218 protein-coding genes and 2 tRNA genes (1 of these 220 cut by a window edge) are annotated in these 230,686 nt (G+C 54.2%); 103 read left to right on the top strand and 117 right to left on the bottom strand.

The features are described 5' to 3' along the window. The 3 genes from RIC29_05105 to RIC29_05095 all read left to right on the top strand — a co-directional run. Nucleotides 1–153, top strand: partial view of a hypothetical protein gene (locus tag RIC29_05105; GenBank protein MEQ8734281.1) — the 3' portion only. It extends 234 nt beyond the left edge of the window; 153 of the gene's 387 nt are visible here — the last part of the coding sequence; its start codon lies off the left edge, out of view; the stop codon is at nucleotides 151–153. Between the two features lie 661 nt (nucleotides 154–814). Further along, entirely contained in the window at nucleotides 815–2,206 is a 1,392-nt protein-coding gene (locus RIC29_05100; GenBank protein MEQ8734280.1) for a dicarboxylate/amino acid:cation symporter, read from the top strand. 47 nt (nucleotides 2,207–2,253) lie between these two features. Beyond that, complete coding sequence (locus RIC29_05095; GenBank protein ID MEQ8734279.1) at nucleotides 2,254–3,924, top strand: Na/Pi symporter; 1,671 nt, start codon at nucleotides 2,254–2,256, stop codon at nucleotides 3,922–3,924. A 47-nt stretch (nucleotides 3,925–3,971) separates the two neighbouring features. On the opposite strand, the gene RIC29_05090 is transcribed toward RIC29_05095, so the two are convergent. The 4 genes from RIC29_05090 to RIC29_05075 all read right to left on the bottom strand — a co-directional run bounded on the left by RIC29_05090 (nucleotide 3,972) and on the right by RIC29_05075 (nucleotide 8,052). After that, complete coding sequence (locus RIC29_05090; protein ID MEQ8734278.1) at nucleotides 3,972–5,168, bottom strand: hypothetical protein; 1,197 nt, start codon at nucleotides 5,166–5,168, stop codon at nucleotides 3,972–3,974. A gap of 149 nt (nucleotides 5,169–5,317) precedes the next feature. Further along, on the bottom strand, nucleotides 5,318–5,941 hold the full coding sequence (locus RIC29_05085) for an RraA family protein (protein MEQ8734277.1): 624 nt from the start codon (nucleotides 5,939–5,941) through the stop codon (nucleotides 5,318–5,320). 50 nt (nucleotides 5,942–5,991) lie between these two features. Beyond that, nucleotides 5,992–7,110 carry a class I SAM-dependent methyltransferase gene (locus tag RIC29_05080; protein MEQ8734276.1) on the bottom strand — a complete coding sequence of 373 codons (1,119 nt, stop codon included), beginning with the start codon at nucleotides 7,108–7,110 and terminating at the stop codon, nucleotides 5,992–5,994. Between the two features lie 210 nt (nucleotides 7,111–7,320). After that, the gene (locus RIC29_05075; GenBank protein MEQ8734275.1) at nucleotides 7,321–8,052 is read right to left on the bottom strand and encodes a carbonic anhydrase family protein; all 732 of its coding nucleotides are present in this window, start codon (nucleotides 8,050–8,052) and stop codon (nucleotides 7,321–7,323) included. Nucleotides 8,053–8,345: 293 nt separating this feature from the next. Between RIC29_05075 and RIC29_05070 the strand changes: the two genes are divergently transcribed. The 8 genes from RIC29_05070 to RIC29_05035 all read left to right on the top strand — a co-directional run bounded on the left by RIC29_05070 (nucleotide 8,346) and on the right by RIC29_05035 (nucleotide 19,411). Further along, a complete protein-coding gene (locus tag RIC29_05070; GenBank protein MEQ8734274.1) occupies nucleotides 8,346–9,845 on the top strand; it encodes an aldehyde dehydrogenase in 1,500 nt (499 codons plus the stop codon). A 106-nt stretch (nucleotides 9,846–9,951) separates the two neighbouring features. After that, nucleotides 9,952–10,491 carry a hypothetical protein gene (locus tag RIC29_05065; protein ID MEQ8734273.1) on the top strand — a complete coding sequence of 180 codons (540 nt, stop codon included), beginning with the start codon at nucleotides 9,952–9,954 and terminating at the stop codon, nucleotides 10,489–10,491. Nucleotides 10,492–10,520: 29 nt separating this feature from the next. After that, a complete protein-coding gene (locus tag RIC29_05060) occupies nucleotides 10,521–11,372 on the top strand; it encodes a hypothetical protein (GenBank protein MEQ8734272.1) in 852 nt (283 codons plus the stop codon). A gap of 182 nt (nucleotides 11,373–11,554) precedes the next feature. Next, complete coding sequence (locus tag RIC29_05055) at nucleotides 11,555–13,948, top strand: TonB-dependent receptor (protein ID MEQ8734271.1); 2,394 nt, start codon at nucleotides 11,555–11,557, stop codon at nucleotides 13,946–13,948. A 195-nt stretch (nucleotides 13,949–14,143) separates the two neighbouring features. Further along, nucleotides 14,144–15,565: an FAD-dependent oxidoreductase gene (locus RIC29_05050; GenBank protein ID MEQ8734270.1), complete on the top strand. Its 1,422-nt coding sequence runs from the start codon at nucleotides 14,144–14,146 to the stop codon at nucleotides 15,563–15,565. Between the two features lie 14 nt (nucleotides 15,566–15,579). Continuing rightward, nucleotides 15,580–16,374: a methyltransferase domain-containing protein gene (locus tag RIC29_05045; protein ID MEQ8734269.1), complete on the top strand. Its 795-nt coding sequence runs from the start codon at nucleotides 15,580–15,582 to the stop codon at nucleotides 16,372–16,374. Between the two features lie 92 nt (nucleotides 16,375–16,466). Then, entirely contained in the window at nucleotides 16,467–18,845 is a 2,379-nt protein-coding gene (locus tag RIC29_05040) for a M1 family metallopeptidase (protein MEQ8734268.1), read from the top strand. A gap of 44 nt (nucleotides 18,846–18,889) precedes the next feature. Then, entirely contained in the window at nucleotides 18,890–19,411 is a 522-nt protein-coding gene (locus RIC29_05035; GenBank protein MEQ8734267.1) for a hypothetical protein, read from the top strand. A gap of 92 nt (nucleotides 19,412–19,503) precedes the next feature. Here RIC29_05035 and groL read toward each other — a convergent pair whose 3' ends face one another. Beyond that, a complete protein-coding gene (gene groL, locus RIC29_05030; GenBank protein MEQ8734266.1) occupies nucleotides 19,504–21,129 on the bottom strand; it encodes a chaperonin GroEL in 1,626 nt (541 codons plus the stop codon). 19 nt (nucleotides 21,130–21,148) lie between these two features. Further along, complete coding sequence (locus RIC29_05025; protein MEQ8734265.1) at nucleotides 21,149–21,472, bottom strand: co-chaperone GroES; 324 nt, start codon at nucleotides 21,470–21,472, stop codon at nucleotides 21,149–21,151. Between the two features lie 260 nt (nucleotides 21,473–21,732). On the opposite strand from RIC29_05025, the gene RIC29_05020 reads away from it, so the two are divergent. Continuing rightward, on the top strand, nucleotides 21,733–21,996 hold the full coding sequence (locus RIC29_05020) for an usg protein (protein MEQ8734264.1): 264 nt from the start codon (nucleotides 21,733–21,735) through the stop codon (nucleotides 21,994–21,996). 46 nt (nucleotides 21,997–22,042) lie between these two features. Here RIC29_05020 and RIC29_05015 read toward each other — a convergent pair whose 3' ends face one another. From RIC29_05015 to RIC29_04980, 8 genes are all read right to left on the bottom strand, one after another. Further along, nucleotides 22,043–22,327, bottom strand: coding sequence for a DUF427 domain-containing protein (locus RIC29_05015; protein ID MEQ8734263.1), 285 nt, complete (start codon nucleotides 22,325–22,327; stop codon nucleotides 22,043–22,045). 58 nt (nucleotides 22,328–22,385) lie between these two features. Next, nucleotides 22,386–23,681, bottom strand: a complete 1,296-nt coding sequence (locus RIC29_05010) for a TRAP transporter large permease subunit (protein MEQ8734262.1) — start codon at nucleotides 23,679–23,681, stop codon at nucleotides 22,386–22,388. Then, a complete protein-coding gene (locus RIC29_05005) occupies nucleotides 23,678–24,202 on the bottom strand; it encodes a TRAP transporter small permease (GenBank protein ID MEQ8734261.1) in 525 nt (174 codons plus the stop codon). Before RIC29_05005 ends, RIC29_05010 begins: the two co-directional genes overlap by 4 nt. After that, nucleotides 24,199–25,230 (bottom strand): TRAP transporter substrate-binding protein, encoded by a 1,032-nt coding sequence (locus RIC29_05000; protein MEQ8734260.1) that lies wholly within the window; start codon nucleotides 25,228–25,230, stop codon nucleotides 24,199–24,201. The genes RIC29_05005 and RIC29_05000 overlap by 4 nt, the downstream gene beginning before the upstream one ends. Continuing rightward, nucleotides 25,227–25,913: a cupin domain-containing protein gene (locus tag RIC29_04995; GenBank protein MEQ8734259.1), complete on the bottom strand. Its 687-nt coding sequence runs from the start codon at nucleotides 25,911–25,913 to the stop codon at nucleotides 25,227–25,229. The genes RIC29_05000 and RIC29_04995 overlap by 4 nt, the downstream gene beginning before the upstream one ends. 8 nt (nucleotides 25,914–25,921) lie before the next feature. Further along, nucleotides 25,922–26,428 (bottom strand): prolyl-tRNA synthetase associated domain-containing protein, encoded by a 507-nt coding sequence (locus RIC29_04990; protein ID MEQ8734258.1) that lies wholly within the window; start codon nucleotides 26,426–26,428, stop codon nucleotides 25,922–25,924. A 3-nt stretch (nucleotides 26,429–26,431) separates the two neighbouring features. Next, the gene (locus RIC29_04985; protein ID MEQ8734257.1) at nucleotides 26,432–27,505 is read right to left on the bottom strand and encodes an AI-2E family transporter; all 1,074 of its coding nucleotides are present in this window, start codon (nucleotides 27,503–27,505) and stop codon (nucleotides 26,432–26,434) included. Between the two features lie 105 nt (nucleotides 27,506–27,610). Next, nucleotides 27,611–29,404 (bottom strand): alpha/beta hydrolase, encoded by a 1,794-nt coding sequence (locus RIC29_04980; protein ID MEQ8734256.1) that lies wholly within the window; start codon nucleotides 29,402–29,404, stop codon nucleotides 27,611–27,613. A 90-nt stretch (nucleotides 29,405–29,494) separates the two neighbouring features. Between RIC29_04980 and mnmC the strand changes: the two genes are divergently transcribed. Then, nucleotides 29,495–31,483 carry a bifunctional tRNA (5-methylaminomethyl-2-thiouridine)(34)-methyltransferase MnmD/FAD-dependent 5-carboxymethylaminomethyl-2-thiouridine(34) oxidoreductase MnmC gene (gene mnmC, locus RIC29_04975; protein ID MEQ8734255.1) on the top strand — a complete coding sequence of 663 codons (1,989 nt, stop codon included), beginning with the start codon at nucleotides 29,495–29,497 and terminating at the stop codon, nucleotides 31,481–31,483. Between the two features lie 268 nt (nucleotides 31,484–31,751). Here mnmC and RIC29_04970 read toward each other — a convergent pair whose 3' ends face one another. Next, a complete protein-coding gene (locus RIC29_04970; GenBank protein ID MEQ8734254.1) occupies nucleotides 31,752–32,051 on the bottom strand; it encodes a hypothetical protein in 300 nt (99 codons plus the stop codon). A gap of 449 nt (nucleotides 32,052–32,500) precedes the next feature. On the opposite strand from RIC29_04970, the gene RIC29_04965 reads away from it, so the two are divergent. Next, nucleotides 32,501–33,361 (top strand): DUF6502 family protein, encoded by an 861-nt coding sequence (locus RIC29_04965; protein ID MEQ8734253.1) that lies wholly within the window; start codon nucleotides 32,501–32,503, stop codon nucleotides 33,359–33,361. Continuing rightward, entirely contained in the window at nucleotides 33,361–34,560 is a 1,200-nt protein-coding gene (locus RIC29_04960) for a DUF5666 domain-containing protein (protein ID MEQ8734252.1), read from the top strand. The genes RIC29_04965 and RIC29_04960 overlap by 1 nt, the downstream gene beginning before the upstream one ends. Nucleotides 34,561–34,589: 29 nt before the next feature. Here RIC29_04960 and RIC29_04955 read toward each other — a convergent pair whose 3' ends face one another. After that, complete coding sequence (locus RIC29_04955; protein ID MEQ8734251.1) at nucleotides 34,590–35,405, bottom strand: hypothetical protein; 816 nt, start codon at nucleotides 35,403–35,405, stop codon at nucleotides 34,590–34,592. A gap of 85 nt (nucleotides 35,406–35,490) precedes the next feature. On the opposite strand from RIC29_04955, the gene RIC29_04950 reads away from it, so the two are divergent. Both RIC29_04950 and RIC29_04945 read left to right on the top strand, forming a co-directional pair. After that, nucleotides 35,491–36,996, top strand: a complete 1,506-nt coding sequence (locus RIC29_04950; protein ID MEQ8734250.1) for an ABC transporter substrate-binding protein — start codon at nucleotides 35,491–35,493, stop codon at nucleotides 36,994–36,996. Between the two features lie 17 nt (nucleotides 36,997–37,013). Then, on the top strand, nucleotides 37,014–38,519 hold the full coding sequence (locus tag RIC29_04945) for an ABC transporter substrate-binding protein (protein ID MEQ8734249.1): 1,506 nt from the start codon (nucleotides 37,014–37,016) through the stop codon (nucleotides 38,517–38,519). A 285-nt stretch (nucleotides 38,520–38,804) separates the two neighbouring features. Here RIC29_04945 and RIC29_04940 read toward each other — a convergent pair whose 3' ends face one another. Together RIC29_04940 and blaOXA are read right to left on the bottom strand one after the other, a co-directional pair. Then, nucleotides 38,805–39,593 (bottom strand): glycosyltransferase family A protein, encoded by a 789-nt coding sequence (locus RIC29_04940; GenBank protein MEQ8734248.1) that lies wholly within the window; start codon nucleotides 39,591–39,593, stop codon nucleotides 38,805–38,807. Between the two features lie 256 nt (nucleotides 39,594–39,849). After that, entirely contained in the window at nucleotides 39,850–40,656 is an 807-nt protein-coding gene (gene blaOXA / locus RIC29_04935) for a class D beta-lactamase (protein MEQ8734247.1), read from the bottom strand. A gap of 205 nt (nucleotides 40,657–40,861) precedes the next feature. On the opposite strand from blaOXA, the gene RIC29_04930 reads away from it, so the two are divergent. Together RIC29_04930 and RIC29_04925 are read left to right on the top strand one after the other, a co-directional pair. Continuing rightward, the gene (locus tag RIC29_04930) at nucleotides 40,862–41,086 is read left to right on the top strand and encodes a DUF2188 domain-containing protein (GenBank protein MEQ8734246.1); all 225 of its coding nucleotides are present in this window, start codon (nucleotides 40,862–40,864) and stop codon (nucleotides 41,084–41,086) included. Between the two features lie 3 nt (nucleotides 41,087–41,089). Then, nucleotides 41,090–41,716, top strand: coding sequence for a hypothetical protein (locus RIC29_04925; GenBank protein MEQ8734245.1), 627 nt, complete (start codon nucleotides 41,090–41,092; stop codon nucleotides 41,714–41,716). A 106-nt stretch (nucleotides 41,717–41,822) separates the two neighbouring features. Here the strand turns inward: RIC29_04925 and lpdA are convergent, their stop codons facing one another. The 6 genes from lpdA to RIC29_04895 all read right to left on the bottom strand — a co-directional run bounded on the left by lpdA (nucleotide 41,823) and on the right by RIC29_04895 (nucleotide 49,923). Next, nucleotides 41,823–43,247 carry a dihydrolipoyl dehydrogenase gene (lpdA, locus tag RIC29_04920; protein MEQ8734244.1) on the bottom strand — a complete coding sequence of 475 codons (1,425 nt, stop codon included), beginning with the start codon at nucleotides 43,245–43,247 and terminating at the stop codon, nucleotides 41,823–41,825. A gap of 12 nt (nucleotides 43,248–43,259) precedes the next feature. After that, nucleotides 43,260–44,615, bottom strand: a complete 1,356-nt coding sequence (odhB, locus tag RIC29_04915) for a 2-oxoglutarate dehydrogenase complex dihydrolipoyllysine-residue succinyltransferase (protein ID MEQ8734243.1) — start codon at nucleotides 44,613–44,615, stop codon at nucleotides 43,260–43,262. A 27-nt stretch (nucleotides 44,616–44,642) separates the two neighbouring features. Next, complete coding sequence (locus RIC29_04910) at nucleotides 44,643–47,588, bottom strand: 2-oxoglutarate dehydrogenase E1 component (GenBank protein MEQ8734242.1); 2,946 nt, start codon at nucleotides 47,586–47,588, stop codon at nucleotides 44,643–44,645. A 202-nt stretch (nucleotides 47,589–47,790) separates the two neighbouring features. Beyond that, nucleotides 47,791–48,207: a DUF6524 family protein gene (locus RIC29_04905; GenBank protein ID MEQ8734241.1), complete on the bottom strand. Its 417-nt coding sequence runs from the start codon at nucleotides 48,205–48,207 to the stop codon at nucleotides 47,791–47,793. A gap of 130 nt (nucleotides 48,208–48,337) precedes the next feature. Then, nucleotides 48,338–49,237 carry an MBL fold metallo-hydrolase gene (locus RIC29_04900; GenBank protein ID MEQ8734240.1) on the bottom strand — a complete coding sequence of 300 codons (900 nt, stop codon included), beginning with the start codon at nucleotides 49,235–49,237 and terminating at the stop codon, nucleotides 48,338–48,340. 83 nt (nucleotides 49,238–49,320) lie between these two features. Next, nucleotides 49,321–49,923, bottom strand: coding sequence for a GNAT family N-acetyltransferase (locus tag RIC29_04895; protein ID MEQ8734239.1), 603 nt, complete (start codon nucleotides 49,921–49,923; stop codon nucleotides 49,321–49,323). Between the two features lie 258 nt (nucleotides 49,924–50,181). Here RIC29_04895 and RIC29_04890 point away from each other — a divergent pair, with 258 nt between their 5' ends. From RIC29_04890 to RIC29_04880, 3 genes are all read left to right on the top strand, one after another. Beyond that, nucleotides 50,182–50,580: an S-adenosylmethionine decarboxylase gene (locus RIC29_04890; protein MEQ8734238.1), complete on the top strand. Its 399-nt coding sequence runs from the start codon at nucleotides 50,182–50,184 to the stop codon at nucleotides 50,578–50,580. After that, nucleotides 50,577–51,122 (top strand): SET domain-containing methyltransferase, encoded by a 546-nt coding sequence (locus RIC29_04885; protein MEQ8734237.1) that lies wholly within the window; start codon nucleotides 50,577–50,579, stop codon nucleotides 51,120–51,122. Before RIC29_04890 ends, RIC29_04885 begins: the two co-directional genes overlap by 4 nt. A 335-nt stretch (nucleotides 51,123–51,457) precedes the next feature. Continuing rightward, nucleotides 51,458–52,354 carry a hypothetical protein gene (locus RIC29_04880; protein ID MEQ8734236.1) on the top strand — a complete coding sequence of 299 codons (897 nt, stop codon included), beginning with the start codon at nucleotides 51,458–51,460 and terminating at the stop codon, nucleotides 52,352–52,354. Nucleotides 52,355–52,372: 18 nt separating this feature from the next. Here RIC29_04880 and RIC29_04875 read toward each other — a convergent pair whose 3' ends face one another. The 8 genes from RIC29_04875 to RIC29_04840 form a co-directional block, all read right to left on the bottom strand. After that, nucleotides 52,373–53,047 (bottom strand): sulfotransferase family 2 domain-containing protein, encoded by a 675-nt coding sequence (locus RIC29_04875; protein MEQ8734235.1) that lies wholly within the window; start codon nucleotides 53,045–53,047, stop codon nucleotides 52,373–52,375. A 62-nt stretch (nucleotides 53,048–53,109) separates the two neighbouring features. Next, nucleotides 53,110–53,469 carry a DUF6491 family protein gene (locus RIC29_04870; protein ID MEQ8734234.1) on the bottom strand — a complete coding sequence of 120 codons (360 nt, stop codon included), beginning with the start codon at nucleotides 53,467–53,469 and terminating at the stop codon, nucleotides 53,110–53,112. Between the two features lie 50 nt (nucleotides 53,470–53,519). Continuing rightward, the gene (locus RIC29_04865; GenBank protein MEQ8734233.1) at nucleotides 53,520–53,984 is read right to left on the bottom strand and encodes an anti-virulence regulator CigR family protein; all 465 of its coding nucleotides are present in this window, start codon (nucleotides 53,982–53,984) and stop codon (nucleotides 53,520–53,522) included. 179 nt (nucleotides 53,985–54,163) lie between these two features. Beyond that, nucleotides 54,164–55,039 (bottom strand): succinate--CoA ligase subunit alpha, encoded by an 876-nt coding sequence (sucD, locus tag RIC29_04860; protein MEQ8734232.1) that lies wholly within the window; start codon nucleotides 55,037–55,039, stop codon nucleotides 54,164–54,166. After that, nucleotides 55,039–56,238 carry an ADP-forming succinate--CoA ligase subunit beta gene (gene sucC, locus RIC29_04855; GenBank protein MEQ8734231.1) on the bottom strand — a complete coding sequence of 400 codons (1,200 nt, stop codon included), beginning with the start codon at nucleotides 56,236–56,238 and terminating at the stop codon, nucleotides 55,039–55,041. The genes sucD and sucC overlap by 1 nt, the downstream gene beginning before the upstream one ends. Nucleotides 56,239–56,296: 58 nt before the next feature. After that, entirely contained in the window at nucleotides 56,297–57,262 is a 966-nt protein-coding gene (gene mdh / locus RIC29_04850) for a malate dehydrogenase (protein MEQ8734230.1), read from the bottom strand. A 214-nt stretch (nucleotides 57,263–57,476) separates the two neighbouring features. Then, on the bottom strand, nucleotides 57,477–58,601 hold the full coding sequence (zapE, locus tag RIC29_04845; protein ID MEQ8734229.1) for a cell division protein ZapE: 1,125 nt from the start codon (nucleotides 58,599–58,601) through the stop codon (nucleotides 57,477–57,479). 118 nt (nucleotides 58,602–58,719) lie between these two features. Continuing rightward, the gene (locus tag RIC29_04840; GenBank protein MEQ8734228.1) at nucleotides 58,720–59,676 is read right to left on the bottom strand and encodes an exopolyphosphatase; all 957 of its coding nucleotides are present in this window, start codon (nucleotides 59,674–59,676) and stop codon (nucleotides 58,720–58,722) included. A gap of 49 nt (nucleotides 59,677–59,725) precedes the next feature. Between RIC29_04840 and RIC29_04835 the strand changes: the two genes are divergently transcribed. From RIC29_04835 to RIC29_04820, 4 genes are all read left to right on the top strand, one after another. Further along, nucleotides 59,726–60,163, top strand: coding sequence for a hypothetical protein (locus RIC29_04835; protein MEQ8734227.1), 438 nt, complete (start codon nucleotides 59,726–59,728; stop codon nucleotides 60,161–60,163). Nucleotides 60,164–60,191: 28 nt separating this feature from the next. Beyond that, complete coding sequence (locus RIC29_04830; protein ID MEQ8734226.1) at nucleotides 60,192–60,986, top strand: DUF1330 domain-containing protein; 795 nt, start codon at nucleotides 60,192–60,194, stop codon at nucleotides 60,984–60,986. A gap of 4 nt (nucleotides 60,987–60,990) precedes the next feature. Continuing rightward, nucleotides 60,991–61,509, top strand: coding sequence for an ATP-binding protein (locus RIC29_04825; protein MEQ8734225.1), 519 nt, complete (start codon nucleotides 60,991–60,993; stop codon nucleotides 61,507–61,509). A gap of 142 nt (nucleotides 61,510–61,651) precedes the next feature. After that, nucleotides 61,652–63,409, top strand: a complete 1,758-nt coding sequence (locus RIC29_04820) for a histone deacetylase family protein (protein MEQ8734224.1) — start codon at nucleotides 61,652–61,654, stop codon at nucleotides 63,407–63,409. Between the two features lie 75 nt (nucleotides 63,410–63,484). Here RIC29_04820 and RIC29_04815 read toward each other — a convergent pair whose 3' ends face one another. From RIC29_04815 to sdhC, 4 genes are read right to left on the bottom strand one after another with little or no spacing between them, the layout of a single operon-like run. Further along, complete coding sequence (locus RIC29_04815; GenBank protein ID MEQ8734223.1) at nucleotides 63,485–64,267, bottom strand: succinate dehydrogenase iron-sulfur subunit; 783 nt, start codon at nucleotides 64,265–64,267, stop codon at nucleotides 63,485–63,487. Nucleotides 64,268–64,294: 27 nt separating this feature from the next. Further along, nucleotides 64,295–66,079, bottom strand: a complete 1,785-nt coding sequence (gene sdhA / locus RIC29_04810; protein ID MEQ8734222.1) for a succinate dehydrogenase flavoprotein subunit — start codon at nucleotides 66,077–66,079, stop codon at nucleotides 64,295–64,297. A gap of 4 nt (nucleotides 66,080–66,083) precedes the next feature. Further along, nucleotides 66,084–66,479, bottom strand: coding sequence for a succinate dehydrogenase, hydrophobic membrane anchor protein (gene sdhD / locus RIC29_04805; protein MEQ8734221.1), 396 nt, complete (start codon nucleotides 66,477–66,479; stop codon nucleotides 66,084–66,086). A 4-nt stretch (nucleotides 66,480–66,483) separates the two neighbouring features. Next, a complete protein-coding gene (gene sdhC / locus RIC29_04800) occupies nucleotides 66,484–66,867 on the bottom strand; it encodes a succinate dehydrogenase, cytochrome b556 subunit (protein MEQ8734220.1) in 384 nt (127 codons plus the stop codon). A 219-nt stretch (nucleotides 66,868–67,086) separates the two neighbouring features. Here sdhC and RIC29_04795 point away from each other — a divergent pair, with 219 nt between their 5' ends. The 6 genes from RIC29_04795 (at nucleotide 67,087) to RIC29_04770 (ending at nucleotide 72,551) form a co-directional block, all read left to right on the top strand. Beyond that, the gene (locus tag RIC29_04795) at nucleotides 67,087–67,860 is read left to right on the top strand and encodes a hypothetical protein (protein MEQ8734219.1); all 774 of its coding nucleotides are present in this window, start codon (nucleotides 67,087–67,089) and stop codon (nucleotides 67,858–67,860) included. Between the two features lie 34 nt (nucleotides 67,861–67,894). Continuing rightward, complete coding sequence (locus tag RIC29_04790) at nucleotides 67,895–68,677, top strand: hypothetical protein (protein ID MEQ8734218.1); 783 nt, start codon at nucleotides 67,895–67,897, stop codon at nucleotides 68,675–68,677. Then, entirely contained in the window at nucleotides 68,674–69,408 is a 735-nt protein-coding gene (locus RIC29_04785) for a hypothetical protein (GenBank protein MEQ8734217.1), read from the top strand. The genes RIC29_04790 and RIC29_04785 overlap by 4 nt, the downstream gene beginning before the upstream one ends. 151 nt (nucleotides 69,409–69,559) lie before the next feature. Then, nucleotides 69,560–70,756: a class I SAM-dependent methyltransferase gene (locus RIC29_04780; protein MEQ8734216.1), complete on the top strand. Its 1,197-nt coding sequence runs from the start codon at nucleotides 69,560–69,562 to the stop codon at nucleotides 70,754–70,756. Beyond that, nucleotides 70,756–71,112 carry a hypothetical protein gene (locus RIC29_04775; GenBank protein ID MEQ8734215.1) on the top strand — a complete coding sequence of 119 codons (357 nt, stop codon included), beginning with the start codon at nucleotides 70,756–70,758 and terminating at the stop codon, nucleotides 71,110–71,112. The genes RIC29_04780 and RIC29_04775 overlap by 1 nt, the downstream gene beginning before the upstream one ends. Before the next feature lie 44 nt (nucleotides 71,113–71,156). Next, nucleotides 71,157–72,551 carry an MFS transporter gene (locus RIC29_04770; protein MEQ8734214.1) on the top strand — a complete coding sequence of 465 codons (1,395 nt, stop codon included), beginning with the start codon at nucleotides 71,157–71,159 and terminating at the stop codon, nucleotides 72,549–72,551. Between the two features lie 31 nt (nucleotides 72,552–72,582). Here RIC29_04770 and RIC29_04765 read toward each other — a convergent pair whose 3' ends face one another. The 3 genes from RIC29_04765 to RIC29_04755 are packed head-to-tail and all read right to left on the bottom strand — an operon-like array spanning nucleotide 72,583 to nucleotide 75,094. Beyond that, on the bottom strand, nucleotides 72,583–73,128 hold the full coding sequence (locus tag RIC29_04765; GenBank protein ID MEQ8734213.1) for a VOC family protein: 546 nt from the start codon (nucleotides 73,126–73,128) through the stop codon (nucleotides 72,583–72,585). Between the two features lie 16 nt (nucleotides 73,129–73,144). Next, the gene (locus tag RIC29_04760; protein ID MEQ8734212.1) at nucleotides 73,145–74,161 is read right to left on the bottom strand and encodes an LLM class flavin-dependent oxidoreductase; all 1,017 of its coding nucleotides are present in this window, start codon (nucleotides 74,159–74,161) and stop codon (nucleotides 73,145–73,147) included. A 12-nt stretch (nucleotides 74,162–74,173) separates the two neighbouring features. Beyond that, entirely contained in the window at nucleotides 74,174–75,094 is a 921-nt protein-coding gene (locus RIC29_04755; GenBank protein MEQ8734211.1) for a CoA ester lyase, read from the bottom strand. A gap of 198 nt (nucleotides 75,095–75,292) precedes the next feature. Between RIC29_04755 and RIC29_04750 the strand changes: the two genes are divergently transcribed. Beyond that, nucleotides 75,293–75,952, top strand: a complete 660-nt coding sequence (locus RIC29_04750) for a response regulator (GenBank protein ID MEQ8734210.1) — start codon at nucleotides 75,293–75,295, stop codon at nucleotides 75,950–75,952. 22 nt (nucleotides 75,953–75,974) lie between these two features. Continuing rightward, on the top strand, nucleotides 75,975–76,604 hold the full coding sequence (locus RIC29_04745; protein ID MEQ8734209.1) for a LysE family transporter: 630 nt from the start codon (nucleotides 75,975–75,977) through the stop codon (nucleotides 76,602–76,604). Nucleotides 76,605–76,636: 32 nt separating this feature from the next. On the opposite strand, the gene RIC29_04740 is transcribed toward RIC29_04745, so the two are convergent. After that, nucleotides 76,637–77,704, bottom strand: coding sequence for an aspartate-semialdehyde dehydrogenase (locus tag RIC29_04740; protein MEQ8734208.1), 1,068 nt, complete (start codon nucleotides 77,702–77,704; stop codon nucleotides 76,637–76,639). A gap of 174 nt (nucleotides 77,705–77,878) precedes the next feature. Between RIC29_04740 and RIC29_04735 the strand changes: the two genes are divergently transcribed. Beyond that, on the top strand, nucleotides 77,879–78,205 hold the full coding sequence (locus RIC29_04735; protein ID MEQ8734207.1) for a DUF962 domain-containing protein: 327 nt from the start codon (nucleotides 77,879–77,881) through the stop codon (nucleotides 78,203–78,205). A gap of 2 nt (nucleotides 78,206–78,207) precedes the next feature. On the opposite strand, the gene leuB is transcribed toward RIC29_04735, so the two are convergent. Genes leuB through ffh form a run of 9 tightly spaced genes read right to left on the bottom strand, consistent with a single transcriptional unit; the run spans nucleotide 78,208 to nucleotide 85,268 of the window. Next, nucleotides 78,208–79,317, bottom strand: a complete 1,110-nt coding sequence (gene leuB, locus RIC29_04730) for a 3-isopropylmalate dehydrogenase (protein MEQ8734206.1) — start codon at nucleotides 79,315–79,317, stop codon at nucleotides 78,208–78,210. Nucleotides 79,318–79,334: 17 nt separating this feature from the next. After that, complete coding sequence (gene leuD / locus RIC29_04725; GenBank protein MEQ8734205.1) at nucleotides 79,335–79,937, bottom strand: 3-isopropylmalate dehydratase small subunit; 603 nt, start codon at nucleotides 79,935–79,937, stop codon at nucleotides 79,335–79,337. 3 nt (nucleotides 79,938–79,940) lie between these two features. Next, nucleotides 79,941–80,156: a hypothetical protein gene (locus RIC29_04720; protein ID MEQ8734204.1), complete on the bottom strand. Its 216-nt coding sequence runs from the start codon at nucleotides 80,154–80,156 to the stop codon at nucleotides 79,941–79,943. After that, entirely contained in the window at nucleotides 80,153–81,568 is a 1,416-nt protein-coding gene (gene leuC, locus RIC29_04715) for a 3-isopropylmalate dehydratase large subunit (protein ID MEQ8734203.1), read from the bottom strand. Before leuC ends, RIC29_04720 begins: the two co-directional genes overlap by 4 nt. A 45-nt stretch (nucleotides 81,569–81,613) precedes the next feature. After that, complete coding sequence (gene rplS, locus RIC29_04710; GenBank protein MEQ8734202.1) at nucleotides 81,614–82,033, bottom strand: 50S ribosomal protein L19; 420 nt, start codon at nucleotides 82,031–82,033, stop codon at nucleotides 81,614–81,616. Between the two features lie 5 nt (nucleotides 82,034–82,038). Continuing rightward, complete coding sequence (trmD, locus tag RIC29_04705) at nucleotides 82,039–82,758, bottom strand: tRNA (guanosine(37)-N1)-methyltransferase TrmD (GenBank protein MEQ8734201.1); 720 nt, start codon at nucleotides 82,756–82,758, stop codon at nucleotides 82,039–82,041. Continuing rightward, complete coding sequence (gene rimM, locus RIC29_04700; protein ID MEQ8734200.1) at nucleotides 82,755–83,342, bottom strand: ribosome maturation factor RimM; 588 nt, start codon at nucleotides 83,340–83,342, stop codon at nucleotides 82,755–82,757. The genes trmD and rimM overlap by 4 nt, the downstream gene beginning before the upstream one ends. Before the next feature lie 17 nt (nucleotides 83,343–83,359). Further along, nucleotides 83,360–83,797 carry a 30S ribosomal protein S16 gene (gene rpsP, locus RIC29_04695; protein MEQ8734199.1) on the bottom strand — a complete coding sequence of 146 codons (438 nt, stop codon included), beginning with the start codon at nucleotides 83,795–83,797 and terminating at the stop codon, nucleotides 83,360–83,362. A 55-nt stretch (nucleotides 83,798–83,852) separates the two neighbouring features. Next, on the bottom strand, nucleotides 83,853–85,268 hold the full coding sequence (gene ffh / locus RIC29_04690; GenBank protein MEQ8734198.1) for a signal recognition particle protein: 1,416 nt from the start codon (nucleotides 85,266–85,268) through the stop codon (nucleotides 83,853–83,855). A gap of 271 nt (nucleotides 85,269–85,539) precedes the next feature. On the opposite strand from ffh, the gene dapF reads away from it, so the two are divergent. From dapF to ftsY, 3 genes are read left to right on the top strand one after another with little or no spacing between them, the layout of a single operon-like run. After that, nucleotides 85,540–86,430 (top strand): diaminopimelate epimerase, encoded by an 891-nt coding sequence (gene dapF, locus RIC29_04685; GenBank protein MEQ8734197.1) that lies wholly within the window; start codon nucleotides 85,540–85,542, stop codon nucleotides 86,428–86,430. After that, nucleotides 86,427–87,701 carry a tRNA (N(6)-L-threonylcarbamoyladenosine(37)-C(2))-methylthiotransferase MtaB gene (mtaB, locus tag RIC29_04680; GenBank protein MEQ8734196.1) on the top strand — a complete coding sequence of 425 codons (1,275 nt, stop codon included), beginning with the start codon at nucleotides 86,427–86,429 and terminating at the stop codon, nucleotides 87,699–87,701. The genes dapF and mtaB overlap by 4 nt, the downstream gene beginning before the upstream one ends. 2 nt (nucleotides 87,702–87,703) lie before the next feature. Next, a complete protein-coding gene (gene ftsY / locus RIC29_04675) occupies nucleotides 87,704–88,654 on the top strand; it encodes a signal recognition particle-docking protein FtsY (protein ID MEQ8734195.1) in 951 nt (316 codons plus the stop codon). On the opposite strand, the gene RIC29_04670 is transcribed toward ftsY, so the two are convergent. The 3 genes from RIC29_04670 to secA form a co-directional block, all read right to left on the bottom strand. Further along, nucleotides 88,611–89,663 (bottom strand): CpcT/CpeT family chromophore lyase, encoded by a 1,053-nt coding sequence (locus tag RIC29_04670; protein ID MEQ8734194.1) that lies wholly within the window; start codon nucleotides 89,661–89,663, stop codon nucleotides 88,611–88,613. The genes ftsY and RIC29_04670 overlap by 44 nt on opposite strands. A gap of 119 nt (nucleotides 89,664–89,782) precedes the next feature. Beyond that, nucleotides 89,783–90,004 carry a hypothetical protein gene (locus RIC29_04665; GenBank protein ID MEQ8734193.1) on the bottom strand — a complete coding sequence of 74 codons (222 nt, stop codon included), beginning with the start codon at nucleotides 90,002–90,004 and terminating at the stop codon, nucleotides 89,783–89,785. Nucleotides 90,005–90,115: 111 nt separating this feature from the next. Continuing rightward, the gene (gene secA, locus RIC29_04660; protein MEQ8734192.1) at nucleotides 90,116–92,857 is read right to left on the bottom strand and encodes a preprotein translocase subunit SecA; all 2,742 of its coding nucleotides are present in this window, start codon (nucleotides 92,855–92,857) and stop codon (nucleotides 90,116–90,118) included. A gap of 203 nt (nucleotides 92,858–93,060) precedes the next feature. On the opposite strand from secA, the gene argJ reads away from it, so the two are divergent. The 6 genes from argJ (at nucleotide 93,061) to RIC29_04630 (ending at nucleotide 96,722) form a co-directional block, all read left to right on the top strand. Further along, nucleotides 93,061–94,293, top strand: coding sequence for a bifunctional glutamate N-acetyltransferase/amino-acid acetyltransferase ArgJ (argJ, locus tag RIC29_04655; GenBank protein ID MEQ8734191.1), 1,233 nt, complete (start codon nucleotides 93,061–93,063; stop codon nucleotides 94,291–94,293). 24 nt (nucleotides 94,294–94,317) lie between these two features. Further along, the gene (gene mutT, locus RIC29_04650) at nucleotides 94,318–94,716 is read left to right on the top strand and encodes an 8-oxo-dGTP diphosphatase MutT (protein ID MEQ8734190.1); all 399 of its coding nucleotides are present in this window, start codon (nucleotides 94,318–94,320) and stop codon (nucleotides 94,714–94,716) included. 41 nt (nucleotides 94,717–94,757) lie between these two features. Next, on the top strand, nucleotides 94,758–95,513 hold the full coding sequence (locus tag RIC29_04645; GenBank protein ID MEQ8734189.1) for a molybdopterin-binding protein: 756 nt from the start codon (nucleotides 94,758–94,760) through the stop codon (nucleotides 95,511–95,513). A gap of 154 nt (nucleotides 95,514–95,667) precedes the next feature. After that, nucleotides 95,668–95,754 (top strand) — tRNA-Leu (locus tag RIC29_04640). Between the two features lie 27 nt (nucleotides 95,755–95,781). Continuing rightward, nucleotides 95,782–96,366, top strand: a complete 585-nt coding sequence (locus RIC29_04635) for a 2-oxoglutarate and iron-dependent oxygenase domain-containing protein (GenBank protein ID MEQ8734188.1) — start codon at nucleotides 95,782–95,784, stop codon at nucleotides 96,364–96,366. Beyond that, complete coding sequence (locus RIC29_04630; GenBank protein MEQ8734187.1) at nucleotides 96,294–96,722, top strand: 2OG-Fe(II) oxygenase family protein; 429 nt, start codon at nucleotides 96,294–96,296, stop codon at nucleotides 96,720–96,722. The genes RIC29_04635 and RIC29_04630 overlap by 73 nt, the downstream gene beginning before the upstream one ends. Here the strand turns inward: RIC29_04630 and RIC29_04625 are convergent. The 3 genes from RIC29_04625 to RIC29_04615 form a co-directional block, all read right to left on the bottom strand. Continuing rightward, nucleotides 96,719–97,447, bottom strand: coding sequence for an RraA family protein (locus tag RIC29_04625; GenBank protein MEQ8734186.1), 729 nt, complete (start codon nucleotides 97,445–97,447; stop codon nucleotides 96,719–96,721). The two genes, RIC29_04630 and RIC29_04625, sit on opposite strands and share 4 nt — an antisense overlap. Nucleotides 97,448–97,461: 14 nt before the next feature. Further along, nucleotides 97,462–97,863, bottom strand: a complete 402-nt coding sequence (locus RIC29_04620; protein ID MEQ8734185.1) for a Rid family hydrolase — start codon at nucleotides 97,861–97,863, stop codon at nucleotides 97,462–97,464. A gap of 193 nt (nucleotides 97,864–98,056) precedes the next feature. Beyond that, nucleotides 98,057–98,530, bottom strand: coding sequence for an Hsp20 family protein (locus RIC29_04615; protein MEQ8734184.1), 474 nt, complete (start codon nucleotides 98,528–98,530; stop codon nucleotides 98,057–98,059). Nucleotides 98,531–98,872: 342 nt separating this feature from the next. Here RIC29_04615 and RIC29_04610 point away from each other — a divergent pair, with 342 nt between their 5' ends. Together RIC29_04610 and RIC29_04605 are read left to right on the top strand one after the other, a co-directional pair. After that, nucleotides 98,873–99,811: a J domain-containing protein gene (locus RIC29_04610; protein ID MEQ8734183.1), complete on the top strand. Its 939-nt coding sequence runs from the start codon at nucleotides 98,873–98,875 to the stop codon at nucleotides 99,809–99,811. Continuing rightward, a complete protein-coding gene (locus RIC29_04605; GenBank protein MEQ8734182.1) occupies nucleotides 99,811–100,146 on the top strand; it encodes a chaperone modulator CbpM in 336 nt (111 codons plus the stop codon). Before RIC29_04610 ends, RIC29_04605 begins: the two co-directional genes overlap by 1 nt. A 2-nt stretch (nucleotides 100,147–100,148) precedes the next feature. Here RIC29_04605 and RIC29_04600 read toward each other — a convergent pair whose 3' ends face one another. Then, complete coding sequence (locus RIC29_04600) at nucleotides 100,149–100,997, bottom strand: methylated-DNA--[protein]-cysteine S-methyltransferase (protein MEQ8734181.1); 849 nt, start codon at nucleotides 100,995–100,997, stop codon at nucleotides 100,149–100,151. Between the two features lie 88 nt (nucleotides 100,998–101,085). Then, the gene (locus RIC29_04595) at nucleotides 101,086–102,072 is read right to left on the bottom strand and encodes a DUF1838 family protein (GenBank protein MEQ8734180.1); all 987 of its coding nucleotides are present in this window, start codon (nucleotides 102,070–102,072) and stop codon (nucleotides 101,086–101,088) included. Nucleotides 102,073–102,226: 154 nt separating this feature from the next. On the opposite strand from RIC29_04595, the gene RIC29_04590 reads away from it, so the two are divergent. Beyond that, nucleotides 102,227–102,748, top strand: coding sequence for a GNAT family N-acetyltransferase (locus RIC29_04590; protein ID MEQ8734179.1), 522 nt, complete (start codon nucleotides 102,227–102,229; stop codon nucleotides 102,746–102,748). Here RIC29_04590 and RIC29_04585 read toward each other — a convergent pair. Both RIC29_04585 and RIC29_04580 read right to left on the bottom strand, forming a co-directional pair. Then, nucleotides 102,745–103,587 (bottom strand): phytanoyl-CoA dioxygenase family protein, encoded by an 843-nt coding sequence (locus RIC29_04585; protein MEQ8734178.1) that lies wholly within the window; start codon nucleotides 103,585–103,587, stop codon nucleotides 102,745–102,747. The genes RIC29_04590 and RIC29_04585 overlap by 4 nt on opposite strands. A gap of 8 nt (nucleotides 103,588–103,595) precedes the next feature. Then, nucleotides 103,596–104,186, bottom strand: a complete 591-nt coding sequence (locus tag RIC29_04580) for a cyclic nucleotide-binding domain-containing protein (protein MEQ8734177.1) — start codon at nucleotides 104,184–104,186, stop codon at nucleotides 103,596–103,598. A gap of 172 nt (nucleotides 104,187–104,358) precedes the next feature. Between RIC29_04580 and RIC29_04575 the strand changes: the two genes are divergently transcribed. From RIC29_04575 to RIC29_04565, 3 genes are all read left to right on the top strand, one after another. After that, the gene (locus RIC29_04575) at nucleotides 104,359–104,922 is read left to right on the top strand and encodes a TRAP transporter small permease subunit (GenBank protein ID MEQ8734176.1); all 564 of its coding nucleotides are present in this window, start codon (nucleotides 104,359–104,361) and stop codon (nucleotides 104,920–104,922) included. Beyond that, nucleotides 104,919–106,451 (top strand): TRAP transporter large permease subunit, encoded by a 1,533-nt coding sequence (locus tag RIC29_04570; protein MEQ8734175.1) that lies wholly within the window; start codon nucleotides 104,919–104,921, stop codon nucleotides 106,449–106,451. Before RIC29_04575 ends, RIC29_04570 begins: the two co-directional genes overlap by 4 nt. Nucleotides 106,452–106,513: 62 nt before the next feature. Next, nucleotides 106,514–107,764 (top strand): hypothetical protein, encoded by a 1,251-nt coding sequence (locus RIC29_04565; GenBank protein MEQ8734174.1) that lies wholly within the window; start codon nucleotides 106,514–106,516, stop codon nucleotides 107,762–107,764. Here RIC29_04565 and dctP read toward each other — a convergent pair. The 6 genes from dctP to RIC29_04535 all read right to left on the bottom strand — a co-directional run bounded on the left by dctP (nucleotide 107,761) and on the right by RIC29_04535 (nucleotide 117,398). After that, nucleotides 107,761–108,867: a TRAP transporter substrate-binding protein DctP gene (gene dctP / locus RIC29_04560; GenBank protein MEQ8734173.1), complete on the bottom strand. Its 1,107-nt coding sequence runs from the start codon at nucleotides 108,865–108,867 to the stop codon at nucleotides 107,761–107,763. The genes RIC29_04565 and dctP overlap by 4 nt on opposite strands. A gap of 4 nt (nucleotides 108,868–108,871) precedes the next feature. Then, nucleotides 108,872–109,894 (bottom strand): 2-oxoacid:ferredoxin oxidoreductase subunit beta, encoded by a 1,023-nt coding sequence (locus RIC29_04555; GenBank protein ID MEQ8734172.1) that lies wholly within the window; start codon nucleotides 109,892–109,894, stop codon nucleotides 108,872–108,874. A gap of 26 nt (nucleotides 109,895–109,920) precedes the next feature. Further along, nucleotides 109,921–111,804 carry a 2-oxoacid:acceptor oxidoreductase subunit alpha gene (locus RIC29_04550; protein MEQ8734171.1) on the bottom strand — a complete coding sequence of 628 codons (1,884 nt, stop codon included), beginning with the start codon at nucleotides 111,802–111,804 and terminating at the stop codon, nucleotides 109,921–109,923. Between the two features lie 162 nt (nucleotides 111,805–111,966). Further along, the gene (locus RIC29_04545; GenBank protein ID MEQ8734170.1) at nucleotides 111,967–113,499 is read right to left on the bottom strand and encodes a tetratricopeptide repeat-containing glycosyltransferase family protein; all 1,533 of its coding nucleotides are present in this window, start codon (nucleotides 113,497–113,499) and stop codon (nucleotides 111,967–111,969) included. A gap of 9 nt (nucleotides 113,500–113,508) precedes the next feature. Beyond that, on the bottom strand, nucleotides 113,509–114,702 hold the full coding sequence (metC, locus tag RIC29_04540) for a cystathionine beta-lyase (protein MEQ8734169.1): 1,194 nt from the start codon (nucleotides 114,700–114,702) through the stop codon (nucleotides 113,509–113,511). Nucleotides 114,703–114,869: 167 nt separating this feature from the next. Beyond that, complete coding sequence (locus RIC29_04535) at nucleotides 114,870–117,398, bottom strand: TonB-dependent receptor (GenBank protein MEQ8734168.1); 2,529 nt, start codon at nucleotides 117,396–117,398, stop codon at nucleotides 114,870–114,872. A gap of 525 nt (nucleotides 117,399–117,923) precedes the next feature. Here RIC29_04535 and RIC29_04530 point away from each other — a divergent pair. From RIC29_04530 to RIC29_04500, 7 genes are all read left to right on the top strand, one after another. After that, nucleotides 117,924–120,482 (top strand): TonB-dependent receptor, encoded by a 2,559-nt coding sequence (locus tag RIC29_04530; GenBank protein ID MEQ8734167.1) that lies wholly within the window; start codon nucleotides 117,924–117,926, stop codon nucleotides 120,480–120,482. 332 nt (nucleotides 120,483–120,814) lie between these two features. Beyond that, entirely contained in the window at nucleotides 120,815–123,385 is a 2,571-nt protein-coding gene (locus RIC29_04525; GenBank protein MEQ8734166.1) for a TonB-dependent receptor, read from the top strand. 94 nt (nucleotides 123,386–123,479) lie between these two features. Continuing rightward, nucleotides 123,480–124,976 carry an ABC transporter substrate-binding protein gene (locus RIC29_04520; GenBank protein MEQ8734165.1) on the top strand — a complete coding sequence of 499 codons (1,497 nt, stop codon included), beginning with the start codon at nucleotides 123,480–123,482 and terminating at the stop codon, nucleotides 124,974–124,976. Between the two features lie 40 nt (nucleotides 124,977–125,016). Continuing rightward, nucleotides 125,017–126,546, top strand: coding sequence for an ABC transporter substrate-binding protein (locus tag RIC29_04515; protein MEQ8734164.1), 1,530 nt, complete (start codon nucleotides 125,017–125,019; stop codon nucleotides 126,544–126,546). Between the two features lie 92 nt (nucleotides 126,547–126,638). Beyond that, a complete protein-coding gene (locus RIC29_04510) occupies nucleotides 126,639–127,673 on the top strand; it encodes a chromophore lyase CpcT/CpeT (GenBank protein MEQ8734163.1) in 1,035 nt (344 codons plus the stop codon). Then, on the top strand, nucleotides 127,670–128,707 hold the full coding sequence (locus RIC29_04505) for a chromophore lyase CpcT/CpeT (protein MEQ8734162.1): 1,038 nt from the start codon (nucleotides 127,670–127,672) through the stop codon (nucleotides 128,705–128,707). Before RIC29_04510 ends, RIC29_04505 begins: the two co-directional genes overlap by 4 nt. Next, nucleotides 128,704–129,282, top strand: coding sequence for a twin-arginine translocation signal domain-containing protein (locus tag RIC29_04500; protein ID MEQ8734161.1), 579 nt, complete (start codon nucleotides 128,704–128,706; stop codon nucleotides 129,280–129,282). The genes RIC29_04505 and RIC29_04500 overlap by 4 nt, the downstream gene beginning before the upstream one ends. Here RIC29_04500 and RIC29_04495 read toward each other — a convergent pair. Both RIC29_04495 and RIC29_04490 read right to left on the bottom strand, forming a co-directional pair. Beyond that, the gene (locus tag RIC29_04495) at nucleotides 129,251–129,715 is read right to left on the bottom strand and encodes a DUF1330 domain-containing protein (protein ID MEQ8734160.1); all 465 of its coding nucleotides are present in this window, start codon (nucleotides 129,713–129,715) and stop codon (nucleotides 129,251–129,253) included. The two genes, RIC29_04500 and RIC29_04495, sit on opposite strands and share 32 nt — an antisense overlap. A gap of 78 nt (nucleotides 129,716–129,793) precedes the next feature. Beyond that, nucleotides 129,794–130,408, bottom strand: a complete 615-nt coding sequence (locus RIC29_04490) for a hypothetical protein (GenBank protein ID MEQ8734159.1) — start codon at nucleotides 130,406–130,408, stop codon at nucleotides 129,794–129,796. A gap of 72 nt (nucleotides 130,409–130,480) precedes the next feature. On the opposite strand from RIC29_04490, the gene RIC29_04485 reads away from it, so the two are divergent. Beyond that, nucleotides 130,481–130,933 (top strand): DUF3598 family protein, encoded by a 453-nt coding sequence (locus RIC29_04485; protein MEQ8734158.1) that lies wholly within the window; start codon nucleotides 130,481–130,483, stop codon nucleotides 130,931–130,933. Nucleotides 130,934–130,944: 11 nt separating this feature from the next. On the opposite strand, the gene RIC29_04480 is transcribed toward RIC29_04485, so the two are convergent. After that, on the bottom strand, nucleotides 130,945–131,829 hold the full coding sequence (locus RIC29_04480; protein ID MEQ8734157.1) for a thermonuclease family protein: 885 nt from the start codon (nucleotides 131,827–131,829) through the stop codon (nucleotides 130,945–130,947). Between RIC29_04480 and RIC29_04475 the strand changes: the two genes are divergently transcribed. Then, nucleotides 131,812–133,311, top strand: a complete 1,500-nt coding sequence (locus RIC29_04475; GenBank protein MEQ8734156.1) for a M48 family metalloprotease — start codon at nucleotides 131,812–131,814, stop codon at nucleotides 133,309–133,311. The two genes, RIC29_04480 and RIC29_04475, sit on opposite strands and share 18 nt — an antisense overlap. Nucleotides 133,312–133,382: 71 nt before the next feature. On the opposite strand, the gene RIC29_04470 is transcribed toward RIC29_04475, so the two are convergent. The 6 genes from RIC29_04470 to RIC29_04445 form a co-directional block, all read right to left on the bottom strand. Continuing rightward, nucleotides 133,383–133,868, bottom strand: a complete 486-nt coding sequence (locus RIC29_04470) for a CarD family transcriptional regulator (protein MEQ8734155.1) — start codon at nucleotides 133,866–133,868, stop codon at nucleotides 133,383–133,385. Nucleotides 133,869–134,274: 406 nt separating this feature from the next. Then, on the bottom strand, nucleotides 134,275–134,610 hold the full coding sequence (locus tag RIC29_04465) for a ferredoxin family protein (protein MEQ8734154.1): 336 nt from the start codon (nucleotides 134,608–134,610) through the stop codon (nucleotides 134,275–134,277). A 43-nt stretch (nucleotides 134,611–134,653) separates the two neighbouring features. Next, the gene (locus tag RIC29_04460) at nucleotides 134,654–135,121 is read right to left on the bottom strand and encodes a TerB family tellurite resistance protein (protein ID MEQ8734153.1); all 468 of its coding nucleotides are present in this window, start codon (nucleotides 135,119–135,121) and stop codon (nucleotides 134,654–134,656) included. Between the two features lie 108 nt (nucleotides 135,122–135,229). Continuing rightward, nucleotides 135,230–135,613, bottom strand: a complete 384-nt coding sequence (locus RIC29_04455; GenBank protein ID MEQ8734152.1) for an RNA-binding S4 domain-containing protein — start codon at nucleotides 135,611–135,613, stop codon at nucleotides 135,230–135,232. 10 nt (nucleotides 135,614–135,623) lie between these two features. Further along, nucleotides 135,624–138,185, bottom strand: a complete 2,562-nt coding sequence (locus RIC29_04450; protein ID MEQ8734151.1) for a helicase-related protein — start codon at nucleotides 138,183–138,185, stop codon at nucleotides 135,624–135,626. 60 nt (nucleotides 138,186–138,245) lie between these two features. After that, the gene (locus RIC29_04445; protein ID MEQ8734150.1) at nucleotides 138,246–138,620 is read right to left on the bottom strand and encodes an HPF/RaiA family ribosome-associated protein; all 375 of its coding nucleotides are present in this window, start codon (nucleotides 138,618–138,620) and stop codon (nucleotides 138,246–138,248) included. A 299-nt stretch (nucleotides 138,621–138,919) separates the two neighbouring features. On the opposite strand from RIC29_04445, the gene htpG reads away from it, so the two are divergent. After that, nucleotides 138,920–140,806 (top strand): molecular chaperone HtpG, encoded by a 1,887-nt coding sequence (htpG, locus tag RIC29_04440; protein ID MEQ8734149.1) that lies wholly within the window; start codon nucleotides 138,920–138,922, stop codon nucleotides 140,804–140,806. A 9-nt stretch (nucleotides 140,807–140,815) separates the two neighbouring features. Here the strand turns inward: htpG and RIC29_04435 are convergent, their stop codons facing one another. Together RIC29_04435 and acnA are read right to left on the bottom strand one after the other, a co-directional pair. After that, entirely contained in the window at nucleotides 140,816–142,519 is a 1,704-nt protein-coding gene (locus tag RIC29_04435) for an alpha/beta hydrolase (protein ID MEQ8734148.1), read from the bottom strand. Between the two features lie 36 nt (nucleotides 142,520–142,555). Continuing rightward, a complete protein-coding gene (gene acnA / locus RIC29_04430) occupies nucleotides 142,556–145,249 on the bottom strand; it encodes an aconitate hydratase AcnA (GenBank protein ID MEQ8734147.1) in 2,694 nt (897 codons plus the stop codon). Nucleotides 145,250–145,372: 123 nt separating this feature from the next. On the opposite strand from acnA, the gene ccmA reads away from it, so the two are divergent. The 12 genes from ccmA (at nucleotide 145,373) to RIC29_04370 (ending at nucleotide 154,810) form a co-directional block, all read left to right on the top strand. Continuing rightward, a complete protein-coding gene (gene ccmA, locus RIC29_04425) occupies nucleotides 145,373–146,161 on the top strand; it encodes a heme ABC exporter ATP-binding protein CcmA (GenBank protein MEQ8734146.1) in 789 nt (262 codons plus the stop codon). Then, a complete protein-coding gene (ccmB, locus tag RIC29_04420; protein MEQ8734145.1) occupies nucleotides 146,158–146,823 on the top strand; it encodes a heme exporter protein CcmB in 666 nt (221 codons plus the stop codon). Before ccmA ends, ccmB begins: the two co-directional genes overlap by 4 nt. Before the next feature lie 72 nt (nucleotides 146,824–146,895). After that, nucleotides 146,896–147,609, top strand: a complete 714-nt coding sequence (locus RIC29_04415; GenBank protein ID MEQ8734144.1) for a heme ABC transporter permease — start codon at nucleotides 146,896–146,898, stop codon at nucleotides 147,607–147,609. A 56-nt stretch (nucleotides 147,610–147,665) separates the two neighbouring features. Beyond that, nucleotides 147,666–147,908: a heme exporter protein CcmD gene (gene ccmD / locus RIC29_04410; protein ID MEQ8734143.1), complete on the top strand. Its 243-nt coding sequence runs from the start codon at nucleotides 147,666–147,668 to the stop codon at nucleotides 147,906–147,908. Beyond that, complete coding sequence (gene ccmE, locus RIC29_04405) at nucleotides 147,898–148,377, top strand: cytochrome c maturation protein CcmE (GenBank protein ID MEQ8734142.1); 480 nt, start codon at nucleotides 147,898–147,900, stop codon at nucleotides 148,375–148,377. The genes ccmD and ccmE overlap by 11 nt, the downstream gene beginning before the upstream one ends. Further along, on the top strand, nucleotides 148,374–150,365 hold the full coding sequence (locus RIC29_04400; GenBank protein MEQ8734141.1) for a heme lyase CcmF/NrfE family subunit: 1,992 nt from the start codon (nucleotides 148,374–148,376) through the stop codon (nucleotides 150,363–150,365). The genes ccmE and RIC29_04400 overlap by 4 nt, the downstream gene beginning before the upstream one ends. 5 nt (nucleotides 150,366–150,370) lie before the next feature. Further along, nucleotides 150,371–150,979 (top strand): DsbE family thiol:disulfide interchange protein, encoded by a 609-nt coding sequence (locus tag RIC29_04395; protein MEQ8734140.1) that lies wholly within the window; start codon nucleotides 150,371–150,373, stop codon nucleotides 150,977–150,979. Nucleotides 150,980–150,984: 5 nt separating this feature from the next. After that, nucleotides 150,985–151,476: a cytochrome c-type biogenesis protein CcmH gene (locus RIC29_04390; protein MEQ8734139.1), complete on the top strand. Its 492-nt coding sequence runs from the start codon at nucleotides 150,985–150,987 to the stop codon at nucleotides 151,474–151,476. Further along, nucleotides 151,473–152,912 (top strand): c-type cytochrome biogenesis protein CcmI, encoded by a 1,440-nt coding sequence (ccmI, locus tag RIC29_04385; GenBank protein ID MEQ8734138.1) that lies wholly within the window; start codon nucleotides 151,473–151,475, stop codon nucleotides 152,910–152,912. The genes RIC29_04390 and ccmI overlap by 4 nt, the downstream gene beginning before the upstream one ends. Nucleotides 152,913–153,015: 103 nt before the next feature. Beyond that, a complete protein-coding gene (locus RIC29_04380) occupies nucleotides 153,016–153,624 on the top strand; it encodes an SCO family protein (GenBank protein MEQ8734137.1) in 609 nt (202 codons plus the stop codon). Next, nucleotides 153,621–154,079 carry a YcgN family cysteine cluster protein gene (locus RIC29_04375; GenBank protein ID MEQ8734136.1) on the top strand — a complete coding sequence of 153 codons (459 nt, stop codon included), beginning with the start codon at nucleotides 153,621–153,623 and terminating at the stop codon, nucleotides 154,077–154,079. Before RIC29_04380 ends, RIC29_04375 begins: the two co-directional genes overlap by 4 nt. A gap of 59 nt (nucleotides 154,080–154,138) precedes the next feature. After that, entirely contained in the window at nucleotides 154,139–154,810 is a 672-nt protein-coding gene (locus RIC29_04370; GenBank protein MEQ8734135.1) for a SprT family zinc-dependent metalloprotease, read from the top strand. Nucleotides 154,811–154,817: 7 nt separating this feature from the next. Here the strand turns inward: RIC29_04370 and RIC29_04365 are convergent, their stop codons facing one another. Both RIC29_04365 and RIC29_04360 read right to left on the bottom strand, forming a co-directional pair. After that, nucleotides 154,818–155,507, bottom strand: a complete 690-nt coding sequence (locus tag RIC29_04365; protein MEQ8734134.1) for a cell wall hydrolase — start codon at nucleotides 155,505–155,507, stop codon at nucleotides 154,818–154,820. A 509-nt stretch (nucleotides 155,508–156,016) separates the two neighbouring features. Next, nucleotides 156,017–157,951, bottom strand: a complete 1,935-nt coding sequence (locus tag RIC29_04360; GenBank protein MEQ8734133.1) for a PBP1A family penicillin-binding protein — start codon at nucleotides 157,949–157,951, stop codon at nucleotides 156,017–156,019. Nucleotides 157,952–158,116: 165 nt separating this feature from the next. Here RIC29_04360 and RIC29_04355 point away from each other — a divergent pair, with 165 nt between their 5' ends. Then, the gene (locus tag RIC29_04355) at nucleotides 158,117–158,335 is read left to right on the top strand and encodes a ribbon-helix-helix protein, CopG family (GenBank protein ID MEQ8734132.1); all 219 of its coding nucleotides are present in this window, start codon (nucleotides 158,117–158,119) and stop codon (nucleotides 158,333–158,335) included. Between the two features lie 353 nt (nucleotides 158,336–158,688). Here the strand turns inward: RIC29_04355 and RIC29_04350 are convergent, their stop codons facing one another. The 10 genes from RIC29_04350 to mutM all read right to left on the bottom strand — a co-directional run bounded on the left by RIC29_04350 (nucleotide 158,689) and on the right by mutM (nucleotide 171,368). After that, complete coding sequence (locus RIC29_04350; GenBank protein ID MEQ8734131.1) at nucleotides 158,689–161,106, bottom strand: TonB-dependent receptor; 2,418 nt, start codon at nucleotides 161,104–161,106, stop codon at nucleotides 158,689–158,691. A gap of 329 nt (nucleotides 161,107–161,435) precedes the next feature. Continuing rightward, nucleotides 161,436–161,738, bottom strand: coding sequence for an antibiotic biosynthesis monooxygenase (locus tag RIC29_04345; GenBank protein MEQ8734130.1), 303 nt, complete (start codon nucleotides 161,736–161,738; stop codon nucleotides 161,436–161,438). A gap of 32 nt (nucleotides 161,739–161,770) precedes the next feature. Beyond that, nucleotides 161,771–164,212 (bottom strand): DNA topoisomerase (ATP-hydrolyzing) subunit B, encoded by a 2,442-nt coding sequence (gene gyrB, locus RIC29_04340; GenBank protein MEQ8734129.1) that lies wholly within the window; start codon nucleotides 164,210–164,212, stop codon nucleotides 161,771–161,773. Nucleotides 164,213–164,237: 25 nt separating this feature from the next. Next, the gene (gene recF, locus RIC29_04335) at nucleotides 164,238–165,530 is read right to left on the bottom strand and encodes a DNA replication/repair protein RecF (protein MEQ8734128.1); all 1,293 of its coding nucleotides are present in this window, start codon (nucleotides 165,528–165,530) and stop codon (nucleotides 164,238–164,240) included. Then, nucleotides 165,527–166,642 (bottom strand): DNA polymerase III subunit beta, encoded by a 1,116-nt coding sequence (dnaN, locus tag RIC29_04330; protein MEQ8734127.1) that lies wholly within the window; start codon nucleotides 166,640–166,642, stop codon nucleotides 165,527–165,529. Before dnaN ends, recF begins: the two co-directional genes overlap by 4 nt. A gap of 361 nt (nucleotides 166,643–167,003) precedes the next feature. Further along, complete coding sequence (gene dnaA, locus RIC29_04325) at nucleotides 167,004–168,401, bottom strand: chromosomal replication initiator protein DnaA (protein ID MEQ8734126.1); 1,398 nt, start codon at nucleotides 168,399–168,401, stop codon at nucleotides 167,004–167,006. Nucleotides 168,402–168,880: 479 nt separating this feature from the next. After that, complete coding sequence (gene rpsT, locus RIC29_04320; GenBank protein ID MEQ8734125.1) at nucleotides 168,881–169,147, bottom strand: 30S ribosomal protein S20; 267 nt, start codon at nucleotides 169,145–169,147, stop codon at nucleotides 168,881–168,883. A gap of 112 nt (nucleotides 169,148–169,259) precedes the next feature. Then, nucleotides 169,260–170,036 (bottom strand): enoyl-CoA hydratase, encoded by a 777-nt coding sequence (locus RIC29_04315; protein MEQ8734124.1) that lies wholly within the window; start codon nucleotides 170,034–170,036, stop codon nucleotides 169,260–169,262. An 83-nt stretch (nucleotides 170,037–170,119) separates the two neighbouring features. After that, a complete protein-coding gene (locus tag RIC29_04310; protein MEQ8734123.1) occupies nucleotides 170,120–170,521 on the bottom strand; it encodes a hypothetical protein in 402 nt (133 codons plus the stop codon). A gap of 10 nt (nucleotides 170,522–170,531) precedes the next feature. After that, the gene (gene mutM / locus RIC29_04305; GenBank protein MEQ8734122.1) at nucleotides 170,532–171,368 is read right to left on the bottom strand and encodes a bifunctional DNA-formamidopyrimidine glycosylase/DNA-(apurinic or apyrimidinic site) lyase; all 837 of its coding nucleotides are present in this window, start codon (nucleotides 171,366–171,368) and stop codon (nucleotides 170,532–170,534) included. Between the two features lie 171 nt (nucleotides 171,369–171,539). Here mutM and ubiE point away from each other — a divergent pair, with 171 nt between their 5' ends. From ubiE to moeB, 5 genes are all read left to right on the top strand, one after another. After that, the gene (gene ubiE, locus RIC29_04300) at nucleotides 171,540–172,316 is read left to right on the top strand and encodes a bifunctional demethylmenaquinone methyltransferase/2-methoxy-6-polyprenyl-1,4-benzoquinol methylase UbiE (protein ID MEQ8734121.1); all 777 of its coding nucleotides are present in this window, start codon (nucleotides 171,540–171,542) and stop codon (nucleotides 172,314–172,316) included. A 40-nt stretch (nucleotides 172,317–172,356) separates the two neighbouring features. After that, on the top strand, nucleotides 172,357–173,901 hold the full coding sequence (ubiB, locus tag RIC29_04295; GenBank protein ID MEQ8734120.1) for a 2-polyprenylphenol 6-hydroxylase: 1,545 nt from the start codon (nucleotides 172,357–172,359) through the stop codon (nucleotides 173,899–173,901). 89 nt (nucleotides 173,902–173,990) lie between these two features. Next, nucleotides 173,991–175,217, top strand: a complete 1,227-nt coding sequence (gene coaBC / locus RIC29_04290; GenBank protein ID MEQ8734119.1) for a bifunctional phosphopantothenoylcysteine decarboxylase/phosphopantothenate--cysteine ligase CoaBC — start codon at nucleotides 173,991–173,993, stop codon at nucleotides 175,215–175,217. Nucleotides 175,218–175,242: 25 nt separating this feature from the next. Then, the gene (dut, locus tag RIC29_04285; protein MEQ8734118.1) at nucleotides 175,243–175,704 is read left to right on the top strand and encodes a dUTP diphosphatase; all 462 of its coding nucleotides are present in this window, start codon (nucleotides 175,243–175,245) and stop codon (nucleotides 175,702–175,704) included. A 34-nt stretch (nucleotides 175,705–175,738) separates the two neighbouring features. Continuing rightward, entirely contained in the window at nucleotides 175,739–176,536 is a 798-nt protein-coding gene (moeB, locus tag RIC29_04280; protein MEQ8734117.1) for a molybdopterin-synthase adenylyltransferase MoeB, read from the top strand. Nucleotides 176,537–176,560: 24 nt separating this feature from the next. Here the strand turns inward: moeB and RIC29_04275 are convergent, their stop codons facing one another. After that, entirely contained in the window at nucleotides 176,561–177,415 is an 855-nt protein-coding gene (locus RIC29_04275; GenBank protein MEQ8734116.1) for an OmpA family protein, read from the bottom strand. Between the two features lie 216 nt (nucleotides 177,416–177,631). Here RIC29_04275 and rlmN point away from each other — a divergent pair, with 216 nt between their 5' ends. The 4 genes from rlmN (at nucleotide 177,632) to RIC29_04255 (ending at nucleotide 182,264) form a co-directional block, all read left to right on the top strand. Next, nucleotides 177,632–178,867, top strand: a complete 1,236-nt coding sequence (gene rlmN, locus RIC29_04270; GenBank protein ID MEQ8734115.1) for a 23S rRNA (adenine(2503)-C(2))-methyltransferase RlmN — start codon at nucleotides 177,632–177,634, stop codon at nucleotides 178,865–178,867. A gap of 11 nt (nucleotides 178,868–178,878) precedes the next feature. Beyond that, on the top strand, nucleotides 178,879–180,090 hold the full coding sequence (locus RIC29_04265; GenBank protein ID MEQ8734114.1) for a DUF2207 domain-containing protein: 1,212 nt from the start codon (nucleotides 178,879–178,881) through the stop codon (nucleotides 180,088–180,090). 113 nt (nucleotides 180,091–180,203) lie between these two features. Beyond that, nucleotides 180,204–181,409: an argininosuccinate synthase gene (locus tag RIC29_04260; protein MEQ8734113.1), complete on the top strand. Its 1,206-nt coding sequence runs from the start codon at nucleotides 180,204–180,206 to the stop codon at nucleotides 181,407–181,409. Nucleotides 181,410–181,496: 87 nt separating this feature from the next. Next, on the top strand, nucleotides 181,497–182,264 hold the full coding sequence (locus tag RIC29_04255) for an enoyl-CoA hydratase (GenBank protein ID MEQ8734112.1): 768 nt from the start codon (nucleotides 181,497–181,499) through the stop codon (nucleotides 182,262–182,264). Nucleotides 182,265–182,271: 7 nt separating this feature from the next. Here RIC29_04255 and folD read toward each other — a convergent pair whose 3' ends face one another. Both folD and RIC29_04245 read right to left on the bottom strand, forming a co-directional pair. Continuing rightward, nucleotides 182,272–183,171 (bottom strand): bifunctional methylenetetrahydrofolate dehydrogenase/methenyltetrahydrofolate cyclohydrolase FolD, encoded by a 900-nt coding sequence (folD, locus tag RIC29_04250; GenBank protein ID MEQ8734111.1) that lies wholly within the window; start codon nucleotides 183,169–183,171, stop codon nucleotides 182,272–182,274. Between the two features lie 40 nt (nucleotides 183,172–183,211). After that, a complete protein-coding gene (locus RIC29_04245; GenBank protein ID MEQ8734110.1) occupies nucleotides 183,212–183,514 on the bottom strand; it encodes a YggT family protein in 303 nt (100 codons plus the stop codon). Between the two features lie 212 nt (nucleotides 183,515–183,726). Between RIC29_04245 and RIC29_04240 the strand changes: the two genes are divergently transcribed. From RIC29_04240 to RIC29_04220, 5 genes are all read left to right on the top strand, one after another. Beyond that, a tRNA-Ala gene (locus RIC29_04240) sits at nucleotides 183,727–183,802 on the top strand. A 637-nt stretch (nucleotides 183,803–184,439) separates the two neighbouring features. Next, nucleotides 184,440–185,447, top strand: a complete 1,008-nt coding sequence (locus RIC29_04235; GenBank protein MEQ8734109.1) for an AraC family transcriptional regulator — start codon at nucleotides 184,440–184,442, stop codon at nucleotides 185,445–185,447. 105 nt (nucleotides 185,448–185,552) lie between these two features. After that, nucleotides 185,553–186,383: an NAD(P)H-binding protein gene (locus RIC29_04230; protein MEQ8734108.1), complete on the top strand. Its 831-nt coding sequence runs from the start codon at nucleotides 185,553–185,555 to the stop codon at nucleotides 186,381–186,383. A 46-nt stretch (nucleotides 186,384–186,429) separates the two neighbouring features. Then, nucleotides 186,430–186,909, top strand: coding sequence for a DUF1772 domain-containing protein (locus tag RIC29_04225; protein MEQ8734107.1), 480 nt, complete (start codon nucleotides 186,430–186,432; stop codon nucleotides 186,907–186,909). Between the two features lie 187 nt (nucleotides 186,910–187,096). Further along, nucleotides 187,097–187,492: a VOC family protein gene (locus tag RIC29_04220; protein ID MEQ8734106.1), complete on the top strand. Its 396-nt coding sequence runs from the start codon at nucleotides 187,097–187,099 to the stop codon at nucleotides 187,490–187,492. A gap of 144 nt (nucleotides 187,493–187,636) precedes the next feature. Here RIC29_04220 and RIC29_04215 read toward each other — a convergent pair whose 3' ends face one another. The 6 genes from RIC29_04215 to RIC29_04190 all read right to left on the bottom strand — a co-directional run bounded on the left by RIC29_04215 (nucleotide 187,637) and on the right by RIC29_04190 (nucleotide 192,559). After that, nucleotides 187,637–188,350 carry an SDR family oxidoreductase gene (locus RIC29_04215; protein ID MEQ8734105.1) on the bottom strand — a complete coding sequence of 238 codons (714 nt, stop codon included), beginning with the start codon at nucleotides 188,348–188,350 and terminating at the stop codon, nucleotides 187,637–187,639. Nucleotides 188,351–188,747: 397 nt separating this feature from the next. After that, nucleotides 188,748–188,960, bottom strand: coding sequence for a helix-turn-helix domain-containing protein (locus tag RIC29_04210; protein MEQ8734104.1), 213 nt, complete (start codon nucleotides 188,958–188,960; stop codon nucleotides 188,748–188,750). Nucleotides 188,961–189,089: 129 nt separating this feature from the next. Beyond that, nucleotides 189,090–189,908 (bottom strand): hypothetical protein, encoded by an 819-nt coding sequence (locus tag RIC29_04205; protein MEQ8734103.1) that lies wholly within the window; start codon nucleotides 189,906–189,908, stop codon nucleotides 189,090–189,092. A 108-nt stretch (nucleotides 189,909–190,016) separates the two neighbouring features. Then, complete coding sequence (locus RIC29_04200) at nucleotides 190,017–190,829, bottom strand: hypothetical protein (GenBank protein MEQ8734102.1); 813 nt, start codon at nucleotides 190,827–190,829, stop codon at nucleotides 190,017–190,019. Beyond that, nucleotides 190,829–191,176 (bottom strand): hypothetical protein, encoded by a 348-nt coding sequence (locus RIC29_04195; GenBank protein MEQ8734101.1) that lies wholly within the window; start codon nucleotides 191,174–191,176, stop codon nucleotides 190,829–190,831. The genes RIC29_04200 and RIC29_04195 overlap by 1 nt, the downstream gene beginning before the upstream one ends. Nucleotides 191,177–191,287: 111 nt before the next feature. Then, a complete protein-coding gene (locus tag RIC29_04190) occupies nucleotides 191,288–192,559 on the bottom strand; it encodes a site-specific integrase (protein MEQ8734100.1) in 1,272 nt (423 codons plus the stop codon). 305 nt (nucleotides 192,560–192,864) lie between these two features. Here RIC29_04190 and RIC29_04185 point away from each other — a divergent pair, with 305 nt between their 5' ends. Further along, entirely contained in the window at nucleotides 192,865–194,115 is a 1,251-nt protein-coding gene (locus tag RIC29_04185; GenBank protein MEQ8734099.1) for an MFS transporter, read from the top strand. Between the two features lie 21 nt (nucleotides 194,116–194,136). Here the strand turns inward: RIC29_04185 and RIC29_04180 are convergent, their stop codons facing one another. The 5 genes from RIC29_04180 to RIC29_04160 all read right to left on the bottom strand — a co-directional run bounded on the left by RIC29_04180 (nucleotide 194,137) and on the right by RIC29_04160 (nucleotide 199,701). Beyond that, entirely contained in the window at nucleotides 194,137–194,982 is an 846-nt protein-coding gene (locus tag RIC29_04180) for a TauD/TfdA family dioxygenase (GenBank protein ID MEQ8734098.1), read from the bottom strand. A gap of 3 nt (nucleotides 194,983–194,985) precedes the next feature. Further along, entirely contained in the window at nucleotides 194,986–195,909 is a 924-nt protein-coding gene (locus tag RIC29_04175) for an ABC transporter permease (GenBank protein ID MEQ8734097.1), read from the bottom strand. Continuing rightward, nucleotides 195,906–196,886: an ABC transporter permease gene (locus RIC29_04170; GenBank protein MEQ8734096.1), complete on the bottom strand. Its 981-nt coding sequence runs from the start codon at nucleotides 196,884–196,886 to the stop codon at nucleotides 195,906–195,908. The genes RIC29_04175 and RIC29_04170 overlap by 4 nt, the downstream gene beginning before the upstream one ends. A 68-nt stretch (nucleotides 196,887–196,954) precedes the next feature. Then, nucleotides 196,955–198,520: an ABC transporter substrate-binding protein gene (locus tag RIC29_04165; protein MEQ8734095.1), complete on the bottom strand. Its 1,566-nt coding sequence runs from the start codon at nucleotides 198,518–198,520 to the stop codon at nucleotides 196,955–196,957. Nucleotides 198,521–198,657: 137 nt separating this feature from the next. Then, nucleotides 198,658–199,701, bottom strand: coding sequence for a hypothetical protein (locus RIC29_04160; GenBank protein MEQ8734094.1), 1,044 nt, complete (start codon nucleotides 199,699–199,701; stop codon nucleotides 198,658–198,660). Nucleotides 199,702–199,831: 130 nt separating this feature from the next. On the opposite strand from RIC29_04160, the gene RIC29_04155 reads away from it, so the two are divergent. Beyond that, a complete protein-coding gene (locus tag RIC29_04155) occupies nucleotides 199,832–202,111 on the top strand; it encodes a S8 family serine peptidase (GenBank protein MEQ8734093.1) in 2,280 nt (759 codons plus the stop codon). Here the strand turns inward: RIC29_04155 and RIC29_04150 are convergent. Further along, nucleotides 202,106–203,407, bottom strand: coding sequence for a hypothetical protein (locus tag RIC29_04150; GenBank protein MEQ8734092.1), 1,302 nt, complete (start codon nucleotides 203,405–203,407; stop codon nucleotides 202,106–202,108). The two genes, RIC29_04155 and RIC29_04150, sit on opposite strands and share 6 nt — an antisense overlap. Before the next feature lie 25 nt (nucleotides 203,408–203,432). On the opposite strand from RIC29_04150, the gene RIC29_04145 reads away from it, so the two are divergent. From RIC29_04145 to RIC29_04135, 3 genes are read left to right on the top strand one after another with little or no spacing between them, the layout of a single operon-like run. Next, nucleotides 203,433–204,392: a glycosyltransferase family 2 protein gene (locus tag RIC29_04145; GenBank protein ID MEQ8734091.1), complete on the top strand. Its 960-nt coding sequence runs from the start codon at nucleotides 203,433–203,435 to the stop codon at nucleotides 204,390–204,392. Nucleotides 204,393–204,435: 43 nt separating this feature from the next. Then, the gene (gene asnB / locus RIC29_04140; protein MEQ8734090.1) at nucleotides 204,436–206,289 is read left to right on the top strand and encodes an asparagine synthase (glutamine-hydrolyzing); all 1,854 of its coding nucleotides are present in this window, start codon (nucleotides 204,436–204,438) and stop codon (nucleotides 206,287–206,289) included. Next, nucleotides 206,286–207,203: a class I SAM-dependent methyltransferase gene (locus RIC29_04135; GenBank protein ID MEQ8734089.1), complete on the top strand. Its 918-nt coding sequence runs from the start codon at nucleotides 206,286–206,288 to the stop codon at nucleotides 207,201–207,203. The genes asnB and RIC29_04135 overlap by 4 nt, the downstream gene beginning before the upstream one ends. A 19-nt stretch (nucleotides 207,204–207,222) precedes the next feature. On the opposite strand, the gene RIC29_04130 is transcribed toward RIC29_04135, so the two are convergent. Beyond that, nucleotides 207,223–207,450 carry a hypothetical protein gene (locus RIC29_04130; protein MEQ8734088.1) on the bottom strand — a complete coding sequence of 76 codons (228 nt, stop codon included), beginning with the start codon at nucleotides 207,448–207,450 and terminating at the stop codon, nucleotides 207,223–207,225. 132 nt (nucleotides 207,451–207,582) lie between these two features. On the opposite strand from RIC29_04130, the gene bfr reads away from it, so the two are divergent. Continuing rightward, entirely contained in the window at nucleotides 207,583–208,062 is a 480-nt protein-coding gene (gene bfr, locus RIC29_04125) for a bacterioferritin (GenBank protein MEQ8734087.1), read from the top strand. 364 nt (nucleotides 208,063–208,426) lie between these two features. Here bfr and RIC29_04120 read toward each other — a convergent pair whose 3' ends face one another. Then, complete coding sequence (locus RIC29_04120) at nucleotides 208,427–209,323, bottom strand: lysylphosphatidylglycerol synthase transmembrane domain-containing protein (protein MEQ8734086.1); 897 nt, start codon at nucleotides 209,321–209,323, stop codon at nucleotides 208,427–208,429. Between the two features lie 96 nt (nucleotides 209,324–209,419). Here RIC29_04120 and RIC29_04115 point away from each other — a divergent pair, with 96 nt between their 5' ends. The 4 genes from RIC29_04115 to RIC29_04100 are packed head-to-tail and all read left to right on the top strand — an operon-like array spanning nucleotide 209,420 to nucleotide 212,724. Continuing rightward, a complete protein-coding gene (locus RIC29_04115; GenBank protein ID MEQ8734085.1) occupies nucleotides 209,420–210,601 on the top strand; it encodes a glycosyltransferase family 4 protein in 1,182 nt (393 codons plus the stop codon). A 5-nt stretch (nucleotides 210,602–210,606) separates the two neighbouring features. Then, nucleotides 210,607–211,347 carry a class I SAM-dependent methyltransferase gene (locus RIC29_04110; protein ID MEQ8734084.1) on the top strand — a complete coding sequence of 247 codons (741 nt, stop codon included), beginning with the start codon at nucleotides 210,607–210,609 and terminating at the stop codon, nucleotides 211,345–211,347. A 2-nt stretch (nucleotides 211,348–211,349) separates the two neighbouring features. After that, nucleotides 211,350–211,901 (top strand): GNAT family N-acetyltransferase, encoded by a 552-nt coding sequence (locus RIC29_04105; protein ID MEQ8734083.1) that lies wholly within the window; start codon nucleotides 211,350–211,352, stop codon nucleotides 211,899–211,901. Further along, a complete protein-coding gene (locus tag RIC29_04100; protein MEQ8734082.1) occupies nucleotides 211,891–212,724 on the top strand; it encodes a tyrosine-protein phosphatase in 834 nt (277 codons plus the stop codon). Before RIC29_04105 ends, RIC29_04100 begins: the two co-directional genes overlap by 11 nt. Here RIC29_04100 and RIC29_04095 read toward each other — a convergent pair. From RIC29_04095 to RIC29_04080, 4 genes are read right to left on the bottom strand one after another with little or no spacing between them, the layout of a single operon-like run. Continuing rightward, nucleotides 212,721–214,043, bottom strand: a complete 1,323-nt coding sequence (locus RIC29_04095) for an RsmB/NOP family class I SAM-dependent RNA methyltransferase (GenBank protein ID MEQ8734081.1) — start codon at nucleotides 214,041–214,043, stop codon at nucleotides 212,721–212,723. The two genes, RIC29_04100 and RIC29_04095, sit on opposite strands and share 4 nt — an antisense overlap. A gap of 9 nt (nucleotides 214,044–214,052) precedes the next feature. Next, nucleotides 214,053–214,847 carry an SDR family oxidoreductase gene (locus RIC29_04090; protein MEQ8734080.1) on the bottom strand — a complete coding sequence of 265 codons (795 nt, stop codon included), beginning with the start codon at nucleotides 214,845–214,847 and terminating at the stop codon, nucleotides 214,053–214,055. 40 nt (nucleotides 214,848–214,887) lie between these two features. Beyond that, entirely contained in the window at nucleotides 214,888–215,724 is an 837-nt protein-coding gene (locus RIC29_04085; GenBank protein MEQ8734079.1) for an alpha/beta hydrolase, read from the bottom strand. After that, on the bottom strand, nucleotides 215,721–216,566 hold the full coding sequence (locus tag RIC29_04080; GenBank protein ID MEQ8734078.1) for an alpha/beta fold hydrolase: 846 nt from the start codon (nucleotides 216,564–216,566) through the stop codon (nucleotides 215,721–215,723). Before RIC29_04080 ends, RIC29_04085 begins: the two co-directional genes overlap by 4 nt. Before the next feature lie 149 nt (nucleotides 216,567–216,715). Between RIC29_04080 and RIC29_04075 the strand changes: the two genes are divergently transcribed. Then, nucleotides 216,716–218,161, top strand: coding sequence for an FAD-dependent oxidoreductase (locus tag RIC29_04075; GenBank protein MEQ8734077.1), 1,446 nt, complete (start codon nucleotides 216,716–216,718; stop codon nucleotides 218,159–218,161). Nucleotides 218,162–218,239: 78 nt separating this feature from the next. After that, the gene (locus RIC29_04070) at nucleotides 218,240–218,422 is read left to right on the top strand and encodes a PLDc N-terminal domain-containing protein (GenBank protein MEQ8734076.1); all 183 of its coding nucleotides are present in this window, start codon (nucleotides 218,240–218,242) and stop codon (nucleotides 218,420–218,422) included. 46 nt (nucleotides 218,423–218,468) lie between these two features. Here RIC29_04070 and htpX read toward each other — a convergent pair whose 3' ends face one another. Continuing rightward, nucleotides 218,469–219,404: a zinc metalloprotease HtpX gene (gene htpX, locus RIC29_04065; GenBank protein ID MEQ8734075.1), complete on the bottom strand. Its 936-nt coding sequence runs from the start codon at nucleotides 219,402–219,404 to the stop codon at nucleotides 218,469–218,471. A 92-nt stretch (nucleotides 219,405–219,496) separates the two neighbouring features. Here htpX and RIC29_04060 point away from each other — a divergent pair, with 92 nt between their 5' ends. Continuing rightward, nucleotides 219,497–219,691 (top strand): DUF1674 domain-containing protein, encoded by a 195-nt coding sequence (locus RIC29_04060; protein MEQ8734074.1) that lies wholly within the window; start codon nucleotides 219,497–219,499, stop codon nucleotides 219,689–219,691. Nucleotides 219,692–219,833: 142 nt separating this feature from the next. After that, nucleotides 219,834–221,192, top strand: coding sequence for a hypothetical protein (locus RIC29_04055; GenBank protein ID MEQ8734073.1), 1,359 nt, complete (start codon nucleotides 219,834–219,836; stop codon nucleotides 221,190–221,192). 2 nt (nucleotides 221,193–221,194) lie between these two features. On the opposite strand, the gene acs is transcribed toward RIC29_04055, so the two are convergent. From acs to RIC29_04025, 6 genes are all read right to left on the bottom strand, one after another. Further along, entirely contained in the window at nucleotides 221,195–223,135 is a 1,941-nt protein-coding gene (gene acs, locus RIC29_04050) for an acetate--CoA ligase (GenBank protein MEQ8734072.1), read from the bottom strand. Between the two features lie 98 nt (nucleotides 223,136–223,233). Beyond that, entirely contained in the window at nucleotides 223,234–223,596 is a 363-nt protein-coding gene (locus RIC29_04045) for a Rieske (2Fe-2S) protein (protein MEQ8734071.1), read from the bottom strand. Between the two features lie 9 nt (nucleotides 223,597–223,605). Next, nucleotides 223,606–223,890 (bottom strand): YciI family protein, encoded by a 285-nt coding sequence (locus tag RIC29_04040; protein ID MEQ8734070.1) that lies wholly within the window; start codon nucleotides 223,888–223,890, stop codon nucleotides 223,606–223,608. 29 nt (nucleotides 223,891–223,919) lie between these two features. Continuing rightward, a complete protein-coding gene (locus tag RIC29_04035; protein MEQ8734069.1) occupies nucleotides 223,920–224,966 on the bottom strand; it encodes a hypothetical protein in 1,047 nt (348 codons plus the stop codon). Then, nucleotides 224,950–226,401, bottom strand: coding sequence for a mannose-1-phosphate guanylyltransferase/mannose-6-phosphate isomerase (locus RIC29_04030; protein ID MEQ8734068.1), 1,452 nt, complete (start codon nucleotides 226,399–226,401; stop codon nucleotides 224,950–224,952). The genes RIC29_04035 and RIC29_04030 overlap by 17 nt, the downstream gene beginning before the upstream one ends. Nucleotides 226,402–226,510: 109 nt before the next feature. Further along, nucleotides 226,511–227,509 (bottom strand): NAD(P)H-dependent glycerol-3-phosphate dehydrogenase, encoded by a 999-nt coding sequence (locus RIC29_04025; protein MEQ8734067.1) that lies wholly within the window; start codon nucleotides 227,507–227,509, stop codon nucleotides 226,511–226,513. 118 nt (nucleotides 227,510–227,627) lie between these two features. Here RIC29_04025 and RIC29_04020 point away from each other — a divergent pair, with 118 nt between their 5' ends. Beyond that, entirely contained in the window at nucleotides 227,628–228,638 is a 1,011-nt protein-coding gene (locus tag RIC29_04020) for an NAD-dependent epimerase/dehydratase family protein (GenBank protein ID MEQ8734066.1), read from the top strand. Between the two features lie 29 nt (nucleotides 228,639–228,667). On the opposite strand, the gene tsaD is transcribed toward RIC29_04020, so the two are convergent. Beyond that, nucleotides 228,668–229,720, bottom strand: coding sequence for a tRNA (adenosine(37)-N6)-threonylcarbamoyltransferase complex transferase subunit TsaD (gene tsaD / locus RIC29_04015; protein MEQ8734065.1), 1,053 nt, complete (start codon nucleotides 229,718–229,720; stop codon nucleotides 228,668–228,670). Nucleotides 229,721–229,834: 114 nt separating this feature from the next. Here tsaD and RIC29_04010 point away from each other — a divergent pair. Then, nucleotides 229,835–230,686 (top strand): uroporphyrinogen-III synthase (locus RIC29_04010; GenBank protein ID MEQ8734064.1); only part of this gene is annotated, 852 nt, incomplete at its 3' end.

Raw genomic sequence — 230,686 nt, 5'->3', positions numbered from 1 at the left:
GGACAGGACGGAGAGTCTTGCCGCCTCTCCACCGGGGAAGGAATCTTCCTGGATGGGCGCGCGCTGCACCACTCCACGTTTGGCCCTAGCCATGTGCCCGTCACGTACCTCACCATGACATTCCCAGGCACTCAAGATCACGCGTTCAAATAAGAGTTAAGTGTTTTGGCTGGCGGGCCCTCATCTTGGTTCGAGATTTTCTTGTGGGGGCTCTCCCCTTGGTTCGAGATTTTCTTGTGGGGGCTCTCATCTTGGTTCGAGATTTTCTTGTTGGGGCTCTCCCCCTTGGTTCGAGATTTTCTTGTTGGGGCTCTCCCCCTTGGTTCGAGATTTTCTTGTTGGGGCTCTCCCCCTTGGTTCGAGCCCATGCACGACTGGTTCCGCTCAAACGAGGCCATGCACGTATGATCGATGGAACGAGCCCATGGAACCTCTCCGGCGCACCCCCTTGGAACGAGCCCATGCACGGAATTCTGAGACCAATCCAAGAGACCGCTTGCAAATAACAACTAATATTGTTATTATCCTCTTTCGTTAGATTTAGATAGAGGGCGGCTTTAAGTCAGCCCGCCGGCTCGGGACCACCGCCACGCGCGCGCGCGGTCCACGGGGCCAAAACGGTCGATTGACCCTGCGCAAAGACAATAGTTTTGAAAGACAATAGTTTTGAGAGACGCTTTTAATCGACACATTTATAGGCGTCCCAAGACACCATAGACGTCTCAAGACACGCATCGCTATGATTGCATCGTGAGCGGCTCCGCATGAGGTGCCGCGTGTGTCTCTGCAATTTTAGCGTATCGCTTAGGAATATATGTCGAACCACACAGTTCCAAATGAATCGGACATCGCGCGCTCCTTGCCGAGCCTCATTACGCCAACGTTGAAGTTATTGCGCGAACGCCTCTGGCTGCAAGTGCTCATCGGCATGGTGTTAGGCATTGGCACGGGGGTTCTGCTTGGACCCGGCTTTAATCTGGTCGAGCGGGAGACTGCGGAAACCGTTGGCAATTGGCTGGCCCTGCCGGGACGGCTGTTTTTGGCCTCGATTCAGTTTGTGGTGATTCCTTTGGTCGTCGCCTCAGTGATTAGGGGCATCGCCGCCGGGGAAGGCGGTGGCCAGCTGGGCAAGATCAGCGCTATGACCGTGCTGTTGTTTTTGGGCGGCACGGTGGTCGCCGTGGCCATCGGCCTGACGGCGGCTTTGCTGATCCGCCCGGGCAGTATGATTGATGGCGCGCGCCTGCAAGAAAGCCTGGCGCCAGATACCGCACTGCCCTCAGCGGCGGATATTGACCAAGTCCCCACCGGCCTGCCGCAACTGGCGCAAGTGCCCGATGTCATTGTGGACTTCCTGCCGAGCGACCCGCTCACCACATTGGTCAGTGGTGACATGCTGCAAATTGTGGTGATGGGGCTGATCTTTGGCGTGGCCATGGTGATGACGACCCCGGAGCAGCGGCGTCCGATTTTGGATATTCTGGCCTCGCTGCAAGCGGCATGCATGGCGATTGTCACTGTGGTGTTGCGGTTTGCGCCGCTGGCCGTATTTGGGCTGCTGGCCCAGGTGACCGCCCGTGTCGGCGTGGCCGCGTTGGCCGGGACCGGCGTGTATGTGCTGACCGTGTTCGCTGGACTGCTGGCGTTGCTCTGCGTGTATGTGATCGCAGCCGCGCTGTTTAGCCGCCAAAGTGTGGGCGGCATCGGTGGATTTTTAAGCCATGTCAGAGAGGTTCAACTGCTGGCCCTGTCGACGTCGAGTTCTGCCGCCGTGATGCCCCTGACTCTGTCGGTAACCGAAAACAAACTTAAGGTGCGCTCGGCGATCGCGCGCTTCGTGATCCCCTTAGGGACCACCATCAACATGGGCGGCACAGCCTTGTACCAGGGCGTCGCCGCGTTGTTTCTGGCGCAAGTGTTTGGCGTGGACGTGGGCTTGAGCGGCATGCTTTTGATTGTTGTCACCGCCACCGGAGCCGCCATTGGGTCGCCCGGCACCCCCGGCGTTGGGATTGTGATTCTGGCCTCTATCCTGGTCAGCCTGGGTATTCCCTCGGCCGGCATTGCGCTCATTCTGGGGGTCGACCGGATCTTGGATATGGTGCGCACGGCGGTCAACGTGACCGGAGACATCGCCACCGCCGTCGTGGTCGACCGGCTGGTGCCGCTCACAGCCGACACCGCAGAAGATAAGCCCATAGCATGAGGTCACAGCAACATAACCACATTGCTGCATCTGCGGGTTAACCGGCCATGGACCTGTTTCAAACATTAGGCGGGCTGGCTGGCGGACTTGGCCTGTTCATGCTCGCCATGAAACTGATGACCGACGGTTTAAAGCGCGCCAGCGGCGATGCGTTAAAGGATATTTTAGCCCGCTGGACAGCGACGCCGGTGCGCGGCTTGTGTTCAGGCATTATGATTACGGCGCTTGTGCAATCCTCAAGCGCCGTAACAGTGGCCACCATCGGCTTCGTCAATGCCGGATTGATGACATTGTTTCAGGCCATTGGCGTGGTGTATGGCACCAACATCGGCACCACCATGACCGCATGGCTGGTGGCCGCCCTGGGCTTTAAAATTAAGGTCGAAATTTTTGCCTTGCCGATGATCGGCCTGGGCATCGGCCTATGGTTTCTCAAACAAAACTCACGCTTGGGTGCCATTGGGCAGGCCCTTGGCGGGTTCGGCCTGTTTTTTGTCGGCATCGACATTTTAAGGGAAGCCTTTGAATCCCTGTCTCCCCTGATCGACTTACACGTCGTGTCTCAATATGGCGTGTCAGGCGTTGCTATGATGGTGGGCGCTGGTTTTCTTGTGACGCTGCTCACACAATCTTCCAGTGCCGCGATTGCCATTACGCTGACCGCCGCAACAGGGGGCATTATCGCTTTACCAAGTGCGGCGGCGATGGTCATTGGCGCCAACGTCGGCACCACATCGACCGCCCTGTTTGCCGCCTTGAACGCCACCCCAAATGCCAAACGCGTGGCCACCGCCCATGTTATTTTTAATGCCGTCACAGGGTGCGTGGCGTTGCTGATCTTGCCCGTGCTGCTGTTCCTGATTGCAAAAACTGGCAGCGTCCTGAATTTAGAAGAGTCTCCTGCAATCACCTTGGCGCTGTTTCATACGGTTTTTAACATCCTGGGAGTGGCCTTGATGTGGCCGCTGTTGCGACCTTTGTCCTCCTGGCTGGCGAACCGATTCAAGACAGTCGACGAGATTGAGGGCGCCCCGAAATTTATCGATAAAATGATTGCTGAAACACCAGCGCTCGCGTTCAACGCGCTCCTGCTTGAGGTCAACCGCATCGGCGCATTGTCGCGCCGGATTGGGTCTAAAGCGATCTCAAAAGATAACGACCGTGATCAGGTTATTCATACCACCAAAAGCGCCATTGAAGCGTTAACCTTGGCCGCCGGTGAGTTTGCGGCCGACATTCAGAATGCGGTGTTGACGCCAAAACAATCTGCGACGCTGCCGCAACTTTTGAGACTGTCTCACTATTATGACGAGGCCGCAGAAATCGCGAGCGGGCTGCATTCTATCCACGGACTCACGTTAACCCTCCGCGATCCCGAGTTGCGGAAAGACCTGGAACACTTTCTATCGGCGGTCACCGCCTGGTTTGAGGCTCCGCAGCCGGGTGAGTCAAAGTTTATCCTTGACGTGTTTGAAGAGGGGTTTGGGACCCTGGAAGCCACATACCATCACCTGAAAGACCGCTTGCTCCGGGCCGGTATTGATCAGCATATTGCCATTCGCGATCTGGGGCCTCTGGTGGAGCAATTGAGCACGTTGAACCGCGTGCTGAAACGCATTTTAAAGGCGGGCAAATTGAACCATGCCCTGGCCGTTCAGCTAAACTTAGACGGTATAGAAACACCCACGGCTGTTGAAGCACCGCGCAACGCCGCATAATTGTTATAAATGCGCCCAACCACATTCGTTGGCTGACGTAAAATGAATTAAAACCCGCAGCCTTTTTTCTCATCTGAGTCTATGCGCTTACTCACGGCTTGCCAGGTGTTCTGGCCCTGACCTGGATTCCCCACGGCCACCATGGCGATGACATTGTCGTTTCTCTGGTAATCACAATGGGCCGTGTCAGGCCGTTCCAAAGACAGCGTTTCGACAAAAGGCACGGTGTACGTCCAATCGTTAGACACCATCACATTGATCAGGTCGGTTTTGTTGGCATCAACGTATCGCTCCGTAAGCCGATAACTGAGCAAATCGTTGGGGTCTGTAAAGGAAACAACCTGAATAGGCGTCACGTTTCTAGGTTCTGTAGCCTCTCCTAGCTTTTGCAGCATCCGCGACAATGAGCTCTGAGAGGGGCCCACGGCAGTACTTACGACGGCGTCTGAAAGGTCAAGCAGAGGGATCTGATTGGCCAGTAAAAAAACTTGGCGGATAGTGGACAGCCGCTCGGAAAATTCGGCTTCCTGTCCTGGCGCTGCCGTCAAATCCAATACGGCATCAGCGATGATTTTGCTGCCCAGGCTTTCAGCAACAATGACGCGGGGGGTGTCAGCGGGTTCAGGACCCGAGAGAGTGCATTCGGATGCACCAGTCAAGTTCCCGCCGAGAAAGGAGCAAATACTACTTCTTGTTTCTTCATAGATTTTTGATCTATTCGATCCTGACACGATCACAGCATCTGCGAGACAGTCGTTGAGAAGTTTCTTTTTTAAAACTTCGTTCAGGGGTGCCCTATCGTAGCGAAAGCCAGCCTGAGTGCCGGTCGCATTATCAAACCTTAGCGTGTCTTTCAGATCCCAGGTCAACGGGGACCAGAGATAAAAACTGGCTTCTAAGGTGCCATCAGGAGTCACAATTGATGTCATCCAGGTGACCGCACCGGCGGTGCGGGGTTCGGGTGTAGTGATATCGGTTTTCGCTCGCAGCGCAGCTCTTATTAGTGAGTTGGTAGACATCACCCAGTTCCAGTTATGGCTACACATACCATGGGTCCAGAAGACTTTTGCAGGACGTTGCTTATTAATATGAGAGGCAAATCCCTCAAACTGGACTGCGGGGTTGGTGGGACGCAGCTCGCCCTGTCCCGCGTCAAAATACGGCGTGCTATAGGGCTTAGAGCAAGCGCCCAACAACAAAGCGCCTGCCACGGCTACAACAGTTAGCCCACTTATATTTATCATGGCTCTTCCCCCCATCGCCATTTAATCGTTGGGCAGACCGTAGGCTCAAGCGCGGAGGGCCGCACCTGTCATAACTGTCAGGGTTGGTGGTGGGAGTATTGCCACCCAAAAAAAACGGGGCGCACCGCACCTGCTTAACCGCATGGCGCTTAGTTTCGATTGCCGGAGGTGGCCAAGATCTCCGCGAGAGGCACGCCCGCTTTTAAGCGCTCATTACGGCTTTGCTCTTCTTTGAGGGCGTGTTTGGCGGCCGCGATAACGCTTGAGGCCTGCGCCGCTGGAATCACAACAACCCCATCGGAATCGCCTTTTACATAATCGCCGGGCGCGATGGCAATATCGCCGATCACCAGATCACAGCCGGTTTCTCCCGGCTGGCCTTTGGTCGACCCGCGCAGCGACAACCCCGCCGCAAATACGGGAAAGCCCAAAATACGAATGGCGTCGATGTCTCTGATCATGCCATTGGTGACGCAGCCCGCAATACCCTTAAACTGACTGGCAAAAGTTGCGGTTTCTCCCCAAACGGCCGTGCGGGCGGGGCCACCGCAATCGATCACAATAACGCTGCCGGGTGGTGCCAGATCAACCGCCCGCGTGACCGCTGTGTTATCGCCAAGCGGGCAGCGCACGGTAAATGCCGGACCGGCCATGGCTTGGCCTGGCACCATGCACCCCACACTTGGCGGTAAATCGCACGGGGCTGTGGTGGCCTCTGACAGGGTGGCCGTTGGAATATGTTGAAGCGCGTCGACGATTTCTTGTTCAGTCATGACGGGGTGTCTTATCCACCTGTTATCTTGGGCATCTCATATCGGCACACCTATTTTCGGGCTGAGCTCACGAACCACTTTACGGTGTTATCAAGTTGCGCAAACTTACCAACCCAAATTGACTCGTCGGAAAACCCGGCCTCTATAAACATTTGGCGCGGGTCATTGGTCGCATAGACCGTCCAATAGGGCTCACCGTTGTTTTCTCTGTCCCAGCTGTTGTCAAACTGACCAAAGAGATCGAGTTCGTCGAAGCGCAACGGCACGTCCTGGTGGATGGCGATGCCACCCGGTTTCAACAGACGAAAACTCTCTTTGAACATACCCGCCGTTGAGGTCTGTGACATCTCATGCATTGCATTGTGCGACACCACCAGATCAAAGGACTCGTCCGGGAAGGACGTGGCGGCCGCGTCCATTTGATGAAAATGAACTGTTGCGTTTAAGGCTTCTGCCCGGGCATGGCCATAGCGAAGCAACGCCGCCCCAACATCAAGGGCGTGCACGTCTGCATCTGGAAACGCGAGCGCCCACGGCGTCGATGACGGACCAGATGAACACGCAAAATCGAGAATTTTTGTCGGGCGAAAATCAGGATAGCGCTCTTTGAGAAACCGCATGATGACGTCGGCTTTGCCTTCCCCCGTTCCTATGCCACCTGACATAGAGTAGAGGTTTGTTCCAGCCTCGTGCAACGCCCCCGCCAGCACATCATTGTCGCCGTAATCGGCGGCGAAGCCACCGGGCTGTAGATGAATGTCGACTGTCGCGATGCCTTTTGGAATAGGCAGATCTGGATCGAGAGAGACCGAGCCCTTGGCCTTAGGGTTTTTCTGAACCTGCTTATAGGCGGCCGACAACTGAGCGGCGTTACGATAAATCGGGTCAACCAAAGACTCCCACATCAGTTCCTGCGCACAGCGGTTTAAGGCAGAAAACATTTGATAGCCCGGCTCAGCCCACATGTCAGAGCTGATGTCTTTCACTGACTCTGGCACACGGCCCCGCTGTTTTTGGAGACGAGGCTGGACCACGTTTTCGTAGAGCACACGATTGCCAGGACGCACCTTAAAACGGATGTGCTTTTTAAGCGCGTAGACAAAAAGTTGCCTATGCCGCTCATCGTGCGTGCCCGGAGACAACATCGCGTGTTTAGGATTTCTGACCATTACATCTACCGCCGAGTGACAACTTGAATAACATCTGTCTGATCTAAAGGTATGGCATCAGAAGTTGGCTTGGCAATTGAGGATAGAGACGGGCCAAAAAGAATTTTGGTAAGATCAGTCCCCAAAGCAAGCGGGCCGCACTCATTCCCCCACTCATCAGCAGTTGGAAAGAACACGGCCCGCGTACGAGGCTTAGGTTTTGTTTTGTGTTTAGCTCAGGAAGGTCACCTTGCCGGTGGCCACATCGTGCTTGGCGGCGACCACTTTGACCTTACCCTCATCGACCAGACCTTTGATGACCGGGCTGCGCTCAAGCAGGGCTGCAACCGTCAGTTCGGCATTTTTGGTGGCCACGGCTTCAACATAGGCGGTGTTGCTGGATGACTTCTCGCCGGTCAGCGGTGTGGCCTGAATGGCGGGCTCGATGTTTTCGAGCATGGCGGTGAGGTTGCCAAGTTTCACTTCATCAACCGCACCTTTTACCGCGCCACAGGCGGAGTGTGCCAGGATGACGATGGCTTTTGAGCCCGCAGCGGCGGTGGCAAACTCAAGGCTGCCAATAATGTCAGTGTTGACGAAGTTACCGGCCACACGGGCAGAGAAGATATCGCCAATCTGTTGGTCGAACACCAGTTCTGGCGGCACGCGGGAATCGATGCAACCGACAATAGCCGCGATGGGGTACTGACCGTCAGCGGTGGCTTTGACCTGTGACATGTAATCGCAATTCACGGTCTCGCCCGCAATAAAACGGGCGTTGCCCGCTTTGAGCGCGTTGATCGCATCATCGGGTGACATGGCCTGCTGCATTTCAGCGGTGATGGCCTTACACGCATCCCCATGATGGTCGGCCTTGGCCGCCGTCGCTGCGATGGCGGAGGTCGACACAGCCGCCATCAATGATCCGACGAAGGTCCGCCGATCAACAATCCCCTTAGACATGTATGGTTATCCTTTCGGTATTTAGAACTCGGTAAAAGAACGTTGTGACTGTCGGGATATAACCCCCGGAGTCCGGGTTTCAATGAAAATTCGGCTAAAATCGACGGTTGGGAGCCTGGCGGGGGTCTTACGCGGGGAACTATTGCGGGTAATATGACAAGGAACTATGCAAGAGGCTGATACGAGCTGACCAAACTTCTATTGGTCAAAGCCGCAAAAACCACAGAAAACATAATAAAAGAGCCTGAAAAACAGCCGCTGTGCTGACGCTTTCGCCCTATAAGGATACCCTCATGACATTCACGTCCCGCGCCACGTCCATCGACCCCAGACACTTTGGTCAGTTTTTTATTGGCGGCGCCTGGGTGTCTCCATCGACCGACAAGACGCTCGATATTGTCTCGCCGGTGACCGAGGAGGTGGTGTTTCAGGTCGCCGAGGCCAGGCCCGCCGATGTGGACAAAGCGGTGGCCGCCGCCCGGACCGCTTTTGACGACGGCCCCTGGCCGAGAATGACGCCCCTGGAACGGGCCGACTATCTGAAAGAATTTGCGCGTATTCTGCGCACGCGCGCCGAAGATTTTGCGGTGGCCTGGACCGAAACCACCGGTGTGGTGCGCGGCATGGCGCTGTCATCGCCGGAATATTCCATCGGGGCGTTTGACCGCTCGATTGATCAAGCCTCGAGCTTTGAGTGGATTGAGAAACACCCAACAGGGAACGGCATGGGCTTGCTGGTGCGCGAACCCGTTGGAGTGGTGGCCGCGATTGCGCCATGGAACGCCCCATTAGCGACCATGCTGACAAAAATCGCTCCGGCCTTGATTGCCGGATGCCCGGTGGTGATGAAGCCCGCGCCACAGACCCCCATTGAGGCTTACATTATTGCCGAATGTGCCGAGGCTGCGAAACTGCCGCCCGGCGTGATCAACCTGTTTACGGCAGAGCGCGAGGCCTCTGATCATCTGGTGCGGCATCCGGGCATTGATAAAATCAGCTTCACCGGCAGCCTGGCGACCGGACAGCACATTGCCTCGGTGGGTGGCAAACGTATCGCCCGCGTGACCCTGGAACTGGGCGGCAAGTCGGCGGCGATTGTTCTGGATGACTATGATTTAGAAAAAGCCGCCAAAAGTTTGATGGGTGGCATCTGTGTGCTGAGCGGCCAAAACTGTGCCGGGCTGACCCGGGTGATTGTATCACGCGACCGCCATGATGAACTGGTTCAGCATCTGGTGACCGCCGCGCAAGCGGTGACCATCGGCGACCCCTATGATCCGGACATCAAGCTGGGGCCGCTGACCATGAAAAGCCAGTTGGAAAAAGTCGAAGGCTATATCGCCACCGGCGTTAAAGAAGGCGCGACGTTGGCAACCGGCGGCAAATGCCCCACTGGCATCGACCGCGGTTTTTATATGGAACCCACCGTGTTCGCCAACGTGGACAACGCCATGACCATCGCCCAGGAGGAAATTTTCGGGCCGGTGCTCTGTGTAATTCCCTGTGAGGGTGAAGATGAAAGCGCCCGGGAAGCGGAGGCCATTCGTATTGCCAACGACTCGCCCTTTGGATTGGCAGGGGCTGTGTATACCAACGACACCAATGCGACCTACCGCATTGCCCGGCAGTTGCGCACCGGAACCGTGGGCCAAAGCGCGCCGTCGGCCAGTTTTGCCATCGCCTTTGGCGGCTTCAAGCAATCGGGTCTGGGACGTGAAGGCGGCGTAGAAGGTTTGCTGGCGTATTTAGAACCCAAGACCATTCTGCTGCCCAAAGAACCGGACGGGATTTAGGGAACCCGGCGGGATTTAAGGCGGGCCTTAACACCTCGCATTTTTTTGTGGTCAGGCTACGCCCGTCCCGTCACAGTGAACCCGTCACACTGAAGGAGGCACACCCATGACCTACAGCAACCTGCGCTACTTCGCTGGCGGCATGATCGTAAGCGCGACGCTGATGCTTTCATCGACCGTCTGGACCAAGAACACGCCGCAATCCTTTGAAGAATTTGAACAGCTGGTGGACGCGGCACCGGTGCTGTTAGACCCCGCTTTAGCCGAAGAAACGCGGGCGCTGATGAAACGCTCCATGCTGGCGCATCATCAACAAAACACCGCCGCTTTGATTGCAGACTTGCACGAAGACTACAGCTTCTACAGCGTGTCTGAAGCCGGGCCGGTGGCACTGGCCGAAAGCCGGGCCATTGCGGAAGAGATGACCGCCAACTTGTATCAGAGTGACTACATGAAAAATTATACGGGCGTTAAAAGTCAGCCCATCGCCATTGTTGGCAACATCGGAATCCAGCTGGATGTTGAGGGGTTCGCCTTCGAAGACGGGACAACCGAGATGCACACACTGCTGACGGTGTTGGAACTCAAAGACGGCAAAATTTTGCGCAACTGGGCGTTTAATCCGGAAACAGGTGCAGACGAATAACAGAGCCGATAACAACAGGTGTTGAGCCCATGCCCGTACTGACCCGACGTGCCGCCCTTGTTTTAACCAGCGCAGGACTAACAGCCATGAGCGCACATGCGTCTGCCAGCGCGGCGAGATCAGACAGAATGGTTTCAGAGACGACAATTGCGGACTTCAACGCCTGGATCAGTCTGCGCGGTGGTGAGAACACGCCCGCCTATTGGTATTCAGCAGGATTGATCCGCCCCATTAAAGACGGCGGTAAAGTGGAGTCGCGCATGGTGGGCCTGGAAACCTGGATCACCCCGCCGGAGCTGCGCACCGAGGCATCTGCCGTGTCTTTATCGCGCAAGATCTATTTTTTCCTGGAGGAAGACCGCGATGAAATTGTCGTCGATACCGCCACGGGCGCACCGCGACGACCGAGCATCTTCGTCCATCAGGTGCGCACGTTCACGCTGGTTGACGGAGCCATTGATTATAAAGTGGAAAGCCACGACCTGCGGGGCATTCGCCAGGGCGGCTTCGGCGTGACCATGTCGGTCAACCGGCGCGGCGATCAGGTGCATGTAAATTATGCCTCCTTCCCGCGCCGCCCGGATGAGGCCGGTGAGATGCAGGTGCGCAGCGGCGAGGTCTATGACTACATGGACAATGGGCCGCAACATACGGACGAAGCCGCGCGCTATCAGATGACCTGGGTCGGGACCAACTTAGACGGCAACATCGCCAATCAGCGCGGCTGGCGGTTTGGCGCGTTTGACGACATCCCCAACGCGTGGCTGAAAACTGTGATCCGCGAGCAGGCCCCGCTGTGGATGGAGCCCCCCGCTGACATGGCGGAAATCGAACGCCTACGAAACACCGTGCCCTTCCCTGTGCCAGGGCTGGGGCTCTAAAGCGGTAACCCCTCTAGAAAGCTCAAATAACGAGCTAGCGTAACTACCTCCTGGTTTAAAAAAGGGGAGATGGTTCAACCTGACCTGAGTGTCACAGATTTGAAACGTGACGCGCACTAACGCATGCGTCGGTTATAGCGGGTTTTGCGCCTGTTGCCGGAGTACACATCAGGGAGAGCAAGATGAAAACCAGACTGAAAACCGGGCATATTGCCTGCATGGCGGCTTTGGCCATTACCGGCGAAGCGCTTGTAATCAACGACGCCACCGCCCAAACCCGGACGGGTGGCGCGCGCCAAGCCGTCACCTTGGATGAAATTGTTGTGACCGCACGGAAACGCGATGAATCGTTGCTTGATGTTCCGGTGACCGTAACCGCGCTGACAGCGCTGGATATCGAAGTCAAAGACATCGATGAATTGAATGACATTGTCGATTTTTCGCCGGGCTTTTTCTATGGCGGCGCAACCGTCGGACGCAACGACCGCTCGAACCGGCGGCTGATTATTCGTGGCATGCAAGTCGGGACCGACGTGGATACGCGCCAAGGCGCGACGTTGTTCATTGATGGTGCGCCCGTTCTGGGCAGCGAGCTCGGCAGCACAGAAGACGTTGAGCGCATTGAGGTTGTGAAAGGCCCGCAAAGCGCCTACTTCGGCCGCGCCACATTTGGCGGCGCCATCAACATCATCACCAAGCGCCCCGGGGATACCTTCGCCGGACGGGTCACCGCAGAAGCAGGCCGATTCGGCACAACGGATTTCAGCCTGTCGGCCGAAGGCCCGCTGGTGGAGGATAAATTAGCCATCAGAGTCACCGGCAGCCACTACGGAACGGATGGCCAGTACACCAATGCCACCAACCCCAGTGAAACCCTGGGGGCGCGCGAAACTTTCGATGTTGCAGGGACGCTGTATGCCACGCCAAGCGATAACTTCAGCGCCAAGCTGCGCCTGCATTACTGGCGGGACAGCGACGGCCCAAGTGCCTCTGTTGGCTATGGCTTGAACAACGGGGAAAGCAACTTCAATTGCAATCTTCCGAACTCGAGCCTGCCTGCCCTGAACGGAAACAACAACTGGATTTGCGGTGTGCCGGCACAGCCGACACCGGACCAAATTCAGGCCGATACGGTTGTGACGCCGGCGATCCTGAACAATCTCTTGGCCAACAACACGGTTGATAATCCAACCCTGGCCTTTCTGTTTGATCCGCAATTCATCGACGGCTTCGGCCTTGAGCGGCGGGCGTGGGAAGGCAGCCTGGTGATGGATTACGATTTGGCCAACGGCATGACCCTGTCGTCCATCTCGGCCTACCACTCCAATGAATGGGCGGCGCTGGATGATGCCGACCGGCGCTCGACCGCTGATTTGCCCGGTGAATTCAATGATGTGATGCTGTTCAACAACCGCGACCTGGAAGACTTTAGCCAAGAACTCCGCATCTCTTCAGCCGACGACCAAAGGTTACGCTGGATGGCCGGCGCAAGCTATTTTGACATCAAAGCGCTGGCGACAACCGGTCTCAAACTGACCGGCACCTTCCGCTCCTCCAGCACCGGCGACACCAATCAGGTGCAAACCTGGGGCGTGTTTGGCTCATTGGCCTACGACATCACCGATGCGCTGACCCTCAGTGCCGAAGCCCGGCACCAGTGGGACGAAGTCACGGATGGAAACATTGGCGCCGCCCCTCTGTCTGGCACCTTCAAGAGCTTCACGCCTCGCGTGATTGTGGACTACAAGCCATCGGACACCTCGACGGTTTATGCCAGCTGGGCCCGAGGCAATCGCCCCGGCGAGTTTAACGCAGCCCTGGTGGGGCAACCCCAAGACGTGTTGACTCAGATTGCTGCTCAAATTGGCGCTGACATCAGCATCGATGAAGAAAAACTCGACAACTACGAAATCGGTTACAAAGGGCGGTTTTGGGACGGTCGCGCACAACTTACCGCTGCCGTTTACCTCGCAAAGTGGAGCAACCAACACACGCGCGGCTTAGCAACTGTTGAGCTCGGGGATGGCACCACAACACTGTTTGCCACCACTGGTACCGGCGGCAGAACAGACTTGTGGGGGCTCGAGCTTGAAGGCGCTGTGGCCGCAACAGAGAACCTTTCCCTGGAAGGCACATTCGCCATCAATGATACAAAAATCATTGCCCGCGATTGTGCGGACTGCGGCATCTTGCTCGGCGAACGTGACATTGCCGGTTTGGATAAAAGCCTGTCCCGCTCGCCAAAATACTCCGGCACGGCATCGGCCACCTATCGTGACCAACTGACCAACACCTATGACTGGTTCGTGCGCAGTGACTTTATTTTCACTGGGAGCCAGTGGGCGACGGAAGCCAACATTACAAAAACAGGTGCTGCGCATCGCGTTAATTTACGGGTTGGGGCTGAAAGCGAAACGCTGCGCCTGGAGGTGTTTGCGACAAACCTCTTCGATGACAAAACATTCACCGGGTTCCAACGCTTTACCGACTTGGCCTTTTTGGGCGGGCGGCAAATCCTGACCGCGGCTCTGCCGGAGCGCCGGAGTTGGGGGGTGCGCGCCGCCTATAACTTCTAAGGTTCAGATCACTCTGATTCATAACCAGAGTGACATATTCTAAAACTTTAGCCCCCGTTGGTTGTTCACCAGCGGGGGCTTTTTTACTTAAGCGGGAAGATATGAATACGCCAGCCTTGTGACGCCTAACAGTAGGCAGAGGCAAAACGAGGCGTTAGTGTGGCCGTATAGAAAATCAAACTATACGGAGACGGCATGTCAGGGAACGCTTCAGAAAACTGGGATATCATTTGTGTTGGCGCGGGATCGGCCGGACTGCCATTGGCCATTCGCGCAGCGGAACGGGGCGCTAAAATTCTACAGATCGACGCCGACAAACGCATCGGCGGCACCTTGTATTGGTCCTCGGGCCAAATTGCAGCCGCGGGCAACCGCCTGCAAAAGAACGCCGGCATCGAAGACAGCCCGGACGAGCATTACAACGATGCCCAGCGCGTCGCGCACAACAAAATAGATCCGGTGGTGATGCGCCTGTTTGCGGACAACGCCGCCCACACCATTGATTGGCTGGAAGACATTGGGTTCAAGCCTGCCGCCGGCACACCGGTTGCCGGTGAAGCCCATGAAGCCTACAGCACACGGCGCTATTTGTGGGGCGACAACCAGGGCCTTTCGATTTTGGAAGCCTTACAGCCGGTGCACGAAAAACTGGTGGCGGATGGCAAAATCGATCTCCGCCTTGAACACCGCATGACCGGTCTGGTCACGGATGACAACGGCACGGTAATCGGGGTGAAAGTGGACACCCCACAGGGCGAAGAACTGTTTCATGGCAAAAACATCGTGCTGGCTACCGGTGGATACGCCGCCGGGCCGGAGCTGTGGAATGAACTGAATCCGGAAATTCCCCTATGCTCGCACTGCAATCCATATTCGCGCGGAGACGGTCTGGTGGCCGCCCGGGAATTGAATGCTAAGATCGATGGCAAAGAGAAGTTTCTCTGCACCTTCGCGGGCTACCTGGAAGACCCGGATGATCCGACGTCGGGCGAGTTTCTCACCTTGTCGCCCAAGGCGCGGAACATTTGGGAAATCTTTGTCAACACAAATGGCAAGCGCTTCATGAAAGAAGACCATCAGAGCATTGATTACCGTGAACGCGCGCTGCTGAAACAGCCGGGCATGCGGATGAATATCGTGATGGATTCGGCCATCTTGCAGAACGCGGCCTCTATTACGCTTATGGATCCGGCCACCTACCGCGCGAAATTTGGCACTCATCCTAGCTTTGTCAAAGCCGACACCATTGAAGGCTTGGCGAAAGCGTTAGAGGTTCCCGCTGATGCCTTGCAGCAAACGATTGATGCGTACAACGCGGCGGTTGACGCCAAACATGATCCAGAATTTGATAAATTTTTCCTGATCCGCAAAATCGAGAAAGCGCCCTTTTATGGCATCAAAGGCATGGGCATTACCGTCCTTGGCCCCGAAGGCGTGGCCGTGGATGATCACCTGCGGGTTCTCAACACCAGCGGTGCGGCCATCCCCAATCTGTATGCGGCGGGCGAAGTGCTGGGCTTTGCCCGCACCTCTGGTGATGCCTTTGTGGGAGGTCTATCGCTCACCCCCGCGCTGGCCTTCGGTAAGATTCTCGGCGAGCGCATTTTGAACTGGTAAGGCCCAGTAGTACCATGGCTGACCCGTCTTCAAACGCCTTTGACGCCAAAACATCGGCCCGCGTTGATCGCATTTATCAAAACCCGGACATTGTCGCCCAGCGTGTCTTTGTCCGGCAGCACCTGACCCTGAAACCGGGCGAGCGGGTGATGGATGTTGGGGCTGGTCCGGGTCTGCTGGCCCTGGAAATGGCAACCGAGGTCGGGCCGGAGGGCCAGGTCATTGCCTTGGATCCAAGCGAGTCCATGCGCGCCATCGCCGAACACCGCTGCCGCAACTGCCCCTGGGTGAGTGTCGTCGATGGCGATGCCATTGCCTTGCCGGCACAAGACGCAAGTTTAGAGGCACTGGTGGCGACTCAGGTCTACGAATATGTGCCCGACATGGCCAAGGCCCTGAGCGAAGCCTATCGCGTGCTCAAACCCGGCGGTCGTCTGCTCGCCTTGGACACGGATTGGAACAGCGCGGTTTTGAACACTGCCGATCCCGCCCGCATGTCGGACATGCTTGCGGCGTGGCGATCGCATTTTGTGCATCCGGATTTGCCCGGGCGATTCCCCAAACTCTGCCGCAGCGCAGGGTTTGATCTGGCCTTTAGCGGCGGCACGGCGGTGGTAAACACCACGATGAGCAAAGAGACTTTTGCCGGTGACGTGCTGTACACCATGCCAAAATTCGCCGAGCAACGTGGTGCCCTGCCGCCGGAGACCTGCGCCGCCTGGTTACAAGAACTGAAAGACCTGGATACCAGTGGTGACTTTTTCTTTAGCGTCACGCGCTTTGTCTGTGTCGCCATCAAACCGGCCTGACCCCGTTATTTTGAACCGGTCTCCCTTGAACATCGGCTTTAGGTCTGCTTGGCTGTAGGCTCTACGTTCTGTCTGACTTAAGGATGCCCCTTATGCGCGCCGTGTTCCCGGTTTCTATTTTTGCCGCCCTGTCTGTGCTGGCAACATTATGTCTGACCACCGCCGCCGACGCACAGGCCGTGCGCCAAACCAAGGTGCCGTGGGACGATAAGTTCCGGCAGTTGGACGAAATCTGGCCAACGGCAAACAGCTATCGTACCGCGTCAGGTGCACCGGGCCACGCCTACTGGCAGCAACGGGCCGACTACGTCATCAAAGTCGCGTTGGACGAAAAGAAGCGCGCCCTGACCGGGGCTGCGACCATTACCTACAGCAACAACGCGCCCGACACCTTGCGCTACCTGTGGCTGAACATGGACCAGAACCGTTTTGCCGCCGACTCTAAATACGTCGCGCAGCGCCGATCGGACGGCGACAACAAAGAATCTTACGGCACGCTTCGTGGCTCTTATGGCCATCGCGATGGCGACTTCGGATTTAAGGTAAAACGCATCGTCGACGGGGCCGGACAAAACCTGTCCTACACGCTGGTGGATACGCTGATGCGCATCGACTTGCCGACACCATTACAGCCTGGGGAGCGCACGACCTTCACCATTGACTGGTCACACAACATTATCGAGGCTGAGGCGTATAGAGGCCGGGGCGGATACGAACACTTCGAGGATGACGGCAATGACATCTTTCAGATCGCGCAATGGTATCCGCGCCTGGCAGTGTATTCCGATAACGAAGGCTGGCACCAACAAAGTTTTCTCGGCAACAGCGAGTTTACGGTTCAGTTCGGTGACTTTGATGTTGAGATCACAGTGCCCGCCGACCATGTGGTTGCCAGCACTGGTGTGTTGCAAAATCCCGGCGAGGTCCTGAGCGAAACACAAAAAGCGCGCCTTGAAGACGCCGCCACCGCCAAAGAGCCGGTGATGATCGTCAACGCGCAGGAAGCCATTCGGGCCGAGGACGGCAGCAGCCAGACCACAAAAACCTGGCGCTTTATGGCGGACAATGTGCGTGACTTTGCCTGGGCGTCGTCGCGCAAATTTCAATGGGATGCCCAAGGCTATAAGACCCGCGATGGCCGCACCGTGATGGCGATGTCCTATTACCCGAAAGAGGCCAATCCGCTGTGGGGGCTGTATTCCACCGCGGCGCAGATTCACTCCATGGATGTCTTTGGCGACAAAGTCTTCCCTTACCCCTACCCGGTTATGAGTTCGGTCAATGGTCAGGTCGGCGGTATGGAATATCCCATGCTGGCGTTTAACGGCCCGCGTCCGGTGAAAGACAAAAAGACCGGCGAGATTACCTACTCCCGCGCCACCAAGAACGCCTTGATCTCGGTTGTGATTCACGAAGCGGGACATAACTGGTTCCCGATGATTGTGAACTCGGACGAGCGCCATTGGACTTGGATGGATGAAGGCTTGAACACCTATATCCAGTTTCTGGCGGAACAACTGTGGGAAGAGGGGTATCCATCGCGGCGCGGCGAGCCCCGCGACATTGTTGATTTTATGAAAAGCCAGAACCAGGTCCCGATCATGACCGACGGGGAATCGCTTAAAAACGTGGGTGCCAATGCCTATGCCAAACCGGCGACCGCCTTAAATATTCTGCGCGAAACGATTTTGGGGCGGGAGCTGTTCGATTTTGCCTTTGCCGAATATGCGCGGCGCTGGAAATTCAAACACCCCAGTCCGGCAGATTTTTTCCGCACTATAGAAGATGCCTCAGGTGTTGATCTGGATTGGTTCTGGCATGGCTGGTTTTACACCACCGATCATGTCGACATTGCCATCGACAAGGTGACCCCTTACCGCATCGACACCAAAGACCCGGATGTGGAACTGCCGTGGAAGCGTGAGCAAGCAGCACAAGAGCCGATCTCTCTGACCCGCCAGCGCAATACAGACCTGCCCAAGATGGTCGATGACAATAAACGTCTGAAGGATCTGTATAGTAAGGAAGACCGCTTCACCGTCACCAACGCGGATCGCAACACATACAACGCCACCGTTGGGAAGCTCGAAGACTGGGAGAAAGACCTACTAAACAGCGACGACTACTTCACCATGATCGACTTCAAGAATTTAGGCGGTCTGGTGATGCCGGTGATTCTGGAAGTCACCTATGACAACGGTAAAAGCGAAGAGGTCCGTATTCCGGCTGAGGTGTGGCGCCACGATCCGAAAAAGTTTTCCAAACTGCTGATCACGGATCGTAAGGTAGACAGCATCACCCTTGATCCATTCTGGGAGACTGCTGATGTGGACCTAAACAACAATTACTGGCCGCGCCGGGAAGTGGAATCACGCCTGGAATTGTTTAAGCGGGAACGCCGCCAGGGCCGCAACCTGATGAAAGACCTGAACGTCGACCTAAAGTCCAACGATAAGGAAGAGATGAACTAAGACGCGCGTGTCCTTTATGAAACAGGTTTTGGGTATTTAAGAACATGAGTCTTCGCTCACGACCTATCAACCGCCGTGCCTGTATTAGTGGCGGGATGGCCGTGATGATGGCCGCACCAGCCTCTTGGGCCGACGGCGCCCATGCCGCGTTTACGGTGATTGAGCACAATGCGCGGGCCGGGACCTGGGAAGTGATTCATCGGATGATGGCGCTGGATTTAGAGATCGCCCTGACCGCCCGCACGGCCCAAGTGGTTAAGCTGGAAGACATGGCCGAGAACGAGGCGCTGATTGAGTCCTATCTCAGCGATTACTTCTCCTTATCTTCCTCTGATGGTGAACCGCTGCCGCTGATCTGGGTCGGTGCTGCCGCACAGGTGGATATGGTGCTAACCTATCAAGAGACAGCATCCCCGGAAATTTTAAACGACTTGGTGATCAACAATCAGATTTTGACGGATGCCCATCCGACGCAGGTCAACACCGTCAACATCAGCTATGACGGGCGTATCCAAACCCGCATTTTTACCCAAAACGATGGGCCACAGAGGATCACGCTAGATTAACCGTAAAAAAAGGCGGCGCAAAAAAGAAGGGCTGCTCTTTCAAGCAGCCCTTTAGAGGGTAACGCGAATTTAGGGAAAACTTAGACGTCCATTTAGAAATCCATGCCGCCCATATCTGGCATCGGCGCTGAGTCTTTCTTTTCAGGTTTATCAGCCACCATGGCTTCGGTGGTAATGAGCAATCCAGCCACAGACGCTGCATCTTGCAAGGCCGTGCGTACAACTTTGGTTGGGTCAATGATGCCTGATTTAACCAAGTTGCCGTAGCTGCTGGTTTGCGCATCAAAACCGTAGTCCGTGTCTTTCTGATCGAGCAGTTTGCCGGCAACAACCGCGCCGTCCACACCGGCGTTATCAGAAATTTGCCGGACCGGAGCCTGCAGGGCACGGCGCACGATATCCACACCAACCTTCTGGTCGTCGTTTTCGACTTTAAGGTTTTTCAGAGCGTGTATGGCATAGAGCAATGCTGTCCCGCCGCCAGGCACCACGCCTTCTTCCACCGCAGCCCGCGTGGCATGGAGGGCATCGTCAACACGGTCCTTCTTCTCTTTCACTTCGACTTCGGTTGCACCGCCAACGCGGATGACGGCAACACCACCGGCCAACTTGGCGAGACGCTCCTGGAGTTTCTCGCGATCATAGTCTGAGGTCGTGTCTTCGATCTGACGGCGGATCTGCTCGCAACGGCCATTGATGTCGGCTTTCTTACCAGAGCCATCAACAATGGTGGTTTCGTCTTTGGTGATAGAGACATGTTTTGCGCTGCCAAGCATGTCGAGAGTAACGTTTTCGAGCTTGATACCAACGTCTTCGGAAACCACCTGGCCTTTGGTCAGCACAGCGATGTCTTCCAGCATGGCCTTACGGCGGTCGCCAAAACCAGGCGCTTTAACCGCAGCAACTTTGAGGCCACCCCGGAGGCGGTTGACCACCAAGGTCGCCAACGCTTCGCCTTCGATATCCTCGGCGATGATCAGCAACGGGCGGCTCGACTGCACCACAGCTTCCAGAACCGGCAGCATGGGCTGCAGGTTGGAGAGTTTCTTCTCATGAATCAGGATGTAGGGATCATCCAGTTCGGCAACCATCTTTTCGGAGTTGGTGACGAAGTAGGGCGACGTATACCCACGATCGAACTGCATCCCTTCGACGACATCCAATTCAGTCTCAAGACCTTTGGCTTCTTCAACGGTAATCACGCCTTCATTGCCAACCTTATCCATGGCTTTGGCAATAATCTGGCCAATCTCTTTCTCGCCGTTGGCGGAAATGGTGCCAACCTGGGCGATTTCTTCGTTGGTCTTGACCTTCTTAGAACGCTTTTGCACATCGGCAACGACGGCTGCGGTTGCGAGATCAATACCGCGCTTCAAGTCCATGGGGTTCAAACCGGCCGCAACGGCTTTGGCGCCTTCACGGACGATAGACTGGGCCAATACGGTGGCTGTGGTTGTGCCGTCACCCGCCAAGTCGTTGGTCTTGGACGCAACTTCCTTGATCATCTGCGCGCCCATATTTTCGAACTTGTCTTTCAGCTCGATATCCTTGGCGACCGTCACGCCGTCTTTGGTGATGCGCGGCGCGCCAAACGACTTATCAAGAACAACATTGCGGCCTTTTGGTCCGAGGGTAACCTTGACCGCGTCGGCCAGAATATCAACGCCCTTGAGCAAGCGGGCGCGGGCGTCGGTTGAAAATTTTACTTCTTTTGCCATGTCAAATTACTCCTTCACCTTAAGCTGCCTTGCGAGTCACCGATGACTTGGCTTCAATCACACCAAGTACGTCAGACTCCTTGATGATCAGCAGCTCGTCTCCTTCAATTTTAACCTCTGTGCCGGCGTACTTACCGATCAAAACGAGGTCGCCAACTTTAACGTCTGGCGCAATGACGGAGCCGTCGTCGGCGCGGGCCCCAGGGCCGACCGCGATGATTTCAGCTTCCAACGGTTTTTCTTTGGCCGTATCCGGGATGATGATGCCGCCAGCAGAGCGTTCGTCACTGTTTAGGCGACGCGCCAGCACGCGGTCATGAAGGGGGCGGAATTTGGTCTTCATAGTCTGTCATTCCTCTTCTTAAGCAAATGACCAATGGTTAGGATTAAGGCGGCCTCCATAGAGGACAGCCACAAGCGATTTAGGAAAAAAATGAGGCGCTGCAAGGGGTTTGGCCGAAATTTTTTTGACGGCGCAAAACGGTGTTAGCAAACCCAGCAGATGGCTGCCAAGCCATTGATTATAAACGGTTATTGATTTTAAGGCACGAAGTCTGGCACGATTCCAATGTTGTGGTGTTCACCAGATTGGAGACTGTTTTTATGACGGCATTAGAACAACAGTTGCAGGGCTATCGGCTGACCACGGCGCAAATTCTTTACCACCTGCCGGACCACCCCAAGCTGCTGCAAGAGTTTCTTTGGCAACATCTGGATATGGCCCCGAAGTTCCCCGTGCTGAGAAAATTTCTCGATTTTTGGACACAAAACCTGGACGGCGCGCTCCACTCTGTCACCGTCGCTCAGAAGGAGATTATCAAGCCGGCAGAGTTTAAAGCTGTGGGCGGTCGCATTCACCTGCACTAGCGCTCACGGGCCTCTTTACTCAGGTCGCACGGACCTGGGACTAAAATTAAGCTTCGACCGTCACGCCTTTCCAGAAGGCGACGTGGTCTTTGATGTTTGCCGCTGCCTCTTTGGGCTCAGAGTAATACCAGGCGGCGTTCTCGTTGCGCTGACCATCAACAACCACGTGATAATATTTGGCTGTGCCTTTCCAGGGACAGCCGGACGTATGATCGCTGGGTTCAAAATGCGCTGAGGTCAGCGCATCTGGTGGGAAGTAAATATTGCCTTCGACCGTTTCAAAGGTTTCAGTGTCGGCAATGACTTGGTCTTTCCAAAGTGCGCGTGGCATATCCATTTTCCTTTCTCTTCTGTGCGCGAGCGTTAACGCCTAGACCTCAGTCCCGGGCTTAACCCATGGATCGCGGCAGGAAGGTCACGATATCCGGGAACAGGGCAATCACGATGACCATGGCCACCATGATCAGGAAAAAGGGCAGTGACGCCTTGGCGATCCGGCCAATGGACGCGCCGGTTAAACCCTGAACGACAAATAGATTGAACCCCACCGGCGGCGTGATCTGGGACATCTCAACCACGATCACTAGGAAGATGCCAAACCAGACTTGGTCGAACCCCGCGGCGGAGATCAACGGCAGCACTAGGGCCAAGGTCATAACGATGGCCGATAACCCATCAATGACACAGCCAAGGGCAATATAGAAAATCGTGAGCAGAAGAATCAGAGCAAAGGGGCTAAGATCAAGCGCCGTAATGCTGGCCGCCACCGCTTGAGGCAAACCGAGAAAGGCCATGGCCTTCGACAAAAACAAGGCGCCCGCCAGAATGAGCCCGATCATGGAGCAGGTTTTGATCGCGCCCATAAAGGCCAGTGCCAAGGTTTGACGTGTCAGGGCGCGCTGCGCGAGTGCAACCACCAACGCGCCGGCCACACCAATCGTCGCGGCCTCAGACGGACTGGCAATGCCAGCATACATGGAGCCAATAATCACGGCGATGAGCCCCAGAATCGGACCGAGTTCGCCGATCGCTTTGAGACGATCCATCCACGTTGCGGAAGCCTGATCATCGGGCACAAGAGCAGGGTTCAGCATCACACGAATAGCGATGTACGCCATATAAGACGCCGCCAACATGACCCCCGGCACCACTCCTGCAATGAACAGGTCGATGATCGACGTTTCAGACAACACGCCATAGAGAATAAGAATGATGCTGGGCGGAATCAGAAACCCCAATGTGCCCGCGCCACAGAGCGAGCCGATGGCCAGATTCTCGTTGTAGCCGCGCGCTTTCAGTTCAGCCAACGTCATCCGGCCGATGGTGGCGGTGGTCGCGGCAGACGACCCGGACACGGCGGCAAAGAGCGTGCAGCCAACAACATTCACATGCAGCAAGCGCCCGGGCATGCGGGTAATCCATGGAGTCAAACCCCGAAACACACTTTCTGACAGGCGTGTGTGAAACAGAATTTCACCCATCAGAATAAACAGCGGCAGGGCGACGATTTCAGGCGTGTTGAGACTGTTCCAGACATCAAAAGCCAGGAAGGTGGCGACCGGCATATCGCGGAAAACAGACAGACTGATAAGGCCCACGCCCATCAGACTGAAGCCGACCCAGACCCCGGCCCCGAGCAACACCACCAGACTGAGCAGCACCACTGCAATCGGCGCGCCGATCATGGGGTTGGCTCCGCAGTCTCGGCGGTTTTCACTTCCGGCACACGGCCCGTCAGCAACCTCAGAATACGCGCCACCAAGGCAAGTGTGAGGACAGCAGGTCCAACAGCCAATAAGGCTTGGGGATAGGCCAATGGTGTTTCAGATGAATAGTAGGAGACTGTGCCCCTCACCCACGTGCCGTAGGCATAGTCGATCAAGGCCACCGTGAGGGTAGAGGAGATCAGCAGCGCAATCACGCTGCACAGAATATCCAAGAGACGCACGATGGAGTCTGAAACAACTTCACTGAGCAGCGTCACGCGAATATGGCCGGCATGCGTTAAGGTCCAACCGGATCCGAGGAACAAAACCAACACCAGAAGATAGCCCGAGTACTCAACCGCTATCGTCAAACTGATGCCAAAGCCACTGCGCAAAACAATCTCAGCAAATCCAAGGGTGAACAGCAAGCCCAGCAACACCGCGGCCACGGCGGCGGCGGCACTGCAAATACGATCTATGGCCGACAACATAACATTCATATCTGAACCGACTTTCCGGTGGCGTCCAAGAAGGTCCGCAACAGCGGACGTGCTTGCGGGACACGCGCAATAAACGCCTGCCAGATCGGCAAAGCCTGTGCCCGCATTTCCGCGAACAACTGAGGGGATGGCTGTTGCGTGATCATGCCATTGGCTTCCAGCTCCAGCAGCTTGGTCTGATCATCGCGGCGTGCGATCTCCCAGAACTCCGGCTCTAGGGTTCGCGCCAGAGCCTCGACTCCCTGCTGCATATTCTGCGGCAATGCCTGCCACGCGGTCTCGTTTATGGACAGAATATTACTGGACCAGGTGTGATTGGACCGCAGCGTATAAGACAAAAACTCCCAAAACTTTTGCGCGGCAGCGGTGGTGGTCGAGGTCATCGCGCCATCCAGAGCGCCGGAGGCCAGCGCCGGCACCACATCTGGCGACGGCATTTGGATGGGTGTCATCTTCAGCCCTAAAACCAGATCGGTTGAGGACTTGTCATAGGACCGCATCGTCAACCCGGCGAAGTCGGCGACGCTTTCGATAGGTTTATCAAAAAAGAAATTCTGATTGGGCCAAGGGACAATATAAATCACGCGCTGGCCGTGGCGCGCGTAGGCTGCTTCAACCTCGGGCCGGATGATGGTGTACAACAGCGCCAGCTGATCAATGTCGTCCACCAAATAGGGGAGAGATTCAAATCCCAACAGGGGCTCCGTCCCGACCTGATGAAAGCTCGCTGAATCCGCCAGATCGACAATGCCTTCCTCAACGGCGCGCATGCTCTCAGGGCCTTTGATGCCGAGGATCGCACCAGGATGGACATGAATAGTCAGCGCGCCTTCGGTCAACACCGAAACCTCTTGGGCAAACCGAAGGGCGTTGGTGACATGATACTCGCTGGGCCCCCAGGGCATGGAGAGATCCCAGTGCATACCCGGTTGCAGGCGGTCACAGGCGGCCAACACCGTGGTTACCGCCATCCCGGACAGAATTTGCCGCCGAGAAGGTGTAGCGTGTTTCAAACGTTTTGGCATCATAGCGGTAAATGACCCGTTTTAAGATAAGCCGTGACGGGCTCAATGGCCGTAAAGGTGCACACGGACTGTGTCGGCCAGCGCAGCCAATCGCCTGTGAAAAAGCGGTCAGCCCTGAAACAGTCTGAGCTTTCAGAGAGCGTGCCAAAAAGGAGAAACATTTCAGCGCCACCGGTTGCCTCAGGCACCGAGAGGGTTGCGCCTTCTTCCAGCCTCATCATTACCATGCGTTCCGGGTGTTCCGCTTCTTCGTAAAGCACAAGCTGGGAGACGCCTTGCCCCAGATCATCCCATGGGTTTTGCAGCATGTTAAGCGCGACCTGACTGCGCGTCTGACCGGGATATTGCTTGAGCTTCACGAACAGCACGCAACCTTCCTTGGAAAACGGCGCATGCTCGAACCCTTCTGGATTGAGCAGGTAAGAGCCCGCCGGAAAATCCCCCTGGCCATCTGAAAACACACCATCAAGAACAAGGATTTCTTCCCCATCGGGATGAGGGTGTGCGTGAAACTTACTGTTGGCATCATATCTTACAATGGACGTCACTCGACCGCGCTCGGCAGGTCCAGACATATCTAGACGCTTGCGCCAGACCCGGGGACTTGGGCTTGGCTGCCAATCAATAGCGCTGGTATGAACCACCACCGCTTCAGAAAAATCCGCGTTAAGATGTCCTTCTGTCACAAGGCTTCCTAATTGGTCTGCATTAGATCAACTATACGGGGTGCGTGACCACATGCACGCATGAATTTCAGTAAATCTTGGGGGTGAATTGATGTGGTTTTTGTATTGATCAACGGATGAGCATTGATTTGGTGCTGCGTCATCATCCAAGAATCAAGAATAACCTGCACCTGAACGTCCGGATCGTTGATCACACAAAAGGGAGAGACAGACCCAGGCGTAACACCAAGCGTGCGCAGCAATCTCTCGGGTGACCCAAAAGACAGCCGCTTCGAGCCGATGAGAGACGGGAGTATTTTAAGATTGATGGCGCAGTCCCACGGTGCGGTCACCAGCCACATCTTTTTCTTGGTATCACACAAAAACAGGTTCTTGACGTGGACGCCAGGCATGTGCCCAACAATCGACTCCGCTGCTGCGACCGTGAATGCGGCAGAATGATCTTCGGTGTATGTCTTTAGACCTAGCCCGTTTAAACGTGCCAGCAAACCTTCAGGGGTCGCGGGGGCCGTCACACGTCACTCCGCTGTGGCGGCTTCCAGCTCAGCCGACGTTTTGGGCCAGGCACGGATCACCGCCTGCACCACAACCGCGAGCGGGATGGCAAAGAAAACACCCCAGAACCCCCAAATGCCGCCAAAAAACAGAATGGCGACAATGATCGCAACAGGATGAATATCAACCACTTCTGAGAACACAAATGGCACCAGCACATTTCCATCAAGTGCCTGAATAATGCCGTAGGCCATCACCGCGATCCCGGCATCACTGGTAAAACCCCACTGCAAAATGGCAACCACAGCAACTGGCAGGGTGACAACAGCCGCGCCGATATACGGAATCAAAACCGAGAACCCGGTGATCACCGCCAACAGCAAGGCGTACTGCAAACCGATCAGTGAAAACGTGATGTAAGTGACCACCGCTACCACAAGAATTTCAAGCGCTTTGCCGCCCACATAATTCTGCAATTGATTATGGACCTCGGCCCAGACTTGTCTGGCAAGCTGCCGGTCACGCGGCAGGAATGACGCCAGCCAGTTGACGATTTTATCTTTGTCTTTGATCAGGAAGAAAACCATCAAGGGCACAATGATCAGATAGACAATCCAGGTCATCAGACCAATCACCGTGCCACCCAAAGACCCCACCAGGGACTGGGAAAAATCCAGCACTTCTGTCTGCAACTGATTCATGATCTGCGACGCCTGGGCCGGTGTCAGCAAAGATGGGTATTTATCAGGCAGATGACTGACAGTGTTTTGCAAGCTGGTAATAAAGTCCGGCGCCTGCCGGGTGAGTTGCGTGATCTGACGAATCAACAAAGGAATTAAACCAAAAACAATCGCCAACATCAACATGATGAACACAACAAAAACGAGTGTGATGGAAAGCCATGGCGACACGCCATAGCTTTCGAGTTTGTCGACAAATACTTGCAGCAAATAGGCCAGCACAACCGCAGCCAAAAATGGCGCCAAAATATTTGCCGTAAGAACCAACGCCGTGGTGGCAAAAATCAGCAACAAAATCAGCAGGGTGAGCTGCGGATTGTCTGAGATCGTTTTGAACCAGTTGCGAATAATATCCATGGCGTCAGGCTTACCCCGTCTGAGTAAAACGGTAAAGACTTAGAAGCGCGCTGTTCTACTGCAAGCCGGTTTGACGTGATTTTGCTTTCCCATTGGAATACCCCGCTAGGGCGTAATCGTTTGCCCAACCCATGACAGTACATCTTGCGCCACGCGATCTTCATAACCGTCAAAAGAATACGCTGCGCCCTCGGGGCCACCGTAGAAAATGTATTTCGCCGGACCTTTAGCCGCTTCGGTAAACTCAATCAGATACGCATTTTGCATAAAGGGGTCGCGTGACCCACCAAGCGCAAGCACTGGAATATCAACTTCGGCAATACGGGCTGTATGAACCGCCGCTGACGCTGGTCCCCAATAGCTGAGGAAACTCTTGGCATAGTAATAGGTAAAGCCGGACCCCGGCGGCGGCAAAAACATCTGCTGACGCGGGTCGTCGTCATACCCGGCCTGAGGCATGGGGTAATCAATCAGGTAAGTTTCACCCTCGCCATCCCTCACCGCTTCTTGCGCTTCAAGAACAGCCCGGGCGTAGAGATCATCCCCCATGCCGGTGCGCGCGTGGCGTGGCATGTCACGGGTTGGGGACAGATACACTATGGCCTTGAGGCGCGGGTCTGCCCGTTGGCTAAGATAATACGTCCACCACAACCCGCCGACGCCATGACCTACACCGACAAGATCCGTGTACCCACGACCAGACATGGCATCGACCCAGACCGCGAAATCATCGGGCAGAGATTCAAGTGTACCGCTGACCACACCGCGATACCCGGACGCGCGATGCTGGAACGCCAGCGCCGTGTAGCCGGCCTGGGCGAGACGCACACCAAGCCAATGAGTAGAGGAGCGCATAACATCACTGGTCCAACCGTGCATGAGCATGAAGGCTGGTCGTGTGCGATCCTCGCCTGTTGCCGGTGTATACAAAATTCCAGACAGCGCCTCACCGTTGATGTCTGCGATGTCGATCACTTCAGAGCGTATGGCCGGGCGCGGTGGCAAGCCAACCTCTGTCAGCCAGTTCAAAGTATCCGTAACGACCTGATCGCGCACACCGTCAAAGATGCGGCCAACACCGGGATAATATTTTATATCGACGCGCGGACTGATGAACGCGACCGCTTTTAATTCCTCCAGGCGGCCTTTCGGCACCAGCGGGTCAGCTTCGCCAGCGAGCATCAGCATGGGACGATCAATACCGGCGATATTGGCGGACAAAGATGTCTTAGCGGTAGGGCCGAACCAGTCAAGAAAGCTGGTGGGAATGAAGATGAGACCATCTCCAAGATCAATAAACGGCTGGCGTCCGCCTTCTTCAACCGCGCGGGAGGCCCGGTCAACGGTTTCCCAGTATTTTTCTTCCCCAACCCGTTGCCGCCAGTTGTCGGCCATGTTCTGAGTTGGCGAATAATGAATTACGGCTTTGACACGGGGGTCGTCCGTTTCGACCATATAGCGCGCAACCCGCAGCGAGCCCAAACCAGCGCCGGCAAGAATGATATCGGTAAAGCCGCGCGCGGCGAGCATATCCACACCGCCGCGAATGTCTTCAATCACTTCATCAAAACGGGTGAACGAGTAGCGGGTGGCGTGGCGGGTCTCGATCGAGAGATTGGTGTACCCTTGCTGGGCCAATCCTGTCGCTGCATATCGCGCCGCACTGTCGGGGCGGATGGGTGAACCGCCGGGCCCGCCGTGGAGATGCAAAATGGCAGGCCCATGGCTATTCAGGCCCGCCTCAGGGTACATCAACACGGCAGGCAGGATGACGCCGTCAGCAGTGGTAAAAGTGACCACGTCTTCGGTTACACCATCAGCCGCATAAACAGGCAGCGATAAAGTCAGCGCCACGGTGATCAGAGCAAAACATCGCACCACAATAAGAGTCCTCGGCATCGGTTTCCCTGAAACGGTAGCATATGTCAGAGGGAGATAAGACCCACAAGAATTCGGCCAGGATAAGGCAAAGATGCTATAGCACCAGAGATGACCAGCAGCCGAAAGTTCATACACCTCAAAAATGCCGATGTGGACGTCGGCCCAAATGGTGCGCCGCGCTCTAAACAGTTTCAGGACACCTACTTTGATGCCGATGACGGCCTCGCGGAATCCCGGTATGTGTTTTTAGACGGTTGTGGGTTGTGGGACACATGGCGCGAACGCCATCGTTTCACAGTTGCAGAAACCGGGTTCGGCACCGGTTTAAACTTTCTCGCCGCGTGGCACGCCTGGCAACAAGACCCGCACCGACCGGATATTTTGCATTACATCTCGGTGGAAGGGTTTCCGCTTCTGCGGGAAAACCTTGTAAGCAGTCACAAGCACTGGCCCGAACTCTGCTCGCTCTCTTTGGATTTAACCAACAGCTATCCGACGCCTCAACCCGGATACCATCGCCTGTTTTTTGAAGATGGCAAAGTTGCTCTAACGCTTCTTTTTGGTGACGTGTTGGAAATGCTCAGCGGTTTAGAGGCTGACGTGGATGCCTGGTTCCTCGATGGTTTCGCGCCTGACCGCAACCCGGACATGTGGCAGCCAGAGGTTTTAAGTCAGATCGCGCGTCTGTCTCATCTGGGAACGCGCCTGGCGACATTTACGGTCGCCGGACCGGTGCGGCGCGGCTTATCTGACGTGGGGTTTTCCGTAAGCAAAAGAAAAGGGTTCGGCAAGAAGCGTGAAGTGCTTCAGGCTGAGTTTTCGGGGCCGCTGTTAGAGTCGCGCCAGGAGCCTTGGTTCAAAACACCAACAGTGCACACCAGGCCATCCACAGACATTGCGGTGATTGGGAGCGGCCTGGCCGGAGCCACCGCTGCGCATGCGTTTCAACGCAATGGATTTAATGTCACCGTAATTGAACAACAGACACGAATCGCCAGCGGTGCGTCCGCAACACCGGCAGCAATTTTTATGCCGCGCTTAACAGCTGCCGCCAGCATGGATGGCGCGTTCTATGCCACAGCTTGGCCGAAACTCATTCGATTGATAGCAACACTGGAAGACAATGGCTTCGACCTTCAGCATATGGCCTGTGGCGTATTACAGCTTGGCGAGAACGCGAACGACAAACAGCGTCACCTTGCCATCGCAAACTCCGGTGTGCTGCCAAACAGCTATGTGCGAACTGTCGATGCCAACGAAGCCTCGGATCTTTCAGGTGTTCCTTTAAAAAGGGGGGGGCTCTTTTTCCCCCACGGCGGCACCATATCATCGCAACGCCTTTGCGAAGCCCTGCTGCATCAAACCACCTTAATCTCAGATACCCGCGCAGCGGAACTGAGGCGGGATGGAGACGGTTGGCAGATCCTGGGCAACCGCGGCAACGCGATCTTAAAGGCTGAATTTGTGGTGTTGGCCTGCGGGTTGGAAACGCAGCGATTTACTCAAGCTGGAAGATTACAACTGCTTGCCCGACGCGGTCAGGTCACACGCGTCAGGCCAACCACGGACAGCGCCGCCCTATCATGCGTCATCACCGGCCAAGGGTACGTCACACCCACCATCGACGGCCATCACATTATCGGTGCCACTTTTGATCACCTTAACGCTACTTTGGGCGTAAGCGATTCGCTTAAACCAGTGACATCAGCAGATCGTCAAAATCTCCTAGAGGCGCAAGCGTTAATGGCTGGAAATTTCGATTGGTCTGCTGTGCTCGAGAGTTGGGTTGGAATACGATGCACGACCGCAGATCACCTGCCGCTGGCTGGCGCTCTACCAGACCTAGAGGCTTACGAACACGATTTCGCCGCCGTGCGCCACGGGCATCAATGGACCGCTTATCCAGAGGCCAAATATCACAAAGGACTTTACGTGCTGACCGGCTTGGGTGCGCGCGGCACGGTGGCCGCTCCCCTCGCTGCTGAGGTTTTGGTGAGCTTAGCGACTGGTGGACCACCCCCTGTCTCACGAGACGTTGCCAATGCACTGCATCCGGCACGCTTCACCATTCGAGACCTTAAGCGCGCGAAATCTTAGCAAATCAATAAATTTAGTCTGTTTATTAAAAAGCCACAGTGCCGCCACACAACTGCGCTGCCCATGCCATTATTAAGTTATTGAGTCCGCCTTCCTTTGGTCAAGCTGAAAGGCGCGGCACAATGTCTAGTCGCTATCGTTTCTGGATCAGGCTGACGGGCCTAACGCTCGTCGTCCTTGCCCTGCTCACAACATGGATGGTGGCCAGCCTGGCCTTCGCGCCCGCTATAAACGCGCAATGATATCCTCAGCGAGATCGCCAGAAATATCAGTTGGGCTGCTCTTTAGATCCGGCTTCATTGAAATGCATCTGAGGTGCCCCGTCATCGGTGCGGGTTAATATGCCACGATCAATGAGTTGCTGACGCATCTGCACCATGGCTTCCGTTGCATGGGCAAAGCCTTCAATGGGGAAAATCAAACGCTGCTTGAACTTCGGCTTAAGGCGCCCTTGATCATCCCGATCTGAAACAGATAGGGTCAGAAGATCGACGCGGACGACACTTCCGGTGACCGTTATCTCACCGATTGCATCTGCAAAAATTTCCGTCTCAGTCTCGGCCGCCATATTTTAAGTCCTTACTTTTCAGAGTGGCGGAGTGTGCAAAAGACTACGCAGAAAAGAAAGGGGAGACGCGAGCCTAAATAGAATGGAAGAAAACAAGGATCCCGGAGCCTAAAATGCTACCTCCCGCCCCTCTAAGATTTCCACTCGTCAGCAGAAACCAGAAAGAAGCGGGAGGCAACTGATGCTTTCTGTCACCGGGGTAGGAACTGACTCAGGGACAGTGACAGATAAGCGAGATCACATAGGGTACTGAACACGTTTGTCTGGATTAGCATTTCCTTGTTGGTTGCTACTGCTTCGTTTATCATTATGTGGGAATTTTTCCCACGAACAAGTGAACCTTAAGCCAGAGAATTATCACGCGTCAAGAAAAATATGTGGGAATTTTTCCCACAATCTGATATGATCCTTTCCATGAAAACTGAAATTCCCTGCCAAAGAGCTGAATTTTGAGCACCCCGCACACCGCTGGCGGGCCGCCTGACGCCCTGATTTCTGCGCTGCGTCGGGTACTTAAACCGCTTGTGCGTTTGATGATCAGCAAGGGCGTGACGCTGCCGCTGCTGACCACGCTGCTGAAGGAAACGTTTGTATCCGTCGCCGAGCAAAATTTTCCAGTAGAAGGGAAACGCCAGACGGACAGCCGCATCAACCTCTTGACCGGCGTGCACCGCAAAGATGTGAAACGCCTGCGGGAAGAGCGCCATATTGAAAAAGCGATGCCCCAGGCTATCGGGCTGGGAGCGCAGATTGTCTCCCGCTGGGTCAGCGATGCTCAGACCACAGATTCTGAGGGGCACCCCTTGCCGTTACCCCGGCAAAGCAAAAGCCCTGACGAAGCCTCCTTTGACGGCCTGGTCGAGGATATCTCAACGGATGTCAGACCCCGCGCAGTGCTGGATGAATGGTTGCGCCTGGGCGTGGCCAGTATCGATGATCAAGACAGAGTTGTGCTGAACCGCCAAGCGTTCATTCCAGAGAAGGGCTTTGACGAAAAAGCTTTCTATTTCGGTCGCAACATCCATGATCACTTAGCAACCACCTCAGACAACCTGATCGGTGACGGGAACCCGCGCTTAGAGCGGAGCGTTCATTATGGGGGCCTGACAGAAGCCTCGGTAAAAGAACTAGAGAAAAGCGCCGAAAAAGTCGGTATGGATGCTCTTTTAGCCTTAAACCGTATGGCACGAGAGCGTGTTGAAGCGGATAAAGGGTTGGAAAATGCGAAATACAGGTTCAATTTTGGCTTGTATTTCTACGATGACGACCACAGCCTAGACGATCAACAGGACTCAGAGTCGGAGACATAATGGGGACCAAGCGGGCAAGGACCGGAACAAATGCGCTGCAGCAATTTGCTGCGGCAGCTTTTGCGCTTGTTCTGGTTTCCGCCTGCGCAACCCCACCCTCAGAGTCTCAGACAGCCGCCACGAACGGCGATGGTATCAGCGGCACCGGCATTATCGCAAACATGCATGGCGGCGACGGGATCGGTGGCACGGGTGTCCTTGCGCAACATGGCGGCGACGGGATCGGCGGCACGGGCATCATCGGCACGATTTCCGGCTTTGGCAGCATCATCGTGAATGGCTTGAAACTGGACTACAACGCCAAGACAACAGTTGAAAGCGATGGGCGTCCCGCAGGACTGACGGATCTGAAAATCGGGCAGGTTATTGAAGGTGTTGCCCAACGCGATCAGAACGGGGTGTTGCGCCTGGAGCGTTTGGAAATCCGCCATGCCGTCACAGGGCCGATCAGCCGTATTGATCATAATGCGGACCGTCTGGTGGTGCTGGGTCAAACCGTGCGGGTCAACCTGGAAGGCGACCCCCTGCAAAAAGCCGCCTTTGGCGCTTTGAAGGTTGGCGACACCATTCGGGTATCAGGCTTACGCCTCGAGGACGGCGTGATTGTGGCCTCGCGGCTGGATCAAACCAGTGACGATGGCCGCGCGGTTATCAGAGGGCATGTTACCTCAACCTCTAGCGGCAAGGCCCGGATCGGTGATTTAGACATCAACCTTGATCGCGCGGCCTTAGCGGAAAACCTGACGGTTGGCGCTCAAGCTTTCGTCGCCGGGCAAATGCGTAACGGTGCGTTTGCGGTGGATGTGGCCATTGCCAAACCGAACCTGCCCTTTGAGGACACCGTCACAGAAGTGTTCGTCGAAGGGTATGTGCCCTCAACCCCATCAGCGCTGTCGGTGCAAGGCATACCGGTTACGGGTCTGGATCTCCCCGCTGACGTGAAGCCGGGGGATCGTGTTGTGGTTACCGGGCGCATTGGGTCTAACGGTACAATTGCTGCCCGGGAAATTGAACGCGTGCGCACGGTGATTACAGTGTTGCGACCGTCTGAAATGATGCGGCCTGTGAAACTGCGTCCGACACCCATACAACGCCCGGAACGCATCGAACGTCAACGCCCGATAGATCGTCCGAATTCGGCTATTCCGGAGCGCCCCCAACGGGAACGCCCTGACACTTATCGCCCCCCCATGGTGTAGGCTTTAGGTGTAGACGTTAAAGAGAGATTTTATTTCTCTTGCCGTGCGCGTTCCTGCCAGGGAAACCGATAGACAAAAGCAACGCCACCGCCGGCGTCTGGGCTGTTATCGGAGAAGCCCTTCACCGCATAAATATTTACCGACCAATCCTCAGCGAATCTGATATTCAAATAGGCCGTGGCGTCCTGCGGCGCTTCATTGCCCCTCACCGAAGACTGTCGGTAGTCATAAGATAAACCCGTCGCCACGCGGTCCGACCAGGAGTACTGCAAGCCCACACTGCCATAAGCCGTGTTACGCAGTTTAAAACCGTCCGGCACACCGACCCAGCGGTAACCAATCGTCGCAAATGGAATGAACGGACCAAACGCCTTGGCCACATCAAACTGTAGAGCAGCATCGGGCTCGCCTGTGCCCAAACCCGCCTCCAGACTCGCCGTTGGAATTTTGACTCGCGCTGTCACATCCAAGAACAAATCCTGCACATAGAACTGCTCGAAGCTGTACATGGCTGAGAGAGACATATCGCCCAAACCGGAATCGCTGGCATTTGTTCTAGTCCCGACGCCACCGCTGCTGTCGCCGCCATCCAGAATCAAAGACGGGCCTGACACATGGAGCCACGGCAGCACAGCACGCAGAGTCCACGGACCGTCTTCGACCCGCAAAGACAATGGCACGTAGAGGATTTCTGTTTTTTCAGGCTCACCGTAAGAGCCGGACGAATAATCCAGGCCAAGGTTCATGCGGAAGCGTCGATCATCTTCTTGAGCGACACCCGGGGCTGCTAAAGTGAGCGCAGCGCACACCGAAGACAGACTTAAGACAAGAGCGCGAAAAACCATGATGAGTACAGTATACAGAAAAGACGACTGATCTAGACAGAAGCTCTAAACCCTCCGTACTGTGGGCACCATGAAATATTTAGACATGACATATTTAAAAAAAATCACGCTGCTTACCGTCGGTCTGGCCCTGCTGACGCCCCTGACAGGACACGCTGAAACCACATTGCGGATGGGGTTGGCATCGCTGCCGACAGGCAATGGCAACCCGTTCACCTCAAGCGCGCGCACGTCCTGGTACACGTATGGCGCTATGTTCGACACTCTGACCCAACTTGGTCCCAACCTCAGCATCGCGCCGGGCATCGCGGTCGCCTGGGAAAACACCGATGATCTGACCTGGATTGTGAACTTGCGGGACGGCGTCACATTTTCCAACGGCGAACCCCTCGACGCCGAAGCCGCGCTGTTCAGCTATCGCTATTTACAAAGCGAAGAGGGGCAGCGTGAATCGCTGTCTCGCGACGTAGCGGATATTGCCAGCATGGAAGCGATAGACGCCCACACGATTAAGTTTGTCACCAAGGTGACCATGCCTGAGTTTTCGCGATTGATGGCCGTGGTGCCGTTGGTCGCGCCACAGCACTGGCAGGCGCTAGGACGCGATGGCTTTGCGTTTGAGCCTGTCGGCACTGGGCCTTTTCAGGTCACTAAATGGCAAGCCACACGCGTCGAATTGAACGCCGTTGAAACCGCCTGGCGCGCGCCACAGATCGACAAACTTGAATTACTGGCGCTGCCGGAAACTGCATCGCGCGTGGCGGCGTTGCTCACAGATCGCGTTGATGTGGCCTCTGAAATTGGACCCGACGACACTTACACGGTGGAAGGCGCGGGCCTAAGCACGTACAAACGTCCGGCCACATCCGTGGATGTGGTTGCCTTCAACATCTTGGTTGAGTCACCGTTGCAAGACGTACGCGTGAGGCGCGCGTTGAACTACGCGGTCAACAAGGAGGCCATTGCCGCAACCATCATGGACGGTCGGTCAAAGGTGATGAGCCAAATGACCGCTGATCTAAACCCGGAGCGCAATCCGGACCTTGCCCCCTATCCTTACGACCCAGACAAGGCAAAAGCGTTACTGGCAGAAGCCGGCCACCCCAATGGCTTTGAGTTTATTTTTGAGTTTAGTGCGGGCACCGGCGGCACCCACATGGAATCCATGTACCAGCAGGTGGCCGCAGATCTGGTACGCATTGGCGTCGAGATGGAAGTCCGGCCTTTGCCCTGGGCACAATATGTGCGCGGCGTGCTGCAAGGCGAGTGGAATGGACAGGCCTTCGGCTTTGAATATGAAGTGCTGCCGACTGGCAGCAGCATGCGTCCGTTTCGTTTACATTCCTGCTCTTGGCCCTACCCGTGGTACTGCGACAGGCGCATTGAGCCTGCCATTGCCCGCGCGAAAAGTGAGATGAATGTTGAAAACCGCATGACTGCGGTGCGAGAGGTTCTGGCCCATTATCACCGAGAAGCGGCGGCTTTAATGCTGGTCGAGAGCATGGGCTTAGACGGTGTGAACCCGCAGGTGCAGGGCTACACTCAAGACGGTGGGCGCATTCCGTATCACGCCATCACACTCGACAATTAGTAACAGGACGTCTGAAAATGAGAGTCACATCCCTGATTGCCGGACTCGCATTTGCGGCCTGCTCAAGCTTGCAAAATGCACAGGCCGACAGTCAGTTGCGCCTGGGCTTCATTGCCATGCCGCCCGCACAGGGAAACCCGTTCTTCTCGACCGGCACAACGCCGCACATGTTTTACCCGGCGATCTACGACACGCTGACCTTGGTGAATGAACAGGGCGAAGTTGAGCCGCAACTGGCAACGTCTTGGACCCGCGTTGATGATCTAACTTGGACTTTCGACCTCCGACCCAACACCTATTTCTCGAACGGCGAAAAGGTGACCGCAGACGCTGCCGTGGCCATGGTCGAGGCGTTTAAACGGGATGATTTTATTCCCTTCAGCCTGCCGCGCGAACTCGACTTTATTACCGGGGCGCGGGCGCTGGATGAGGATACAGTTGAGTTTACCACCACCGCGCCGCATGCCTTGTTGCCGCGTTATATGTCGTTTTTTTACATGGTACCGCCGAAGCACTTGGAAGAGTTTGGCGCAGAAGGGCTGGCGAAAGATCCCATTGGGTCGGGGCCATTCATTGTCGACGACTGGATGGCAGAACGCATTCTGTTGCGCGCCAACCCGGACTCCTGGCGTGCACCAAAGATCGACCGGCTGGAAGTGCTGGCGTTGCCGCAATCGACCTCGCGTTTACAAGCGTTGGTGTCGGGACGGATTGATGTCGCCTTGAACCTCGGCCCCGATGATGAGCCCCGCCTCACGCGCGCAGGCTTAAAGCTGCACCTGCGCAACCCCGTGCGCATTTCTGTTGTGGCGCTGGAAACCTTGTCGGACGACAGCCCGTTTAAAGATGTGCGTGTCCGCCAGGCCATGAACTATGCCGTGAACCGCAAGGCCATTACAGAGGCGTTGATGGGCGGCTATGTGGAACCCGCCACTCAACCGAGCCCAGCGGCAGCTATCGGGTTTGACCCCACCCTTGAAGCCTATGCCTACGACCCGGACAAAGCGCGCGCCCTTCTGGCAGAGGCCGGCGTAGCCGACGGATTTGATGTGGTGTTTGAAGTGGTCACCGGGGCCAGCGGATCAACTGACGCGGTGATGCAACAGGTGGCCGCCGATCTGGCGCGGGTGAACGTGCGTGTTGAAGTGCGGCCGATTATGTACAGCCAAGTGATCGCCAGCATGACCCAGGGCGGCTGGAACGGACATATGTTCAGCATCGACTTTGCCACAGGTCCGACCATGGATGGCTTGCGGCCGTTCCGTTTGCATTCGTGCACCTGGGCTGCGTCCTGGTATTGCGACCCCGTAGCCGAAGCGTTGTATCAGGAGGCTCTGGTCACAGCGGATGCCGAGGTGCGCGCCGACCTCACCCGGAAGGTGATCACCCGCTACCGGGATCAAGCCTCATCGATCTTTCTGTTTCCCATGCTGGGCCTGGACGGCATCGGCCCCCGGGTTAAAACCTGGACCCCGGTGAATGACCGGCTGATGCTGCACGAGGTTGAACTACACGCGGAATAGGTGAGGAGAAAAACCTCCACCTTTTTAACAGGCCCCTCGACCTCGGAACGAGAACCTTGTTTAAGCTCGAAACGAGAACCTTGTTTAAGCTCGGAACGAGCCCATGCACGAGGGGTTTTTTAATTTTTATCCAACAAATACAATGCCTTAGAGAGAATGTAACAAGTCCCTCGGCACCAAGCCTGAAACGGCGCAGACCTCTGCGGTTTTTACGCGGATTTCAGAGATTTGAACGATTGCGCTGGAACAGCTGTGTCATCCGCAAGCGGTGACAACTTAGAGGGTCTATTCTTTCCCCACCAAATTCCGCACATGATTGAGACGTGTTTCGATCACACGTTTCATAGCGTCGGTCAGGAAAAAGCCATCGTCGACATCGGAAGCTTTCCACGCATCGACCGACATACTGAGTTTTTTGCGCTGACGGTCGAGCGCATTGCCCGGCGAGACAAACTGCTCGCAGGTTTCGACATGAATTTTTTCATGAGCTACAGCTTGCCGCAGGCATTTGCGATACAGCGTGTCTTCGGTACGATGAATTTTAAAATCGGGTTCCTCCGCAAAGCCCAAAATCATGTCGTGCCACACCCGGCGCACACAAAAGTTGATCGGGTTGCTCTCATCCAACGACTGTCGCCAGGCTGCATCCATGGGCATATCGACATGGAGCTTGGTGAAGACATAGCCAAGATCGTCCCGCGCCATAAGGTGCTCAAGGCAGGTGAGTATGTGGTTGGGGTAGTAGATGTCATCCGCATCCAGGAAAAACAAATGCGCCGCCGTGGTTTTGCGGACCCCTTCGTTGCGCGCGAACCCAGGGCCACGATTTTCCCCTAACAAGACCGGCTTAATGTCGTCTTGCTGCTGCGCCCACTGCTTGATCAATGCGGCGGTGGCGTCGGTGGAGTGATCATCCACCACCGCGATTTCAGAAATCAGCGCGGGAATTTCCGCGCGGGCGACAGCGAGGCTCTCGACCACGCTGTGCAACGCGCGATCAAGCGTGGCCACCGCGTTGTAAGCGGGAATAACAACGGCGATAGAAGGCGCGCGAACGCGGTCAGCTGTGTTCATTTAGAACGTCATCACTTTTAGTTGTTGGCTATTGAATTATTTGCTCGTTTTAATTGTTTAGGCCGCGCAACCATAGACGGCTGACGGGCTGGAACAAGCCAAATCAGAGCGAATCATGGGTATTAAACTTGGGGTTGAGAATGTTCTCTCGGCGTTGCCCAACAAGGGCGGCGCTGGGTGGGTTATCCCTGACCCGTGTTGGGTGTTTTGGAATGCGTGTTGAGTGCGGTGACTCGACAGAGGCAATGGAATGCCGCTACAGCAAACCTAACGCGGTCAGGACATCCTTGGTAATCGTAATGCGAGCCTGCGCCTGACTGAGATCATTCATATCCATATTCAGTGCGAAAACGGATGCTGTGTTGCCGCGCTCTATCCATCCCACGAACCAGCCGATTGAAGGGTCAACGTCAGTCGTCCATCCCGTCTTGCCATGCAAAACGTAATTCTTATCGCGTTTAACGATGGTGATGTCTTTGACCGCCGCGATGGTCTTTTGAGAAAACGGCAGATCATTTAAATAGAGCCTCTTAAGAAACTGTACTTGCGCGTTTGCGCTGATACGAAACCCCTTGAGTACCCAGAACCAATCTAGGTTTTCGTTCGTAACCGTGCCCGTGCCGTAACCCACTTTTTCGAGATAACCGGTCATGCGCTCAAGCCCAACGTCGCGGGCAATTTGCTGGTAAACATGGAACGCTGAATTTGCAAAAGCTGACCGGAGCACAAGGTCTTTATTCCAACCCGCCCCTCCTCGGTCTACGCCATCCCATTTGAATATTTGTGTATCAACATCGGTCACCACGCCTGTTTCAAGCGCAATAAGAGAGTTCAGAATTTTGAACGTGGACGCAGGTGGAAAGAGCTGAGCCGCGCGCGCGGGGTTATAGACATCCATCTTTTGGCTGTGCACATCCATGACAACAATCGTGCCGACCGTTCCGGCCAGCTCAAAGAAACGAGCAAACTCTGGATGCGACTGTGTTTCAGGACTTTGTGCGAATGCAGAGAACGTGAAAAAGGGCGCTATCAGAAGCGTGAGAAATACGCGGACATTGGACATCGGCTATTCCTCTCTTACTTGTCATGCTCGCATTGATGGAGTCTGTCCGGGGATGGCAGTGAGAAAAGCGACTGAGCCATTGCCCTGTGGTTTAAAAACTCAAACGATAAGGAATGGCGAGATTACAATCGATATGAGATGCCACTTCTATTAAAATCTGTTATATTCTTAAAACAATCATGAAAGCTAAAGAAAGGTCAGGGCCGTGCCAAAGAAAAGCGTTCACGTTGTTCCGAAGGATGGGAAATGGAGCGTAAAGCGTACCGGCTCCACCAGAGCATCAGGTGTATACACAACACAGAAAGAAGCTATTGAAAGCGCGACTAAGAGTGCTCGGAGCAATCAAACCGAATTATATATTCATGGTCGTGATGGACGCATTAGAGAGCGTAACTCCTACGGTCGAGACCCTTACCCACCTAAGGGATAAATTGTGGCTGACGCCCATTTTGACAAATGCGTCTTCATTAACTGCCCGCTTGATGAAGAATACGAACCTATTCTTCAGGCGGTGCTTTTTTGCATTATCTATTCAGGGTTTTCTCCACGGCTTTCCACTGAGCGAAACGATTCCGGGGAGAACCGGCTTTCAAAGATTAGAAGCCTAATCGAAAACTCAAAATATTCGATACATGATTTGAGCAGATGCAAAGCGAAGTCTGTTGGCGAATATTACAGAATGAACATGCCCTTTGAGCTTGGTATTGACTATAGCTACCGCCACTACTCAAGGGCCGGGCGCTCGAAGAAGATTTTGATCCTTGCGGAAGAAAAATACGAATACCAAAAAGCTCTATCGGACATCGCTGGATTCGACATCAAAGCACATGAAGGCGAATATCAAAATGCTGTTAGAAAAGTTCGCAACTGGCTAAGTAGTGAGTCTGGAATAAAGCTAGAGGGAGCGGCGCGTATCCTCGCCGCCTATGCTGACTTTCAGCAATGGCACTATGAAGAACAACTCAGATTGGGCTTTGAAGAAGACGATATCCAAGACTACCCGACAAAAGAACTGCTCGATGCTATGACTAAATGGGTGGCACTGGGCAAACCGGTATAAACTTCCCAACATACCTTTAGAAACTGTGTCTTCAAGCAGCACCGCTAGGTGAAGACTTTTGTCTTGTGCCCCTCTCGCCCGTCGCTGCGCTCCCGACTTGAGCGACCTACATATGGATTGGGCGTTTATCGACGGCCAGAGCCGCTTCCTTGATGGCTTCGCCCAACTGCGGGTGGGCGTGACAGGTGCGGGCAATGTCTTCCGCCGAGGCGGTGAATTCCATGCCGACCGAGATTTCCATAATCAAATCCCCCGCCAACGGGCCAATGATGTGGCAGCCGAGCAGTTCATCGGTTTCGGCATCGGCGAGAATTTTAACAAAGCCATCGGTGTCGCCATTGGCACGCGCGCGCGCGTTGGCCGTGAACGGAAACTTACCTGATTTGTATTTGGTGCCGGCGTCTTTGAGTTGCTCTTCCGATTTGCCGACGCCCGCCACTTCGGGCCAGGTGTACACCACGCTGGCAATGGCATCGTAATTGATGTGCGGGGTGAGGCCGGACAGAGATTCCGCCACCACCATGCCTTCGTCTTCCGCCTTATGGGCCAACATCATGCCGCCAATGACATCGCCAATGGCAAAGATGCCTTCCACATTGGTTTGGTAGTGATCATCGACGTTTACGAAACCACGATCTGAGGTTTTGACACCCGCTTTATCCAGGCCCAAACCTTCGGTAAACGGACGGCGACCAATGGCGACCAGCACCACATCGGCTTTCAGCGTTTCCGCCTTGCCGCCTGCCGCAGGTTCGACCTTAACGGTGACACCGGTTTTACCCGCTTTGGCTTCGGTGACTTTTGCGCCCAGTTTGAATTTCATGCCCTGCTTTTCGAGGATGCGCTGCATCTGCTTGCGCACTTCCGCATCCATAGGCGGTAAAATGAAATCGAGATACTCGACAACCGTGACATCCGTGCCAAGGCGACGCCACACCGAACCCATTTCCAGGCCGATGACGCCAGCCCCAATGACCACCATGGACTTGGGCACCTTTTTAAGCTCAAGCGCACCGGTGGAACTGACGACTGTTTTTTCGTCGATTTCAACACCGGGCAGCGGTGTGACCTCTGATCCTGTGGCAATCACCACGTTCTTGGCGGTGTAGGTTTGCGCTTTGCCTTTACCGTCTGGTTTGACGGTGACTTCATGGGCGCCCAGAGCGGTTTTGGTGATGCTGCCCTTGCCCTTGAGATAGTCGACCTTGTTTTTCTTAAACAGAAATTCGATGCCCTGGGTGGTCTTGCCGACAACGTCGTCCTTACGGGACATCATGGTTTTGAGATCGAGCTTAACGTCGCCCACCTTAATGCCGTGATCGGCGAAATGGAGATTGGCTTCTTCATACAGATGCGACGACTGCAGCAACGCCTTGGACGGAATACAGCCGACGTTGAGGCAGGTGCCGCCGAGGGTGCTGCGGCTTTCAACACAGGCGGTTTTGAGACCCAGCTGCGCGGCGCGAATAGCACAGACGTAGCCGCCGGGGCCACCCCCAATGATAATGACGTCGTATGTAGAATCAGCCATAAGTTTTCTGCCTTATACGTCGTAGAGCATGCGGGCTGGGTCTTCAAGGCACTGCTTGACGCGGACCAGGAAGGTAACAGCTTCGCGGCCATCAATGATGCGATGATCATAGGACAGCGCCAGATACATCATCGGCCGGGCTGCGATGGAACCATCGTCCATGACCATGGCCCGTTGGGTGATGTTGTGCATGCCCAAAATGGCCGACTGCGGTGTATTCAAAATCGGCGTCGACAGCATGGAGCCGTAGATGCCGCCATTGGAAATGGTGAAGGTGCCGCCGGTCATTTCTTCCAGTGTGAGTTTACCGTTGCGCGCCTTCATGCCGTAGCCTGAGATGTCGGCTTCGATTTCGGCCAGGTCCTTGAGATCGCAATCACGGACCACAGGCACCACCAAACCTTGCGGTGTGCCGACCGCAACACCGATGTCGTAGTAGTTTTTGTAGACGATCTCATCGTCTTCAATGGCGCCGTTGACGGCGGGCAGTTCTTTCAATGCCGTCACACACGCCTTGGCAAAGAACGACATGAACCCCAGCTTGATGCCGTTCTTTTTAACGAAGGCATCCTGATACTTTTTGCGGGCGTCCATCACGGCTGTCATGTCCACCTCGTTAAAGGTGGTGAGCATGGCGGCGGTGTTTTGCGCTTCCTTCAGGCGGCCAGCAATGCTGCGGCGCAGGCGCGTCATTTTGACCCGCTCTTCCCGTGGGCCGCGCTCGGGCGCGGTAGGCGCAGACACGCCCTGGCCGCCGGAAGCGACATATTGCAGCACATCGCCTTTGGTCAGACGACCGTTTTTGCCGGTGGCTGGAATACTTTTGGGATCAAGATGATGCTCGTCGACCAAACGGCGCACGGATGGCGCGAGCGGGTAATCGGCGCTCTGAGAGGACGTTGACGAAGCTGGCTTGCTCGCTTTCTTGCTCTCAGACTTACTTTCGGATTTCGCCTCAGACTTGCCCTCAGACTTGCCCTCGGACTTGTCCTCGGACTTGTCCTCTGTCTTCGCGTCTGATTTTTTCGAGTCTTCTTTGGTGGAGTCTTCTTTTTTAGAGGTGTCTTTGGCGGACTCCTCTTTTTTAGCGGAGTCTTTCTTGTCTTCTGACTTCGAAGCAGAGCCGCCTTCGCCTTCGGCCAGCAGACCGAGAACCGCGCCAACTTCGACGTCCGCGCCTTCTTCGGCGATAATTTCAGACAGCTTACCTGCGGCAGAGGCGTTGACCTCCAGCGTCACCTTATCGGTTTCCAGTTCCACCAATGGCTCATCAAGCGCAACGGACTCGCCGGGCTTTTTGAGCCACTTGGCTACAGTGGCTTCGGTGACGGATTCCCCAAGCTGGGGCACCTTAATTTCTGTCGACATAGCGTCCTCGATCCTAACAGAGTTGTATTATTCAGCAGCCAGTTTTGTAAGGCGGCGGAACGGTTGAGGGATGTCGCCAAGCGGCGTGTTCAGCGCCCACTCGACCAATTGGTTTTGCTCTTTGACGTGTACTTTCATGAGCCCCGTTGCCGGCGATGCAGCGGGCATACGCCCGGCATAGACCGGGCGCTTTGCTTTGATGTCGATTTCTTCCAGCGCATATTCAATACGCCGGTCGACAAAAGTCCAGCAGCCCATGTTGGCTGGCTCTTCCTGACACCACACCACTTCGGCATTTTTATATTTTTTCAACTCTGCCTTAAGGGTTTCTTTCGGCCAGGGGTACAACTGCTCGACCCGGACGATGGCAACGTCATTAATCTCGGCGTCTTCGCGGGCCTGCAACAGATCATAGTAGACCTTACCGGTACACATAACGACGCGCCGCACTTTGGAGGCCGCTGCGAGTTTCTCAGTCTCGCCGATGACCCGCAGGAACTGAGAATTTGTATTCATCTCGCTGAGGTCGCTGACGCAGCGCTTGTGCCGCAGCAAAGATTTTGGCGTCATGATGACCAACGGCTTGCGGAAGGCGCGACGCACCTGGCGGCGCAAGGCATGGAAATAGTTGGCCGGTGTGGTGATGTTGCAAATCTGCCAGTTGTCGTTGCCACACATCTGCAGGTACCGCTCGAACCGGGCGGAAGAGTGCTCCGGCCCCTGACCTTCATAGCCATGCGGCAGCAGCAGCACCAAGCCGGAAAGACGCAACCATTTGCTTTCCCCGGACGAGATGAACTGATCGATGATCATTTGCGCGCCGTTAGAGAAATCGCCGAACTGGGCTTCCCACAACACCAAGGCGTGAGGCTCAGCGAGGGAATAGCCGTATTCAAACCCGACGATGGACAGCTCAGATAACGGGCTATCGATAACTTCGAAAAACGCCTGATCCTCGCGGATGTGGTTCAACATCTCGTAACGGTTTTCGTTTTTTTGATCGACCAAGGAGGCATGGCGCTGCGAGAAGGTGCCGCGCCGGCAATCCTGACCGGACAACCGCACGTGAGCGCCTTCAACCAGCAAAGACCCAAAGGCCAAGGCTTCCGCCGTGGCCCAGTCGATGCCCGAACCGGTATCAATGGCTTTGCGCTTGGCTTTGAGCTGGCGGGCGATCTTTGAGTTGATCTTGAAATCATCCGGCACCGTGGAAATGGCGTGGCCGACTTCTGTTAGAAGTTTCTCGGTGATGCCGGTTTCGTGCTCCTGGTATTCTTCTTCACCAGCCAGGTGATCGAGACCTTTCCAGGCCCCTTCAAACCAATCCGCTTTGTTGGGGCGATAAGATGCCGCCGATTCAAAATCGACTTCCATTTCATGTAGGAACTTGCTCATTTGCAGGTCGGCCTGCTCTTGGCTTAGGACGCCCTCAGCCACCAGCTTCTCGGCATAGACCGAGCGCGCCGTGGGATGGGTGCCGATCCGGTCGTACATCAGCGGCTGGGTAAACTTTGGTTCGTCGCCCTCGTTGTGGCCATGGCGGCGATAGCAGACCAGATCGAGCACCACATCGACGCCGAACTCCTGGCGGAATTCCGTGGCGATGCGGGCGCAGTGAATCACAGCCTCGGCATCATCGCCATTGACGTGGAAGATCGGCGCTTCGACCATCTTGGCAATGTCGGTGCAATACAAACCAGAGCGACTGTACTGCGGTGTTGTGGTGAACCCAATTTGGTTGTTGATGACAAAATGAAGTGTGCCGCCCGTGGTGTAGCCCTCGATTTGCGAGAACCCAAAACACTCGGCAATGACGCCCTGACCGGCAAACGCCGCATCGCCATGCAACAACAGCCCCATGACCTTCTTGCGTTCCAAGTCTTTTAGTTGGCCTTGCTTGGCCCGCACTTTGCCCAACACAACGGGGTCAACCACTTCGAGGTGAGACGGGTTGGCGGTGAGCGACAAGTGCACCACATTGCCATCGAACTCACGGTCCGCCGACGTCCCCAGGTGATACTTCACATCGCCGGAGCCTTCGACTTCGTCCGGGTTTGGCGAGTTGCCTTGAAACTCTGAGAAAATTGCCGTGAACGGCTTGTGCATGACATTCACAAGGATATTCAGACGGCCACGGTGGGCCATGCCGAGCACCACTTGCTGGATGCCTAATTTACCACCCACTTTTAGAATTTGCTCAATGGCGGGCACCGTGGCTTCGCCACCATCCAGGCCGAACCGCTTGGTGCCGGTATATTTGGTGCCGAGAAATTTCTCGAACCCTTCCGCTTCGGTCAGGCGTTCCAGAATGGCCATCTTGCCCTGTTGGGAGAAGTCCGTCTGGTTGCGCTCGCTTTCGACGCGCTTTTGCAGCCAATACTTTTGATCTGGATCTTGGATATGGGTGAGCTCAACCCCAATCGAGCCGCAATAGGTTTCTTTCAGAACATTAAGCAGATGGCGAACCGTCGCCCGCTCCATGTCCATCACACCACCGAGATAGATCTCTCGGTCCATGTCGCCGTCATCAAAGCCGTGAACCTTGGGGTCTAATTCCGGATGGGATTCCGGCTTCTGGAGCTTGAGCGGATCAAGGTTGGCGATCTGATGACCCCGGGCACGATAGGCGCGGATCATTTGCAGCGCGTGAATGGAGTCTTCTGTCTGGCGCAACAGGTCCGCGTGATCGGCGGTGGCAGACGGCGCGGGTGCGCCACCCGTTTTGCCGTTTGGCTTACCCGCAGGCGTCTTTGCTGATGAAGCTGCATCTGGATCAGCGATGCCGATCACGGCCGCCTCTGACGGTGCCCAGCTGGCCCCATCGAGCTCACCCAGCAGGTCTCCGGCCTCGTCGCCAAGATCGTTAAAGAAGGCACTCCACGATGAGTCGACCGTCGACGGATCGCGTAAGTATTGCGCATAGAGTTCGGCCACGAACGTCGCGTTCGCACCCGTTAGAAAAGTGGGATCCACTGTGATCAGCCCCCATTGATACTTTGCCGGGCAATTTGCGCCCTAACACTAGAGTATTAGATTAAAAGCTAGGGGATAACAACGCGTTAAGGGCCGATTCTGCGCAGCAGCACAGCCATAAACACAGAGTCATGCCTGTCGTGACGAAACCGGCCCGATATAAACCACCCGAGCCTGGCTCTGGCACGCGATCAAGGCGGCCTCAGTCGTCGACATCATCGACATCGACCTGGCCTGTGACCCTGCGGCGGACGATGGAGAAAGACATGCCAACCGCCAGGATGGTTGCCGTCGCAAATAGGGCGATCCAGGCGACCAGAGAGAAGCTATTTAAAGAGAGCAAGCCAAAATCGACCAGCGCCCAGATGACCGCCGCAAAAAACGCGACGGACAAGCCGACACCAAAGGGCCCCAGAGATTCCCAGGTGGCGTGGAGAACAAAGGCATAGGTCGCAACCAACACGATGCCGCAGATGACTTTTAAAGGGAGCGAGCCGCCACCACCGATAATCCAGGCATAATATGAGATGCCGGACGGGTTGAAGGTGGCCATAACCAGCACCAGGCATAAGACCCAACGCCACAAAAACCCCTTACCGCTGAGTCCACCGTTTGCCATGCTGTTTACCTAACTCAAAATCCTAGCTCAAAAACATAGATCTCAGGTCAAAGACCAAAACCTAGGTGCCTTTGATACCTACGTGCCTTTGATACCTTAAAATCTGGCTGAAAGGCAAAGGAGTCTGAAGTCAGCGCTCGAGAGTCTCGTAATCAAACCCTGTCTCAGCGCCAGCGGATCCCCCAGAGGCGGGCCCCGTGACGGTCACCGCCGTGGGCCCGGCAAAATGGGCGGGCAGGATAATCGCGCCGGTATCAGCAACGGATTCTAAAAACTTGGTCCGGGTGGCGCGGGAGATATCCTTGTCCCAGCAGAAGGTGCTGGACCATGCGGGGCGTTCGATTTGCACTGGATGATGAATGGTATCGCCTATCATATAGGCAACCTTTTTGCCGTCGCTGATGTGAAGCACCACATTGCCGGGGGTATGTCCGGGCGCGGGCACCAGATGAACGCCCGGCTCAATTTCATAATCTGAGTCCACCAGCAGGGCCTGCCCGGCATCCAGAATGGGCTGGACACTGTCATCCCAGGATCGGTGATTGGCGGGTTCATCCGAGGTCGCAGCCACATGGGTCCAATGATCCACTTCCTGGCGCGCCATGATGTATTTGGCATTGGGGAATGTTGGCACCCAGCGGCCATCCAGCAACTTGGTGTTCCAGCCCACATGATCGGCATGCAGATGAGTACATAAAACGAAGTCAACGCTTTCAGGTGCGACACCGGCCGCGGCGAGGTCGGCCAAAAAAGGGCCATCGCGACGATGCCAATCAGGCAACGCGGGGCGCTCTTTATGATTGCCGACGCAGGTGTCCACCAAGATGGTGTGGCGGGGCGTTTTAACCACCATGGTGTGAAACGACATCATGAGAAGGCCGGTTTTAGCGTCAAAGAACCGGGAGTCTTTGGACGTTTTTGTTTCCGCAAAGGACTCCGCCGTCGCATCTGGGAACAAAAACTCAGGGGGACGAAACGCGCCAGACATTTCGACGACGCGAATAATTTCAAAGGGGCCAGGTAAATGCATGGCGTATTAAAAAGCTTTGCTGTTCATTTTGTCTAGGGGGCAGCGGGCCTTACTCGCTGGGCGCACTTTTTGCGGCTGGCGTCCTAAGCTTGGGCGCGACGGGTCATCGACCAACCAGAAGGGCCAGATGGCAAGGCAAACGTGCCCGATACTTCAAATCCGTAGTTTTGATAATACGCGATCATCTCTTCTGACAGCGTTTGCAGAAAAACCGCTTCCCCAGACCGGTCGCATCGTGCCAGTCCATAGCGTAGCAGCTGCGCGCCGATGCCTTGCCCAGACGCCTCGGGCGCGACGCCCAACATATCAAGATACCAGTGTGGATTTTTGGGCCGTTGCTGATCAAGCTGAGGCAGGGCGTTCCAAACCTGAGTAAACCGGGACCCTGTCAAACGCCAAATGACAAACGGCACGGAAATCCAGCTTAAAAAACTGCCGCCGGGTTTGTGCGGCGACAACCACAAAGCGCCGCCCTGCGCACCGTCCACCGTATCTGCGAAACCGTCACGCCGAATGATGTTGATGTAGGATGAAAAATAACGCGGCGCTTTGATTGCCCAGGCTTGGGGGTCTGGCACCATCCATTGGTGCAACGGTTCGCGCGCAAAAGCCCGTGTCAGCGACACCGCGAGTGAGGAGACATCGCGTCGAGTCACAGAATGAGGTATTGATGTCGTCTCAGCCAAATCAGACCTCCTGCCTGGGCGATTTCCGGTCCGCGGCTTTCATAGGGGTTCGCCGCATCTTTGACCAGACCAAGCCCCAAAAATGGCTGAAATGTTATGTCTTTACTTTGCGCCCAGGGTTGATGTTAAGGTCTTGAACTCACAGGCAGAAATAAAGTTTTCAGTTTAATGAAAAAACGCTTGCGCGTTCCCCGAATGAGCCCTATGCAGCGCCGTTTTTTCAACAATCTATCCAATTGAGGAAAGGGTTTCTAATCAATGGATCAAATCTCTTCCAAGGATGGCTACAAGCGGATCGTCGTGGATGGCCAACGTTATTACGGGCGGCACGTGATGGTGGACTCAACATTATGCAACGAGCGTCTACTTGAATTGAACGACGTTAATCAGTTTGTGGCCGACTTGGTCAAGCGGATTGATATGGTCGCATACGGAAACATCGTCAGCGCACGTTTTGGCGGTGGCATTGAAACTGGAATTTCAGCTGTTCAACTTATTGAAACCAGTGCGATTTCATTACACACCAATGACGCGGCACGAGACCTCTACCTTGACGTGTTCAGCTGCAAGGATTTTAAGGCCGGTGATGTGGTTGACATTGTGACCGAATACTTTGCGCCGGACTCTATGAACGTTCGGGACGTGTTACGTAAATGAGCGGCGACATGAGGTTCTACCCGGACAGTGTTGCACCTTACTTGTACGAGCCAACCCGGGAAAAGTTTGACATTTTAACCATGGGCGACGGACGCGGCGAAGCCGTTGTTGCTCTGGCCCATTTCAAACCCGGCGACACCGTTTTCGTGTTTGCGGGCGTCGCGGTTCCAGACATCACTTTGTTTACGCTACAACTGAGTGAAAACACCCATATCCATGACCCCTTCTTCATGGGCAAGGTGTTGCACTCTTGTGCACCCAATTGCCGCGTGGTGATGACCGAACGGCGGTTCATCGCCGTTCAAGACATCGCACCTGGTGACTGCATTACGATGGACTACAATTCGACCGAAGATCGGCTGTTTCGTGGTTTCCAATGCCGGTGTGGCAGTCCGGACTGCCAAGGCATGATCCGCGGATCAAAAGTTTCGGCGGACGATCCTTTGTTGCCAATCCATGACGAAGCGATGGAACAGATTATCGCTGCGACCCGGAAGGCAACGAAACGCATGACCAATGGAACAGGTGACAAACCGAAATAATAGGTACACTGAAGAGGCAACTCGATGGGCCGGTTGAGAGATAATCTCGACCGGCCTTTTTTTATTTGGCTCTCTTCCTGTGAGCTGGAAACAGGCATTTGTGTGCAAATCTTGCCCTAAGACGGGGCAAATACGTCCCTAGACCTGCTACATAACGTTCTTAAAGCACCTCAGCACCAGCTTTTCCCGCGCAGCCGTCTCACCACTTTCAGTCTCATCTCGCCAAAAGAATATTTACTTATGAGATCCGAGATTATATGAGTCGATGTAGTTTTGATTCGAAATCACATATATTTTGTGTGATTAAACCGGTTGTATCTGGTGGGGCGGTGAGTATGCAGGAGTCTGCAGCAGTGCGCGACATTGAGCTCTATCTTGGTGAACCCAAAGAGGGGACACGCCAGGGATTGGTGTCCATGCTGCGCGGCATGGGGCTCAAGAATATCAGTGCATTCAGTTCTGCTGAGCGCCTGACAGGAGCCCTCAAAGTGAGGTCGCCCGATGCGCTGCTGGTCTCATCTGACATCCATGCCAACGCCTTTGGGCTACTGAAAAGTGTGCGGGATCAAGACATTGGTCTGAACCCCTTCACCGTAATCTCTGTGGTGATCGACCGCGATAATGATCGTGAATTGACCGGGGCCATGCGCTCTGGGGCGGATGACATCATGACCTCTGCGCCTGCCGCAGCACAATTAATGGACCGGCTGAAAAAAATCGCGCTTAAACGTCTGCCCTTTATTGCGATACCGGACTACATCGGACCTGACCGCCGCCGGCCAGACCAGCGTAAAGTTCATGTCAAAGAGTTCGAAGCGGTCAATACGCTGAAAGATAAAATCGAAGGCCGGGCGAGCAGCCCAAAGCAATTAGAGACGGAGATCAACGACATGATGCGGGACGTGCGCGCTTCACAATTGCAAGGCTACAGTCAAAAATTTGGCTTCCTGTGCCGCTCCATTATCAAAGCCTACGAAGCAGACGAACCCCATGAGACCATAGATAAAACACTGACGGTTCTACAGAAGTCTCTGAACAAAGCGTCCATAACCGCAGAAAAAAACAAAGAACTTAAATTGGCAAATGTGTGTTCTAGCTTTGCCGATAAGATTGACGAGATCTGCCGGCAACGGGATCGCCCGACAGAGCAGGAAATAAAACTCCTCAGGACCCTGACCCAAGCTTACCAAATGGCGCAGGAAAAGCTGGCCGGAGCAGACGCCCTGCATTAACGCCGCCAAGTCGCTTGTTTACGCAATACCGTAGGCTGATGCCTCATCCGGATAACCGTAAGCCTCGGCGTCTGCTTGCGCGCGCGGCTTGACCAAATCAAACGTCTCGCGCGTGTACGCTTCGGTCCAAGGCGCATGGTAGCTTTGATTGAAATGATCCAGTTCGACACCCTCGAGGGATAACACCTCCACCACCGCAGCAAAGTCCTCTTGCAGGGTTTCGTATTTGAGCACGCGATCGACCAGCTGCGTGCCCGCACGATCATTGAGGTGACGAGACTGTGGGCTGGGGGCAAGCAAGGTCCCATGGGTATCCAGATAGCGGCGCACGTAGTCGTTAAAGTCTTTATAAGGTTTAATTTTGTCGTGATCTGGCCCCGCCGCAAGTTGCAAATTGTAAGTGTACCAGGACAACTCCCGATCCCATGGATTACGAACCACCGCAAAACTGAACAGGGAGTCGAACCGCTCAGCTCCGATGCAGGTCTGGACCTGTAATGCGGTCGCGTGCGTTGGCAAGTCGAGAACAGACTCTGGAAGGTTTTTAGCGGCAATCCATGCTGCGCGTTTTGCTAAATCAACGCGCGCGCCCTGGCGCATCAGATCGTAATACGCCAACGCGCCCTTAATCGACGTGCCAGCGGATTTCTGGACGTGGATAAAAACAAACGCAGGATCATCACAAATAACCATGCGGCATCGTAAGGCTATTCCTGGCGATCCGCCAAGAGATGCTGACTCTTTAGAATGCCTCTTTATTCGGGATCCGGAATCCGGCGCAGGGAGGTAATAGCGCAACGGTCCTCATCGGTGATCACATATCCACCGGCCGCACCGTCACAGATTCGGTTGCCGAGTCCCCCTTCAAACGCCAGTGATTGCTCAAAACGAAGATTGAGGCAGGTGCCCAGCAAGTCGGCCTCATACCAAGTGGTTGGGCCAGTTTGAATACGCAGAGTATCGTTGTCCACAGCTTCAAAGCTATCCACCGAATTGATGTAGAAGCAGGTGTTCGAAGCCGTCTCCGAATTGGTGGAGCCGCAAGCAGATAATACGAACAGCGCGCCACTCACGAGAAAGATTTTAGTACTGAAATGTGTGCTGAAACTTTTCATGTCTGGTAGGTCCTTTCTGTTAACAGTGAGTTTTGCAGATGTACGCGTGTTTACACACCCTGATTGATGACGTTTTCAATGACATCAACCACCACGCCAGTGGCTATAGTTGTAAGCAGAACATCGTCATCAACAATCATCCGGCGGTAGCCATCACGTACGGGAAGCCGTGATTCCAACTCCGGCGGTAAATTGTTTTTCGCAATGCCGGGCGGCAGCGGTTTACCCTGCGCAACTTTCTTGGCTATGCCGGGCAGAAGCTCGCGCGTGGTAACTGACTTTTGACGAAAATAATCAACAATCAAGTCACGTTCGCCCTGACTGAAAATATCAATGCTGACCGGTTCCTCAACATCCATATCGATACGACCGTCTCTATCGCGATCAATTAAGACAGTTGGGTTGCTGTGTCCTTTTGCCTTGCCTTTTTCCTGCCCAGGCGGATCCGCCATGGACGGGAAAGACAGCAAGAAAAACAAGGAAAAAGCTATTGCTGCCGGTAACGTGCCTCGCATGAGTAATCTCCGTTTTAAAGCTCACATTAGTGAGCCGGATAGGCCTTTTGGGCCTGTATTACTCATACAAACGCTATGCGGAGCGTAAGGTTCCCACGCCGGCGATTAGCGTGACCGGTTAAATACGCAGAATTCCAGGAAAAGCTCGGCTTTGGTCTCGTTTTAGCTGAGCCGGGACTTTAACCCTTCATGGCCTTAAGCATAGTCGACCCGAGAGCTGCCGGACTTTCAGCAACAAAAATGCCCGCCGCTTTCATGGCCTCAATTTTTGAGTCTGCCGTGCCCTGACCGCCGGAGATGATCGCGCCCGCGTGGCCCATACGCTTGCCTGGGGGAGCTGTGACCCCGGCCACAAAACCGCACATGGGTTTTTTGACCTTGGACTTGGTATAGAACTCAGCCGCTTCTTCTTCGGCTGTGCCACCAATCTCGCCGATCATGATGATGCCTTCCGTGGCATCATCAGCCAGAAATGCCTCGAGACAATCAATAAAGTTGGTGCCGTTGACCGGATCACCGCCAATACCGATGCAGGTGGTTTGGCCCAGACCCGCTGCCGTGGTTTGACCCACAGCTTCATAGGTCAACGTGCCCGAGCGTGAAACCACGCCGATTTTACCAGGCTGATGAATGTGACCCGGCATGATGCCGATTTTACATTCGCCCGGCGTAATAATGCCTGGGCAGTTCGGCCCGATCAAACGGGTGGAAGACCCGTCGAGCGCGCGTTTGACTTTGACCATATCCAGCACGGGAATGCCTTCGGTGATGCACACCACCAAGGGGATTTCTGCATCAATCGCTTCCAGAATCGCATCGGCCGCGAACGGTGGCGGCACATAAATCACAGAAGCATCTGCGCCGGTGGCGTTGACCGCATCCGCAACCGTATCGAACACAGGAAGATCGAGGTGGGTGGTCCCGCCCTTACCCGGTGTGACACCGCCAACCATTTTCGTGCCATAGGCAATGGCCTGTTCCGAGTGAAACGTACCCTGAGAGCCGGTAAAGCCCTGGCACAGCACTTTGGTGTTTTTGTCAACGAGAACGGCCATTACGCTGCCTCCTTCACTGCTTGCACAATTTTCTCGGCAGCGTCGCCCAGATCATCGGCAGAAATAATTGGCAGGCCGGAGTCGGCCATAATCTTTTTGCCCAACTCCACATTGGTGCCTTCAAGACGGACCACCAGAGGGACCGTGAGGCTGACTTCCTTGGCCGCAGCCACAACACCCTCGGCAATGACATCACACCGCATGATGCCGCCAAAGATGTTGACCAAAATACCTTCAACGTTGGGATCAGACAGAATGATTTTGAACGCTGTGGTCACGCGTTCTTTGGTCGCGCCGCCACCAACATCCAAGAAGTTGGCCGGATCGCCGCCGCGCAGCTTGATGATATCCATGGTGGACATGGCCAAACCCGCACCGTTAACCATGCAGCCAATGGTGCCATCGAGCTTGATGTAGTTGAGATCGTGCTTGGACGCTTCCAACTCCATGGGATCTTCTTCGTCTTCATCACGCAGATCCATAATGTCTGGCTGACGATACAGCGCGTTTGAATCGAAGTTCATTTTGGCATCGAGCGGAATCACATCGCCAGCACCGGTGACAACCAGGGGGTTGATCTCCAACAACGACGCATCAGTTGCCAGGAAGGCTTTGTAAAGCGCATTCAACAACTTCGTGCAGGACTTGATTTGTGCCCCTTCGAGGCCCAAGGAAAATGCAATCTTGCGGCAATGAAAGCCTTGCAGGCCGGTGGCCGGATCAATGGATTGCAGCAGAATTTTCTCAGGGGTTTCAGCGGCCACGTCTTCGATGTTCATGCCGCCTTCGGTCGACGCCATGATGGTCACCCGGCTGCTGGCCCGGTCAATGAGCATGGAGAGATACAGCTCGCGGGCAATATCGCAGCCTTCTTCAACGTAGATGCGCTTAACCTGTTTTCCTGCTGGCCCGGTTTGATGGGTGACCAGGGTTTTGCCAATCATATCGGCGGCATTTTCTTTGACCTCAGCCACGGATTTGCACACCCGGACGCCGCCTTTGCCCTTGCCGCCATCTTCCTTGAAGGTGCCCTTGCCGCGTCCGCCCGCATGAATTTGAGACTTCACGACAAACACACTACCGCCCATCCCAGAAGCCACTTTTTCGGCTTCGGCTGCGGTGTAAGCTACACCGCCGTCGGGTACGGGCACGCCGTACTTCTTCAAGACCTGTTTGGCTTGATACTCATGGATATTCATGACGTCCCCCTATCGTAACTGCGGGTCAGCTGATTGACATCAGCCCGTAAAAACAAAACTATCGAGCGAGTGACTTATCGATCTTCTTACACGCGGTCATCAGACCCTGGACCGACTTCACCGAGTTGGTGAACATTTTCTTTTCAGCCGCGTTGAGGCTGATTTCGACAATGCGCTCGACCCCATTGGCTCCAATAATACACGGCACACCCACGTAAGTGTCTTTCAGACCATACTGACCATTGAGAGCGGCGGCACAGGGCAGCAAGCGCTTCTGATCGCGCAAGAAGCTCTCGGCCATTTCAATGGCGGCGGCCGCGGGGGCGTAGAAGGCCGATCCGGTTTTCAGCAGGCCAACGATTTCAGCGCCACCATCGCGGGTACGCTGCACAATGGCGTCCAGGCGCTTCTTGTCAGTCCAACCCATTTTCACCAGATCCGGCAGTGGAATACCGGCAACAGCGGAATAGCGCACCAGCGGCACCATGGTGTCGCCATGACCCCCCAGCACGAAAGCTGTGACATCCTTTGGAGACACTTTGAATTCTTCAGCCAGGAAGTGACGGAAGCGGGCGGAGTCCAACACACCAGCCATACCGACCACCATGTTAGGCTTGAGGCCCGAGAATTTCCGCAGCGCCCAGACCATGGCGTCCAGCGGGTTGGTGATGCAGATCACGAACGCCTTGGGAGCATACTTTTTGATGCCGGCGCCGACTTGCTTCATGACGTTGAGGTTGATGCCCAACAGATCATCACGGCTCATGCCCGGCTTACGCGCTACACCGGCGGTGACGATGATGACGTCTGCGCCCTTAATGGCGGAATAGTTCTTGCTGCCGCTGAGGCCGACGCTGGCCCCTTCGATGGGCGTGCTTTCCGCAATATCGAGAGCCTTGCCTTGTGGAATGCCATCGGCGATGTCGAACAGGACAATGTCGCCCAATTCCTTCAGCGCCGCCAGATGAGCCAAAGTTCCGCCAATGTTACCTGCACCGATGAGTGCGATCTTGTTGCGCGCCATGTCGTCCTCTTGAAAGTCTGCTCGAGACGGCTGGACCGCCCGAATTTGGTTAAGATTTGATGGGTGTCTTCCCGCCCCGTTAGGAGGCGAAACCCCGTGGGCGGTTGGTAGCGCGAAACGGCAGGCGGAGCAAGGCCCAGGCTGTTACGGATACGGGCTTATGGGGCTCAAAAATGGCTGTTTGGGGCCAGGGAGGCTGTCATACTGACGCCCATCACGCCATATGCCGCTGGCGGATGTAATCCTCAGCCTGCATTTCAATCAACCGCGAAACCGTGCGCTGGAACTCAAACTTCCAGTCATCGCCATCGTAAATCGACTCCGGCGGCGTTGCGGCGGAGCAGATCAACACCGTGCGATGTTCGTACAAGGCGTCAATCAGGGTGACAAACCGGCGCGCCACATCGCGCTTCTCTGGCCCAAGTGCCGGAATTCCATCCAGAATAACGCTGCTATACTGCGCCCCCAGTTCAAGGTAATCGCTGGGCCCGAGGGGCTTTTCACAGAGATCCGTAAAGGGGATGCGGGCCACCTGATGTGCCGACGCCGGAATAGTGATCGTGCGCCCTTTGACCGTGAGGCTATCGGGCACGAGGGGGGCGTCATCGGTCAGCCGCGCCCAGGCCGCATCCAGCGCCGTCGTCGCCGCCTCGCCCAGGGGATGATGGTAAACCGGCTCACCCAGAATACGGCCAAGGCGGTAGTCCTGTCGGGCTTCAAGCTGAAGGATGTCCAAACGATCTTTGAGAATTTCGATAAAGGGCAAAAATTTGTCGCGCTGGAGCCCGTGCTTATACAAATCATCGGGGTGACGATTGGACGTAGTGACCACGACCACACCACGCTCGAACAGACGTTCAAACACGCGCGCGACAATCATCGCATCGGCGATGTCACGCACTTCCATTTCGTCGAAACACAACAGCGTGCTGTTGTCGGCAATGCCATCTGCGATGCCGGGAATGGGGTCGCCTTCATCACTGCCCGGCAATTGCCGTTGGCGATGAACCTCGGCGTGGATATCGCGCATGAATTCATGGAAGTGAACGCGGGTTGCACGCTCGGGCATGGTGTCGACCAACAGGTCCATCAGCATGGATTTACCAACACCAACACCGCCAAAGAGATACAAACCCAGCGGCGGCTGATCTGCGCCGTCGCGCCCCGCACGCCCAAAGCGCGCCAACCAGCCTTTGCGGCCGCTGTTCGGCTTGTAAGACTGGAGCGCCCGAAACAGGCTGTTGAGCTTTTCAGCCGCCAACGCTTGGGCTGGGTCGGGCTTTAAAGTGCCGCTATCGACCAGAGCGCGGTAGCGCACAAGGGGACCATCAGGGGACATAAGCTCGGGGCATAAGCGGCCTGCTAGAGGACTGCCGTTAGAGGGGTGGGAAAAAGAAAACGCGGCACCCCAGTGAAGGAGCGTCGCGTTTTCTGAACGTACATATGCGTCGCGAAAACTATCCGTCGACGTTCATCCGCTCGATCAAACCGCGCAGAACGGACTCGGACTGATCATTGGGAACCTGACAGGTACCAGCAGCGTGGTGACCACCGCCGCCGTGGGCCAGCATCAGCTCACCAACATTGGTTTTGGACGAGCGGTCGAAGATGGATTTACCAACAGCAAACACGGTGTTTTGCTTCTTCAGGCCCCACATCACGTGGATCGAGATATTGGTGTCTGGGTACATGGCATAAATCAAGAAGCGGTTTGCGGCCCAGATGGTTTCTTCATCACGCAGATCGAGCACAACCACGTTCTTATGAACCGTGGCGCAGCGCTCAATTTGTTCCTTGGCCTTGCTTTCATGCTCAACATACAGATCAACGCGTTCCTGAACGTCAGACAGGTTGAGAATTTCTTCAATGGGCATCTCGACGCACTTGTCGATCAGCTCCATCATGAGTTGATAGTTGGAGATGGTGAATTCACGGAAGCGACCGAGGCCAGTCCGCGCGTCCATCAGGAAGTTCATCAGGTTCCAGCCTTGCGGATTGATGACTTCGTCTTTGTTGAAGTCTGCAGAGTCCCCCTTATCAACCGCAATCATCAGTTCTTCGCTGATCCGGGGGGTGGTTTTCTTGCCGTCAAACCAATCGTAAACGACGCGCGCCGCAGAGGGTGCATCGGGCAGGATGATGTGGTTGTTTTGCTCACCCACACGCATGGTTTCACTTTCGTGGTGATCGAAAGCAATCTTCACGCCGTCCACATAGGGAAGGTTGGTGGTGATATCTTTGTTGGTGATCTCGATCACGCCGTCCTGCATATCCTTCGGATGGACGAATTTGATCTCATCGATCAAATCCAACTCCTTCAGAATGGCGGCACAAACAAGGCCATCAAAATCGCTTCGTGTAACAAGACGATACTTCTCGCCGGACTTCAAAAGGTCGTCAGGGCTGACGGTCATGGAAAACTCCCCTCGACATATGCGCTCTGTGCGCCAAAGATAACCAAGAATGCTTGGACGGACAACGCCCCTTGCGTTCGCAGACCACGGACCTACGATGGATCACGCCACGGTGCAACCGAGAATACACTTTTTTCCTAGCAGAAAGCACGCCTGCTTTCTGACTGAGACCCACTCCAAACGCGCAAGCGCCTTGATTCTTGCGGGTTTTCTTGTCATTGGCGGACTCGCCGGCTGCGCCGCTGAGCCCTTTGTGGATGGCCGACGCGAAGCCGGATCAACCCAGCCTGTCGGTCCTTCCACCGCAGACCGCGTGGCGATTTGCTACAATAGCCGGGGAACAACCCCGGCCGCCGTGCAACGATTGGCCGAATCCGAATGCGCAAAAACCAACAGGCGACCAAAATTTGATGGTCAGGACGCCGCCAGTTGTTCGATTGTGAACCCGACGCGCGTGTTTTTTAGATGTGTTGAACGCAATCAATAATGCGGATCGTATGAGAGTTAAGAGGATAATGATGAGTTTAAGCGCGCCTCTCAAACACCTATTTTTTGGTGGGGTGCTGTTGGCATCGCTCAGTCTGACGGGTCAGTCCGTGTCTGCTCAAATGGACGACCAAAACAGCACCGTAAGCTGCACGCCAGGTGGCTACATGATGGTCATGGGCGGCATTGAAGATCCCGCCACCGTGCCGGACATGACGCAGGCCAGAAAATATGGACCTGCGGTGTGGGATTTGATTGAAAGCTATGACGCCTTCTATGTGGTCCGCAAGACACCCGACGTTGTGTACGAGGGCAACTGGCCCGACTGGAAAGCCGGGGTGATTTCAAAATGGCCCTGCCGAGAAACCGGGGTCGCGTTCTGGAATTCAAACGCCTACCAAAACGAGGTCAAGCCGCTGCGCAAAGATGCTGGGGCTTATGAAGTTGGTATGTTTGAGGCGGCCCGTGCTTTTCCGCAGGCTGAAATTCAGGACCTCGTGCCCGCCAATTGCACAAATCCTTTTCTCGTTGTGATTATGTCCAAGGTCACCGACCCGGAGGCTTATGGTCAGTACGGCAAAGCCATTATGGAAACAGGCTTGGCACGACGGGCTGGTATTCGGATGCTGTTCAGCGGGCAACCCAAGGAAGTATTAGAGGGAGATTGGCCCGCAGACTACAACACCATGGTCTCGGTCTACCCATGCCGGGAAGCCTGGGAAGCCTTTTATGCGGGCGAGCCCTACACCTCTGAAATCCGCCCCCTGCGCGCCAACGCAGGGGACTTCATCATTATGGGATTCGAGCCGGAGCGAGTGGAATAATCCGGTGGACCGCCACACCCCAGATCAATTGATTCATATGGTGTGCGGCTCAACCGGCGCAGGCAAGTCGACCTATGCGTTAGACCTCTGCCAGGCCATCGACGGTGTGCACCTGTCCATTGACGAATGGATGGTGACCTTGTTCTGGGACGACAGCCCCGACCCCCTGGAATTTGAATGGACTATGGAACGCGTCAACCGCTGCGAAACCCAAATCTGGGCGACAGCGGTGCAACTCACCCCATACAAAGTACCGTCTGTTTTAGACCTTGGATTTACCACCAAAGACCATCGCACAAAATTTGTGGAGCTGGCCAAAGAGGCCGAGTTGGAAGTGCAACTGCATTTTCTGGACTTGCCCCAAGACCAACGCTGGGCGCGGGTGCAGCATCGCAATAAGAAGAAAGGCAGCACCTTCCAACTGGCCGTTGACCGGGAAATGTTTAACTTTGTCGAGGAGATGTGGGAACCGCCCGACGCCAGCGAAATGGCCACCCTCAACGGCGTGCATGTCACCGAATAAACGCCATGCATAATTTTTGAAGAATATCTATTTTACTCACAGGAGATGCGTATCTTTCGTATAGAGCGCATCGGGTGTATATGGCGCAGCCATGCGGCCTTGGGCGTATCGCTCTCGGCTTACACGACGAGGAAATTTTAAGTTGATTCGTATTCGACGCATTTTTGATACGGCCGCACCAGCCAACCGGCGTGCGGTGGAAGAAGTTCAGGCCATCATCCGGTCTCAATTTGACGACCTGACCGAGGCAAAAATCTCGGAGTTGCCAGAGAAACTTCATAATCCAATGAAGTTCGATTTTCGCTCGCTGTTGTTTGTTTGTGATGACCGTAGAGGGCAAGTCCGGGGCTTCGCGCAGCTTTCATTAGACCCGGCGCTGGGGTTTGGATTTCTCGATCTGATCGCCCTGAAAGACACCACCAAAGGCGGCGGCATCGGCGCTGCGTTATATCAACGTGTCCAGGAAGAGTGCCTGGCACTAGGCTGCGGTTGGCTGTTTCTCGAATGTTTGAGCGATTTGCCAGAATATCACGGCACCCCCGAATTCAACGCGGAGAACAGTGCCCGGTTGAGATTCTATGAACGATTGGGGGCCTCTCCGGTCTTGGGGACCGCCTACGAAGAACCGCGCGTCGCCAATGATGGTAACGCATACTTTTTATTGGCAGACGATTTGGGGCGAAATCAGGAGCTTGGCCAAGATTTTGCGCAAGCCGCCGTGAAAACGATCTTGAAACGCAAATACAAAGGCAAACTCAACGACCGGCAGATCAAAAAAATTGTCGGCTCATTTCAAGACAATCCAGTTCGGCTGCGGCCTTTAAAATATTCCAAAAGCAAGAAACCGCTAAATCACGCGGTCGTCCCAGAGGACGAAAAAATCGCGTTATCCTTCAGCGACGCCCATGTCATGCATCACATCAAGGACACTGGATACGTTGAGGTGCCGGTGCGGGTGAATGTTATTCGAGAAGAGATTACCAAAACAAAACTATTTAAGAGACTGACGCAACGGGCGTATCCGGACAAACATATTTTAGCCGTTCATGACAAACGCTTTTTTTCGTATTTCAAGAAAGTCGCCCTGTCGATCCCTGCAGACCAAGCGGTATTCCCAGATGTGTTTCCTATTCGCAAGGATGTGGGCCGCCCCAAACCGATTGCGGCACATGCGGGCTATTACTGCATTGATATCTACAGCCCCATTAACCGGAATTCTTTTCTGGCGGCGCGCAAAGCTGTTGATGCAACCTTAACCGCAGCACAGTCTATTGAGGAAGGTGAAAACCTTGCCTATTCCCTGGTCCGCCCGCCGGGGCATCACGCAGGAAGAGATTCCTTTGGCGGTTATTGCTACTTCAACTCCTCGGCCATCGCCGCACATTACCTGACACGCCATGGACGGGTGGCCATATTGGATTTGGACTATCATCACGGCAACGGGCAAGAGCAGATTTTTTATGAACGCTCTGACGTTTTAACGGTGTCCATTCATGCTGACCCTGCCTACGAGTACCCTTACTTCAGCGGCTACAAAGAAGACATCGGCGAAAAGGACGGAGAAGGGTATAACCTGAACTTGCCTATGGGCCGCGACATTGCTGGCCGCGCCTACATGCGGACTTTGAAAAAGGCGCTGAAACGCATTCAAGAGTACAAACCAGAATTTCTGGTGATCGCCCTGGGCCTCGACACGGCGCAGAATGACCCGTCAGGGGCCTGGAATTTGCTGACCGACGATTTCCGCGCCAATGGGGCAGCCGTGGGCAACTTGAAAGTCTCAACCCTGGTGGTTCAAGAGGGCGGTTATGACACAGCCGTTTTGGGCCACAACGCCAGCGCGTTCCTGTCTGGACTGTGGCAGGGGTTTTACGATCGCAAGGGGACAGGCTCCGCATGATTTTTTGAGCGGCAACTCAAAAAAAGGCCGCCGGAACAGTCCAGCGGCCTTTGATGTTTTTGAGGGCTGAGGGCCTTATCCGAGCCGTTCAACCATTTTCGATTTGATGTCTGCAATCGCCTTAGCCGGATTCAAGCCCTTGGGGCAGGCGTTGGTGCAGTTCATAATGGTGTGACAGCGATACAAACGGAACGGGTCTTCCAGTTCGTCCAGACGCTCGCCCGTGGCTTCGTCACGGCTGTCGTTGATCCAGCGGGCCGCTTGCAGCAGCACGGCGGGGCCGAGGTAGCGATCCCCATTCCACCAGTAACTGGGGCAGCTGGTGGTACAGCAGAAACATAAAATGCATTCCCACAAGCCGTCCAACTTGGCCCGGTCTTGCGGAGACTGTTTGCGCTCGCCATTGGGTGGTGGTGGCGTGTCGGCTTTCATCCAGGGCTCGATAGAGGTGAGCTGGGCATAAATATGCGTGACATCAGGCACCAAGTCTTTGACCACTGGCAAATGCGGCAGAGGATAGATTTTGACGTCTGACTTGCACTCGTCGATGGGTTTTAAGCAGGCCAGCGTGTTGCGGCCATCAATGTTCATGGCGCACGATCCGCAAATGCCTTCGCGACACGAGCGGCGCAGGGTCAGTGTTGAATCCATCTCATCTTTGATTTTGAGAAGGGCGTCGAGCACCATCGGCCCGCAGGTATCCATATCGACTTCATACGTGTCGATTTGCGGATTGTCGCCCGTGTCTGGATCGTAGCGGTATACTGAGAACGTGCGTGTGTTTTTCGCACCATCCGGTCTGGGGTGGGCTTTGCCCTTTTTGGGCTTTGAGTTTTTGGGAAGAGAAAGTTCAACCATCAATAATACTCCTAATACACCCGAGCCCTAGTACACACGGGCTTTTGGCTCGATGTACGCCACATCATCCGACAGGGTGTAAGTATGCACGGGCCGATAATCCAGCTTGATCGACCAATCTTCATTGAGATAGGCCAGGGTGTGCTTCATCCAGTTTTCATCATCACGATCTGGATAATCTTCATGGGCGTGGGCACCACGGCTTTCATGACGCGCTTCAGCGCCGACGATGGTCGACAAGGCACACGCCATGAGGTTGTCCAGCTCCAACGCTTCAATCAGATCGGTGTTGAAAATGAGACTGCGGTCCGAAACCTTGAGATCAGAAATCGACGCCGCGATCCCGGCCAATTTATCGCAACCTTCTTTGAGGGTCTTTGAGGTGCGGAACACCGCCGCGTCGTTCTGCATGGCGTTTTGCATATTGCCGCGAATCTCAGAGGTTGGCGAATCTCCGTTTGCGTTGCGGGCCTTCTCCAAGCGACCGAGTGCGTAATCCGCTGAGTCTTTGGGAAGATCTGGCAGTGTCGCCCCTGGCGTCATGGTATCGGCACAGCGCAAGGCCGCAGCGCGGCCAAACACGACGATATCTAACAGCGAGTTGGTGCCGAGACGATTAGCCCCATGGACCGAAACACTGGCACATTCACCGACGGCCATCAGGCCCGGGAACACCGCATCCGGATTATCTGCATTCGGCTTCAGCACTTCGCCGAGGTAGTTGGTTGGGATGCCGCCCATGTTGTAGTGCACGGTTGGCAGCACGGGGATGGGGTCTTTGGTGGCATCAATGCCCGCGAAAATCTTAGCGGTTTCCGTAATGCCCGGCAGACGTTCCCACAACACATCAGAGCCCAGATGCTCGAGGTGCAGGAGGATATGATCGTTTTTCGGCCCCGTACCGCGCTGTTCGCGGATTTCCATGGTCATGGCGCGGGAGACAACATCGCGCGACGCCAAATCCTTGGCGGTCGGCGCATAGCGCTCCATGAAACGATCGCCTTCGGAGTTGGTCAGGTATCCGCCTTCGCCGCGTGCGCCTTCGGTGATAAGCACACCCGCGCCGTAAACCCCGGTGGGATGGAACTGCACGAACTCCATGTCCTGCAAGGGCAGACCCGCGCGCGCGACCATGGCATTGCCATCGCCAGTGCAGGTGTGGGCCGAGGTGCAGGAGAAGTAAGAACGGCCATAGCCGCCGGTGGCTAGAACAACCTGGTTGCCGCGGAAGCGGTGAATTTCGCCGGTGGCCATATCAATCGCCATGACGCCAACGCAGCGGCCTTCGCTAATGATCAAATCAATGGCAAAGAACTCAACAAAAAACTCGGCGTTATGCTTGAGGCTTTGTTGATACAGCGTGTGCAAAATGGCGTGGCCGGTGCGATCGGCCGCCGCGCAGGCGCGCTGCACAGGGGCTTCACCAAAGTTACGCATATGACCGCCGAAGGGGCGCTGATAAATCTTGCCCTCGGGGGTGCGTGAGAACGGCACGCCGTAATGTTCCAGCTCACGGACAGCCGGAATGGCCTCGCGGCACATGTATTCAATGGCGTCTTGGTCGCCGAGCCAATCGGACCCTTTGACCGTGTCGTACATATGCCATTCCCATTTGTCCTCGGCCATGTTGCCGAGGGCCGCGCCGACACCGCCTTGGGCGGCAACCGTGTGGCTGCGGGTGGGGAACACTTTGGTAATACAGGCCGTTTTAAAGCCTTTTTCGACCATGCCAAACGTCGCCCGCAAGCCAGCACCGCCAGCGCCAACAACAATAACGTCATAGTCGTGATCAATAATATCGTAGGCAGCCATACCGTTAAGCCCCGAGCGCAATTGTAAGAATGGAAATAATGGACAGGGCAGCCAGTGCGTAACAGGCGAACTTGACCAAGAGGTTGGTAGCGGTGCGCCAGCCGTGCGAACTGACGTAATCCTCAATTACCACCTGCATCCCCAGTTGGGCATGGTGAAAGGCCACCGCTAAAAACAGGATCATCACGGTTGCGTTAATCGGTTGGCCGAACCAATTCAAGAATGCGGCGTAATCATGCCCGGCCAGCGCAATCAGGGACGCCACAAACCAGATGGTGAGCGGGATTAAAGCAATCGCCGTGACGCGCTGTAACCACCAGTGATGAGTGCCGTCTTTGGCAGAGCCAAGGCCGCGTGCTTTGCCAAGGGCAGAACGCAAAGAGTGAGACTTCGAGGACATGCGCTTAACCTCCCAGAGCCATGACCCAGACCACGGCCGTCAGTGCGGCAGCGGCAACCAGAACAGCAATATCTGCCCGGCGGGTCTCATGGAGTTCAAAGTAGCGGCCAAAGTCCCAAAACAAATGGCGCACACCGTTAAATAAATGAAAGAACAAAGCGAACGAGAAGCCGAACAGCAGCAGCAAACCAATCCAAGACCCCAAGAAGCCTTGAACCTGGTCAAAAGCCTCAGCGCCATAAGCAGCCGCTGTAACCCACCAGGTCAACAGCAAGGTTCCGATGGTCAATCCAATACCTGTGATTCTGTGGGTGATGGACATGAGCGCCGTGAGCGGCAGGCGGTAGACCTGCAGGTGCGGCGAGAGGGGTCTGTTGTGTGTCGGCATGTTCGACAAAAGCCCTTTATGCGGTTGTGCGCTAACCCCTGTATTCTCAAAGGGTTAATGCCTCTAAATCAGTTTCTGTGCAGTGCGATATACCTACTCCCGGCCCTGCTTCAAGTCAACGGAACGAGCGGTTTCAAGCGCTCAGCCCAAATCTATGGAATCGGTTGCGTTGACGGTATTCGCGCGCAACCATAGACCCTTCGTGAGTGGGGATTAGCTATGACTCATAATAGACCGGACTTTAAGCGCGCTGGACCGTCGCGACGCAGGCTTTTACTGGGCTTGGGTGCTACTGCCGGTTTGGTGGCCGTTCCGCAAGAAGACGCGCGCAGTGCCAACGTAGTCCGCGCCATTGAGGCCACCTACGACATGCGCATTCTCTCGACCGGCGAAGTCTATGGCCATGAAAACTGGTCGTTGTATGTGCATCCGGACGGCAGCCGCACCCTCTCGGTGCGCTTAATCAACCGGGATTACGACCTGTTTCGCACCATTGTGCACCGGGTGGATGCCGCCTTCCGGCCTTTGGAATGTCAGTTACTGTATTATCGTGGCGGCACACGCCGGGGCTCGGCCTGGTTTCAGATTGAGGGCAACCGCCTGCGCGCCGAAGCCGATTTGCCAACAGGCCGCGTGACCCATGAGGTTGAGGTGCCGGATGAATTTTCAATGGTCAATCATGCGGCGGCGGCGGAAGGCTGGCATTTCTGGTACTGCCCCAAAGACGGCAAGGAACATCAAGCCACACTGTATAACCTGCGGGTCGACACAACTTCGGCGGAAGGCATTCTGGGCCGGGTGCATACCCGCACCATCCAGCACCTGGGGGCCAAAGAAACAATCACACCGGCGGGCACCTTTGCCTGTGATCATTATGCCTTTGGTGAACCGTCGCGCATTTGGGTTCACGGGCCAGACCACATGCCGGTGCGCCTGAGATTCGAAGCCGCAGACCGGGAGTTTGTGATCTCTAAATGGACCACGATGGGGTGAGCCCCAACGGCGTCTAATGAAGGAAAAATAAAAAATGAGACATCTGATCAACACCGCATATCGAACCGTCCTCATGGCTCCTCTGCTGCTGTGGTCGGCCTTCGTCGCCGCCCAAACCGGGGACTCTGAGGGGCCCAACATCAATATTCTGCGCTGGGCCTCCGGCACCTATGCCTACACCACGCTAACTGAACCGCGGGACCGGGGCTGGGAGCGCTTTCATATGAATGTGTATGCGGACGGTTCACGCACCATGAATATGTGGCACGATCTGAGCGCCCGCGACGCGCAGTTCACTGTGATTTTGCGGGTAAATGATGCCTTCCGGCCACAAGAAGCGTTTCTGTCTTACTGGGTGGCGGATGGGTTTAAGGGCTCGACCCTGATACGGGTTGAGGACGCCACCTTAAGCGCCAGTGCCAATGGCCCAGCTGGCTTGCACAATCAATCCCTCACGGTCCCCGCCACATTTTCCATCGGCGCGCATCCAGTCTCTGCCGATGGCTGGCATCTGGCGTCGGATTCCGGCGAGAACGATGCGGAACAAACGTCTAAAATCTATAGCCTGGAAGCCTCGGCCGACCTCACCAAGCCGCCCTTGGGCACCCTGCGCGATCTGGCGTTTAAACGCATCGGCGAAGAGACTCTTACGGTGCCCGCTGGCACCTTTGAGACCATTCACTACGATTTGTCTGGCAGCCAGGTGTGGGTCACCAAACAAGATCGTCTGATGGTGCGCATGATCAACGAACGCTTTGACCGGGACTACGTGCTGATCGAATTCGCCAGTGGTTCCAATGGGGAGAAGAAAGAATGAAACGCCATTTCGCAATTTTTGGGGGTCTGGCCTTTGCCATCATGCCGTTCTCGGCTTTTGCCGAAAACATCAACATCACGCGCTGGGCGAAGGGGGAATTTGAATATCGCGCGCTGTCGACCGGAGAAGTTTCAGGCGCAGAAGAATGGCATTTAACCGTGCACCCCGACGGTACGCGCACCATGCAGACCCGCAACCGATTGGATGAGGCTGGTTATCAACGCCACGTGACCTACCGCGTCGCTGAAAACTTCCGGCCCTTGGAGGTGACCTCGGTGTATTGGGTGAAAGGCGAATGGCGCGGCACCGGCTTATTCGCGATCAACGGCAATGAGCTGCAGGCCATTGTTAAAACACCCGACGGGATGATTGAGCAAACGCGCGCGGTGCCAGATCACTTCTCGATGATCCCGCATCCGCTATCCACCAACGCCTGGAACACCTGGTATTACGACAAAGCCAAGGGCGGCCCGCAACCGATGACCGTGTACGACATGGATGCCGGTGCCCAGGCTGTGAGTTCCATGCTGGGGAAGGTCTACACCCAAGATTTAGAATTTATTGGCACGGAAAAAATGACCACACCGGCAGGAACTTTCGATGTTGATCACTTTCGGGTGGAAGACGTGGTTGATATGTACATCACCGGGCCGGACGCTATTTTGGTCCGGTTTCAATGGATCCCGGCCGACCGCGATTATGTACTGACGAGTCTTGAAACAGGCTCTTAAGAGAGGCCTTGATCCGCTCGGCTGATGGTCATTATTGCCGGAAACCCGGCTATTGAGGCCAGGGCGGGCGCGCCTATATGGAATTCAGGACCGCCTTTCCCCTATAGTCGGGGTTCATTAAGATTATCTGCAGGACATGAAAGAGAAAGACATGACTGAGAACGTTGATCACGACCTAAAAGTTTCCCACACCAAAGACGAACGGTCGCGCCAGCACTTTGTGCAGGGCATGCGATCTTACGTTTTAAATGATTTATCCGGCCATATGAAAACCGTATGGGACCGTAAGGTGGAGCCGGAGTTTGAAAAAATAAACGGTCGCGCCCCGGCGGATGGCCCAGAGATTCATAAGGCGTTCAAGTCAGACACGATCTTCAAGTTTTATTCCGCCATGCGCTGCAACACCCAAGAAATGGTATGGCGATCTGTGATGCCGGCCATTGAGCGCGAAGGCCGCGATTTGTCGCGCCGCGCGCAAGTGCTCAGCCAGTCGGGTGAAAAGGCGCAGGGTACGGTTGAAACCGACCCTAAGTTCCAAGTGCCGCGCTATGTGTCTGAACTGGACGTGCACCTGATGCCGGGCAACTACCACGAAGAGCGCATTGATTACGATGTTACCCAGGGCGCGGTGTTCGACAACGGCTTGTCGGTGTTCACCTTTGGCCTGCTGGGCGAGCGCATGGAAGACATTACGGACTCAGTCTCGACCTTCTTCCAAGAACGCTACCCCGATGAGCAGCCGAAGAAGATTTTGGACATGGGTTGCACCCTGGGCCATTCGACCCTGCCGTGGAAAGCGCGCTATCCGGATGCGGAAGTCCATGGCCTGGATGTGGGCGGCCCCTGTGTGCGCTATGCCCATGCGCGGGCACAGTCGTACGGTGTGACGGCGCACTTCCATCAAATGGATGCGGAACACACCAACTTCGAAGATGAATCCTTCGATGTGGTGTACTCCTGCATGTTCCTGCATGAAGTGCCGCTAAAAAACATCAAGGGTGTATTTAAGGAGGCTCACCGCTTGCTCAAACCTGGCGGCGTGATGCTGCACTACGAACTGCCGCCTAATTCCATCATGGCGCCTTACGATGGGTTCTATCTGGATTGGGATTCCTATTACAACAAAGAACCGTTTTATAAAGCGTTCCGCGACACTGACGCCAAGGCTGAAATTGCAGAAGCCGGCTTTCAAGAAGACAGTTTCTTCGAGCATGTCGCACCGAGCCTGAACATTTATGGCAAAGACGCGATGATGGACGCTGTGAAACAAGACGGCCCGTCAAATGACAGCCAAGTTGGCCGTTTTGGCGATGGCGTGAAGTGGTACTTCTTCGGAGCCCGCAAGTAATGCCAGACGATTCCGCAAACTTGGAAAAGACGCCGCTGCGCTATAGCGTTAAAGGCAAGCGCATGAAGTTTTTCGAGGCCCAAGGCGTCGACGAACTGGTGTCCATCTGCATGGGCCTCGCCCAAGAGATGTGGGTGATCAAAGAACGCCAAGCCGCGTTGGAAGACGTGGCCGCTGAAAAGGGCGTTGTGCTGCCTGATGACGTAGAAGGTCATAAATTCTCGGCTGAAAAACGGGCGGCGTTAGATGGAGAAAAAGCAGAGTTTATTGATCGCGTTTTCTTTACCCTGCGCGAAGAAGCGGAATCTTTAGCGGCACAGCCGGAAGAAGAACCCCCAGCCCCCTCGCTGCCTTAGACGCATGAGTCACGGCGCGTCCTAACATCTGAACTGGAGCGCGTGTGACGGATATTTCTACTGACAACACCTCTGACAAAAACACTCTGAATCCCGCGCGGCAACACCTGTCCATTCCGTTTCAACTGGGATTTGGGGCCGGCCAGATTGGCGGCTCGATCCTGGCCAATACGCCAGCGCTGATTCTGTTGTTCTTCATGACTGACGCGCTAGGCATTCCCCCGGCCTTAGCCGGTCTTGCCGTATTCATCCCAAAGATTTGGGTAATCGTTTTAGACCCGCTGATGGGGCGAATTTCTGATCACACCCACAGCCGCTGGGGCCGCCGCCGCCCCTATATTCTGGCCGGGGCGTTAGGCTGCGGTGCGGGATTTTATTTTCTGTTTGACGTGCCAGCCTTCGACACCACAACGGCGCGCTTTATTTACATGACCGTAATGTTCACACTGGTCTCAACAGCGTTCTCGGTTTTTTCCGTGCCCTATCTGGCAAAGGCTGGAGAGCTGGCCCCCGACTATAAGGGCCGCACAACCATCATGGCCTACCGCATGGCCTTTCAATCCATCGGCATTTTGATCGGCATTGGCCTGATTCAATACCTGGTAGAGTGGGGCGGTGGCGGCCTGGCAGGCTACACCTTTATGGGCGGCGTTCTGAGCGTGATTTGTGTGATCACCATGCTTTCGCCCTTTGTTGCGTCGCGCAACATTGCGACTGAAACAGTGACCACGCCGTCCGTTCCCCTGCGGGTTCAAATACAAACGGCGTGGGAAAACAAGCCCTATGTGTCGCTGGCTTCGGCGGTAACACTGTATTGGGTGGCAGCAAGCTGTGTTTATGCCGGACTGCCGTATATGTTCAGCTACATCGTGGCCGGGTCGGCGGGATTGTTTTTTGATCTGGCGCTGTACATGACCCTCGCCGCCTTTGTTGCGATTCCAGCATGGACCTGGCTGGCAGGACGGATTGGTAAAAAGAAAACTTACATCGTCGCCACCTTTGCTTACTGCCTGACGGTTTTGTCCTGGCTGCCCGCGGCGCCCGATCAAGACCTTTTGGTGATCGGGCGGGGAATACTGGTGGGCCTGACGAACACCGGCATGCTGATGACCGCCGTTGCTATGCTGCCCGACACCATTGAGTTTGATCAGCTGAAAAACGGGATGCGCCGTGAGGGCGTGTTTTCCGGCATTTGGATGGCCATTGAAAAAGCGGGCAACGCCCTGGGCGCTTTGGTGTTCGGCGTGGTGCTGTCGGTTATGGGCTTTGTGGAATCCACCGGCGGTGTGCCCGTTGAACAAACGGACTCGGCCCTGAATGGAATTCTCGTTGCCTTCGCCATATTGCCGGTGGTGTTAATGCTGGCCGGACTGCTGATTTTACGACCGTATCAACTGGATGAAGACACTCTGGTGCAGATGAAGAAGGGTCAGATATAGAAGGTCGGTCTACTCACTCAGGTTCAGCTTTTTATTGTTCAGGTTCACCATCTTGTCCTTCAGGTTCACCTGACCATTTTTCCGGTTTATCGGCCCGCGAGGGATCCCATTCAATCAGATTGATCAGCGCGCCATCGGGATCACGGAAAATCATTTCCCGCTGTTTAACAAATCCGCCAACGCGCAGGGGTGCGGCCGGGCCGACAATTGTGTGGCCACCCGCTTCAAGCTTGGCGGTCACACCATCCAGATCATCGCAATAAAACACCATGCAGATTTCACCGCGATTCATGCCCGTGCTGGGGCGCTGCACAGGGTCGGGTTGCGGATTGGTCAATTCGAACAGCCCGACCATACCGTATTCCGGCTGGCCTTTGCGTTTGAGAATAACCACGCGGGTGGCTGTCGATTGCGGCACCGCCATGACCTGCCAAACGTTACCATCCGTAATGTCGCCTTCGAGAAACACATCATCGAAGCCGAGAACATCTGAGTAAAAGGTGCGGCTGACATCCAGATCTGAAACCATCAAGGCGGCGCGGATCATGGGACTGAAGTTGGGACTAAAGTGAGGCATGTGATTCTTCCGAAGTTTAGGCGGTGGCGCATTCGTTAAGCGCGAACGCAGCGGCAACCAGTTCATAGGATTTTACACGGGCACTAAAATCATGGGTGATCGTGACGATCATTATTTCGTCTACGCCACACGCAGCGGCCAAGTCTTCGAGACTTTGCTTCACTTTATCGGGTGGGCCGACCAATCCGGTTTTACTGGCCGACTCCGCCACGCGGCGCTCGCGATCTGTATACGGATAGGACTCCGCCTCTTCGGGCGTTGGGTACGGCCCCAGTGCGCCCTTGCTGAGTTGTAAACGCCACAGCTTGCGGCTTTGCGCCAGATAGTCGGCCTGCTCTTGGGTTTCGGCACAGACCACGCCCACACACATATTGGCTTTGGGCGCGGACAGGGTTTCAGACGGTTGGAAGGTATCACGATACAACTTCAGAATTTGCTCTGCGCCCTCGGGGTGGATGAAATGAGCAAAGCAGTAAGGCAATCCAAATTTGGCGGCGATTTGGGCGCTTTCATCGGATGAACCTAACACCCACATCTGCGGTGGCACCTCCGGCCTCGGCATGATTTTGAGCGGTGCCAGGGCTTTGTTCGCGGGTTCTGTGCCTGTTAGGAACGCACGTAAATCCAAAATTTTAGTGGGGTAATACTCGACCCCGATTTGCGATCCGTAGGCCATACCAAGGGTGGTCAGTTGGTCCCCGCCTGGGGCCCGGCCCAAACCGACGTCGATCCTATCAGGATACATGGTGGCTAAAAGAGAGAACGTTTCTGCAACTTTGACCGGACTGTAGTGGCTAAGCATTACGCCGCCGGAACCGACACGTATTTTAGACGTAGCCGCAGCAACACGCGTAATAAGAATCTCCGGCGCACAACCGGCAAGACCCGGCGTGCCATGGTGCTCGGCCAGCCAGTAGCGGTGATAACCAAACACCTCGGTCGCGCGGGCCAGTTCGAGTGTTTCATCGATGGCTTCTAACGCAGTACCGCCGGAACGAACGGGGGTTTGATCAAGGACACCTAAGGTTAACATCTATATCCAGAATTAAGAGTGTGATGATTCGAGAGCGTTAATCATATCAGCCTTAGCTAGTAAACGCTGCGCTTCTGCCACATGAAGCACTTCGACCAAGCGGCCATCCAGCGTTGTGACGCCCGCGCCTTTAGACTGAGCCGCTTCATGAGCGGCAATCAGGCGATGGGCATGGGCAATCTCGTCTTCCGAGGGGGCGAAGGCGACATTGGCCCCGGCAATTTGCTTGGGGTGAATGAGTGTTTTGCCATCGAACCCGAGGTCCCGGCCCTGACGGCAGGCCATTTCAAAGCCAGCGTCATCCTGCAAATCAACATGGACCCCATCCAGAACAATCAAACCATTGGCGCGCGCTGCCAGAATGACCAGCTGCAACGAGACCGACATGGGACCGCGATCTGCGGGATGGGCGCATTGCAGATCTTTCGAGAGATCAGCGGTGCCAATGCACAGCCCGGCAAGCCTAGGCGACGATTGCGCGATGGCATCCGCGGACAAAATGCCGCGCGGGGTTTCCATCATCGCCCAAACAGGGAAATCAGCGGGCGCACCGGCGGCAGATATAATGTTATCGATTTGAACCATGTCATCCACAGTCGAGACTTTTGGTACGACAACACCATCGGCCTTGGATTTTGCAACCGCTTTCAAATCATCCGAAATCCAGGCGGTATCTAATCCATTGACGCGAATCAGCACTTCCCGCTGACCGTAAGCCCCGGAGTTTACTGCGGCGATGGCAGACTCTCGGGCGGACTCTTTCGCATCGGGCGCAACAGCGTCTTCAAGATCGAAAATCACCGTATCGGCGGCCAAGGTTTTCGCTTTCTCCAGCGCGCGCGGATTTGACGCCGGCATATATAAAACGCTGCGGCGCGGCCGGTCACTTGGGCGACCATTGGGGTGATCATTAGGGCGATCAGGTGCGAACATCTACAACCTCTTCAAGGGATCTAACATTGATACGAATGATGCCGGTATAGCGTTGGCGTTTAGCACAAACAAGGCGGGGACGATGCCCAACGCGCAGCGAATCAATACGCACATTAATACGCACGGCAATACTAGTGACAATGCGCCTCTCGTACTAAGGTAAGCGAAGTACGTTGCTTGGACAAAGAGTGTTCCCTCATGAGTCTCCCTGACATCGGACCCGGCATTGGCAATCTGCGGTTTCTGATCGTTGATGATCAATCGCAAATACGGCTATTGGTCAGAACCATTCTCTTCTCATTGGGATGCCGGGATATCCTTGAGGCGGAACATGGTGGCGACGGGCTAGAGCAGATCAATGCCTCCAAACCCGATATTGTGATTACAGATTGGGCGATGGAACCGATCAGCGGCATTCAAATGGTGAAGACCCTGCGGCAGTCGGATGTTACAGCTGTAAAATATATGCCCGTCATCATGCTCACAGGGTTTTCCGAGCGGCGACGCATCGTGTCGGCGCGTGATGCCGGTATTAACGAATACCTGCTTAAACCAGTCTCACCGAAATCATTGTTCAGTCGTATTCAGGCCATCATTGAACAACCGCGAAGATTCGTCAAAACGGCCTCCTATTTCGGCCCCGATCGGCGCCGCGGAAAACAACAGTTTAATGGTCCTGATAAACGCGGCAGCGGCGAAGAGGGCGTACAGATGGACATGAACGTGCAGCTATCACAGCAAGAAATTGAGGATGAGTACTTTATGCCGACAGAGTCAGGCTCTTTTGCATCTTCTGAGCAATACATCCCTCCTGGCATTCGACGCGCACAGGAACTGGCGAAGAAAAACCGGCGATAAACCAAACATCGAAATTAAGATCATGGAACATATAGCCTACGGCGCACTGGTTGGCTTGGCGCTGGCCGCGCCGGTTGGCCCCGTTGGCATACTGTGTATCCGCCTCGCGTTGACACAAGGCCGGTTGCCAGCGGTGATCGCTGGGCTAGGGGCCGCCACGGCTGATACCGCTTTTGGAGCCGTTGCCGGGCTGGGCCTTATTTTTGTGCAGACGTTTGTATCAGAGCACCACGTCATACTTAGTGGTGTTGGCGCTCTTATTGTTATAGCTTTGGGCTTGGCTACATTGAGAAAAACCGTCGCCTTTGAAGAGCGCCTGACAACGCTGGCAACATTGTCTCAAGACTTTGCCACAACCTTCACGCTTGCCATCACCAACCCCGCCACCATGATTGCCGCCCTTGGGCTGTTTGCCGCCCTAGGCCCCATCGACATATCTGACGACATATCTGATCAATCGACCGTAGGCCCCCTATTGGTGTTGGGCGTGTTTTTCGGTTCAGCCGCTTGGTGGCTGTTTTTGGCCAGTTGCGCAGTGCTGCTGCGCCGCCGCCTGCTCGACAACTTTAACTGGCTCAACAGAATTTCAGGCGGCTTGCTGCTGCTGTTCGGCGCGGTCTTAATTGTCCGTTTGCTAACAAGCGGGACTTAGCCCGCTTGCGCACGATTTGTAATCTGAAACGATTAACCTTTAACGCTGAGATAATCGCGCACCAGAACTTCAGCGATTTGAACAGCGTTTAGGGCTGCGCCTTTACGTAAATTATCCGACACACACCAGAAAGACAGCCCATTATCAACCGTGGCGTCAGAGCGAATGCGAGACACATACACCGCATCTTCACCCGGCACTTCTGCAGGCGTGACATACCCTTCATTGAGACGATGGTCCACAACAGTAATCCCTGGCGCTTTCTTGAGAATTTCCCGCGCTTCCGTATCGCTGATGGGTTTTTCCGTTTCGATATTCACGTATTCTGCATGTCCGATAAACGTTGGAACGCGCGCACAGTTGGCGTGGACTTTAATTTTTGGGTCGAGAATTTTTTTCGTCTCGACCATCATTTTCCATTCTTCCTTGGTCCCGCCATCATCCATGAACACATCAATATGAGGAATGACGTTGAACGCAATTTGCTTTGGGAAAACCTCATTGGTGCCAGCAGGTGCTTGATTGACAAAAATACCTTTGGTCTGATTGAACAGCTCATCCATCGCTTCTTTGCCCGCCCCGGACGTAGATTGATAAGTCGAGACAACAACCCGCTTAATGCCGAACGCTTTATGAAGCGGCTTTAAGGCCACAACCATTTGAATGGTCGAGCAGTTGGGATTGGCGATGATACCCTTGTTTTTATACCCAGCTATCGCTTCGGGATTGACTTCAGGCACAACCAGCGGAACATCAGGGTCCATGCGGAAGTGAGAGGTGTTGTCGATAACGACGGCCCCAGCGGCAGCCGCCTTGGGGCTATACGTCGCCGACACTTTTGCGCCGGGGGACGACAGCACAATATCAACGCCTGAAAAATCAAACTTGGCCAGATCTTGGACCGTAAGGACCTCGTCTTCGCCGTATGAGACTTCAGCGCCAACAGATCGCTCCGAGGCGAGTGCAATGACCTTGCTTGCCGGAAACTGGCGTTCCCACAGCGTATTCAGCACTTCACGGCCCACGTTTCCTGTGGCCCCGACCACGGCCACCACATAGCCCGCGTCACTGTCTCTCTTACTTGGATCGTCTAGCATCATTTGTCTCGCTGTTGTTTGCCGCTTGCGCCGAATTGCGTAATCGGGGCACGTTTGTTGGGTGTTTCAATACCGTCAACGCTCTTGGGTTGCGCGTTTCAATACCTTCAACGCTTTGTGAACACAAGAAAACCTGTGTATAAAGCGTAATAAAACCAACGCGTTTTGGCGAATAGCATGGCAGCTCGACTCACCACGTATGATGCGTTTTGGTCCTTTTATCTCAAGGAGCACAGTAAACCGCTGACCCGGGGGCTGCATTATGTGGGCACGGGTTTGGTGTTTATGCTGTTCGGAATAGGCATCTTTCACGAATCAGTATTTCTTTTTTTCATGCCCATAGCCGGATACGGATTCGCCTGGGCCAGTCATGTTTTGATTGAGAAAAACCGACCGGCCACGTTTACTTATCCGTGGTGGTCACTGATCAGTGACTTTCGCATGTTCGGGCTTTGGATCACGGGCCGACTTAGACCGCATTTGAAACTCGCGGGTCTATCCTAACTTTAGCCAGCAAGCCGGGTCATTTCTGCCAGAACCGCATCACCCATCTGGGTTGTGCCAACGGTCGCCACGCCGTCTGCTGCAATGTCACCGGTACGCACATTATTGCTGAGCACCGCCTCGACAGCGTTCTCAACCAAATCCGCCTCAGCTGGCATATCAAAGGAATAACGCAGCATCATTGATGTGGAGAGAATCTGGGCCAACGGATTGCCAATGTTTTGCCCCGCAATATCCGGGGCTGAACCATGCACAGGTTCATACAACGCCGGCTGACGGCCATCTTCACCGATGGCCCCAAGACTGGCCGAGGGCAGCATACCCAGCGAACCCGTCAACATGGCCGCGAGGTCCGACAAAATATCACCGAACAGATTATCCGTCAGAATTACATCAAACTGCTTAGGGGTGCGCACCAGTTGCATGGAACAATTGTCGACAAACATGTGGCTGAGTTTGATATCAGTGTATTCAGCCTGGGCCAGCTTTGTGGTTTCATCACGCCACACCACACCACTTTCCATCACATTGGCCTTATCGACCGAACAGACGCGACGATCACGCTTGCGCGCTAAATCAAACGCCACATGGGCAATGCGCAAAATTTCATCGGTGGTGTAGGCTTGGGTATTGTAGCCGCGCCGCTTACCGTCGGATAGTTCTTCGATGCCCCGAGGCTCGCCGAAATAAATGCCGCCGATCAACTCGCGCACAATCATAATATCCAAGCCCTTGACCAAATCTGTCTTGAGCGAGGACGCGCCGGCCAGGGCATCAAATACGATGGCGGGTCTGAGATTGGCGAACAGACCCATCTCTTTGCGCAAACGCAGCAGACCTTTTTCGGGGCGCAAATCGTAGTCCACATCGTCCCACTTTGGGCCACCGATAGAACCAAACAAAACCGCATCTGATGCCATTGCCAGATCAATGGTTTCATCGGTGAGGGGCGTGCCGTGAACGTCGTAGGACGCGCCCCCGACTAAGCCCTCTTCAATTTCGAAAGACGCCGCACCGGACTCATTGAGCCAGTCAAGAATACGACGGGCTTGAACCATGACTTCTGGGCCGATGCAATCACCAGCCAAAACCAGTACTTTTTTGGTGCGCATAAGGTTTCTCGGAACCGTCAGCTATACAGCCAAGGCTGTTCCGCCTGTTGTTTGGCTTCAAAAGCCTTGATTTTGTCGAGATGCTTGAGGGTTAATGCAATATCGTCCAGACCATTCAGTAAGTTATGGCGACGGGTTGCATCCAATTCGAACGGCGTGACTGCTCCGTCAGGGGCCGTAATGATCATGTTTTCCAGATCAACGGTGAATTCACTCCCGTCAGCCTTGGCTGTTAAAGCCTCAACCTGATCTTCTGGCAACGTGATGCACAGAATGCCGTTCTTAAAACAGTTGTTGTAAAAAATATCTGCGAAACTGGGGGCAATCATGCAGCGGAACCCAAAGTCGAGCAGACCCCAAGGGGCATGTTCGCGCGATGAGCCGCAGCCAAAGTTTTTACCGGCGATCAGGATTTTAGACTGACGAAAGGGCTCTTGGTTAAGAATAAACTCAGGACGCTCAGCTTCATTGTCATCATAGCGCATATCAAAGAAGGCGGCTGTACCGAGCCCGGTACGCTTGATGGTTTTGAGAAACTGCTTGGGCATGATCATGTCTGTATCGACATTAACCATGGGCAGTGGAGCTGCGATGCCCTTGAGTACGGTAAACTTTTCCATGCTCTAACCTTTCTTCTTAAAACCGCGTGCGTGTGCAGTCAGTATAGCCATTTCAGCGCCACCTTCTAATACGTCAGCCAAACCTATAGCGTCTGGTAGATCGACATAAATACCATCTGCGTCTTGGACGTCCTGCATGCCTTTGTTGAGCAGCATATCCATATCAACCCAAATGGCGTCTTCGGTATTCGCCGCCCAGGTCCGGAATTCAGGGGTCACTGTGCCGCGACTTTGCGGACATCGGTGAGGTGCCCGGCCACAGCAGCCGCAGCGGCCATTTCCGGGCTGAGCAAATGGGTGCGTCCTCCACGGCCCTGACGGCCTTCAAAATTGCGATTCGAGGTCGAGGCGCAACGTTCGCCAGGTTGCAGAATGTCGGGGTTCATGCCGAGACACATGGAACAACTGGGTTCGCGCCATTCCGCACCGGCTTCCAGGAATATAGCATCCAGCCCCTCTTCTTCGGCTTGATGTTTGACCAGACCCGAGCCTGGCACCACCAACATCTGAACGCCGGCCGCGACTTTGCGGCCCTTCATAATGCCCGCGGCGGCGCGAAGATCTTCGATGCGGCCATTGGTGCAAGAGCCAATGAACACTTTATCAACCGGAATGCCATCCAAGGGCGCACCCGCTTTCAGGCCCATATATTCCAGAGACCGGGTTGTGCCTGATTTTTTGTTGGGGTCGGTCATCGTCGCCGGGTCTGGAACCGAACCGGTGATGGGCAGAACATCTTCTGGCGACGTGCCCCATGTCACGTGAGGAACGATTTCGTCAGCCTTAATGATGACTTCTTTATCGAACTGCGCGCCATCATCCGTCCTCAGCGTTTTCCAGTATTTGACGGCGGCTTCCCACGCTTCACTTTTCGGTGCATGGGGGCGGCCTTTGAGGTAGGCAAATGTCTTTTCATCAGGAGCGATTAAACCGGCGCGCGCACCCCCTTCGATGGTCATATTGCAGACCGTCATCCGCCCTTCCATGGACAGATTGGTGAAGGCTTCGCCTTGATATTCAATAACGTGACCAGTGCCGCCAGCAGTACCAATGCGACCGATGATCGCCAGAATCAAATCCTTAGATGTCGTACCGACCGGCAAATCCCCATCCACCCGGACCAGCATGTTCTTGGATTTCTGCATGGACAGAGTTTGCGTGGCCAGCGTGTGCTCAACATCAGAGGTGCCAATGCCAAAGGCCAATGCGCCGAAGGCGCCGTGAGTGGCCGTATGACTGTCGCCACAGACGATGGTTTTACCAGGCTGTGTTAAGCCCTGTTCCGGTCCAATGATATGCACGATGCCTTGGCGGATATCATCCATCGGGATGTATTCAACGCCAAAATCTTCACTGTTCGTCTTCAGAGTTTCGAGCTGCAGGCGGCTTTCAGGATCTTCGATCTTGACCAAACGATCCGGTGTGCTGGGCACGTTATGATCCGGCACGGCAATGGTTTTATCGGTACGGTGCAGCTTACGGTTCGCCAGCCGCAAGCCTTCATAAGCCTGTGGTGTCGTGACTTCATGAGTCAGGTGCAGGTCAATGTAAATGAGGGCCCCGCCGTCCGGGTCTTGGTGGACGACGTGGCTATCCCACAGCTTATCGTAAAGCGTTCTCGGCTGAGACATCACAAGGCACCCTCAAAATAACCAGCGTTCGCAAAGCAGTTTTGCTTAGTCTTTAGAAGCCTTAGCGGCTTTTGCGGCTTTGTTTGCTTCACGCTCTTTGAGGACGGCTGCCGTGTCTTCGGCGATACGGGCAGACTTACCGCGACGGCTGCGCAAGTAATACAGCTTGGCACGACGGACCCGGCCATGACGGACCAGCTCGATATGATCAATGATCGGTGCGTAGAGCGGAAACACACGTTCCACACCTTCGCCGAAAGAAATTTTACGGACGGTGAACGCCGAGTTAATGCCGGAGTTCTTGCGCGCAATACAAACGCCTTCATAAGCCTGGATGCGCTCACGTTGACCTTCCTTAACCTTCACGTGCACGCGGACGGTATCGCCCGGTGTGAAGTTGGGAATGTCTTTGCCTTCGGTTAACTGAGCAATTTGTTCTTGCTCTAATTGTTGGATCGTATTCATTGGTCTTAACCTTTCTTGTTCGTCCCTGCGGCGACGTACTGATCCCACAGATCAGGCCGTCGCGTGCGGGTTATGGTTTCTGCCTGGTCCCGCCGCCAGGTTTGAATATTTTTGTGGTGACCGGAGCGTAAAACCTCGGGCACCGTGCGACCGTTCCATTCTTCTGGCCGCGTATAATGGGGATACTCTAACAACCCCTGCTCAAAACTCTCTTCGTCCAGCGAGTCTGCGCTGCCCATCACACCTGGCAACAGGCGGACAACAGCGTCAAGAACCGTAATCGCCGCCGCTTCGCCGCCAGACAGGACGAAGTCGCCAACGCTGACCTCTTCCATGTCCCAGGCTTCCAACACACGTTGGTCAACGCCTTCATAGCGTCCACACAAGAACGTGACACCCTGTGCCGCAGCCAAAGTCCGCGCCATCGTCTGATCAAACAAACGCCCGCGCGGGGTAAAGTAAATCAATGGCTGACCATCGGTGTGAGCCTGGCGAAGCGCGGCATCAATTACATCTGGCCGCATCACCATGCCGGCGCCACCCCCAAACGGAGTGTCATCGACAGAGCGGTGTTTATCGCTCGCAAAGTCGCGAATGTCTACTGTTTCTAAGCTCCACAGGCCCTCAGATGCAGCCTTTCCAGCCAATGAAGCGCCCAATGGGCCGGGAAACATTTCAGGGAAAAGCGTCAAAACTGACGCCTGAAAGGGCTGCGGAGCCATCATGATGCGCCGTCCTGACCTGCAAGAGGCTCCTCTTGAGGCTCTTCTGGGGGCTCTGATGGCGGTGGCTCGCCCTCTGCTGCTGCCAGCGCGGACGCCAACACCACCAGCTTGCCGGCTGTCAGATCCACTGAGGGCACCGAGTCTGCGGTAAAGGGCACCATCAGGGTACGACTGTCCGGTAGGCGCACGTCGATGATGTCGCCCCCTCCGAAGTCGTATATGGCATTCACGGTTCCGCATGCTTTACCTGTCTCATCCATCACACTCAAACCCAGAAGATCGGCGTGATAAAACTCGTCTGTATCCTCAGTATCCGGCAGCGCGTTCCGCGCCACATATAGATTTTGCCCTTTAAGGGCATCGGCTTTGGTTCGATCATCGACACCGGCGACCCGGCCAATGACGACCCCTTTTGCCTCACCTGTGACCTTCAGCTTGAGTTCGGCCCCATCGTCCGTTGTGACAGGACCGTAAGCACAGATATCTGTCGCTGTGTCCGTGAAGCTTTTGATGCGTAAATCACCCTTAAGCCCACGCGCACCGACAATGACCCCCAAACAGAGCCGATTGTCGTTGCCAGACATCACTGATCACTCAGCCCTTATGCGTCAGCCTTTTCCTCTTCAGGTGCAGCTTCTTCCGCAGACGCTTCTACAGGTGCTGGAGCTTCTGCTTCAGCGGCAGCCGCTTCGGCGGCGGCTTTGGCGGCAGCTTCTGCTTCACGCAGGCGCTCCTGCGCTTTGGCGCGAGGTTTGTCTTTTTTGGTTTGCTCAGGAATGGCCGCCACTGCAAGAATACCCGCCTTGGCAAGAAAACGCTGCACACGGTCGCTTGGCAGAGCGCCATGGCTCAACCAATGACGGATGCGGTCTTCTTGAAGAATCACGCGGTCTTCGTGATCGCTTGGCAGAATGGGGTTATAGGCCCCAAGCTTTTCGATGAAACGGCCATCTCTTGGGGAGCGGCTGTCGGCAACAACGATACGATAGTAGGGGCGCTTTTTGGCACCACCCCGGGATAAACGAATACGAAGACTCATGCGTCTTGCTCCTTATAGTTTTGTCTGTGTTGAGTTGAGTATGTTGGCATAATTTCTAACGTCCCCGCAGCAGTCCTGGCGGCAAGCCGCCGGGAAGACCACCGGGTCCGGACCCGGGCAATCCTGCACCGGGCATACCACCCGACAACAGGCCGCCAAGGCCCTTCTTCTTAATCTGTTTCATGACCGTCGCCATTTGCTGATATTGCTTCAGCACACGGTTCACATCCGGCACATTGGTGCCTGACCCCATGGCGATTCGTTTCTTGCGTGACGCCTTTATCAGCGCAGGGGCTTGACGCTCCTTCGGGGTCATCGACAACAAAATGGCTTCCTGACGTTTGATCATTTTAGGATCAACATCGGCCTGCTTGAGCTGCTTGGCCATTTTACCAATCCCGGGGAGCATGCCGAGAATGCCCTTCATGTCGCCCATATTCTGGATTTGGCGCAGCTGCGCCAGCATATCGTTGAGGTCGAACTTACCCTGCATCATGCGCTTGGCCAGGCGTTCGGCTTCGTCCTGATCAACCGACTCCGCCGCCTTCTCGACCAGACTGACGACATCGCCCATCCCCAGAATACGGCCCGCAATGCGCTCGGCATGGAAAGCTTCCATGGCATCGGTTTTTTCACCGACGCCCATAACTTTGATTGGCACACCGGTGACAGCGCGCATGGACAGGGCCGCACCACCGCGGGAATCGCCATCAACACGGGTCAGCGCAATACCGGTAATGCCAACCTTCTCTTGGAAAGCCTTCGCCGTGGCAACCGCATCCTGACCGGTCATGGCATCGGCAACGAGCAAGGTCTCAACAGGTGAGACCGCGTCACGCACCTGGGAGACTTCATCCATCAACACCTGGTCAATGGTTGTGCGGCCTGCGGTATCCAAAATAACGACGTCAAAGCCACCCTTACGGCCTTCATCCATGGCCCGTTTGGCAATATCAACTGGCTTCTGACCGGCAACGATGGGCAGGGTAATGACGTTGGCTTGCTGGCCTAAAGCCGCCAATTGCTCCATGGCAGCGGGACGATAGACGTCCAACGAGGCCATCAGGACGCGCTTCTTTTCTTTGTTTTGCAGGTGGCGCGCGACTTTAGCGGTTGTTGTTGTTTTACCTGAGCCCTGCAATCCCACCATCAGGAAGGGCACCGGCGGCGCAGCACGGAGGTTCAACTGAGAGGCAGCTTCATCTTCACCGCCCAGCATTTCGACCATGCAGTCATGGACGATCTTAATGACCATCTGACCGGGCGTGACCGAGCGGATCACCTGCTCACCAACGGCCTTTTCAGTGGCTTTCTCGATGAAATCTTTAACAACTGGGAGGGCGACGTCAGCCTCAAGCAAGGCGACCCGGACTTCGCGCATGGCCGCGCGGACATCATCTTCCTTAAGCGCACCGCGTCTGGTGAGCGCATCGAAGACCGAGCCTAGGCGTTGTGACAAACCGTCAAACATGCCGCGCGTTTCGTCCCTTTTTAGGGATCCTTTTGGCCCAACGAGAAACGCGCCAGTGCGCGAACCCTCGCGGACTGGCGGACCCCCTCGAGAGCAGGATGCCCGAAGCTAAGTGAATCCTGTGACTGATCTTTTATGACCAGACGGGGCCGATTTACGAGCAAATCGGCCAAGAGTCAAGGAAACGAGCGATAGTCCTAAAATCAGATGGTGGGAGCGCGTGCTGGCTGGTGCCTGGACTTTTCCCCCATACGGCCCATATAACCCGCCCATGACAGATGATTCGGACATTGAAGGCTTGCCCTCTAGCAACACGGGCTTGCCCGCTGGCAACGAAGGCTTAGCCTTCCGCAAGATGCACGGGCTCGGCAATGACTTTGTCGTGCTGGATGCACGCGCGCGTCCGCTGGAACTGAGTCAAGCTCAGGTGCGGGCGATGGCCAACCGACGCACGGGCATCGGCTTTGACCAATTATTGATTATTGAGCCCGCCCAGGCCAAGGGCGATGTGTTTATGACGGTGCGCAACGCCGATGGCGGTATCGTACCTTCTTGCGGTAACGGCGCGCGCTGTGTTGCCGCGGTCGTGATGGCAGACCTGGTTAAAGACGAAATTGTTATTGAGACATTGGCTGGGCCGATTTCAGCCACACGTAAAAGCGATGACGTGGTGGCGGTTGATATGGGGCCTGCAAAATTAGACTGGCAGGACATTCCCCTGGCCATGGCAGAAAACACCGAACACCTTGATCTGGTGATTGGCCCTTTATCGAACCCAGTGGCTGTTAGCATGGGAAACCCCCATGCGGTGTTTTTCGTGAAAGACGTGAACGCTGTCGACCTGGGACAATTTGGACCAATCATTGAAAAGCATGTTTTGTTTCCAGAACACACGAATGTCGAAGTGGTAGAAGTTATAAGCCGTTCACACGTGCGGATGCGGGTTTGGGAGCGTGGCGTTGGCATCACGCAAGCCTGCGGCACAGGGGCCTGTGCCGTCGGCGTGGCCGCCGCGCGCCGCAACCTGACTGACCGGGCCGTAACCGTCACCCTGGATGGCGGTGACCTGGAGATTCTTTGGCAGGACAACGGACATGTCATCATGACAGGTCCAACCGCCGAGATCTTCAGGGGTGTTTTAGACCGGGCGATTTTATCGTGACGGGATCTCAACAGGAACCACATCAAACGCAAAACAATACACCGCGCGTTTTCAGCTTTGGCTGCCGCCTGAACACCTACGAATCTGAAGTGATGCGCCAGCATGCAGTTAAGCAGGGCCTCACGAATACGATCATCGTCAACACCTGCGCCGTGACCAAAGAAGCAGAACGGCAGGGCAAGCAATCTTTACGGCGATTGCGTCGTGAAAACCCAGACTCTGAAATTATCGCAACGGGGTGCGCAGTGCAGTTGAACCCCCAAGGCTACGCCGCCATGCCAGAGGTCAGCCGCGTGATCGGTAATGAACACAAGCTAATAGCGTCGAGCTTCGCCCCAGGTGTCAACGATCCAATATTGGTCAGCGACATCATGGAAGTGCGGGAAACGGCTTCTCATCTTGTGGAAGCCTTTGAGGGACGAACGCGCGCCTTCGTTCAAATTCAACAGGGCTGTGATCACCGCTGCACGTTTTGCATTATTCCCTTTGCCCGCGGCAACAATCGCAGCGTACCGATGGGTCGCTTGGTGAGTGAGGTGCGTGACCTGATTGCCAATGGCCACAAAGAGATCGTTCTGACCGGTGTGGACATCACAGGATACGGCAGCGACCTGCCCGGCAGCCCGACGCTGGGACAAATGATCAAACGCCTGCTGATGGCGATCCCCAAGTTACCACGACTACGCTTATCGTCCCTCGATCCAGCGGAAGCCGACGAAGACCTATTTGCGGTGATCGCCAATGAACCCCGATTGCTGCCGCATTTTCACATTTCGGCCCAGGCGGGTGATGATTTGATTCTCAAGCGCATGAAGCGTCGGCATCTCCGCGCCGATATTGTGGCGTTCTGTGATCGTATTCGCCAGATCCGCCCAGACGCCGTGTTTGGCGCTGACTTCATTACCGGGTTTCCGACAGAAACAGATGCGCAATTCGAAAACACATTGCAGTTGGTCGAAGACGCAGGATTTACGCATCTGCATGTGTTTCCCTATTCCATCCGCCAGGGCACACCTGCTGCCCGGATGCCGCAAGTTTCCCAATCCGTAGCCAAAAGTCGCGCCGCGACATTACGGGCTGCTGGAATAGCGGCGATGGATAAGTTTCTAGACAGCCGGATCGGCCACCAAGCCTCCGTGTTGATGGAAGACAACGGCATCGGCAACAGCGAGCATTTTGTGCCGGTCAAAGTTTCCCCTGACATCGCACCTGGCACGCTGCTGAACGTGACCATTTCTGCTGTGAATAACGGCCAACTGATTGCCGCCTGACCATGAGCACAAACTCAGATTCAGAGACCACCCCGCAAGGGGGATGGTTTAGCCGACTAACATCAGGTCTAAAAAAATCATCGACCAAACTCGCGGGCGGAATTGGAGATCTCTTTACCAAGCGCAAACTCGATGATTCCGCATTGGAAGAGTTGGAAGATTTGCTGATCACAGCCGACCTGGGTGCAACGACAGCTGCAAAGCTGACGGCCAATCTCGCCAAAACGCGGTTTGGCAAAGACATTAGCAGCGAGGAGATCCGCGCGGCCTTTGCCGCAGATATTGCCGCAACCTTAGCGCCCATCGCACAACCGCTGGCTATCGACCCTAAAAAGAAACCTTTCGTAATTCTGGTCGTGGGCGTGAATGGGGCAGGCAAGACGACAACCATCGGAAAATTGACCAAACAATTCCGCGGTGAGGGCAAGACCGTCACCCTGGCGGCGGGAGACACTTTCCGCGCGGCGGCCGTTGAGCAGCTTCAAGTCTGGGGGCAGCGCACCAATACGCCTGTCGTCACACGCCCAGCCGGATCTGACGCCGCTGGCTTAGCGTTTGATGCCTTAACAGAATCGACGGCGCGCAAAGATGATGTGCTGTTGATTGATACGGCGGGACGCCTACAGAATAAAGACGCGCTGATGGACGAACTGGCCAAAGTAGTGCGGGTCATCAAGAAGCAAGACAATAGCGCCCCGCACGCCACACTGTTGGTGTTAGATGCAACGGTTGGGCAGAACGCTCATTCGCAAGTTGAAGCCTTTAGAGATGTGGCCGGTGTGACAGGGCTGGTGATGACCAAGCTTGACGGCACGGCCAAAGGCGGTGTTGTTGTCGCCCTGGCTGAACGCTTCCAAATCCCTGTGCATTATCTGGGTGTTGGCGAAGGTGTGGATGACCTCAAACCCTTTACGGCGGAGGACTTTGCCAAGGGCCTGCTGGGGTTCTCGTAAGGTAAGGTCGCGTTTCACCCTGCGGCGTGATGTAGCAGGAGGCCAGCAACCACTGGAGATTCAGACCGACGCTGGTTTCTTCCGGCGCGCCCCAGGTGTAAGTGACGTTGTAGTCGTCTTGCCCGCTGGCCCGTTCAACAATGTACATGACAAACACATCATTGGTGAAGCCGTTGGCTGTGTTGTTCATGGCCCAATCCACATTGCGCAACCGAATCCCAATTTGCCGGTCGGGTTTTTCGGCTGTGGGGCGTGGAACAAAGTACGTGCCGCCTTGATCATTGATGGGCAGGGGAAAGAAGCTTTCTTTCTTGCCGCGTTCCCCACTGAAGGACATAGAACAAGTGAAATGCCGGGCCTTTAATTGTTTGTGCAGCACTTCAGGTTCCGCATTGACCTGCACATCATCGGACAGACGACGAATGACATCGCCTTTCCAAAACGCGCGGTCACTGAGCATCAGCTGAAAATCTCCATAGATTTGCTCGCCACCCTCCTCATACGCGCAGGCTTTATCCTTGACGCGGCCATGGTACCCACCAACAGCAGCCCGCCAAAAAACATCGCACCCTGGCAAGCGCGTCAAATCAGACAAAGAGAGCGCGTTCAGGCCTTCAATATTCTCATGCCCTTTTAAATAAGGGGTCCGGTCGAACCCGACAAAGAAATGCATTTTCATGCGAATGGCTTGTTCAGTGTCGTCAACCTCAAACGCATAGATGCGTGGATGCCAGCGATCCTGCTGATACCAATAGTCGAGGACAAAGAAAGCGTTTTCGCCAAAGCGATTGTTTGGAATACGCCGGACTTCTGTCAAAACCCGCTCATGGCGCTGATCTTCTGGAAGATTGAGGCGATTATCAAAATAGAACTGCTCCATGTTGTCGTAAGTGCCTGGAAACAGTTCGCTGATGATCATCAGGTCACGCTGGAGAGGGGGCTGGTCTTGGGCCTGCGCCGCCAGGGCTAAACCTGAAAGAGCGAATACTGCGATACAGAGATAACGCATGGCTTTCCCCCGATTTATTTCCGAGGGCTCAGCCTATAGGACAAAATCAGAGGGCGTAAAGGTATAGACTTTAGTGATCAGCCCGACACCAGAGACGATCACGCCCAAGACTCCAAAGATCAGATGGAAATATCAAGCTTGCTGCCGCGGCCAGCAGGCGGTGGTGCCAGTCCAAAGTTGGGATCGTCATTGATAGGCTTCTTCTGCACTTGCTCAGTCACACTGGCAACAGTAGCCCTGGTGTTAGCTGCCTGACTACCTTGAGCCGCATTGCCGATCTGGTTGAGAAGATTCGACCGTTGCGATGTCACAACCGATTGAAGTGTTGGCTCTATGGTCATTTGTTCTCTCTTTGCGGCGGCAGGTGCAGCCCTAAAGCATCAGAAACTGGTTAACGAAGCATAACGATTGTGCGCTGTTTCGTCAAAAACGCACCCAGACCTCAAAAGGTTTCAGGCTTTTTCAGTTTCAGCGCGAGACCCCACAACCCCATGACAATGCTTGTATTTTTTGCCTGAACCACAGGGGCAAACCTCATTGCGGGACACCTTACCCCAGGTCGCCGGGTCATTGGGGTCGCGGTCATCGGGCTTGATTCGCGGCATGGCGCGCTGCTGCCCAATTTCATCAACGCGTTTGCGACGCGCAGCAACTTCTTCAGGACTGAATCCCTTTGGAATCCCCGGACCGACCGGCTTCAACTGGTCTTCTGTCGGGTCAACCTTAATTTCCACACGCGATAGAATTTCTGTGACCCGCTCACGCAGCCCTTCCAGCATTTCCTGGAACATTGTGAAGGATTCTTTTTGGTACTCGAGCAGCGGTTGCTTCTGCGCATAGGATCTGAGGCCAACTGAGCTGCGCAAATAATCCAACTGCTGCAAGTGATCGCGCCAGCCTGCGTCGATCATTTGCAAGACCAAGCTTTTTTCAACCCGACGCATGACGTCTGGTCCGACATTAACACTTTTCTGGGCCATTTTACTGTCGGACTGTGCAATCATACGGTCGCGAATTTCTTCGTCGGCGATGCCCTCTTCTGCCGCCCATTCGGCAAACGGCAAATCCAGGCTCAACAGGCGAATGCTCTCTTCATGCAGAAGATCGATATCCCATTGCTCCGCCATCGCGCGCTCGGGCATGGTACGGGCAACAAGGTCCTCAATGACTTCGTGACGCATATCCGTGACGAATTCAGACACGTCATCAGCAGACATAACTTCTTTACGTTGATCAAAAATCGCCTTGCGCTGGTCATTCATGACGTCGTCATACTGCAGAAGATTTTTCCGGATATCGAAGTTACGGGCCTCAACTTTAGACTGCGCTTTTTCAATAGCCTTATTGATCCACGGATGAATAATCGCTTCCCCGCGCTCTAACCCTAAGCGCTGGAGCATACTGTCCATACGCTCGGAACCAAAAATGCGCATCAGATCGTCTTGGAGAGACAAGAAGAACCTTGACGAACCTGGGTCACCCTGGCGCCCTGAGCGGCCACGCAACTGGTTGTCGATGCGACGACTCTCATGACGCTCTGTGCCCAGAACGAAAAGGCCGCCGGCCTCAAGTGCAATCTTCTTTTGCACGTTTATGTCATCGCGGATTTTTTGCTTTTCAGCGTCCGTCAGAGGCTTGCCGGTTGATTGCTCTTTGGCTTCAATTTGGAAATCTGGATTGCCGCCGAGTTGAATATCTGTGCCGCGGCCCGCCATGTTGGTCGCGATGGTCACCGCACCCGGAATACCGGCCTGAGAGATAATGTGGGCTTCACGTTCATGCTGCTTGGCGTTGAGAACTTCCGCCGTGATTTTGTGGGTTTTTTTAAGAAGCGCCGCAAGTTTTTCTGATTTATCGATGGAAACCGTGCCAACCAAAACCGGTTGCTTGCGCTCTGCACAGTCTTTGATCAACTCGATGATGGCTTCGTTCTTTTCTTCTTCCGTCCGATACACTTCATCATCAGCATCGATGCGTGCTTGCGGCACATTGGGCGGAACCTGAACAACATCTAGACCATAAATCTCACCAAATTCTTCAGCTTCTGTCATGGCCGTGCCCGTCATGCCGGCCAGTTTCGGATACATTCTGAAATAGTTTTGGTAGGTAATAGATGCGAGAGTCTGGTTCTCATTCTGGACGGCAACATTCTCGCGCGCTTCAATGGCTTGATGCAGGCCATCTGATAGCCGACGGCCTTCCATCACACGGCCGGTAAACTCATCAATCAAATGAACGCGGTTGTCCCGCACAAGATAGTGCACGTCTTTCTGGAACAAGTGGTGGGCTCGGAGTCCTTGGTTAACGTGATGAATGAGCGCTATGTTTTGCAGGTCATACATATTGCCTTCCGTGAGAATACCCTTCTCACGCAGCAACTCTTCGGCATGTTCCGCACCGTCATCAGTGAGCGCTATGGAGCGTTGCTTTTCATCTTTTTCGTAATCGTCTTCGGTCAACAACGGAATAATCGTATCGACTTTTCCATAGAGATCCGTTTTGTCTTCGGATGGCCCGGAGATGACCAACGGTGTGCGGGCTTCGTCGATTAAAATGGAGTCAACCTCGTCAACGATGGCGAAAGAGAAGTCCCGCAAGACCATATCGGCAATGGCAAACTTCATATTATCGCGCAGGTAATCGAAGCCGTATTCGTTGTTGGTGCCGTAGGTTACATCGCAGGCATACGCTGAGCGGCGCGCATGATCATCCATCCCGCCTTGGATAACCCCAACTGTCAGACCCAGAAAACGATAAACTTGGCCCATCCACTCTGCGTCGCGTCCGGCGAGGTAATCATTGACGGTAACAACATGAACGCCTTTTTCTTCAAGGGCGTTAAGATAAACAGGCAAGGTGGCTACCAGAGTCTTGCCTTCGCCTGTTCCCATTTCAGCAATTTGACCGCTGTGAAGAATGATGCCGCCCATGATCTGAACATCAAAGTGGCGCTGTCCGAGGGTTCGCTTTGCCGCTTCCCGCACCGTGGCGAAAGCATCAGGCAAAATATCATCCAGAGATTCGCCAGCAGCCAGACGGGATTTAAGCCAGGCTGTGCGCGCCCGCAAAGCTTCATCATCAAGTTTCTCGAGTTCAGGCTCGAGCGCGTTTACGGCATCAACAGTTGGCTGTAATTGCTTGATGATACGATCATTAGAAGTTCCAAACAGTCGTTTGGCTAGAGCGCCGAGCATGGGCACCTCGATCAGAGGTTAAAATAAGGCGTATCGGGCCCGATACGACGCCGAAGACATAAGAACATGCCCGCCAACTGTCAACGACAGGGAGGCATAAATCGACCATTTTCAGTGCTTTAGCGGTTTTGCAGGACATAAGGCAGTGCTAGACGGGAGATCAACCGTATGCGAATAACCGCGTATAACTAGGATATATTGCTATGGCTGACCCTAAATCCCCTTTCGCACCAGACCACTTTCCTCATCTTCCGCCGGTAAAAGGGGTGCGCCTGGCCGCTTGCGCAGCTGGCATAAGATATAAAGGGCGGCTTGACCTGATGCTGGCGGAGTTTGCCCCTGGCACAGTGGTGGGCGGCGTGATGACCAAATCCGTTACCGCTGGCGCGCCCGTTGAGTGGAACCGTGTGGCTATAAAAAACGGTCAGGCCCGCGCTCTCGTCGTAAACGCTGGCAATTCTAATGTCTTTACCGGGCAACGTGGGCGGCAAGCCGTGGAAAAAACTGTTGTCGCCGTGGCCAACGCCCTCTCCTGCGAAAATGAAGATGTGTTTGTGTGTTCCACCGGTACAATAGGGCAATACCTTCTTGAGGATCGGATCACTGTAAAAATTGACGATCTCAAGACCAATTTGTCAGGCAGCAAGTGGGAAGATGCAGCCCACGCCATCATGACAACAGACACCTATCCCAAAGGAGCCGTGCGGACGGCAACAATTGATGGCGAAACTGTAACCCTGGTGGGAATCGCCAAAGGGTCCGGCATGATTGCGCCAGACATGGCGACGATGCTCGCCTATGTGATGACAGACGCCGCTCTCTCTCCGGAGGTGGCTCAGCGGTTTATCGCCGATGGAGCCAACAAAAGCTTTAACGCCATTACCGTCGATAGCGACACATCGACATCTGATACTCTTTTGTTGTTTGCAACGGGCCAGGCCCAGCATCAGACCGTCACTAAGATTGGTGAAGCGCGTACGAGAGACTTTGAGCAGGCTCTCAATGACCTGCTGCTTGATCTGGCACATCAGGTTGTAAAAGACGGGGAAGGGGCGCAGAAGTTTATTGAGATTCGCGTCACGGGTGCCGAGAGCGATGAAGCAGCGCGAAAAATAGGGCTCGCGATTGGCAATTCCCCCTTGGTCAAAACAGCAATTGCGGGTGAAGATGCAAACTGGGGCCGCATCGTCATGGCCGTGGGGAAAGCCGGTGAACGCGCCGACCGTGACAAATTAGACATTACCATCGGCGGCATCCAGATCACCAAAAACGGTGAACCAATAGAAGACTATGACGAAACGCCTGTCACGGCGCATATGACCGGGCGTCATATTGAGATTCAGGTTGATGTAGGAATTGCCAGTGGCAAAGCGACAGTATGGACCTGTGATCTGACCCACGGATACATTGATATCAATGCAGACTATCGGACATAAAGGCGCGAACATGAAGGCGCGAACATGAAGATAGTCACCGTTGTCGCCGCAGCCCTGATGAATGACCGTGACGAAATTCTGATCACCCAGCGCCCACCGGGCAAAGCCATGGCTGGGCTTTGGGAGTTTCCAGGAGGAAAGCTTGAAGACGGTGAAACACCCGAACAAGCGTTGAGCCGTGAACTCAAAGAAGAATTGGGCCTCATCATCGCGCCCGAAACCTGCAGGCCCTACACCTTTATATCTCACGGTTATGAATCTTTTCACCTTCTGATGCCGCTTTATATCTGCCGCACATGGACGGGTGATATTGAACCGCAGGAACGACAAGCCTTCGCATGGGTAAAAGCCAGTGATCTCAAAAACTATCCGATGCCCCCAGCGGACTTACCCCTCGTTCCCATGTTCGAGCGTGATTATTAACAAAGTTGCACCGCGTCAGACTGAACCCTAGAGTGCGAGACATGAGTGAAAACCCTACAGCAGCCCTGATTGTTATCGGCAACGAAATTTTGTCTGGCCGCACCCGTGATGCCAACATTCAGTTTCTGGCGACAGCACTGGGACGCATCGGAATTCCTTTGCGTGCCGTTCGTGTTATTCCGGATATTGAAGATGAAATTGTTACAGCTGTGAATACACTGCGCACGACGTACACGTATGTGTTTACCACAGGTGGCATTGGCCCAACCCATGATGACATCACCGCAGCAGCGGTCGCTAAAGCCTTTGGTGTGAGATTAAAGCGGCATCAAGCATCTGTTGATAAGATGTCTCAGTACTACGGTGCAAAACTCAATGAAGCACGCCTCAAGATGGCTGACTTGCCCGAAGGCGCTTTGCCAATTGAATCGAAGGCGACAGCAGCACCAGGCATTCAAATGGAAAACGTGTATGTGTTGGCTGGCGTTCCCAGTATTGCAAAAGCCATGTTTGATTCCCTCGCCCCGACCTTGGCTCAAGGTGATCCGGTTCTATCGAGATTTGTTGAGGTCCACCTCGGCGAAGGCGATTTGGCTGACCAACTCACCCATATTCAGAACCAGCATATGGACGTGGATCTTGGCAGCTACCCCTTTTTCAGAGGAAAACGCATTGGTCTTAGTGTTGTCGCTAAAGGCACTGTGCAAGAGAGCATTGATCTGGCCATAGAAAAGGTCATCGCGGCCATCAAAGCCCTGGGGCACACACCGAGCATTGATATAGAAATTCAAGACTAGAGCCTAATCGCGGATGTTCCTTTACGCCTAGTGAACAGAAAGATTTACAAGGCCGGCCAAGTTGCAGAATTGACCCTCGCCTTTTTAAACCACAATAATTTGAGAATTGAAGTTGCGGTTCTCGCGCGCAGCCGCTACCTAAGACCTACGCGATGCCCTCCTGGCGGAATTGGTAGACGCAACGGACTTAAAATCCGTTGTCCGTAAGGGCGTGCCGGTTCGAGTCCGGCGGAGGGCACCACAGCTTTAATTTTATCCCTTAGGTTTGATGCCTCCTCACTCCCCCATCCCGACTGTGGATTTGAGAAACTTCACCGATAACCCCGCGCAGTTCGGCAAAGAGCTAGGACAGGCTTGGACAGAAACCGGTTTCGTGGCTATTACCAATCACGGCATATCTGATGAGACGATGGAAAAATGCCTGTTGGCGGCACGGACGTTTTTTGCTCTGCCCGCAGCAGTCAAGCAGCGCTACCACATTGCAGGTGGTGGCGGCCAACGCGGGTATACCCCTTTCGGCATTGAAACCGCAAAAGACGCCGCTACGCCGGACTTGAAAGAGTTCTGGCATGTGGGACGAGACATCAGCGGCACCCAAACACTAGATCACAGCGCGCTTGTGAATATTTGGCCAGCCGACAACACAAGCTTTAAGACGGACTGTCTGCGTTTTTTTGAGTCCATGGATCTGCTTGGACGACGGCTTCTTAGAGCGGTTGCAATTTACCTGGGGCAATCTCCGGATTTCTTTGAACCCCGTGTGGCAAACGGCAACAGTATATTACGGCTTTTGCATTACCCCCCTGCGCCACGGCTGGCGCTGGGACACGTGCCGCCGCACACGAAGATATAAATGTAATTACTTTATTGGCTGGGGCCGATCGGGCCGGCCTGGAAATTTTAAAACGGGATGGCACTTGGGTTCCTGTGCAAACAGACTCCAAAGCGATTGTCTGTAATGTGGGGGATATGTTGCAACGCCTGACCAATAACGTTCTGTCCAGCACCACACATCGGGTTTCAAGGCCGATTGGAGAAGCTGCTAATATTTCGCGCTATTCCATGCCTTACTTCTTGCATTTCGCACCTGAAGTGGTGATTGAAACCCTTCCGGAATGCATCACATCTGACAATCCCAACCGCTATAACTCTCCCATCACCGCGCAAGCTTTCTTAGAGCAGCGCCTCGCAGAAATTGGATTGACTTAGCTCTTCCTCAACTCAGACTCAATTTTGATATTGGTCATCGCTTCCAGCTTAGCCTCGGCACCACAGCGCTGGTAATAGGGCGCATCAACAGACTTACGCGGTGGCAACTTACCGTCTCTGGGTCGAATTGCACCCTCGCGCTCATTGCCACGCCCTTCAACCAAATCAATGATTTCTGTGGCAATTTCGCGCGGGACAACGACAACGCCATCTTCATCTCCAAGAATCAAATCTCCTGGATTGACGATGACCCCACCACACACGACTGGGGTGTTGATCCACCCTGGATGCTCCATACCCCGCGATACGGAAACCGTACCGCGACAGAAAACAGGCACACCCTCTCTTTTACGCATGACCTCAGCTGTTAGGACATAACCGTCTGCAACAACACCTGTCGCGCCCATTTCCTTAAAGCCGTTGACCATGCTCGCTCCCAGACAGGCCGAATGAGATTGCCCACCCGCATCAATCACAACAACATCCCCCGGCTTGACGTATTTGCCCGCCAATTGCGCCATTAAAACATCATCTGTGTGCTCTGGCTTTACGGTGACCGCTGTGCCGCATATGCGCCAATCACGCTCTAAAGCTTTAATGCCTGCATCCATGACGTAGCGGGGCCCCACACGCCCGCCGACGATACAATAATAAAGCCCCATGGCGCGCTCGACCACATCAGGGTCCACGCGGGCAAAGTCAGTGATAATGCGATAATGAGACATATCCAAACACCCAACTAATCAAGCACAGCTGTTGCATGTGTTTCTAACATAGCGCCAGGAAGATACAGACTTGAAACGCCTACACCGGTCGCCGCGGGCATAGCCGCGCCGGCATCTTTGTATATTTTTTCGCGGACCCAGGAGGCGCGACTGAGGGCGGGAGAATTGGTTGTGAAGTTAATTTCACTGACGACATGCCTTAAATCTGCATCGCATTTTGCTAGGACGAATTGTAGTCGGTCGTATATGCACCGGATTTGCGTTTCCATGTCGTTCTCGCCAACAAGGTTAAAATTATCATCCGCTGCCAATAAACCAGACAAATAGATCGTTTTGCCCGCTCTCACCGCATAACTAAGGCCAAACCGCTCTTCCAAATCTGGAAACACCGGTATTACATTTTCTAAGCGCGCCATGACTTTCCTACTTCAGAAATATTTTGATCCCCCCAGACTAACAGGTCTGTCTTCTGTTGTTCAGGCAAAGAGTCCAACACACAATAAATTTCGAACGGCACAAAAAAAGCCCCCCGCAGGGTATGCGAGGGGCAAGTAGATATCTGGACAACTCCTCTTGGGGAGGGGAATTAAGAGGAGATGGTTTCTTTATTTAGGCGGCTTCTTGGGTTACCGAACTTTCGATAACCTTGGGCCGCGTTGCTGCAGCAATTTCTATGCGCTTTGGTTTCAAGGCTTCTGGTACCACGCGCTTAAGATCAATGTGCAACAGACCTTTTTCCATGGTGGCACTTGTCACCTGAATATGGTCTGCCAGTTGGAAACGTCGCTGAAACGAACGACCGGCAATGCCGCGATGAAGGTAAGACACGTCTTCGTCTTCATCGTGCTCGGATTTCCCGGTCACGGTGAGAGAGTTATTCTCGATCATCACGTCAATGTCGTCTTCTCCAAAGCCAGCAACAGCAAAAGTGATACGATAATCATCGTCTGAGGCTTTGGCGATGTTGTAAGGGGGGTATGAGGCTTGAGCATTGTCATGTCGTGCCGATGCCTCAAGGACGCGGGTGAGATTGTCGAATCCCACAGAGGCACGAAACAGGGGGGCAAGATCTAAAGTACGCATAAGATATCCTCCATAAGCGATATCAAAAAGCGCGCTACTGCGACGCCAATACGTGCCGCAGTGGCCACGCTTGGTTAAGGTAAATGACAGACCCAAAAGCGGCATCTGTCCCCACTCATTTAGTGTGCGGAATGATCTGCGCAAGACCCAAAAGGATATTTTTTCGTCCCTCATTGAGGTTAATTCTGTGAAAATATTGGTGATCTCAGAATTGGGACAAAACCATCTCAACGGGTAAATTTTAGATCGAGGAGCATAGCGAATACAGGCCTCACCGCTTATATATGACTGAAGGTGCCTCAGCCTTTATCCCGTGCGCGGGTAATTTGGAGAGCTGGATTTATGAGTAAACCTGAAGACCTTTATACCACGCTTGGCGTTGCAAAAACGGCCGGACAAAATGAAATACGGGCCGCCTATCGCCGCCTCGCAAAACAGTATCACCCCGACCTGCATCCAGGTGATTCATCAGCCGAGGAGAAATTCAAGGCTATTTCGGCTGCGCACTCCATATTGGGCGACGAGGATAAACGTAAGCGCTATGACCGAGGCGAGATTGATGCGTCTGGGGCTGAAACACCTCAGGCTGGAGCTTACCGGCAGCATGCAGAAGGGCCTGGGCCTCATCAGTACTATACGTCGTCAAACTTTGGCGACGCCGCTGATATCAACGAGATATTCTCTGATCTATTCGGTCGTCAAAGTCAGGCGGGCCAGGGGCGGCAGAGTTCTAGCTTTTCAAGGCGTGGCAGTGATCTTCAATTCACGTTGGGTGTTGAATTCTTAGAGGCTGCGCGGGGCTGCACAAAACGCCTCACCTTACCGGACGGACAAAGTCTTGATGTTAATATCCCAAAAGGTTTAACGGACGGACAAACATTACGGTTAAAAGGCAAGGGACAGCCCGGCTTCGGTAAAGGTGGGCCAGGTGATGCACTTATTGCCGTTGCGGTCAAACCGCACACGAAGTTCACACGGCAGGGAAACGATATACAGATTGAGCTGCCTATTACGCTACCAGAAGCCATTCTTGGAGGCCGCGTCGAGGTGCCAACGATAAACGGTAGCGTGACGATGGCCATACCCAAGGGATCAACCAGTGGCACCACACTTCGACTGAAAGGAAAGGGTATTGAAACAAAATCTGCCAGGGGAGACCAGCTTGTCAGACTGAGTATTGCGTTGCCAGACTCTATCGATGCTGAGTTAACAGAATTTATGACTGATTGGGCTGAGTCTCATTCCTACAACCCACGCGCCAAGATAAAGGAGTCCGTCTAATGTACCGTGAAGCTGACATCATCAGGCTCTGTGCAAACTTGACAGACAGCCGACTGGATCGCTGGGTTCAGGAAGGGTGGATCACGCCAAAACCTGAGAAAACGCAAGCCGTATATAATGACCTGGATGTGGGACGCGCAGATCTGATTTGCTATCTGCTGGATGAGTTGGATATTCAAGAGGAAGCAATTCCCGTCATCCTGTCACTTCTAGATCAGGTTTATAGTTTACGTGGTGAATTAAAAAGTGTTGGGCTCGCGATTCGAGATCAACCGAAAGAAATTCGTTCGCAAATTTCTGTCACCATACAGAACTATAAAAACAAGACTTCTTAGTCTTAGCGTCCGGCTGACTCCCTCGCCAGCATAGCCCAGCGACGAGACGCACCCCAGCGATACCGCTTAAATAAACCTGTCGCCCTCAAAACACGATGGCACGGTACAACATAGCCAATGTGATTGGCCGCAACGGCTGTGCCAACAGCGCGAGACGCTTTTCTGGTACAGACGTGTTCTGCGATTTGCCCGTAACTCGTAATCGCGCCAGGCGGCACACGCAAAAGGGCCGACCAAACTTGCAGTTGCCAAGGCGTCCCTTTCATAAGGATCGGAATAGACTGGCCACCTGAAAAAATGCGCGAAGCCACTTCCTTGGCAAGGCCCTGGTCTTCTTCAAAATGACTCAGAGGCCATCTCTGTTTTGCAGACTCGAGCAAAACCGCAACGTTATCCGTGACAAACTCAAGCCCGCAAAGACCGCGATCAGACACCAACAACAGAGCCGCTCCATAGGGTGTAGATGCGAGGCCATACCTGATAGTGATATCTGACCCTTGCGTTTTATATTCTCCAGGGGTCATCGCCTCGACCGACACCATCAGGTCGTACAAACGGGACGGACCAGACAGCCCCGCATCCAACGCCGCATCAAACACGCTGGCAGACTCTTCCAGTTTTTGCTTGGCGTGTTCGATCGTCAGATATGACAAAAACCGTTTAGGGCTGACACCAGCCCAACGCGAAAACAGTCGTTGAGCATGAAAAGGACTGAGGCCCATGCTTGCGGCTACGATATCTAATTCCGGCTGCGATGAGCGGTTTTCAATAATGTAAGCAATAGCCAATTCGACACGTTGGTAATCACGGAGGTCATCGTTGAAATTGGTGTTTGATGAGATACGGTTCATCCCTCACAGTACCGTTTAGATGCAGAAAAGGGCGACCCGATTCTTGCGGTCGCCCTTTTCAAATAACGGTCTTTATTCAGCGTTGAAGCTAGACGCCATCTTTGAAGGGTTGCGGATCCATTTCACGCTCGTAAACTTCATAACTGGATACATTTGGCTCCTGCCATTCCGTCGGGGCAGTGAAGTAATCGGGGTAGTTGGCTTCCGTGTACTCGCGAATGTGCCGTGGCAAGCCTTCCACGCCTTCTGCCATACGGCGCGTTACCGTCTTATAGAACAGGTGACCAGACTGACGTCCCATCAGCATCCATGGCAACCACGGCGAAATACGTTGCCAAGAACCTGAGGCTTGCACACGGGTTTGTTTAGGATCCATGAGATCAGATAGACGTGCATGGACCTGGATGGCTTCAAGAACCTGAGTGATTTCACCATGAGATTCGCGCGGCCATTCTTCCGGTTGAAGCACGGCACGGTGGGTGGTGTTTACACCGAAGTCTACCACCGCATTATCTCCCATCACCAACCACGGAAAGACAAACGGATAGGTAACTTTGGTTGGGCCAACACCGAAAGAATAGGTTGGCGCCCATGTCGAGTTCACCACATCATTATGGACCTGAACCACCTTGACCGTTTCGTCGAGGAAAGGGTTGCGCCACTCATCCATGATTTCGCCGGTTTTTAAATCAGTGTAATAGGCAACCTCTTTATGAAGCTTGCGCCACGCATAGTCACCGGTTTGGAAAGTCCGAGTCATCCCGAAACCTTCATAGCCAAACAAAGGCTCTAAACGCTTGTCTGGACCAACGTACGCAAGAACATCCCCTTTGAAATAGCCGCAGGTTTCAACACCATCACGCGTATCGGACATGAGTTTGCAAAAGGCGAGCGTGTTGTGCTCCGGCTTTTTTGGGTCAAAGGCACCATCAAAGTCGAGCGCCGTGTCAAAGCCATTGGATTTTGCGAGGGCGGGAGATGCGGACAATCCCGCAGCGGCAGCGGCAAGCCCTAACCCCGCACCAAGTGCGCGGCGCCGGTCCATCAGAAACCGGTCAACGGATGATACAATCATGAATGTGATCCTTTGTTTATGTAATGCGTCACAGGTTATTATCTCTAATACGATTGTCCCAGGTCTGGGAACATCTGCTAAGGTCGACTTTTACAACATCCACGCGTTGGACAGATAATTTAGCTTCACCATCAAGGCTGCGAAATAGGGTCCCATGCTTACGATTAGAACAGCAGAGGCAGAAGACGCAGCACGCATCGCAAACGTTCATGTCAAAACCTGGCATGCCACTTATTCGGGGTTACTCCCAAAATCTTATATTGATAGTTTTACTGAGGACCGACGCGCTATTGCTTGGGTGCGGATCATGAATCATATGGGTAAAAGCGAAGGTGTGTTGGTAAGCGAGAATCTCAACGGAGAGATCGTTGGCTTCGTATCCTACGGGCCACTTAGGTCGGTGATTCCAGGCCACGAAGGCGAAATCTCCAGCCTATACATATTGCCCGGTTTTCAAAGAGAAGGGCACGGTCGCAGGTTGTTTCTCGCGGCCAGCAACAGACTGCACCAAGCTGGTTTAGAGGGTCTGGCGATCTGGGTTCTCAGAGATAATCCAGCTGACATGTTCTATAAACGCATGGGCGGCACAGTTGTTTCAAGCCGGACCAGTGCTGAGGCCGACGTTGAATTAGATGAAATTGCCTACGGATGGGAAAAGATCCCATCCTACGGCTAAACAGAACGATTAATGTGAAGGCTGGGAGATTGACTTGGCTCTGGCCAAAGCATTGGAAAGAGGTCGCACGGCATAGGATCTCCCTCACTCAAGCCCGGATCGATAATCGGCTGTGCGCCTTTCTTGCGCACAGTGTAATACGCATCATCCCCCGTAAACCTATAGGCCACGGCGCGGCGGCGTTCACTCGTCGCATTGCCAGGGGCAGCGTGCAGAGTACGCAGATGATTCACAACGATATCACCTGGCTGTGTTTCATAAACTACGATGTCGTACGCGTCACGATTGGCATCAATGTCAGGGAGCGGTTCGTATTCATCTGACTCATAAGTGATGTTCGGATCAAACCCAGTAGCCTGGTAAAGCGCGCCTGAGCGATGCGATCCCTTAACCCATTCCACGGCACCAGACTGAACAGTAACCGGATCAACCGCGACCCAAATGGAGATCAACTGATCTCCGTCTGCATACATATATGTTTGATCTTGATGCCATGGACTGCGCGACGGCGTTTGGGGTTCTTTGACAAACATTTGATCCAACATGTGAACGGCTGTGGAAGAGTTCATAAATGAAGCCGCAATGTGAGCCAGCGGACTTTTGAGTAAGAACTCTCGCATGGCCTCGTCAAAGGTCCACATAAACACGTCGCCCGCGAAGCGCCCTGGCGATCCATCGGCATTAAAATTGCGCCCTTTTGGGCCAGGGTTTTTCAAGCAAGAGTCTATACCGGCAGCCAGTATTGCAATGAGGCCCGGCGGAATAACCTGACGCAAACAAATGACGCCATCTTGCTTGAATTGGGACAGCTGGTCCGGTGTAATGAAATCCGGTGTCATTGTAGAAATCAGGTGGGCGGGGCTGCCGGTGGCAGGGCATCGGTGCGACGTTCTTTGTCACGATTTCGCTCCGCTATCGCCACCAACTCAGCCACCACTTCGTTTAGCGCCCCGACTTTTACTGCAACATCCACATCTAATTCTGTATCGTCACTGTCCGTGAGGAACTTGGTTAATGCATCGCATTGACGACTAAGAGCACTGACAGAATCCAACAAACTCCGCGCTTTCGGTGTGTAACTATCATGAACGCTGCGCAGATTACCGAGCAGCATTGTAATCAGCGCCTTAATGAAAGGGTCCGTCTTCTTCATCTTCTCGGACATCAACTCAACCGAGATCATGGTCAGCGTGCAATCCTCAAGTGTAAAGGCCGAGGCCATGCGGGGGCTGCCATCGATAACTGCCATCTCGCCAAACAGCTCGCCCTTTCTGAGGGTCGCAAGCGGCACCTTTTTATCCTCGACTTCTCGGTAAATACCGATAGAGCCGGAGTTGACGATGAACGCTGCATTACCCGGCTCACCCTGCCGAAAGAGAGTGGTGCCTTTTGGGTATGTGACAACTTCAATAGCCTGCTCATCGAGCGACTGAACCATGGAGATTGGACCTTAAAAGAACGCTGTGTAGTTAGTGGGGGGTATTCTAAACAGCGGAATCCGGTTGCACCAAGAATTAAGCACATAAAAACAGCCCAAACCGAAAAAAGTGTGCTTTTCTGGCACCTTAGCCATAGCCCTGTTAGAAAGAGGTGGGGGATTATTTAAGATTATGAAACGCGCTGTTGCCTTTATCGCTGCGATTGACGCTTTAAACAATTTAATTGGGAAACTCTGCGCCTGGCTAACGCTCGGCTGCGTTCTGACCTGCTTCCTGGTGGTTGTGCTGAGATATGGTTTCTCCATCGGGTTCCCATGGATGCAAGAACTCTATGTTTGGCAACATGCTGCTGTTTTTATGGTTGGTGCAGGATTTACATTTTTGCACGGTGGCCATGTCAACGTAGACATCGCCTACACCCGCTTTAAGCCTGAGACAAAAGCCTGGGTGGATATCCTTGGGACTCTGTTCTTTTTATTCCCATGGATGGCGGTGTTGGCCTGGACATCATCCCAGTTCGTTTTGTCATCCTGGAAAATTTTAGAGCCTTCATCGCAGTCCAATGGAATGCCCGGCCTCTTTGTTTTGAAATCCATGATCTGGATTTTTTGCGCTGTGCTGACCCTGCAAGGCATGGCTCTCCTTGCGCGACGCATGTTGTTTCTTAACGGTCACCAAGAATATTCACCAGACCTCAAGCGCAGCAACGTCCATGGGCCCGAGGTGAACGCATGATCGGAGAAATTCTTGCGGCCCTGATGTTTCTCGCCACCATATTAGTGGTGCTTGCTGGTTATCCGGTTGCCTTCACCCTTGCTGGAACTGCTCTAGCATTCGGCGGTCTTGGAATCGCCTTGGGTCTGTTTGAGCCAAGCTTATTGTCTGCTTTGGCGAGTCGCTATTTTGGCACCATGACCAATGAAGTGCTAGTTGCCGTGCCCCTGTTTGTTTTTATGGGCGTGATGCTCGAGCGATCAAAAATCGCTGAGCAACTGCTTATGACCATGGGAGAGTTGTTTGGTGCCATGCGCGGGGGTCTCGGACTCTCCGTGATCTTAGTGGGGGCCCTGCTCGCCGCCTCAACCGGCATTGTCGGCGCGACAGTCGTCACCATGGGTCTCCTGAGCCTGCCCATCATGACCCGGGCCGGATATGATCCTAAACTCGCGACGGGCGCGATTTGCGCTTCTGGCACCCTCGGTCAAATCATACCACCCTCAACCGTTCTCATTTTTATGGGCGACATTCTGCAAGGGGCCAACCAGCAGGCGCAGTTGGAAATGGGCAATTTCTCACCAGACCCCTTGTCTGTCGGGCAACTGTTTGCCGGTGCTATGTTACCCGGCCTGATTTTAGTCATTCTTTACATGCTGTGGATTGGCTTCAAAGCGATCACAGACCCCGAGTCTTGCCCCGCCCTTGAGCTTGACCCGGCGCAGCGCGCCAGCCTCCCCGGCAGAGTTGTGAGCGCCCTGGCACCACCATTACTTCTGATTTTTGCAGTCCTTGGGTCCATCCTCGCAGGTATCGCAACCCCTACAGAATCCGCCTCAGTTGGAGCAGTTGGTGCCATGCTCCTAGCCGCCGCCAAAGGCCAACTGAACAGATCAATCCTCGGTCAGGTGATGCGCGCGACTTTAATGATCAGTTCCATGGTCTTTGTGATTTTACTGGGCGCGTCTGTCTTTAGTTTGGTTTTTAGGGGCTTGGGCGGCGAGGAACTGGTTTTCGATATTCTTGCCTCCATGCCAGGAGGTGCGGCAGGCGCTGTCTTTATCGTGATGCTGGTGATTTTCTTTCTTGGGTTTTTTCTCGACACGTTTGAAATTATTTTCATCACAGTGCCAATTGCCGCTCCGGTTTTGATTCAGCTCGGCGTCGACCCCATTTGGCTGGGCGTTCTGATCGGCATGAACTTGCAAACCAGTTTCCTGACGCCGCCGTTTGGGTTTGCTCTTTTTTACCTGCGCGGCGTGGCGGACGCCGCCATCAAGACACTGGATATCTACAAAGGGGCTCTGCCGTTTGTCGGCTTGCAGGTGGCTGGAATTGGACTGCTCTGGCTTGTGCCTGACCTCGCAACATGGCTGCCAGATATTCTATTTGGTGCCGAACATTACGTTCCACCGCTAGGCGCGGAAGCCTCACCCAGCACTGCAATTCCCATGGATGGACTCGACCGCTTTGAGGACCTGTTGAGTGACAAGCCTTCTCAAACGCCGCCAGGCAACCTTGATCAATTTGACAATCTCGTCCCGCAATAAAGCGCTATTGGCTCTGAAGATGATGTGAGTTTGCATCCCATGGTGGTTGTGGAGTCGATGTAATGGATACTCAGGCATTCCTGCGTCAGCGCCGGGATACGCACGCTTTAGTGCGCTGCGCTTCAGATAATGTCAGAAGTGATCTCATCCCGCGCTTTGTGGCTGAGAAAACCCCACTGCTGGACTCTTACTTAAGTATCAACCAGCACCACTTTGCCCGCGATGTTCACATGGGTCAGATGGCGCAGGCTGATTCAGCCTATCGTTTTATCACGTCTGAGAAGCGAGACCCTTACTATCAAACAACATTAGATGAACTGTGTAGCCTAAGAGGTATCCGCGGAAATGTAGGTGGCTTTGAAGTGGTCCACCCAAAATTCCTGAAGTCTCTTTCAAGCAAACTCTTCGCGGCACTCGTAGCGCACGAGTCTTTTACTAGTGAGACCTTGTTTATACGATACATCGCGATCGCGGATTTCGCCCTGCAATTGTTGCATCCTGTTAAAGATGGGACAGGCCGAACCGGGGAAGACATAATGGTTCTGCTAGGTTTGCACCATCAACGCCCATTGACGTTTTCACTGACAGGATACCGCGCGTCTTTAGATAATAGCGATAGACTTCTATTCCATCGTCATGTCACCGAGCGCATAGGACATATCGAATTTATCACGGCTTTCCTGTTCGGGATTGGTGTGCCCGCTCAGGTCATCTACCCGACGCACATCTTAGAGGTTATCAACGCACTCATAAAAACATACGAAAGTAGAAGCCAGAGCGCGCAAATCTGGCCAGACGGATTAACAGACGTCATTGACAAATTATCTGAAGAAATCATGCAGGACTTGGCTTCTGACGACCCATTACTGACACAGGGCCACCCCTACTTTGACTATGCCTCATTTTACGTCAAAGAACTTTGCTACTTAACACTGTGCCTAGAAGATCCGGACACGCTCTTTGACGGTTTACTCAAACGCTATCCGCTATCGATGGGCTGCCGTTTGCTTGACGTTCAAGTAGCGCTCAAACGAGCGTACCGACCGACACCCCCAAGCCTTGGTGTTTTGACTGACGGCGTCATGGCCCTGATAGATTTAAAACGTTTAGGTTTGTTGAAGTCTTCTGACAGAAGCCTTGAGAAAGCTGTATCTCTCATCGAAGATGATGTCTTCGCGACACTACTGGATTTAGAGTCCCGAAGCCCATCGCTGGAAAAATTGTTGGAACGGGTAGGCGTTCCAAATGGGTGGGACATGAGTCCGAAACACTTCAGAACTGCTCTACACGCTAAAATGAATTGGACGCTTTAGCTTCTTAATCCGAATTCAAACGGCAACCGCCGGGCATTGATAAACGCCTGCTCGCTGATACGCGTCCAGGGCATTATGTCTTTGCGAAAAGCCAAAAAATCTTCAACAATTTTACGTACAATAGGCGTGCCAGATTCATACACTTCGTTAAGCACTTCATTGGCTGCCCTACCGCTCGCCATGAGCACATCTTCCGGAAGCGCCTTAACTTGAACACCATGCTCTTGCACAAGCGTGCGGAGCGCAGGGCCAGACCGTGCGTTGTATTCCGCCAACATATCTTGGTTAGCCACGTCCGCCGCAGCTTTTACAATCCCGCGCAATTCATCCGTCAGGGATTGCCATGCTTCTTCATTGACCATGAGTTGAAGGGCTGCCCCGGGTTCGTGATATCCATAGGAATAATAGTATTTGCACACCTGGTAAAACCCGAGGGAAAGATCGTTATAAGGGCCCACCCATTCAGCGCCGTCGAGAGCGCCAGACTGGAGGGCTGGAAATATTTCCCCGCCCGCCAACACAACAGGCGTCGCACCTAATTTCTGAAGAATTTTCCCCTGATTACCAGGCGCGCGGAACTTTAACCCCTGCAAATCTTCGACCGAATTGATTTCCTTTTTAAACCAACCCAGCATTTGAGTTCCGGTGTTGCCGGCAAGAAATCCACGCACCCCAAAGGGCTTATACAGTTCATCCCAAAGTTTCTGGCCATTGCCGTAGCCGACCCAAGCCTCAATTTCGTTTGCCGTAAAGCCCCAGGGGAATGACGTATAGAAAGCGCAGCCTTCAGATTTTCCAAGATGATAGTAAGAGGCATCATGGCCAAGCTGAGCCGTACCATCGGCGACCGCATCAAATACGCCCAAAGCCGGTACAAGCTCGTTGGCTGAATAGACTTTTACAATGATACGCCCATTGGAAAGATCGGTAATGCGCTGCGCCAGACGGTCCGCGCCAGTTCCCAGTCCGGGCAACCCTTTCGGCCAGCTTGTGACCATGCGCCATTCTTGAATGCCTTGCGAGATGGCCGGCGTGGGTAATGAAGATGCCGCGGCAGCAGATCCGCCGACAGCAGCCGTTTTGATGAAAGACCGGCGCTTCATCTGATTAGGTCACCGTCCAAGTATTACCTGAGCGCAACAGCACATCCAAATCGCCCAACCCCTTAGACTTCGCAGCTTCAACTTGTTCGCGGACCGCAGCTTCATAAGACGGCGCGGGGTCGCAATAGATGACTCCCAAGGCCACTGGCATTTCGGGCGGTTTCATTGAAACCAATAAGCCTGCCAGCACGCGATTTGTCTCGTCGTGGAAAAGAATGTCCTGCTCAGTTACGCCGCCTTCGCCGATGGTCACAACTTCCAATTCAAAAGCCCCAGGCTTAATGCGCAACCCCTTATTACCTTCAGCCCCAAAAATCAGCCGTTCGCCATGCACGACATGAATCTGCGTGTCTTCTGCCGCGCTCTTCTCGGTGAAATGAGCAAATGCATTGTCATTAAACACAATGCAGTTTTGGATGATCTCAACGAAAGAGGCTCCTTTGTGATCTCGTGCGCGCTTAAAAATATGACCCAGGTTTTTGGCTTGGATATCAATGCCGCGCGCAACAAACCTAGCGTTGCATCCTAAAGCAAAAGTACACGCATCAACTGGCGCATCGATCGACCCTTGTGGTGTCGATGGAGATTTTTGCCCGACCTTTGATGTCGGCGAGTACTGACCTTTTGTCAGGCCGTAAATTTCATTATTGAACAATAAGAACTGCACATCGACATTACGCCGCAACACATGCAGCAAATGATTACCCCCGATTGAGAGCGCATCCCCGTCGCCAGACACCACCCACACATCAAGATCCGGATTTGCCAGCTTTACGCCTGTGGCAACGGCAGGTGCACGTCCATGAATAGTATGGAAACCATATGTCGCCATGTAATAAGGAAATCTCGCGGCACAGCCGATACCAGATACAAATACGGTGTTGTCAGGCTCAGCTCCCATTTCTGCCAAAGCCACCTGGACGGCTTTCAAGATGGCATAGTCACCGCAACCGGGGCACCAACGCACTTCTTGATCTGAGGCGAAGTCTTTGGCTTTGAGTTTGGCGGGTTCAACTTGAACGTTCATCTTTTTTTCTCCAAAGGCACGTAAGCTTAGTTGCGCACGCGCGCTTTAATAGCGTCTTCGACTTCGCGAATGGTCAGGGGCTGACCTGTCACTTTGAGGTGGCCCTCAATGTCTTGGCGTGTTTGGCTGCGCAGGAATGTCAGCAGTTGACCATTATTCATCTCCGCAACCAAAACTTTATCGAATTTAGACAGCAACTCGATCAAGTTAGAGGGGAGCGGCCAAACATGTCTCAAATGAATGTGTGAGACGCTCAAACCTGCCTCAAGCACGTTTGCCACAGCCCGATTGATTGGGCCATAGGTCGAGCCCCATCCAACCACCGCCAAGTCACCACCCGTTTCATTACCAAGCTCAACAGACTGAAGCGGTATGTCCTTCGCTATGCCATCAATTTTGGCCGTTCTGAGATTTGTCATCTTTTGATGGTTGTTTGGGTCATAAGAAATATTGCCCGTCCCATCCGCCTTCTCAATACCACCGATACGATGCATCAGTCCCGGCGTACCTGGCTTTACCCAAGGGCGCGCCAGTGTTTTCTCATCCCGGCTGAACGGCAAAAAGCCTTCCGGTTCTGTGCGGTGTGTAACTGGAAATGCTTCATAGTCAGATAAGGATGGTATGAGCCATGGCTCCGCAGCGTTGGCAATATAGCCATCAGACAAAAGAAAGACCGGCGTCATATACTTTGTCGCCAGGCGCACAGCCTCAATGGCCGTATCAAAACAATCTGAAGGAGAGCGAGCAGACACGACCGGCATAGGCGCATCACCATTGCGCCCCCAAACTGTGAGAAATAAATCAGATTGTTCGGTCTTTGTCGGTAATCCCGTCGATGGACCAGCGCGCTGAGTGTCGACGATGATCAACGGCAACTCTGTTGAAATCGCCAGACCGATAGCTTCTGTTTTTAACGCAATACCCGGGCCCGAGCTCGCTGTGATTCCCATGTTGCCAGCATATGAGGCACCAATAGCTGAACAAGCTGCAGCAATTTCATCTTCAGCTTGGAATGTCGTAATTCCGAAATTTTTCAATCGCGAGAGAATATGCAAGATCGGCGAGGACGGCGTAATAGGATAGGAACAAAACGTCATATCCAAACCCGCTAACTGGCATCCTGCGGCAAGCCCCCAAGATAGCGCTTCCGCGCCCGTTACCAATCTGTATTCACCAGGCGCGAATTCAACTTCAGCAACATGTGTGCGCTGAACATCGCCAGAAACTTCAGCGGTTTCGCCATAGACGTGACCAGCCCGTAACGCCGCGATATTTGCGTTTGCAACGGGTGAGTTCACGCCAAACTTAAGCGCTATGAATTTTTCGGTTGCTTCTGTCGTGCGGTCGTACATCCAGTAGACTAAACCCAGCGTCCACATGTTCTTGGCGCGCAAGGCTTCTTTCTGGGTAACTTCAAACGGTTTTGTTGCCTCAAGGGTAAGAGTAGAGATATCAATCTCAAGGGTTTTATATTCACCCAAAGTGTCGTCTTCTCTGGGGTCGACATCAAACCCGGCCTTCTTAAGATTACGAGCTGTAAAACTGCCCGTATCAAGAACAATCAACCCGCCTGTGCGAACGTCCTTATAATTAACTTTCAGAGCCGCCGGATTTAGCGCCACGAGTACGTCTGGTGTATCACCTGATGTCTTAACCTCACGAGACCCGAACTTAATCTGAAATGCGGACACACCGTAGGTCGTGCCTGTGGGTGCGCGAATTTCAGCCGGAAAATCAGGGAACGTTGCTAAAGAGTTATGGTCAAGCGCAGTGGCCTGAGAAAATTGGCCACCAAGTAACTGCACGCCATCGCCAGAATCTCCGGCAAACCTTACAACAATAGACTCCGTATCAGACACTGAAGCTGTTTCTGATATTCCATTTTTAGATGGGTCGGCTTGCAGGTTCATCACCTTAGTCCTCTTGACCAGACGGACGCCAACGTGGCGATGCCCAGAATGTTATGATGTTGTCATATATAAAAGCTTTTTAGAGCCTTAAGTACAGAAAACAAGACCTGACCCATCGGTTATTAAGGACAAGGCTCATCATAAAAAGCGTTTTCTGAACCATCAGAATGCATGGCCAGCGAGCTCACGAGACACACGCGCAAAGGGATCGCCCCACTCTCCCGCATGCTTTTGCCAATACAATCGCACGGAGGGATACCACAGCGATTTTGATGGTTTTTTGAGCCAATACCAAAGCCGGCCAGGGCCCGTCGGCACTAAGCACCAAGTGGGCACACCGAGTGCTCCAGCTAGATGGGCCGTGGTATTCGAAGTTGTGATCACCAAATCGAGCTTTGATATAAGGCTAGCCAACCCATCAAGATCCTGGGTCGCATCAACGCCGTGATCTGCCACGATTTCTATACCCAGACGCTGTTGCACCGCGTTGAGGTCAGAGTCTACTGGCCCGTATTGCAATGAGAAAAATTTGCTGTCTGACCGAGCCTCAAACACTGGAGCCCAATGCTCTATAAGATCTGTTGATTTATGCGCTCCAAGACCCTCGCGTGCACTACGCCATGACAGGCCAATCTTGAGTGGAACGCGATGCTGATCGGAGAAAAGACCGCTTAGAGAGAAGCCTTCTAAATCAGCCTGAAGGTAAGGTTTAATGTTCTGAAAACTATCCGCATGAGGACGAAAAATTCTACCAAGACTACCCATTGCGATTTGCATGTCCGACTGTGCTTTAATCAAACTCTCAACCGGTGGCGTATTTTGAGAATAAACCTCTGCTTTTGGAAAACTACGCGCAAATAACGTTTGAAGACGTGACTCACATTCCACAATGACGCGCCCGGCAGATTTTACAAGATCAGGGATCATACTCGCATGCAGAATTTGGTCTCCCAGGCCCTGCTCACCCCAGACCAAAATAGTTTTATGGGTGAGGTCTTCGCCATGCCACTCCGGCAGCGTGAAAGGCCGGGGTTCAAATCCTGATTTAAGGTCTAACTTGCGGTATTCGTAGTCGGCCCAGCCGTCAGCATAATTCTGATTTCTCAGCCTAAGATGGCCACGATTGTGACGGGCACGGGCATGTGAGTCTTCCAACTGAATAGCGCGGTCAAAAGCATTAGCCGCAGCTTCGTCATCGCCCTCTACAGCAGCGCAGTCTGTTTGACTGAGCGCTAATCCAAGGTCACACCAAGTGTCTGCCGAGTGAGGATCGAGCGCCAGCGCCTCTTTTAGAAAGGGGACAGCTTTATCTGGGTCTCCCAAGCGCAGATAGACAACACCAAGGTTGCGGTTCGCAGAAATATGTTTTGGGTTGATCGCCAAAACCTTAAGCAACGCGGCACGGGCATCGTGGTTGCGGTCCGTATCCATCAGGACCCGGCTGAAATTGTAGAGCGCCTCCAGATGAGTCGGGTTTTCTCTTAGTGCTGCCCTGAGAGCAGCCTCCGCACGCTTCTGGTCTCCTGTTTGGCTGTAAAGACTGCCTAGCAGGTAAAACGCTTCAACATGCTTTTTGTTTTGCTTGAGAATACGACGATAGCAGCGCTCAGCAGCTTTCATATCCCCCGCTTTGTGGAGATCGTACCCCTCCTTCAAAAGAGTTGAAGGCGTTTTACCTGAACCGCGTTTACTCACACGGCAAGCCTAGCCGTTTTTCAGCACTAACTTAAATCGCTCCAAGCCAGCTTCGAGGTCAACGATCAGATCGTCAGGATCTTCAAGACCAATATGGAGTCTGAGTCCAGGCTCAGGGTGCGCCCACGTCGTCACCGAACGTCCTTTCGCCGGAGACGATCCACACATGAGGCTTTCATAGCCACCCCACGAATATCCCAATGGAAAATACGCCATGCCATTGATCATCGCGTAGACAGCGTCTTTAGATGTTTCTTTGAAAACCACGCCCAATAATCCACTTGCACCTAAAAAGTCTCGCTTCCAAATTGCGTGCCCTGGGTCGTCCGGGAGCGCGGGGTAGAGAACACGCGCCACCTCTGGCCGCGATTGTAACCATTTCGCGATTTTAAGCGTGTTGATCTGATGGGCACGAAGACGAACGCCAAGCGTGCGCAAACCGCGTGTGGCTAGGTAAGCATCGTCGGGGCTAACGGCCACACCTAATTGCTGGCGGCCACGATATAAAGTTGGAAAGTGTTTCTCGACCGCCGTGATACTGCCAAGCATGACATCCGAGTGACCCACAATATATTTCGTGCAGGCTTGGATTGAAACATCAGCACCGATCGTCAGAGGCTTATGAAACAACGGGGACGCCCACGTGTTGTCAATCATTACAACGATGTTTTCATTTGCCGCATGCGCCGCTTGGGATATGGCTGGAAGATCTTGCATCTCAAAGGTATGAGAGCCTGGGCTCTCTGTAAAAATCACAGTCGTGTTGGGCTGAATAAGTGATTGAATATCGGTGCCGATCAGCGGGTCGTAGTATGTGGTCTCAACACCAAAACGTGCCAAAGTTTCGTCACAAAAATGACGGGTTGGCTCGTAGATAGAGTCCACCATCAACAAATGATCGCCTGCTTTTAAAAAAGACAGCAGCGCAGTTGTCACAGCCCCCAGGCCAGACGAGGCAAGCACGGTGTCAAAACCTTGCTCTAAATCTGTGATGGCTTCTTCAAGAGTCCACGATGTCGGCGACCCTTTCCGACCATAAAACATAACCTTTTTTTGCTGACCTAGAGCTTTGTCAGCTGCGTCATGCATGGCATCCGTATCAGAAAAAACCATGGTAGACGCGCGATAAATCGGTGTGTTCACAACGCCATGTTTGAGTGCGTTTTTGCCACCGCCGTGGATGATTTTTGTGTCTTCTTTCATGGCGTTATCCTGTCTCTCTTTTCTCTTTCACGCAAACCCCTTTGCAGCAGAGATGAAAGACCAACTATTCGCATAAGTGTAAACCCCTCTTAACGTTAATCTTGAAACCAAAAGAAAACGCCCCGGCTGTTGCCAGCCGGGGCGCGTTCTCCCGTAGAAGTCTAAATCTAGAAGCTCAAAGACGTTTTCAGGCCAAACTGCCGCTTGTTCTGCGGGGTGACCGCAACGCCTTGATAAAAGGTGAAGAAAGCGAAGTCGATCTTGCGCGAGAAGTCGGTCCAGCGCGCACACGCCGACCAGTTGTCGTCATTAAAGGCGTTCTTAACCCACAGCTCGACGCGGAGATCATCCCGCTCAACGCCGGCCCGGGCATTGAACAACCAGTAGTCGTTACACTGGGCCAGATTGGCAACCGACACCCACGTTTTGCCGAAGTAGATGGCATCGCCGCGGACAAACCAGTCCCAGTCGTCATTGAGCGGCTGGGTGTATGTGGAGCTGATCGAGCCCGTCCATTTCGGGTAACGGGCGTGCTCGTTGCCTTCCATGTTAATGAAGTTGGCGTAAGTTTCTTCAAAGTTGGACTCAAAATCAGTGAACTCGCTTGCGGCATAAGCCAGACTAAAGTCCGTCGTCCAACCTTCCGCTAACAACGCCTGGCCTTCGAGTTCCAAACCATAAACATCGCCGGTGCCGGTAATCGTCGTATTCCGGGCTGTGAAAATCGGCGTGCCATCAGCCAGAGACTGCAAATCGCCAAGGGGTGTTAAGTCTTGCGGACGACACCCTGTGGAAGTTGCGTTGAACGGCTTACATGTTTCTTGGATACTCGCGACCACACGGCTTTTCTGATTCTTCCATTTGCCGTAATAGAGCGCGGTCGAGAAATTTAAACGGCTGTCAAAGGCTGTTTGTTTCCAGCCGATTTCGTAGCTGTCCAATTGTTCCTCGGGAAGAATATCAAATACGCGGTCGCCAAGCTGGGCTTCATACTGCACAAGCTCTTGAGCATCCGCATTGATGAGAAACGAGTTTGATTCTCCGGGCAACACACCTTTGGAATAACTGGCGTAAAGGTTGGTTTCTTCAAAGGGCTGATACTGAAGAATGACACGCGGCAGGAAAGTGTTGGCGTCAATATCTTCGCCCGCCTTATCCAGACGGTCTTGCTGGTAGCGGCCCTCAAGGTTGACAGTAAACTGGTCCGTCACGTCATACGAAACAGCGGCAAAAACGGCTGACGTTTTCACACTGTCGATGTTGTTTAGGCCGTTTGCCGTGACCAGCGTTGGAATGGGTCTGCAATCATCACTCTCCGCAGGAACACCTGGCAACGCATCCCAACACGGGATGACGGCGCTTCCACCTGTACCGGATGTCGCAAAATCCTGCTCATAATAGTTCAAACCGGCTAGCCACCGCAGACTGTCTTCCTGGTTTGAGGTCAACCGCGCTTCAATAGAAAGATCGTCTTGGAGCTGCGGATCACTGCTGATGTTGCGCACAAGACCGGTCAGTCCCTGTTCGCGAATCCAGTTGGCTTCCATTTTGTTGTAACCACCCTGAACAACCGCGCTCATCCCGTTCTGGAATTCGTAGTCCAGCGCAGCACTGTACCGGTAGGTATTACGAACCAACCCCACTTTGTTGATGCTTGGAATGTTCGCAAAAATATCCGGGCGTGGCGCATTGATCAGATTATCAATGACAAAGTCCGGATTGGTTTCAATCGCCCCGAAAGGAATTTGCGGCCGGAGCGTTGTCACCCCATCAATGATCTGAAAATTGCCGAGGCGGGAAATGGCCTCGCCTTGTCCAGGGACTGCCCCACAAAACCAGTTTACAGGGCTCGCCGTCTCACCAGCTTTCGTGGTGATCGTTTGACCTGAGCAGGTATCATTTTCTTCGCCGCCGATGAACCCGCCAGCGGGTGCCCCATCATCATCACGGCCATAAAACGCCCGGAGACGGATAGAAAGGGCTTCATTCGGGGTCGCAAACAGAGTCGCATTGACCGAGTTGGTGGATTGCTGCCCAAGCTCGCCGCCGTCAGACGCTGTCCACATGCCACCACGGCTGTAAAGGCGGGCGCCCACGCGGGCTGCCAGCTTGCCTTCCACCAACGGGCCTTCAAAGCTGCCGGACACATCAAACTCATCGTAGGTGGCACCAGATGCCTGGATTTTACCGGAAAACTCTTCAGTGGACGGGTTTCTGGTGATGTAGTTCACCGCACCGCCAAAGGTATTGCGACCGAAGTAGGCGGCCTGCGGACCTTTAATAACCTCAACGCGCTCTAAGTCATCCAATGGAATAGAGTGCGTCGACCCCAGCACATAAATACCGTCAACAAACAACGCACCAAGTTGGAAGGTCGGTATGTTCGAGTTAACGTTCATGCCACGGAAACGAATCGCCGGATTAAAACGTCCTGGGCGCTGGCCACCTTGGTCTGAGTATTGAAGCCCTGCAACCTGGAGAGAAAGTTCTTCCAAGCCTTTAAAACCTGAGCGGTCGATGTCATCAGCTGAGAACACCGAAATTGCCAACGGCACCTCTTGCAGAGACTCCTCGCGCTTGCGTGCTGTCACCACAATTTCTTCAAGAGCCAGCGATTGTGCATAAGCAACTTCACCGAGGCCAACAGTCAGCGCTAAGCCAGCCGCCCCGGACAAAAAATAAGCTTTAGAATTCATTATTAGGTTTCCCCTCTAAGCCATGCCTACACAAAGACATGCCGCCATCTTAAATCTGAAAGCGCTAATCTTGGGCTTAGACGCTCTCCCCTAAGACACTATAATACAAATGGGTAATTTAACTGCAATGACTCTCGCTTTAAGATGATGATTCTAAAAATAAAGGATCTATTTAGGATAAAGTTGGTATTTCCATATTAATTATGGTTTTTTATTCTAATTCATCCTTATGTCTGTGGAGTGTCACGCAATATTCAACTCCTGTCATCGTACGTAAACACGCTAATACCTTGTGAGTGTTGCAGAAATAACGCTTGTCGCAGCCCTTTACCCTTACTCTTGAGTTAAAGCTTTAACATGCAATCGAATTCGTTAGGCTTCACACTTCTTCATTAAGGCTGGGGGCGACTTCGTGTTTGCCCGCGCCTATTTCTCTCAAGTCTCAAATCTGGTTGACCAAAAAACCAAGACATCCAAGAAAAAAGACTCCTGAGAAATCAAGACGCCCGGGAAAGGGGACACTTAATGATACTAAAGAAACTTGGCCTTAGAGGTCTCGCTCTGGCGACTGTTGCCGTAGTGGCTTTACCGTTGCACGCCGAAGCTCAGCAAATCGCACTTGAAGAAATTGTGGTGACAGCGCGTAAGCGGTCTGAAAATCTGCAAGACATTCCCATTGCCATTTCGGCCTTCTCAGCTGATGACATTGATCGCGCGGGTTTCACCACGCTTGAAGATCTGTCATTGCAAGTTGCTGGCATGCAGTTCTCGGCACAGTCAGGCGCCCTTGCTGGCCGTTTGGTTGACTCCATTCGTTTTCGCGGCATGAACGTTGACTCCACGCTTCCAACAGAACAATTGGGTGCGTTGTTTGTTGACGGCATCTATGTGCTTGGCGGGTCCCAATCCATTCCGTTCCTTAACATTGACCGTGTCGAAGTGATCAAAGGGCCCCAGTCAGCTTACTTTGGTCGCTCAACCTTCGGCGGAGCCGTCAACTACGTGACATCTAATCCTTCGTTGACAGACTTCGAAGGCAAGGTCATGGCGGACGCATCAACACACGAACAACTGGACATCAGCGCCAGCCTCGATATTCCTTTGGTGCAAGATGTTGCCGGTCTGCGCCTAGGTGCGCGTGCCTACACACGTGGAGGTTTGTATCGCGCCTCTGATGGCGGGGAATTGGGTGAAGAGTCCTCCTTCTCCATCGATGGCACGTTCTACGCCGAGCCCAACGACAACCTGTGGATCAAAGCCCGCGCCTTTTATGCAGAAGACAGTGATGGCCCGCCAGCTGCTGGTTACATTCAAGGTGAGAACAACGATTCATGTTCTGGCTTGACCCTCACATCCAAGGCCGGCGAAACCTTTAACCCAGTCCGCTGGTTCTGCGGCAAGGTTCCTGAGATCGGCGAAGCTATCTCCGCTTTCGGCACAACCAAAATTATTGATTCCAACACCACGCTGATTTCGCCAACGACAGCGTTCACCATCGGCGACCCGTTTGCGGTGCGTGACTTTTTCGCTGGCCTCGATAATCCACTGAACGTGCCAACGGTTAATCACGTGGGTATGGAACGCCGGGTCCATCGTTATTCTTTGGCGGCAGACTACACCTTTGATAACGAAATGAGCCTCTTTGGTCAGTTCGCGTATAACGAAACAGGCACAAGCTGGATCCGTGATTTCACGGCCAGCCCCTTTGACGGTTCCTTCACCCGTGACCCTCGCGAACAACAGGATTTGTCTGGTGAAGTCCGATTGAGTTCCAATCAGGAAGATCGCCTGCGGTGGTTGGCCGGTTTAAGCTACTATGAGCAAGACTTCACATCCTCCACAACTGGCGGCGACGCAACCCTATCCTGTTTGGATTACCTCGTTCCTGGATTACCTCATGCTCCGACCGCGTCCAGCAACTGTCTGCCGAACTTCTTCTTCAGCAGCCCAGGATCGTTCCGCGTTGGCGGGGGTGAATCTGATCAGGTCGAAACCAAGGGCGTGTTTGGCTCTGTGGAATACGACCTCAACGATCAATTCACTTTCACCTTTGAGGCGCGGTATCAGGAAGATTCGGTCACGAAAGGCACGCCGCCTGATTTGTTGACCGTTAAGTACAAGGCGTTCTTGCCGCGTGCAATTTTGCGCTACCAACCTACGGAAGAACTGACCACCTACATCAGTTATGCCAAGGGTGTTCTGCCGGGCACGATCAACCAAGAGCTCATTATTGCAGACGCACAGGAATTGGTTCAGTACCAGGCTCAATACCCGAACGCTGAAGATTTTCTCTCAAAGCAACTTCTTGATATGTATGAACTTGGTATCAAGCAGACCTTGTGGGACGATCGTGTGAGCTACAGCTTTGCCGCTTATTTCGGCAAGTGGACCAACCCCGTGGGTCGTGCAACAGCGCTCATTCAGGAAACCTGTGATGCAGGCCGTGTCGGCTCTGGTGGATGTCGCTTCGATCTCGGTGAAGGCACACCGGGTGGTTTGGCAACTCTGCCAGACGGCTCGCCGTTCTTAAACTCCCGCGTCTTCCGCCTTGGCGGTGAAGCTGAAATCTACGGCCTGGAGTTTGAAGGGTCGGCTCTTCTGTCTGAAGGCTGGACCACTGATGTATCCATTGCCTGGGCACCAAGTGAGTACAAGACTTTCGAGGCCAACTTCGTAGAACCATACGGTGTACCTGCCGACGTCTCCGGCAACTCCATCAACCGGTATCCCGAGTGGACCGGCTCGATCTCGTCAACCTACACCACGTCGCTTAACAACACATGGGATGGGTTTGTACGCGCTGATGTTGTTTACTTTGGCAAGACCTTCCCAGAAGTCGACAACTTGGCCTACTGTGATGATTACATCACGGCCAATGCCCGCGTCGGAATCGAGAAAGAAAACCTGCGGCTCGAAGCTTACGTCAAGAACATGTTCAATGACCAAAGCTGGACAGCCTGTCAGCGTTTCTCTGACTTTGATGGCATTCCCATCAATTTCTCGTTCCTGACAGCCTACCAGGGCATACAAGCCACACCGCAAGTGCCGCGTCACTTCGGCATTCGGACGTCCCTCAACTTCTAAGTCCGACACCAAAAACAAGACCCTAACGCCCCGGTTACCCCCGGGGCGTTTTCTTTTGCCCAAAGACCAATTTTACTTCAGTAACTCCCCATCCATAGTCTGGATATTTTGTTTTCCCCCAGATTGCAGTGTGTTGCACAAATATCGCGCACCACAGCCGTTTGGCGGGATGGTGAGGTTTTGACTTTTCCAGCGCACCAATTCCTTTAGTCTCCCAATCTCTTCGGCTGCAATAGGGAATGCAGGCTGGCGCCACTTCATTGCAGACCCTGCCTTAATTGCACTGAGGATCGTACGAATTAAATCCAAGACACCCACGAAAGGGAAGATTCATGAATTCTAAGAGACTTGGCCTTCGAGGACTCGCTCTTGCGACAGTCGCAACATTGGCTTTGCCGTTGCACGCTGAAGCTCAGCAAATCGCTCTCGAAGAAATCGTCGTCACCGCGCGTAAGAGATCTGAAAGCCTGCAGGAAATTCCTGTCGCCATTTCAGCTTTTTCGGCTGAGCAGATGGAAGTGACCGGGGCTGCGAACCTGGTTGATCTAACGAAATTCACGCCTGGTATTCAGTTTAACGAGCAAGGCGTGCAAGAGCCTGGCCGTTTGTACACCTCGATCCGTTTCCGCGGACTGGGTTCAGAAATTAAAGAACCGTTTGGCCAAGTGGGCTCCGCCTTCGTTGATGGCATTTATGTCTCATCCGGTGTGTCCAGTTTTGGAACTGAAAACTTCGAGCGTATTGAAATCGTCAAAGGCCCATCCTCTGCATGGCTTGGGCGGTCGACCTTTGCCGGTGCGGTGAACATGATCACCAAAACGCCAAGCACGACTGAGTACTCAGGCCGCATCACCGCAAAATTTGCGGAAGATGGCACTTACGATTCTTCGTTCTCACATGAAGGTCCGCTTGTTGAAGACAAACTCGCGTATCGTGTGTTCGTTCAAGGCTACGGCACAGATGGCCAGTACACGGCCAGCGATGGCGGTGATTTGGGCAAAGAACGCACAGACACACTGAGTGCGACACTTTACGCCACACCGACTGAAAGTCTGAGTATCAAACTCAATGCCATCTACGCCAAAGATAATGATGGTGCCCCTTCAGGGTTGTTCATTACAGGACCTCAAGGTCTGCGCGGCAACAACACAGCTGCCGTCACAAACTGCTTCTCCAGCGGTACAACAAGCCCCCTGACCACGCGCCGTAATGATGGCGTGAACCCGCTGACCGACTTCATCTGTGGCGAAATTCCAACCGGATTGGACAGCTTGGTTGATTCCAACACAACCGTTCAGCCTGACTTTATCACTTTCTGGAACGAGATTGTTCCTCAGCCTGACGGGGCGTTGTTCCTGGACAAAGTTGGCATTAAGCGCAAGCAGCGCCGCGCCTCTTTGAACATTGATTACGACCTCAATGCCGGTGGTATGTTGGAAGGGTCAACATTCACAGTGCTTGCGGGCTACGGTAAAGAGCAAGTAACCAGCATCCGCGACTTTGATATTTCTCCTGCCGACAACTGGTTGTCGCGTGATCCGCAAATTATTGAAACCAAGCAATTCGAAGCGCGCTTGGCCTCCAACCAGGACAACGCTTTAACCTGGTTGCTGGGCGTCAGCCTGTTCGATGCAACCTTCTCCAGCCAGTTCTCTGGCGGTGAAGTTGTCGTCGGTGGCGATGGTGGCTTAACCATTCCTGCCACTGGACCTCTGGCTGGGTTTGATCTCGACAGCTTTTTCGGACGCACACCTGATGGGTTCTGCCCTTGTGGCTTCCCGCCACTTGACCCACCACCGATCAACACGGGTAAGACTTTTGGTGTGTTCGGCAGTGTCGGCTATGACATTACCGATCAACTGGGCATCGACTTTGAATGGCGTTGGCAGGAAGATAAGATTCGCGCTGAATCTGCTTCTATCCAAAACTCCTTTGCCTTCATTGAACCCTTTGTTACAGGCGGCGGCACCGGCCTCGGCGTTGAACTTGGCGAAGAGTTCAAGAGCTTCCTGCCACGCGTGACGTTGCAGTATCAACCCACTGACGAAACCAACGTCTGGGCGACCTACTCTGAGGGTAACAACCCAGGCTTCTTCAACCTCGACCTGATCACGCGCCCGGAAGCTGACATCGCTCTCTTGCGGGCCGCTCTTCCTGATGCGGGACTCTTTGTGGATGAAGAAAAGCTGCAAAACTACGAGTTAGGCTGGAAGCAGCAACTCATGGACAACCGGATCAACTACTCGTTGGTTGGGTACTTCATGGAATGGAGCAACCAGAAAACCCGTACAGCGGCAGCGTTTAACCGTCCTGACGGTTCACAAGGCATCGCCAACATTGTTGTGGGTGGATTCTCCACCGACATTATGGGGGCGGAGTTTGAAGGGGCCGCTGCATTAACTGAAAACCTGACCTTGAACGTTGGCTTGAACTATGCCGACGCTGAGTTCCAGAATTTCGAATGTGGCTTTGCCGATAAATTTGCACCGGCGGACCCAGACAACGTTGTGCGTTGTGATGGCAACTCGCCAGTACAATTCCCGAAATGGAGTGGATCATTTGCCACAACATGGACGGATAGCCTGACCAACAACTGGGATTACTTCATCCGCTTCGACGGGGCCTACACAGGCAAGCGCTACACCGATGAAAAGAACTTCTCTTACATCGGATCGCAGTGGTTGTTTAACCTGCGTGTTGGTGTGACCGACGAAAATCTGCGCTTGGAAGCCTTCGTCACCAACCTGTTTGATGACGACCAGTACCTCGCCGGTAACCGTTGGACCGACTTCTCGGCTGACACAGGTGGTTTGTTCCCGTTCGAGTTTGGCAATGCGAACGGCATCGCTTTGACTGCACCGAAGAAGCGTCAGTTCGGTGTCCGCGCGGCTTACAACTTCTAGGCTTTAAAGCCCAATCTGAGACGTCAACGCCCCGGCCCCATCGGCCGGGGCGTTTTCTTTTGCCCATAGCACGTCAGATGCTTACCTTATTTGTATGTTGAAACGCATTTGTATACCCCTGCTGCTCACCGCAGCAATAAGCGCGCCCGGCTCAGCGCAAGAGATTCTAAAAGTCGGCACGACCGCGCTGCCACCGACCCAAGGGAACCCTTACCGCAACACGGGAAACCCGCATATTCATACCTGGTCGGCAACCTTCGATGGACTGACCCGCATAGATCGACAAGGCGCACTCCAACCCTGGCTGGCAACATCCTGGGAGGCCATGGATGAATTGACCTGGCGCATCACCCTCCGGGACGACGTGACTTTCTCGAACGGTGTGCCGCTTACCGCTGATGCAGTGGTCTCTGTTATCAACTTCTTGATAAGTGATGATGCCGTGCGTGAAGCTATCGCCCGCGAGTTTTCCTTTGTTAAAGGGGCAGTGGCGATTAACCCCAAGACCGTTGAAATTGTTACGTCAACGCCGGCGCCCCATTTGCCGCGGACCTTGCCGCTTTTATATATGGTGGAACCGGGCCAATGGCAGCGGCTTGGACCGCTCGGCTTTGCCGAAAAGCCTATCGGTACCGGGCCTTATCATCCCGTTGATTTCGGCGCGGCGCGTATTTTGTACGAGGCTGTGCCGTCATCCTGGCGAAAACCTATCATCCCGGAAATGGAGATCATTGCCGCACCAGATGCCTATGCCAGAACCCAGGCTGTGATGGCCGGACAAATGGACATCGCCTTGGCGCTGGGGCCGGAAGAAGCCGGCACAATTGCCCGCACGGGCGGCGTCAGCCTGAGTTGGCCGACGGCGGCCCTGTGGGCCATCAATTTCCACCACGGCAAAGGCACCCCGCTTGATGACGTGCGTGTGCGTGAAGCCCTGAACATTGCCGTAGACCGGCGCGGTTTGGTTGACGGACTGCTGGCAGGACTGCCCGAACTGCTGACACAACCGGCAGCGTCAAACGTCTACGGGTTCGATCCCTCTTTGCCGCCCATTCCGTTTGATCCCGAACGCGCCAAACGTCTGCTGGCAGACGCCGGATACCCAGATGGATTTAGCTTTGTTGTCCAGGGCGTCATCGGGTCTGGGGCAAACGATGCTGCGATGTACCAGAAAATTGCTCAAGACCTCGCCGTGATCGGTGTCATCATGGAAATCCGCACTTTTCCGGTCACCCAGCTTATTCGCAGCGTGATGCAAGGCGACTGGGAGGGTGATGCCTTTGGCTTAACCTATGCGTCGGAACCGACCGTCGATGTTCTTCGCCCCATGCGCAACCATTCCTGCTTGTGGGTGCACCCATGGTATTGCGACCAACGAATCATGCCGGCCATTGAAGAAGCTCTGGTGACATTTGATTCGGAACGCGGCCTGAACCTTCGCCATGACATCATGAAGTTCTATCGCGAAGAATGGGTGTCTCTGTATCTGTATCAAATTGTGCGCTTTGCCGGTACCGGTGGTAACGTGCGCGGCTTCTCTGAAATCCATGGATTTGTAAGCTTCGAAGACATTCATTTTGTAAACAACTAGCATGTGTATTCACTCGGCACTTCCGTCAGGACATTTCGAAATGACCCGTAAAAAGAGACACTCACACCTCCTGAAGATGTCGGCTTTTTGCCTTAGCCTGATCGCAGGAACGCCGGTTACTGCCAATGCTGAAACCGTGATGCGCATGGGGATGTCGAGCTTGCCGCTCTCACTCGGAAACCCCTTCCGCACCGGCGCAACACCGACCATTTATTTCACACCGGCGATTTTTGATGGTCTGACCCGGATTACCAGAGACGGAACACTTACACCCTGGCTTGCGGTGAACTGGGAAGCCGTTGACGAAACAACATGGCGTATACACCTGAGAGACGGCGTTGCGTTTTCAAACGGCCAGCCGCTCACTTCGGAATCGGCAGTTTTCGCCATTAATTATTTGGCCAGCGAAGAGTCTTTGCCCGAAAGTTTACGGCGCGAACTTCCAACCTTTGTGAGCGCCCGTGTGCTTGATGAGCTCACCTTCGAGGTCACCACAGCTGCGCCCGAACCGCTGCTTATGCGATCGATGACCATTTTTCCCCTGGTTGATCCTCAACACTGGCAACGCTTGGGTCGTGAAGGGTTTTCGAAGGAGCCAATCGGGACCGGTCCCTTTAAGGTCGACTCCTGGAGCGCGACCGACGCTCAAATGACCGCCGTCAAAACATCCTGGCGTCCACCACAGGTTGACCGCCTGGAAGTGCTTGCTATTCCGGACCGGTCCGCCCGCATTCAAGCCTTGCAATCTGACCGGATTGATTTCGCCATAGAGTTCGGACCCGAGGACGGCGTGCTGATTGATCAAAGCGGTCTGAAAGTTGAAAAGTGGATCGCGGCTGAAACGGCGGGCCTATCCTTTATCCTCACGCGCAAACCAAACATGCCCTTACAAGATGTGCGCGTGCGCGAAGCGCTTAATTTAGCGGTCAACAGAGCCGTTATCACTGAGGTTCTTCTTGAAGGGGCAACCGTTGAGGCGACGCAACCGGCACCGCGATCGGCGCTGGGTCACAACCCAGACCTGGCTCAAATTCCCTATGATCCAGGCCGCGCCCGCGCTTTGTTAAAAGAAGCCGGTTACGAAGACGGCTTTAAGATTATTGCCAATGTGGTCAGTGGCATTGGGGCCGGCACATCGGCGTTGCAGGTGATTGCCAATGATTTTGCAGCAGTCGGCGTAACGCTTGAAATTCAATCTCTACCGATCCAACAGTTTCTTAGATTTCTGGGTCGCGGCGGCTGGCCGGAAGAAATTGATGCGTTTTCCATGAACTGGCCTGTCTGGCCCTCGCTCGACAGCCTGCGTGCCCTGCGCCTGCATTCCTGCCTGCGCCGCGAGCCTTGGTACTGTGATGAACGCATCATGCCGCAAATCGACGCCGCTATGATGGAGTGGGATGAAGACAAGTCCATCGCCATGCGAGAAGATATTATGGCGTGGTACCGTGACCAATATCCCGCCGTGTTTCTGTTTGAGGCCCCGCAATTTGCCGGACTCCGAAATAATGTTGAGGGATTCTCAATGGTCAACCAGATCATTTCATTTGAGACTCTGCGTTTTGCCCAATGATTTAAGAGGCGCTCCAGGACTCGTGTCTTGGCAGGCTGGCGTTTAATTCCTAGGGTACTTGCAGACATAGAAATTCTGATCAGGGGATCTGTATGAAGGCGTTCAAAATAAAGATGGTCAAAACGGCACTATTTTGCGCTGTACTTTTCCTCACTCATGGCGTCACGGCACAGGACCGCAGCTACACCTTGGTCGAGCGGGAGCTTGAGTACCTCATGGAGATATGGCCAGGTGACCATGACAACCGGGAGCAACTGCAATTCGATCGAGATGTCGGAAAAACATCTATCGAAACCGGCAGACATCTGCGCGTCCACGGTCAGATACGGCGGGTTGACCTGCCAGCCTTTGGAGACCATGTGCTGTATGTCGAGGAATATAAAGACAACGATCCCACATCAATCTTTCGTCAACGGCTCTACGAGCTGTCCGCAGAGGAAGACGAAAAAGCAATTCGTATAAAGTTGCACTTCTTTAAAGACGGAAAGAAATACCTCGGGGCCCATGATGATCCGTCTAAGCTGAAGGGTCTGACGCGTAACGACACGGCGGTGCTAGAGGGCTGCGACGTCTTTCTGAAACGCGATGTAAATGTGCTGGCGGGCGGCATGAAACCCAAAACCTGCATTTTTGGCGAAGGTGATAATAAACGCTATTCTGACTATCAGCTTCGGGTCGGCGAAACGGGGTACTGGTTCCGGGATCGGATTTTGTCTTATGAGACCGATGAAACACTGGAGGGTCTCGCAGAGTTCACATGGCATCAGCTTGAACGCGCACGTTGGTTTCGCTGCATGATTGACTTCCCTTACGAGGAGGGTGGCCGCCCCATCAACACCGTTGAATATGTCCGCATCCATGATCAAGGCGGCACCCATCACTTCACTTACCGTGATGGCCGCGAGATGGTCTTCACCTTCCGCAACAACTGGTCCTACGGCATGCAGCGGGAAACCCTGGTGATTGTTGTTCAGGAGGACGATGAAACCGGGCCGACACTAGTTTACAGCTGGGGTCAACCCGGTTCTGACCGCATTGGTGTTAATCCCGGTTGGATGCGCCTGCAGTGCGATCTGGATACCGAGAAAATGAACAAGTTCCAGAACTGGCTCAGGCCCGACTCATGAGAACTGCAAAGTGTTTCTCAAAACGCCTTGTCCTGACGCTAGGATTGGCTTTGGTCTTAGCGGCACCCGTCAACGCCGAAGAGCGCCGCTATACGCTGCTGGAACGCGAGCTGGAATATCTGATGGAAATCTGGCCGGGCAATTTCGACAATCGGGAGCAGGTCCAGTTTGATGCAGATATGGGCAAGCCAGACTATGAGTCCGGCGCACATCTTCGTGTTCACGGGCAGGTTTCCCGGGTCGACTTGCCGCAATTTGGCGAACACATTCTTTACGTCGAAGAATATAAAAATGACGATCCGAAAGATATTTTCCGGCAACGCCTGTATGAGCTGTCGGCAGACGAGTCCGAAAACGCCATTCGTATCAAGCTGCATTTTTTCAACGACGAAGAGAAATACCTAGGTGCTCATGACGATCCTTCCCTCTTGCAGGGCCTAACCAGAAACGACACCACCACAATTCAAGGCTGCGATGTCTTCCTGCGTCGGGATGGGGCGTCTCTAACCGGTGGCATGAAGCCGGGCGATTGCACCAGCGAAGAAAGCACAGACCGTGTTTATTCTGAATATCAAGTCCGCGTTGGCGATGACGGGTATGCGTTTAGAGATCATTTTGTATTTGCTGACAACGGCGAGGAAGTAAATGCCGTTGCAGGGTTTCAATGGCATGACTTGCGCCGCGCCCGGTGGTTCCAATGCATGATCGATTTTCCCTATGAAACCGGCAAGCCGGCCATGTACACAGAACATTACCCACGAGTACACGACCAGGGGGGCATTTTCAGCTTCACCCATCCCGATGGGCGCCCAATGACCCTCTCTATGCGCAATCGCTGGTCCTATGGCATGCAACGGGATTCCTTCGTGATCAAGGTGCATGACGGGGGCGAACCGGCGCCAGATTTGGTTTACGCCTGGGGATCACCGGGCGATGACAGAATTGGCCTCAACCCAGGCTGGATTCGCGTGCAATGCGATTTGGACACGCCCCTGAACCGCACCTTGCAGAAAAATCTAAGGCCGGATTCATGAAGACAGCGAAACAAAGCCGCCGCCAGTTTATTACGGCAGCAGGAGCGGGTGCCGTCTGTGCGGTGACCGTTGCGCGTTCAGCCTTAGCACGCCCAGAAATGCCAGCAGGTTTTATGAATTGCGCCGTCGTTCAAATGCGGACCCATTTTAAGACGCAAAGTCCTTTGGCACCGGCAGAAACCGTCCGGCGCATGTGTCATCTGATCGATGAGTGTGCTCAGTGGGGCGGCAGAGTCGACTTGGTGGTTTTTCCAAATTCAGAAAATCTAACCCTAACCGAAGGTAACCCCGAGATTGAGGTGTTGAATCGCAAGGCCCGTGCGTTGGGCGCAGCTCTAGCTTTTAAAGGCTCCTTTGTCACAAAAGCCACTGACACTACATCGGCTTTTGTTCTTATTGATCCGAAAAACGGCGCCGCCACACACTTAAAAAAACACGCTGCGCACCTCTTGAAACAAAGGGGCGATGTGCCACATTCCCCCCCTCATGATCTAATTCGTTATGTTCAGGTGCCCTTGTCAGGAATGAGATCAGCCAACAAGCCTATGGATTCTTTTGCGGGTCTTGCTGGCTAAACAGACGCTTGGGCGCTGTGCCGTCAATATGGGGCGGTGGGGCATTCAGCGGATGAACCGTCACTGAAATTTGGCCGGCGCCGGCGCGCAAATGGCGAATAGCCTGATAATCGTCTGAATACCAAAAGCCTCTGGCCGCTTCAACACAGGGAAACTTAGCCCCAATCACAAACTGATTGTCTGGCCATTCGCCCTCAAACACTTCGGTTGGACGCGTGAATTGATAATATCCCTGTTGTTCAGGGTAGGTGCTTAATTGCCGCAATTGTTCACCATACGCAGTCATTGGCTCCCGATTCTCGCTCTGACGAACCAGCACCAGCATTATCACCGGCGATGTGCAGTCTGCTTGAATCGAGTCCGGCTCAGCGGCGGCGCGCTCACCACCCGTAAAGAGTAATGTTACAACTCCAGCGTAGACAAAAAACTTCATATCCCATCCCTTCTCAAATTGCCCTATGTCAAATTAACTGAATCAAATTAGGTGCACGAAGTTAGCGCATGTCAAATTTTAAGTGGCCACAGCGGGACACCCTCCACGGTCTATCAACCCCCTGGCACGCAGGTCTTCATAGACCGAAACGAAGTGAGCAACTGTTCCCGGCCGATCATACAACTCTAACCAATTTTGCTCACAAAATGCGATGATGGCTGGGCCACCCAAATAAGCTTCCCAGAGCACACCAAGCAAAGATGCTAAGTCTTCCTCGCGCTCTTGTGTGGCCGCATCAACAATCGCAGCTGCATTGGCTTCGGCTTTCAGGCCCGTCTCAGGTCCGGCCCCAAGGCCAAAATCGGGCAGCCCCCTTCGGGCGCGTGGACAGATTTGCCAATGAGCGATCTCGTGCAAAAGGACAGCGGTTTCAGTTTGGATTGCCACCTCTTTGCCATTCCAGCTAAAGCCCTGCTCGGGCTTGGTATCAGTCATGGGAATGCCAAGCTGGCCACACAGCGTGACAACATCAGCATGGCCAGCCATAAGGTCGGTTTTTAGGTTTGGCGCACGGCTAACACTCGCGGCTATTTTTCGGAACGCGCTTTGTGCGCCGGGCGAGTCCTTTAAGGCACTCTCCAGGGACGGAAGAATCTCTTTAAGCTGATCTGGGATGATAGAGGACAGCATCATGATCAGCGAGTCTTAACGTTCCACCGCCGTACAGTCTAGAATGCTTGTTGCACAGCATAAGGTTCAGTTGAGATGACAACGCTCAGAGAAAATATGTCCCTGGTTGCTTCCAACGAGGGTGTTTGGGAGGGGACATATTCTTTTATCTCTCCTAGAGGCTGGATCAATGACCGTTATGAATTCAAAATCATCCTCACCATTTATGACGACCCAAACAGGTCATACCGACAAGAGAGTTATTACACTTGGGCGGATGGGAAAACCGAGGAGCGTGTGTTTGAAGCCGGATATGATCTTGAAAAAAACCAGATGATTTGGGACGATGGCAGAATTGCCGGGCATCTTTGGGAAATAGATGAGACGTCATTCCATCTGCGGTTCGGTTTCTCGGCCATGCCAGACGTGCAGTGTTTTGAAACCGTGCAAATGTTCGCCGGCGGCGCAAAACGCGGGCGCACGTGGCTATGGTATCGCAATGGAGAACTCTATCAGTATGTTCTGATCGACGAGCGTCGCACGGCTTAAACGCCCTTTAGTTATTTATCTAAAATTTCAATCTGCTCTGGATGGGTAATATCAATCAGTGGGCCGTTAAAATCTTTAACCCAGCCGCGCACCCGGAGGCGTTGCCCTTTAAACGTTAACGGATCCAGATCAGATTGCTGAAACAAACGGTCGGACTGACGGTCAAGAGACGCCGTAAAATCGGTCCGATAATCGGCACCGAAATTGAGATAAACCCGGCCACGGACCCGCGCGGCCTCAACCACCGTGCCTTCGATCAATTGAAACGTGCCAAAATATCTTTCAAGGTTTTCTGGCTCTGAGTCCCGAACTGCATAATACGCCAGGCTCCATATACCCAATCCCTCCTCTCGGGCTTCTGACTCTTTAAGCAAAAGTGCCGCTGCCATACTGCGATTATCTGAGAACGTATAAACACGCGCCAATCCGCGACGGACCATTTCTCCCTGTAGCCACAGGCGATCTTCTCGAACGGCCTGGGCCAGCACTCGTCCATAACGATCTTGCCCATTCCCATCCACATACAACTTTATGGGTTGACCTGCGGTCAGGTCTTCAAGTGCCTGTTTCGCAACCTGCGCCAAAGGCCACTCTCTAAAGTCAGCGCGTCCTAAAGGCAGCTTTGGCGCTTGAATGCCGGTCAGCCGGACCTCTCTGCCATCAGTCAATTGCAGTGTGTCACCATCAATGACGATATCTGCGATGCCTTGACCAGAAAACATCAGGTCTTCGGGCGTTGGAAGGCTTTGCGCAAACGCCCCTTCCAGCGGCAACACGGCCACAGCAAAGAAAAATCCTGAAAGGATGTGAACAAATCGATACATTTGGGCGTTTATACTAGGGTCATGATGAATGACATCACCGGAGACATCAGAGTTATGAGAACCAACTACCACTCTACACCTGTTTCATCCCGCCGGAAATTCTTGGCCTTTGGCAGCGCTGGGGTTGGATTGGCTTGTCTCGGAGGTTGCAGCACAAACCCGGCAACCGGGCAGGATAGTGTTACCGGTTTTTATTCCTTAAAAGATGACATTCAGATGGGCCAATCTGAATACCCCAATCTGATCCGGGCCTTTGGCGGTGCCTACGACGATGTCCGCCTGCAAAGTTATATTGTCAGAATTGGCAGAGATTTGGCGAGTCGCTCTGAACTGCCAGAATTGCCCTGGGACTTTACCGTTCTGAACACACCCATCGTTAATGCCCTGGCCTTACCCGGGGGGAAAATTGCAATTACCCGCGGTTTGCTTGCCGTCGCCAGTTCAGAGGCCGAAGTCGCCGGGGTTCTGGCCCATGAGATCGGCCATGTCACCGCGCGGCATACGGCCCAACGCCAAACACGAGGATTGCTGGCGAACCTTGGGCTCGTCGCCTTAGGGGTGGCCACCCAAAATGCGCAAGTAATGCAACTCAGCCAGACGGTGGCTGCAGGATATTTGCAAGGATTCTCGCGCAGCCAGGAACTCGAATCGGACACTTTGGGGGTGCGGTACTTAAATAACTCCGGATATGACTCCGACGCCATGGCAACCTTTTTGGCGTCTCTGCGGGAACACAGTCAGCTTGAAGCCCGGCTGCAAGGTCTATCGCCCGGCGTTGTTGATGAAAGCAACATGATGGCCTCCCACCCCCGTACCATAGATCGTGTGCGGCAGGCCCAGGCCGCCGCTGAACGGACCGGCGCAGGGAGAGACGGACGCGAGAACCGGGATGTATACCTAAACGCCATCAACGGTATGGTGTTCGCGGATGACCCGGATCAGGGTTATGTGCGCGGACAGGACTTTCTGCATGCCGGGATGCGATTTGGCTTCCGCGTGCCCGACGGATTTTTGTTACGGAACGGCACCAGCCAGGTCACGGCCCAGAACAAGAATGGCGCAACCATTGTGTTTGATGCCGCCAAGGCTGAACGTTCAAGGAGTTTGTCTGAGTATATACAGTCAGAATGGACCGAGGGCCTAAACCTTGCGGATGTGCAGACCATTGATGTTAACGGCCTTACCGCTGCAACAGGACGGGCGCGGATCAATACCCAACAAGGCTCCGCAGATTTAAGAGTGGTTGCGTATCAGTGGGAAGGCTCACAGCTCTTTAGGCTGATGTTTTTGACCCCGGTGCAAGACGCGCGCGCCTATGAAAATGGAATCCGGCAAACGATTTACAGCTTCAGACGTCTGAGCGACGCTGAAGCTTCAGACCTTAAACCTTTACGTCTGCTCACGGTCGAAGCCCGGCAGGGAGACAGTGTTAGCGCCTTAGCTCAAACATTACCTTATGGCAGCTTAAACGAAGACTGGTTCCGGATGCTGAATGACTTATCATCAGGTCAACCGCTTCCGGTTGGCCGCTCAATCAAAGTCGTTACCGGATAAATGGCGCTAAAAAAAGAAAACGCCCCAGACACTGTCTGAGGCGTTTTCTGATGATAAATGCCTAAACCTATTTACGCAGCACTGAGGAGTTTTTCCAACTTCGCCGTCGCTGTTTCAGGCTTAATTTTTTCAACTGCTGCCATTTCATGAGCAAGGCGTTCCAGCGCTTGTTCATAAATCTGACGCTCGGAGTAGGATTGTTCCGGCTGGCTGGTGCCGCGATGCAAATCCCGCACCACTTCCGCAATGGAGACGGGGTCACCTGAATTGATTTTGGCTTCGTACTCTTGCGCCCGGCGGCTCCACATGGCGCGTTTGACGCGCGCACGACCCTTGAGCGTGGTCAATGCCTGATCCATTACCTTGCGTGTGGACAATTTGCGCAAACCTGAATTTTCAACCTTATCCACCGGTACACGCAGCGTCATTCGGTCGCGCTCGAAGCTGACAACAAACAACTCTATTTCTTGCCCACCAATAACTTGTTTTTCGATGTCAGTGACTTGGCCCACACCATGAGCGGGGTACACGACAAAATCGCCTGTTGAGAATACCATCCCTTTACGAACGTCCTTTTCCTTGGTTTTTTTGCTCTCTGCACTGGTCTTTTTCGGCATTATTCGGCTCTCTTATTCCAGTTTTTACGCTGACACTTCGAACCCGAGCAGCCCCCCAGCTGCCCTAACAAACTAAAGGGCCATGTCGTATGGCCCTTAAGGTCCTGCTTATCTTTCCACGGGTCCCGATGCTTCTTTTCGTGCGTTCCTTACAGAGGGTTTAGAGCCTCCTAGGCATACTGCAGCGCACAACGGAAAAGGGATGCGAAAAAATAATCCGCCATTTTTCATAGGCGGATTAAGAGCTTATACCAAATTTGCGGCGCAAAAGACAGCCTAAAGTCGGCACCAGGCTGGCGCCGCTCTATACTGCAGAGGGCCTTGTTAGCCCCAATCGCGTTTGAAATCAGCCAGAATTGCCAGGATTAGTGCTGAAATGCTCTTTCTTGCCTGGTTTGCCGTCCCACTCTTCACCATCTGACGGAGGTTCGCCCTTGGCCGTGATGTTTGGCCACTTATCCGCGTATTCAGCGTTAAGCGCTATCCAGTCTTGTGTTGATTCTTCCGAATCGGGAAGAATCGCTTCCGCTGGGCATTCCGGTTCACACACACCGCAATCAATACATTCGTCAGGATGGATGACGAGCATATTTTCACCTTCATAGAAACAGTCCACCGGACATACTTCTACGCAGTCCATAAACTTACATTTGATACAATTCTCAGTGACGACGTAGGTCATCTTATCTCTCTCCCCACACGGCCCATTGGGTGCCATCCAAAATCTAGGTCTCCTGGTCGAGCCCTAGGTGTTCCAAAGCGGCCTTGCGTGCACGACCACTGTCTTGATCCGTAACATACAACAATCCGCTGACTCGGCGTACTAAATTTGCTTCGAAGTCGTCAAGTACACCATCAGCGTAAACAACTTCCCACAGCATCTGCATCAACTCAACGCGACGGTCGTATTCCATATTATCTTTAACAGCACGCGCAAAGCCATACATCTGATTAGACTGCGCCACACGTTCGATGGCGTCCTCAATAACATCATTCAACTCAGACTCTGGAAGCTTGAACATATGAGCAAGGACGTCTTTGACCTGCATCCGCTCAGTTTCATCAAATGTGCCGTCGACAAGCGCAGCCTCAACCAGCAATGCCGAGGACGCAACTTGAACACATGGAACTTGCGCGTTGACAGTGCCTACGGTCTTAGAGGTTGAGAGAAATGATTTTAAAGCATCAAGCATAAGGGGAAGTAGCGCGTCAGGGACGCAGGATCAAGGGGTTTGGATTAAGAGACTTGGTTTAAAAGATTTGGAACAAGACTGGTTATTCAATGATGTTCATCACCAAGGTTAATCACCTCGACTGTCAATAAAGAATTTCTCAAGCGCCCGCCGCTCTCGTTTTGTTGGCCGGCCTGAACCTGGTACACGATACAATGGTGCTTCAGCTTTTGCGCTGTCCAGCCGTTCCGGAGGGTGCGGCTCATCATAAAGCAGAGCAGCTTCAGAAGCTGGACCTCGGCGAGACCCGAGCGCTTTGACACTCACCGTGCGCCTGACCGGGCCGACGGTAAATACAATCAAATCGCCGACATGCACGAGACGGTTTGGCTTGCGACTGACCTCGCCGTTCACATCCACACGCCCCTCTTTGCAGTGCGCCTGAGCCAGCGACCGCGACTTACAAAACCGGGCAAACCACAACCACTTGTCAATTCTCAGTCCGTCATTCACGGCGCAGATTTCATGGTTTGACGAGCGTCTTCAAAACAGCGAAGGGAGACTCCGGATCAGCCATCTTTTCTGGTTTCTTGTTGTGAACAGGCTTGCGCTTTGTTTGCGTTTTCACTTTAGGCGACTCAGATGTTTTTGCTTTGGGCTTTTTATGCCGTGCCGGTTTGCGCTTCACCGCAATGGCAATACCGGTCTCTTCAAGAGACGAGACGAAACCAAGGGCATTGAGCAGGATCACGGCCTTCTCGGCCCCGATACCAAGCGGCGACAGTTGTTCGGGCGGCAGCACAGCAACTTTTTCGCGCAGCAAACGCCGCACTTCGGCAGAGAACCGCTCTAACATATCAACGCGATACGCCATACCGCGTATGGGGCGAAACCCAGCCGCACGATAATAGTCTGCCGTTACATCTGCATCCGTTGGGAACGACACACGCCCCGCTGGCGGCAACAGAGGCTTTGGCGCCATATCTTTAAAAACAGTCCATAATATAGCCCGCAGCCGGATGGGATCCGCCTTGAGAATATCAGGAATATAAATAGCATTGAGGCCGAACCTGATCTTGCAGCGGGCAAGCGCCTTTTTGTCGTCCTCCGTGAGCGCGCGTACCTGTGCATCTGCATCATTGCGATCAACCGCACCTAAAGACTCACACAGTTGAAAGGCTATACCACGCGCGGCGCCTGATAATTCAGCGGTCTCCGCACCGAACAGCGGAGCCAGCAATTTACTGGTGTGGACATCAAGCCAGGATTGCAAACGAACACCAAGCTTTTCGCGCAGAGTCAGATTGAGCCGCTCATCTGCGCGTACCACCACCTTCGGCGATAAAGCACGCACGCCAGCGCTGAGAGTTGCAACAACAGCGCCGGCCCACTCAATGCCACCTGCATCATTCAATTTAAACAGGGAGTCCTCGGCATCGATCAACACTTGCGCTCTGCGCTCCAACTCAGGGAGGAGGGCGGTGTCTGCCGTGTTTGCCACGGCGCGATCTGCCGTTTTTAGACCGGTTTTGTCGGGCGAAAAAATCAGCCCATCAAGATCGCCAATAAAATGACCGTCAATCTCAACCCGGCCAGCCTCGGTCACAGCGACAGTCATACGATCTATTCCCTTAAGACGTTTCACCAAATGCGCGGTCCGGTGATCAATAAACTGCTGTGTCAGTTTCTCGTGCAGCGCATCGGAAAGCTGATCTTCTATAACGCGCGTCTCGCCCTGCCAATGGCTAGCATTTTCAACCCATCCCGGGCGATTTGCCAAATAGGTCCAGGTGCGAATTTCCGCAATACGGTCCATCAACGCATGAATGTCACCTTGGGTTCGTTTGACCCGGTCAATCTGTAGTGCAATCCAATCTTCCGGAATACACGCCTGCGACCCAGAAAGGTGTTGATACACTTGCTTAATCAGTCGTGCATGGGTCTCTGGCCGGAGCTTGCGAAAGTCCGGAACTTGCGCCGTATCCCATAACAATCGCACCCGCTCTTGGCCCTTTGCGCGCTCTTGGATGTCTGAATCCTGTGCCAAGATCTCAAGAACCAGTTGATCGTCGGTCGCGGGTGGGCGAATCAATCCGGGGGACGGCGGCGGCTTTTTCAAGCCGGACAGCAGCGACTCCACACTGACATAGCGCAGATCCGTGTTGCGCCAGTACAAGGATTTTAGCGCCTGGAACTCATGGGTCTCGATGCGGGCGATGGTTTCAGAATCCAGGGCAGAGGCTTCCGCTGTCACACCAAAGGTTCCATCATTCATATGCCGGCCCGCACGGCCGGCAATCTGCGACAACTCAGGTGCCGTTAACGGTCGCGGGGTACGGCCATCAAATTTTGACAAGGCCGCGAAGGCAACATGGTCGACATCCATATTGAGGCCCATGCCGATGGCGTCGGTGGCGACCAAGTAATCAACTTCGCCCGATTGATACAACGCGACTTGCGCATTCCGGGTGCGCGGACTCAAGGCCCCCATGACAACGGCTGTACCGCCGCGTTGACGCCGGAGCAAATCCGCGATGCCGTAAACCTCCGATACAGAGAACGCAACCACCGCAGAACGCCGGGGCAAGCGGGTGAGTTTTTTAGAACCGCTGTATGTGATTTTTGAGAACCGGGGGCGGGTAACAAAATTTACACCGGGCACCAGCTTACGGATCAGGGGGCGCACCGTCTCTGATCCTAGGAACATCGTCTCCAGACGGCCTCGGGCATGGAGCAGCCGGTCCGTAAAAATGTGGCCGCGCTCGCGGTCCGATGCCAACTGAATTTCGTCAACAGCGAGGAACGCCACGTCGCGATCCACCGGCATACTTTCGACCGTGCAGATAAAATAGCGCGCCGTTGCGGGAACGATTTTTTCTTCGCCCGTGACCAATGCCACAGCGGCCGCGCCCTTAATGGCAACCGCACGATCATAGTTTTCTCGCGCGAGCAAACGCAACGGGAAACCCATCATGCCTGACTCATGGCCGAGCATGCGTTCCATGGCCAGATACGTCTTGCCCGTATTTGTCGGCCCAAGAACGGCCGTTAAGGACTGATCAGAAGTTTCTGGTCGGAAAATCAAAGCAGCTAAGCCAACTGAGGAGTTGAGGAATAAGAAAGGCTGACGCCGCTCCGGAAAAGATTAGCTTTCCAGGCTGGGTGGTTCTTGCCGCCGATCAATTTTCTTGACCTTGGCCGTGTAATCTTTGAGGCGGCGTTCCATGGTTTCGAAAGAATCACGCAGCGCAATCATGATGTCCTCATGCGACTTTGTATCTTTCGGATCACGCCGGACCACGAGGTCTTCGCCAGGCACGGAGAGGTGAATGGTCAAATGAAAAGGAGCGGCCTGAGTGTTCAGGTTGGAATGGCTTTTGTGATGCGCCTCAACCACCACCCGGCACCCGGTGATGCGGTCTGAATAATTTTCAAGTTTATCAACGCGCTCGCGAATCCTCGCTTCGACCGCATCTGATTTATCAATACCATGAAACGCAATTTGAATCGGAATCTGCATAACCACCTCCAAGTAACACCTTAACTGGTCGCATGACGTTAAGCCGTAATTTGGCATAACGCGCGTTCATATCATGGCGCGAAGATACGTCCGGGACAATCACAGAGATGAAATCTCTATAAATTGAGCGAAATCTCCACCAATGAGGTGGAGTCTCTGCAAATGATGTGAAATCACTCAGCCTTAAACCTAACTCCGGGCTTGCCTCTTGCATCCAATAGCGACACGCACAATATTGCCGCCAACCCTGTGCCCAAACACGTGCCGGAGCCATTCTAAAACCGAAAGAGACTGAAAGCATGAGTGAAGAAAAAAGAACTTTTGAAGCTGAAGTTGCAAAGCTCTTGGATATTGTTGTCCATTCTTTGTACTCGAACAGCGAGATCTTCCTGCGTGAATTGATCTCCAACGCCTCCGACTCCTGTGACCGCCTGCGTTATGCGGCGTTAACAAACAAAGACCTCTTAGGGGATGAGGGCGCAGACTTCGAAATTCACATATCCATCGACAAAGATGCCGGCACGCTGACAATCCGCGACAACGGCATCGGCATGAACAAAGATGAATTGATCGACAACTTGGGCACCATCGCCAAGTCCGGCACGTCAGAATTCATGAAAACTCTGACCGGTGATGAGTCGAAAGACGTCTCCCTAATTGGGCAATTCGGTGTCGGCTTCTATTCTTCGTTCATGGTCGCCAAAAAGGTCGAGGTGTTTTCCAGAAAAGCCGGTGACAGCCAAGGCTGGCGGTGGGTCTCCGATGGACGTGGCAGTTATAGCGTCAGCGAACAAGATGATGTTGCACGGGGTGCGCGCATTGTAATGCATCTGCGCAAAGAAAGCCGTGAGTATCTAGAGCCGCTGCGCCTTAAAAACATTGTTAAAACTTATTCAGACCATATCGCCTTGCCGGTCATTCTGGATCCCGTACCAAGTGACTCAAAGGATGACTCACGCAACGAAGCTGAAACCCTGAACTCAGCGTCAGCCCTTTGGACACGCCCCAAATCAGAGATTACCGAAGACCAATATAAAGAATTTTATCATCATGTGGCTCAAGGCTTTGATGACCCCTGGCACACCCTTCATTTTCGCGCAGAGGGTGCCATTGAGTACACCAGCCTGTTATTTCTGCCGACATCGCAGCCGTTCGATCTGTTTGAGCCCACGCGTAAGAACAAAGTAAAGCTCTACGTCAATCGCGTGTTCATCGCAGACGACTTGGACGGCCTGCTGCCGCCTTATCTGAGATTTGTGCGTGGGGTTGTCGACTCCCCCGACCTGCCCCTGAATGTCAGCCGCGAAATGCTGCAGGACAATCCGCAACTCAAAAAAATTCAAAAAGGCTTGGTCAGCCGGTTGTTCAAAGACTTGAAAGACCGCAGCAAAAAACCAGAAGACTATGCAACATTCTGGTCGACCTTCGGCGCCGTGTTCAAAGAAGGTTTGTATGAGGATTTTGAACGCCGTGATGAGATTCTCAAACTCTGCCGTTTTCGCACCAGCGCCAGCGCAGACTGGCGTAGTCTGGAGGACTATGTCGCTGACCTCAAAGACGGGCAAGACGCTATTTATTACATCACCGGCAATGACGCCAAGGCACTGAAGAACTCGCCACAACTGGAGGGTTATATCGCCAAAGGGATCGAAGTCGTGTTGCTGACCGATCCTGTCGATGAATTCTGGGTGTCTTCAGTGGGTGTGTTTAACAAACACCCGTTCCGCTCAGCCGCCCAATCTGCAAGCGACTTGGACTCCATTGCCAAAACGGACTCTGATGACAAGAAAGAGGACGATAAAAGCGAGAAAGACTCTATTGACGTTGCCGCGCTGACCAAACGTCTCAGCGACGCCCTCGGCGACGCCGTTAAAGAGGTGCGGGCCTCGAACCGCCTGACCGAAAGCCCGGTGTGTTTGGTTGGAGAAGACGGCGGCATGAGCTTGCATTTGGAACGTATGCTGAAACAGCACGGCCAAGACCCCGGCATGGCCATTCCCCGCGTGCTTGAAATCAACCCCAAGCATGCGCTGATCAAGAAGCTGGCAGAGCAGAGCGATGATGTGTTGGGTGAGATTGCTTTCTTGCTGCTAGACCAGGCCCGCATTGTGGAAGGCGAAGCCATCCCCGACCCCATCGCGTTTTCACGACGGCTGTCCCAGGCCATGGAACGGGGGCTAGTATAGAAGAAGGCCCTAGTTTTCTAGGAACGGCAGGAAACTGAGACCCCACTTGGTGAAGTCTTCATCAAGATACTGGAAACTGCAGTTGGGGGCAGCCTCGGCTGCGGCCAAAGTATGGGGATTGTTCGGGTCCCATTCCGACGTGGCCAATAGCGTAGGGACCGTCGTGCGGGCCAGTTTTTCAAAGGTGTCGTATTTGAAGTGGGACTGATACGCCGTCCGATACATATTGCCCGCTTTCAGCAGCGAACACACCCGCTCGTGCACCATCTCGGTTGCCAGAAACGGTTCGCGCCAAATCACGCCTGCTTTCTCGCGCTTGAACCACGGGTAATAGATGCCCTGATCGCGCATCTGATGCCAGCACTGCAACAGGTGCCCGCCGTGCCACAGCGGTGACACATCGGGCGTATAGTGCGCCAGCATGTCAGCCTGCTCAGCGCCTGTGTGCTGGAAGACATTACTCATGACCAATTTACGCACAACACCAGGATGATCAACGGCGAGATCAAGACCGACAAATCCACCGCCCCACATGCCGTAGAAATCTACTTGGGTGAGCCCTAAGGCTGACAGCGCTTCGGCCAAAACAGTGGCGTAGTCTGCAACAACAACATCCGTTTCCGGGATAATGCGGTCCGAGTCACCGGAGCCGGGCATATCAAAGGCATAAACGGTTTTGCGACCAATGAACGATGCGGTTATGGGTTCGACCGTGCCGACTGAACTGGCGGCATCGTGTTGTACCAGCAGCGGAACAGAGTCGGCATCTGCGTTTCTCTGAAAATGAATCTGCCCATCGTTCACAGACACATAGTCGTTCCACAGCTTGCCCTTCAGTGGAGCAACAGAGGGCGGGGCTGGCACAGACACATCGACACGCAAATCTTCAAGAAAAACCAGTGCCTGGACTTCCCCTTTTGTCTGCTCATCCGCCGTGGACTTTGTAAGAGACTCCGACACCGATTTAATACTGCGCCAGGGATCAAGCCCGTCATGCCGCTGACGCGCCACCACCAGGGATGGACAGGCCACCGACGATAACATCTGAGCGGCGTCAAACGAGCGGGCCGCGCCATAGCCGGTTTCATAACCACGGCCATGAACCCCGGCATTGAGGAATTGTATGACCCGGCGGTGCAGGGTTTCAGGGTCAGGCATGTCGGCATCGACACGGGTATTCAGCGCTGGGGTATGCCAGGGATGAAACGCAGTTTGTTCCCGCAGCATGGCCCACAGCCACGCCAAATGACTGCCATCCCACACCGGCTCAAAAGGGGGCAATGGGGCTTTAGCGCTGGGGGGCAAATCAAGCGCGCCAGGCAAATCCAAATCCCAAGCGGCAAGAGAGGAAACTCTATTTTTATGGGTGGCTGCAAAGTGCAGCGCCAAAGCTGCGCCCGCCTGTTCGCCGTAAACTTGAACGCGCTCCAAACCCAGCGCCGTCAAAAACACAGCAAGGTCATCCGCCAGTGGGTCGAGGTTTTGCGGCGGTGTGTCCAACACGGACGACTTGCCATAGCCCGCAAGGTCTGGCGCGATTACTGTAAACCGGTCCGCTGCCGCCTGCATCAGTGGCACAAGGTCTTCTGAAGAGCGCGGCAGACGGTGCAAGGCAATCAGCGGCGGCCCAGACCCGGCCCGCCGATAATGCAGTTGACGATTGCCAACCGTCACATAGTGGCGGGACAGACCAGGGATTACTGGTTCTGTCATCCGCTAGGTCTGCACATTCCGCACCACTGGACTAGCTTAAGATGCGAGATTGCGCAGGACGTAGTGCAGCACACCACCGTTTCTAAAGTAATCCAACTCACCTTCCGTATCGATGCGGCAGAGCGCGGAGAAGGTCTCCGTGGAGCCATCCGGCCGCGTAACTGTAACGGCAACGTCGCAACGCGGCGTCAGTTCCGTAAGGCCCCTCACATCGAATAACTCGGTGCCATCCAGCTTCAAAGTTGTGCGGGACACGCCCTCTTTAAACTGCAGCGGCAACACACCCATGCCGATCAGGTTTGACCGGTGAATGCGCTCGAAGCTCTCGGTAATCACGGCCCGCACACCCAACAAGTTGGTGCCCTTCGCCGCCCAGTCACGGGACGACCCTGTGCCATACTCCTTACCGCCAACGACCACCAAAGGCACACCGACTTCTTGGTACTTCATGGCCGCATCATAGATCGGCATAGCCATGGCTCCCGGATGATATTTGGTCATACCGCCTTCGACACCGGGCACCATTTCATTGCGGATACGAATGTTGGCAAAGGTGCCACGCATCATCACTTCGTGGTTGCCGCGCCGTGAGCCGTAGGAGTTAAAATCTTTCGGGTCGACGCCATGGGCCGTGAGATAGGCCCCAGCGGGGCTGTCTTTTTTGATCGCGCCGGCCGGCGAAATATGGTCGGTGGTGACTGAGTCGCCCAAAATAGCCAGAGGCCGCGCGCCTACGATATCTTTGATCGCGTCTGGAGTCTGTGACATGCCTTCAAAGTAGGGCGGATTTCTCACGTAGGTGGAATCACTTTGCCAGTCATAGGTTTCGCTGGGCTCGGCTTTCACGGCCTGCCATTCCGGCGGACCTTTGAAAACATCTGAGTAACGCGTCGAGAACATTTCCTTGGTCAGGAACTGCTCAATACAAGCAGACACTTCCTGCGGGGTCGGCCAGATATCTTTGAGGAATACATCCTTGCCGTCTTTGTCCTGGCCAATGGCATCTTTGGTGATGTCGATGGTCATGGACCCGGCAATGGCATAGGCCACCACAAGCGGAGGGCTGGCCAGGTAGTTGGCCTTGATATCCTGGCTGATGCGGCCTTCAAAGTTGCGGTTGCCTGACAACACAGACACAGCCACCAAGTCACCCTCATTAATGCTCTTGGAAATGTTTGGGTCGAGCGGACCAGAGTTCCCAATGCAGGTGGTGCAGCCGTAGCCCACATTGTGGAAACCAAGGGCTTCCAAGTCTTCCGTCAAGTTGGCCTTGTCCAGATAGTCGGTCACCACTTGCGAGCCCGGCGCCAACGACGTTTTGACCCAGGGCTTGCGCGTCAGGCCTTTTTCTCTGGCCTTGCGGGCAACCAAACCCGCCGCGAATAACACCGAGGGATTGGAGGTGTTGGTGCATGAGGTAATGGCGGCGATCACCACGTCACCGTCTGTCAGCGTGTCTTTCTCACCCGGACCAGACAGGTCTGTAATGGGCGATGTCTTGGGTGTGTCATGGCCGAAGGTCTTGCTCAGCTCACCGCTGAACGCAGACGCTGCGGACGACAAGGCAACCCGGTCTTGCGGACGCTTCGGACCGGCCAAGGACGGCTCAACCGTGGAGAGGTCTAGCTCAAGCGTATCTGTGAAGTCTGGGTCAGGGGTGCTGTCATCGCGCCACATGCCCTGGGCCTTAGCATAGGCTTCAACCAACGCCACACGATCAGTGTCACGACCGGTGAACTCAAGATAGCGACAGGTCTCGGAATCAATCGGGAAGAAGCCACAGGTCGCCCCATATTCAGGAGCCATGTTGGCAATCGTTGCACGGTCGGTGAGCGAGAGGCCAGACAGACCTTGTCCGTAAAACTCGACAAACTTGCCGACGACACCTTTGGCACGGAGCATCTGCGTCACCGTCAACACCAGGTCGGTGGCGGTTGTGCCTTCTTTGAGTTTGCCGTTGAGCTTGAAGCCGACGACTTCCGGAATCAGCATCGAGACAGGCTGACCCAGCATAGCGGCTTCAGCCTCAATACCGCCGACACCCCAACCCAAAACCGCAAGACCGTTGACCATGGTCGTGTGGCTGTCTGTGCCGACCAAGGTATCCGGATAGGCAATTGTTTTGCCGTCTTCATCGCCGGTCCAGACCACTTGGGCCAAGTACTCAACATTGACCTGGTGGCAAATGCCAGTGCCGGGGGGAACCACGCGGAAATTATCAAAACCCATTTGACCCCAGCGCAGAAACTCATAACGCTCGCGGTTGCGCTGAAACTCAAGGGCGATGTTTTTCGCCAACGCATCCTCAGACGCATAGGCATCAACCATGACCGAGTGGTCAATCACCAGATCGACCGGAGACAACGGGTTGATCTGCTGGGCGTTGCCACCCAGGGCCTTCATCGCTTCACGCATAGCCGCCAAGTCAACGACAGCGGGCACACCGGTAAAATCCTGCATCAGCACGCGGGCCGGGCGATAGGCGATTTCCTGATCAGATTTGCGGGTCGTCAACCAATCCGCAATAGCTTGAACATGTTCCGTTTTGACCGACTTACCATCTTCATAGCGCAGCAGGTTTTCAAGCAGGACTTTGAGAGAGAATGGCAGCTTCGACAGATTGCCGAGTCCGCCTTCAGCAGCGGCAGGCAGACTAAAGTAGTCATAGCTTTTACCAGCGACTTCGAGTGTACGGCGGGTTTTTAGAGTATCCTGACCGGTCAATGCCATGCCTGTGTCCCTCTTTCTGGAGTGAAATCGTGCGATTTGAGGGGTTTGATATGATCATCCCTCTTTTGGCGGCATCATCCACATCCCACAGGGGTTGTCCAGCCTTTCCCAAGAGGCAAAGGGGTGCTCATCCGCAGTTTTCTGGGCTTCAGAGACATCCCGCATGGCGCACAATTGGGGCATCATTGGCTTATCGTTGAGTCCTGGAGTGGTCGAGTGATAATTATCCGTGAAATTCCGCGCTGTTTGAGTATGGTGCCGGCCATGCACACGCCTCAAACAGAAACGCCAATCCTCATTGTTGAGGGATTATCCGCCCGGCGCGGCGGGCGTGCTATTTTTGAAAATGTGTCGTTTCACCTCACCTCCGGTGAAGCGGCGGTGATTACCGGCCCCAACGGCAGCGGAAAATCCACCTTGTTGCGCGTGCTGGCTGGGCTTTTGCCCCTCGACAACGGCATGGTGACCGTGACTCAGGAACTGCCATATGCGATCTGCTATGCCGGGCATCGTGATGGCCTCAAGGGGGCTTTAACTGTCTTCGAGAATCTCAGCTTCTGGTCAAAAATTTATGGTGTTGAGATGGCGGCAACCCAGCAGGTCATAGACCGCATGGCCCTGAATGCCGTTGCCGATATGCCAGCGGATTTTTTGTCGGCAGGCTGGCGGCGACGGGCCGGACTGGCGCGGCTGCTGCTTAGCAATGCCCCCATCTGGCTGCTGGATGAACCTTATACGGCGCTAGATACCGAGAATGTGGGTCGGATTGATGCTGTTTTGAGTGAACATGTAACAGGCGGCGGCATTGCCGTTCTCGCGACCCATCAGCTGCCAGGTTTCGAACCCAATCACCGCATCGAGATGTCAGACTATCCTGCGGTGATCGCTGCTGAGATGGAGCGAGACTGGTGAGCACGTTCCTCACCCTGATTAAACGGGACGTCAGCCTGTCGATGCGCCATCGCGCTGACACCATCATGGTGTGCGGCTTTTTTGCCATCACCGTGATCCTGTTTCCGTTTGGCATAGGACCGGAGCCGGGGGTTCTGGAACGGGTTGGGGCCGGTGTTCTGTGGGTGACCGCCCTCTTGGCTGCGTTGCTATCGCTGGATCATCTGTTTGCCGATGACGAACAGGATGGCGCCCTGGATTTGCTGCGCACAGCCCCAGTGTCGCCAACGGTCGTGGTGGCGGCAAAGATCATCGCCCACTGGCTGACCACAGGTCTGCCTTTGACCTTATTGGCCCCGATCCTTGGTGTAACATTGCAAATACCTGCCTCATCAACGCTGCCAATGATCACCGCTCTGCTGCTGGGTACACCAACTTTAAGCCTGATCGGAGCCGTCGGGGCAGCTCTGACCCTTGGGGTGCGCCGGAAAGGTGTTCTGCTGCCACTCGTCATCCTACCCTTGTATATTCCGGTGCTGATTTTCGGCGTCGGGGCCATAGATACCGCGGCCATGGGATTCTCAAACAGCGGCCCCTATGCGGTGTTGGGCGGGCTCCTGTTGATCGCAGCCGCCCTGTGCCCCTGGGCCGCTGCTGGAGCCCTCAAACTCACCTCCGAATAACACCTCGATTCTGGCCCTTCAAAGGCCGGATTCAGGTTGGCTTTGCAGACGGAAGAAGGTAAGCCTTTGGATATGCACGCTTTTGCCAATCCAACGCGGTTCCTCAAACTCGCGTCTGCAATCCAGCCCTGGGCCGTCACCTTGTGTGTCGCCTGTTTTGTGGTTGGCGTGCCCCTCGCTTTGGTCTTCTCACCACCGGATTACCAGCAGGGCGACACGGTCAGAATCATGTACATCCATGTGCCTGCCGCCTGGATGGGGCTCTTTGTTTACGCGGCCATGGCCATCAGCAGCGCCTCTTATCTGATCTGGCGGCATCCGGTTGCCAGTATGATTGCCCGGGCGTCGGCTCCCATCGGCGCAACATTTACAGCCCTGTGCCTGCTCACCGGCATGCTGTGGGGCGAACCCATGTGGGGTACGCCCTGGGTTTGGGATGCCCGGCTGACGTCCATGCTAGTGCTGTTTTTCCTGTACCTTGGATATATGGCGCTGGGTGATGCGTTTGACAGCCCCGAGCAGGGCGAAAAGGCAGCTGCCATTCTGGCGCTTGTTGGCTCTGTTAATTTGCCGATCATTAAATTCTCGGTGGATTGGTGGAATAGCCTTCACCAGCCGTCCATATTGTCGATGCAAGGCATCTCCGTCGCTTCGGAGATGCTGCTACCGCTGTTCCTGATGGTTGGCGCGTTCCAATTTTATTATGTCGTGGTGGTTTTTATGCGGGTCCGCACCCGGTTTTTAACCGCCAAAATCCGCGCCGCGCGCCTGCAACGCGGCATATAAGGTCAGGCATCGCACGCTCACTCTTAACGCTCTGAAGGATAAACTGGTCAAATCGCGTGGAAAATCTGCAAGCCTTTTTCGAGATGGGTGGATACGCCTTTTATGTCTGGTCGTCCTATGCGCTGGCCCTCACCGGCCTGGGCGGACTGGTGATTCTCTCCCGTCGTTCACAAACCAAGGCCCAGGCGGAATTGGACCTCTTGCGTCCACCAAAAGAAAAGACCACATCACAAAGTAACACTGAAGCGCCTGCAACTCATCTCCCACCGGAGCAAGGGATAGACCCTCGTGAAGCGTAAAACCCAACGGATGTATTTTCTGATGCTGGGCGGACTGGCCCTAGCAGCTGGAACAGCCCTTATGCTGACGGCGTTCGAAGACAGTATCGTTTTCTTCTACAGCCCGACAGAAATTCAGCAGCAATTGATTGAACCCGGGGAGCGCATCCGCATCGGCGGTTTGGTTGCGGAAGGCAGCGTCAACGCCGATGGCGAAAATGTTTCGTTTACCGTGACCGACACGGTCGAGAGTCTCGACATCACTTATCAGGGCATCTTGCCCGATCTGTTTCGTGAGGGTCAGGGCATTGTCGCAGAAGGCTACCTGCTTGCATCGGGTGTCTTCCAAGCCTCAGACGTGCTGGCGAAACATGACGAAAACTACATGCCGCCGGAAGTGGCAGAGGCCATTAAAGCGGCTGGGGAATGGCGCGGTGATGCGAGTGCAGACGCCCAATCCGTCGCCGCCGAACAGGAACATAAACCATGAGTCCTGAGCTTGGCCACTTCGCCTTGGTGCTGGCCCTGCCGGTCGCCCTTGCACAGTCGATTGTGCCCTTGATCGGTGCATCTCGACGTGACGCCGCCTTAATGGCCATCGCCGGACCGGCAGCCCTGCTTCAAATGTTGCTCATTGGCACAGCTTTCGCCGCCCTGACGCATGCCTTCATCGTCTCTGACTTTTCAGTCATGAATGTGTTTCAGAACTCTCACACCTCGAAACCGTTGCTCTACAAAATCACAGGGGTGTGGGGCAATCATGAAGGCTCTTTGTTGCTTTGGGTCGCCATCCTCGCGGTTTTTGGCGCCGCGGTGGCCGCCTTTGGCGGGGCATTGCCAGATCGATTGAAGGCCCGGGCCCTCGCTGTGCAGGGCATGATTGGTCTTGGCTTCATCGCGTTTATTCTGTTCACCTCCAATCCGTTCTTGCGGGTGGACCCCATCCCGGTGCAAGGCCAGGGTTTGAACCCTTTGCTGCAAGACCCCGGTCTCGCCTTCCACCCGCCCATGCTCTATCTCGGATATGTCGGGTTCTCGATGGCCTTCTCCTTCGCCATTGCGGCTTTGCTGGAAGGCCGCGTTGACGCCGCCTGGGCGCGCTGGGTGCGTCCCTGGACCTTGGCCGCTTGGTCATTCTTAACCGTTGGCATCGGCCTCGGGTCATGGTGGGCCTACTACGAACTCGGCTGGGGCGGCTGGTGGTTTTGGGACCCGGTTGAGAATGCTTCTTTCATTCCCTGGCTGACCGGAACGGCGCTGTTGCATTCAGCCATTGTGGTCGAAAAACGCGAAGCCCTGAAAAGCTGGACGGTCCTTCTAGCCATCATCACTTTCTCACTGAGCCTTCTCGGCACATTCCTGGTGCGCTCTGGCATCCTTACCTCTGTGCATGCCTTTGCCTCCGATCCGACACGCGGCGTGTTTGTGTTGGGCATGCTCGTCGTAGCCGTAGGTGGCTCTCTGGCGCTGTATGCAGCGAAAGCCCCGGCGCTTGAACCAGGCGGGTTATTCGCGCCGGTGTCACGCGAAGGTGGCTTGCTGATCAACAACCTGTTCCTGTCGACCGCCGCAGCGACGGTGTTGCTGGGCACGCTGTACCCGCTGATCGCCGAAGCCCTGGAACTCGGCACACTCTCAGTCGGTGAACCTTACTTTAACACCGTGTTTATACCGTTGATGGTGCCCTTGGTGATCGTGATGGGTATCGGCCCTTTGATGTCGTGGAAACGCAGCGATTTAGCCGGCGTGATTGGGCGCTTAAAAGGCGCGCTGGTCGCTGTCGTTGTAATTTTCGGTATTGCCTTGGCCATGAGCGGAACATCGGTGGTCGATATTGCCGGTGCCGCGGGCATGGGATTGGCCGCTTGGCTGTTCGCCTCAGCTTTCATTGAATGGTCAGCGCGAGTCAAACTGTTTGGCGGCTCACTAGGCACCGCCTGGCAGCGCGTAAAATCTCTACCCCGTGCCTCTCATGGCATGACAGTAGCCCACATGGGCATGGCCATTCTGATTGCCGGGGTCTCCGGCTCCAGCGCCTGGAAGCAGGAAAATATTCTCACCATGGTGGCCGGGGAGTCTGTGGAGGTCGCAGGATTCACCGTCACCTTTAACGGTGCCGAACTTGTGCAAGGACCAAACTATGAATCCTTACAGGGCACATTTACGGCGCGAAAGGGCAACAGCACGGTCACGTTAACACCCGAACGCCGGGTCTATGACCAACCGGTGCAACAAACAACAGAAGCCGCTATTCACACCACATTCTGGTCCGACCTTTACCTGGTCATCGGCGATGGCCCTGGCGACCGGGAGCAGTTTGTCGTCCGCGCCTTCTTCGAACCATTCGTCCCCTTCTTGTGGTACGGCATCCTGTTGATGGGCTTCGGGGGAGTCATCTCTTTGACCGACCGGCGTCACCGCATTGGTGCCCCAAAGCGTGCCACGGCCAGCGCCCACCCTGCTGAGGTTGAGGCTTAGTCGCCATGACGGAAGAGACGTCCAACGAAGTGACCAACGAGACTTCAACACGTGTGCCGCGCCGGCGATGGATTGCCATCTTGCCCGTGGTTATTGCCGTGCTGTTAGGGGGGGTGTTTGCGAAACGCCTCGCCGACGTGAAAGACGGACTAGACCCGACGGTCTTACAAAGCGTTCTCTTAAATACGCCGGTCCCAGACCTAGATCTGCCGCCTCTGCCCGGACGAGATCGTTTAGAAGACGGCATCAAAACAGAACATTTAAAGAGCGAAGTCAGCCTGGTAAACATCTGGGGCTCCTGGTGCATTGCCTGCCTCGCTGAACATCCCTTGCTGATGGCCATTCAAGGCCAGTCTGATGTGCCGATTCATGGCATCGCCTGGCGGGACGACCCACAGGCGAGCCTCAAATGGCTTGGCCGCCACGGCGACCCTTATAGCCGCATCGGACAAGACCCGATCAGTGAAGCCGCGATTGCCTTTGGTGTGACAGGCGCGCCGGAAACATTTGTGGTCGATGCCAATGGAATCATCCGCTACAAGCACACCGGACCGATCAGCCCTGACGATTGGTCCAATACGATTCAGCCTTTGATCGAACAACTCCGGCAGTGAACAGCATGCACCGATATATCGCGGCCTCTATCGCAGCCCTGATTTTCATGCTTGGCGTACAGGCGCTGGCCGTAGACCCTTATGAGGTATTGGAAGATCCCGTTCTGGAACAACGCGCGCGGGCCTTGAGTCAGGAACTGCGCTGCGTGGTCTGCCAGAATGAATCTATTGATGACTCCAACGCAGAATTGGCCAGGGACATGCGGCGCTTGGTGCGGCAACGGGTGACCCAGGGCGACAGTGACGAAGATGTGTTGTCGTACATGGTCGAACGCTATGGTGATTTCGTGCTGCTGCGACCGCAGTTTAAACCCCAAAACTATGTGTTGTGGTTCGGACCCTTCGCACTACTGCTGTGCGGTGCTGTTGTGGTGCGCCAGTACATGCGCCAACAGAAGCCAAAAACGCCGACCCCGCTTTCTGAGGCAGAACAAAAAGAAATCGCAGCACTAATGGCAGAGACGGATTCAGAGTCTGCTGGAGACAAACCCTCATGATCTGGGCTGGATATGCGATTTTAATTTTGGTGTCCGTGGCCGGTCTGGTATGGCCGGTCCTGAAGCATGCCAAATCTGCCGCCCAAAACACAGAGCCGGATCAAGCTGTTTACCGTGCGCAACTGAACGAAGTTGAGCGGGACGCAATTCAGGGCCTTTTAGATGCCGAAGAAGCAGAGACCGCCCGCACAGAAATCAAACGCCGTCTGCTGGCCGCCAATCGCAGAGCCGCCGGCCAAAACCAGTATGGCAGCCCTGTTGCCCGCGCCGTCGCCCTGACCTGCATTATTATTCTGGTGCCCACTTTATCTGCGGCGGTGTACTGGAGCATTGGTGCCCCAGGCTTGGCCGGCGCCCCGATTGAAGAACGCCGCGCGGTCGCCCGCGAAAATCCGGAAAGTGCAGACTTTTCAGTTCTCATTGAGCAATTGGCGGAGACGCTGCGTCAAAATCCAGAGAGCACAGACGGCTGGCTGCTGTTGGCCCGCAGTTACCGGCAAGTGAACAGAATGGAAGAGTCCGTGCAGGCCTTCCGCCAAGCTTTGTCGACAGGCGTAAACGACCCCCTGGTTTATGCAGAATTCGCGGATACGTTGATCGCTGCCAATGGGGGTGTTGTCACAGCAGAAGCCGTCAACGTGTTTGAAGGTGTATTGAGAACGGACCGCAACGAACCCAGAGCCCGGTTTTATCTCGGCCTCGCCCGGGCCCAAGCAGAAGATCCGCAAGGGGCCATTGCCATTTGGCGAGACCTGACCGCTGGGGCACCAGACGATGCCCCTTGGCTGCCCATGGTGCGGGATCAAATGAGCCAAGTTGCCATGCGTGCAGGCGTGATGCCGATGACCGTTACCCCGCGCCATCCTCTAGACGGCATAGCCCGTTCACGCTCTGAAACGGCGGGAGATAGAACGACCGATGGAGCTGATACAGGTGTCCCCGCCGCCGATGAAGACGATTTCCGCCCCGATGTCAGTCAGTTGGCTGGCCGGTTTTCCGGCGATGAGTTAACCATGATTCAGGAAATGGTTGGCGGCCTGGAAGCGCGGCTGGAATTTGAGCCTGACGACTTTGACGGATGGATGCAATTGGGCCGGTCGTACACGGTTCTTGGCAATACAGAGAAAGCCGCAAACGCATTTCGTGCAGCAAGCGCACAACGCGCAGACAGCCTTCAAGCCCGCGTTCAACTGGCCAACGCCTTGCTCCAACCTGCCGCACAGCAAGATGGTTTGTCCGCGGAGTTGGATGCCGTTGTTGCTGAAATTCTTACGCTTGATGCCAAAAACGCCGACGGTTTATTTATTTCAGGCCTGCTTGCCGCGAATACGGGAAATACAGCAGAGGCCCGCCAACGCTGGGAACAGTTATTACAAATTCTGCCTGCGGGGGATCCAGCCCGCGACGCCGTGCAGGCCCGCCTTGCAGATTTATAATTAAATTGAAGATTGATCAAATTAACGATGCCCTAAACTGGCGGATGGGCAAGCCAAAGTAAAAATTTCAGACTCAGCCCAACCTCGGGCAAAGGAGACGCCTGTGATATCGCCCCTGACCAAACGCATTATCATTGGACTGTTCGTCGCCTTGAGCACCGTCTTGATCCTCGCTTTGTATCTGCCGGTGTTTCGTCCATCAGCCGACAATACGGTGGTTGAAGGGTCGGCCGCCATTGGAGGGGCGTTTGTCCTTAGCAATCACAATGGTGAGGTTGTCGATGAGCGAATTTTGCTCGGTCATTACAGCCTTGTCTATTTCGGCTTCACCTATTGCCCTGACATCTGCCCCATGACCTTGCAGATCGTTGCGGATGCAATTGATTTGTTGCCAGGGCAAAAAAGTGAACTGGTGCAACCGGTCTTTATTTCCCTAGACCCGAAACGCGACACCACGGCAACACTGAACGCTTACGTGAACAATTTTCACAGCCGGATGATTGGCCTGACCGGCACCACCGAGCAGGTGCAGGCCGCCGCCCAAGCGTATCGCGTATTTTACCGGGAAGCCCCCATCGGAGATGAGGGCGATTACACCATCGATCATTCAGGCTATCTGTATTTGATGAACCGGAGCGGACGTTACATTGACCACTTCCGCAAAGACGTGACGGTGGAGCAACTGACCTCGCGGCTGCGGGAGTTGCTGTGACTGCATCTGAGCCAACAGAGCGCACGCCGTTCTGGAAAGCAAAAACGCTGGACGAAATGTCAGAAGCGGAGTGGGAGAGTTTGTGCGATGGCTGCGGTAAATGCTGTTTGCATAAACTTCAAGACGCCGACACGGAGGAAATACTCTCGACCAATGTCGCCTGCCGATTGCTGGACCTCAAAAGCTGTCAGTGTTCTGATTACCCCAATCGCAAAGTCAAAGTGCCGGACTGTGTGCAATTGACGCCGGAAACAGCCGGCACTCTGCCCTGGCTGCCGCCAACTTGTGCCTATCGCCTTGTAGCAGAGGGGGAAGATTTGCCGCACTGGCATCCCCTGGTCAGTGGCTCATCTGAGGCGGTGCACGCGGCAGGCATATCCGTGCGGGGCCGATCTATATCAGAGACGAAAGCCGGGCCGCTGGACGGACATATTGTGTTCTGGAAGGACCTTTAGACTTGGGGGAGGTGGCGCCAGAGGAACGGGTAGACATTTCAACGCCGGATAGACAGATCGTGACTGTCTACCTCAAAGAACACCCTAGAGCGCGCCGCATCAGTCTTCGGGTCGACCCTGCCCATCATCGGATTGTGCTGATCAAACCCCGCCGCACCAGTAAAAAAGCTGCGATCGCCTTTGCCCAAGACAAGGCAGGCTGGCTTAAGGAACAAGTAGAACGTCTGCCAAAACCCCGGCCTTTTGCAGATGGTGCGGCCGTGCCGCTTCGCGGAGAAACCCACCTCATTCGCCATTGCCCCGAAGCAAGACGCGGGGTGTGGACAATAGAAAATGAAATTTGCGTCTCTGGTGATGCCGCGCACCTCTCACGGCGCGTGACAGATTGGTACAGAGCAGAGGCCCGCAAGGCCGTGGCTCCGTTGGTGCATGGGTATGCCGAGACCCTGGGCAAAAGAGTCACCGGCATCACCATTCGGGATACGCGCTCGCGTTGGGGCAGTTGTACAGCGCAAGGAAAACTATCTTTCAGCTGGCGCCTGATTATGACGCCACCACACGTCATATCTTATGTGGTTGCTCATGAAGTGGCGCATCTGTGTGAGATGAATCATTCCGCCCGGTTTTGGCAAACGGTCGACCGCTTAGTCGAGGGACGCGATACCGCAGCAGGGTGGCTTAAAACACACGGCCACGACCTGCACCGTTATGGATTAGACACAATCAGCTAAGAGATACTTAGCGGCTTGCGACCGCTGTGGATTTGTTTTCCCGCGCATCAAGCCATTCGGCAAAGGTATGCAAGCCTGGTACCATGGGGTCTCGGGACAAAGCGGCCTGTGCGTAACGGCTCGTGCTGGGATCGCGGTAAAAAATATGACCGCCAACGATACCCGTCACTTCCAGGTTATTGGCCCATTTCGGATGCACAAAACTTGCGTGATACCAAAGCGCGCCACCAGTCGGATCGGCCAAGCCGGAGTCTTTCTGCAAAACGGCAGCCGCCAACTTCAAAGAATGTGACCAGGCCACGCGGTTATAGGGCGTATCCGGACGGCCATCGCAATACCAAGAGAACTGGCAGCGATGTTTTACACGCGCCTTGTTCTGTTTGATGACGCGGCAGATGCTGGACGGAAACCGCTGATCCATGGCGCGGTTGACAACAACCTTCGCCACGGCAAGGCGGCCGGCAAGGCTTTCGCCGCGCGCTTCAAAATAATCATTCAGCGCGAGACACATGAATTCTGATTCTGGCACAGACAGACTGTCCAGATCGATCATCAGTCCTTCAGGAATATCTGCGGACAACGCTGGCACTGCAGGCAGAAAGAAAATCAGAAACGCGGCTAGGATGTGTTTTTTGATAGCCGTCGCCGGACGACGCATTTGGGTACACATCAGGCTTTTGAAAGTTCGATCAGTCACCAGGCTCACTCCTTGTATGACGGCAACTCGTGCGGTTAGGCACCTGAACATCTCGTGCCATTGGGCACCTAGACATGTTGCCGGTCGTTTCTGTGCGTTACCCTTGTGATCTTTAGGCCGAAGCCGGACGTTGCGTTCTTATCTGCCACGGACCCTAGATGGATCGGAATTAACGAAGTCCTAACTCAGCTGGTCAGGCACACCCGGTGGCTCGCGAGATTGCCTGTCGAAGCGCATATATGTGGGGCAAATGGCAAAATCTCAACGTTTATATAGTTGCTTTGTTCAGCTGTTATTATTCAAAAAATGTCTAAATCAGACCTCATTCGGTCATTTTAGGTCATCTTTTGAATCGGGGCGAAACCACCGCAGACATAGCCGCTGCGAAGCGCCCTCCGAATGGGCCTGAGATTGTGCCGATTTGCTGCATATTTATGACCTGCAATAGGATTCCAAGAAAATTAACTCAGAAATAGTTCAGAAAAGAAATCTTTGTAGATCAAAACGGCCTAATTACCGGTAAGCCTCCGCCAGAAACGCGTCAAAGGGTCAACTGGTGGTGGTTCTGACCAGCCAGCCAACGCCTGAACCGGGGTGCCGCGATGGGCCGACAGCATCAAATCGCGCCAAAGTGTGGCCGGGAGACCGCCGCCGGTAACCCCTTTCATGCTCTGGCCATCATCATTACCGACCCAAACGCCGGCGATGTAATCCGGGGTATAGCCGACAAACCAAGCGTCGCGAAAATCCTGGCTGGTGCCCGTCTTGCCACCGGCGGGCCGGTCCAATTGCGCAGACGTGCCAGTGCCGTCTTGAACCGCCTTGGCGAGCATGCGGTTCATCATGCCGATATGAGGGGCCTCGGCCACCCGCCCTAAACCACCGCCCTGGCGCTGATAGAGAACGCGGCCATCCGTTGTGACCACATCAACAATGCCGTAGGGCACGATCGCAACACCGCCGTTGGCAAAGGGCGCATAAGCCGCTGTGAGTTCGAGCAAACTGACTTCAGACGTCCCCAAGGCCAACCCGAGATCAGCGGTGAGCGGAGTGGAAATGCCAGAACGGCGGGCCACGTCTGAAATCGCTTGCGGCCCCGCCCGTCGTGCCACACGCACCGCTACGGTGTTGAGGGACTGTGCAAAAGCGTCCTCGAGCGCAACCGGGCCTGCGTAGGTGCCGGAAAAATTCTGCGGGCGCCAGCCGTCAATATTGATCGGCGCATCGTCCATCACATCGGTGGGGGTCAGGCCATCCTCAAGACCGGCCAGATAGACAAACGGTTTAAAGGCTGACCCCGGCTGACGCCGCGCCTGGACTGCACGGTTGAACTGACTGGTGCGGTAGTCGCGGCCTCCGACCATGGCCCGCACCGCCCCATCGGGCGACAACAGGACAAAGGCCGCCTGGCTGACCTGACGGGCTTTTCCCTGGGCTTCGATTGCGGCCTGAATACGCAGCTCCGCATCAGATTGCAGCGACGGACGCAGCGTGGTGTGAACGATGAGATCGTCCTCAATGGTGCCGATCTGATCATCCAACGTGGCGAGGATCCAGTCAGCAAAGTAGCGGCCCTGTCCAGCGCTTGATTTGGCGACATTGACCTGGCCGCCCTGCTTGGCCGCCCCCGCTTGGTCTTTGGTCAGATAGCCGGCGGCAACCATGGCCCCGAGCACAATGGCAGTGCGTTCCCGCGCGGCGGCCAGATCCGTCTTGGGATTATAACGCGATGGCGCCTTCATCAGACCCGCAATCATGGCCGACTGATACACGGAAAGATCCCGGGCAGAGCGGCCAAAGTACGTCTGTGCCGCCGCCTCAACGCCGTAGGTGCCAGAGCCGAGATACACCCGGTTGAGATAGAGCGTGAGAATCTGATCCTTGGTGAATTTCTGCTCAAGCCAGACCGCCAGAAGCGCCTCTCGAATTTTACGGCCAATGGTGCGCTCGGGCGTCAGAAACAGGTTCTTCGCAACCTGCTGGGTGATGGTACTGCCGCCCTGGACAACGCCGCCGGCCTTAATGTTGGCCAGCATGGCACGGGCAAACCCACGGGCATCGAGGCCGCTGTGCGTATAGAAACGGCGATCCTCAATAGCCAACACAGCCGCGGGCAAAGCCGGCGGCAAATTCTCGACCGACACCGCCGTGCCATAGAGCGCGCCAACGCGCACCAGATCATTGCCCTCGGCATCACGCACAGTGACGATGGGCTGACGCCGGGTGGACTCCACAACGGAGTCGATATTGGGCAAACCCAGGGCGAAATACCCGAGCACGGCAGCCACCGCCAGACCCGCCCAGATGAGCGCAGACAAGCCGTTGGAGATCCAGAACCATCGCCCGCGATGGGGAGGCGCTGAATGAGCCTTGGCCGGTTTCTTGGTGGCAGTTTTCGCTTTGGCCGGTTTTTTAGCGTTTTTTGGAGTTTTAGACGTCGCCATATCCCTCGCCGACCCTATAGCGTGGTCAGGCCCAACACTGTATTTTGATCAGGTACGCTTGAAGTGTGGCATATCTAAGGTTAGTCACTCCTTAACAGGTGTGACATATCTAATACTATGAGACACCCCAAATGCTATGAGACACCAACGACCTGGGAGCAGCCGGTGACATCGACACCCGTAACCACAACCGTCAACATCAGCATTTCAGAAGATCTGAACCACCGCCTCGCCGCGCTGGCCGAGCGCATGGAAAAATCCACAGAGGAAATCCTGGTCTTGGCTTTGCAAGAATACGCCGAGAATTGGGAAGACCACTTGGATACGGTCGACGCCCTGAAAGAGGGTGACGACCGCGTGCAGTTGGTGGTCAACGAAAGCTGAAAGCCGTTTACGCCAAAGCGCGTCACAGCGATCATTTTATCGTTTTTAAGGCCAACCTGGGACCGAGATTTTTTAAATCTTGAGAGGGCTCGTGGAACGAGATTTTTAAATCTTGAGAGGGCTCGTGGAACGAGCCCATGCACGCCCATCGGTTTTGTGTCTTTTCAACGGCTTAGACAATTCGAAACGAGTAAAGGGTGAGCCACGTCGCACAGTAGGTTGAAACCTCTCATTTTTTTGAAGCTCCAAAACGCACACACGACAGAAACAGGGCAGAAACCTGAGCCGCCAAAACAAAACCGGCCACACCCGAAGGTGCAGCCGGTTCAGTGTTTGGTCTAACCTTAAGGGGCTTAGAAGCTGGCGAGCAGCTTCAAGCCAAATTCACGCTTGCGCGGCAGAGGCCCGAAGGTCTTGCGGTTTTGGGTGCCTTGAATGCTGGTATCGCCACCCGCCGTCGTCCAGCTGAGATCGTTGGTCAGGTTGTTGCCATAAACTTCAACGGAGAAGTTGTCGCTGATGTCCATGCCGGCGCGGGCATTGAACTTCCAATAGCCTGCGACGGAAAGATACTCGAAGTTATCCGTATAGAACTGGCCCTGGTAAATTCCGTCCAGACGAACCCAGGCGGCGCGTTCCATTGCAATCAGATCATTGACATTCACCGTTGCTGAGAAACTGCCACTCCACTTCGGCATGTAACGTGGGCGGTTGCCATTGGCGTCAATCTGCTGACCGGTGACGAGCTGACCACGCGCCAGCACGGAGGCGGCTACAGAGCCTGTGCCAGCAAAGTCGGTGAACTCGACATGGTTATACGACACACCGGCGCGGAGATTGAACCAGTCGACCGGTGTGATGTCAGCTTCCGCATCAATGCCGTAGATTTCGGAATCGCCGGGCAGGTTGGCCGCCACGAAAGCCGGGCTCAGCTCGAAGAAGGTCTGGTTCTTCCAGTCCATATAATACCCAGCCACCGAGTAGTTCATCCACCCAGAGAGCCGCTGCTTGAAGCCGACTTCATAGGCAGAGAGCGCTTGTTTCGGTGTAAAATCACCAAGGCCGAGATCAAACCCGGTTGCGGCTTGATAGTCTTCCGCGTTGGTGAAGATCCCTTGCAGATAGCTCTTGGACCAACTGGCGTAGAGGTTCACATCATCCGTCGGTTGATAAGACAAAATCACACGCGGCATGAATTTGTCGTATTTCTGTTCCAGATCTGTGAGCGCCCCAACTGTGGTGCCAGACACGCCATCAAAGTCGAGGGTTTGGGTGTCTTCGTTCCAGCGCCCTTCCAGAGACAAGGTCAACTGTTGTGTGATGTCATAGTCGAGGGAGCCAAAGATGCCGATGTTTTCGCCGGTTTGGAACTCCAGGTTATTGGTGCCAAAGAAGGCCGAGTAATCGGTCTGTTTTTGGTCTTGCTTATAGTAGCTGGTGCCAATGGTGTAGCGCAGGCGTTGGTCACTGCCTGACGTGACCCGAAGTTCCGCATAGGTATCCCGCACCCAGGTGGCAATCCCCGTCAACCAGAGTCCATCACCGAAGAGAGCAGGAGTGCCGAAATTGTTGTCGACGATGCTGCGGTTGGACGATTCACCGCGGGCAAATTCAGCACTCAACGTATGATCGTTTGGCAATTCAACATCGCCCGACAAATCAACACGCCACAATTTGTATTTCACACCCAAACCGTCAGGTGCACTTGGAAAGCCGAGACCTTCAAGCTCTGGCGGCAGGGTTTGCATCTGCTGAAATGAGGGAGAAAACGGCTGATACAGCGGCGTGCTTGGGCCTATTTCGCCGGCAATGGACATATTGGGCGGCACGTCATCCCAGTCCGGAACGACGCCACATAAAAGATTACCGGGGTGCTGCGACAGGTCCGTGCTGAACGGTCCACCGGAGCTGCCATCGACAACATTACGGAAGGTGCCGCTGAAGGTAATGTTACAGGTGCCGGGTGCGAACGGGCCAACTTGTGACTGAAGCGCACGGGTATCGTCAGATTTCACGTAGAAGCCAGACGCCATAAAGCTGGAAGTTTCCGTGGGTTCCCAGGTGGTGACAGCCGTAAGGGCGGTGGTGTTTTCTTCACCCGCCGGGTCACCGTTGTCGTAATACCAGTCAGCGCCGACGCGCTCTTGCATCACGGCAAGACGCACGCCCACGGTATCACTGATCGGCCCGCCAGCCGCCGCTGTGATATTTAAGCTGTCTTGGTCAGATGGCGAAAAAGAGATAGAGCCTTTGCCGCTCAACTCATCGCCCGGTCTGGCGGGCAGATAGTTGATGGCACCGGCAAACGTGTTGCGCCCGAAGAAAGCGTTCTGCGGACCTTTGATGACTTCGACACGCTCCAGGTCGATCAGGGGTAAAATGCCCGCACCGTCAGAGATGTAGCCGCCATTCCAGAACACCGCACCGGCACGGGAGGCCGGGCTGGCTTGCTGCACCCCGAGACCACGGAACCGGATGTTTGGATTCTGGCGGCCACCAGAGCCGCCCTGCCCGACGTTTTGAAAGGCAAAGCCAGGCGTATAGGCTGAAAGCGCTTCGAGGGTATTGATGCCGGCGGCATCAATGTCCGCCTGCGAGTAGGCCGACACAGCAATCGGGATCTCGAGCAGGCTTTCCTCACGTTTACGGGAGGTCACCGTGATTTCTTCAATGGCGAGTTGTTGCGCCACAGCTTCCGCCGTTAATGAGGCTGAAAACAGGGCAACGCTGCCGTATAGAGCAGCTTTCAGTGCGGGTGTGCGATGTGACATGAGATTGATCTTCCCTCTCGATACATGAACCTGATTGGCCCGAAATACTCTGCTGTACTCATCAAAGGATAAATCTTGTGTTCCCCCTCGTGAGCGTCTTCGCCAACACCGTCTCTATCTGGCAACAGCAGCTTTTCGTTCAAAAACAATGAACCAAGTCAGTATAATGACAAGGGATAATCTGTTCGCTATGCGACGTATTTGGCAGATGATTGCTTTTTCGTCACATATTGATCAGTTTGTGGCTTATGGGCCACACATTACAATTAAAGCCGTTACCGAAAATTAAAGCCGTCACGCCGGCGAACAGGCTGAGGCGTAGGTCTATTTTATAACGGCGTCGCCGTGCCAAACAGCACATCGCCCAGCACCTCAACCTCGGGTGGCTCAACCAGACAGGCCATAAACTCCGGCGCGACAGCGGCATGGGTTGCGTTATGGAATTCCCGCCCTGCCTCGCTGCGATAACTCTCGACCATCACATACTCAAACGGGGTGCTGGTTTTCCAGGTGGCATAAACAAAGCAATCAGGTTCGTTGTCTTTCACAGCGGCGGTAACATCTTCCAGGATGCGCAAAAATGTGTCGTGAGAGTCAGGCTTGACCTTCATACGCACCGTCACTGTACTCACCTGTTCTACTCCCGTTTGGTAATTGTGATGTCCTAGATATCCAGATTCTGCACGTTCAAGGCGTTGTCTTGAATGAACGCGCGGCGATGCTCGACCACATCACCCATCAGGGTTGAAAACACCTCATGGGCTTCATCAGCATGACTGACCTTGACCTGCAACAAGGTGCGCGCATCCGCATCCAGGGTTGTTTCCCACAGCTGATCAGGATTCATCTCGCCCAGACCTTTGTAACGCTGCAAGCTGGTGCCGCGTTTGCCTTCGGCCAACACACCATCAACCAACGACACCGGGCCGTTGACGGCAATGTCTTTATCTTTGATCTTCAACACCGCGGATTTGCCATAAACTTCCTGCAATTCGGCGGCGTGGGCATCAAAATAGCGGGCCTCACTAGAGTGCAGGGTGACCGCATCAATCACATGGACCTCGGTGACACCGCGCACGGTGCGCTCAAACCTGAGCCCGCCTTTTTCAGCGGCGAACCCGGCCCAGCCTTTTTCGTATTCACTTTCCAGAATATCCAACCTGCGCGCCACATAATCCGCAGCCCCACTGGCGGTCTCCTGGTTCGATAAGACTTCTGGATTGAACGCCCCGGCCACCGCAACTTGCTCGACAATGCGCATGGGGAAGGCGCGGCTCATCTGCAAAAGTTTGGTTTTGATGTTGCGCGCCCTGAGAACCAGATTGCGTAAATCTTCGCCGGCGATCTGCGCGCCGTCATGAGTGACCAGCACAGCTTCTGACAGGCCACCATCGATGAGATGAATTTCCATGGACGGGTCATCTTTGAGATAGACCTCGGAATTTCCTTTCTTGGCGCGGTACAGCGGCGGCTGCGCAATGTAGAGGTAGCCGGCCTCAATCAGTTCTGGCATTTGCCGGTAGAAGAAGGTCAGCAACAGCGTGCGGATGTGACTGCCATCGACGTCAGCATCGGTCATGATGATGATCTTGTGATAGCGCAGTTTTTCGATGTTAAATTCTTCGCGTCCGATGCCGGTGCCCAGCGCCGTGATGAGCGTGCCGATTTCATTGGACGACAGCATTTTATCAAAGCGGGCGCGTTCGACGTTCAGAATTTTACCGCGCAACGGCAGGATCGCCTGGAACGCCCGGTCGCGCCCCTGCTTGGCAGAGCCACCGGCGGAATCCCCCTCCACCAGGAACAGTTCAGACAGCGCCGGGTCTTTGGACTGACAGTCCGCCAGCTTGCCGGGCAAGGAGGACACATCCAGCGCGCCCTTGCGGCGGGTGAGTTCGCGCGCTTTGCGGGCGGCCTCGCGGGCCACCGCCGCTTCAACCACTTTGCCGACAATTTTTTTGGCTTCGCCGGGATGCTCTTCAAACCATTCGCTGAGCTTTTCGCCGACGATACCTTCAACCGCCGGGCGCACTTCGGACGACACCAGCTTGTCTTTGGTTTGTGACGAAAACTTAGGATCAGGCACCTTGACCGACAGCACACAGGTCATGCCTTCGCGCATGTCATCGCCCGTCAGTTGAACCTTCTCTTTTTTCGACAGACCAAACTCGCCCGCGTAGGTGTTGATGGTGCGGGTCAACGCGCCGCGAAAACCTGCCATGTGAGTGCCGCCATCGCGCTGCGGAATGTTGTTGGTAAAACACAAGGTGTTTTCGTGATAGCTGTCGTTCCACTCCAAAGACAACTCGACGACAATGCCGTCTTTCTCGCCCTGCACCGTGACCGGCGGCGTATGGAGGGCCTGCTTGGAGCGGTCGAGATATTTGACAAACTCTTCAATGCCGCCTTCATAGTGAAGATCAACGGTTTTGACATCGCTATGACGGGCATCCACCAACTGCAAGTAAACCCCGGAGTTCAAAAATGCCAATTCGCGCAAACGGTGCTCGAGTGTGCCGAAATCAAACTCGGTCATGGTGAAGGTCGATTTGGACGGGAAGAAGGTGATTTCCGTGCCGGTTTTCGGTTTGCCGTTTTCCGGCGGCGCATCGCCGACAACCTTGAGCGGTTCTACCGCCTCGCCGTCTTCAAAACGGAGGTGATGTTCTTTGCCGTCACGCCAGATGCGCAGCTCCAGCCAATCGGACAAGGCATTGACCACAGAAATACCAACGCCGTGCAGACCACCGGACACCTTATAGGAGTTCTGATCGAACTTCCCGCCGGCGTGCAACTGGGTCATGATCACCTCAGCGGCGGACACGCCTTCTTCCTTATGAATATCAACCGGAATGCCACGACCGTTGTCACGCACCGTGACCGAGCCATCGCCGTTGAGAATCACTTCGTTGCGATCACAGTGACCGGCCAGCGCTTCGTCGATGGAGTTGTCGACAACCTCATAGATCATGTGGTGCAAGCCTGAACCATCATCCGTATCGCCGATGTACATCCCCGGGCGCTTACGCACCGCCTCAAGGCCCCGCAGGACCTTGATGGAGTCTGAATCATAAACGGATTCTGGATTTACAACTGGTTCACTCATTGGGACACTCAAGACATTGTTTGGTTTAAACGGAAGATTTTAGAGACGGCTGCAACGCGACAACTGCGGCAGACGGCATGGGCGAAGATAAGGGCACAACCTGGGCCTCGGATACCGCGAACACTTGCGCCGCGTCCGCCAGGTCTTTGAACATGGCAACATCAGTTCCGGTGAGCCACGCCTGCGCGCCAGAGGCCAAAACATGATCGAACAAATGACGGCGGCGGTCACTGTCGAGATGCGCGGCCACCTCATCCAACAGCAACAGCGGCGGAAAACCACGCCGGGCAGACTGCAATTCCACATGCGCCAGCACGATGGATACGAGCAGCGCCTTTTGTTCGCCGGTAGAGCATTCCGCAGCCAGGCGACCTGTCTTGGCCATGGTCACATACAGATCTGAGCGGTTCGGGCCTTGCGGCTGAGGCGCATCGCCCGCACGCGTCCAAGCCTGGCGCGAGACAATCAGATCTTTGCGAAACAGGTCTTCTGCATCCACCGCGGCATGACTTTCAAGCCAGTCATCAATCTGACCGGTGAGCCCGAGGGTTGCCGACGGAAACGGGCCATCGCTCTCGGCCAACACGCCGTTGAGACGGGCGATGGTTTCACGACGACCGGCCGCAATGGCAACGCCGTAACGCGCCAAAGTATCTTCGAGGGCCTCGAACCAGCTCTCATCTGTCACACCATCGCGGAACAGACGCGCGCGGCGGCGGTTGGCCTGCTCGTACGCGGCACAGCGCGAGGCATGATCTGGATCGAGCACGGTAACCAGCCGGTCGATAAAACGGCGGCGCTCGCCAGGAGAGTCAGAAAAAATCCGGTCCATGGCCGGGGTCAGCCACACTGCGCCGACATGTTGCGCTAAAGCGGCAGCGCCTTTTGCCACTTTGCCATCAATATGAACAGACCGGCGATCCGGTGACGCAGCGTCTATGCCTGTGCCCAAACGGGTTGTGCCTGCCGGCGTTTCAAGATCAACAGAAATGGCCCACGGGCGATCCGTGGTTTCTTGTGGCGCGCGGCGGCCCACATCGGCCAGCTTGGCCCCCCGCAGGCCGCGACCGGCTGTGAGAAACGACAACGACTCAAGAATATTGGTTTTGCCGACACCGTTCTTGCCCGTGAGCACCACGGGGCGGGTGTCGAGATCCAGCCGCAAATGCGGATAGTTGCGAAAATCAGTCAGCATCAACCTGACGACACCCGAGCTAACAACACCTGAACTCACCACACCCGAGCTCACCGGCGAGAGAACTCCGGGCGCAGATTTAACCGACGTATGGAGGTGTGCGCGATCAGTCAGAATGGTCACACCCGCATCGGCATAAGAACGTAAACCGCCGAGCCATCCGACACATCACGGATCACCGTTGGTGAAGCCGCATCGGCCATGGTGAAGCGGGCGGCATCGCCTTCAATCTGCTGCATGATATCGAGCAGATAACGCGAGTTAAAGCCGATCTCCAACTGACCGGCGTCGTAAGACGCTTCGACCTCTTCAATGGCGCTGCCGTTCTCCGGGCTGGAGGCCGACAAGGTGACAAGGCCCTTTTCCATATTGAGTTTGATGGAGCGGGATTTCTCGGAACTGATGGCCGACACACGATCAACCGCCTGCGACAGGGTTTTGCAATCGGTTTCCATAACCTTGTCGTTGCCGGTTGGAATGACGCGTTCGTAGTCGGGGAACGTGCCATCAATCAGCTTGGAGGTCAGAACCGTATCGCCGATGGAGAAACGGATTTTGGCATCGGACAGCGCAACAGCGACATCGCCTTCGGCTTCCTCGATCAACTTACGCACTTCGGAGACGGCCTTGCGCGGCACAATAATGCCCGGCATGCCAGAGGCGCCATCGGGCAACGGCAATTCGACCCGGGCCAGCCTATGGCCGTCGGTCGCCACCGTACGCAAAACATCCACACCATCGCTATCGGTACCATGGAGATAGATGCCGTTGAGGTAATAGCGCGTTTCTTCGGTGGAAATGGCAAACCGTGTGCGGTCAATGAGAGAGCGCAGATCAGCAGCGGCCAGACTGAATTGGTGGGAAAAATCACCAGAGGCCAACGCCGGGAAATCATCCACCGGCAAACAGGCCAACTGGAAACGGGAGCGCCCGGACGACAGCACCAGCTGACCATCGCCCCCAAAGGCGAGTTCAACCTGGGCGCCATCGGGCAGCTTACGCACAATGTCGTACAGCGTATGGGCTGGGGCTGTTGTTGCGCCAGACTGGCTCACCTCAGCCGCCACCGTTTCGACAATCTCCAGGTCCATATCAGTCGCATTCAGGCTGAGAGCGCCTTTATCTGCGTCAATCCGGACGTTGGACAGGATCGGGATGGTGGTGCGCCGCTCGACAACGCTCTGGACGTGGCCCAAAGATTTAAGGAGGGCTGATCTTTCAATAACGAGTTTCATAGGCGACCGTACACTTCAGCTTTCAATACCAGACTAAGACACAGAAGGCCCTTGATGGGCTTTCCCGAGTCCCTCATTGCCTGTCCACCCCGCACAGACGCCAGAATATGGCAGAAATGCAAGCCTTTCAGGCCCCCTGTCGTTGAATTTTCGAAGGATTTTCGAAGCGACGCGGAATGCAAAAAGTCCGCCACCGCGTGACAGGGAAGTCACTATATCACAGGGAAAGGCAGACGACAGGAAAAAGGGCTCTTAGAGAGGGAGCAGAGCACGCGTTTGAAGCTCCCGCGTAGGGGACCTCACAAACCAATTTATCGCCCTCAGCGGCGCGGAGAACAGACTTCTGGCAAAGCGGCGGCGTTTAACTCTCGAGCATCCGGGTCAACAGATCCACATCCTCGGCAAAGGCTGAATCTGCCTTCATGAGTTCTTCCACTTTGCGCACGGCATGAATAACGGTGGTGTGGTCCCGCCCGCCAAACGCGCGCCCGATTTCCGGCAGAGAGCGCGAGGTAAGCTGCTTGGCCAAATACATTGCGATTTGCCGCGGCCGGGCCACGGTGCGCGACCGCCGAGCTGAACTCATATCTGATAAACGAATTTGAAAATGCTCCGCGACACGTTTTTGAATTTCATCCATGGTGACTCGACGGTCATGGGCCCTGAGAAGATCGTGCAAGAGGGTATGCGCGAGCTCCAAAGAGATTTCTCCGCCAACCAACTGCACGTTGGCACTTAACCGCGTGAGGGCCCCTTCGAGTTCCCGCACATTAGAGGTAATGCGATGGGCCAGAAATTCTTTCACCTTCTGCGGCACAGCCACACCCAACTGCTCGGCTTTGGCATCCAAAATGCCAAGACGCAGTTCGAAGGTGGTGGGGTGAAGATCGGCCACCAAACCTGAGGACAGACGAGACCGTAAACGGTCTCCGATTTCTTCCAGATCTGAAGGCGACTTATCCGCCGACAAAACAATCTGACGGCCTTGATCAACCAAGGCATTAAAGGTGTGGAAAAATTCTTCCTGGGTGGAGTCTTTGCCGGAGATGAATTGCACATCATCAATCATCAAAACGTCGGCCGAGCGGAACTGTTCTTTAAAGGAAACGGTATCGTGATTTCTGAGCGCCCGCACAAAACTGTACATGAATTTCTCAGCCGACAGATACACCACACGGCGCTGCGGTGAGCGCAGACGAATCTGCCAGGCAATGGCGTGCATCAGATGGGTCTTGCCCAAGCCGACACCGCCGTAGAGGAACAGCGGATTGAAACTGACATGATCAGAATCGGCAACACGCTGCGCCGCCGCATAGGCAAATTCGTTCGGCTTACCCACCACAAAGTTATCAAAGGTGTAGCGCGCGTCTAGCGGCGCTGACAGAGAATCCGCCAGCACATCGCCGCCAGCGGCCGTGGTTGTGTTTGTGAGAACGTGCTTGGGCGAAACGCGCGCGACCTCTGCCGTATTCAGACAGGGTTGCCCTTCAGACGGCACATCAACATCAACAAGAACACGACGCACATCCGGGTTCTCCCCGCTCCATAATGTGCGGATACGATCTGCGTAATGGGTGAGCACCCAATCACGCATGAAACGGGTGGAGACTTTCAGGTTTACGGCGCCGTCTTTAAGGCCGTCGAACTCGATGGGATTAACCCAACTTTTAAAAGCCGATTCTCCAAACTCGTTTTTTAAACGAAGTTTGACGCGGTTCCATTCCGCGTGCCCCGATGTTCCAACTTCCCCTCGTTTCACCCTAGCGTCCTTGTCGCAATCCCCGGCGTGCCATGCTGAAAGTTCCCCGTAAAACTTTCAATTCAAAGTCATCAGCGCAGGGATAATACCAATCCAGTTGTGTTTGTAATCGCAACATCAAGCTCGCAACATCAAGCCAGAAAAAACTGAAGAACAGTTCGTTGCGAAGACCCGGACTTTATCCGGCGCGGCCCGAAAGACAAGACTAAAGATAGCTTGACAGTTTGGTGTTCAAATTTGGGGTGTGATTCGCAATTCTGTCTCAACACGATGGGACTCGTTGAGTCACTTCACAACTCAATCACTGCTGCACCGCGAAGCGCAGGAAACGATAAAAATGAACAGCAGAAAAAATTTATCCTCCAGGACAATTCAGTCGCTGGAGGATAAAAACATCTTATCTATTTTTTAACGGTGACAAACGCGCCGCAACTTACCTATCGATCAGGTCGTCGACAACGTCCGTTTGGATAATCGTCTTAAACGGAAAGCGCTTTGATGCGCGCATTGAGCCGGGAAATTTTCCGCGACACCGTGTTGGCGTGCAATAGACCTTTGCTCTTGCCGCGCATCAGTTCAGGCATGGCCTTTTTGAAAGCTTCCTGCGCCGCAGATTTGTCACCAGATTGAATGGCGGTTTCAACTTGCTTCACATAGGTGCGAATACGACCGATGCGGGCATGGTTGATCTCAAAACGGTGGGCGTTGCGGCGAATTCTCTTCTTGGCCGAAGCATGATGGGCCATAGGTCAGTCCTGCGATAATAATTGGTTGGTCGCGGGCTTATAGTTACGAGACCGGCCCACGTCAACCCACGTCAACCCACGTCAACCTTGATTGGCGAGATTTATGAAGGTCTTAGCGGTGTTTGAAGGTCGGCTGGCGCTTATCAACAAAGGCCGCCATGCCTTCTTTCTGGTCTTCCAGCGCGAAGGTGGCATGGAACATCCGGCGTTCGAATCGGATTCCTTCGGCCAAAGAAGACTCGAAGGACCGGTTAACAGATTCCTTCGCCATCATGACCGACGGCAGTGACATATCGGCGATCCGGCTGGCGGCTTTAATGGCTTCGTCCAGCAGATTATCCGCAGGAATAACGCGACTGACCAAGCCAACACGTTCGGCTTCACCCGCGTCCATTTGACGACCGGTGAGCACCATATCCATGGCCTTGGCCTTGCCGACGGCGCGGGTGAGGCGCTGGGTGCCACCGGCACCAGGAATAATGCCGAGCGTGATTTCCGGCTGACCGAACTTGGCGGTATCTGCCGCCAGAATAATATCGCACATCATGGCCACTTCACAGCCGCCGCCCAAAGCGTATCCGGCCACAGCGGCAATGATTGGCTTGCGGCAGGTGGTGATTCGTTCCCAGCCTTTGGTGATGAAATCGCCGACATAACTATCGACAAAAGATTTGTCGGCCATCTCTTTGATGTCTGCACCGGCTGCAAAAGCTTTTTCACTGCCGGTGATGACCACCGCGCGGATATTGTCATCCTCTTCGAAACCATCAAGAGCCTGACCAAGATCGGCCACCAAGCCCTCGGACAAGGCATTCAACGCTTTTGGCCGATTGAGGGTGATAAGTCCAACGTGACCCCGGGTTTCTACTAAGATGTTTTCGTAAGCCATTGCGCGCGTGCGTCCTTATGTTTTGTAGGTGCTGTTTTTTAAGCTGTGATACGTTTGGTGAGGGGGCGATAAACCGGAAACGTTTATTTTGCAACCGGCTCAACAAGAAATCTCACCTCAAGACCAGAGTCGAGAGGGGTAAATTCCAGCATCAGAACCTCTCCTTCTCTCTTAAACTCCTGCGCGGAGACAACGCTCCATCCCAGTTGCGGCAAGGTTTCCGCATAAAATTTTGTGACCTCAGACGGGCTTACCGTGCCAATGGCCGTGGCCTGCACAATCCGGCCTTGCGGCGTATCAAACAGAACGCTGTTGCCCGGCACTTGAGACAAGGCCGACATCAGGGGTAGGTCTTCAAAGCCATACACAAATGTATCGGCGGCTTTGAGCGGCAAGGCCGGCAAAACAACGCTAAGCACGGTAAGCACGGTAAGCATTGTGGCAAGCACAACAGCGTTGCGGCACATGACCATGATCTTCTTCATTTGTGACACCTTATCTTTGACATCTTGAACAAAAAAACGTTGAGCGGCCCGCCTGAACAATCCGCTTCACCGTTATACCGTCTTTGCCGTCTGGATCGCATTTACACTGTTCACCTTCACGGCCATAGACATTCCAACTGAATTTAAAATACCCCAATTCGCCCGATGGCTGAGCGTAATCCCGCAAGGTCGATCCGCCCGCCGCGATGGCCTCAGTCAAGACATCCTTGATCAACGGCACCAGACGCTGGGTGCGCTTGCCCGCCACACTGCTGGCTTTGCGGCGTGGGGAAATGCCCGCCCGGAACAAAGCCTCGCAGACATAGATATTCCCCAATCCGGCCACCACCCTTTGATCCAGCAAGGCGGCTTTGATGGTTGTGCCCTTACCCTTCAACGCCGCGGACAAAACATCAGGCGTGAAGGCGTCTGTCAGGGGATCAGGCCCCAGGCGTGCGAGCAATTTATGCTGCAACAGTGTTGCGGCCGTGGTGAGGGTTAAAAGACCAAAGCGCCGTGGGTCATTGAAAAACACGCGAACGCCATCATCCGTATCAAACACGACATGATCATGGCGCCCGGGGACCGCAGAGGGATCTGTGATGGTCATGCGCCCGGACATACCGAGATGGGCCAGCGCTACAGTGCCATCATCCAAATAGATGCAAATATATTTGGCCTGACGTGTGACCTGCTCGATTCGGCGACCGGTGAGCGATTGCGCCAGGTTTTTGGGAAATGGGATTCGCATGTTGGGCCGCCGCACCTGAACAGCCGTAAGGCGGCGTCCGTCAAAGACGTTCGCGAGGCCACGACAGGTGGTTTCAACTTCGGGCAACTCCGGCATGCGGCGCACACTGCGCCAAGGCCCCTGGCTTTGTCGAGACCTCTTGCGACCGAACGTGTCTTGCCCGGGTTGGGGCCCGGGTTGGGGCCCGGGTTGGGGCCTGGGTTAGGACCCGGGTTAGAAGAGGGTTAGGGATAGCTCCCAAACCCGGCTTCGTTTAAAGTGAACGGCATGAGTGCTCTTGAAAATCAAACGCCAGAAGAGGCCACGCATTTTGGCTTCGAGACCGTGCCCGTTGCCGCCAAAGCCGGACGGGTGCGCGCGGTGTTCGATGCCGTGGCCCCCAAATACGACCTGATGAACGATCTGATGAGCGGCGGCGTGCACCGGTTGTGGAAAAACGCCATGGTCGACTGGTTGGCCCCGAAAACAGGGTGGTCCACCATTGATGTGGCGGGTGGCACCGGCGATATCGCTTTTCGGATTCGCGACCGCATGGGCAATGCCAATGCGCCCGGAAAAGTGACCGTCTGCGACATCAATCAGGCGATGCTGGAACAGGGCCGGGACCGGGCCTTGGACCAAGGCCGCTTGCACGGCCTGGACTGGGCGGTCGGCAATGCCGAGTCTCTGCCTTTTCCCGACATGCATTTCGATGCCTACACAATTGCGTTTGGTCTGCGGAACGTGACCAATATTCAGCAGGCGCTGAATGAAGCGCGGCGTGTGTTAAAACCCGGTGGTCGTTTTTTGTGCCTGGAATTCAGTCAGGTTGTGGTCCCCGGCTTGGACAAAGCGTATGACGCCTATTCTTTTAGTATTCTACCGCGCCTGGGGCAGGCCGTGGCCGGAGACGGCAGCGCGTACCGGTATCTGGCCGAGAGCATTCGAAAATTTCCAACGCAGGAACCGCTTAAAGAGATGATGGCAGACGCAGAACTGGGCTGCACGTCTTATCGCAATCTGGCCGGTGGCATTGCCGCCCTGCATTCAGGATGGCGGCTGTAACCGGTCGCTGCACCGACAACGCCGACAGCATCTGACATTTATGATTCGCTTCTTTCGCAACTTCACCCGCCTGATTGGCATTAGCAGAACGCTGGCCCGGCACGATGCCCTGTTTCTGCTGGATGGATATGCCATTGGTCGTGCTGTTGCCTCGGCAGTCCGGCTAACCGCAAAACCGGACCCAAAACTAAAAAACCTGCGACCGGGACAGCGCCTAGCGGCGGCGCTGACCTCTCTCGGGCCGACATTTATTAAACTGGGGCAAACCCTGTCTACGCGCCCTGACCTGTTGGGCCAAAGCGTGACCGACGACCTGACAGGATTGCAGGACCGTCTGCCGCCCTTTGCCTTCGCAGACGTCAAACGCGCCCTCGCGGCTGATTTTGATGGCGGCATGGACGCCCTGTTTGAGTCGATTAACCCTGAACCCGTTGCCGCCGCGTCCATTGCCCAGGTGCATTTTGCGACCACCACTGAAGGCGACGAGGTTGCGGTTAAAATTCTGCGGCCCGGAATTCGAGAAGCCTTTCATACGGATCTCGACCTGTTGTACTGGCTGGCCGAGACCGTTGAGAGTACGCAACCCAGGCTGCGCCGCCTGAAACCGGTTGAAACGGTGCGCGCCTTTGAACAGGCTGTGCATATTGAAATGGACCTGCGGTTCGAAGCCGCCGCCGCCGAAGAACTGCGCGAAAATTTTGCCGACGAACCCCGGTTCCGGGTGCCGAAGATTGATTGGCAACGCACCTCTGAACATGTGCTGACGCTGGAGCGGGTGTCCGGGGCGCGGGTTGATCAACCGCGCGATGTGGAAGCCCTAGGGCTTGAGCCGGTCGATCTGGTGAAAACCTCCGCGGAAGTGTTTTTCAGCATGGTCTTTCATCACGGCTTTTTTCATGCCGATATGCACCCGGGAAATCTGTTTGTGTCGGACGACGGCACGCTGATCGCCATCGACTTCGGCATTATGGGCCGGATCGACGCTCCGACTCGCAGACGCCTGGGCGAGATGCTGTTGGGCTTTCTAACCCGGGACTACACCCGGGTGGCTGAAGTTCATATTGAAGCGGGCTATGTGCCGGCCAACAAAGATGTGGGCGCGTTTGCACAGGCTTGTCGCTCCATCGCCGAACCCATTCTGGGCAAGCCCCTGAGCGAGATTTCTCTTGCCCGCCTGTTGGGCCAGTTGTTTCAGATTACCGAGACCTTTGACATGGAGACCCAGCCGCAATTGCTGTTGCTTCAAAAGAGCATGCTGCTGGCCGAAGGCGTGGGGCGTGTGTTGGCCCCCAACGTCAATATGTGGGAATTGGCCCGCCCCCTGATTGAAGACTGGATGGTCAAAGAACTGGGGCCGGAAGGCAAACTGCGTGATGTGGTGTCGGACACCACGACGACCCTGGCCAAACTGCCGCGCTTGATTGACAGCGTGGATGCGGCGGCGGCTCAAATACGGCGGCAGGGCCTCAAGCTGGACCCGGAAACCGCCGCTGCCATCCGGGGCCGGGCTCCAGGCCGGTCGCGCATCAATTGGTGGCCCTGGGCGATTGCCGCTGTTGCCGTCCTGTTGTGGGTTTCGGGTTAAGGTGACGGCTGAGGTTAGAGTCGTATAAACTGCGGTTCTGACGTAGAAGAGCCGTCTTGAACTGAGTCTCTCATTAAATGAGTCTCTCAATGACTGGAAAGACAGAGTCCGTGCTTGAGAACCGCCGCATCCTGTTAATCGTTTCTGGTGGCATTGCCGCCGTAAAGGTGCCCGATTTGATTCGCCGTCTGCGCGAACGCGGTGCCCACGTGCGGTGCATTCTCACAGAGGCCGGTGCCCAATTTGTCACGCCCATGAGTTTGGCCGCGCTGTCCGGTGACAAGGTGTTTCAAGAATTGTTCTCTCTGACCGACGAAAGTGAGATGGGGCACATCAACCTCAGTCGGGAGGCCGACGTGGTGCTTGTCGCCCCGGCGACCGCCAACATTATGGCCAAGCTGGCCCATGGTCTGGCCGACGACCTGGCCACCACCGCGCTGCTGGCCACCGACAAGCCAGTGATATTGGTCCCGTCGATGAATGTGATGATGTGGACCCACCCGGCCACGCAATCCAACTTGAGCACTTTACAAGAACGCGGCGTGACCATCGTTGGTCCTGGGGCCGGTGATTTGGCCTGCGGCGAAGTGGGCAATGGGCGTATGGCTGAAGTGCCCGATATCATCGCCGCATTGAGCCAGCACTTTCAGACCCATGAGGGCCAGGGAGCGCTCACAGGATACTCAGCCCTGGTGACCAGTGGACCGACCCACGAGCCGATTGATCCAGTGCGCTACATTGCCAACAGATCCTCCGGCAAGCAGGGACATGCTATTGCCGCAGCGTTGGCTGACCTCGGCGCAAAAGTCACGCTGGTGACCGGCCCGACAACGTTGGCTGATCCGGACGGCGTAACCGTGAAATCTGTGCAGACGGCCGCGCAGATGCATAAGACATGCTTGGCCGCACGCCCCTTCGATATTGCCGTGTGCGCCGCCGCCGTGGCGGACTGGCGTGTCAGCGGTGCGGGCACATCAAAAATGAAAAAGACGGGCGATGGACCACCGGCGCTTGTGCTAACCGAAAACCCGGACATTTTGGCCGCGCTGTCAGAGAAGACTGATGCGCGTGCAAAACTGGTGATTGGCTTTGCGGCAGAAACTGAAAACGTGATCGAGAACGGCACCAAAAAGCGGGCCTCCAAAAACTGCGATTGGATTGTCGCCAACGATGTGTCTGGCGGTTTCGGCAGCGACAGCAACACGGTTCATATTATTACGGAAGATGGCGTCGACAGCTGGCCGACCCTGCGCAAGCAAGCGGTGGCCGAGCGCCTGGCCGCGCGCATCGCCGAACATTTTAACACCCCCTCCTAATGTTTCAGTTTTTGTAAGAAGAGTTATGACCAACACGCATTCCATCGCCGTTGCCGTTAAACGTCTGCCCCACGGCGCAGACCTGCCGCTGCCCGCCTATCAAACCGATGAGGCCGCCGGGATGGATTTATATGCCGCGATTGACGCCCCCATTACGCTGGACCCGCAAGAGAAAACCATGGTGGCCACTGGTCTGGCGATTGCCCTGCCATCGGGCTTTGAAGCGCAAGTGCGGCCAAGATCGGGCCTGGCCGCGAAGCACGGCGTGACTGTTCTCAACAGTCCGGGCACCATTGATGCGGATTATCGCGGCGAAGTGAAAGTGATTCTGATCAACCATGGCCCGGAGCCCTTTGTGATTACGCGCGGCGAACGCATCGCGCAAATGCTGGTCGCCCCCGTGACACGGGCTATTCTGGACGTCGTCGACGAATTGCCTGAAACCGTGCGCGGCGCAAGCGGCTTTGGCTCCACCGGTCGCGGTTAAGGCGTCGCATTTTAAGTGAACGACAAAGACGGACATGAACGACATATCGCCCCCCTTAACTGAAGATCAGATTGAACGGTACGCGCGCCACATTCGGCTGAAGGATGTCGGGATGGCGGGGCAAGCGAAGTTGCTGGCCGCAAAAGTATTGGTGGTGGGGGCCGGTGGACTGGGGTCGCCCTTGATTCAGTATTTAGCCGCTGCGGGCGTCGGCACGCTGGGCATTGTCGATGACGACACGGTTGATGCCTCAAACTTGCAACGCCAAGTGCTGCACGCAACCGCGCATCTAGGGCGCAGTAAAGTTGACAGCGCGATGATCGGCGCACAGGCGATCAATCCGGACGTGAACATTATCCCACACCTCACCCGCCTGACTTCTGACAATGCGCGTGAGATTATTCAGAACTACGACATTGTGGCCGACGGCAGCGACAATTTTGAAACCCGCTTTCTGATCAATGACACCTGCTTCGCAGAGAAGAAGACCCTGGTGTCGGGCGCGGTGATCCGGTTTGATGGACAACTGTCGACGTACAAACCCCATGACGGCGGACCGTGTTACCGCTGCCTGTATCCAGAACCGCCACCGCCTGAAGATGTGTGGACCTGTGAGCAGGCTGGGATTTTAGGTGCGGTGGCCGGTGTGGTGGGCACCTTGCAAGCCACCGAAGTCTTGAAAGAAATTTTAGGCATCGGCCTGGGTATGGCCGGACGGTTGCTGATTTATGATGCCCTAGACGTATCCACCCGCATCGTCAAAGTGAACCCCGATCCGCACTGCTCTCTGTGTTCCGCGCACGCTTCTACGCAAGGTTCTGCGCGCACATAAAACACAGAGGCGCTTTAGCGGGACCTACTTTTCAAAAATAATGTCGACGCGGCGGTTGTCTTGCTCGCGCGTGCCATCGGGACGCGGCGCACGCGGCCGTTCTTCGCCGTAGGCTTCAACCCGCATCTCACTTTGATCAATGCCTTCGTCAGCCAAAGCATTGTAGACCGTCTCGGCGCGGCGCTGTGACAACATGATGTTGTAATCGCTTGAGCCCGCAGAGTCCGTATGACCAATCACTAAGACCGTTGCGGGATTATATTTTTCGTGGGCTTCAGAAATCTGACTGACCACGGCGCGGGCGTCGGCATTCAAATTAGAAGAATCAAAGTCGAAGAAAATCTGGAACTGCTCGGGCATCGCCGGATCAGGCATGGGGGCTTTTTCAGCCACGGCCGCAGGCTTGGCGGCTTCGAGCGCGCGCATGGCCGTGTTGAAGCTGGACCGGCACGCCGCGATATCTGCCGGCTGGCGATCTTCTTCCTGTTCTTGCATCCAGCAGTCGAACGCTGATTGCGCCATGGCCGCCATAACCGGCATATCGGCCCGTGTTTGATCGGTCAGGACCGTCATGAGACGTGAACGCGCCTCACTGAGTGTGTTGCTGGCATGGCTGGGAATTGAGCGGTTCGACAGAGCTTCCGGCATAAACGTCTCGCCGGCGGCGGCGCGTCGTGCCCGCTGAACAAAGGTTTTGGTATCCCCCCAGTCGGCTTCCGCGCGCTCAGATTGAGCGAGGTCTGCATAATCGTTCTGCAAGGCGCGGTGAAAGTCATCGCCGCGGTTGGGCAGAGAGCGTGCGCCAGGCACATCGTAATTGGCACCACATGCTGCCAGACCCAGTGCAGCCGTTGCCAGCATGATCGAACGTAACATCATTATATCCCTCTCCCTTTCGCCGTAGCTCCGCGTTTCCAAATTTCAGTCTCGGTGATCACGCACAGTTCAAAACCGCGCAGATGTCTCCTCACCCCAGATCATGGAGCATGTTACCTGAAGTCCCCCGGAAACGGGGCCAGATTACCTTTCTAGCGTTGTGCCCGTTAGGAGACAAGAACCCTTTGCGATTCAACCATTTCAGCGTAATGAGGGCCTATGCCTGACGATACGCTTCACCACACAGCTTCGCATGCGCCAATTGGGGCAGAATCCCGGGGTCAATTTCAGGACACCCGCAGCTCTCTTGTGGGTTTAGATAAGGCTGAACTCACGGCCCTGGCTGAAAACCTTGGGGAAAAGCCCTATCGCGGGACCCAGTTGTTTCATTGGATTTATAACCGTGGTGCCCGCCGTTTCGAAGATATGACCGATGTTTCCAAAGCCTTCAGAACGGTTTTGCTTGAGAAATTCACGCTGGACCGGCCCAGAATCGCCCAGGAGCAACTATCAGAAGATGGCACGCGCAAATGGCTCCACGCGTTTGTGGATGGCCAGAAGGCCGAAGCGGTGTTCATTCCGGAAGAAGATCGCGGCACCCTGTGCATCTCGTCGCAAGTGGGCTGCACGCTCACCTGCCGGTTTTGTCACACCGGCACCCAGCGCCTGGTGCGCAACCTGACACCCGCCGAAATTGTCGGTCAGGTGATGATTGCCAGGGACGCCTTAAACGAATGGCCGACCCCAACTGAAGAAGCAAAGCTGCTGTCAAACATCGTTTTGATGGGCATGGGTGAACCATTGTACAATTTCGATGCCGTGAAAAGCGCCATGCAAACGGTGATGGCCAGCGATGGTTTGGCGCTGGGACGCCGCCGGATTACGCTGTCAACGTCTGGCGTGGTCCCCGGCATTAAACGCTGCGGTGAGGAACTGCGCGTGAATCTGGCGATCTCTTTGCATGCCGCAAATGACGAGACCCGGTCTGAGATCATGCCGATCAACAAGAAGTATCCGCTGAAAGATCTGATGGCCGCCTGCCGCGATTATCCTGGCGCTTCTAATGCCCGCCGCATCACCTTTGAATATGTAATGTTGAAAGGCATCAACGACGCACCTGCTGATGCACGCGCGCTGGTGAAGCTGGTCAAAGACGTGCCGTGTAAGTTTAATCTGATTCCGTTCAACCCCTGGCCCGGCACACCCTACGAGTGCTCGAATGCCAAAACGATCAACACGTTCCAGAGCATTCTGACCAACGCAGGACTGACCTGCCCGGTGCGTACGCCGCGGGGTCGGGATATTCTTGCGGCCTGCGGGCAACTTAAAACGGACTCGGAAAAACTGAGTGCGCGGGAACGCCGGGAACAGGCCGAAAAGATGTGGGCTGAGAAAGAAGCGCAAGGGACACAGCCGCGTGCAGCGCCTCACCCACCGTCTCAACACTCCTCTTAGTGTGAACGAAAGTGACAGCTGACACCGTTGTCTGGGTTGGCTTGGCCGGACTTGGGTTGGTTCTGACCTATTATGGAGGTGTCTGGTTCTCCTGCCACTGGACGTCTCGCAACCGCAGTCTTCTCGTCCACTGCGCGCCGCCGGAAGGCGTGGGGCCTGCGGCCTGCCGCTACATCATGGCGATGGAATGGGATGCTAAAGGGTTGGCCACCGCCCTGCTCAATCTTGCCGCCAAGGGGTTTGTGAAGATTTCAGAATTTGAAGAGAACAAATACAAATTCACTCGGACCGGGCAAAGTATAAAGCAGACGCAGTTATCACCGGGGGAAACGGTCGCCGCATCAGCGCTGTTCGGTAACAACACCTGGAACTCGTTTGTCTTCCGATCTGAAAATCACGCCATCGTGGACCAGACCCGGAAGACGTTACGCCGCAGCCTGAAAGAAGATTTTGAGAACGTTTACTTTGTCAAAAACAAGTCTCTACTCAGCATCGGTACGGCCTTATCAGCCCTGGCCTTAGCTGGAATGGTGGCCGTCAGTGATGCTGGTGCAGGTATGGGCGTGTTCGCGCTGGCCGTATCGTTGATCTCGTTTGGGCTGTATCCCTTGCTGTTGGGCATTTGGACCGGGTGGCGCACGGGGGAAGGCGGTGTGATTATTTTTTCTCTGAGCACAGCAGTGTTTATCATCGGGGCTGGAGTCGTAATGGGCGATGTTCAGGGCGTATTGCTTGAGTTCCTGGACGGTATTGCCCCCGCACACATCGGCGTCATCCTCTTGATCGTCGGCATCAATGTCTTGTTTTACCATGTGCTGAAAGCGCCCAGCCGCCTGGGCCGCAAAGTGATCGACCATATTGAGAGCTTTCGCCTTTACCTGTCGGCGGCTGAAAAAGACCGCTTAAATTTTCACAACGCGCCGGATGTGACCCCGGAGCTTTTTGAAAAATACCTGCCCTATGCCATCGCCCTGAACGTTGAGACTGAATGGGGCACACAATTTGAGATGGCCTTAAACCGCCTTGGCACGCCGCGCACTGCTGACGGTTATGAACCCTCTTGGTTCGACAGTTCTTTTTACGCCTGGCCAACGCCAACGGACTTTGCACAAGGATTTGCCCCGGCTTTTGGGGACTCCATCGTCAGCTCGCTTATATTGTCGTCCAGTGTTAGTGCCAATGGTAGTGAAAGTGGCAACGGCGGCGTGGCTGGTGAGCCCTAACCCGCCATTGACCACTTGCCCTGCTCTGCTTGAACCCTATACTCCGCCGCCATATCGGCAGGCCCTATATCCCCTGCCGTCCTGATAATTCTCTGATGTGGGACCACAAGACCATGAGCCGCGATAAAGTTGTTCTCGCCTATTCGGGCGGACTAGACACCTCAATCATTCTGCGCTGGTTGCAGGAAGAAAAGAATTGTGAGGTCGTGACCTTCACCGCTGATTACGGGCAAGGGGAAGAACTTGAGCCGGCCCGTAAGACCGCCGAGCTGATGGGCATTCAGCACATCTTTATTGAAGACCTGAAAGAAGAGTTTGTCCGCGACTATGTGTGCCCAATGTTCCGGGCTAATGCGGTTTACGAAGGCGTGTATCTGCTGGGAACATCCATCGCCCGGCCGTTGATTGGCAAGCGTCTGGTGGAAATCGCCCGTGACACCGGGGCCGTGGCGATCTCTCACGGCGCGACAGGCAAAGGCAATGATCAGGTGCGCTTTGAGTTGGCCGCCTATGCCCTGGAGCCAGGCATTAAAGTGATTTCACCCTGGCGCGAATGGGATTTGAACAGCCGGGCCAAGCTGATCGAATACGCTGAGAAGCATCAGATTCCCATTCCAAAGGATAAACGCGGTGAAGCGCCTTATTCGATGGACGCCAATTTGCTGCATATCTCCTATGAAGGCAAAGCGCTGGAAGACCCCTGGACCGAGCCTGACGAAGACATGTTCCGCATGACCGTTTCGCCGGAAGCGGCACCCGACACCCCAGAATATATTGAGGTCGAGTTCGCGCATGGCGATCCGGTTGCCGTGAACGGCGAAAAACTCTCTCCGGCCACGCTACTTGCAAAGTTGAATGAACTGGGTGGTAAGCATGGCATCGGCCGGTTGGATCTGGTGGAAAACCGCTACGTTGGCATGAAATCGCGCGGTATTTATGAAACACCGGGCGGCACCATCTGGCTGACAGCGCACCGGGCCATGGAGAGCATTACGTTGGATCGGGAAGAGGCTCACCTGAAAGACGACCTGATGCCGCGTTATGCCAAGCTTATCTATACGGGCTATTGGTTTGCGCCGGAGCGGGTGGCATTGCAGGCGGCGATTGATGCAACACAACAGTACGTCACCGGCACGGTGCGTTTGAAACTTTACAAAGGCAATGTGATTGTGGCGGGACGGAAATCACCCAACAGTCTATACAGCATGGAGCACGTGACCTTTGAAGAAGACGACGTGTACGATCAGCACGATGCCGAGGGCTTCATCAAACTGAATGCGTTGCGTTTGCGTCTCGGTGCGTTAGCACGAAACAAGTAAGTGCGTTAGCACGAAACAAGTGAGCGCATTAGCGCGAAACAAATAGCTACGTTAGCGGGTGACATTATAAAAGAAAGGCCGCATGAGATGAGTGAACACATCAAAACTGAACAGCGCGATGGCGTGCTGACTCTGACCATCTCACGGCCGGAAAAAAAGAATGCCCTGACGGTGGCGATGTATGCGGCACTTGCTGACGCTATTATGGGTGCAGATGCAGACTCCACAGCGCGGGTGATTTTGATCACTGGCACCGCAGACAGCTTTACAGCGGGGAATGACCTCAAGGATTTTCTTGAGAATCCACCGACGGATTCAGCCAGTCCCGTGTTCAAGTTTATGCATGCGATCGCGGGCGCGAAGACCCCCATTGTGGCCGCGGTGAATGGCCTGGCCATTGGCATTGGCACGACGCTGCTGCTACACTGTGACTTGGTGTATGCCGCCGAGACCGCCCGCTTTCAGATGCCGTTTGTCAACCTGGGTTTGGTGCCGGAACTGGGATCGAGCCTGGTGCTACCTGCTCTGGCTGGCCGCGCCCGCGCGTCGGAGTTGTTGATGTTTGGTGAGCCCTTTGATGCAAAAACCGCACAGGACATTGGATTGCTGAACGCCATCTGCGCCGCAGATGATTTGCTGAAAACAGCGCAGGCCGCGGCGGCAAAATTGGCCACAAAACCGCCGGCGGCGTTGCGTAAAACCAAAGCCTTGATGAACAGCAGTGACGCTGCCATTCACAACCGCATTGATGCGGAAGCGGCTGTGTTCGGACAGCAACTGGACAGTGACGAAGTGAAAGAGGCCATTGCCGCCTTTTTTGAAAAGCGCGCGCCAGATTTTTCTATGTTTAATTAATCTCGTCTCAAATGTTGGCCGGCAACTGCAGATCATCCAGGCCATTTTGCAAACGCGTGGCGCGCAAGGCATTAAACATCAGGCATACGATGGTCATAGGGCCGACGCCGCCGGGCACTGGCGTAATGGCGGAGGCCACCTCTGACACAGCTTTGAAATCAACATCGCCCACAAGACGATCTTTGTCGCCGTCACCCGGCAGCCGATTGATGCCGACATCAATGACTACGGCGCCGGGCTTGACCCAATCTGCCTTGACCATTTCCGGACGACCGACCGCCGCAATAAGAATATCGGCACGCCGGCAATGGGCCGCTAAATCTTTGGTGCGCGAATGGGCCATGGTGACGGTGCAGTTATCGGTCAACAGAAGCTGGCCCATGGGTTTGCCAAACAACAGAGACCGGCCAATGACGATGGCATCCTTGCCACTCAGATCGCCGATCTGCTGGTGCAGCAACAGCTGACAACCGAGCGGCGTACACGACACCATACCCACCTCACCAGCCATGAGGCGGCCGGCATTTTCCGGGTGCAGGCCATCGACATCTTTGAGCGGATCGATGGCCTGAATGATGGGCTTGTCATCAAGATGCCCGGGTAAAGGAAGTTGGACCAAAATGCCGTTGACCTTGGGATCTGCGTTGAGCTTCTGGACCAGCGATAATAGCGTCGCCTGATCAACATCTGCCGGCAGAGTGTGCTCATAAGACTCCATGCCCAGCTTGACCGCCGTTTTGCGTTTGCTGCGCACATACACCTGACTGGCGGGATCTTGCCCAACCAAAACAACCGCCAGACCCGGTGTGAGATTGTGCTGAGTTTTGAGCTCAACAACCTGATTGCCAATCCAGTCGCGCAGACCTGCTGCGGTGGATTTGCCGTCAATGAGGCGTGCTGTGCTCATAAAAAACTCCAGTGATTGGCGGTGCGCACCAGTGAGACGGCTATTGCGTCATCATCCAGCGAATCAACATGCCGATGTAACTCTGCGCCAACCAAATGCCCAGCAAAACAATGATGGGGGAGAGGTCCAAGCCGCCCATGATGGGCACGTACTGCCTGACCTTGCGAAACACTGGTTCTGTCAGCTGGGTCAGCGCCGACCAAATCATATTCACAATCTGATTGTGAGTGTTGATGACGCCAAAGTTGACCAGCCAACTCATAATGACGGCGGCGACAACCACGTACCAGTAAAGGCCAATAATGATTTGAACGAGTTGAACGATGGGAACAAGTAGTGCCACCTATGAGCCTCCAGGTTGCCGTATCCAGGCGTGATGTGAAGCGCTAACCTAGTGAGCAGAACCCGGTCATACAAGTGTATCCTGCGGCAAAGGACATGCGTTATGGATCAAACCTCGCAGTCTGAAAAACACAGTACCGCCTGCTGCGCCGTGACGCTTGACTTCACTTGACTTCACGGGCGGCTCCGCACAGTATCCGCGCCGTTCCCTGGGGGGCCGTAGCTCAGTTGGGAGAGCGCGACGTTCGCAACGTCGAGGTCAGCGGTTCGATCCCGCTCGGCTCCACCAAATTCCCCAATAAAATCAATTACTTATCGATGCGTTGAATTTCTGCACCGCACAACTTTTCGCTTGCGGAAGCACTGCGGAAGCAGTTGGATGTGATGAAAAATATTTTTGATTAATCTGCACTGAATTCACAAATGCAACTCGCCACAATCCTCGTATCTGATAAATGAGCTTGTCTGATTCGTTGGTTAACTAGGTTTTTCAAAATCCGCTAACCGTCCAACAGCGGACATTATTTAACCGTGCCGGTATGTCTGCTTTTAGCCAAAAGCGGACATGCCAACTGAGCATTAGACAAAGAAAAACCCCACTCCGGTATCTCAGGGCAGGGTTCAATTCAACTACTGCAATAGTTTTCCTTATGGGGTCCGGCGTTTAATTCTTAAACCGAGAAGCCCAAAACCCAGCAGCACCAATGCACCTGGTGCGTGTACGCTTCTTTCCATCTCAGCGAGAGAAAAACTTCCTGAGGACACTGTCATGGTGTCAATGCTGGCTTCAAAGCTGAAGTAACGCGTTGCGTTTTTCATTGGCAGCTTTGGTGAGTCTGTATCTGGCTTTGCACACCTAACCGTTCCGAGTCTCACGGATAAGGCATGTACTCGATATCAAAGTTTGTATGTTGTAAATTGAACGTATGGGCTCTATCTCATCACTGTTCGCACGCAAAGTCATCACAGCGGCTGGGGACTCTGTTGACCGTGATGCACTATTGTCCTCCGTCGGGCTTGAGCCTTCGAGCCAGACAGATGTGGCTCATATGATTTCTGATGAAGTCTACTACGATCTCCTGGAACGCATACTTGAGCAGATGGAGCATGGGCATGAACTGCCGGTGCGGGTCGGCCCGCTCATGTTGTGCGACAACTATGGAGCGCTGGGACTGGCCTGGAAAGCTGCTCTCACGTTGCGGCAATCATTTGAACGGGTCGTGAGTTATGCCCGTTTGTGGACCAGTGTTGCCGAATATGAACTGAGACCGGAAGGACAAAACGCCTATTTCATACTCCACAGAGTTGGGGAACGACGACTTGGACTACGGGTCTCGAATGAATGCACTCTGGCAAGTGCGACTTCAATCGTCCGCCAAGTCTCACCCGTTCAGTTTTCTCCGCTTGAAGTGCATTGCAAGCACGCTGGTCCGGAAAACAAGGCGGCGCATGAGGCGTATTTCGGATGCCCGGTGATCTGGAATTCTGAGTTGGATGCCCTGTTGGTCTCTGAAGACGATTTAAACCGCCCAAACCTGTTGGGTGATGCAGGCATTACGCAGTTTCTCATTACACATCTCGATCAAGAAATTGAAAAATATGCAGCGGAAGACACTTTTCCGGATGACGTGAGAAACGTCATTGCACGGGCCTTAAGCTCAGGCGTACCGAAAGCCAGTGCAACGGCACGCCAATTGGGCATCAGTGAGCGTACCCTCCAGCGCCGGCTCAAGTCAGGAGGACTCACATTCCAAACTATCGTCGAGAACGCACGCTCTGACCTTGCAAGAGGCTTGCTTGTGCAAAGCGATTATTCATTGGCTGAAATCGCGTTCTTGACCGGTTTTTCTGAACAAAGCGCCTTTTCTAGAGCCTTCAAGCGATGGAGTAGCCATACCCCGGCAAAATTTAGAGAAAAGCATAAGCCGGTCTAGGACCGGGTCCGGTGGCGGCAAGTGTTAAAAGGTTGGCGGGCCCCGTCAATATCTCATCGCCCTATCGCGTCAGACTGTATGCATCACTTCAAACAACGGAGATACATGATGCAAACCTCACCCATTCTTGTCATTGGCGCGACCGGAAAAACCGGATCCCGCATTGTTAAACAACTCGAGCAGCTTGGTTTGTTAGTTCGTCCGGCTTCACGTTCCAGCGCTATACCCTTTGACTGGGAAGATTCCGCCACATGGGGACCCGCACTGGCTGGCGTTTCTGCAGCATACATTTCATACTTTCCAGACTTGGCGTTCCCAGGCGCTGTTGAAAAAGTCGAAGCCCTTTGCAAAGAGGCTAAAACAGCTGGTGTTCAAAGTGTCGTCCTCTTGTCAGGCCGTGGTGAACATCATGCGCGTCTTGGGGAAGAGGTCGTCCGCAACGCGGGAATGGACTGGACAATCGTCAGAGCCGCCTGGTTCGCCCAAAACTTCAGCGAAGGTTACCTGCGTGACCCAGTGATGGACTGTATGATTGCCATGCCCGGGGGCGATGTCCTCGAGCCCATTATCGACGTGGATGACATCGCAGAGGTTGCCGTGAAAGCCCTGACTGAGGACGGTCATGCTGGAGAACTTTACGAAGTAACCGGCCCCCGATTGATGACGTTTACGGACATGGCGCAAGAGCTGTCCGAAATCACAGGGCGCGACATCAAACACGTTCCCATCACCTTTGAAGAATTTCACGCAGGATTGGTTAGTGTTGGAGGAGAGTTCGTCGCAGACGTCTTCACGGCAATCGCCAAAGAAACCCTGGATGGCCGCAATGCTGAGACAAAGGATGGTGTTGAACGTGCGCTCGGACGCCCTCCTAGAGATTTCAAGACCTTTGCAGCTGACGCCATGGCCACAGGCGCTTGGGCGCGGTCTGACTGACTTTGGCATCACTGAATACATGACACAGAGGAATGAGAGACTAGAGATGATGGATTTGTTAGTTGTACTGAATTGGTTTGGCGCCATCGGTTGCGGGATCATGGCAGGGGTCTATTTCACCTTCTCAACATTTGTCATGCGCGCCCTGTCGGTAATTGAACCGTCGTCCGGTATCAAAGCCATGCAGTCGATCAACATCGTTATTCAAAAGTCCCTCTTTCTTCCCTTGTTCTTCGGCACATCACTGGCGGCTCTCGCCGCCGTCGCCGTGTCCGTCTTGGTCGATGAGGTTCAAGTGAGCCATTGGATGGCCCTCGCTGGCACGATCTATTTAGTAGGAATGTTCATCTGCACGATGACTCTGAATATCCCACTTAACAACCGGCTGGACGCGGTAGATCCGAAGTCAAAAGAGGGCGCGGAAGTTTGGGAAGTGTACCTAGAGAAGTGGACTTTGCGGAATCACATTAGGACTGTTGCCTCAACGCTTGCCGCTGTCCTTTTTGTCCTGGCACTCGCCAATTAATTCGCTTTGCTCAATGGGTCACGATGGAACGTCGACGGTTGGTTTTAGGATGAGATGAAGCGGCGACAGTCAGGCAAGAACTAAAGCTCTTTTCGTTTCTGACCAAAAACAGAGGTCAGAAGACTTATTGGTTCTTACTGTTTGCTTTACTAAGTTGACAAAAGCCAAACGCATATAGGAGTTCGATATGGAGCAAATCACCCGAATCAATCATGTAGGTCTGCGTGTGCGAGATTTATCGACCACTCGAAAATTCTACGAGAAGCTGGGCTTTGTGTTCCTCGCAGGTCCGATCGGACCTGAACCAGTGGCAATCATGGAGCATCCGTCGGGCGTCAATATCAACTTTATTCTCAATGCGTCTCCAGATGCTTCACAGACGAATATATTGATGGACGAATCTGTAAAACACGCAGGCTACACGCACATTGCTTTGGAAATAACTGATCCCGAAGCCGTAAAACGGCAACTTGAAGAAAATGACATTACGATAACTGAAACGGTTGAATTTGGCGGCGCCCTATTCTTTTTCATCCGCGATCCAGACGGGAACGTAATCGAATTTCACAGACCCGCAGGTTAGTTTGCCTATATTCGCTTTTGGCTATTAGCAGACCTTACTGTGTGCTCAGAACACGTCCGCTCTACCTCTGAAAGCAGACATTCCAGGTTTTAGTTCCGCCAAGGGGCTATAAGCGCAAGAGATGTCCAATCATGCCGCACTCTCTTAGGCGTTCATTATGACGGGCATTCTATACTTCCATTCACTCCAGAGCTCAGCATTCTCGACCATTTCAGTCATGAAGTGAGCGACATTAGATCGTGCGGTCGGTCGACCGCTAAAGATACCTGTAGACGGAGATTCTTTGATCTCATACGGAGAGACGTCAGCGTCGATTAAAGAGTCTGGACGAACACAGCACCATTCGATGTAATTATTCACCTTGCCTACCGTCTTATGAAGATACTCAGCCGCAGTCTCATTATCCCTATGAGGCGGTATGGCGTGACGCAAGAGGGTTAGGAGTTGTCGCTCAAACCAGGTCCTTTTCTCTTCGAGATCAGTGTTGGGAACTCCTACCGTGTTCATAAGAATGAATTTGACGGGCTTGTTGGGACCATTCTTTTTGATCGCTTCACATAAACGACGGACAGCGTCTGTGCATAGCGCTTTTGGTTCTCCGAACATTCCCTGGAAATCCAAATTGTGTCCTAAGCATGAGACAACAGAATCACAGCCCATTACGGCTTCTGCCAGCTTTTCATCAGTCAAGCTGAGAACGCCCTCCTCTATAACCGTCAAGTTTGTGTTTCTTAAAACGTCGGCGGAGAATTTGTCTGATGAACGGACAACAACACGGACTTTATGATTCTTACCGAGCAACTGTTCCACGAGAGGCCGTCCTGTCTTGCCTGTGGCCCCAACTACTAATGTGGTCATCAATAGGGTTCTCCTGTCCTGCGTTTTGTTGGATATTTGGAGTCACTGAGGTCCTTTGGAGCACTCAATTGGAATAAGGTCATAAATGATTAGTATACAGATAGCATTACCCATGCAGATTTCAGCTTCTGGCTAATAGCGGACATTGAAGCTCGGGTGGATAATGTCTGCTCTACCCGCGAAAGCAGACATTTGATGCTGCCTTGGCCCAAGACCCAACAGTTATGCCAATAGTCGGGGCTTGTCGGCAATTCAAGACCTTCAGTCACCTAGAAACCTAGCTTCGCAAGTTGGTCGCCGAAGTGCTGCCTCACATGGTCGCGGTTAAAATTCTTTTCGATAATGACCTTGCCATCGGAGACCTCGGCGCCATCAATCCAAGCCCAGTCATTCGCGCCTAACCCAAGCCTAGGTCAGACGTTGAGACGCGACGGCGTTGATCAAGCCAGGCATCAAGATCAGCTTTGTCATAGATGACGATGCGCGGCCCGGCCTTTGAGTACATGGGGCCGTCGCCACGAAGGCGCATTTTGGCGAGTGTGGAAGACGACAGGCCAATATAGGCCGCTGCTTCCGGTGCACGTAGTTTGGTAGATGTAATAAAGGTCATTGCTGACTCTCCCGCGTTGTTGAGTTACCGCGAAAAAGATTACGTGGCCGGCCTCAGCCTGAAAATTTGTCTAAATCGTGTTTATTCTCTGCGGTGGATAAAGCGCGTTTAGACTACTTGACTAGAGCATTAAGCAGATGTTGCCGCATTTAGTTCTTCAGCATCCAAACGCTCTAGCCTCATAACAACCTTTGGCAACTTAAAGCTTTCTGGCAGGTGCCATGTATGTTCAGGGTCCAGCAGGGGTTTGTTCCTGACCTCTTGCCCTGGTGCAAAATGCTCTTCACCAGCTTGTCTGAATTTATCAGCCATCGCCATAGCGTAGGGAACGACTTCAGTGAAATACCGATTAAAGCTTGGGTTCTCGCTTGTGGCGTCGCTCAGATAACTCTGGATGCCTTGGGGGTTTATTGGGACATCTCGCTTTAAGCCATCAGACGTATCCCAGAATTGCGGCATACCTTTCACAATGGGGGCTGCTCGATTGCCTTCAGAAAAAAAGCCAACAACGAATGGGGAAAGGTATTTGTATTTCGACCACGCGGCTTTGATGCGGGCCGGACTCGCCGGGGAGCCTTCTTGCGTATAGCGCTGTTCGAGAATACGTACCGCGCTTTCAACACTGGCTATTCTGGCATTGTAGCGGCCCAACCGAAGGACGTAGGCCAGAATGTGCCCTGAGGTTATCAACCCATAGACAAGCTTGGCAGAACTCTGTCCGATATCCAGTTTATCGGGGTTTGAGTGCGCAATCAGTTGGAACGCTTCATCGCTTAACTTTGAGCGCTTCTCTGGGTTGAGTTGAACAATCCAGTAAATGAATGGCCCGAATAAACCCGCCTCATTGCCTTGAAAACCATTGGTCTTGCCTATTGGATCGAGCGCGATGGTGAACAACTTACCGAAGAGGTCTATCCAGTCGCCGGGCTCGGCTTGAATTACAGGCATCGCATATCTCTATGGTTATAAACGTTATGATGAAACGTAACGTATATATATTTGGATTATTCTTGTTACGTTACGTAGAGAAGTATGTCGGCCTGATACTACCCACGTTTAGCCAGCCAGCTTTGGCACCGGCTCCAACCTCATAATAGCTCGCGCCGTATACCGGCCCGATTCAACATCCACCAACGTTGCCTCTACTGGCGTTTCATTTTGATCAATAAAAAGATGAGAATCGTACGTAAGAGGTGCGACTTCTTCGCAGTACATTGCGGCAGCCTTGAGCGCGGGCTTGAGAATATCTCGTATGTCTGCACGAGAGACTTTTGCCCCTTCCATCCGAACCGCTTGTATTTCTTCTTCACCGTAACCGAAAATAATCTGGTTGATCGCATCGAGAAGTTCACGAGGGGATTTTCTTTGTCCCATGTTCTCTTTAGCACTTGCCGCCCAAATTAACGGGCCGAGTGGCGCATAATCTTGTGCGATGGTCATAAGGTCTACGGCATCACGAGGGGCCGTATTGCGCCTGGACGCGCACAGGACTTTATTCACCGCAACATCGGCTTGATGCAACCGAAAACCAAATTGTTCATCAGCTTGAGCAGCAAAAAAGCGTTGCGACGTTTCTGGATCACTGAACCACTGGATTTTGGTTTCAAAACCATATTTGCGGGCGATGATTTCAACAGTCCAGTTGTCGCTATGGACCATCTCACAAGCAAAACCGTCTTCTGCCAGGGCTTTAAGTTCATCTGCAATGTCGCCTGGAAGCGCGTCTGGGCCATCATGAAAAATATCGAGGTCGTCTGACAACCTTAGCCAATTGTGATTGAGCGCCGCCCCACCAGCAACATAGGTATGAGCTGTCCTGAACTGCTTTAGGACCAAAACAACGTCACGCTGAATTTCTGTGAGCGGCATTAAGAGATCAGTTCGCGGATTTGTCGCCCAAGTTTAAAGGCGTCCGCCTTGCCGCGATGAATGAGCGCTGCGGAAATAACCGCTGCATCTGCGAATTGGGCTTTATCAGGATCAACATCAATATTGTCGAGGCAACTCGCCCGGTACTTTTTGTAAGCTTTTCGGATGTACTGGCGCACTTCTTTGAGTCTTTCCGCATTTGACTCGTCGCTGAGTTGGGCCGCGTATATCTTTAGGGCGTCCACCTTGTCCTTTGGCACAAGCACGTCCACACGCACCAAACCGGCCTCCTTGGCCCGCTGGCGGTATTTCTTGACCCGCTCTGATGATGCGTTTGGGGCTGACATGGCTTAGGTTCCTCAAGGACGTTACCGGAAGCATATAACAATACCGTTTCCGGTAACTATATAGTCTTATGTTTCCGGTAACGCAATAGAATCAAAGAACCCCATTCGGCGTTACTCTGCTGCCATTCTTGGCACTGCCCCAGTATTTTCATTACTAACCTGTTTGGCCGTGCCACCCAGCAAGCCTGCAATCTTCATAGACGTGCTGTTAACTGTCGCCTTGAGCGGGTCATCCGCCATATGCGCATAAATCTCGGTGGTCCGAGAATCCTTGTGACCCAGAATTTTACCAACGATGAACAGGCTGCTTCCGCCCGCGACGGCGATAGACGCAAAGCTATGGCGCAAGTCGTGCAAGCGCACATCATCAAGCCCCGCTTTCTTTCGGATATCTTCCCAAGCCTTTTGCAGCCCAACGAGCGGCCCATCACTTTTTATCGAAGGTAGTACGTATTCAGATTGTCCAAGACGCGGAAGATCAGCTAGCAAATCAAGAACCGGCTGGCCTATGGGAACCGTCTTCGCCCCGGTCTTGCTGTCTGGCAGGCGCAGGACGTTATGCTCGTCATCCACCTGAGACCATTTGAGGCCTAGAATTTCGCCTTTGCGGCATCCGGTCAGGATTAACAGCCGGATGGCCGCAACCACCCAAACGTGTTCCGTTTGCTTTGCCTCTTCACTCAAAACTTCACCGAGTGCTTTAAGCTCCTTTGAAGACAAGAAGCGCTCCATCTTGCGGCGTTTGTTTAACCGGACGCCATAAGCCGGATTGTAGTCAATCAGACCACGCTCGACGGCAAAGGTCAGCATGGCACTGAGGCTTCCTGTAGACCGTGCACCAATACCGGCACCGCCGCGCACAACAGACTTACCCCGTGGTTTTGTTTTTTGTGCTTTGCGGGCAGATTTACCGCTGGTGACGTCAGCTTGAAATTTTTGGATATCCACCCGCGTCAATGATTTTAACTTGCGGTTGCCGATTAACGGCCTGACGTGAATATCCAAGTTGCGCCCGTCCGCGACCCAGGTTGATTCTTTTTTGTTGGGCTTCATCACTGGCCCTTCTCTCATATAGAGGTCGATCAATTCTGAGACGGTTGGGTCTTTGTGTTTCACGAAACGCAATTCGGCGGGGTCTTCCCCCTTGGCGATATCCCCCATCAATACTTTCGCTTCAAGACGTGCTTGCTCTGGCGTGAATACACCATGCTTACCGATGGTCGCGCGACGGGTGCGCCCGGAATGTCTGTATTGGATTAAATAAGACTTCGATCCCGATGCAAAAACACGCAATCCAAAGCCCGGTAATTGATCATCCCAGACAAAATAATCACGTCCATTTGGCTTGTAAGAATCAACAACTCGTTTCGTTAAGCGTGGCATGTCTGACCTCGACGTTTTTAGTGTAGCGGAAGCCCTGCGGAAGCAGTTGGACAGAACTCACCGGAATCAAGAAGACACGTATGATCCCAAAAGGTCAAATAGAAACAAGGGGTTAGGAACGTTACGGACCGATAAGGAACGCTAAAGAAAAGTGCTTCGGACCCCTTCGCAACGTCGAGGTCAGCGGTTCGATCCCGCTCGGCTCCACCAAACACCTTTCCTCATCCATCGCCATGACCACGCAGGAGTCGTTGCGTGAGGGACTCGTAGACGCACGATGCGGCGCGGGATAGAACTCTCTCGACATGAATCGTTCCCTGTTTGATTTTTCCGGCCTGCGTCAAGCCTTCGCCATTCGCAATTTCGCGCTGTATACCGCTGGCAACACATCGTCACTGATTGGCATGTGGGTGCAACGGCTGGCGGTGGGCTGGCTGATGTGGGAACTGACGCAATCGGGGGCCTGGCTTGGCGCCATTGCCATTGCAGAGTTTCTACCAATCATTGTTTTAACGCCTTTAGGCGGCGTGGTGGCGGACCGGTTTAACCGTCTGAAAATTTCCATGATTGCCCAGGTGTTTGCCTGCGGACAGGCGTCAGCGCTGTGGCTGTTGACGCTGACGGGGCATATTTCGCCAGAAATTCTGGTGGCTCTGATGGCTGTTGGTGGCGTGACCAATGCCATGAACCAGGCGGCCCGCGTCACCCTGGTGGTGAATATGGTGCCGCGCGAGGTGATGTCGACGGCCATCGCCATCAGCTCGATCATTTTCAACGTCGCACGCATCATCGGACCAGCGATTGCCGGGCTTATTATCGCGACCGCTGATATTGCCTGGGCGTTCCTGTTCAACGCTGTATCCTATGCGGCACTGATTGCCGCTTTGGCGATGATTAAAATACCGCCCGTGAAAGACAGCGTCGCGCCCAGCGCCTCTTACTTTAAAGACCTGATGGAAGGGGCTCGCTTCACCTTCACGCATACCGGAGTCGCCGCGATTATTGCGTTGACCGCGGTGAACTCGATTTTTGCCCGCCCTTTGATTGACCTGTTGCCGGGATTTGCGGGCGAAGTGTTTGAATCCGGACCACAAGGCTTAGCGATTCTGACGTCTGCAATGGGCGTCGGGGCCATCTGCGCCTCGATCTGGTTGGCGCAACGCGGACGACTGCGGGGTTTGACCGGCATCGTCTTTGTCGGCGTGCTGATCAACGGGGCCGCCGTGTGTGTGTTTGCCTTATCGACAAATCTATGGACGGGGGCACTGCTTCTGGCGATATCAGGGTTCACCCAAGCCTGCACGGGGACGGGAACGCAAACGCTTATTCAGTCTGCTGTGGATGACCGATTGCGCGGCCGTGTGATGAGTGTGTGGCTGGTCATCGGACGCGGCGGACCTGCCTTGGGCGCGATGGCCATGGGGACACTGGCTGAATTTGTTGGCTTTGGGCCACCGTTATTTACCGGTGCTTTGGTGACTCTAGTCACAGCGGCCGTCGTCCTGCCACGCCGGAAAACGCTGGCGGGGTCCTTAGAGCGGGTAGCGCAAGACTAAATCAATCCGCGGTCCGCCTAATTAAACGGGGATCGTTCCAGCAACCGTGGTGCGATGCATATGGCGCGTTGTGCCCTCTGGGTAGGGGGTCGCGTGGTGCATGACACACCGATTATCCCACAGCACAAGATCATGCGGTTTCCATTTATGCCGGTAGACCACTGCGTTATCCGTGGCATAACCAAACAAAGTATCGAGCAGGGTCTGACTTTCCCGTTCCGCGACATTCATCACGGCTTCTGTAAAGCCGGGATTAACGTAAAGCGCTTTGCGGCCTGTCTCTGGGTGAGTCCGCACAACAGGATGGACGGCGCCCGTTAACTGCGCTTTTTGTTCCTCTGTTAACGGTTTGCGCGTGCTGCCTTCCGTGGATTGAATTTGAACATAATTAAAACGATGCCGCGCCTTCAAAGGCGCTATCTGCGTTTTGAGAGTCTCCGGAATATTCTCATAGGCTAGGTACTGACTGGCGAACAATGTGTCGCCCCCTTCGGGCGGAACTTCTAACCCATACAGCAAAGACCCCATCGGCGGCGTGTCATCATAGCTGACATCCGTATGCCAGTAGCGCCCCGCATCTTCGATGCCGACGGGTTGGCCTTCGGCATCCTTCTTGTTGGAAACGACCAACACCGTCGGATACCCGGGCAAGAGGTACTGGGTGAGAATGTGGCCTTTGAGATCGCCCCAACGCTTAGAAAATGCGATGTGCTGCTCTGGTGTCAGGTTTTGATCGCGAAAGACCAAAACCGAGTGACCTAGAAACGCCTGCTGAATGGCATTGAAGTCAGTGTCGTCGAGATCGCCACCACAATTAAGGTCCGTAACTTCGGCACCACAAACATCTGAAAGAGGAGCTACACGCATAATTTATCTTAACCGCGGATTGAGGGCATCGCGCAACCAGTCGCCAAGTAAGTTAACAGACAAGGCCAGCACCACCAGTGTCAACGAGGGAAACAGCGTAATCCACCATTCGCCGGAAAACAAAAAGTCATTGCCGATGCGAATGAGCGTCCCAAGAGACGGCGTGGTGGGCGGCATGCCAACACCCAGAAAACTAAGCGTGGCTTCAGCGATGATCGCCAGAGCCAGACCAAGAGTCGCAAGGACAAGCACAGACGTCATGACGTTGGGCAACACATGACCAAACACAATGGCCGGGCTTGAGGCGCCAATTAATTTGGCTTGGGTAACATAGCCCGATTGCTTTTGCACCAGAGTCGCAGAGCGCACGACACGGGCATATTGCGGCCAGTCCGCAATGCCGATGGCGAAAATCAGAACATATAACGCGATTTCATCATGGCGTTCAGGCGAGAGCAGCGCCCGGGATAAGCCATCAACCATCAACGCAATCAGCAACGCGGGAATAGTGAGCTGCACATCTGCCAAGCGCATGAGCAACGTTTCAACCCACCCCCCGGCATACCCCGCGATCAAACCCACCGTCACGCCAAGCGTGGCCGCAAAAGCGACAGCCGCCAGACCCACAGTCAGCGAGATGCGACTGCCGTACAAAATGGCAGAGAACAAATCGCGGCCCTGATCATCCGTGCCTAGTAAAAACGAAGGGTCGCCGGACGCTGTCCACGCGGGAGGGAGGAAGGCGTTCATCAAATTCAGATTGATGGGGTCGAACGGGTTTTGTGGGGCCAAGAGAGGCGCGCAGACCGCTGCGATGACAAACGTGATCAACAGACCGGACGTTGCGAGCGCGACCGGACTGCGCCAAAAGCTAAACCAAACAGCATCTGTTGGCGCTGGACTATTTTGAGATGTGGTTTCCGTCATGACGCGTCATCCGCGCGACTGCGCAAGCGCGGGTCGATGGCCGCATACAAGACATCGACGGCAAGGTTGATCACCACAAACACCAACGCCACCATAATTAGATACGCGGCCATGATGGGAATATCGGCAAAGGCAACCGCTTGAATGAACAACAAACCTAGGCCCGGCCACTGGAAGACGGTTTCGGTGACAATGGAAAACGCAATCAGCTCACCCAGTTTCAGGCCAATAACCGTGATGACCGGGAGCAGCGTGTTCTTGAACGCATAGACATAATGAATGCGCGCGCTGGGAATCCCCATGGCCCGGGCGGTGCGAATGTAGTCTGTGCCGAGCACCTCAATCATCTCGGCCCGCACCAGACGTTGGATAAACGTCATCTGAAACAAGCCAAGCGTGACCGCGGGCAAAATCAGCGCCTTAAGACCCCCGATGGTCAGCACCCCCGTCGACCAGCCGCCAATCATCGTGGTCTCGCCACGGCCAAAAGACGGCAACCACCCCAAGGATACCGAGAACAAATAAATCAGCCCAATGCCAATGACAAAAGTGGGCAAGGACACCCCAACCAAAGACACAGACAACACCAAACGGCTGATGATCCCCTCCCGATGAATAGCGGTGTACACACCAAGGGGAATCCCTAGCAGGAGAGAAAATAACGCTGAGGCCAGAACAAGCTCGACCGTCGCCGGCAAACGCTCGGCGATGAGATCGGACACCGGTCGCTGCATGCGATAGGAGATGCCAAATTCTCCGGTGAGCGCATTGCCGACGAATCTTACAAACTGCACCGGGGCAGGATCATTCAAGCCCAGGCGATCACGCAACGCCTGACGATCTTCAAAAGAGGCTTCCTGGCCAACCAGATTGTTGACCGGATCGCCAACGTAGTTGAACAGAATAAAAGCCGAGGCGGCGACCAAAATCATCACCAGCGCAGCTTGACCGGCACGTCGAAAGAGAAAGGCTGTCATGAACCGTTTGTGGCATGCCCGCGTTTCAAGTCAAGCCACGGAAAATGTCCGGATTTGGCCTCAAGCGCTTAAGGCGCGACCCGGGCCAGCCGGAACTGCGGTTGATTGTCGGGCTGGATGGGCAAACTGAGACGGTTCTTCATGGCCCAAGCCAAGCCCTGATGATGCAGTGGAATGTAAACTTCATCCGCTTTCAGCCGCAGCCAGGCTTCATCGATCATGGCATCGCGTTTGGGCAAATCGGTTTCGGTGGCGATGGCATTAATCATGGCAAACAGCTCGGGGTCGTTCAGCCCCGTGCGATTCCAAACCCGGTCTGGCATGGCGAGAAAATCTAGATGGTAGTGACTGTCCATGGTGCCGGAGCCCCACCCAAGCAGATAAAAGTCTGTCTCGTTATTCTGGATTTTGGGAAAATGCAGCGTCTTGGACTTGGCATCTAAGCGCACACGCACACCGATGCGCGCCAGCATCCCCACCACCGCCTGACAAATGGCTTCGTCATTCATGTACCGGTCATTGGTGCAATCGAGCGTAACGGAAAACCCATCGGCATATCCGGCCTCGGCCAACAAAGCGCGGGCACGGTCTGGGTCTAAAGGCGGAAGCGCATCGATCTCAGCCGTATACCCGCCGATTCCGGGCGAGAGCAGCATACCGGCCGGTTCCGCCATGCCGCGCATAATGCGTTGGACAATGGCCTCACGGTCTATGGCCATGTTCATGGCTTGGCGGACGCGGATATCGGCAAAGGGGTTTTTGCCTTTTACGTCAGACGACCTGAGTTCATCACGGCCCGTATCCAGGCCCATAAAAATGGCACGGACTTCAGCAATCGACTGCACAGACAAACCAGGCGTGCGGCGCATGCGGGCAAGATCTTGCACCGGCGTATCAAGCACAAAATCAAGCTCGCCAGACAACAGCGCCGCAACGCGCGTGGCGGCGTTTGAGATCGGGGTAAAAATGATGCGGTCAATGTTGTGGGGGTCGGGTTCGGACAAACCCCACCAGTTTGGATTTCGCACCAACACCGTGCGCACATCCGGTTCACGGAGCTCCAGTATGAATGGTCCCGTGCCATTGGCGTGACGCACGGCATAGGTTTCCTGGCCGGAGGCTGTGTCTTGAGGTTCCGTCACTTGGTTTGCCTCGGCCCAACTGCGCGACATAATGAAAATGTCGGTGATTTGTTGTGGCAAAATCGGATTGGGGCCATCGGTCTTGATGTGAACCGTGTACGGATCAATCGCCACCGCTTCACGTACGGTGCCGATAATATCTTTCATATCGGATGTAGGTTTCAACGCGCGCTCAAAGGTGAACACCACATCATCGGCCGTGAAAGGCTGGCCCTCGTGGAACATCACGCCCGGTCGGAGTTTAAATTCCCAAACGGTGGGATCTTCCATCAAACGCCAGGACAGAGCCAGCGCCGACGTGAGAGCCATGGTTTCCGCACGATTGACCAGGGGCTCATAAACCTGCTGCGCGGTGGCCAGCGTCATACCTTCGTTCTGCGCATGCGGATCAAGCGTAATGGCATCGCCCTGTGCCGCCCACCGCACACCATTTTCAGCCACGGCAGGCTGTGCAGCAAATAAAAGAATGAATGCAAAAATGATATGACGCATGAGAATCCTTACTGGCGAAAAAGAGCACAAATCAGGTGTCGGATAGCACACTCATTCTTTCAACACAGGCAATCTTTCAACAGACGCACAAACGCGAAAAGTAAAATGCGCGGCGCACTATACAGCCTGTTAGCCGATTACAATTGCTCAAAAAACTCAAGGCGTGCGCCATTGGGGGCTTTGACCGCCATCATCTTCACAGGGCCATAGGGGGGCAAGGTGAGCGCCGTGATCGGGACATGAATCGGGTATCCCTGCTTTAAAATCCGCTGCGCCAATGCCTCAATATCTGAAACGGGAATCCGTGTGGTCAGCATTCCAAGATTCGGCGGATCCGCACGATCACTGAAGTCATACCCAGTGAGGCCCTCCATCTTTAAAATCTGCAACGATCCATTGCGATCCGTATCGCTATTGGCAAAAGCCGCAAAACGCAGGGGTAGCGTGCTGGCAAGATTGAGCGGGATCCCCGCTGGATTGTATCCCGGCGGAGGGGTGGTAGATGTCGCGCTGAGACGGGTTTTCCAACCCAGCACATCGATGAAGAATTTTTCGTTGGCGTCATAATCAGACACTATGAGCGCTGTGTTAAAGGGCCAGCTCATACCGCTTTCTGACCCGGCGGCGGCTTTGTCATACGGTGGGGCGTTACGCTGCATCAGCACCAAAGCTTCACCATCCGGGCCACGCATGATGGACTCTGTAATATCAAACGCCTGCAGGGTGTAATGGACTGGGTCTGTATACCCTTGCCAGCCGCGGGCCCGGAGTTGATCAAACACTTTATCAACATCGCTGACGTAGACATATAAATCAAAGTAGCCGCCATGATCCCACGGCATGCTGGACGAACGAATTTGCACCTGTGGCACGCCATAGATTTTAACCAGGCGGACAAAGCCACGATTGCCGGGGCCTTTACGCAAGACCACTTCGTGTATGGGTGTCTCTGGTTGCAGACCCCAGAACGCAGCGTGGCCCGGAGAAACTGGACCATCACACAGCACTTCGAACCCACCTACGGATTGCCAGGTTTCATTGGCGACATCGAGATCGCTAACACTGATGACGACCTCTTGAAAACCGGTGACTCCCTCAGAGGAGACGTCATCGGCGGTGCAGGCGGCATGGACAGAAGACGGCGCGAAGACTAGGCAGGTCAGAAGTAAGAGCCGTTTCATATTTATTCCTAATCTTGCCTCAGTTTTATCAAAACTAATCTGCATCTTTTAAGGCGTTGTAAACGTTGGAATCGTAGTAAACTGGGACTTGGGTAGGCTGGAGAAATGACGACCAATAAAAGGATAAACTATGGTCCCCCGTCAAACAGCCGCAATTCTAGGGTTTTTTGCCTGTTTTTTGCCCATTCTGGGCTTTGCACAAGAACCCCTTTCTGAGATTAGAGCGCGAATCGCCGCACGTGGCGAGGCAACCGTGCTGGTCACCATGGTGATAGAAGAGACACCAGCCATTGGTGCAACAGTGCTATCCGGCAGATCTGGTGAGCCAGGCCGGGTGGTCACCCCGCGTGACCGGCTGGACCGCGTTCGCGAGTCCATTGCGACGGCTAGAAATGACCTGCAAGGCAGTCTGGCGGCGCGCGGCATCGCCATGCAGCGCACCTACAGCAATTTGCCCTTCTTCGTAACGACCGTAGACGAAACCGGATTGGAGCGATTGCTGCGCGAACCGGGCATTGAAAGTATTACCCTGAACCGCGCCCGCAAAGTGAACCGCGACATTGCGTCAAAAATCTATGTGTCTGATGAAGACGCGGCGGCTTTAAGAACGACAAACAGCTTAGCAACATCCGAGCAAATCGCGACGGAGCGCGCCCAACGCAATGTTGTCGCCGCTTCTGTTGCCGCAGATGGGCCAGGATTGGCCGCAACACCCTCTTTGGACACATCGGTTACTTATATCAACGCCGATCAACTGTGGGCCCAGGGTATTACAGGCAGCGGGCAAGCCATTGCCATTCTGGACGATGGTATTGACGCCAACCATGACATGTTCGCCGGCAAGATTGTCGCGGAAGCGTGTTTTTCCGACACCTTTGACAGCGCTGATGAGTCCCTCTGTGCCAATGGCTTGAACAGTCAGATCGGTTTTGGCTCAGCCCGCCTATGCCCAATTGGCACAACCGTTTGCGAACATGGCACGCATGTAGCTGGCATCGCCGCCGGCAATGATCAAACTGGGTCCGTCAGGCGGCGCGGCGTCGCGTATAACGCCAATCTCATACCGATCCAGGTGTTCACGACGGTGAATGACACGGATGCCTGTGACGGCGAGGATTCCTGCGAATTGTCTTATGACTCTGCGACGGTAGCTGCCCTGAATCATCTTATTGATCTGTCAGGCACCATAGCTATTGCCGCCGCCAATATGAGTTTGGGCGCAGAGCTAACTGATACGGCGTGTGACAGCAATGTGCACAAAACAGCAATTGATACCCTGCGCAGCCTTGGCATTTTAACTGCTATCGCGGCCGGGAACGCAGAAGCTGTTGGTTCCGTTGAAAATCCGGGCTGCATTTCCACAGCACTGACTGTGAGCTCGGTGATTGTCAGTGCACCAGACGCTTCTGTAAACCAAGCGCCAATGGTTGATGTGTTGGCCCCCGGCGTGGCAATTGTCTCGGCGACGCCAAACAATACGTATTCGTCATTTACCGGAACCTCGATGGCGACCCCGCATGCCGCTGGGGCTATCGCCCTATTAAAGTCAGCCAAGCCCACAGCAACAGCTGATGAGATTGAGACCGCCTTAAAAAACACGGGCACCCTCAAAAGCCTGTCGACGTGGACATGGACGACACCGCTTATTGATGTCGCTGCCGCGCGCACGGCCTTGGACGGGGGCAGTTCCAGCAGCGCTACGGTGTCGGGCCGGGTTGTCTCTGGCGTTTTTGCAAGTACGCGCACCAAAGCGCAAAGCAACATCCGGTTTTACAACACCAACGTGACGGCGGGCACAGTCACTGTAGATGTGGTGGATGATCTGACTGGCGATGTTGCTGGCACCTACACGCGGAATATTCCGGGCGGTGCCTCCCTGCAAGTGAGTATGGAAACTATTGAAAACAATGCCACACCACAGATCACACCTTTAGAGGGCAACACACAAAGCTATTCTTTGCATGTCAGCGCCACTTTTGTTGGCTATGTGCAACACGTGCTGTGGAACCCATCAGGCGCGTCATTGACCAATCTATCCGGGTGCGGCAATGGCTTGGCCGATTCCGTGCGCGATATCGGCAATGTGCACACATCTCTTATTGCGGGGTATCCGAGCTATGTTCAGGTTTACAACGCTGGCAGCACGGCGGCGGCACCAACGTTTACGGTAACAGATGCGCGTGACGGCTCATCCTTGGGGAACTTCACGCTGAGCAGCGAAATTGCGCCAAACACAACCGCTTATGTGTATGTGAGCGACCTGGTGGAGTTTTTCGGTGGCACACCAGACAGTGGCCAGTTCCACCTGAACCTGGAACTCCTGGCGAGCTTTCAGGGCTTCGCGCAACATATTGTCGACAATGAGGGCGGCGGCGTTCTGACCAACATGACCGCAAAGTGTGATCTATGAAATTTCAGAATTCCCGGCAATATGATCCTTTTGCGGGATTGCCGCACGAGCTGCACTAACTTGGACTTCTACATTCTTAATTAGATTAAAAATTACATTTCGGTTCCAACAATCAATAAATCTCTTTGTGAGATGATTATAATTATATCGTGTTACATCGCTAAGATCATTACACAGAGACTCGAGTTGCTGATGCGATAAAGAAGTCAGTCTAGCAATTTCTGTCATAACTGATTTAAAACGCAGTGCAGGATCTAAAATCTGATCATAAGATTCGTCTAAATGGGGCGCAAAAGTCTTAAATCCCATGTCTCTTAAACGCTCAAGTGAATATGGATTTCCTACAACAACAAACGGGTGTTTCCCCAATATTGGTTTGAGAATTTTTTCCGTCACACGGTCGATAGAGCCGTTCGTAAAATCACTTTCAGACACTATGGTGAAATAACTGCGATTATACAAAGACAGCGCGAACCCGTCAGTCAGCGCACGCTGATTGTCATGTTGGATATCAACAATAAGCGGAGCAACAGTATTTAAGTATTTAATTTCATCAGAAAGCGCTGGATACATATTTTGCAAAACATCAGTATCAAACCTAATAGTGAACGGCTTTCCCTGTAAATTGCCGTTCTGAGTGAAGCCGCCAAAAGATACGTATCCGTCCCTTAACACTCCCGCCTGGACCAATGAAGACAGTAATAAAATTCTATGCAAGCGTGGCCGACTGTTCAAACAAACGTACTTTTTTTCTCGAATAGGGCATCGCTCATCCACAAAACGCTCAGCATAATGCACTGCTTCACGGGTAACTTGAGGTATCCAATACTGCGCACATAAGACTTGAATTTTTTCTTCAATTTTGTGTTGCGTGGACCAATTAATGTAGTCGCTTGCGAATTTTCTATTTTGTGAGAGGAAAGTAGCAACTTTAGGTGATACGCCAAACTGCGCTAGCATCTCATGGAAACGCACTGCATAAACAGGTTCAAATTCCCAGCCTTCTTTTGATCCATCAATTATCAGATGACATTTTCTATCCCTCAATGCATTTAATATTGTGTCGGGCAGACCGGAAAGATCACAATTGTCATTTGGCAGTGACAACGAGCGGCTGAAGTCTTGAAAGGGACACGACAAAACCAACCATGAATCAAGCTTTATAGGTTCTTGTGAACTGACGGTTTGTAGCTCCGTCTTTGCCTGTCTATAGTGCAGAAATTCTTTGACAATGCCCAATGGTTCATTGGCATCCATCAATAGAAGACGAATAGTATTTTGATCGAACTCAGGCATTTACATCAGGACTCTATCAATTTTTATGTCCAATCTCATATCTGTCATCATTCCGCTGTTCAATGAAGAAGACAACGTTGCACCTCTGTGTGAAGCGCTGACGCCTGCCTTGGACAATCTTGACCGGCCTTATGAAGTGATTTTTGTCGACGATGGGTCAACGGATGGCACCGCCGACAAGCTCATGGAAATTGCGACCGGCAATGCGCATTTCAAAGTCCTCAGCTTTAAGCGCAATGTCGGTCAAACCCCCGCCATGATGGCGGGAATTGACCATGCCAAGGGGGCCGTTATCGTACCCATGGATGGCGACCTTCAGAATGACCCGGCTGATATTGGAAAGCTGTTGGCGAAACTTGATGAGGGATATGGGGTGGTGTCTGGGTGGCGTAAAAACAGACACGACGCCTTTTGGACCCGGGTTTTGCCCTCACGGGTGGCCAACGCGATCATCTCCTGGGTATCCGGCGTGCACCTCAAAGATTATGGCTGCACCTTAAAAGCCTATCGCCGGGACGTTTTGGAAGATTTCAGATTGTATGGCGAGATGCACCGCTTCGTACCGATTTATGCCTATTGGCAAGGGGCTAAAATCGCAGAGGTGCCCGTTAACCATCGCGCCCGGGAGCGCGGAGACTCAAAATACGGCTTAAGCCGTATTTTTAAAGTTTTACTAGACCTCTTGGTGGTCAAGTTCCTGACCCAATACGATGCCAAGCCGATTTACATTTTTGGCGCAGTCGGGTTTGGATTTTTTGGTGTTTCTTTGTTCGCTGGACTTTGGGCGCTGTATCTAAAGTGGTTCGATGCCACACCGTTTGTTGCAACGCCCTTGCCGCTTTTGTTTACGCTCGGCTTCATCACCGGCGTGATGTGCATCCTGATGGGACTCCTCGCCGAAGTGATGGTGCGCGTTTACTACGAATCGCAAGGCAAGCGGCAGTACACGGTTCGAAAAAGTCTCAACATGGTCCTCGACCCATGATGCCAGCATCGCTTGTGTTATCTTTACCCGTTTTATTTTTACCATGTGCGGGTTAGCGGGATTCGTCGGCAGCGGCGACGAGGATATTCTGCGTGCGATGACCGCAACACTGGTTCATCGCGGACCGGATGGTGAGGGATACTATCGCGATCATCACGCCCCCGTTTTTTTAGGCCACCGGCGCCTCATCGTCTTAGACCCTATCGGTGGTTCCCAACCCATGTGGGATGCAGAAGGAACTGTGGCGGTCGTCTTTAATGGCGAGATTTTTAACCACCGGCACTTGCGAAAAGAGCTGGAAGCGGGTGGGCATTATTTTACGTCAGACCATTCGGACACTGAAGTTCTGGTCCAGGGGTGGAAAGCCTGGGGTCCAGATCTATTTCTGCGCTTAGATGGTCAGTTTGCCATGGCGATCTATGACCGGACCGGAAGCACCGTAACCTTGGCAAGAGATCGCTTTGGTGAAAAGCCGCTGTATTATGCAATCAAGCCAGATACGATCGCCTTTGGATCTGAACTGACAACAGTTCTGGAGCATCCGGTCTTTAGCAACAACAGCGTCTCGAAGACGGCGCTGCAAAAGTTTTTCGCCTACGGATTTTTCCCTGCTCCCTATACCCTTTACGACGGCATCTCAAAATTAGAACCCGGACACTTTGTAAGTATAGATGCGATATCACTGACGACAGAGAAGCGCTGCTACTGGCGTTTTAGTCTTGGTGACAAAGCCACGCCGGATGGCTCTGCGAAAGACTGGGCGGAGGAACTCAGCACGCTTCTCAGTGAAGCTGTCAACTCCCGCTTAGAATCAGACGTGCCCCTCGGTTTGTTTCTGTCCGGCGGCATTGATTCCAGCGCCGTTCTAGCCTGTGCAGCCGAAAACCGCTCACCTGACACTTTGAACACTTTTGCGATTGGTTTTCGCGAAACAAGTTTTGATGAATCGCCGTGGGCCGAAGAGATGGCTTTGCGCGTTGGCAGTACACATCATGTTGAAATTTGTGACCTGGATGCGGCACAGAGTCATCTGCCAGGTATTTTATCGGCCCTAGACGAACCGCAGGGTGATCCCTCCATTTTTCCAACACGGCTGTTGTGCGATTTTGCCCGTAAGCATGTCACCGTCGCCCTATCAGGAGATGGCGGCGATGAATTGTTTGCGGGGTATGATCCGTTCAGGGTTTTATCACGGGCTGCACTCTACAATCGCTACGTCCCGCGCCCTGTTCATGACGCGATAAAGCATCTCGCAGGCTGGCTGCCACGATCCGAGGCCAACATGAGTTTTGATTTTATTCTCAAGCGCGGCCTGCGGGGTTTGAAGCATCCACCAAGTCAATGGAATCCGAGATGGCTTGGAGCATTAACACCCGATGAACTCAGTGATCTGTTTCAAGAGCCGGTGTCCGCAGAAGACTTGTACAGCGAGGCCATCGCAGCCTGGGATGCCTGCCCAAGCGATAGTGTGGTCGATAAAACTCTAGATTTTTACACACGATTTTATCTGCCCGATGGAATCCTCACCAAAACAGACCGCGCCAGCATGGCAGTTGGATTAGAAGTACGCAGTCCTTTTCTGGCCAACGGCGTTGCAGACTTTGCCCAGCGTTTGCCAGCTGACGTTAAACTCAAGGGCCGCACGACCAAGTGGATTCTAAAACAGGCTTTAAAAGACCGGCTGCCTTCAGATATTTTGTACCGTAAGAAAAAGGGATTCGGCATTCCGCTGGCACGATGGCTGACCCAGATGGAGCCACCTGAAAAAACGATCCCTCATACCAACACAGACTGGTTGAATCAAAGATGGCAAAGTCACAAGAACGGGCAGCGTGATGACCGTGCCGCACTGTGGTGCTGGATGGCTGTGTCTCAACATCGCACCCGATCATCATGAGCAGCGAAACCCCAACACCACAAAGCCTATCGACGTCAGACTGTTTGATTACGGCTCAAGCCTTTGAACGGGTTCAACAAAGCCAAGGGCTTTACTTCGAGCCGCTGCAAGGTCTCAGCCCCCCACAGTTTGCAGCAGACACCTTAAACCCGGGCAGAGCCCTTGAAGCTGCAGAAATTTTGCAACGGGCGGTGAGCCTGAACGGCAAAACGGTTTTGGAAATTGGAGCCGGGTGTGGCGTGACCCATATTGTCTGGTCAAAACACTATGGCATTGATGGAACAGCCGTTGAGCCTGAGGGCGAAGGCTTTGGAGACTCAGCCGAGATAGCGAGAGAGCTCATTACCGCCAACGGTTTAGACCCTTCTAAAATCATCGGCGCCACCGGAGAATATTTGCCGTTTGAAGACAATCACTTTGATATCGTGTATTCCTCAAACGTCTTAGAACATACGGCAGACCCTGCCCAAGTGCTGCGCGAAGCGGTCCGCGTGGTGAAGCATGGCGGTGTTGTTCAAATCGTCTGTCCGAATTACTTGTCCTACTTTGACGGACACTATGCAGCATTTCATCCGCCTATTTTCTCCAACCGCTTTTTCTGCTGGTGGATAAAAACCGTTTACCGCAAAGACCCTGCCTTTGCCGCAACCATACGCACGGAAGTAAACCCGGTCTGGGCACGCCGGCACCTGAATGAGATATCCCAAACAACACCCATAGAAATGTTAGGGCTGGGAGAAGATGTGTTTCGCGAGCGGATGTCGGACGTAGACATTGGACAGTGGATGGCCCTGGGCAAAGTCGGGCGTTTGGTCAAACTTGCAGCAACACTGAAGCTCAACCGCCTAGCCGCTGCCATAATGATTGCGCTGCAGGGCTGGACGCCTCTGATTCTGACCGTACGTAAGCTTTAAAAGAGCTGAGGCTCTAAACTCAGGCTTCCTGTGCCACCAGATCGATCTCATTCTCGGTGACCACACGGTGAAGGCCAACGGCACCGCCTCTGATGCGATATTGCAGTTCTGATCCGGCGGGCGGAAGAAGCTGCATAATCTCATAATTTTCTTTTGGGGCTTCCGGGTCCGCCACACGGGTCGCCAATCGAAGGGCCGGCGCATCAAATCTTACCCGTTGACCAACTTTGAACTTATGAACGCCCACAGACTCTCTCCTTAGATTTATATGTATGAGGGTTTTGTAAGGCAAAACGACCACGACGGCCCGGTTTTTCTTGCCTGAAGACGCAAAATCATTACTTAAGGTCAATAATATTACTCTAACGAAAGGTCCCCCATGAAAGGCGACACCCAAGTCATTGCTCACTTAAACGCCGTTCTTCGCAATGAACTGACGGCCATTAATCAATATTTCCTGCATTCCAGAATGTTGATCGATTGGGGCGTAAATAAGCTTGGAAAGTTCGAATATGGCGAATCGATTGAAGAGATGAACCATGCTGATGAGCTGATTAAGAGGATTCTCTTCCTCGAAGGTCTGCCCAATCTTCAAGACCTCGGAAAACTCTACATCGGTCAATCCGTTAAAGAAATTCTGGACTGCGACCTAAAATTAGAGCTGGAAGCTCTGCCCGACCTGAAAGACGCCATTGCCCACTGTGAATCCTGCCGAGATTTCGTGAGTCGTGAATTGTTTCAGAAAATTCTGGATGATGAAGAAGAACACGTTGAATTCATAGAAACGCAGTTTGCTCTCATTGAGAGGACCGGGATGGAAAACTACATCCAACTTCAGAGTGAATCTGTTGGGGAATAACCTCTAAGTTCATTAAGTCCAGAGAACGCATATTAACCAAGATCAGCCTTGCTTATTCAGCCGCTTGAACTGCTGAGCTCTGCCAATAGGGTATGATCTCTGGCTTTTGGTCGATTGCAAGATCATGAGACTCTTCAGATAAAATCTGCTCTGCCGTCTCGCGGCACCGTCCGCATTTGATTTCTGCGCCAAAACAACGGTAAGCCGAATCCACGTCTTTGGCCCCGTTTTTGGCAGCCTGTCGCAGATCCGTGTCACTAATGGCGTTGCAAAGGCAGACGAACACTTCACCCTCGTGTGTGATTAGACCACTGATATATTAATAATCATTATCAATTGCAAGAAGATTAAGACGCTTTTTAATTTATCCTTTTCGACCCTTAAAATCCGCCAAAGCCCCAACCACAGCGCCAAAAATTGTGTAGCCCAGGAGCGCAAAGGAGAGGGCCACCGCCTCCGCGGGTGGGACATCGACAAAACCCAGCAAAATCACCAGCCCGCCCTCACGGAGGCCAAGCCCCGCCACCGTGATAGGCAAAAGAAGAACAAGAGACACCAGCCCAACGACCGAGACCCAAGCCGGGAAAGACAGAGAGATGCCCATTCCGGCCCCGATATACGCCACCACGATCACCGCAAGCACTTGAAAGGCGATACCGGTCAGAAAGGAAGCGACCAATTGACCCCAATCTTGCGCTGAGGCGTGCCAGGCTTTCAGAAATCGTCCAAACGCATTATCGAGCAGACTGGGCATACTCGGAATTACAAGCGGCAACAGAAGCGCAACAATCAATCCAGCCAAAAGTGCAAACGACAAGGCCGGAAATAGATCTGGAAATCCTCTTGGGTCAAGCAACAAGGCAAGCCCGGTGATGAGAACCAAGGCCGCAAGCCCTGTTATTTTATCGACCACGACAGCCGCCACAACCGTTGCACCATCATCTTCGGGACGGACCAACCGGTAGGCTTTGATTGCATCTCCTAAAAGCTGACTGGGCAAAACTGTGCCATAATACAAGGCGACAAAGGTGTAGCGTAACAGGTCAGATAACGGGCGGCCTGGCATCACCATTTGGAGTTTGAAGCCATTCAACCCATGAGCGAGAAGGTAGAGCGCGGCAGCGATGATAATGGTTTCTAAGGAAAGCCGGGACAACGCCTCGCCAACTGCACTTAAGTCAATACGACGCAGCACCACGGTCAACAGCGCACCACTGACAAAGACCTTCACTGCAAAGACAAATGATTTATTGGACCACATACAGAGTAAACCTTAGCGCTTGAGACCTCTGGGTATAGTCTGCTACCCCAACGGCGACAACGCCTGCCGCGTTGACGATCTTATCCGAGAGAAACCATGTCTGCGTCACGACCTCCACATTTTTTGCTGATAAATTACGAGTACCCCCCGGTTGGCGGGGGTGGCGGCAATGCCACACAGCAGATCGGGCGGACGCTCGTTAAACGCGGCGCGAAGGTGACGGTGCTGACCGCCGCACAAGGCCAATTGCCACGCCGTGAGAATGACAACGGCGTCCAGGTTTACCGCATTTGGGCGGCGCGGCGGCATCAAGATAGATGCTCAGTTCCTGAGATGTTGGTGTTTCTCGCCCATGCGCTTTTGACAGCGCCCGGCCTCGCCCGACAGAACAAAGCTGATGCAGCCCTCATATTTTTCGGTATGCCCACGGGGCCTGTCGGCTGGTGGCTAAAAAAACACATGGGCCTGCCCTATGTTGTATCGTTGCAAGGGGGCGACGTTCCCGGTTTTATGGGCGATGAAATGGCAACGTATCATCGCATCGCCGGACCCGTGATCACGGAAGTCTGGCGCCGGGCTTATGCTGTGGTTGCCAACTCCACGGGGCTTGCGGCGCTGGCCCAACGTCATGCGCCGGATGTTGAGGTCGAGATGATTCCCGCCGGGGCAGATTTGAACGCCATGGCACCGTCCCCGGTGCCAACGCTGGAAGGGCCTCTACGGTTGCTCTTTGTCGGCCGGTTGGTTCATCAAAAAGGCTTAGATGTTCTGCTTAAGTCCTTGGCCGCCCTCAAAGAGGACGACTGGACGCTCACAATTGCCGGGGAAGGCCCCCTGAAAGAAGAGCTTGCATTTACAAGCCAGACATTGGGTTTGGCGAATCGGATTACCTTTCGCGGCTGGCTGGGGCGCACCCAATTGCCTGAGGTTTACGAGCAGGCGGATGTTTTTGTTTTACCGTCACGCGATGAAGGTATGCCGAACGCCATGCTCGAAGCCATGTCCGCAGGACTACCAATTGTCGGCAGCAAGGTGGCTGGATTGGATGAAGTTGTGATTGATGGAGACTGCGGGCTCCTGGTGCCGCCCGAAAACGCGAAGGCGTTAAGTGACGCCTTACACGCCTTAATCTCAGACAGAGACAAAGCGTTCACGCTGGGTCAGGCCGCTCGCAAAAGAGTGGAAGCTCATTACAGCTGGGACCACGCCGCTGATGCCTACCTCAACCTGTTATGCCAGGCCGCCGCCTTAACGTCTCCATCACCAGAGACAGAGTAAGAGAGATGGCACCACAAACATCGGAGACCCCGCTCAACGCCGATGAATACGATGATCTGTGGGCGGCCGGATGGGACGACACCCGTTTGTATGGTCCCATGGCCCGACACAGTCGCCGTATTTTTAAATCGCTCGCGCGCGACCTAAGCCCAAGTAAAATACTCGACGTGGGCTGCGGCGAAGGCTCGCTGCTTAAAACACTGATGACACAGCACCCAACCGCTGAAGGGTTTGGGGTTGAGGTTTCGGACCATGCTGCGGCCCTCGCCCGTAAAGTCGTACCCTCCGGAACCTTCAAAGTTTGCGATGTATCGCAGGAGGCGCTGCCCGAAACATTTGATCTGGTGGTTTCTGCTGACGTTGTTGAACATATCGCTGATGATGTTTCTGCGATTGAGAACATGGCCGCAATGACGGCCCCAGGGGGGCGACTGATCATTTCAACCCTGCAAGGCCGGATGCGCGATTTTGAGCGGCAAGTGGGGCATGTCCGCAATTACAAGCTGGGTGAGCTGGAAGATAAAATTCAGGCTGCCGGCCTAAGCGTTGAACGTGTTGTGGCTTGGGGCTGGCCGTTCTATTCGCCACTTTATCGTGACCTTCTCGACAGGATGGACAACAAGGGCACAATGGGACGCTTTGGCCTCATCCGCAAAACCATTTGTCATGTTCTTTATGCGATATTCTTATTGAACCGATCCACCAAGGGCGACTACCTGTTCGTGCGCGCCATTAAGGACTCTTGAGTATGTTTTCTGCAACCAACATTCCTGTGCTCGAGACGGAACGCTTGATCCTGCGCGCCTTCGACTCAATAGACACAGACGCTTATACAGAGATGGTTGCGGATGAAGATGTCAGCCAGTTCATCAGTTTAGGTGGCAAACCCATGAACCGGCTGGAAGCCTGGCGCTCCATGGCCATGCAACTGGGGCATTGGCAATTGCGCGGGTTCGGACAGTGGGCGGTTGAGGAAAAAGCATCCGGTGACTTTGTGGGAAGATTGGGCTTGTACTATCCGGAAAGCTGGCCTGGTCAAGAACTGGGATACGCACTCGCCCGGCCATACTGGGGTAAAGGTTATGCCACGGAAGGCGCGTCTGCAGCCCGAGACTTCGCCTTCAGTGAACTGGGTTGGGACGAGTTAATTTCCATCATCAGCCCCCTCAACCTGCGGTCCCAAGGGGTTGCAGAGCGCTTGGGAGAAACCTTCCGTGAAATCTGGCATTTTGACGATATGGTTTTGCATATCTATGCCCTGACCCGCGCTGATTGGGAAACGCTGGACCGTGAGCCCTGATAAACCGCGCGTTGAGTTTGACCCCCATCACCGGCTTCCGGGAACCATCAATTTTCGCGACCTGGGAGGATACAACACAACAGATGGCGGGATCGTAAAAACGGGTCGCCTGTTTCGGTCTGGTCATCTTGCCCATGCCGAAGCAGAGTCAAAATCCAAAATTGCGGCACTCAACATCTCGCTCGTGTGTGACTTCCGCACCGATGCAGAACGTCAAAAACACCTTCATCAGTATGCAGATGGTCACACTCCCTCACTGAAGTCGCTGCCGATCTGGCCTGTTGCAACCCCCGGCATCGACAACACGGTTGCCCGCCTGCTGCAAGGTGAGATTGACCTTGAAACAGCGCTGATCGATCAGGCCAACGGATATCGGGAATTTGTGCGTGACCAGTCCGCACAGTTTGCCGGAATGTTCACCGCAATTTTAGAGCAAAAGTATTCCGGAGTTTTGTTGCATTGCGCTGCTGGCAAAGACCGAACGGGGATTGCGTCAGCCTTGCTGCTTACCGCACTTGATGTGCCCTTTAACGATGTGAAGCATGACTACCTGATGTCAAAGCGAGGGCACGGGGCCACCGCTCAGACTCAGTTCTATGTAGACAAATACTGGGATGCTCACAAAAACGCCTTCGCAACAGAACCCGCCTGTTCGCAAGCAGACATTCATCTGTTGTTTTCTGTTCAGCCAGTCAAAATTGAAGCCGCTTTTGATGAAATGAAAAAAATAAGCGGTTCGATAGACGGCTACTTAAGCGATGGCCTTGGCCTCAAGCGCGATGCAAGACGTACTTTAAAACAGCGCTATCTCAAAACGCTCTAAGCCTGCTTTTTTAGGGCTGCGATATAGAAGCCATCAAGGCCGCCGCGATCAGACCAATAATAGGGCATAGTGCGCACGGCCCCGGCTCTATCAAGCCATGTCGGGTCTATGCCGAGTTGCACAGGGTCTATAGGCACACGGGACAAACCTGTGTTTTCCAAAACCGCTTCAACAACCCCTGGTCCTTCTTCTGGTTCAAGGGAGCAAACCGCATAGACCAAGGTGCCGCCGGGGGCTAAGAAAGAAGCCGCCCGTGCGAGCAGTGATCTTTGAATTTGTGGATAGGCGACCACATCTTTGCGTTTTTTTAGATAACCGAGATCAGGATGGCGCCGCAGTGTACCGGTCGCGGAACAGGGAGCGTCGAGCAGAATTGCCGGAAACAACTCTGGTGGCTTCCATTGCAAGACATCTGCTTTAACAACGTTCGCTTTCAGTCCCATGCGATCAAGATTCTCTCTGACACGTGCAAGACGCGGTTCTGAAGAATCCACCGAGGTCACCGCACATCCTGCGGCAGCGAGTTGCAGCGTCTTCCCGCCCGGCGCTGAACATAAATCAGCAACAGAAAGCTGATCCTGTGAGCCGACCATTTGAAGCAGCACACGTGCGGGCAACGCCGCAGCCGCATCTTGAACCCACCAGGCTCCGTCTTGAAAGCCTGGAAGGTCTTGGACCATCCCCGGGGTGGTGCGCCGCAGTGACCCCGTAGGAAGGCAGTCAGCCTCAAGTTGTTGTGGCCAGTCTTTCGCCGACGCGGGATCCTTAAGTGTCAGATCAAGCGGAGCTTCTAACAAATGCGCCTCGCCAAGGCGATGCGCCGTTGTTTCACTGTACGCCTTAGTCCAGCCATCCCAGAGCCACCCCGGTGTGTTTAAGCGAGGCCAGTTTTGTTCAGCGATAATCGTTTGGCCATTGGCCGCCACTTTGCGCAGGACAGCATTGACCAATCCGGTAAGACGCGGTTGCCGCACCCGCTTGACCATATTGACCGAGGTATCGACAGCGGCGTGCGAAGCGGTTTCCAAAAACAGCATCTGGGCCACGCCCAATCTCAGAATATCCTCAACCTGCGGCGGCGGCGGGCGCGTCGTAAAGTTCTTCAGAACATCATCAATTTGACCAAGACGGCGCAAAGTGGTGGCAACCAAATGACGTACAAAAGCCCGATCACGCGGCTCTAACTTACCAGCGATTTTCTGAAACCGTTTATCGACAGACTTGCCCTCGCGCACAGCACCACCGAGCAAGACAAGAGCTGCGGCGCGTGAGGCTAGAGCGTCAGGCTGTGCTGTGGAATCCGCGCGCCGCTGACTCATATTTTAAGATCAGTCATCAGGCAGATTTAACTCTGTTGGTGCGGTTGCGAATAGGTCGAGCCAATCCTCTGATGCCGGACCTTCAGCATTGGTTGCTGTAAAGACACGGGTGTTTGCATCGGCGCGGCCCGCTGCTGCGATGGTGACCGCCGCTAAATCTTCGCGACCGATCGACATACCGGCAACGTATTCGCTGCGGGGAATCAGCTTTATGGCCTTCGTTCCGCCCGGGCTGTCATCAATGCCAGCTGGCCCAACCACAACGTACTCTAGTCCAGAGTCAACCAGCACCTCTTCAGCTTTGCCTTTCCAAATCAAGACATCGCCACCGATGGTGTTTAGGAAATGATCTTTAGTGCCGGAAGACGACGACGTGATGATGACAAATCGTGTTGCGCCTGCCGCCTTCGCCGCCTTGGATAGATTGATCGTGCCTTCATAATCAACTTTCTCAGAGCGGTTGCTGCCAATGGGCCACGCTGTCGCCACAGCAGAAATAACAATATCCACACCTTCAACGGCTTTAGCGAGCGTTTCGGGCTGCGTGACATCAGCCTCAACCCAATCGTACTGGCTGCCAAACTCTTCGGCGGCGTCCTCGATATTGCGGCTCATAGCACGCACATCTAAACCCAAATCCCCGAGACGCTTGAGGATATGTTTGCCATTGTTTCCCGTGGCGCCCGCCAGAAGGATTTTCTTATCTTGCAGAGTGGCCAGCGCTTCTTCGCCAATTGAAGCTGGGGCTGCGACTGCCACCAGGGGGGTAAGCAGCAACGTTATCGCCAGTAAGAATATTCTCATTGTGATCTCCCTAGGTATCATGGGGTGGGGTTGTAGACTGTTAGGCACGATCCAGAAAGCCCCGAACTATAGCGGCGGTTTCTTGGGTCTTCAGATCAAGGAATCCGTGGCTCCAGCCAGGCAAATCGTGAATGCGGCTTTCAGAGTGTTTGAGCAAGCTTTTGGCGCGTGGGGTCATCTCCCAGACATCGTCTTCCGGATTAAGAATGAGGATGGGCTGTTCAATTTTCGGAAGCGCTGCCGCGCTGTCATAGGCAAAAGCCGCGTTGTGCCCCCACCAGGAGATAGCTGGGTTCAACAGTTTCGCCCAAAACACCTTGCCAATGTCGTCCAAAGAGCGGCCTGGCATGCTCCATCGCACAGCCGATTGCCATGATGCTTGAGCGTGCGCCCCATCTTTAGTCAATTGTTCAGGCCCATGTTGGGCTTTGATTTGCGCCAATTCCTCAGGCGTCCACAACGGAGCTGAGACCATAACCAAGCGATGAACCCGATCGGGGTTTTGCAAAGTTGTTTCCAGAGCGATTTTAGAGCCGGTGTGATAGCCCATAAGATCAACGCTGGTGAGGCCGAGCGCGTCCATAAGATCAGTGGCCGCTCCTGCGTACTCAGAAATGGTTGGCGGTGCTGATGATGGATCAGAGTCACCAAACCCAGGCGTGTCCATGGCGATAGCGATACGATCGCGACCCATCTCAGCTAGAAACGTCTCATAAATGATGCTTGCGTAGGGGCTCATGTGAAAGCACACGAGCGGGCGTGCCCCTAAGGGAGAGGCTGAATCAGCATCAGGCTGCGCCATACGATAATGAATTTGACCAAACCGGCCATCGACATATCCCTTGCGCACAGGAACAGCGGTAGGGATGCTCGTCATAAACTAATCTCACCATCCAAAAACTGGCGCACAAGAGCGCAGGTTTCAGTCGTGTGAATATCTAAAAAGCCGTGTCCCCAATCGGGCAATTCCTGAATACGGCCATTCTTTAGAATGCCGTGCGCACGCCGTGTGTGTTCAACCAAATCATCGTTCGGGTTCAAGACCAAAACCGGTTGCTGCACCTGTTGCAGTTTTTCCTTCATGGGATAATCAAAGGCTGCGTTATGGCCCCACCATGCGATATCCGGACGGCGCAGCGCATCGGCAAACTGTTCGGCCACATGCTGCAGGGTCCAACCGGGACCCGCCCAACGCAAATAAGCCCGCCACTTCTCAGCCACATGGCTGCCGTCTTCGGTCAGTTCAGGTTTGCCATAATGGGTGCGAAAACCATCCAATTCAGCTTCATTGAAAATCGGGGCCGAGGTAAGCACCAGCCTGTGAATACGATCCGGAGCCTGGTGGGCAAGCTCGACACAGGTTTCAGAGCCGGTGTGATATCCCATGACATCGACCTGTGCCAAACCTAAGGCATCCATAACGTCTAACATGGCCGCCGCATAATCCGCGATTGCAGGCTGTTCAGCGGGCGGGTCTGATTCGCCAAACCCAGGCGTGTCTGGCGCCACGGTCAACCGGTCCCTGCCCATTTGGCCAAGAAAGGTTTGATAGATCCGGCTTGAGTTGGGACTCATATGCAAACACACGAGTGGAAGAGGCGCTTGATCCGAAACCGGAGCGGCCCAGTTTTGTTCCGCTGGACCAGCAAGACGAACATGAATCTGGCCAAAACGGCCATCAACATACTGACGCCGCACGGGGACATTTTGTAAAATCATAGATGGACGGTCGATGGCTTCAACATCCAGGTCAAGGGCAAAGACAAGCCCGCCACCATCGTTCGGTCAGGGACCATCGCGCGCGGCAACCGTGACGGCACGGCCACACCGCGTATGATGCGACACTATACATGAAGGAGAGATCAGGTATGAGCCAAGACTGGGACGTGATTATCATTGGCGCCGGCACTGCGGGTTTACCGGCTGCGATTTTTGCCGCCGAGCGCAGCGACAGAATACTGGTGCTGGATGCCGCCCCCGAGATTGGTGGCACGCTTCATCTCAGTTCCGGCCAGATGAGTGCTGCAGGCACACGGCTGCAAAAAGAAAAAGGCATTAAGGACAGCCCGAAGCAGCATATCGACGACATCATGCGTATTTCAAAAAATACCGCCGACCGGGATATTGCCGGACTTGCGGTTGAAAATGCGGCGGCGACATTGGATTGGCTCGAGTCCATCAGCTTCAAACCTTTGCCCGCGCACCCCGTTAAAGGCCAAGCCCACGAACCCTATAGCGTGCATCGTTATGTCTGGGGTGAGGCTTTAGGGAAATCAATTTTGGCCGCTCTCAAACCCCCATTTGAAGCGGCAGTGGCCAGCGGACGGGTCACTCTTAAATTAAATACGCGCGTGTCAGAGCTTGTGTGGTCTGACAACGGCGCCGTCTCCGGGGTGGTTGCCCAGACTCAAGGTCAAGACAGCGTGACATATACAGCCGGGGCGGTGCTCATAGCCGCCGGTGGCTATGTCGCCAACGGGCAAATGTACAAAGACCTAAGCGGACACCCCGCCTACGGCGACCATTCTTACCCTTATTGTGTCGGGGACGGACTTAACCTGGGCCTGAGCGCTGGGGGAACCGCTTGGGGCCACAAGAACTATCTGACGAGTTTTGGCGTGGTGATGCAAACCTATGACGTACCCAGCAAGGTCCGTTGGCGTCAGGTCCATTGGCCAGAACGGCGGATGCCATGGGAGATATATGTGAATGCCCATGGCCAGCGCTTTATGAGAGAGGATGAACCAAGTGTCGATGTGCGCGAACACACGATTCAGCAGCAACCGCATCTTCGCCACTGGATCGTATTTGACGCAAAGACTTTGGAGGAGGCTCCACCGTTGTTTCCGGATGTGACCGCCGCTGACATCAGATGCGCTGCGGAGGCGGGAGAGCCGATGTTTTATGTCGCGGACAGCATTGCCGCGCTGGCTGAAAAAGCAGGGCTGCCGGAAGATGCTCTGAAAGCAACCGTGGACGCCTTCAACATTGGACAAGCGTCCGGAAAAGATGCATTTGGCCGTCAAAACATGCCGCGGCCCGTTAACCAGGCCCCTTTTTACGCGATCAGATCACAAGCCATGTCCGTCTCAAGCACCGTGGGACTGAAAGTCGACACTCAGTTGCGCGTGATTCGGGAAAATGGCACCCCCATAGCCGGACTTTACGCGGCCGGCGAGTCAATCGGACAAGGCGCGATGATGGGAAGCTCGTTCTGTGGTGGCATGCTGGTCACGCCAGCGTTGACCTTTGGCAGGATGCTGGGGCAATCGCTTCTGCCGCTTGAAGAAAAAACACACGCGGCGGCGGAGTGACTTTCTCTTACAAGCCACTAAACTAGCGATCGTGACGATTATCTAACGTGACGATTATCTAATATGGAGTAAGTCCCTATGGGCGTTGAAACCGGCGGCCTTTTTGGCCTTCTTATTCTGATCGCAGACGTTTACGCAGTTGTCAAAACCGTCCAAAGCACGGCTTCGACGGGTTCTAAAGTTTTATGGATTGTGCTGATCCTGCTGCTTCCGATTTTGGGCCTGATCCTCTGGTTCCTCTTCGGACCAAAAGCGCCCTAAGCCGCTCGATTGAAAAGCGGGTTTAAGCCCCCTTGGCCCACTGGGCTTAAGCCCAGCGTCCACGGCCCGTTCTTGCTGGACCAGACCCACTGCGCGGCACCGACCCCCGGCTTGAGGAGCTTGAGGAACTTGCTGACGGTGGAGTGCGAGCCCCGCCCAACGATTCCAGCTTGGCAATCCGATTAGCGGTTTTTGGATGGGTTGAGAACAGACTGTCAGCGGCGTGGGCGTGCAACGGATTAACGATAAACAGGTGGGCTGTGGCCGGATTGGCTTCCGCCACATTGTTGTCGATCTGACGCGAACCTTGCTCCAGTTTCGCCAGCGCAGACGCCAACCAACCGGGATTGCCGCAAATTTCAGCACCGCCACGATCGGCACCGTATTCGCGGGTTCTTGAAATCGCCATCTGAACCAGCGTTGCTGTTAACGGTGCCAAAATGGCGACCGCTAACACGCCGATGATGCCCAAACGACTGTCGCGACGACCGCCAAAAAACATGGCAAAATTCGCCAACATACCAATCGCCCCCGCCAAGGTTGCTGTCACTGTCATAACCAAGGTGTCGCGGTTTTTGATATGCGCAAGCTCATGCGCCATGACGCCAGCCAACTCCTCACGACTGAGAATGCGCATCAGGCCGGTTGTTGCCGCAACGGCCGCATTTTCAGGATTACGCCCTGTAGCAAACGCATTGGGCTGATCGGTCTCCATAATAAAGACCTTGGGCATGGGCAAATGAGCCTTATTGGCCAACTGCTCAACCAAACCATAAAATTCCGGTGCAGCGGCCCGATCAACCTGGCGCGCGCCGTACATGCGCAACACCACTTTGTCAGAATTCCAATAGGCAAAAGCGTTCATGCCCAATGCCACGCAGAACGCAATCAACATGCCGGCTTCCCCGCCCAAGAGGAATCCGACAGCGAGGAACAAACCCGTCATAGCCGCCAGCAGCAAACCGACCCGAAAGGTATTCATGGACAATTCCTTGCCTGTTGATGGCCCACACCATATGTGTGAGACGACGTAACCTGATTTATGTGCTGAAGCTAGAAACGCAAGGGAACATGATGTCGAATTCACCTTCAGAAACACCAAATGCGAAACTACCTGCCAAAGATAAGGTCACAGGCAAGGCACAGGTGAAAGCAGAACAAGACCCTAAATCTGGCGCTGATAGAACCTCAGAGATCGGCGGCCCGAAGGGTCCAGAACCAACACGTTTTGGCGATTGGGAGCAAAAAGGACGCTGTTCAGATTTTTAGCAGCCTGTGGCGCTCCGCAAGTTAATTTAAAGTCTTCATTAAGCAGATGCCGCTAATGATATGAGATATAAACACGATTCCTGTTATCCACAGATGTCTGCGTAAAAACAAACATCAGAGACTTAGGCAGTGAAGTTAAACCATGATCTTAACGGCCTTTATTGACCGCCTGAAAGGCCAGCCAACAGACGCTGACTCAACTTTGGAGCTTTATGATCCTGAGGAAGTGTTCTACGCGGTCGAACCATTAACGCTTTTGATCTGCCCTATGGCCGGGGACGCAACGGGTCAATCTGCCCAGCATATTGCGACGCGACTGTCGGGACGGCTGGGCCTTAAGGTTCAGGTTCTTGACCGCGCGCTGACATCATCAAAGGCAGATACATTTTTACCATCTTCTCTCTCCATGGCGGGCGAGCTTGGCGCAGCCTGGCTTAAACGCCACAACGCCGATCTGCTGATCTGGGGCGATACAACTAAAACTGGCGGCTGGCGGCTCAGGTTTATGAGCAAATCCGTCGCCGTGCAGCCAGGGGCCTCCACATGGACCTCTATTGATAGGCTGGAGGTGCCAGCCTTGTTTCCTGACAGTTACAGCGATCTTGTTTTCGCCTGCGCCCTGGCCATCGCTGACCTGGAAACGGGCGCGCAATATCAAGCTCGACGGGCGCTGCTAGAGCCACTGATGCCAGCGGTACGCAATCTGGCAGATGGTGACCGCTCTGGCACCGTTGCCGAAGGGGCGACCGCGCTCAGCGCCTATGGTGCCATTTTGTTGCTACAGGGGGCCGCAACTGGTGACATTAAAACACTTGAGAAAGCAGTTTCACTAAGCCGGGCAACTTTGATCATGGGCAAAGATGCCTTTCCGCCCCATGAAGAGGCCATTATTGGCGCACGGATTGCCGACGCCATGGCTGTCATTGGTGATTTGAAACCAGGCACCAAGCTGCCAACCAAAACCGTGGATTATTACCGGACAGCGGTGAGTATGGTGGACCGGTCCGAGTTTCCAGATACGTGGGCGGCCCTGAACGTGAGACTGGGCTTGGCCCTGCATGGTCTTGCTTTGGCCGACGAAGACATCAGTCTGTTGCAACAAGCCTCCGAGGCCATGACAGATGCGACCCGGGTCTGGACCTTGACGGAACATCCGGTGCGCTGGGCGGATATTCAAAATTCTCTCGGCGGCCTCCTTCTGACCATGGGCAAATTAAGTAAAGCGCCTGACCTATTTGATAAAGCCATTCAGGTGTTCCTGTCTATCGCCAGCGTGTGGACTCGGACCAAGGCCCCCTTGGTATGGGCAACCACCCTGGCCAATCTTGGTGCGGCGCTTAAGGAAAAAGGCGAAGCCCAAGGCAATATGGCCATTCTCGCCAAAGCTGCAGACGCTTTTCAGCAAGCCGGAGAAGTGTTCACCGAGCTGAACATGGAGCGTTATGTCGCCATTGTTGATGCCGAGATTGAGAAAATTGAGGCCAAGCTCGCGTTAGCGTGAATTTAAGCCCCGGCCCGGTTGGCAACCAGGTCATCAACCACGCCGGGATCAGCCAGCGTTGAGATGTCGCCCAATGCATCCACTTCATTCTCAGCGATTTTGCGCAAGATGCGCCGCATGATTTTACCGGAACGGGTTTTGGGCAGGCCCGGCGCCCATTGTAAATAATCCGGTTTCGCAATCGCACCGATATCATTGCGTACCCATTGGATAAGTTCGTCATGGAGGTCTGCTGACGGTTCAACGCCTTCCATCAACGTGACGTACGCATAGATCCCTTGGCCTTTTAAATCATGGGGGAAACCAACCACGGCCGCTTCCGCCACAGCTTTATGCGCAACCAGCGCGCTTTCAATTTCAGCCGTGCCCATGCGATGACCAGACACATTGAGAACGTCATCGACACGACCCGTGATCCAATAATAGCCATCCGCATCCCGCTTGCAGCCGTCACCGGTAAAATACATGCCGGGATATTGGCTGAAATACGTGTCAATAAACCTCTGATGGTCGCCATAAACGGTGCGCATTTGACCGGGCCAGGAGTCTTTAAGACAAAGATAGCCCTCGCCTGGACCTTCAATTTCAACACCGTCAGCATCCACCAGACAGGGCTGAACACCAAAGAACGGGCGGCCCGCCGAGCCGGGTTTCAAAGCCATGGCACCGGGCAATGGCGAGATCAGAATGCCGCCGGTTTCAGTCTGCCACCACGTGTCCACAATAGGACACCGACCATCGCCAACAACACGGTGATACCATAGCCACGCCTCGGGGTTGATGGGCTCCCCCACCGAACCAAGCAAACGGAGCGTCGTGCGAGAGGCTTGTTTAACCGGGGCATCACCTTCACGCATAAGCGCGCGCAACGCTGTGGGTGCCGTATAGAACGTATTGACGCCGTGCTTATCAACAACATCCCAGAAACGCCCTGCGTTGGGATAATTTGGCACACCCTCGAACACCATAGTAATGGCGCCATTGGCCAGCGGGCCATAGACGATATAGGTGTGGCCGGTGATCCAACCAACATCGGCGGTGCACCAATAGACCTGCCGTCCGTCATAATCGAAGACGTACTTATGGGTCATCGCGGCATATACCATGTAGCCGCCGGTGGTGTGCAACACACCCTTCGGTTTGCCGGTAGAGCCCGAGGTATAGAGAATAAACAGTGGATCCTCTGCCTTCATCTCCTCAGGTTCACACCAGCTGCCCTGATCTTCAGTAAGAATGTGATACCAACTGTCGCGGGTTTTATGCATAGGCACGCCAACGCTCGTGCGTTCAACCACGATCACATGTTCGACCGTGTCGCAGGACTTAAGCGCCGCATCAACATTCGCTTTAAGAGGGACTTTTTTTCCACCGCGCACGCCCTCATCGGCGGTGATTACGACGGAGGCTCCGCAATCATTGATACGCCCAGCCAAGGACTGAGGGGCAAAGCCACCAAACACAACCGAATGAACCGCGCCGATGCGCGCACACGCCAGCATGGCAACCGTAGCCTCGACGATCATGGGCATGTAAATGCAAACGCGATCGCCTTTTTTAACACCGAGCATGCGCAAGGCGTTGCCAAGTTTGCAGACTTGTTCGTACAGTTGGCGATAGGTCACATGTTTGTGTTCAGTCGGGTCATCGCCTTCCCAGATGATCGCCGTCTGATTGCCGAGTTTGTCGAGGTGGCGATCCAGGCAATTGTAGCTGGCGTTGAGGGTGCCATCTTCAAACCACCTGATCGAAACATCATCCTTGCCATATTTTGTCGACTTCACGGTTCTGTACGGCGTAATCCAATCGATGATTTTTCCGTGCTCGCGCCAGAAGCCCTCGGGGTCTTCAACGGATTGAGTGTACATCTCGGTGTAGCGGTCTGCCGTGACCAAAGACGATTTCGTCCACGCTTCAGGTACAGGAATAACGGTAGGGTCTGTCATGGAGGTCTCCGGCGTTTTTGTAATTAGTGAGAGAGAATACTAAAGGACTGCTTTCGCCTGAGTCACTACATCACAGCGTCAAACATGTATGATCCCGCTTAATCATCAGGGACAACAACGACAGCACCGTCTTCTACGGCAACAGGAAAGGGCCTCAGGCTCTTGCCGCGACACGGCCCGCGCGTGCAATACCCATCTGTCGGCCTGAAATGTGCGCCATGTGTGGTGCACAGAAGATACTTGCCCGTGCGATCAAAAAAAGTATCGCCAAATAAATTCAAAGGCACACGAGCATGAGGACAGGAGTTCACAAACGCGCGCACGACTCCGTCCCATTGCACCACCATAATGGCGTACTGCTCGTCGCCATTTTTCAGGGTGACATCTTTTGCATTGGTGGCGGCAAGGTCGCTGACCTGACACAGCACCTGGCCAGCCAACTCATCTGGATCGGGAAGCATTTTGGATGTTTAGCCGAGCGGTAAAATATTTTTACTGGGACGCATAGTGACGGATTCGAAAAGATCAGCTTTGTAATAGGGCTCGTCCGCAATCCATGCCCGCGCGGTGGCGACAGAGTCAAAATCCAAAATATACAAACTGCCTTTGAACGTCTCACCATCATCGCTGAGTAGCGGGCCAACATAGACGCCATCGGGCAAGTTGGCTTTTAACCACTCAAGATGTGCGGGACGGGTGGCCATACGCAGGTCAAGATGGTTAGGCTTATCAAGACACATAATGGCAATCAACATAACATCTTCCTATTCAAACTAAATTTTGATCAGCCGTGATACTGGATCAGGCCGGATAATGTGTTGGGCGGGAGGGAAACACGGGCAAGCATCTCTCCGGTCTCAAGGGAAACCTTCACAACATCGCCGGAGAACCAATTGGCCGCATAGGCATAAGTGTGATCATGACCGGGTGCAGCCAAGGCCCAGCCAAAACCATCAAGCGGCACTTCTTTAAGTGTCTCGCCAGATGATGAAAGCACAGACAACTTTGTGCCAAGGGGTAAAATCATGTTGTCGCCCATTCTTTTGACATCGAATACCATCGGCGGCGGACCACCTCCTGCACCGGCGGGCAGCGTCAACACATCAGGCAACTGAGCGCCGGACTCCAAGTCGACACGCATCACCCGCGGACCCGTTTCAGAAGTGTAAACAAGCGTTTTTCCGTCAGGCGCAAGCGCCGTATGCGTCGCGCCCATACTGCCACTCATACCGCCATGCACGTCTGGTTCCACAGTGCGCACCAGTGTTTCTGAAGAATCGTAAATGTAGATTTTACCCTGGCCAACATTTTCAGGGTCATCAGGCAAATAGGGATAACGGGTGGTCAAATTCTCGGGCTGCGCAGCACCTTTGAGATATTCGATGAGAGCGAATTGGCCATTTTCTAAAAACTGCACCGAGCCAAACGGCCGGTTCGCAAAATCTTTAGTTGGCAACGCCGTGCCATCCGGTCTGACCCGAACAACCTTCCAGGCAAAGGTATCAAAAGCCCACAATGTGCGATCTGGGCCAACATTCAACCCCCCAATCAGATGTGTCGTGCCCTCGGTCCACAAAACACCTTTGAGATTAAGATCTGCATCGAACTGCAGAATGCGGCCTCGGCCGGCGTGATCATCATCCGGATTGTTCAAAACAGTGGCGCCGACAAACACATCACCGGGGGCGAATGGTTTCAGCGTCGACTGCGCAGGTTCAAAGTCAGGCATGGCATCCTCTTCGCTATGCGCCGGAGTGATCAGCAACAGGCCAAACAGAAAAACAAAAGTCTTTAGTGGCATATCGAGAAAGCCCCTAGTTGTTCCGGCCATAATCATCCTCCATGCGTACGATGTCGTCTTCGCCGACATACTCGCCGGACTGAACCTCGATCATTTCAAGATCAACCTTGCCAGGATTCTCCAAGCGATGCGTGGTGCCCGCAGGAATATAGGTTGATTCATTTTCTCCAAGCAGCGTTTGATTTTCACCATTGGTGACCAGGGCTGCGCCTTTCACAACCACCCAATGCTCTGACCGATGCCAGTGTTTTTGCAGCGACAGCTTGGCACCTGGCTTGACCCCAATCCGCTTAACCTTGAAGCGCGCGCCTTCATCGACGGTCTGAAACCATCCCCAGGGGCGATAGGTTTTGGTATGCGCTATTGCAACTTCATTCCCAGACGCTTTGAGGTGCGCCACCACGTCTTTTACTTTTTGATCATGCTGACGATCAGCAACCAGAACGGCATCATCTGTCACAACGACAATAACACCATCTAAACCGACCACGGCTGTGGTCTGACGTTCGGATCGAACATAAGTGTTTGTGCTATCAATGGAGACAACATCACCGAGTAACGTGTTGCCGTCTGTATCTTGATCACTCTGGTCATGCAGCGCCGACCAGGAGCCGACATCTGACCACCCCATATCCACGGGCACCACAACCGCCTTATCCGTGCGCTCCATCACGCCATAGTCCAAGGATTGGCTTGGCACAGTCGCAAAGGAGGCGGGATCAAGGCGGAAGAAAAACAGGTCATTTGAGCCTTTGTCGAGGGCCGCCTGACAGAGGGGGGCAATATCGGGCTCGAATTTGTTGAGCTCAGCTAGAAAAGTATTTGCCGCAAACAGAAAGATACCGCCATTCCAAGAGTAATCTCCTGAGGCGACAAAACGCTCAGCTCTGCTTGCGTCTGGCTTTTCAACAAAGGCCGCAACATCGAATGCACCGCCCTGTAGCGGGTGTCCTTGCTTGATGTATCCATAGGCGGTTGAAGGTTCAGTTGGTGTAATACCGAAGGTGACCAGCTTCCCGTTTTGACCTAAAGGCACGGCTGTTGCGACCGCTTCACGAAACGCATCGGGATTGCGAATGAGGTGATCAGACGGCATGACCAGCAAAAGCGCGTTTGGGTCATCGGCCACCACCTGTGCGGCAACAGCAACTGCGGGTGCTGTATTGCGGCCTTCTGGCTCGATAATAATCGCCCTTGGCTCGACCCCAACCGCGCGTAATTGCTCGGCCACAATAAAACGATGGGCATCGTTGCACACAACAATCGGGGCTTCGACTTTAGGTGTGTTGTTTGACGCCAAAGGCGTGATGTTCTGCCCCAACCGAAGCGCCGTTTCCTGGATCAGGGTGTGAACACCGGTTAAAGCCTGTAACTGCTTCGGAAACTGATCGCGTGACAGGGGCCACAAACGTGATCCAGCACCACCAGACAGAATCACAGGATAAATGGTTGGTGTAGGCGCCACAGTGGAGTCCTTATTCGCACGTCCGGGCCAGCCGGAGAATTACTCTAAGGTCATAGCGCAAATGCACGGGCACTGACCAGTCAGGCATGATTGGTCAGATCGCTTTGAGCTAGCCAAAGTCCAACTCTTCTTTAATGGGCCGGTCAAGCAGCTCAGCGATGGCCGCATCTACGGTAACACCTTGATTGAGGATTTGATCCATGGCACGGCAGATGGGCATATCAACGCCCTTGGATTGCGCGAGGGACACCACCGCTTCAGCCGTATACACGCCCTCGGTGACGGCACGCCGCTCGCCCAGAACCTCATCCAGAGTGCGGCCCTGACCGAGCGCAGCGCCAAGGGAGTAATTGCGCGACTGCATTGAGGTTGCGGTAAGCAATAAATCCCCCAAACCACACAACCCCATAAGGGTTTGAGACTGTCCACCCAAAGATATGGCCAGACGGACAACCTCGACCAGACCACGGGTGATCAGGGCCGCACGCGCGTTGTCACCCAGTTGCTTGCCTTCAACCAGACCACAGGCAATGGCCAATACATTTTTGACGGCGCCGCCAATGGCGGCCCCAACCAGATCGGTCGAGAGATAGGGACGAAATGTCGCAGTTCCGATGGCGGTTGCAGCGCGTTCCCCTAACTGCGGATCTTTACAGGCCAGGGTGACCGCCGTTGGCAAGCCCGCGGCCACTTCCTTGGCGAAGGTCGGCCCGGAAAGCACCATACACGGCGCAGAAGGCAAGGTCTCGGCAATGACCTGGGTCATCAGCGCGTTTGATCCGCGCTCGATGCCCTTGGCACAAATGACGACCGGCACACCAGGCGTCCAGTGCGCCGCCAGATCCTTGCAAACGGAGCGTAAATGCTGCGCAGGGGCGACCAGCAATACGAGATCGGCTGCCACGGTTTCTGCGTACTCAGAGGTTGCTCGGATGGCCGGATCAAGCGCAACGTCAGGCAAAAATACATCGTTCACATGACGCGTGTTGATACTGGTGACAACCTCCTCTTCCCGCGCCCAAAGCACAACGTCGCGGCCTGCCCGTCGCGCCATCGCGGCAAGTGCCGTTCCCCATGCGCCAGCACCGATAACCCCAATGCGTTGCATACATACCTCCAACTCTGTCTTGTATTCTCTTGTGTGCCACGCCGGACAAGAAGCTGTCTATGCCTCAGAGATAAGCATTGCGCTTGCAATGCTCTGGCAGGTCGGCCAAAAACCTTCCATGACTGTGCTGGTTTCAGGTGCTGCCGGCTTTATCGGCTTCCATACAATACAACGTCTGCTCGCAGACGGCATGACCGTTGTTGGCCTCGACAATTTTAACGCTTATTACGACCCCGCTTTAAAGGAAGCGCGATGGGATTTACTGAGTAAGTCCGAGCACTTTAAAGGGCTGCGCATCGACATTTCAGACCGGCAGGCCGTTGAGCGGCTCTTTGCAGATCTTAAACCGAGTAAAGTGGTTCATCTGGCCGCACAAGCCGGGGTTCGCCATGGTATTGATCATCCCTATGATTATGCAGACGCTAATCTGGTTGGGATGCTGAACATCCTAGAAGGATGCCGCCACAGCAAAATTGATCACCTTGTTTATGCCTCATCCAGCTCCGTTTATGGTGCCAATGGTGACCTGCCATTTTCGGAACATCATGGAACGGCGCACCCCATATCTTTATATGCGGCCACAAAGCAAGCCAATGAGTCCCTGGCTCACGCCTATGCGCATCTGTACCGCTTTCCTGCGACAGGTTTAAGGTTTTTCACGGTATATGGGCCGTGGGGACGTCCCGATATGGCGTTGTTCAAATTCACCAAGGCGATTTTGTCAGGAGAGCCTATTCCCGTGTTCAATGACGGGAACCTGGCCCGCGATTTCACCTATGTGGACGATATTGTGGAAGGCTTGCTCCGGGTGCTTGGCCAACCCGCAGAAGTTGATCACGCTTGGGTAAATGCGCCTGCTGATCCCGCCAACAGTGGCGTTGCCCCGCATCGGTTGTTTAACATTGGTAAGGGATCGCCAGTTAAATTGATGGATTTTATCGCGACACTTGAAACCGCATTGGATCGAAAAGCAAAGATTGATTTCAAGCCCATGCAGCCCGGCGATGTCGAACAGACGTGGTGCGATGTATCTGAACTAGAAAAGGCTGTTGGGTATACGCCGACCGTTTCCTTAAAAGACGGCGTTGCGAATTTTGTCGCGTGGTATAAAGACTTTTACAGGTTGTAATTTAAGTCTCGGCTCTCATACCCAAAAGCCTAAGCCTCCGGGTCCAACGGCCACCGTGGCCTGGGTTTAAAATCAAGCGGATCGGAAAGACCCAAGCTCAGCCGCTCCAAACCCGCCCAGGCGATCATAACAGCGTTGTCCGTGCACAAGGCTGGAGGTGGCACCACAAACGGCAAGCCTTTCTCTTCAGCCAGCTGAGCCAGCTTTGTCCTTAAGACTGTATTGGCCGCAACGCCACCGGCTGCAACAAAAGCGGTCGGCGGTGGCCCCGAGACCATATCAAAAGCATTGGCACAACGATTGGCGATATGGTTCACACACGCCACTTGAAGCGCCGCAGCAATATCATTGGCGTCTTGTGACGTCAGGCTGCCTGCCGGCAAACCTTCAATCGTGTGCCGCACTGCTGTTTTCAGCCCTGAGAAGGAAAAGTCACAGCCGGCACGCCCATGCAGCGGCCGAGGCAATTGAAAACGACTTTGATCTCCGTTTTGCGCGGCACGCTCTAGAGCTGGTCCGCCAGGGAACCCCAAACCCAGCATCTTTGCAGACTTATCGAAACACTCCCCGGCGGCATCATCAAGGGTCGTGCCGAGACGCCGGTATTGCCCAACGCCCTGCACTTCAAGGATCTGGCAATGCCCACCAGAAACGAGCAATAGCAAATAAGGAAACGCCACTTGATCTGTATACCTGACCGTTAAAGCATGCCCCTCAAGATGATTTACTGCGGCAAAGGGGAGTTTGTGGACTGATGCCAGCGCTTTCGCGGTCATCACACCAACAATAACGCCACCGATCAGACCCGGCCCGCCGGTCGCGGCAACGCCATCCAAATCTGAATACTCCAGACCTGACTCCGTCATGGCTCGGCCCAATAAACCATCAAGCTTGTCGAGATGGGACCGGGCCGCGATTTCCGGTACGACGCCGCCATAGGGGGTATGGTCTTCTATCTGAGAGGACAAAGCATGCGACAGGCATGCGGACGCAACCACCTCAGAGGTTACGGCTGAGACATCACCCTCAACGATGGCGACGGCAGTTTCGTCGCAACTTGTCTCAATGCCGAGCACCCTCATGTATTGCTTTCCTTGTTTTGATAGCAGTCAGCCTCTACAACACGAAAACCGCCCTGCATAGTGACTCTAGAGCGTGGAGCCCGCACCGGTTCGTGATACGGTAGAGAAGAAATCATGCGTATCTTGATCACAAGCCCTGCGCCGGAAACGGCCGAATTGGTATCGTCACTGACCGCACGCGGCCATCAGGTTACGGTCATTCCTTTGATGATGCCTGAGCGCATTGAAGCGCCCAAAGTTAAACTGGAAGGCGCGCAAGGCTTTCTTGTCACCTCGACAGAGGCTGTTCGGGCACTTGCAAACACGGTTGCTGTTAGGTTTTTTCCGCTTTTTGCTGACTCATTAGACGTTGCAAAAGCCGCCAAAGCGGAGGGTTTTACAAAAGTTAAAGCCTCAGCTGGCGATGCATCGGACTTCGCCAAACTCATTGAGGCAACTCTTAAGCCAGATGAGGGGGCCCTGATCCATGCCTGCCACGACAAAGAAACAACCGCGATTACCGGCATGCTCATTAATATGGGCTTTGCAGTTCGCCCCTTAAAACTCTACACCTTGAAACGCTCCGAAACACTGCCACCCGCCCTTGTGAATGACCTAAAAGCAGGCGTTTTTGATGGCGCTGTGATTTTGAGCGTAGATGAGGCCCGCACATTTACGATGCTGCTCCAAAGGGCGGACCTTGAACATTTGGTGAAGGATTGGGTGGTCTACGCGACCACCACATTGGCATCCGCCCCCATGCGGGCGTTGAATGTAAAGCAAACCGTCGTTGCCACTTCACCAGACTTAGAAGCCTTGCTTGCAAAGCTTGACGACGCCGAAAAACTTTTATCCTCGGAACCTGAGCCGGAACCTGAGCCGGAACCTGAGCCGGAACCTGAGCCGGAACCTGAGCCGGAACCTGAGCCGGAACCTGAGCCGGAACCTGAGCCGGAACCTGAGCCGGAACCTGAGCCGGAACCTGAG

Source organism: Rhodospirillaceae bacterium (assembly GCA_040219235.1).
Taxonomy (GTDB): Bacteria; Pseudomonadota; Alphaproteobacteria; order Rhodospirillales; family Rhodospirillaceae; genus WLXB01.
This window is presented reverse-complemented; position numbering and strand designations above follow the sequence as displayed.

Coding starts and splice junctions, on each gene's coding strand:
- RIC29_05100 (MEQ8734280.1), top strand. CDS start 815: ATGTCGAACCACACAGTTCCAAATGAATCGGACATCGCGCGCTCCTTG.
- RIC29_05095 (MEQ8734279.1), top strand. CDS start 2,254: ATGGACCTGTTTCAAACATTAGGCGGGCTGGCTGGCGGACTTGGCCTG.
- RIC29_05090 (MEQ8734278.1), bottom strand. CDS start 5,168: ATGATAAATATAAGTGGGCTAACTGTTGTAGCCGTGGCAGGCGCTTTG.
- RIC29_05085 (MEQ8734277.1), bottom strand. CDS start 5,941: ATGACTGAACAAGAAATCGTCGACGCGCTTCAACATATTCCAACGGCC.
- RIC29_05080 (MEQ8734276.1), bottom strand. CDS start 7,110: ATGGTCAGAAATCCTAAACACGCGATGTTGTCTCCGGGCACGCACGAT.
- RIC29_05075 (MEQ8734275.1), bottom strand. CDS start 8,052: ATGTCTAAGGGGATTGTTGATCGGCGGACCTTCGTCGGATCATTGATG.
- RIC29_05070 (MEQ8734274.1), top strand. CDS start 8,346: ATGACATTCACGTCCCGCGCCACGTCCATCGACCCCAGACACTTTGGT.
- RIC29_05065 (MEQ8734273.1), top strand. CDS start 9,952: ATGACCTACAGCAACCTGCGCTACTTCGCTGGCGGCATGATCGTAAGC.
- RIC29_05060 (MEQ8734272.1), top strand. CDS start 10,521: ATGCCCGTACTGACCCGACGTGCCGCCCTTGTTTTAACCAGCGCAGGA.
- RIC29_05055 (MEQ8734271.1), top strand. CDS start 11,555: ATGAAAACCAGACTGAAAACCGGGCATATTGCCTGCATGGCGGCTTTG.
- RIC29_05050 (MEQ8734270.1), top strand. CDS start 14,144: ATGTCAGGGAACGCTTCAGAAAACTGGGATATCATTTGTGTTGGCGCG.
- RIC29_05045 (MEQ8734269.1), top strand. CDS start 15,580: ATGGCTGACCCGTCTTCAAACGCCTTTGACGCCAAAACATCGGCCCGC.
- RIC29_05040 (MEQ8734268.1), top strand. CDS start 16,467: ATGCGCGCCGTGTTCCCGGTTTCTATTTTTGCCGCCCTGTCTGTGCTG.
- RIC29_05035 (MEQ8734267.1), top strand. CDS start 18,890: ATGAGTCTTCGCTCACGACCTATCAACCGCCGTGCCTGTATTAGTGGC.
- groL (MEQ8734266.1), bottom strand. CDS start 21,129: ATGGCAAAAGAAGTAAAATTTTCAACCGACGCCCGCGCCCGCTTGCTC.
- RIC29_05025 (MEQ8734265.1), bottom strand. CDS start 21,472: ATGAAGACCAAATTCCGCCCCCTTCATGACCGCGTGCTGGCGCGTCGC.
- RIC29_05020 (MEQ8734264.1), top strand. CDS start 21,733: ATGACGGCATTAGAACAACAGTTGCAGGGCTATCGGCTGACCACGGCG.
- RIC29_05015 (MEQ8734263.1), bottom strand. CDS start 22,327: ATGCCACGCGCACTTTGGAAAGACCAAGTCATTGCCGACACTGAAACC.
- RIC29_05010 (MEQ8734262.1), bottom strand. CDS start 23,681: ATGATCGGCGCGCCGATTGCAGTGGTGCTGCTCAGTCTGGTGGTGTTG.
- RIC29_05005 (MEQ8734261.1), bottom strand. CDS start 24,202: ATGAATGTTATGTTGTCGGCCATAGATCGTATTTGCAGTGCCGCCGCC.
- RIC29_05000 (MEQ8734260.1), bottom strand. CDS start 25,230: ATGATGCCAAAACGTTTGAAACACGCTACACCTTCTCGGCGGCAAATT.
- RIC29_04985 (MEQ8734257.1), bottom strand. CDS start 27,505: ATGGATATTATTCGCAACTGGTTCAAAACGATCTCAGACAATCCGCAG.
- RIC29_04980 (MEQ8734256.1), bottom strand. CDS start 29,404: ATGCCGAGGACTCTTATTGTGGTGCGATGTTTTGCTCTGATCACCGTG.
- mnmC (MEQ8734255.1), top strand. CDS start 29,495: ATGACCAGCAGCCGAAAGTTCATACACCTCAAAAATGCCGATGTGGAC.
- RIC29_04970 (MEQ8734254.1), bottom strand. CDS start 32,051: ATGGCGGCCGAGACTGAGACGGAAATTTTTGCAGATGCAATCGGTGAG.
- RIC29_04960 (MEQ8734252.1), top strand. CDS start 33,361: ATGGGGACCAAGCGGGCAAGGACCGGAACAAATGCGCTGCAGCAATTT.
- RIC29_04955 (MEQ8734251.1), bottom strand. CDS start 35,405: ATGGTTTTTCGCGCTCTTGTCTTAAGTCTGTCTTCGGTGTGCGCTGCG.
- RIC29_04950 (MEQ8734250.1), top strand. CDS start 35,491: ATGACATATTTAAAAAAAATCACGCTGCTTACCGTCGGTCTGGCCCTG.
- RIC29_04945 (MEQ8734249.1), top strand. CDS start 37,014: ATGAGAGTCACATCCCTGATTGCCGGACTCGCATTTGCGGCCTGCTCA.
- RIC29_04940 (MEQ8734248.1), bottom strand. CDS start 39,593: ATGAACACAGCTGACCGCGTTCGCGCGCCTTCTATCGCCGTTGTTATT.
- blaOXA (MEQ8734247.1), bottom strand. CDS start 40,656: ATGTCCAATGTCCGCGTATTTCTCACGCTTCTGATAGCGCCCTTTTTC.
- lpdA (MEQ8734244.1), bottom strand. CDS start 43,247: ATGGCTGATTCTACATACGACGTCATTATCATTGGGGGTGGCCCCGGC.
- odhB (MEQ8734243.1), bottom strand. CDS start 44,615: ATGTCGACAGAAATTAAGGTGCCCCAGCTTGGGGAATCCGTCACCGAA.
- RIC29_04905 (MEQ8734241.1), bottom strand. CDS start 48,207: ATGGCAAACGGTGGACTCAGCGGTAAGGGGTTTTTGTGGCGTTGGGTC.
- RIC29_04900 (MEQ8734240.1), bottom strand. CDS start 49,237: ATGCATTTACCTGGCCCCTTTGAAATTATTCGCGTCGTCGAAATGTCT.
- RIC29_04890 (MEQ8734238.1), top strand. CDS start 50,182: ATGGATCAAATCTCTTCCAAGGATGGCTACAAGCGGATCGTCGTGGAT.
- RIC29_04885 (MEQ8734237.1), top strand. CDS start 50,577: ATGAGCGGCGACATGAGGTTCTACCCGGACAGTGTTGCACCTTACTTG.
- RIC29_04880 (MEQ8734236.1), top strand. CDS start 51,458: ATGCAGGAGTCTGCAGCAGTGCGCGACATTGAGCTCTATCTTGGTGAA.
- RIC29_04875 (MEQ8734235.1), bottom strand. CDS start 53,047: ATGGTTATTTGTGATGATCCTGCGTTTGTTTTTATCCACGTCCAGAAA.
- RIC29_04870 (MEQ8734234.1), bottom strand. CDS start 53,469: ATGAAAAGTTTCAGCACACATTTCAGTACTAAAATCTTTCTCGTGAGT.
- RIC29_04865 (MEQ8734233.1), bottom strand. CDS start 53,984: ATGCGAGGCACGTTACCGGCAGCAATAGCTTTTTCCTTGTTTTTCTTG.
- sucD (MEQ8734232.1), bottom strand. CDS start 55,039: ATGGCCGTTCTCGTTGACAAAAACACCAAAGTGCTGTGCCAGGGCTTT.
- sucC (MEQ8734231.1), bottom strand. CDS start 56,238: ATGAATATCCATGAGTATCAAGCCAAACAGGTCTTGAAGAAGTACGGC.
- mdh (MEQ8734230.1), bottom strand. CDS start 57,262: ATGGCGCGCAACAAGATCGCACTCATCGGTGCAGGTAACATTGGCGGA.
- zapE (MEQ8734229.1), bottom strand. CDS start 58,601: ATGTCCCCTGATGGTCCCCTTGTGCGCTACCGCGCTCTGGTCGATAGC.
- RIC29_04840 (MEQ8734228.1), bottom strand. CDS start 59,676: ATGACCGTCAGCCCTGACGACCTTTTGAAGTCCGGCGAGAAGTATCGT.
- RIC29_04835 (MEQ8734227.1), top strand. CDS start 59,726: ATGCTTGGACGGACAACGCCCCTTGCGTTCGCAGACCACGGACCTACG.
- RIC29_04830 (MEQ8734226.1), top strand. CDS start 60,192: ATGATGAGTTTAAGCGCGCCTCTCAAACACCTATTTTTTGGTGGGGTG.
- RIC29_04815 (MEQ8734223.1), bottom strand. CDS start 64,267: ATGGTTGAACTTTCTCTTCCCAAAAACTCAAAGCCCAAAAAGGGCAAA.
- sdhA (MEQ8734222.1), bottom strand. CDS start 66,079: ATGGCTGCCTACGATATTATTGATCACGACTATGACGTTATTGTTGTT.
- sdhD (MEQ8734221.1), bottom strand. CDS start 66,479: ATGTCCTCGAAGTCTCACTCTTTGCGTTCTGCCCTTGGCAAAGCACGC.
- sdhC (MEQ8734220.1), bottom strand. CDS start 66,867: ATGCCGACACACAACAGACCCCTCTCGCCGCACCTGCAGGTCTACCGC.
- RIC29_04795 (MEQ8734219.1), top strand. CDS start 67,087: ATGACTCATAATAGACCGGACTTTAAGCGCGCTGGACCGTCGCGACGC.
- RIC29_04790 (MEQ8734218.1), top strand. CDS start 67,895: ATGAGACATCTGATCAACACCGCATATCGAACCGTCCTCATGGCTCCT.
- RIC29_04785 (MEQ8734217.1), top strand. CDS start 68,674: ATGAAACGCCATTTCGCAATTTTTGGGGGTCTGGCCTTTGCCATCATG.
- RIC29_04780 (MEQ8734216.1), top strand. CDS start 69,560: ATGACTGAGAACGTTGATCACGACCTAAAAGTTTCCCACACCAAAGAC.
- RIC29_04775 (MEQ8734215.1), top strand. CDS start 70,756: ATGCCAGACGATTCCGCAAACTTGGAAAAGACGCCGCTGCGCTATAGC.
- RIC29_04765 (MEQ8734213.1), bottom strand. CDS start 73,128: ATGCCTCACTTTAGTCCCAACTTCAGTCCCATGATCCGCGCCGCCTTG.
- RIC29_04760 (MEQ8734212.1), bottom strand. CDS start 74,161: ATGTTAACCTTAGGTGTCCTTGATCAAACCCCCGTTCGTTCCGGCGGT.
- RIC29_04755 (MEQ8734211.1), bottom strand. CDS start 75,094: ATGTTCGCACCTGATCGCCCTAATGATCACCCCAATGGTCGCCCAAGT.
- RIC29_04750 (MEQ8734210.1), top strand. CDS start 75,293: ATGAGTCTCCCTGACATCGGACCCGGCATTGGCAATCTGCGGTTTCTG.
- RIC29_04745 (MEQ8734209.1), top strand. CDS start 75,975: ATGGAACATATAGCCTACGGCGCACTGGTTGGCTTGGCGCTGGCCGCG.
- RIC29_04740 (MEQ8734208.1), bottom strand. CDS start 77,704: ATGATGCTAGACGATCCAAGTAAGAGAGACAGTGACGCGGGCTATGTG.
- RIC29_04735 (MEQ8734207.1), top strand. CDS start 77,879: ATGGCAGCTCGACTCACCACGTATGATGCGTTTTGGTCCTTTTATCTC.
- leuB (MEQ8734206.1), bottom strand. CDS start 79,317: ATGCGCACCAAAAAAGTACTGGTTTTGGCTGGTGATTGCATCGGCCCA.
- leuD (MEQ8734205.1), bottom strand. CDS start 79,937: ATGGAAAAGTTTACCGTACTCAAGGGCATCGCAGCTCCACTGCCCATG.
- leuC (MEQ8734203.1), bottom strand. CDS start 81,568: ATGTCTCAGCCGAGAACGCTTTACGATAAGCTGTGGGATAGCCACGTC.
- rplS (MEQ8734202.1), bottom strand. CDS start 82,033: ATGAATACGATCCAACAATTAGAGCAAGAACAAATTGCTCAGTTAACC.
- trmD (MEQ8734201.1), bottom strand. CDS start 82,758: ATGATGGCTCCGCAGCCCTTTCAGGCGTCAGTTTTGACGCTTTTCCCT.
- rimM (MEQ8734200.1), bottom strand. CDS start 83,342: ATGTCTGGCAACGACAATCGGCTCTGTTTGGGGGTCATTGTCGGTGCG.
- rpsP (MEQ8734199.1), bottom strand. CDS start 83,797: ATGAGTCTTCGTATTCGTTTATCCCGGGGTGGTGCCAAAAAGCGCCCC.
- ffh (MEQ8734198.1), bottom strand. CDS start 85,268: ATGTTTGACGGTTTGTCACAACGCCTAGGCTCGGTCTTCGATGCGCTC.
- dapF (MEQ8734197.1), top strand. CDS start 85,540: ATGACAGATGATTCGGACATTGAAGGCTTGCCCTCTAGCAACACGGGC.
- ftsY (MEQ8734195.1), top strand. CDS start 87,704: ATGAGCACAAACTCAGATTCAGAGACCACCCCGCAAGGGGGATGGTTT.
- RIC29_04670 (MEQ8734194.1), bottom strand. CDS start 89,663: ATGCGTTATCTCTGTATCGCAGTATTCGCTCTTTCAGGTTTAGCCCTG.
- RIC29_04665 (MEQ8734193.1), bottom strand. CDS start 90,004: ATGACCATAGAGCCAACACTTCAATCGGTTGTGACATCGCAACGGTCG.
- secA (MEQ8734192.1), bottom strand. CDS start 92,857: ATGCTCGGCGCTCTAGCCAAACGACTGTTTGGAACTTCTAATGATCGT.
- argJ (MEQ8734191.1), top strand. CDS start 93,061: ATGGCTGACCCTAAATCCCCTTTCGCACCAGACCACTTTCCTCATCTT.
- mutT (MEQ8734190.1), top strand. CDS start 94,318: ATGAAGATAGTCACCGTTGTCGCCGCAGCCCTGATGAATGACCGTGAC.
- RIC29_04645 (MEQ8734189.1), top strand. CDS start 94,758: ATGAGTGAAAACCCTACAGCAGCCCTGATTGTTATCGGCAACGAAATT.
- RIC29_04635 (MEQ8734188.1), top strand. CDS start 95,782: ATGCCTCCTCACTCCCCCATCCCGACTGTGGATTTGAGAAACTTCACC.
- RIC29_04625 (MEQ8734186.1), bottom strand. CDS start 97,447: ATGTCTCATTATCGCATTATCACTGACTTTGCCCGCGTGGACCCTGAT.
- RIC29_04620 (MEQ8734185.1), bottom strand. CDS start 97,863: ATGGCGCGCTTAGAAAATGTAATACCGGTGTTTCCAGATTTGGAAGAG.
- RIC29_04615 (MEQ8734184.1), bottom strand. CDS start 98,530: ATGCGTACTTTAGATCTTGCCCCCCTGTTTCGTGCCTCTGTGGGATTC.
- RIC29_04610 (MEQ8734183.1), top strand. CDS start 98,873: ATGAGTAAACCTGAAGACCTTTATACCACGCTTGGCGTTGCAAAAACG.
- RIC29_04605 (MEQ8734182.1), top strand. CDS start 99,811: ATGTACCGTGAAGCTGACATCATCAGGCTCTGTGCAAACTTGACAGAC.
- RIC29_04600 (MEQ8734181.1), bottom strand. CDS start 100,997: ATGAACCGTATCTCATCAAACACCAATTTCAACGATGACCTCCGTGAT.
- RIC29_04595 (MEQ8734180.1), bottom strand. CDS start 102,072: ATGATTGTATCATCCGTTGACCGGTTTCTGATGGACCGGCGCCGCGCA.
- RIC29_04590 (MEQ8734179.1), top strand. CDS start 102,227: ATGCTTACGATTAGAACAGCAGAGGCAGAAGACGCAGCACGCATCGCA.
- RIC29_04585 (MEQ8734178.1), bottom strand. CDS start 103,587: ATGACACCGGATTTCATTACACCGGACCAGCTGTCCCAATTCAAGCAA.
- RIC29_04580 (MEQ8734177.1), bottom strand. CDS start 104,186: ATGGTTCAGTCGCTCGATGAGCAGGCTATTGAAGTTGTCACATACCCA.
- RIC29_04575 (MEQ8734176.1), top strand. CDS start 104,359: ATGAAACGCGCTGTTGCCTTTATCGCTGCGATTGACGCTTTAAACAAT.
- RIC29_04570 (MEQ8734175.1), top strand. CDS start 104,919: ATGATCGGAGAAATTCTTGCGGCCCTGATGTTTCTCGCCACCATATTA.
- RIC29_04565 (MEQ8734174.1), top strand. CDS start 106,514: ATGGATACTCAGGCATTCCTGCGTCAGCGCCGGGATACGCACGCTTTA.
- dctP (MEQ8734173.1), bottom strand. CDS start 108,867: ATGAAGCGCCGGTCTTTCATCAAAACGGCTGCTGTCGGCGGATCTGCT.
- RIC29_04555 (MEQ8734172.1), bottom strand. CDS start 109,894: ATGAACGTTCAAGTTGAACCCGCCAAACTCAAAGCCAAAGACTTCGCC.
- RIC29_04550 (MEQ8734171.1), bottom strand. CDS start 111,804: ATGAACCTGCAAGCCGACCCATCTAAAAATGGAATATCAGAAACAGCT.
- metC (MEQ8734169.1), bottom strand. CDS start 114,702: ATGAAAGAAGACACAAAAATCATCCACGGCGGTGGCAAAAACGCACTC.
- RIC29_04535 (MEQ8734168.1), bottom strand. CDS start 117,398: ATGAATTCTAAAGCTTATTTTTTGTCCGGGGCGGCTGGCTTAGCGCTG.
- RIC29_04530 (MEQ8734167.1), top strand. CDS start 117,924: ATGATACTAAAGAAACTTGGCCTTAGAGGTCTCGCTCTGGCGACTGTT.
- RIC29_04525 (MEQ8734166.1), top strand. CDS start 120,815: ATGAATTCTAAGAGACTTGGCCTTCGAGGACTCGCTCTTGCGACAGTC.
- RIC29_04520 (MEQ8734165.1), top strand. CDS start 123,480: ATGTTGAAACGCATTTGTATACCCCTGCTGCTCACCGCAGCAATAAGC.
- RIC29_04515 (MEQ8734164.1), top strand. CDS start 125,017: ATGACCCGTAAAAAGAGACACTCACACCTCCTGAAGATGTCGGCTTTT.
- RIC29_04510 (MEQ8734163.1), top strand. CDS start 126,639: ATGAAGGCGTTCAAAATAAAGATGGTCAAAACGGCACTATTTTGCGCT.
- RIC29_04505 (MEQ8734162.1), top strand. CDS start 127,670: ATGAGAACTGCAAAGTGTTTCTCAAAACGCCTTGTCCTGACGCTAGGA.
- RIC29_04500 (MEQ8734161.1), top strand. CDS start 128,704: ATGAAGACAGCGAAACAAAGCCGCCGCCAGTTTATTACGGCAGCAGGA.
- RIC29_04495 (MEQ8734160.1), bottom strand. CDS start 129,715: ATGAAGTTTTTTGTCTACGCTGGAGTTGTAACATTACTCTTTACGGGT.
- RIC29_04490 (MEQ8734159.1), bottom strand. CDS start 130,408: ATGATGCTGTCCTCTATCATCCCAGATCAGCTTAAAGAGATTCTTCCG.
- RIC29_04485 (MEQ8734158.1), top strand. CDS start 130,481: ATGACAACGCTCAGAGAAAATATGTCCCTGGTTGCTTCCAACGAGGGT.
- RIC29_04475 (MEQ8734156.1), top strand. CDS start 131,812: ATGAGAACCAACTACCACTCTACACCTGTTTCATCCCGCCGGAAATTC.
- RIC29_04470 (MEQ8734155.1), bottom strand. CDS start 133,868: ATGGTATTCTCAACAGGCGATTTTGTCGTGTACCCCGCTCATGGTGTG.
- RIC29_04465 (MEQ8734154.1), bottom strand. CDS start 134,610: ATGACCTACGTCGTCACTGAGAATTGTATCAAATGTAAGTTTATGGAC.
- RIC29_04460 (MEQ8734153.1), bottom strand. CDS start 135,121: ATGCTTGATGCTTTAAAATCATTTCTCTCAACCTCTAAGACCGTAGGC.
- RIC29_04445 (MEQ8734150.1), bottom strand. CDS start 138,620: ATGCAGATTCCGATTCAAATTGCGTTTCATGGTATTGATAAATCAGAT.
- htpG (MEQ8734149.1), top strand. CDS start 138,920: ATGAGTGAAGAAAAAAGAACTTTTGAAGCTGAAGTTGCAAAGCTCTTG.
- RIC29_04435 (MEQ8734148.1), bottom strand. CDS start 142,519: ATGACAGAACCAGTAATCCCTGGTCTGTCCCGCCACTATGTGACGGTT.
- acnA (MEQ8734147.1), bottom strand. CDS start 145,249: ATGGCATTGACCGGTCAGGATACTCTAAAAACCCGCCGTACACTCGAA.
- RIC29_04415 (MEQ8734144.1), top strand. CDS start 146,896: ATGCACGCTTTTGCCAATCCAACGCGGTTCCTCAAACTCGCGTCTGCA.
- RIC29_04400 (MEQ8734141.1), top strand. CDS start 148,374: ATGAGTCCTGAGCTTGGCCACTTCGCCTTGGTGCTGGCCCTGCCGGTC.
- RIC29_04395 (MEQ8734140.1), top strand. CDS start 150,371: ATGACGGAAGAGACGTCCAACGAAGTGACCAACGAGACTTCAACACGT.
- RIC29_04390 (MEQ8734139.1), top strand. CDS start 150,985: ATGCACCGATATATCGCGGCCTCTATCGCAGCCCTGATTTTCATGCTT.
- ccmI (MEQ8734138.1), top strand. CDS start 151,473: ATGATCTGGGCTGGATATGCGATTTTAATTTTGGTGTCCGTGGCCGGT.
- RIC29_04360 (MEQ8734133.1), bottom strand. CDS start 157,951: ATGGCGACGTCTAAAACTCCAAAAAACGCTAAAAAACCGGCCAAAGCG.
- RIC29_04350 (MEQ8734131.1), bottom strand. CDS start 161,106: ATGTCACATCGCACACCCGCACTGAAAGCTGCTCTATACGGCAGCGTT.
- gyrB (MEQ8734129.1), bottom strand. CDS start 164,212: ATGAGTGAACCAGTTGTAAATCCAGAATCCGTTTATGATTCAGACTCC.
- dnaN (MEQ8734127.1), bottom strand. CDS start 166,642: ATGAAACTCGTTATTGAAAGATCAGCCCTCCTTAAATCTTTGGGCCAC.
- rpsT (MEQ8734125.1), bottom strand. CDS start 169,147: ATGGCCCATCATGCTTCGGCCAAGAAGAGAATTCGCCGCAACGCCCAC.
- RIC29_04315 (MEQ8734124.1), bottom strand. CDS start 170,036: ATGGCTTACGAAAACATCTTAGTAGAAACCCGGGGTCACGTTGGACTT.
- RIC29_04310 (MEQ8734123.1), bottom strand. CDS start 170,521: ATGAAGAAGATCATGGTCATGTGCCGCAACGCTGTTGTGCTTGCCACA.
- mutM (MEQ8734122.1), bottom strand. CDS start 171,368: ATGCCGGAGTTGCCCGAAGTTGAAACCACCTGTCGTGGCCTCGCGAAC.
- ubiE (MEQ8734121.1), top strand. CDS start 171,540: ATGAGTGCTCTTGAAAATCAAACGCCAGAAGAGGCCACGCATTTTGGC.
- ubiB (MEQ8734120.1), top strand. CDS start 172,357: ATGATTCGCTTCTTTCGCAACTTCACCCGCCTGATTGGCATTAGCAGA.
- coaBC (MEQ8734119.1), top strand. CDS start 173,991: ATGACTGGAAAGACAGAGTCCGTGCTTGAGAACCGCCGCATCCTGTTA.
- dut (MEQ8734118.1), top strand. CDS start 175,243: ATGACCAACACGCATTCCATCGCCGTTGCCGTTAAACGTCTGCCCCAC.
- moeB (MEQ8734117.1), top strand. CDS start 175,739: ATGAACGACATATCGCCCCCCTTAACTGAAGATCAGATTGAACGGTAC.
- RIC29_04275 (MEQ8734116.1), bottom strand. CDS start 177,415: ATGATGTTACGTTCGATCATGCTGGCAACGGCTGCACTGGGTCTGGCA.
- rlmN (MEQ8734115.1), top strand. CDS start 177,632: ATGCCTGACGATACGCTTCACCACACAGCTTCGCATGCGCCAATTGGG.
- RIC29_04260 (MEQ8734113.1), top strand. CDS start 180,204: ATGAGCCGCGATAAAGTTGTTCTCGCCTATTCGGGCGGACTAGACACC.
- RIC29_04255 (MEQ8734112.1), top strand. CDS start 181,497: ATGAGTGAACACATCAAAACTGAACAGCGCGATGGCGTGCTGACTCTG.
- folD (MEQ8734111.1), bottom strand. CDS start 183,171: ATGAGCACAGCACGCCTCATTGACGGCAAATCCACCGCAGCAGGTCTG.
- RIC29_04235 (MEQ8734109.1), top strand. CDS start 184,440: ATGGGCTCTATCTCATCACTGTTCGCACGCAAAGTCATCACAGCGGCT.
- RIC29_04230 (MEQ8734108.1), top strand. CDS start 185,553: ATGATGCAAACCTCACCCATTCTTGTCATTGGCGCGACCGGAAAAACC.
- RIC29_04225 (MEQ8734107.1), top strand. CDS start 186,430: ATGATGGATTTGTTAGTTGTACTGAATTGGTTTGGCGCCATCGGTTGC.
- RIC29_04220 (MEQ8734106.1), top strand. CDS start 187,097: ATGGAGCAAATCACCCGAATCAATCATGTAGGTCTGCGTGTGCGAGAT.
- RIC29_04215 (MEQ8734105.1), bottom strand. CDS start 188,350: ATGACCACATTAGTAGTTGGGGCCACAGGCAAGACAGGACGGCCTCTC.
- RIC29_04210 (MEQ8734104.1), bottom strand. CDS start 188,960: ATGACCTTTATTACATCTACCAAACTACGTGCACCGGAAGCAGCGGCC.
- RIC29_04205 (MEQ8734103.1), bottom strand. CDS start 189,908: ATGCCTGTAATTCAAGCCGAGCCCGGCGACTGGATAGACCTCTTCGGT.
- RIC29_04200 (MEQ8734102.1), bottom strand. CDS start 190,829: ATGCCGCTCACAGAAATTCAGCGTGACGTTGTTTTGGTCCTAAAGCAG.
- RIC29_04195 (MEQ8734101.1), bottom strand. CDS start 191,176: ATGTCAGCCCCAAACGCATCATCAGAGCGGGTCAAGAAATACCGCCAG.
- RIC29_04190 (MEQ8734100.1), bottom strand. CDS start 192,559: ATGCCACGCTTAACGAAACGAGTTGTTGATTCTTACAAGCCAAATGGA.
- RIC29_04185 (MEQ8734099.1), top strand. CDS start 192,865: ATGAATCGTTCCCTGTTTGATTTTTCCGGCCTGCGTCAAGCCTTCGCC.
- RIC29_04180 (MEQ8734098.1), bottom strand. CDS start 194,982: ATGCGTGTAGCTCCTCTTTCAGATGTTTGTGGTGCCGAAGTTACGGAC.
- RIC29_04175 (MEQ8734097.1), bottom strand. CDS start 195,909: ATGACGGAAACCACATCTCAAAATAGTCCAGCGCCAACAGATGCTGTT.
- RIC29_04170 (MEQ8734096.1), bottom strand. CDS start 196,886: ATGACAGCCTTTCTCTTTCGACGTGCCGGTCAAGCTGCGCTGGTGATG.
- RIC29_04165 (MEQ8734095.1), bottom strand. CDS start 198,520: ATGCGTCATATCATTTTTGCATTCATTCTTTTATTTGCTGCACAGCCT.
- RIC29_04160 (MEQ8734094.1), bottom strand. CDS start 199,701: ATGAAACGGCTCTTACTTCTGACCTGCCTAGTCTTCGCGCCGTCTTCT.
- RIC29_04155 (MEQ8734093.1), top strand. CDS start 199,832: ATGGTCCCCCGTCAAACAGCCGCAATTCTAGGGTTTTTTGCCTGTTTT.
- RIC29_04150 (MEQ8734092.1), bottom strand. CDS start 203,407: ATGCCTGAGTTCGATCAAAATACTATTCGTCTTCTATTGATGGATGCC.
- RIC29_04145 (MEQ8734091.1), top strand. CDS start 203,433: ATGTCCAATCTCATATCTGTCATCATTCCGCTGTTCAATGAAGAAGAC.
- asnB (MEQ8734090.1), top strand. CDS start 204,436: ATGTGCGGGTTAGCGGGATTCGTCGGCAGCGGCGACGAGGATATTCTG.
- RIC29_04135 (MEQ8734089.1), top strand. CDS start 206,286: ATGAGCAGCGAAACCCCAACACCACAAAGCCTATCGACGTCAGACTGT.
- bfr (MEQ8734087.1), top strand. CDS start 207,583: ATGAAAGGCGACACCCAAGTCATTGCTCACTTAAACGCCGTTCTTCGC.
- RIC29_04120 (MEQ8734086.1), bottom strand. CDS start 209,323: ATGTGGTCCAATAAATCATTTGTCTTTGCAGTGAAGGTCTTTGTCAGT.
- RIC29_04115 (MEQ8734085.1), top strand. CDS start 209,420: ATGTCTGCGTCACGACCTCCACATTTTTTGCTGATAAATTACGAGTAC.
- RIC29_04110 (MEQ8734084.1), top strand. CDS start 210,607: ATGGCACCACAAACATCGGAGACCCCGCTCAACGCCGATGAATACGAT.
- RIC29_04105 (MEQ8734083.1), top strand. CDS start 211,350: ATGTTTTCTGCAACCAACATTCCTGTGCTCGAGACGGAACGCTTGATC.
- RIC29_04095 (MEQ8734081.1), bottom strand. CDS start 214,043: ATGAGTCAGCGGCGCGCGGATTCCACAGCACAGCCTGACGCTCTAGCC.
- RIC29_04090 (MEQ8734080.1), bottom strand. CDS start 214,847: ATGAGAATATTCTTACTGGCGATAACGTTGCTGCTTACCCCCCTGGTG.
- RIC29_04085 (MEQ8734079.1), bottom strand. CDS start 215,724: ATGACGAGCATCCCTACCGCTGTTCCTGTGCGCAAGGGATATGTCGAT.
- RIC29_04080 (MEQ8734078.1), bottom strand. CDS start 216,566: ATGATTTTACAAAATGTCCCCGTGCGGCGTCAGTATGTTGATGGCCGT.
- RIC29_04075 (MEQ8734077.1), top strand. CDS start 216,716: ATGAGCCAAGACTGGGACGTGATTATCATTGGCGCCGGCACTGCGGGT.
- RIC29_04070 (MEQ8734076.1), top strand. CDS start 218,240: ATGGGCGTTGAAACCGGCGGCCTTTTTGGCCTTCTTATTCTGATCGCA.
- htpX (MEQ8734075.1), bottom strand. CDS start 219,404: ATGAATACCTTTCGGGTCGGTTTGCTGCTGGCGGCTATGACGGGTTTG.
- RIC29_04060 (MEQ8734074.1), top strand. CDS start 219,497: ATGTCGAATTCACCTTCAGAAACACCAAATGCGAAACTACCTGCCAAA.
- RIC29_04055 (MEQ8734073.1), top strand. CDS start 219,834: ATGATCTTAACGGCCTTTATTGACCGCCTGAAAGGCCAGCCAACAGAC.
- acs (MEQ8734072.1), bottom strand. CDS start 223,135: ATGACAGACCCTACCGTTATTCCTGTACCTGAAGCGTGGACGAAATCG.
- RIC29_04045 (MEQ8734071.1), bottom strand. CDS start 223,596: ATGCTTCCCGATCCAGATGAGTTGGCTGGCCAGGTGCTGTGTCAGGTC.
- RIC29_04040 (MEQ8734070.1), bottom strand. CDS start 223,890: ATGTTGATTGCCATTATGTGTCTTGATAAGCCTAACCATCTTGACCTG.
- RIC29_04035 (MEQ8734069.1), bottom strand. CDS start 224,966: ATGGCCGGAACAACTAGGGGCTTTCTCGATATGCCACTAAAGACTTTT.
- RIC29_04025 (MEQ8734067.1), bottom strand. CDS start 227,509: ATGCAACGCATTGGGGTTATCGGTGCTGGCGCATGGGGAACGGCACTT.
- RIC29_04020 (MEQ8734066.1), top strand. CDS start 227,628: ATGACTGTGCTGGTTTCAGGTGCTGCCGGCTTTATCGGCTTCCATACA.
- tsaD (MEQ8734065.1), bottom strand. CDS start 229,720: ATGAGGGTGCTCGGCATTGAGACAAGTTGCGACGAAACTGCCGTCGCC.